Source organism: Sphingomonas sp. FW306-05-A (assembly GCF_058782275.1).
The window spans coordinates 57250-281443 of sequence record NZ_JBYSXN010000001.1 but is presented as its reverse complement, the minus strand read 5'-3'; the positions used below and the strand labels follow the sequence as shown (position 1 = coordinate 281443).

General features: G+C 66.1%; 231 protein-coding genes, 1 other RNA gene, 1 pseudogene and 1 riboswitch (2 of these 234 running past the window's edge). Of the genes and pseudogenes, 108 read left to right on the top strand and 125 right to left on the bottom strand.

Annotation, left to right across the window (positions count from 1 at the left end; all coding sequences use genetic code 11):
- The coding region annotated (locus tag AC3WJR_RS01420) for an Ig-like domain-containing protein (RefSeq protein WP_492721653.1) crosses the window boundary (this coding region is incomplete at its 5' end): on the top strand, positions 1–2212 show 2212 of its 5972 nt. Its footprint begins 3760 nt before the window's first position.
- Positions 2213–2224: 12 nt separating this feature from the next.
- On the opposite strand, the gene AC3WJR_RS01415 is transcribed toward AC3WJR_RS01420, so the two are convergent.
- From AC3WJR_RS01415 to AC3WJR_RS01395, 5 genes are all read right to left on the bottom strand, one after another.
- A complete protein-coding gene (locus tag AC3WJR_RS01415) occupies positions 2225–3013 on the bottom strand; it encodes an ABC transporter permease (RefSeq protein WP_492721651.1) in 789 nt (262 codons plus the stop codon).
- Positions 3010–3942 carry an ABC transporter ATP-binding protein gene (locus AC3WJR_RS01410; RefSeq protein ID WP_492721649.1) on the bottom strand — a complete coding sequence of 311 codons (933 nt, stop codon included), beginning with the start codon at positions 3940–3942 and terminating at the stop codon, positions 3010–3012. The genes AC3WJR_RS01415 and AC3WJR_RS01410 overlap by 4 nt, the downstream gene beginning before the upstream one ends.
- Before the next feature lie 229 nt (positions 3943–4171).
- On the bottom strand, positions 4172–4897 hold the full coding sequence (locus tag AC3WJR_RS01405; protein ID WP_492721647.1) for a DsbA family protein: 726 nt from the start codon (positions 4895–4897) through the stop codon (positions 4172–4174).
- Positions 4897–6252, bottom strand: coding sequence for a M48 family metalloprotease (locus tag AC3WJR_RS01400; protein ID WP_492721645.1), 1356 nt, complete (start codon positions 6250–6252; stop codon positions 4897–4899). The genes AC3WJR_RS01405 and AC3WJR_RS01400 overlap by 1 nt, the downstream gene beginning before the upstream one ends.
- A 134-nt stretch (positions 6253–6386) precedes the next feature.
- Positions 6387–9299, bottom strand: coding sequence for an Rne/Rng family ribonuclease (locus AC3WJR_RS01395; protein WP_492721643.1), 2913 nt, complete (start codon positions 9297–9299; stop codon positions 6387–6389).
- A gap of 556 nt (positions 9300–9855) precedes the next feature.
- Between AC3WJR_RS01395 and AC3WJR_RS01390 the strand changes: the two genes are divergently transcribed.
- From AC3WJR_RS01390 to AC3WJR_RS01375, 4 genes are all read left to right on the top strand, one after another.
- The gene (locus AC3WJR_RS01390) at positions 9856–10749 is read left to right on the top strand and encodes an N-acetylmuramoyl-L-alanine amidase family protein (protein WP_492724101.1); all 894 of its coding nucleotides are present in this window, start codon (positions 9856–9858) and stop codon (positions 10747–10749) included.
- A 97-nt stretch (positions 10750–10846) separates the two neighbouring features.
- On the top strand, positions 10847–13381 hold the full coding sequence (locus AC3WJR_RS01385; RefSeq protein WP_492721641.1) for a penicillin-binding protein 1A: 2535 nt from the start codon (positions 10847–10849) through the stop codon (positions 13379–13381).
- Between the two features lie 126 nt (positions 13382–13507).
- Positions 13508–14635, top strand: coding sequence for a peptide chain release factor 2 (prfB, locus tag AC3WJR_RS01380; protein WP_354284715.1), 1128 nt, complete (start codon positions 13508–13510; stop codon positions 14633–14635).
- A gap of 146 nt (positions 14636–14781) precedes the next feature.
- Positions 14782–15501 (top strand): class I SAM-dependent methyltransferase, encoded by a 720-nt coding sequence (locus AC3WJR_RS01375; RefSeq protein WP_492724099.1) that lies wholly within the window; start codon positions 14782–14784, stop codon positions 15499–15501.
- Between the two features lie 12 nt (positions 15502–15513).
- Here AC3WJR_RS01375 and AC3WJR_RS01370 read toward each other — a convergent pair whose 3' ends face one another.
- Positions 15514–15930, bottom strand: a complete 417-nt coding sequence (locus tag AC3WJR_RS01370; protein WP_492721640.1) for a JAB domain-containing protein — start codon at positions 15928–15930, stop codon at positions 15514–15516.
- A gap of 192 nt (positions 15931–16122) precedes the next feature.
- Here AC3WJR_RS01370 and thyA point away from each other — a divergent pair, with 192 nt between their 5' ends.
- Together thyA and AC3WJR_RS01360 are read left to right on the top strand one after the other, a co-directional pair.
- A complete protein-coding gene (gene thyA, locus AC3WJR_RS01365) occupies positions 16123–17019 on the top strand; it encodes a thymidylate synthase (RefSeq protein WP_492721639.1) in 897 nt (298 codons plus the stop codon).
- A gap of 167 nt (positions 17020–17186) precedes the next feature.
- A complete protein-coding gene (locus tag AC3WJR_RS01360; protein WP_354284719.1) occupies positions 17187–17711 on the top strand; it encodes a c-type cytochrome in 525 nt (174 codons plus the stop codon).
- Positions 17712–17772: 61 nt separating this feature from the next.
- Here the strand turns inward: AC3WJR_RS01360 and AC3WJR_RS01355 are convergent, their stop codons facing one another.
- The 7 genes from AC3WJR_RS01355 to AC3WJR_RS01325 all read right to left on the bottom strand — a co-directional run bounded on the left by AC3WJR_RS01355 (position 17773) and on the right by AC3WJR_RS01325 (position 24358).
- Positions 17773–17949 carry a hypothetical protein gene (locus tag AC3WJR_RS01355; protein WP_492721637.1) on the bottom strand — a complete coding sequence of 59 codons (177 nt, stop codon included), beginning with the start codon at positions 17947–17949 and terminating at the stop codon, positions 17773–17775.
- Between the two features lie 80 nt (positions 17950–18029).
- Complete coding sequence (locus tag AC3WJR_RS01350) at positions 18030–18533, bottom strand: TspO/MBR family protein (RefSeq protein ID WP_492721636.1); 504 nt, start codon at positions 18531–18533, stop codon at positions 18030–18032.
- The gene (locus AC3WJR_RS01345) at positions 18530–19714 is read right to left on the bottom strand and encodes a geranylgeranyl diphosphate reductase (protein ID WP_492721634.1); all 1185 of its coding nucleotides are present in this window, start codon (positions 19712–19714) and stop codon (positions 18530–18532) included. The genes AC3WJR_RS01350 and AC3WJR_RS01345 overlap by 4 nt, the downstream gene beginning before the upstream one ends.
- A complete protein-coding gene (locus tag AC3WJR_RS01340; protein WP_492721633.1) occupies positions 19711–21048 on the bottom strand; it encodes a BCD family MFS transporter in 1338 nt (445 codons plus the stop codon). Before AC3WJR_RS01340 ends, AC3WJR_RS01345 begins: the two co-directional genes overlap by 4 nt.
- 2 nt (positions 21049–21050) lie before the next feature.
- Positions 21051–21962, bottom strand: a complete 912-nt coding sequence (gene chlG / locus AC3WJR_RS01335) for a chlorophyll synthase ChlG (RefSeq protein ID WP_492721631.1) — start codon at positions 21960–21962, stop codon at positions 21051–21053.
- A 65-nt stretch (positions 21963–22027) separates the two neighbouring features.
- The gene (gene ppsR / locus AC3WJR_RS01330) at positions 22028–23452 is read right to left on the bottom strand and encodes a transcriptional regulator PpsR (protein ID WP_492721630.1); all 1425 of its coding nucleotides are present in this window, start codon (positions 23450–23452) and stop codon (positions 22028–22030) included.
- Positions 23453–23518: 66 nt separating this feature from the next.
- A complete protein-coding gene (locus tag AC3WJR_RS01325) occupies positions 23519–24358 on the bottom strand; it encodes a cobalamin B12-binding domain-containing protein (protein WP_492721629.1) in 840 nt (279 codons plus the stop codon).
- A gap of 286 nt (positions 24359–24644) precedes the next feature.
- On the opposite strand from AC3WJR_RS01325, the gene bchF reads away from it, so the two are divergent.
- Genes bchF through hemA form a run of 14 tightly spaced genes read left to right on the top strand, consistent with a single transcriptional unit; the run spans position 24645 to position 40307 of the window.
- Entirely contained in the window at positions 24645–25175 is a 531-nt protein-coding gene (bchF, locus tag AC3WJR_RS01320; RefSeq protein WP_492721627.1) for a 2-vinyl bacteriochlorophyllide hydratase, read from the top strand.
- Positions 25176–25204: 29 nt separating this feature from the next.
- Positions 25205–26470 carry a ferredoxin:protochlorophyllide reductase (ATP-dependent) subunit N gene (locus AC3WJR_RS01315; protein WP_492721626.1) on the top strand — a complete coding sequence of 422 codons (1266 nt, stop codon included), beginning with the start codon at positions 25205–25207 and terminating at the stop codon, positions 26468–26470.
- A gap of 40 nt (positions 26471–26510) precedes the next feature.
- Positions 26511–28193 carry a ferredoxin:protochlorophyllide reductase (ATP-dependent) subunit B gene (bchB, locus tag AC3WJR_RS01310; protein WP_492721625.1) on the top strand — a complete coding sequence of 561 codons (1683 nt, stop codon included), beginning with the start codon at positions 26511–26513 and terminating at the stop codon, positions 28191–28193.
- Positions 28183–31866 carry a magnesium chelatase subunit H gene (locus AC3WJR_RS01305; RefSeq protein WP_492721623.1) on the top strand — a complete coding sequence of 1228 codons (3684 nt, stop codon included), beginning with the start codon at positions 28183–28185 and terminating at the stop codon, positions 31864–31866. The genes bchB and AC3WJR_RS01305 overlap by 11 nt, the downstream gene beginning before the upstream one ends.
- An 11-nt stretch (positions 31867–31877) precedes the next feature.
- Positions 31878–32768: a ferredoxin:protochlorophyllide reductase (ATP-dependent) iron-sulfur ATP-binding protein gene (gene bchL, locus AC3WJR_RS01300; protein ID WP_492721622.1), complete on the top strand. Its 891-nt coding sequence runs from the start codon at positions 31878–31880 to the stop codon at positions 32766–32768.
- A gap of 55 nt (positions 32769–32823) precedes the next feature.
- Positions 32824–33510 carry a magnesium protoporphyrin IX methyltransferase gene (gene bchM / locus AC3WJR_RS01295; protein WP_492721620.1) on the top strand — a complete coding sequence of 229 codons (687 nt, stop codon included), beginning with the start codon at positions 32824–32826 and terminating at the stop codon, positions 33508–33510.
- Entirely contained in the window at positions 33507–35018 is a 1512-nt protein-coding gene (locus AC3WJR_RS01290; RefSeq protein ID WP_492721618.1) for a BCD family MFS transporter, read from the top strand. Before bchM ends, AC3WJR_RS01290 begins: the two co-directional genes overlap by 4 nt.
- A gap of 15 nt (positions 35019–35033) precedes the next feature.
- Positions 35034–35804: a photosynthetic reaction center subunit H gene (puhA, locus tag AC3WJR_RS01285; RefSeq protein WP_492721616.1), complete on the top strand. Its 771-nt coding sequence runs from the start codon at positions 35034–35036 to the stop codon at positions 35802–35804.
- Positions 35801–36451, top strand: coding sequence for a photosynthetic complex putative assembly protein PuhB (gene puhB, locus AC3WJR_RS01280; protein ID WP_492721614.1), 651 nt, complete (start codon positions 35801–35803; stop codon positions 36449–36451). Before puhA ends, puhB begins: the two co-directional genes overlap by 4 nt.
- Entirely contained in the window at positions 36448–36927 is a 480-nt protein-coding gene (gene puhC / locus AC3WJR_RS01275) for a photosynthetic complex assembly protein PuhC (RefSeq protein ID WP_492721612.1), read from the top strand. The genes puhB and puhC overlap by 4 nt, the downstream gene beginning before the upstream one ends.
- Positions 36924–37220, top strand: a complete 297-nt coding sequence (locus AC3WJR_RS01270) for a hypothetical protein (protein WP_354284752.1) — start codon at positions 36924–36926, stop codon at positions 37218–37220. Before puhC ends, AC3WJR_RS01270 begins: the two co-directional genes overlap by 4 nt.
- A complete protein-coding gene (gene acsF / locus AC3WJR_RS01265) occupies positions 37217–38293 on the top strand; it encodes a magnesium-protoporphyrin IX monomethyl ester (oxidative) cyclase (protein ID WP_492721609.1) in 1077 nt (358 codons plus the stop codon). The genes AC3WJR_RS01270 and acsF overlap by 4 nt, the downstream gene beginning before the upstream one ends.
- On the top strand, positions 38290–39069 hold the full coding sequence (puhE, locus tag AC3WJR_RS01260) for a putative photosynthetic complex assembly protein PuhE (protein WP_492721606.1): 780 nt from the start codon (positions 38290–38292) through the stop codon (positions 39067–39069). The genes acsF and puhE overlap by 4 nt, the downstream gene beginning before the upstream one ends.
- A gap of 17 nt (positions 39070–39086) precedes the next feature.
- Complete coding sequence (hemA, locus tag AC3WJR_RS01255; RefSeq protein WP_492721604.1) at positions 39087–40307, top strand: 5-aminolevulinate synthase; 1221 nt, start codon at positions 39087–39089, stop codon at positions 40305–40307.
- 99 nt (positions 40308–40406) lie between these two features.
- On the opposite strand, the gene AC3WJR_RS01250 is transcribed toward hemA, so the two are convergent.
- From AC3WJR_RS01250 to AC3WJR_RS01200, 11 genes are all read right to left on the bottom strand, one after another.
- Entirely contained in the window at positions 40407–41666 is a 1260-nt protein-coding gene (locus AC3WJR_RS01250) for a DUF3422 family protein (protein ID WP_492721600.1), read from the bottom strand.
- Positions 41667–41727: 61 nt separating this feature from the next.
- Positions 41728–42825: a photosynthetic reaction center cytochrome PufC gene (gene pufC, locus AC3WJR_RS01245; protein WP_492721598.1), complete on the bottom strand. Its 1098-nt coding sequence runs from the start codon at positions 42823–42825 to the stop codon at positions 41728–41730.
- The gene (pufM, locus tag AC3WJR_RS01240) at positions 42822–43796 is read right to left on the bottom strand and encodes a photosynthetic reaction center subunit M (protein ID WP_492721595.1); all 975 of its coding nucleotides are present in this window, start codon (positions 43794–43796) and stop codon (positions 42822–42824) included. The genes pufC and pufM overlap by 4 nt, the downstream gene beginning before the upstream one ends.
- 12 nt (positions 43797–43808) lie before the next feature.
- Positions 43809–44648 (bottom strand): photosynthetic reaction center subunit L, encoded by an 840-nt coding sequence (gene pufL / locus AC3WJR_RS01235; RefSeq protein ID WP_354284767.1) that lies wholly within the window; start codon positions 44646–44648, stop codon positions 43809–43811.
- A gap of 116 nt (positions 44649–44764) precedes the next feature.
- Entirely contained in the window at positions 44765–44947 is a 183-nt protein-coding gene (gene pufA, locus AC3WJR_RS01230) for a light-harvesting antenna LH1, alpha subunit (RefSeq protein ID WP_354284769.1), read from the bottom strand.
- A 31-nt stretch (positions 44948–44978) separates the two neighbouring features.
- On the bottom strand, positions 44979–45140 hold the full coding sequence (gene pufB / locus AC3WJR_RS01225; protein WP_354284771.1) for a light-harvesting antenna LH1, beta subunit: 162 nt from the start codon (positions 45138–45140) through the stop codon (positions 44979–44981).
- 124 nt (positions 45141–45264) lie between these two features.
- Positions 45265–46710, bottom strand: a complete 1446-nt coding sequence (gene bchZ, locus AC3WJR_RS01220; protein ID WP_492721590.1) for a chlorophyllide a reductase subunit Z — start codon at positions 46708–46710, stop codon at positions 45265–45267.
- A gap of 133 nt (positions 46711–46843) precedes the next feature.
- Positions 46844–48445, bottom strand: coding sequence for a chlorophyllide a reductase subunit Y (gene bchY, locus AC3WJR_RS01215; RefSeq protein ID WP_492721588.1), 1602 nt, complete (start codon positions 48443–48445; stop codon positions 46844–46846).
- On the bottom strand, positions 48435–49418 hold the full coding sequence (locus tag AC3WJR_RS01210) for a chlorophyllide a reductase iron protein subunit X (RefSeq protein ID WP_354284777.1): 984 nt from the start codon (positions 49416–49418) through the stop codon (positions 48435–48437). Before AC3WJR_RS01210 ends, bchY begins: the two co-directional genes overlap by 11 nt.
- The gene (bchC, locus tag AC3WJR_RS01205; RefSeq protein ID WP_492721586.1) at positions 49415–50341 is read right to left on the bottom strand and encodes a chlorophyll synthesis pathway protein BchC; all 927 of its coding nucleotides are present in this window, start codon (positions 50339–50341) and stop codon (positions 49415–49417) included. Before bchC ends, AC3WJR_RS01210 begins: the two co-directional genes overlap by 4 nt.
- 88 nt (positions 50342–50429) lie before the next feature.
- Entirely contained in the window at positions 50430–51536 is a 1107-nt protein-coding gene (locus AC3WJR_RS01200) for a methyltransferase (protein WP_492721585.1), read from the bottom strand.
- A 95-nt stretch (positions 51537–51631) separates the two neighbouring features.
- On the opposite strand from AC3WJR_RS01200, the gene crtD reads away from it, so the two are divergent.
- Entirely contained in the window at positions 51632–53224 is a 1593-nt protein-coding gene (gene crtD, locus AC3WJR_RS01195) for a 1-hydroxycarotenoid 3,4-desaturase CrtD (RefSeq protein WP_492721583.1), read from the top strand.
- Positions 53221–54057 (top strand): hydratase, encoded by an 837-nt coding sequence (locus tag AC3WJR_RS01190; RefSeq protein WP_492724097.1) that lies wholly within the window; start codon positions 53221–53223, stop codon positions 54055–54057. The genes crtD and AC3WJR_RS01190 overlap by 4 nt, the downstream gene beginning before the upstream one ends.
- Here the strand turns inward: AC3WJR_RS01190 and AC3WJR_RS01185 are convergent.
- The 4 genes from AC3WJR_RS01185 to AC3WJR_RS01170 are packed head-to-tail and all read right to left on the bottom strand — an operon-like array spanning position 54004 to position 58095.
- Positions 54004–54204, bottom strand: coding sequence for a hypothetical protein (locus AC3WJR_RS01185; protein WP_492721581.1), 201 nt, complete (start codon positions 54202–54204; stop codon positions 54004–54006). The genes AC3WJR_RS01190 and AC3WJR_RS01185 overlap by 54 nt on opposite strands.
- Entirely contained in the window at positions 54201–55082 is an 882-nt protein-coding gene (gene bchO / locus AC3WJR_RS01180) for an alpha/beta fold hydrolase BchO (RefSeq protein ID WP_492721578.1), read from the bottom strand. Before bchO ends, AC3WJR_RS01185 begins: the two co-directional genes overlap by 4 nt.
- A complete protein-coding gene (locus AC3WJR_RS01175) occupies positions 55079–57118 on the bottom strand; it encodes a VWA domain-containing protein (RefSeq protein ID WP_492721574.1) in 2040 nt (679 codons plus the stop codon). The genes bchO and AC3WJR_RS01175 overlap by 4 nt, the downstream gene beginning before the upstream one ends.
- Positions 57115–58095 carry a magnesium chelatase ATPase subunit I gene (locus AC3WJR_RS01170; protein WP_492724095.1) on the bottom strand — a complete coding sequence of 327 codons (981 nt, stop codon included), beginning with the start codon at positions 58093–58095 and terminating at the stop codon, positions 57115–57117. Before AC3WJR_RS01170 ends, AC3WJR_RS01175 begins: the two co-directional genes overlap by 4 nt.
- Positions 58096–58172: 77 nt before the next feature.
- On the opposite strand from AC3WJR_RS01170, the gene AC3WJR_RS01165 reads away from it, so the two are divergent.
- Entirely contained in the window at positions 58173–58643 is a 471-nt protein-coding gene (locus AC3WJR_RS01165) for a TspO/MBR family protein (protein ID WP_492724093.1), read from the top strand.
- On the opposite strand, the gene AC3WJR_RS01160 is transcribed toward AC3WJR_RS01165, so the two are convergent.
- On the bottom strand, positions 58621–59268 hold the full coding sequence (locus AC3WJR_RS01160) for a tetratricopeptide repeat protein (protein ID WP_492721572.1): 648 nt from the start codon (positions 59266–59268) through the stop codon (positions 58621–58623). The genes AC3WJR_RS01165 and AC3WJR_RS01160 overlap by 23 nt on opposite strands.
- Before the next feature lie 229 nt (positions 59269–59497).
- Here AC3WJR_RS01160 and AC3WJR_RS01155 point away from each other — a divergent pair, with 229 nt between their 5' ends.
- The 6 genes from AC3WJR_RS01155 (at position 59498) to AC3WJR_RS01130 (ending at position 63891) form a co-directional block, all read left to right on the top strand.
- Positions 59498–59968, top strand: coding sequence for a dihydrofolate reductase (locus tag AC3WJR_RS01155; protein ID WP_492721570.1), 471 nt, complete (start codon positions 59498–59500; stop codon positions 59966–59968).
- Positions 59969–60074: 106 nt separating this feature from the next.
- Positions 60075–61247, top strand: coding sequence for a dipeptidase (locus AC3WJR_RS01150; RefSeq protein ID WP_492724091.1), 1173 nt, complete (start codon positions 60075–60077; stop codon positions 61245–61247).
- A gap of 33 nt (positions 61248–61280) precedes the next feature.
- A complete protein-coding gene (locus AC3WJR_RS01145; RefSeq protein ID WP_492721569.1) occupies positions 61281–62213 on the top strand; it encodes a bifunctional riboflavin kinase/FAD synthetase in 933 nt (310 codons plus the stop codon).
- A gap of 169 nt (positions 62214–62382) precedes the next feature.
- On the top strand, positions 62383–62706 hold the full coding sequence (locus tag AC3WJR_RS01140) for a glycine zipper 2TM domain-containing protein (protein WP_354284805.1): 324 nt from the start codon (positions 62383–62385) through the stop codon (positions 62704–62706).
- A gap of 93 nt (positions 62707–62799) precedes the next feature.
- Positions 62800–63228: an OsmC family protein gene (locus AC3WJR_RS01135; protein ID WP_492721568.1), complete on the top strand. Its 429-nt coding sequence runs from the start codon at positions 62800–62802 to the stop codon at positions 63226–63228.
- A 114-nt stretch (positions 63229–63342) separates the two neighbouring features.
- Complete coding sequence (locus tag AC3WJR_RS01130) at positions 63343–63891, top strand: glycine zipper 2TM domain-containing protein (RefSeq protein ID WP_492721566.1); 549 nt, start codon at positions 63343–63345, stop codon at positions 63889–63891.
- Between the two features lie 60 nt (positions 63892–63951).
- On the opposite strand, the gene AC3WJR_RS01125 is transcribed toward AC3WJR_RS01130, so the two are convergent.
- Positions 63952–64176: a hypothetical protein gene (locus tag AC3WJR_RS01125; protein WP_492721565.1), complete on the bottom strand. Its 225-nt coding sequence runs from the start codon at positions 64174–64176 to the stop codon at positions 63952–63954.
- A gap of 128 nt (positions 64177–64304) precedes the next feature.
- Between AC3WJR_RS01125 and crcB the strand changes: the two genes are divergently transcribed.
- The 6 genes from crcB (at position 64305) to AC3WJR_RS01095 (ending at position 68167) form a co-directional block, all read left to right on the top strand.
- Complete coding sequence (crcB, locus tag AC3WJR_RS01120) at positions 64305–64679, top strand: fluoride efflux transporter CrcB (RefSeq protein WP_492721564.1); 375 nt, start codon at positions 64305–64307, stop codon at positions 64677–64679.
- Positions 64676–65800: an RluA family pseudouridine synthase gene (locus AC3WJR_RS01115; protein ID WP_492721562.1), complete on the top strand. Its 1125-nt coding sequence runs from the start codon at positions 64676–64678 to the stop codon at positions 65798–65800. Before crcB ends, AC3WJR_RS01115 begins: the two co-directional genes overlap by 4 nt.
- Before the next feature lie 40 nt (positions 65801–65840).
- The gene (locus AC3WJR_RS01110) at positions 65841–66440 is read left to right on the top strand and encodes an FMN-binding negative transcriptional regulator (protein ID WP_492721561.1); all 600 of its coding nucleotides are present in this window, start codon (positions 65841–65843) and stop codon (positions 66438–66440) included.
- Between the two features lie 142 nt (positions 66441–66582).
- Positions 66583–67257 (top strand): HAD-IA family hydrolase, encoded by a 675-nt coding sequence (locus AC3WJR_RS01105; protein ID WP_492721560.1) that lies wholly within the window; start codon positions 66583–66585, stop codon positions 67255–67257.
- On the top strand, positions 67257–67478 hold the full coding sequence (locus AC3WJR_RS01100; protein ID WP_492721558.1) for a hypothetical protein: 222 nt from the start codon (positions 67257–67259) through the stop codon (positions 67476–67478). The genes AC3WJR_RS01105 and AC3WJR_RS01100 overlap by 1 nt, the downstream gene beginning before the upstream one ends.
- Positions 67475–68167, top strand: a complete 693-nt coding sequence (locus AC3WJR_RS01095) for an ATP12 family chaperone protein (RefSeq protein ID WP_492721556.1) — start codon at positions 67475–67477, stop codon at positions 68165–68167. The genes AC3WJR_RS01100 and AC3WJR_RS01095 overlap by 4 nt, the downstream gene beginning before the upstream one ends.
- Positions 68168–68205: 38 nt before the next feature.
- Here the strand turns inward: AC3WJR_RS01095 and gmk are convergent, their stop codons facing one another.
- The 4 genes from gmk to AC3WJR_RS01075 all read right to left on the bottom strand — a co-directional run bounded on the left by gmk (position 68206) and on the right by AC3WJR_RS01075 (position 71115).
- Positions 68206–68862: a guanylate kinase gene (gmk, locus tag AC3WJR_RS01090; protein WP_354284825.1), complete on the bottom strand. Its 657-nt coding sequence runs from the start codon at positions 68860–68862 to the stop codon at positions 68206–68208.
- A 46-nt stretch (positions 68863–68908) separates the two neighbouring features.
- Positions 68909–69133, bottom strand: a complete 225-nt coding sequence (locus AC3WJR_RS01085) for a hypothetical protein (protein ID WP_354284827.1) — start codon at positions 69131–69133, stop codon at positions 68909–68911.
- A 67-nt stretch (positions 69134–69200) separates the two neighbouring features.
- Positions 69201–70586, bottom strand: coding sequence for a class II fumarate hydratase (gene fumC / locus AC3WJR_RS01080; protein ID WP_492721554.1), 1386 nt, complete (start codon positions 70584–70586; stop codon positions 69201–69203).
- Positions 70587–70632: 46 nt separating this feature from the next.
- Complete coding sequence (locus AC3WJR_RS01075; protein WP_492721552.1) at positions 70633–71115, bottom strand: SspB family protein; 483 nt, start codon at positions 71113–71115, stop codon at positions 70633–70635.
- Positions 71116–71186: 71 nt separating this feature from the next.
- Here AC3WJR_RS01075 and hisB point away from each other — a divergent pair, with 71 nt between their 5' ends.
- From hisB to AC3WJR_RS01030, 9 genes are all read left to right on the top strand, one after another.
- Positions 71187–71774 (top strand): imidazoleglycerol-phosphate dehydratase HisB, encoded by a 588-nt coding sequence (gene hisB / locus AC3WJR_RS01070; RefSeq protein ID WP_354284832.1) that lies wholly within the window; start codon positions 71187–71189, stop codon positions 71772–71774.
- Position 71775: 1 nt separating this feature from the next.
- On the top strand, positions 71776–72090 hold the full coding sequence (locus AC3WJR_RS01065) for a YciI family protein (protein ID WP_492721550.1): 315 nt from the start codon (positions 71776–71778) through the stop codon (positions 72088–72090).
- Positions 72087–72692 (top strand): imidazole glycerol phosphate synthase subunit HisH, encoded by a 606-nt coding sequence (hisH, locus tag AC3WJR_RS01060; RefSeq protein WP_492721549.1) that lies wholly within the window; start codon positions 72087–72089, stop codon positions 72690–72692. Before AC3WJR_RS01065 ends, hisH begins: the two co-directional genes overlap by 4 nt.
- A complete protein-coding gene (hisA, locus tag AC3WJR_RS01055) occupies positions 72689–73423 on the top strand; it encodes a 1-(5-phosphoribosyl)-5-[(5-phosphoribosylamino)methylideneamino]imidazole-4-carboxamide isomerase (protein ID WP_492721547.1) in 735 nt (244 codons plus the stop codon). The genes hisH and hisA overlap by 4 nt, the downstream gene beginning before the upstream one ends.
- A gap of 235 nt (positions 73424–73658) precedes the next feature.
- Positions 73659–74429: an imidazole glycerol phosphate synthase subunit HisF gene (gene hisF, locus AC3WJR_RS01050; RefSeq protein ID WP_492721545.1), complete on the top strand. Its 771-nt coding sequence runs from the start codon at positions 73659–73661 to the stop codon at positions 74427–74429.
- The gene (locus AC3WJR_RS01045) at positions 74426–74596 is read left to right on the top strand and encodes a hypothetical protein (protein ID WP_492721543.1); all 171 of its coding nucleotides are present in this window, start codon (positions 74426–74428) and stop codon (positions 74594–74596) included. Before hisF ends, AC3WJR_RS01045 begins: the two co-directional genes overlap by 4 nt.
- A gap of 32 nt (positions 74597–74628) precedes the next feature.
- Entirely contained in the window at positions 74629–74952 is a 324-nt protein-coding gene (locus tag AC3WJR_RS01040; protein ID WP_492721542.1) for a phosphoribosyl-ATP diphosphatase, read from the top strand.
- Between the two features lie 12 nt (positions 74953–74964).
- Entirely contained in the window at positions 74965–75342 is a 378-nt protein-coding gene (locus AC3WJR_RS01035) for a histidine triad nucleotide-binding protein (protein ID WP_354284845.1), read from the top strand.
- Between the two features lie 89 nt (positions 75343–75431).
- Positions 75432–76985, top strand: coding sequence for an amino acid permease (locus AC3WJR_RS01030; RefSeq protein ID WP_354284847.1), 1554 nt, complete (start codon positions 75432–75434; stop codon positions 76983–76985).
- 176 nt (positions 76986–77161) lie between these two features.
- Here the strand turns inward: AC3WJR_RS01030 and AC3WJR_RS01025 are convergent, their stop codons facing one another.
- Positions 77162–78160: an adenosine kinase gene (locus tag AC3WJR_RS01025; RefSeq protein WP_492721539.1), complete on the bottom strand. Its 999-nt coding sequence runs from the start codon at positions 78158–78160 to the stop codon at positions 77162–77164.
- 133 nt (positions 78161–78293) lie between these two features.
- On the opposite strand from AC3WJR_RS01025, the gene AC3WJR_RS01020 reads away from it, so the two are divergent.
- The gene (locus tag AC3WJR_RS01020) at positions 78294–78974 is read left to right on the top strand and encodes an EI24 domain-containing protein (protein ID WP_492721537.1); all 681 of its coding nucleotides are present in this window, start codon (positions 78294–78296) and stop codon (positions 78972–78974) included.
- Positions 78975–78987: 13 nt separating this feature from the next.
- Complete coding sequence (locus AC3WJR_RS01015) at positions 78988–79353, top strand: hypothetical protein (protein ID WP_492721535.1); 366 nt, start codon at positions 78988–78990, stop codon at positions 79351–79353.
- A gap of 115 nt (positions 79354–79468) precedes the next feature.
- Here AC3WJR_RS01015 and queG read toward each other — a convergent pair whose 3' ends face one another.
- Positions 79469–80671: a tRNA epoxyqueuosine(34) reductase QueG gene (gene queG / locus AC3WJR_RS01010; RefSeq protein ID WP_492721534.1), complete on the bottom strand. Its 1203-nt coding sequence runs from the start codon at positions 80669–80671 to the stop codon at positions 79469–79471.
- A gap of 36 nt (positions 80672–80707) precedes the next feature.
- Between queG and AC3WJR_RS01005 the strand changes: the two genes are divergently transcribed.
- The 4 genes from AC3WJR_RS01005 to msrB all read left to right on the top strand — a co-directional run bounded on the left by AC3WJR_RS01005 (position 80708) and on the right by msrB (position 84748).
- Positions 80708–81631 (top strand): ABC transporter ATP-binding protein, encoded by a 924-nt coding sequence (locus AC3WJR_RS01005; RefSeq protein ID WP_492721532.1) that lies wholly within the window; start codon positions 80708–80710, stop codon positions 81629–81631.
- Positions 81628–82887, top strand: coding sequence for an ABC transporter permease (locus AC3WJR_RS01000; protein WP_492721531.1), 1260 nt, complete (start codon positions 81628–81630; stop codon positions 82885–82887). The genes AC3WJR_RS01005 and AC3WJR_RS01000 overlap by 4 nt, the downstream gene beginning before the upstream one ends.
- A 31-nt stretch (positions 82888–82918) precedes the next feature.
- Complete coding sequence (locus AC3WJR_RS00995) at positions 82919–84166, top strand: cytochrome P450 (protein ID WP_492721529.1); 1248 nt, start codon at positions 82919–82921, stop codon at positions 84164–84166.
- Positions 84167–84256: 90 nt separating this feature from the next.
- On the top strand, positions 84257–84748 hold the full coding sequence (gene msrB, locus AC3WJR_RS00990; protein WP_492721527.1) for a peptide-methionine (R)-S-oxide reductase MsrB: 492 nt from the start codon (positions 84257–84259) through the stop codon (positions 84746–84748).
- Positions 84749–84784: 36 nt separating this feature from the next.
- On the opposite strand, the gene AC3WJR_RS00985 is transcribed toward msrB, so the two are convergent.
- Positions 84785–86101: an MFS transporter gene (locus AC3WJR_RS00985; protein WP_492721525.1), complete on the bottom strand. Its 1317-nt coding sequence runs from the start codon at positions 86099–86101 to the stop codon at positions 84785–84787.
- A gap of 285 nt (positions 86102–86386) precedes the next feature.
- Here AC3WJR_RS00985 and AC3WJR_RS00980 point away from each other — a divergent pair, with 285 nt between their 5' ends.
- From AC3WJR_RS00980 to AC3WJR_RS00970, 3 genes are all read left to right on the top strand, one after another.
- Positions 86387–88525, top strand: a complete 2139-nt coding sequence (locus tag AC3WJR_RS00980; protein WP_492721523.1) for an alpha-glucuronidase family glycosyl hydrolase — start codon at positions 86387–86389, stop codon at positions 88523–88525.
- 52 nt (positions 88526–88577) lie between these two features.
- The gene (locus tag AC3WJR_RS00975) at positions 88578–89660 is read left to right on the top strand and encodes a LacI family DNA-binding transcriptional regulator (protein WP_354284219.1); all 1083 of its coding nucleotides are present in this window, start codon (positions 88578–88580) and stop codon (positions 89658–89660) included.
- A 124-nt stretch (positions 89661–89784) separates the two neighbouring features.
- The gene (locus AC3WJR_RS00970) at positions 89785–90747 is read left to right on the top strand and encodes a glycosyltransferase family 8 protein (RefSeq protein ID WP_492721522.1); all 963 of its coding nucleotides are present in this window, start codon (positions 89785–89787) and stop codon (positions 90745–90747) included.
- A gap of 90 nt (positions 90748–90837) precedes the next feature.
- Here AC3WJR_RS00970 and AC3WJR_RS00965 read toward each other — a convergent pair whose 3' ends face one another.
- From AC3WJR_RS00965 to AC3WJR_RS00950, 4 genes are read right to left on the bottom strand one after another with little or no spacing between them, the layout of a single operon-like run.
- Positions 90838–92271 carry a sugar porter family MFS transporter gene (locus AC3WJR_RS00965; protein WP_492721521.1) on the bottom strand — a complete coding sequence of 478 codons (1434 nt, stop codon included), beginning with the start codon at positions 92269–92271 and terminating at the stop codon, positions 90838–90840.
- Positions 92272–92293: 22 nt separating this feature from the next.
- On the bottom strand, positions 92294–93151 hold the full coding sequence (locus AC3WJR_RS00960) for an SMP-30/gluconolactonase/LRE family protein (RefSeq protein WP_492721518.1): 858 nt from the start codon (positions 93149–93151) through the stop codon (positions 92294–92296).
- 13 nt (positions 93152–93164) lie between these two features.
- Entirely contained in the window at positions 93165–93917 is a 753-nt protein-coding gene (xylB, locus tag AC3WJR_RS00955) for a D-xylose 1-dehydrogenase (RefSeq protein WP_492721516.1), read from the bottom strand.
- Positions 93918–93922: 5 nt separating this feature from the next.
- On the bottom strand, positions 93923–95056 hold the full coding sequence (locus AC3WJR_RS00950; protein ID WP_492724089.1) for a fumarylacetoacetate hydrolase family protein: 1134 nt from the start codon (positions 95054–95056) through the stop codon (positions 93923–93925).
- A gap of 108 nt (positions 95057–95164) precedes the next feature.
- Here AC3WJR_RS00950 and AC3WJR_RS00945 point away from each other — a divergent pair, with 108 nt between their 5' ends.
- The gene (locus AC3WJR_RS00945) at positions 95165–96400 is read left to right on the top strand and encodes an SGNH/GDSL hydrolase family protein (protein ID WP_492721514.1); all 1236 of its coding nucleotides are present in this window, start codon (positions 95165–95167) and stop codon (positions 96398–96400) included.
- A 120-nt stretch (positions 96401–96520) separates the two neighbouring features.
- On the opposite strand, the gene AC3WJR_RS00940 is transcribed toward AC3WJR_RS00945, so the two are convergent.
- Positions 96521–98173, bottom strand: coding sequence for a hypothetical protein (locus AC3WJR_RS00940; RefSeq protein WP_492721511.1), 1653 nt, complete (start codon positions 98171–98173; stop codon positions 96521–96523).
- Positions 98174–98593: 420 nt separating this feature from the next.
- Between AC3WJR_RS00940 and AC3WJR_RS00935 the strand changes: the two genes are divergently transcribed.
- The 3 genes from AC3WJR_RS00935 to AC3WJR_RS00925 all read left to right on the top strand — a co-directional run bounded on the left by AC3WJR_RS00935 (position 98594) and on the right by AC3WJR_RS00925 (position 101871).
- The gene (locus AC3WJR_RS00935) at positions 98594–99046 is read left to right on the top strand and encodes a DUF2231 domain-containing protein (RefSeq protein WP_492721509.1); all 453 of its coding nucleotides are present in this window, start codon (positions 98594–98596) and stop codon (positions 99044–99046) included.
- Entirely contained in the window at positions 99043–100374 is a 1332-nt protein-coding gene (locus AC3WJR_RS00930; protein WP_492721507.1) for a PQQ-dependent sugar dehydrogenase, read from the top strand. The genes AC3WJR_RS00935 and AC3WJR_RS00930 overlap by 4 nt, the downstream gene beginning before the upstream one ends.
- A 225-nt stretch (positions 100375–100599) precedes the next feature.
- Positions 100600–101871 (top strand): dipeptidase, encoded by a 1272-nt coding sequence (locus AC3WJR_RS00925; protein WP_492721504.1) that lies wholly within the window; start codon positions 100600–100602, stop codon positions 101869–101871.
- Positions 101872–101964: 93 nt separating this feature from the next.
- On the opposite strand, the gene AC3WJR_RS00920 is transcribed toward AC3WJR_RS00925, so the two are convergent.
- Positions 101965–102516 carry a CHAP domain-containing protein gene (locus AC3WJR_RS00920; RefSeq protein ID WP_492721502.1) on the bottom strand — a complete coding sequence of 184 codons (552 nt, stop codon included), beginning with the start codon at positions 102514–102516 and terminating at the stop codon, positions 101965–101967.
- Between the two features lie 214 nt (positions 102517–102730).
- Between AC3WJR_RS00920 and AC3WJR_RS00915 the strand changes: the two genes are divergently transcribed.
- Positions 102731–103177, top strand: a complete 447-nt coding sequence (locus tag AC3WJR_RS00915; RefSeq protein WP_492721500.1) for a hypothetical protein — start codon at positions 102731–102733, stop codon at positions 103175–103177.
- Positions 103178–103443: 266 nt separating this feature from the next.
- Here AC3WJR_RS00915 and AC3WJR_RS00910 read toward each other — a convergent pair whose 3' ends face one another.
- Both AC3WJR_RS00910 and AC3WJR_RS00905 read right to left on the bottom strand, forming a co-directional pair.
- Complete coding sequence (locus AC3WJR_RS00910) at positions 103444–104886, bottom strand: MFS transporter (protein ID WP_492721498.1); 1443 nt, start codon at positions 104884–104886, stop codon at positions 103444–103446.
- A complete protein-coding gene (locus tag AC3WJR_RS00905; protein WP_492721496.1) occupies positions 104883–105716 on the bottom strand; it encodes an SDR family NAD(P)-dependent oxidoreductase in 834 nt (277 codons plus the stop codon). The genes AC3WJR_RS00910 and AC3WJR_RS00905 overlap by 4 nt, the downstream gene beginning before the upstream one ends.
- 155 nt (positions 105717–105871) lie before the next feature.
- Between AC3WJR_RS00905 and AC3WJR_RS00900 the strand changes: the two genes are divergently transcribed.
- Together AC3WJR_RS00900 and AC3WJR_RS00895 are read left to right on the top strand one after the other, a co-directional pair.
- Entirely contained in the window at positions 105872–107017 is a 1146-nt protein-coding gene (locus AC3WJR_RS00900; RefSeq protein ID WP_492721494.1) for an acyl-CoA dehydrogenase family protein, read from the top strand.
- A gap of 131 nt (positions 107018–107148) precedes the next feature.
- Positions 107149–107937: an SDR family oxidoreductase gene (locus AC3WJR_RS00895; protein ID WP_492721492.1), complete on the top strand. Its 789-nt coding sequence runs from the start codon at positions 107149–107151 to the stop codon at positions 107935–107937.
- Between the two features lie 134 nt (positions 107938–108071).
- On the opposite strand, the gene AC3WJR_RS00890 is transcribed toward AC3WJR_RS00895, so the two are convergent.
- Both AC3WJR_RS00890 and AC3WJR_RS00885 read right to left on the bottom strand, forming a co-directional pair.
- Positions 108072–108695 (bottom strand): retropepsin-like aspartic protease family protein, encoded by a 624-nt coding sequence (locus tag AC3WJR_RS00890; protein WP_354284183.1) that lies wholly within the window; start codon positions 108693–108695, stop codon positions 108072–108074.
- A 98-nt stretch (positions 108696–108793) separates the two neighbouring features.
- Positions 108794–109918, bottom strand: coding sequence for an NF038122 family metalloprotease (locus tag AC3WJR_RS00885; RefSeq protein ID WP_492721489.1), 1125 nt, complete (start codon positions 109916–109918; stop codon positions 108794–108796).
- A gap of 206 nt (positions 109919–110124) precedes the next feature.
- Between AC3WJR_RS00885 and AC3WJR_RS00880 the strand changes: the two genes are divergently transcribed.
- Together AC3WJR_RS00880 and AC3WJR_RS00875 are read left to right on the top strand one after the other, a co-directional pair.
- The gene (locus AC3WJR_RS00880) at positions 110125–111600 is read left to right on the top strand and encodes a sulfotransferase family protein (RefSeq protein WP_492721487.1); all 1476 of its coding nucleotides are present in this window, start codon (positions 110125–110127) and stop codon (positions 111598–111600) included.
- A gap of 134 nt (positions 111601–111734) precedes the next feature.
- Positions 111735–113288: a hypothetical protein gene (locus tag AC3WJR_RS00875; protein WP_492721485.1), complete on the top strand. Its 1554-nt coding sequence runs from the start codon at positions 111735–111737 to the stop codon at positions 113286–113288.
- 9 nt (positions 113289–113297) lie between these two features.
- Here the strand turns inward: AC3WJR_RS00875 and AC3WJR_RS00870 are convergent, their stop codons facing one another.
- On the bottom strand, positions 113298–115556 hold the full coding sequence (locus tag AC3WJR_RS00870; protein ID WP_354284173.1) for an NADP-dependent malic enzyme: 2259 nt from the start codon (positions 115554–115556) through the stop codon (positions 113298–113300).
- A 58-nt stretch (positions 115557–115614) separates the two neighbouring features.
- Positions 115615–116001 carry a winged helix-turn-helix transcriptional regulator gene (locus AC3WJR_RS00865; RefSeq protein ID WP_354284171.1) on the bottom strand — a complete coding sequence of 129 codons (387 nt, stop codon included), beginning with the start codon at positions 115999–116001 and terminating at the stop codon, positions 115615–115617.
- 98 nt (positions 116002–116099) lie between these two features.
- Between AC3WJR_RS00865 and AC3WJR_RS00860 the strand changes: the two genes are divergently transcribed.
- From AC3WJR_RS00860 to mutS, 3 genes are all read left to right on the top strand, one after another.
- The gene (locus tag AC3WJR_RS00860) at positions 116100–116849 is read left to right on the top strand and encodes an SDR family oxidoreductase (RefSeq protein ID WP_492721482.1); all 750 of its coding nucleotides are present in this window, start codon (positions 116100–116102) and stop codon (positions 116847–116849) included.
- A gap of 157 nt (positions 116850–117006) precedes the next feature.
- Positions 117007–118347, top strand: coding sequence for a class I SAM-dependent methyltransferase (locus tag AC3WJR_RS00855; RefSeq protein WP_492721480.1), 1341 nt, complete (start codon positions 117007–117009; stop codon positions 118345–118347).
- A 148-nt stretch (positions 118348–118495) separates the two neighbouring features.
- Positions 118496–121069, top strand: coding sequence for a DNA mismatch repair protein MutS (mutS, locus tag AC3WJR_RS00850; RefSeq protein WP_492724087.1), 2574 nt, complete (start codon positions 118496–118498; stop codon positions 121067–121069).
- A gap of 305 nt (positions 121070–121374) precedes the next feature.
- Here mutS and AC3WJR_RS00845 read toward each other — a convergent pair whose 3' ends face one another.
- Entirely contained in the window at positions 121375–122061 is a 687-nt protein-coding gene (locus AC3WJR_RS00845; protein ID WP_492721478.1) for a GNAT family N-acetyltransferase, read from the bottom strand.
- A 129-nt stretch (positions 122062–122190) separates the two neighbouring features.
- Between AC3WJR_RS00845 and AC3WJR_RS00840 the strand changes: the two genes are divergently transcribed.
- Positions 122191–124935 carry a [protein-PII] uridylyltransferase gene (locus tag AC3WJR_RS00840; protein ID WP_492721476.1) on the top strand — a complete coding sequence of 915 codons (2745 nt, stop codon included), beginning with the start codon at positions 122191–122193 and terminating at the stop codon, positions 124933–124935.
- A gap of 295 nt (positions 124936–125230) precedes the next feature.
- Here the strand turns inward: AC3WJR_RS00840 and infC are convergent, their stop codons facing one another.
- The 5 genes from infC to AC3WJR_RS00815 form a co-directional block, all read right to left on the bottom strand.
- Positions 125231–125734, bottom strand: a complete 504-nt coding sequence (infC, locus tag AC3WJR_RS00835) for a translation initiation factor IF-3 (RefSeq protein ID WP_232283442.1) — start codon at positions 125732–125734, stop codon at positions 125231–125233.
- 94 nt (positions 125735–125828) lie between these two features.
- Positions 125829–126398, bottom strand: a complete 570-nt coding sequence (locus AC3WJR_RS00830; protein WP_492721474.1) for a Uma2 family endonuclease — start codon at positions 126396–126398, stop codon at positions 125829–125831.
- Between the two features lie 9 nt (positions 126399–126407).
- A complete protein-coding gene (gene thrS / locus AC3WJR_RS00825; RefSeq protein WP_131532111.1) occupies positions 126408–128402 on the bottom strand; it encodes a threonine--tRNA ligase in 1995 nt (664 codons plus the stop codon).
- Between the two features lie 166 nt (positions 128403–128568).
- Complete coding sequence (locus AC3WJR_RS00820; protein WP_492721471.1) at positions 128569–129870, bottom strand: methyl-accepting chemotaxis protein; 1302 nt, start codon at positions 129868–129870, stop codon at positions 128569–128571.
- Between the two features lie 98 nt (positions 129871–129968).
- Entirely contained in the window at positions 129969–130784 is an 816-nt protein-coding gene (locus AC3WJR_RS00815) for an LD-carboxypeptidase (protein WP_492721469.1), read from the bottom strand.
- Positions 130785–130830: 46 nt separating this feature from the next.
- On the opposite strand from AC3WJR_RS00815, the gene AC3WJR_RS00810 reads away from it, so the two are divergent.
- The 8 genes from AC3WJR_RS00810 (at position 130831) to AC3WJR_RS00775 (ending at position 136346) form a co-directional block, all read left to right on the top strand.
- Complete coding sequence (locus AC3WJR_RS00810; RefSeq protein ID WP_492721467.1) at positions 130831–132237, top strand: glutamate ligase domain-containing protein; 1407 nt, start codon at positions 130831–130833, stop codon at positions 132235–132237.
- Positions 132238–132259: 22 nt separating this feature from the next.
- The gene (locus tag AC3WJR_RS00805; protein WP_492721465.1) at positions 132260–132502 is read left to right on the top strand and encodes a DUF6356 family protein; all 243 of its coding nucleotides are present in this window, start codon (positions 132260–132262) and stop codon (positions 132500–132502) included.
- 145 nt (positions 132503–132647) lie between these two features.
- Positions 132648–133376, top strand: a complete 729-nt coding sequence (locus tag AC3WJR_RS00800; protein ID WP_492721463.1) for an alpha/beta hydrolase — start codon at positions 132648–132650, stop codon at positions 133374–133376.
- Complete coding sequence (locus tag AC3WJR_RS00795) at positions 133373–134134, top strand: tetratricopeptide repeat protein (protein WP_492721461.1); 762 nt, start codon at positions 133373–133375, stop codon at positions 134132–134134. The genes AC3WJR_RS00800 and AC3WJR_RS00795 overlap by 4 nt, the downstream gene beginning before the upstream one ends.
- 209 nt (positions 134135–134343) lie before the next feature.
- Positions 134344–134760: a VOC family protein gene (locus AC3WJR_RS00790; protein ID WP_354284148.1), complete on the top strand. Its 417-nt coding sequence runs from the start codon at positions 134344–134346 to the stop codon at positions 134758–134760.
- Positions 134760–135494: a hydroxyacylglutathione hydrolase gene (gloB, locus tag AC3WJR_RS00785; protein WP_492721458.1), complete on the top strand. Its 735-nt coding sequence runs from the start codon at positions 134760–134762 to the stop codon at positions 135492–135494. Before AC3WJR_RS00790 ends, gloB begins: the two co-directional genes overlap by 1 nt.
- Positions 135495–135546: 52 nt before the next feature.
- The gene (locus AC3WJR_RS00780) at positions 135547–135957 is read left to right on the top strand and encodes a hypothetical protein (protein WP_492721456.1); all 411 of its coding nucleotides are present in this window, start codon (positions 135547–135549) and stop codon (positions 135955–135957) included.
- Complete coding sequence (locus AC3WJR_RS00775; RefSeq protein ID WP_354284142.1) at positions 135954–136346, top strand: DUF6491 family protein; 393 nt, start codon at positions 135954–135956, stop codon at positions 136344–136346. The genes AC3WJR_RS00780 and AC3WJR_RS00775 overlap by 4 nt, the downstream gene beginning before the upstream one ends.
- 119 nt (positions 136347–136465) lie before the next feature.
- On the opposite strand, the gene hslU is transcribed toward AC3WJR_RS00775, so the two are convergent.
- A complete protein-coding gene (gene hslU, locus AC3WJR_RS00770) occupies positions 136466–137761 on the bottom strand; it encodes an ATP-dependent protease ATPase subunit HslU (protein ID WP_354284140.1) in 1296 nt (431 codons plus the stop codon).
- A gap of 168 nt (positions 137762–137929) precedes the next feature.
- A complete protein-coding gene (gene hslV / locus AC3WJR_RS00765; protein ID WP_492721453.1) occupies positions 137930–138481 on the bottom strand; it encodes an ATP-dependent protease subunit HslV in 552 nt (183 codons plus the stop codon).
- Positions 138482–138583: 102 nt separating this feature from the next.
- Between hslV and AC3WJR_RS00760 the strand changes: the two genes are divergently transcribed.
- Entirely contained in the window at positions 138584–138748 is a 165-nt protein-coding gene (locus AC3WJR_RS00760) for a hypothetical protein (protein WP_492721451.1), read from the top strand.
- A 39-nt stretch (positions 138749–138787) separates the two neighbouring features.
- Here AC3WJR_RS00760 and AC3WJR_RS00755 read toward each other — a convergent pair whose 3' ends face one another.
- On the bottom strand, positions 138788–139177 hold the full coding sequence (locus AC3WJR_RS00755) for a hypothetical protein (RefSeq protein ID WP_492721449.1): 390 nt from the start codon (positions 139175–139177) through the stop codon (positions 138788–138790).
- A 103-nt stretch (positions 139178–139280) separates the two neighbouring features.
- Positions 139281–139703, bottom strand: coding sequence for a hypothetical protein (locus AC3WJR_RS00750; RefSeq protein ID WP_354284132.1), 423 nt, complete (start codon positions 139701–139703; stop codon positions 139281–139283).
- 116 nt (positions 139704–139819) lie between these two features.
- Between AC3WJR_RS00750 and AC3WJR_RS00745 the strand changes: the two genes are divergently transcribed.
- Positions 139820–140818: a ligase-associated DNA damage response exonuclease gene (locus tag AC3WJR_RS00745; protein WP_492724085.1), complete on the top strand. Its 999-nt coding sequence runs from the start codon at positions 139820–139822 to the stop codon at positions 140816–140818.
- Positions 140819–140839: 21 nt separating this feature from the next.
- On the opposite strand, the gene AC3WJR_RS00740 is transcribed toward AC3WJR_RS00745, so the two are convergent.
- The 8 genes from AC3WJR_RS00740 to AC3WJR_RS00705 all read right to left on the bottom strand — a co-directional run bounded on the left by AC3WJR_RS00740 (position 140840) and on the right by AC3WJR_RS00705 (position 148469).
- A complete protein-coding gene (locus tag AC3WJR_RS00740) occupies positions 140840–141997 on the bottom strand; it encodes a glycosyltransferase (protein WP_492721447.1) in 1158 nt (385 codons plus the stop codon).
- A 179-nt stretch (positions 141998–142176) separates the two neighbouring features.
- A complete protein-coding gene (locus AC3WJR_RS00735) occupies positions 142177–143109 on the bottom strand; it encodes a phosphotransferase (protein WP_492721445.1) in 933 nt (310 codons plus the stop codon).
- Between the two features lie 257 nt (positions 143110–143366).
- Positions 143367–144872, bottom strand: coding sequence for an RNA polymerase factor sigma-54 (gene rpoN / locus AC3WJR_RS00730; RefSeq protein ID WP_354284126.1), 1506 nt, complete (start codon positions 144870–144872; stop codon positions 143367–143369).
- Positions 144873–144897: 25 nt separating this feature from the next.
- On the bottom strand, positions 144898–145620 hold the full coding sequence (gene lptB / locus AC3WJR_RS00725) for an LPS export ABC transporter ATP-binding protein (RefSeq protein WP_354284246.1): 723 nt from the start codon (positions 145618–145620) through the stop codon (positions 144898–144900).
- A gap of 232 nt (positions 145621–145852) precedes the next feature.
- The gene (locus AC3WJR_RS00720; RefSeq protein ID WP_354284124.1) at positions 145853–146389 is read right to left on the bottom strand and encodes an LptA/OstA family protein; all 537 of its coding nucleotides are present in this window, start codon (positions 146387–146389) and stop codon (positions 145853–145855) included.
- Positions 146390–146394: 5 nt separating this feature from the next.
- The gene (gene lptC / locus AC3WJR_RS00715) at positions 146395–147030 is read right to left on the bottom strand and encodes an LPS export ABC transporter periplasmic protein LptC (RefSeq protein ID WP_354284122.1); all 636 of its coding nucleotides are present in this window, start codon (positions 147028–147030) and stop codon (positions 146395–146397) included.
- Complete coding sequence (locus AC3WJR_RS00710; protein ID WP_354284120.1) at positions 147023–147643, bottom strand: ribonuclease D; 621 nt, start codon at positions 147641–147643, stop codon at positions 147023–147025. The genes lptC and AC3WJR_RS00710 overlap by 8 nt, the downstream gene beginning before the upstream one ends.
- Positions 147644–147674: 31 nt before the next feature.
- Positions 147675–148469, bottom strand: a complete 795-nt coding sequence (locus AC3WJR_RS00705) for a TerC family protein (protein WP_492721440.1) — start codon at positions 148467–148469, stop codon at positions 147675–147677.
- 208 nt (positions 148470–148677) lie between these two features.
- Here AC3WJR_RS00705 and AC3WJR_RS00700 point away from each other — a divergent pair, with 208 nt between their 5' ends.
- Complete coding sequence (locus AC3WJR_RS00700; protein ID WP_492721438.1) at positions 148678–149496, top strand: cold-shock protein; 819 nt, start codon at positions 148678–148680, stop codon at positions 149494–149496.
- Between the two features lie 312 nt (positions 149497–149808).
- Here the strand turns inward: AC3WJR_RS00700 and pip are convergent, their stop codons facing one another.
- The 3 genes from pip to AC3WJR_RS00685 are packed head-to-tail and all read right to left on the bottom strand — an operon-like array spanning position 149809 to position 153756.
- Positions 149809–150762, bottom strand: coding sequence for a prolyl aminopeptidase (gene pip, locus AC3WJR_RS00695; protein WP_492721436.1), 954 nt, complete (start codon positions 150760–150762; stop codon positions 149809–149811).
- A gap of 51 nt (positions 150763–150813) precedes the next feature.
- Positions 150814–152109, bottom strand: a complete 1296-nt coding sequence (locus tag AC3WJR_RS00690) for a metal-dependent hydrolase family protein (protein WP_492721433.1) — start codon at positions 152107–152109, stop codon at positions 150814–150816.
- 57 nt (positions 152110–152166) lie between these two features.
- Positions 152167–153756, bottom strand: a complete 1590-nt coding sequence (locus AC3WJR_RS00685) for a cisplatin damage response ATP-dependent DNA ligase (protein ID WP_492721431.1) — start codon at positions 153754–153756, stop codon at positions 152167–152169.
- An 85-nt stretch (positions 153757–153841) separates the two neighbouring features.
- On the opposite strand from AC3WJR_RS00685, the gene AC3WJR_RS00680 reads away from it, so the two are divergent.
- Positions 153842–154666 (top strand): metallophosphoesterase, encoded by an 825-nt coding sequence (locus AC3WJR_RS00680; protein ID WP_492721430.1) that lies wholly within the window; start codon positions 153842–153844, stop codon positions 154664–154666.
- Positions 154667–154678: 12 nt separating this feature from the next.
- Here AC3WJR_RS00680 and AC3WJR_RS00675 read toward each other — a convergent pair whose 3' ends face one another.
- The gene (locus AC3WJR_RS00675; RefSeq protein WP_354284106.1) at positions 154679–155170 is read right to left on the bottom strand and encodes a Dps family protein; all 492 of its coding nucleotides are present in this window, start codon (positions 155168–155170) and stop codon (positions 154679–154681) included.
- Between the two features lie 136 nt (positions 155171–155306).
- Positions 155307–155618 (bottom strand): hypothetical protein, encoded by a 312-nt coding sequence (locus tag AC3WJR_RS00670; RefSeq protein WP_492721428.1) that lies wholly within the window; start codon positions 155616–155618, stop codon positions 155307–155309.
- A 198-nt stretch (positions 155619–155816) separates the two neighbouring features.
- Between AC3WJR_RS00670 and rpmG the strand changes: the two genes are divergently transcribed.
- Complete coding sequence (gene rpmG, locus AC3WJR_RS00665) at positions 155817–155984, top strand: 50S ribosomal protein L33 (RefSeq protein WP_010162189.1); 168 nt, start codon at positions 155817–155819, stop codon at positions 155982–155984.
- A 102-nt stretch (positions 155985–156086) separates the two neighbouring features.
- Here rpmG and AC3WJR_RS00660 read toward each other — a convergent pair whose 3' ends face one another.
- Positions 156087–156449, bottom strand: coding sequence for a response regulator (locus AC3WJR_RS00660; protein WP_492721426.1), 363 nt, complete (start codon positions 156447–156449; stop codon positions 156087–156089).
- Positions 156450–156487: 38 nt separating this feature from the next.
- Here AC3WJR_RS00660 and AC3WJR_RS00655 point away from each other — a divergent pair, with 38 nt between their 5' ends.
- Genes AC3WJR_RS00655 through AC3WJR_RS00645 form a run of 3 tightly spaced genes read left to right on the top strand, consistent with a single transcriptional unit; the run spans position 156488 to position 157895 of the window.
- Entirely contained in the window at positions 156488–156781 is a 294-nt protein-coding gene (locus AC3WJR_RS00655; RefSeq protein ID WP_492721424.1) for a DUF3572 domain-containing protein, read from the top strand.
- The gene (locus AC3WJR_RS00650) at positions 156778–157398 is read left to right on the top strand and encodes an HAD family hydrolase (RefSeq protein ID WP_354284101.1); all 621 of its coding nucleotides are present in this window, start codon (positions 156778–156780) and stop codon (positions 157396–157398) included. Before AC3WJR_RS00655 ends, AC3WJR_RS00650 begins: the two co-directional genes overlap by 4 nt.
- A 29-nt stretch (positions 157399–157427) precedes the next feature.
- Entirely contained in the window at positions 157428–157895 is a 468-nt protein-coding gene (locus AC3WJR_RS00645; protein WP_354284099.1) for a RidA family protein, read from the top strand.
- A gap of 49 nt (positions 157896–157944) precedes the next feature.
- Here AC3WJR_RS00645 and AC3WJR_RS00640 read toward each other — a convergent pair whose 3' ends face one another.
- Positions 157945–159237 carry a sugar MFS transporter gene (locus tag AC3WJR_RS00640; RefSeq protein ID WP_492721422.1) on the bottom strand — a complete coding sequence of 431 codons (1293 nt, stop codon included), beginning with the start codon at positions 159235–159237 and terminating at the stop codon, positions 157945–157947.
- Between the two features lie 217 nt (positions 159238–159454).
- Here AC3WJR_RS00640 and AC3WJR_RS00635 point away from each other — a divergent pair, with 217 nt between their 5' ends.
- The gene (locus tag AC3WJR_RS00635; protein WP_492721419.1) at positions 159455–159748 is read left to right on the top strand and encodes a GIY-YIG nuclease family protein; all 294 of its coding nucleotides are present in this window, start codon (positions 159455–159457) and stop codon (positions 159746–159748) included.
- A 103-nt stretch (positions 159749–159851) separates the two neighbouring features.
- On the opposite strand, the gene AC3WJR_RS00630 is transcribed toward AC3WJR_RS00635, so the two are convergent.
- Positions 159852–160136: a chorismate mutase gene (locus AC3WJR_RS00630; RefSeq protein ID WP_492724083.1), complete on the bottom strand. Its 285-nt coding sequence runs from the start codon at positions 160134–160136 to the stop codon at positions 159852–159854.
- A 105-nt stretch (positions 160137–160241) separates the two neighbouring features.
- On the opposite strand from AC3WJR_RS00630, the gene AC3WJR_RS00625 reads away from it, so the two are divergent.
- Entirely contained in the window at positions 160242–161258 is a 1017-nt protein-coding gene (locus tag AC3WJR_RS00625) for a polyprenyl synthetase family protein (protein ID WP_354284091.1), read from the top strand.
- 72 nt (positions 161259–161330) lie between these two features.
- Here the strand turns inward: AC3WJR_RS00625 and AC3WJR_RS00620 are convergent, their stop codons facing one another.
- A complete protein-coding gene (locus tag AC3WJR_RS00620; protein ID WP_492721415.1) occupies positions 161331–162299 on the bottom strand; it encodes a cation diffusion facilitator family transporter in 969 nt (322 codons plus the stop codon).
- Positions 162300–162466: 167 nt separating this feature from the next.
- On the opposite strand from AC3WJR_RS00620, the gene hrpB reads away from it, so the two are divergent.
- Both hrpB and AC3WJR_RS00610 read left to right on the top strand, forming a co-directional pair.
- A complete protein-coding gene (hrpB, locus tag AC3WJR_RS00615; protein WP_492721413.1) occupies positions 162467–164944 on the top strand; it encodes an ATP-dependent helicase HrpB in 2478 nt (825 codons plus the stop codon).
- A 9-nt stretch (positions 164945–164953) separates the two neighbouring features.
- Positions 164954–165235 carry an ETC complex I subunit gene (locus tag AC3WJR_RS00610; protein ID WP_354284085.1) on the top strand — a complete coding sequence of 94 codons (282 nt, stop codon included), beginning with the start codon at positions 164954–164956 and terminating at the stop codon, positions 165233–165235.
- Between the two features lie 123 nt (positions 165236–165358).
- Here the strand turns inward: AC3WJR_RS00610 and AC3WJR_RS00605 are convergent, their stop codons facing one another.
- From AC3WJR_RS00605 to AC3WJR_RS00590, 4 genes are read right to left on the bottom strand one after another with little or no spacing between them, the layout of a single operon-like run.
- Positions 165359–165871: an NUDIX hydrolase gene (locus tag AC3WJR_RS00605; RefSeq protein WP_492721412.1), complete on the bottom strand. Its 513-nt coding sequence runs from the start codon at positions 165869–165871 to the stop codon at positions 165359–165361.
- On the bottom strand, positions 165868–166551 hold the full coding sequence (locus tag AC3WJR_RS00600) for a TPM domain-containing protein (RefSeq protein WP_492721411.1): 684 nt from the start codon (positions 166549–166551) through the stop codon (positions 165868–165870). The genes AC3WJR_RS00605 and AC3WJR_RS00600 overlap by 4 nt, the downstream gene beginning before the upstream one ends.
- Positions 166551–167453, bottom strand: coding sequence for a TPM domain-containing protein (locus AC3WJR_RS00595; RefSeq protein ID WP_492721410.1), 903 nt, complete (start codon positions 167451–167453; stop codon positions 166551–166553). Before AC3WJR_RS00595 ends, AC3WJR_RS00600 begins: the two co-directional genes overlap by 1 nt.
- 22 nt (positions 167454–167475) lie before the next feature.
- On the bottom strand, positions 167476–168072 hold the full coding sequence (locus AC3WJR_RS00590; protein WP_492721409.1) for a LemA family protein: 597 nt from the start codon (positions 168070–168072) through the stop codon (positions 167476–167478).
- Between the two features lie 82 nt (positions 168073–168154).
- On the opposite strand from AC3WJR_RS00590, the gene mscL reads away from it, so the two are divergent.
- Positions 168155–168613, top strand: coding sequence for a large conductance mechanosensitive channel protein MscL (gene mscL, locus AC3WJR_RS00585; RefSeq protein ID WP_354284076.1), 459 nt, complete (start codon positions 168155–168157; stop codon positions 168611–168613).
- Positions 168614–168628: 15 nt separating this feature from the next.
- Here mscL and AC3WJR_RS00580 read toward each other — a convergent pair whose 3' ends face one another.
- Positions 168629–169060 (bottom strand): RrF2 family transcriptional regulator, encoded by a 432-nt coding sequence (locus AC3WJR_RS00580; protein WP_492721407.1) that lies wholly within the window; start codon positions 169058–169060, stop codon positions 168629–168631.
- 69 nt (positions 169061–169129) lie between these two features.
- Between AC3WJR_RS00580 and ssrA the strand changes: the two genes are divergently transcribed.
- Positions 169130–169478, top strand: a transfer-messenger RNA (tmRNA) gene (gene ssrA / locus AC3WJR_RS00575).
- A gap of 125 nt (positions 169479–169603) precedes the next feature.
- On the opposite strand, the gene AC3WJR_RS00570 is transcribed toward ssrA, so the two are convergent.
- Together AC3WJR_RS00570 and AC3WJR_RS00565 are read right to left on the bottom strand one after the other, a co-directional pair.
- Positions 169604–170998: a UdgX family uracil-DNA binding protein gene (locus tag AC3WJR_RS00570; RefSeq protein ID WP_492721405.1), complete on the bottom strand. Its 1395-nt coding sequence runs from the start codon at positions 170996–170998 to the stop codon at positions 169604–169606.
- A gap of 33 nt (positions 170999–171031) precedes the next feature.
- Positions 171032–172279, bottom strand: a complete 1248-nt coding sequence (locus tag AC3WJR_RS00565) for a putative DNA modification/repair radical SAM protein (protein WP_492721404.1) — start codon at positions 172277–172279, stop codon at positions 171032–171034.
- Between the two features lie 82 nt (positions 172280–172361).
- Between AC3WJR_RS00565 and AC3WJR_RS00560 the strand changes: the two genes are divergently transcribed.
- Both AC3WJR_RS00560 and AC3WJR_RS00555 read left to right on the top strand, forming a co-directional pair.
- Positions 172362–173624 (top strand): hypothetical protein, encoded by a 1263-nt coding sequence (locus AC3WJR_RS00560; protein WP_492721402.1) that lies wholly within the window; start codon positions 172362–172364, stop codon positions 173622–173624.
- Between the two features lie 16 nt (positions 173625–173640).
- Positions 173641–173940 carry a hypothetical protein gene (locus tag AC3WJR_RS00555; RefSeq protein ID WP_492721401.1) on the top strand — a complete coding sequence of 100 codons (300 nt, stop codon included), beginning with the start codon at positions 173641–173643 and terminating at the stop codon, positions 173938–173940.
- 67 nt (positions 173941–174007) lie between these two features.
- On the opposite strand, the gene pheT is transcribed toward AC3WJR_RS00555, so the two are convergent.
- The 4 genes from pheT to rpmI form a co-directional block, all read right to left on the bottom strand.
- Positions 174008–176371 carry a phenylalanine--tRNA ligase subunit beta gene (gene pheT, locus AC3WJR_RS00550; protein ID WP_492721400.1) on the bottom strand — a complete coding sequence of 788 codons (2364 nt, stop codon included), beginning with the start codon at positions 176369–176371 and terminating at the stop codon, positions 174008–174010.
- Positions 176368–177453: a phenylalanine--tRNA ligase subunit alpha gene (gene pheS, locus AC3WJR_RS00545; protein ID WP_492721398.1), complete on the bottom strand. Its 1086-nt coding sequence runs from the start codon at positions 177451–177453 to the stop codon at positions 176368–176370. Before pheS ends, pheT begins: the two co-directional genes overlap by 4 nt.
- 335 nt (positions 177454–177788) lie before the next feature.
- Positions 177789–178154 (bottom strand): 50S ribosomal protein L20, encoded by a 366-nt coding sequence (gene rplT / locus AC3WJR_RS00540; protein ID WP_010161044.1) that lies wholly within the window; start codon positions 178152–178154, stop codon positions 177789–177791.
- Positions 178155–178171: 17 nt separating this feature from the next.
- Positions 178172–178375, bottom strand: coding sequence for a 50S ribosomal protein L35 (gene rpmI, locus AC3WJR_RS00535; RefSeq protein ID WP_131532218.1), 204 nt, complete (start codon positions 178373–178375; stop codon positions 178172–178174).
- Positions 178376–178541: 166 nt separating this feature from the next.
- Between rpmI and AC3WJR_RS00530 the strand changes: the two genes are divergently transcribed.
- Entirely contained in the window at positions 178542–180677 is a 2136-nt protein-coding gene (locus tag AC3WJR_RS00530) for an AsmA family protein (protein WP_492721395.1), read from the top strand.
- 23 nt (positions 180678–180700) lie between these two features.
- Here AC3WJR_RS00530 and hisN read toward each other — a convergent pair whose 3' ends face one another.
- A complete protein-coding gene (gene hisN / locus AC3WJR_RS00525) occupies positions 180701–181486 on the bottom strand; it encodes a histidinol-phosphatase (protein WP_492724080.1) in 786 nt (261 codons plus the stop codon).
- Positions 181487–181697: 211 nt separating this feature from the next.
- Between hisN and AC3WJR_RS00520 the strand changes: the two genes are divergently transcribed.
- Together AC3WJR_RS00520 and AC3WJR_RS00515 are read left to right on the top strand one after the other, a co-directional pair.
- On the top strand, positions 181698–182717 hold the full coding sequence (locus AC3WJR_RS00520) for a GGDEF domain-containing protein (RefSeq protein ID WP_492721393.1): 1020 nt from the start codon (positions 181698–181700) through the stop codon (positions 182715–182717).
- 380 nt (positions 182718–183097) lie between these two features.
- Positions 183098–184558 (top strand): S41 family peptidase, encoded by a 1461-nt coding sequence (locus tag AC3WJR_RS00515; RefSeq protein WP_492721391.1) that lies wholly within the window; start codon positions 183098–183100, stop codon positions 184556–184558.
- Between the two features lie 7 nt (positions 184559–184565).
- Here AC3WJR_RS00515 and AC3WJR_RS00510 read toward each other — a convergent pair whose 3' ends face one another.
- A complete protein-coding gene (locus AC3WJR_RS00510; RefSeq protein ID WP_492721389.1) occupies positions 184566–185081 on the bottom strand; it encodes a YciE/YciF ferroxidase family protein in 516 nt (171 codons plus the stop codon).
- Between the two features lie 230 nt (positions 185082–185311).
- On the opposite strand from AC3WJR_RS00510, the gene AC3WJR_RS00505 reads away from it, so the two are divergent.
- Complete coding sequence (locus AC3WJR_RS00505; protein WP_269724634.1) at positions 185312–185440, top strand: hypothetical protein; 129 nt, start codon at positions 185312–185314, stop codon at positions 185438–185440.
- 2 nt (positions 185441–185442) lie between these two features.
- Entirely contained in the window at positions 185443–185766 is a 324-nt protein-coding gene (locus AC3WJR_RS00500) for an alkylphosphonate utilization protein (RefSeq protein ID WP_492721387.1), read from the top strand.
- Between the two features lie 25 nt (positions 185767–185791).
- Here the strand turns inward: AC3WJR_RS00500 and AC3WJR_RS00495 are convergent.
- A pseudogene (locus AC3WJR_RS00495) lies at positions 185792–186434 on the bottom strand (family 1 glycosylhydrolase); the annotation flags it as partial.
- Positions 186435–186493: 59 nt separating this feature from the next.
- On the opposite strand from AC3WJR_RS00495, the gene AC3WJR_RS00490 reads away from it, so the two are divergent.
- Both AC3WJR_RS00490 and AC3WJR_RS00485 read left to right on the top strand, forming a co-directional pair.
- A complete protein-coding gene (locus AC3WJR_RS00490; protein ID WP_492721385.1) occupies positions 186494–187141 on the top strand; it encodes a substrate-binding domain-containing protein in 648 nt (215 codons plus the stop codon).
- A gap of 318 nt (positions 187142–187459) precedes the next feature.
- Entirely contained in the window at positions 187460–190090 is a 2631-nt protein-coding gene (locus AC3WJR_RS00485) for a TonB-dependent receptor (RefSeq protein WP_492721384.1), read from the top strand.
- 59 nt (positions 190091–190149) lie between these two features.
- Here the strand turns inward: AC3WJR_RS00485 and AC3WJR_RS00480 are convergent, their stop codons facing one another.
- From AC3WJR_RS00480 to AC3WJR_RS00445, 8 genes are all read right to left on the bottom strand, one after another.
- Entirely contained in the window at positions 190150–191496 is a 1347-nt protein-coding gene (locus tag AC3WJR_RS00480; protein ID WP_492721382.1) for a HAMP domain-containing sensor histidine kinase, read from the bottom strand.
- Positions 191493–192170, bottom strand: coding sequence for a response regulator transcription factor (locus AC3WJR_RS00475; RefSeq protein ID WP_354284046.1), 678 nt, complete (start codon positions 192168–192170; stop codon positions 191493–191495). The genes AC3WJR_RS00480 and AC3WJR_RS00475 overlap by 4 nt, the downstream gene beginning before the upstream one ends.
- A gap of 95 nt (positions 192171–192265) precedes the next feature.
- Entirely contained in the window at positions 192266–192631 is a 366-nt protein-coding gene (locus tag AC3WJR_RS00470) for a hypothetical protein (RefSeq protein WP_492721380.1), read from the bottom strand.
- A 99-nt stretch (positions 192632–192730) separates the two neighbouring features.
- Positions 192731–193150: a hypothetical protein gene (locus AC3WJR_RS00465; protein WP_492721378.1), complete on the bottom strand. Its 420-nt coding sequence runs from the start codon at positions 193148–193150 to the stop codon at positions 192731–192733.
- 57 nt (positions 193151–193207) lie between these two features.
- Entirely contained in the window at positions 193208–193972 is a 765-nt protein-coding gene (gene flgH / locus AC3WJR_RS00460) for a flagellar basal body L-ring protein FlgH (RefSeq protein ID WP_492721376.1), read from the bottom strand.
- Positions 193973–194045: 73 nt separating this feature from the next.
- On the bottom strand, positions 194046–194510 hold the full coding sequence (gene flgA, locus AC3WJR_RS00455) for a flagellar basal body P-ring formation chaperone FlgA (protein ID WP_492721374.1): 465 nt from the start codon (positions 194508–194510) through the stop codon (positions 194046–194048).
- Entirely contained in the window at positions 194507–195289 is a 783-nt protein-coding gene (flgG, locus tag AC3WJR_RS00450) for a flagellar basal-body rod protein FlgG (protein ID WP_492721372.1), read from the bottom strand. Before flgG ends, flgA begins: the two co-directional genes overlap by 4 nt.
- A 22-nt stretch (positions 195290–195311) precedes the next feature.
- Positions 195312–196052, bottom strand: coding sequence for a flagellar hook-basal body protein (locus tag AC3WJR_RS00445; RefSeq protein ID WP_492721370.1), 741 nt, complete (start codon positions 196050–196052; stop codon positions 195312–195314).
- A gap of 122 nt (positions 196053–196174) precedes the next feature.
- Here AC3WJR_RS00445 and AC3WJR_RS00440 point away from each other — a divergent pair, with 122 nt between their 5' ends.
- Genes AC3WJR_RS00440 through AC3WJR_RS00425 form a run of 4 tightly spaced genes read left to right on the top strand, consistent with a single transcriptional unit; the run spans position 196175 to position 198604 of the window.
- Positions 196175–196747, top strand: coding sequence for a flagellar basal body-associated FliL family protein (locus AC3WJR_RS00440; protein WP_492721368.1), 573 nt, complete (start codon positions 196175–196177; stop codon positions 196745–196747).
- Entirely contained in the window at positions 196744–197760 is a 1017-nt protein-coding gene (gene fliM / locus AC3WJR_RS00435) for a flagellar motor switch protein FliM (protein WP_492721366.1), read from the top strand. Before AC3WJR_RS00440 ends, fliM begins: the two co-directional genes overlap by 4 nt.
- A complete protein-coding gene (locus AC3WJR_RS00430; RefSeq protein ID WP_354284028.1) occupies positions 197757–198098 on the top strand; it encodes a hypothetical protein in 342 nt (113 codons plus the stop codon). Before fliM ends, AC3WJR_RS00430 begins: the two co-directional genes overlap by 4 nt.
- Positions 198095–198604, top strand: coding sequence for a MotE family protein (locus tag AC3WJR_RS00425; protein ID WP_492721364.1), 510 nt, complete (start codon positions 198095–198097; stop codon positions 198602–198604). The genes AC3WJR_RS00430 and AC3WJR_RS00425 overlap by 4 nt, the downstream gene beginning before the upstream one ends.
- On the opposite strand, the gene AC3WJR_RS00420 is transcribed toward AC3WJR_RS00425, so the two are convergent.
- Positions 198588–198992: a hypothetical protein gene (locus AC3WJR_RS00420; protein ID WP_492721362.1), complete on the bottom strand. Its 405-nt coding sequence runs from the start codon at positions 198990–198992 to the stop codon at positions 198588–198590. The two genes, AC3WJR_RS00425 and AC3WJR_RS00420, sit on opposite strands and share 17 nt — an antisense overlap.
- A gap of 85 nt (positions 198993–199077) precedes the next feature.
- On the opposite strand from AC3WJR_RS00420, the gene AC3WJR_RS00415 reads away from it, so the two are divergent.
- Positions 199078–199317, top strand: a complete 240-nt coding sequence (locus tag AC3WJR_RS00415; RefSeq protein ID WP_492721360.1) for a hypothetical protein — start codon at positions 199078–199080, stop codon at positions 199315–199317.
- Entirely contained in the window at positions 199314–201089 is a 1776-nt protein-coding gene (locus AC3WJR_RS00410) for an endoglucanase (RefSeq protein ID WP_492721358.1), read from the top strand. The genes AC3WJR_RS00415 and AC3WJR_RS00410 overlap by 4 nt, the downstream gene beginning before the upstream one ends.
- Here the strand turns inward: AC3WJR_RS00410 and AC3WJR_RS00405 are convergent.
- The 6 genes from AC3WJR_RS00405 to flgC form a co-directional block, all read right to left on the bottom strand.
- The gene (locus AC3WJR_RS00405) at positions 201079–201648 is read right to left on the bottom strand and encodes a manganese efflux pump MntP (protein WP_492721354.1); all 570 of its coding nucleotides are present in this window, start codon (positions 201646–201648) and stop codon (positions 201079–201081) included. The two genes, AC3WJR_RS00410 and AC3WJR_RS00405, sit on opposite strands and share 11 nt — an antisense overlap.
- A gap of 7 nt (positions 201649–201655) precedes the next feature.
- A riboswitch (yybP-ykoY riboswitch) is annotated at positions 201656–201821 on the bottom strand.
- A 224-nt stretch (positions 201822–202045) separates the two neighbouring features.
- Positions 202046–203110 carry a flagellar biosynthesis protein FlhB gene (gene flhB / locus AC3WJR_RS00400; protein ID WP_492721350.1) on the bottom strand — a complete coding sequence of 355 codons (1065 nt, stop codon included), beginning with the start codon at positions 203108–203110 and terminating at the stop codon, positions 202046–202048.
- 4 nt (positions 203111–203114) lie between these two features.
- Positions 203115–203873, bottom strand: a complete 759-nt coding sequence (locus AC3WJR_RS00395) for a flagellar biosynthetic protein FliR (protein WP_492721349.1) — start codon at positions 203871–203873, stop codon at positions 203115–203117.
- A gap of 2 nt (positions 203874–203875) precedes the next feature.
- Positions 203876–204139: a flagellar biosynthetic protein FliQ gene (locus AC3WJR_RS00390; RefSeq protein WP_354284012.1), complete on the bottom strand. Its 264-nt coding sequence runs from the start codon at positions 204137–204139 to the stop codon at positions 203876–203878.
- On the bottom strand, positions 204139–204465 hold the full coding sequence (fliE, locus tag AC3WJR_RS00385; protein ID WP_492721346.1) for a flagellar hook-basal body complex protein FliE: 327 nt from the start codon (positions 204463–204465) through the stop codon (positions 204139–204141). Before fliE ends, AC3WJR_RS00390 begins: the two co-directional genes overlap by 1 nt.
- Positions 204466–204650: 185 nt before the next feature.
- A complete protein-coding gene (gene flgC / locus AC3WJR_RS00380; RefSeq protein WP_131533648.1) occupies positions 204651–205058 on the bottom strand; it encodes a flagellar basal body rod protein FlgC in 408 nt (135 codons plus the stop codon).
- Positions 205059–205202: 144 nt separating this feature from the next.
- On the opposite strand from flgC, the gene AC3WJR_RS00375 reads away from it, so the two are divergent.
- From AC3WJR_RS00375 to fliP, 3 genes are read left to right on the top strand one after another with little or no spacing between them, the layout of a single operon-like run.
- Positions 205203–205442, top strand: coding sequence for a FliM/FliN family flagellar motor switch protein (locus tag AC3WJR_RS00375; protein ID WP_492721344.1), 240 nt, complete (start codon positions 205203–205205; stop codon positions 205440–205442).
- Positions 205439–205747, top strand: a complete 309-nt coding sequence (locus AC3WJR_RS00370) for a FliO/MopB family protein (protein WP_492721342.1) — start codon at positions 205439–205441, stop codon at positions 205745–205747. Before AC3WJR_RS00375 ends, AC3WJR_RS00370 begins: the two co-directional genes overlap by 4 nt.
- Positions 205740–206468, top strand: a complete 729-nt coding sequence (fliP, locus tag AC3WJR_RS00365) for a flagellar type III secretion system pore protein FliP (protein WP_492721341.1) — start codon at positions 205740–205742, stop codon at positions 206466–206468. The genes AC3WJR_RS00370 and fliP overlap by 8 nt, the downstream gene beginning before the upstream one ends.
- A gap of 10 nt (positions 206469–206478) precedes the next feature.
- Here fliP and AC3WJR_RS00360 read toward each other — a convergent pair whose 3' ends face one another.
- The 13 genes from AC3WJR_RS00360 to motA are packed head-to-tail and all read right to left on the bottom strand — an operon-like array spanning position 206479 to position 215885.
- Complete coding sequence (locus AC3WJR_RS00360) at positions 206479–207090, bottom strand: PilZ domain-containing protein (RefSeq protein ID WP_354284002.1); 612 nt, start codon at positions 207088–207090, stop codon at positions 206479–206481.
- A gap of 19 nt (positions 207091–207109) precedes the next feature.
- On the bottom strand, positions 207110–207550 hold the full coding sequence (locus tag AC3WJR_RS00355) for a hypothetical protein (protein WP_354284000.1): 441 nt from the start codon (positions 207548–207550) through the stop codon (positions 207110–207112).
- 2 nt (positions 207551–207552) lie between these two features.
- Positions 207553–208410 (bottom strand): flagellar motor protein MotB, encoded by an 858-nt coding sequence (locus tag AC3WJR_RS00350; protein ID WP_492721339.1) that lies wholly within the window; start codon positions 208408–208410, stop codon positions 207553–207555.
- A gap of 5 nt (positions 208411–208415) precedes the next feature.
- Entirely contained in the window at positions 208416–208736 is a 321-nt protein-coding gene (locus AC3WJR_RS00345; RefSeq protein WP_492721337.1) for a hypothetical protein, read from the bottom strand.
- An 11-nt stretch (positions 208737–208747) separates the two neighbouring features.
- The gene (locus AC3WJR_RS00340; RefSeq protein ID WP_354283994.1) at positions 208748–209284 is read right to left on the bottom strand and encodes a chemotaxis protein CheD; all 537 of its coding nucleotides are present in this window, start codon (positions 209282–209284) and stop codon (positions 208748–208750) included.
- Positions 209281–209670, bottom strand: a complete 390-nt coding sequence (locus AC3WJR_RS00335) for a response regulator (protein WP_277969008.1) — start codon at positions 209668–209670, stop codon at positions 209281–209283. The genes AC3WJR_RS00340 and AC3WJR_RS00335 overlap by 4 nt, the downstream gene beginning before the upstream one ends.
- Positions 209671–210711, bottom strand: a complete 1041-nt coding sequence (locus tag AC3WJR_RS00330) for a protein-glutamate methylesterase/protein-glutamine glutaminase (RefSeq protein ID WP_354283991.1) — start codon at positions 210709–210711, stop codon at positions 209671–209673.
- On the bottom strand, positions 210711–211589 hold the full coding sequence (locus AC3WJR_RS00325) for a CheR family methyltransferase (protein WP_492721336.1): 879 nt from the start codon (positions 211587–211589) through the stop codon (positions 210711–210713). The genes AC3WJR_RS00330 and AC3WJR_RS00325 overlap by 1 nt, the downstream gene beginning before the upstream one ends.
- Entirely contained in the window at positions 211586–212158 is a 573-nt protein-coding gene (locus AC3WJR_RS00320; protein WP_492721334.1) for a chemotaxis protein CheW, read from the bottom strand. Before AC3WJR_RS00320 ends, AC3WJR_RS00325 begins: the two co-directional genes overlap by 4 nt.
- Complete coding sequence (locus tag AC3WJR_RS00315; RefSeq protein WP_492721333.1) at positions 212155–214338, bottom strand: chemotaxis protein CheA; 2184 nt, start codon at positions 214336–214338, stop codon at positions 212155–212157. Before AC3WJR_RS00315 ends, AC3WJR_RS00320 begins: the two co-directional genes overlap by 4 nt.
- Positions 214335–214700, bottom strand: a complete 366-nt coding sequence (locus AC3WJR_RS00310; RefSeq protein ID WP_277969011.1) for a response regulator — start codon at positions 214698–214700, stop codon at positions 214335–214337. The genes AC3WJR_RS00315 and AC3WJR_RS00310 overlap by 4 nt, the downstream gene beginning before the upstream one ends.
- Positions 214697–215026 (bottom strand): STAS domain-containing protein, encoded by a 330-nt coding sequence (locus tag AC3WJR_RS00305; protein ID WP_354283983.1) that lies wholly within the window; start codon positions 215024–215026, stop codon positions 214697–214699. The genes AC3WJR_RS00310 and AC3WJR_RS00305 overlap by 4 nt, the downstream gene beginning before the upstream one ends.
- Positions 215001–215885: a flagellar motor stator protein MotA gene (gene motA, locus AC3WJR_RS00300; protein ID WP_354283981.1), complete on the bottom strand. Its 885-nt coding sequence runs from the start codon at positions 215883–215885 to the stop codon at positions 215001–215003. The genes AC3WJR_RS00305 and motA overlap by 26 nt, the downstream gene beginning before the upstream one ends.
- Before the next feature lie 171 nt (positions 215886–216056).
- On the opposite strand from motA, the gene AC3WJR_RS00295 reads away from it, so the two are divergent.
- Positions 216057–216416 (top strand): flagellar biosynthesis regulator FlaF, encoded by a 360-nt coding sequence (locus AC3WJR_RS00295; RefSeq protein WP_492721331.1) that lies wholly within the window; start codon positions 216057–216059, stop codon positions 216414–216416.
- Between the two features lie 22 nt (positions 216417–216438).
- On the opposite strand, the gene AC3WJR_RS00290 is transcribed toward AC3WJR_RS00295, so the two are convergent.
- The 7 genes from AC3WJR_RS00290 to AC3WJR_RS00260 form a co-directional block, all read right to left on the bottom strand.
- Positions 216439–217056, bottom strand: a complete 618-nt coding sequence (locus tag AC3WJR_RS00290; protein WP_354283977.1) for a response regulator transcription factor — start codon at positions 217054–217056, stop codon at positions 216439–216441.
- On the bottom strand, positions 217053–219665 hold the full coding sequence (locus tag AC3WJR_RS00285) for a PAS domain-containing sensor histidine kinase (RefSeq protein WP_492721329.1): 2613 nt from the start codon (positions 219663–219665) through the stop codon (positions 217053–217055). Before AC3WJR_RS00285 ends, AC3WJR_RS00290 begins: the two co-directional genes overlap by 4 nt.
- 225 nt (positions 219666–219890) lie before the next feature.
- Positions 219891–221009 carry a helix-turn-helix domain-containing protein gene (locus AC3WJR_RS00280; protein ID WP_492721327.1) on the bottom strand — a complete coding sequence of 373 codons (1119 nt, stop codon included), beginning with the start codon at positions 221007–221009 and terminating at the stop codon, positions 219891–219893.
- A 110-nt stretch (positions 221010–221119) separates the two neighbouring features.
- Positions 221120–221659, bottom strand: coding sequence for a hypothetical protein (locus tag AC3WJR_RS00275; protein WP_354283971.1), 540 nt, complete (start codon positions 221657–221659; stop codon positions 221120–221122).
- On the bottom strand, positions 221656–222723 hold the full coding sequence (locus tag AC3WJR_RS00270) for a sigma-70 family RNA polymerase sigma factor (RefSeq protein ID WP_492721325.1): 1068 nt from the start codon (positions 222721–222723) through the stop codon (positions 221656–221658). The genes AC3WJR_RS00275 and AC3WJR_RS00270 overlap by 4 nt, the downstream gene beginning before the upstream one ends.
- A gap of 215 nt (positions 222724–222938) precedes the next feature.
- A complete protein-coding gene (locus AC3WJR_RS00265) occupies positions 222939–223904 on the bottom strand; it encodes a peptidoglycan-binding protein (protein ID WP_492721324.1) in 966 nt (321 codons plus the stop codon).
- Positions 223901–224194, bottom strand: the 3' portion of a protein-coding gene (locus tag AC3WJR_RS00260; RefSeq protein ID WP_492721322.1) for a hypothetical protein. The gene runs 141 nt beyond the window's last position; only the last 294 of its 435 coding nucleotides appear in the window; its start codon lies off the right edge, out of view; the stop codon is at positions 223901–223903. Before AC3WJR_RS00260 ends, AC3WJR_RS00265 begins: the two co-directional genes overlap by 4 nt.

Genomic DNA, 224194 nt, shown 5'->3' with positions numbered 1-224194 from the left:
GACCGCAACCTACATACCGACCCCCGGCAGCTTCGGCGCGGACAGCTTCACCTATACCGCGACCGGCCCTGGTGGCACCTCGCCGCCTGCAACCGTCAGCGTGACGGTCGCTACCCCCGCCACGCCCGGCGCGGCGAACGTTTCCGCCGACGTCGCGTTCGACAGCGCAGGACAGGCCATCGTGCTGCAACCGAGCGGCGTCTATAGCAGCGTCGCGCTCGCTACTGCGCCCACCAAGGGTAGCGTGACGATCAGCGGCGCGACCGCAACCTATGTCCCGACCGCCGGCAGCTTTGGCAGCGACAGCTTCAGCTACATCGCGACCGGCCCCGGGGGGAATTCCCCCGCGGCAACGGTAAGCGTGACGATCGCGCGCCCCCCAGTGCCGGTCGCCGAACCCGTCAACGTCGACACCGCGGGCACTACCGTCGAAGGCGGCGCGAGCGTGGGGATCGACCTCGGCAAGCTCGTTTCAGGCACTTTCGCCACGATCGAAATCGCCACGCCCCCCGCGCACGGAACCGTCACGCTGCGCGGAACGACAGCCGCCGCGCGAAGCACGGGACGGGCACGCGCGCTCGCCGTGAGCGACTGGACCGCCACCTATGAGCCCAACCCGGGCTATGCGGGCAAGGACAGTTTCCAGTTCGTCGCGGTCGGCCCGGGCGGACGGTCGCTCCCCGCAACGGTGGAGATCACTGTCACCGGCCAGCCCCCGACCGCGCTGGCCAAGTCCGCCAATATCGGGGATGCGCAGACCGTATCGGTCGAGCTGACCGAAGGCGCGATCGGCGGCCCGTTCACTGGCGCGACGATCGACGCGGTCAGCCCCGCCGACGCCGCCACCGCCCGTATCGTCCAGGGCGGCACCGCGGCGCAACCGAGCTACCGGCTCGACGTGACGACCCAGCCGCATTTCGGCGGAACCGTGGTCGTGCGCTATCGTATCGGCAATGCCTTCGGCCTGTCCGCCCCCGCCACGGTGACGGTTACGGTGACCGCGCGTCCAGACCCGTCCGCCGACCCGGTGGTGCGCGCGATCACGGACGCGCAGGCGGAAACCGCGCGCCGTTTCGCGCGTACGCAGGTCTCCAACTTCATGGCTCGCACGCAGCAACTCCATCACGGTGGCGGCGCGACCAATCCGCTGGGAATCGCGGTCAATCTGCGCGATGCGGTACTGACCCCCGGCGACCCGCGTGTGTCCGGACGGGACCCGACGCTATCGCCGGACGGGCTCGACCGTGACCGCTTCGTGTCCAGAAGCATCGCGGAGGCCACCCTGCCCGGACGCGCGATCGGAAGCGAACGGGGGAGCGACCTGCCCGAGCGCGACGACGCGCCGCACAGTGACGCGGCGACTGTCGGGCCGCGTCCGGTCGGCGACATCGCACTATGGACCGGCGGGTCGATCGAAGTCGGGACGCTCGACCGGCGATCGGGCCGGGCAAAGATCACGCTGGCAAGCGGCGGGCTCTCGACCGGTGCCGATCTGCGCATCGCCGATTGGGCGACGATCGGCCTCGGTGGCGGCTATGGCAGCGACGTCAGCCGGATCGACGGCGAGGCGGCGCGCATCCGCAGCGAAACCAAGGTGTTCGCGGCGTACGGCAGCTTCGCGCCCCTAAACGGCACGTTCGTCGATGCGATGATCGGTCACGGCAGCCTCGATTACCGGACACGGCGGGCGATTGCCGCAACCGGCGAAGTTGCCCTGGGCAAGCGCGAGGGCGGCATGACGTTCGGCGCGGTATCGGCCGGCGTCGACCGCCAAAACGACGGTCTGCGCTGGTCGGGCTACGGTCGCCTGGAATGGTTGGACGGAACGCTCGACGGCTATTCCGAAACAGGCGTCGCACGCTATGCGCTGCGGTTCGACGACCGCAGTGTGCGATCGCTGACCGGGGTCGTCGGTGGCCGGTTCGAGATCGCGCACGACCTCGGCTTCGCGCGGGTCAGCCCGCGGATCGCGGCGGAATGGCTCCACGAATTCCAGACCGCCGGGGTACAAAGCCTCGACTATGCCGATTTCAGCGGTCTGGCGACCTATCGCATTCGCGGCACCGGCTGGCAGCGCGAGCAATTTCAGCTGTCGCTCGGAAGCCGCTGGAGCCTGATGCTGCAATGGATGGTCGACATGGAAATCGGCTTGCGCGGCGCGGCGGGAGAAAGCGCGGCGCAAGGCCGGTTGCGGATCAGCAAGCGGTTCTGACCCGCCCCCGCGTCAGTTCTTGAGCCGCCATCCGCTGCGGAAGATCCATCCGACGACGCCGAGGCACACCACCAGGAACAGCGCGGTGACGCCGAGGCTCAGCCCGACCGACACATCGCCCTTGTCGAAGAACGCCCAGCGGAAGCCGCTCACCAGATAGACCACCGGGTTGAACAGGCTGACCGTCCGCCACGGCTGCGGCAGCATGTCGATCGAGTAGAAGGCGCCGCCCAGGAAGGTCAGCGGGGTAATCAGCAGCGCGGGGATGAAATTGAGCTGTTCGAACCCCTTCGCCCAGATGCCGATGATGAAGCCGAACAGGCTGAAGGTCACGCTGGTCAGCACTAGGAACGCAAGCATCGCAAACGGGTGGACGATCTGCAGCGGCACGAACAGCGCCGCGGTCGCAAGGATGATCAGACCGATCACGATCGACTTGGTGGCGGCGGCACCGACATAGCCGACCACCATCTCCATCGCCGAGACGGGCGCGGAGAGAAGCTCGAACATCGTACCCGTGAATTTGGGAAAGTAGATGCCGATCGAGGCATTGGCGATGCTCTGCGTCAGCAGCGACAGCATGATGAGGCCGGGCACGATGAAGCTGCCATAGCCGACCCCGCCGACCGTGCTGATCCGCGACCCGATCGCGCCGCCGAACACGACGAAATAGAGCGAGGTGGTGATCACCGGGGTGACGAGGCTCTGCCACAAGGTGCGCAGACCCCGCGCCATTTCGAAGCGATAGATCGCCCAGATGCCGTTGAAATTGATCGCGGGGGCTTTGTCGGTGCCGCTCATGCCGCGTCCTTCTTTTCGACCAGGTCGACGAAAATATCCTCGAGGCTCGATTTCGAGGTCTCGAGATCCTTGAACCCGATCCCGAGCTCCGCGAGCTTGCGCAGCAGCGAGGGGATGCCGGTATGCTCGGCCTGCGCATCGAAGATGTAGCGCAGCGTCTTGCCGTCATTCTCAAGCGCGACGTCCCAGTCGGAAAGGTCCCCCGGGACGGTGTCGAGCGGTTCCTGCAACGCAATCAGCATCTGACGCTTGCCGAGCTTCTTCATCAACTCGGCCTTGCCTTCGACGAGGATCAACTGACCCTTGTTGATGACGCCAACGCGGTCGGCCATTTCCTCGGCCTCCTCGATGTAATGCGTCGTCAGGATGATTGTCGTGCCCTTTTCGCGCAGCCGGTGGACCAGCTTCCACATGTCGCGGCGGAGCGCCACGTCGACGCCCGCGGTGGGTTCGTCGAGGAACAGGATGTCGGGTTCGTGGCTGAGCGCCTTGGCGATCAGCACGCGGCGCTTCATACCCCCCGACAGTTCCATGATCTTGGCGTTACGCTTGTCCCACAGCGACAGGTCGCGCAGCACCTGTTCGAGATACGCCTCGTTCGCGCCGCGCCCGAACAGGCGGCGGCTGAAGCGGACGGTGGCGATGACGGTCTCGAACATGTCGACCGACAGTTCCTGCGGGACGAGCCCGATCGCGCGTCGTGCGCTGCGGAAATCGGTCAGCGCATCGTGGCCGAGGACGGTGACGCTGCCGGTGGTGGGCGTGACAATGCCGCAGATGATCGAGATGAGCGTCGTCTTGCCCGCACCGTTGGGGCCAAGCAGCGCAAAGATCTCGCCTCGGTTGATCGACAGGTCGATCGACTGAAGCGCGTGATGGCCTGATGCGTAGGTCTTCGAGACCCCCGCGACCGAAAGTATACTGTCCATCAAGCCCCCGTTTGTTGTCCGGGAGATAGGGCGGCTGGTGCGGTGCAACAAGGTTGGGGTGGTTTCAAACCATTCCCTCTCTCCCTTCACGCGCTTCCCCGGCGAAGGCCGGGGCCCAGTAGCGAAGGTCGAGGTTATTGAGCGCAGCACACGCCACTACCCGCCCTCGACTGGGCCCCGGCCTTCGCCGGGGAAGAAATGCAGAGGAAAGGCGGAGGCGATGCCGCCCCTATTTCGCGGCGCGAGCCGTCGCGACCGCCTTCTGCAGCGCGTCCAGCGTCAGCGCGGAGGACACCACGGTGTTCCCGATCACCCAGCTCGGCGTCCCCGTCAGGCCCAATTGCCGCGCGATGCCCATGTTGGAGGCGATCTCCGCCTCGGCCTGCGGCGTGAAAGCCTCGGCCTTGGCGAGATCGACACCCGCCGTCTTTGCCGATGCCGTGATCGTTTCGCGCGACACCGGTCCGGCGGCGTAGAGCGCATCGTGGAACCGCTGGAACTTGCCCTGGTTCGCCGCAGCAAGGCTCATCCGTGCGGCATCGACGCTCGCGTCGCTCAGCACCGGGAATTCGCGGAACACCACGCGGAGCTTGGGATCGCTCTTGAGCAATGCCGTGATCGTGGGAAGGCTGGCGCGACAGTAGCCGCAATTATAGTCGAAATATTCGACGAGCGTGACGTCGGGATTGGCGCTGCCCATCCAGGCGCTGCCGACCGGCTTCAGGATCGCATCCTTGTTGGCGGCGATCGCGTCGGCATGCGCGCGGTCGCGCAGCGCGTCCATCGCCTGCGGGATGATCTCGGGGTGGCTCAGCAGATAATCGTGGACGACCTGCTCGGTCCGGGCAGCATCCGGCGCGCTGGCGGGGACGAGCCGTTCGACCGCCCAGAACAGCGCCGCACCGAGAATGGCGGCGACGAACGCCACCGCGAAGGAACCTGCATAAGGGCGCATCAACGTCTTTTCTTATATTTCTTGGGGTTGTCGGACATTTCGTTCTGCGCCGCCATTGCGATGTCCTGCGCACGGATCCAATCGGTCGAATTGGGCGGCAGACCCTGCATCGCGCCCCGCGCGCTATAGGCGGCAGTGCGCTGGTCCCCGGTCAGGCTCGCCTGCTCGGCGGTGGCGAGCAGCGCGCGGGTCTGATCGCCCGACGCCTCGTACACCGTCCCCAGTTGATACCAGGCGAACGGATTGTCGTCATCGCGTGCGACCGCCTGACGCAGCACCTTGATCGCTTCGGGATAGTTGGCCTTGTCCTCGGTCGCGATCAGCGCGTGGCCGAAGGTGGTCGCGATCAGCGGGCTGTTGCGCGACTGGTCGGTCGCCTCACGCAAGGGCACCAACGCCGCCACCGGCTTGCCCGCCTCGAGCAGGATCTGTCCCTGGATCTCGAGGAAATATGGGTCGTGCGGGTACGCTTTGATCAGCGCGTTCGCCTCGGCATCCGCCTTTTCAGGGTAGCCCGATTTGTGCCACGCATAAGCCCGCGCATAATGCGCATACAGGGTCTGATCCTGCTCGGGATAGACGTTGAGCGTGGTCTTCGGGTCGGCGACATAGCCGAGCAGCTTGGCCTTCACCCGCTTGAACCGCTCCTCGAGTCCGGGATCGGGCTTGGTGTTGTACGCCGGCGACGATTGCACGTCGGCGGTCAACGCCGAGATGCGGTCGCCCGACAATGGATGGCTCTGCGCAAACGGATCGATGTTCTTGAGGCCGTACGCATATTCCTCGTTCTGTAACTTCTTGAAGAACGTCAGCATCCCCTTCCCGCTGATCCCGGACTGACGCAGGAACCGGGCGCCAGTCGCGTCAGCAGTGGATTCCTGCACGCGGGTGAAGGCGAGGAACTTGCCTTGTGCAGCACTGGTGCCCGCGGAGAGGATCCCCGCCCCGGCCTCGGGTGCACCCGCGGCGATCGCTGCGACGCCGAGCACCATGCTGAGGATCGAGATGCCCATCGCGGGCTTTGCGCCGCGGTCCATCAGGATGACATGGCCATCGGCGACATGGCCGAGTTCGTGCGCGATCACGCCCTGCACCTGATTGGCGTTGTCGGCGGCGCGGATCAGCCCCGAATGCACGTAGACCGTCTGTCCGCCGGCAGTGAACGCGTTGATCGAATCGTCGTTGATCAGCACGATCTTGACCGCCGCGGGCGACAGGCCCGCCGCCTCGATCAGCGGGAGCGACATTTCGTTGAACATCGCTTCGGTTTCGGCATCGCGCAGGATCGATTGCGCGGTTGCCGGTTGTACGAGGAGCAGGAGAGAGGCCGCGAGTCCCGCGATGTACCGCTTCATAGTGCTTCTATCCCCGAGATTCGCCGTGCGGGCAACCAGGGCTGCGGTGAACGCGCGGGACTAAACCCCGCGTGAAGCGGTGCCACGTCCCCGGCGCCACATCGAGGGACGTGGGCCGGGGGACGTGGACCGGATCAGGCCCCGAAGGTGCGCTGCCACCAGCCGCGACGCGGCGTACCGGCTTCGCCCGGATCGGGATCGATCGCGGTCGGCGCGGGCGCAGGCGCGGCACGCTCGCTGTCCGCGACGGGCGCGGCGGCTTCGGGTGCCGGTTCGATCGCCGGGGTCGATTCAACCGCGACGACCGGATCGATCGGCGCTTCGGCGGCTACCTCGGCCTTCGCCTTGGGGCGACGGGCGCGCTTGGGCTTGGCGGCAGGCTCTTCGGCAGCGGGCGCGACCGGTGCTTCGACCACAGCCTCGGGGGGTGCCTCGGCAGGGGCGTCGGCAACGACCTTCTTGCTGCGGCGACGCTTCGGCTTGGCCTCTGCCTCGGTATCGGCGGCAGGTGCCTCGACTGGCGCCGGCTCGGCCGGGGCCGCTTCGACCGGAGCAGCCTTCGTCCGCGCCGTCTTGGCAGCCGGAGCGACCGCTACGTCGTCCTTGCGCGCCTTGGGGCGACGACGGCCCTTCTTGGGCGCATCCGCTTCCACCGGGGCTTCCACGGCAGCTTCGTCGCTGACCTCGGACGGAGCCTCGGCTTCGGTCAAGGCGACCATGGTCTCGACGTCCACCGCAGGCAAATCCGCCGCGATGATCAGGCCAGGTGCTTCGCCACCGGCGTCGTCCGTTGCCGGCTCGGCCGTGGTCTGCTCGCCCTCAGCGCGACGTCCGCCGCGACGACCGCGACGACCGCGACGGCGCTTGCCGCCCTCACCCGTTGCTTCGCCTTCGGCAACCGCAGCGATGTCCTCGGCTCCGGCATCCACATCATCCGCAACCACGAGGTCTGCAGGAGCGAGTTCGTCGCCGAGCAGTTCGGCAACGTCCGACACTTCCGTACCTTCATCGCCGACGTCCTCGCCAGCTTCGATCGCGCCTTCGCCCTCACCCTCGGGACGGTTGCGACCGCGACGACCGCGACGGCGGCGACGGCGGCGCGAGCCGCTGTCGTCGTCGCCCGCACGCTCGGCGCGCTCGGGACGCTCGCGCGGTTCGCGGACGGCCTTGGGCTCTTCCTCTTCCTCGACGACGTCGTCGATTTCGTCCTCAACCTCTTCCTCGATGAAATCTTCCTCGATTTCCTCGATCGGCGCGTCGAAGCGCGGCGTGTAGGCGGGCGGCGGTCCGGAGACCTCGACCGACATGCGCGCGCCTTCCTGCTCGCCGTCGGGCGAGACTTCGATCATCACGCCGTAGCGTTCCTCGATCTCGGCGAGTTCGGCGCGCTTGCGGTTGAGCAGGTAGAAGGCGGCTTCCTGGCTCGCGCGCAGCAGAAGCTGCGACCCGCGACCCTGCGCAGCTTCGTCCTCGAGCAGACGCAGCGCCGACAGCCCCGACGACGAGGCGGTACGGACGAAACCCGAGCCTTCGCAATGCGGGCACGGCCGGGTCGATGCCTCGAGCACGCCGGTGCGCAGGCGCTGGCGGCTCATTTCCATCAGGCCGAACGACGAGATGCGCCCGATCTGGATCCGCGCACGATCGTTCTTGAGCGCTTCCTTCATCGCCTTCTCGACCTTGCGGACGTTCGAGCCGTTATCCATGTCGATGAAGTCGATCACGACGAGACCCGCCATGTCGCGCAGGCGCAACTGGCGCGCGATCTCGGCAGCGGCCTCGAGGTTGGTCGCGGTCGCGGTCTGCTCGATCGAATGCTCGCGGGTCGAACGACCCGAGTTGATGTCGATCGACACCAACGCCTCGGTCGGGTTGATGACCAGATAGCCGCCCGATTTGAGCTGGACCACCGGGTGATACATCGCGGAGAGCTGTTCCTCGACGCCCGCGCGCTGGAACAGCGGCACGGGGTCGCTGTAATGCTTCACCTTGCGCGCATGGCTCGGCATCAGCAGCCGCATGAAATCCTTGGCGTGCTGATAGCCCTCGGTGCCCTCGACGATGACTTCGTCGATCTCGCGATTGTAGATGTCGCGGATCGCGCGCTTCATCAGGTCGCTGTCGCCGTACACCAGCGCCGGCGCGGACGAGGACAACGTCGCTTCGCGGATCCCGTCCCACAACCGGGCGAGATAATCGAAGTCGCGCTTGATTTCCTGGCGCGTGCGCTGGAGCCCTGCGGTCCGCACGATGCAGCCCATCGACGGCGGCAGCTTCATGTCCGCCATGATCGACTTCAGACGCTTGCGATCGCCCGCGTTCGAAATCTTGCGGCTGATCCCGCCGCCATGCGACGTGTTGGGCATCAGCACGCAATAGCGACCCGCCAGCGAGAGATACGTCGTCAGCGCAGCACCCTTGTTGCCGCGTTCTTCCTTGACGACCTGGACCAGCAGCACCTGGCGGCGACGGATGACGTCCTGAATCTTGTAGCGATGGCGCAAATTGGTGCGACGCTCGCGCAGATCGTCGGCGGCATCGTCCGAGGCCGAGCGCTTGCGACGGCGACGGCCGCGGCCTTCGCCGGGGTTTTCGCCTTCGGACGCGACTTCGCGGTCGGGGATGATCTCGTCGGACTCGTGCCCGCCGTCATCCTCGTAGCGCTCGATCGATTCCTCGTCGGGCTCGAACCCGTCGTCTTCCATTTCCAGATCGTCGTCGGCGTCCTGCTGGGCGCGCAAGGCAGCTTCTTCAGCGGCATGCTCGGCCTCTTCGCGCAGGAGCGCGTCGCGGTCTTCCTTGGGGATCTGGTAATAATCGGGGTGGATTTCGCTGAAAGCGAGGAAGCCGTGGCGGTTGCCACCGTAATCGATGAACGCCGCCTGGAGCGACGGCTCGACGCGCGTCACCTTGGCAAGATAGATATTCCCCTTGAGCTGCTTGCGCTCAGCGGACTCGAAATCAAATTCCTCGATCCGGTTTCCCTTGACGACGGCAACACGGGTTTCTTCCCGGTGCCGTGCGTCGATCAGCATACGCGTGGTCATGTAATTGTCTCCGGACACGCGGCCGGCTGCGCCATGGCGCTGGCCGCGCGAAATAAAGGTACGCGGAACGAGGGGCGGTAACGCCGCCGGATTCGCTCGCACGGTGGGTTGCTAAAATCGCCTCTGTTCGCTCTGCACGCCCGGCCTTCCGGCCCTGGGCATCCCGCGCAGTCGCGTTCCCGCCGGTAGCGACCGGGGGAAACGAGAAACGGGAACCATGCATCATGCGAACGTCAACCTGGATAGGCCGCGGCCAGAGAACACCGGGGCGGCCGAGTGGACCTGTCGCATCCGTAACTTGGGTAACGATCAGGTACTGGTTATTGCCTAGCACCGACCTGCGCGCGCAGCAACCGGCACGTGAAGCGACGATATCGGGTAATTCTATGGTTGGACGACACGTTAACGTTTCTGCGCTATCGTCCGCGAAATGTTCATCGGGGGTTCCGGGAAAGTGTGCATGGTGCGCTGGATGCAGGTGTTTTCTGCCATTTTTGCGTCGATCCGTGCCCGGTTTGGACCCGCCTGCGACCGCAATAGCCCTGTTCGTAGCGCGATTGCCGCCGGTTTGGCCCTGACAATAGCATCCCTGACGACGACCCCTGCGGTTGCCGAAAGGATCGTACAGGATCCAGATCGTGTCGCGACCAGCGCGATCAAGATGGCGTGGCCCAAAAAGCCCCCGGCCCGCCAACCCGCCGCGGTGCCCGCAAGCCAGCGTCACGGACGGTTGCCGCGGATCTATGGGGATGACGACCGCCGCCCACTGGTCGTGATCGATGCGGGTCACGGCGGGGTCGACCCCGGCGCGATCTCACCGATCGACGGGCGACGCGAGAAGGACGTGACGCTGAAGATCGCGCGCGCGATCCGCGACGAACTGGTCCGCGCGGGGCGCGTGCGCGTCGCGTTGACACGCGAGGACGACCGCTTCCTGATCCTGCGCCAGCGGTACGGAATCGCCCGTCGGCTCGGTGGAGCGTTGTTCATCTCGATCCATTGCGACAGCGTCGGCTCGGGCGCAGCGACGGGGGCGTCGGTCTATACCCTGTCCGAGGTCGCGTCCGACCGCGAGTCCGCACGGCTGGCGGCGCGCGAGAACAAGTCCGACATCATCGCGGGCGTCAATCTCGCATCGACCAACGCCGATATCTCCTCGATCCTGATCGACCTGACGCAGCGCGAGACGATGAACGCGTCGGCGGGGTTCGCACGGCTGCTCGGGCGCGAGGCGCGTGACCGCGTGCCGCTCAAGCCCAATTTCCACCGCATGGCATCGCTGATGGTCCTGAAAGCGCCCGACATGCCGTCGGTGCTGTTCGAGACCGGCTATATTTCCAACCCCGCCGACGCCGAGTTCATCGACAGCGAGGACGGCCGCCGCCGTATCGCGCAAAGCGTCGAGCGCGCGGTCGAAGTGCATTTCGCGCGGCGCATGGCGAACCGTTGAAACCAGCGACACGACGCCGTGCGATGCGACGGCCCCGGCACCGCGCGGGATAAGGCGGCTGGCAAGCGACGCGAAAGTTGCTAGAGCCTCGTGGCTTATGGCCGAGCCCAACTCCACCGTGACATTCCGTATTCGTCGGGAAGACGGGAGCTCCGAAGGCTTTCTCCACCGTGCCTGGGGGCGCTGGTGGGTCAAGACGCTGGCGGTTCTCGCGCTGGTGGGCGCGATCGGTGCCGGGATCGGCTGGTATGTCTTCGCTTCCGACCTGCCTTCGGTCGACAAATTGCGCACGTATGAGCCGCCTTTGCCGACCAACGTGCGCGGAACCGACGGCACGCCGATCTACACCTACGCCCGCGAGCGCCGCGTCGAGCTGAGCTACGGCGAATATCCGCCGATGCTCGTCCGTGCGTTTCTCGCCGCCGAGGACAAGTCCTTCTTCGAGCATCACGGTGTCGATTATCTCGGCATTGCCGGCGCGGCCTTTCGCAATCTGAGCACGGGGCGGCGTCCGGCGGGCGCATCGACCATCACGCAACAGGTCGCGAAGAACCTGCTGATCGGCAATGCGCCCAATTACAGCCGCAAGATCAAGGAAGCGATCCTCGCGTACAAGATCGAGGGCACGCTGACCAAGAAGCAGATCCTCGAACTGTACCTCAACCAGATTGCCCTCGGCCGCAACGCGTTCGGCGTGGCGGCGGCGAGCTATGCTTATTTCGGCAAGGATCTGAACAAGCTCGACCTCGCGCAGATTGCGTATCTGGCGATCCTGCCCAAGGGGCCAGCCAATTACGATCCTGTCCGCCATACCCAGCGCGCGCTCGACCGGCGCACTTATGTGCTGCGCGAGATGCTCAAGAACGGGTTCATTACGCAAGGCCAGCACGATGCCGCGATGGCCGAACCGCTCGGGACGGTGCCGCGTCAGACCCCCAAACGCGAGACGGCGGGCGCAGGCTATTTCGTCGAGGAAGTCCGTCGCCAGTTGATGGGCAAGTTCGGCGAGGATGCGCTCACCGGGCCGTACAGCGTCTATGCGGGCGGACTGTGGGTCCGCACCTCACTCGACCCGAAGATCCAGGATTATGCGCAGACCGCGCTGCGCGAGGGGTTGCTCCGGTTCGACCGCGGACGGGGATGGTCCGGGCGGATCGACCATGCCGATATCGACGGCGACGCGTGGCAGAGCGCGTTCCTCAACAAGAACATCGGGCTCGATTACGACGACTGGCGCGCCGCGATTGTGATCGATCTGGACACCAGCCGTGCGACGCTCGGGTTCGGCGACGGCACGACCGGTGAGATGCCCCGTTCCGCCGCACAGACCCCGGTTCGCGGCAAGGGCGGCACCGCTTATGCCGCGCTCAAGGTCGGCGACATCATCGCGGTTGCCCCCGAAGGCGGCAACTTCGCGCTGCGGTCGGTGCCCAAGATCTCGGGCGCGTTCGTCGTCGAGGAACCGCAGACCGGCCGCGTGCTGGCGATGCAGGGCGGGTTCGACTCGCGGCTCCAGGCGTTCAATCGTGCGACCCAGGCGCAGCGCCAGCCGGGATCGACGATTAAGCCGATCGTCTATGCCGCCGCGCTGGAAGGCGGGATGACGCCGGCCTCGATCATCGTCGACGGGCCGTTCTGCGTCTATCAGGGTGCGCGGCTCGGGCAGAAGTGCTTCCGCAACTTCGGCAACATGCGCGGTGCCGGACCGCACACGATGCGCTGGGGCGTCGAGCAATCGCGCAACCTGATGACGGTGCGCACCGCGGCGACCACCGGAATGCCGCGGATCGTGTCGCTGATGGACCGGATCGGCGTCGGCAAATACCCGCCCTATCTGTCCTATGCGCTCGGCGCGGGCGAGACGACCGTGTCGCGGATGGTCAACGCCTATGCGATCCTGGCGAACCAGGGGCAGTCGCATCCCGCGTCGCTCGTCGATTTCGTCCAGGACCGCCATGGCAAGGTGATCTGGCCGGAGAACTGGCGCGCGTGCGACCGTTGCAACGCGCCCAACTGGAACGGCAAGGCGATGCCGCGTCCGGTCGTCCGCGGGAAGCAGATCCTCAGCGCGATGAGCGCCTATCAGATGATCCACATCGCCGAGGGCGTGATCCAGCGCGGCACCGCGACCGTGCTGCGTGATCTCGACCGGCCGATGTTCGGCAAGACGGGTACGAACTCGGGGCCGACCGACGTGTGGTTCATCGGGGGCACGCCGCAGATGATCGGCGGGCTGTACATCGGGTATGACCAGCCGCATTCGCTGGGCGGTGCGGCGCAGGGCGGCACGGTCGCCGCGCCGATCTTCAAGGCGTTCGCGGTCAAGGCGTATGAGGGACTGCCCAAGATTCCGTTCCGCGCGCCCGCGGGGATCCGCATGGTCCGGATCGATCGCGGGAGCGGGCGCCCGGTGTTCGGCGCGTGGCCGACCGACGACCCCAAGGCCCCCGTCATCTGGGAAGCGTTCAAGCCCGAGAGCGAGCCGCGCCGCGTGATCCACCGCGACATGACCGCGCCCGATCCCGCCGCCGCGGCGGCTGCCGCAGCCGCAAAGGCACGGGCGGCGAGCGAGGCCCAGAAGGAGACACGCAAGGACAGCGATTTCTTGCAAAGACAGGGTGGTATTTACTAGCACCACCTGCGGCCCATATACGTCATCCCCGCGCCGGCGAGGGATCCATTCCCTCAACGCGTTGGAGATGATGGATTCCCGTCCCCCTCGGGAATGACGAAACGATGTTTTCTGGAAGGTTTTCCCATGCGCGCTGAAGCGCAGGCTCATATCGACTCGATCAAGGACGCGCTTGCGCTACTCCGCCGGTTCCTCGACTGGGACCGCGCGCTGCGTCGGCTCGACGAGCTCAACGCGCGCGTCGAGGACCAGGCCTTGTGGAACGATCCCAAGGCCGCGCAGGCAGTGATGCGCGAACGGCGGCGTCTCGACGAGGCGATTACCGCGACGCGCGCGATCGAGAGCGAACTCAACGACACCGCCGAACTGATCGAAATGGCCGAGGTCGAAGGTGACACCGAGATGGAGAGCGAGGGCGTCGCCGCGCTCGCCGATCTCGCGCGCCGCGCGGACACCGATAAGGTCAAGGCGCTGCTCGCGGGCGAAGCCGATGGCAACGACACCTATATCGAAGTCAACGCCGGCGCCGGCGGGACCGAGAGCCAGGACTGGGCGGGGATGCTCAGCCGGATGTACTCGCGCTGGGGTGAACGCCACGGATTGAAGGTCGAGCTGATCGACCAGCATTCGGGCGAGCAGGCCGGGATCAAGTCGGCGACGCTGCTGCTCAAGGGCGAGAACGCCTATGGCTATGCCAAGACCGAGAGCGGCGTACACCGCCTCGTCCGGATCAGCCCGTATGACAGCGCGGCACGTCGCCATACCTCGTTCGCGAGCGTGTGGGTGTATCCGGTCGTCGATGACAATATCGAGGTCGAGTATAACGAGAGCGACCTGCGGATCGACACGTACCGCGCATCCGGCGCGGGCGGGCAGCACATCAACACGACCGATTCGGCGGTGCGCATCACGCACATCCCGACCGGGATCGTGGTGCAGTGCCAGAACCAGCGGTCGCAGCACAAGAATAAGGCCGAGGCGTACAACCAGTTGCGCGCGCGGTTGTACGAGCGCGAACTCGCTATTCGTGAAGCTGCCGCCAATGCCGAGAATGCGGGCAAGACCGACATCGGCTGGGGCCACCAGATCCGCTCCTATGTCCTTCAGCCGTATCAGATGGTGAAGGATTTGCGCACGGGCGTCACCTCGTCGAGCCCGTCGGACGTGCTCGACGGCGATCTCGATGCCTTCATGGCGGCGGCGCTGTCGCAGCGTGTCACCGGCGAGACGGTCGAGGTCGAGGACGTCGAATAGTGGGGGACAGACGTCCGGCACCGGGTGCTACCGCTTCCCCGGCGAAGGCCGGGGCCCAGTTCCGCTGGCCGGGGCAAGCGAAAGCTGCGCCCGGTCCACGGACGGTCCACGACCGGGCCCCGGCCTTCGCCGGGGAAGTGCGAATGATGACGATCCTCCGACGCGCCACGCTCGCTGGCTTCCTGCTCGTCTCGGCGTGCGACGGCGGCCCGGCTAGGGTCCCCGACCGGACCGAGAAGGCAGGCCCCTTCCCCGCACCCGACCGGCCCGTTGCCCCCGTGGTATCATCGCGCTGGTCGACCGAGGAAGAGCGCGACCGGCTGAACGAAGCCAGCGAAGTGATGGCCAAGGCCGGGATCAAGCGGGGGATGACCGTCGCCGACATCGGCGCAGGCGAAGGCTATTACACGATGCGTCTGGCCGCGCGGGTCGGCAAGGATGGCCGTGTGCTGGCCGAGGACATCTTTCCCGCGGTACGCGATACGCTCGCGCTACGCGTCGCGCGCGAGCGGGTTGAATCGGTCAGCGTCCGGCTTGGTGCGGTCAACGATCCACGCTTGCCCGACGCGAGCTTCGACCGCGTGCTGATGGTGCACATGTATCATGAGATCGAACAGCCATACGAGTTTCTGTGGCGGCTGCGCCCGTCGCTGCGCCCCGACGGACTGGTCGTCGTGGTCGATGCCGACCGCCAGACGCAGAACCACGGCACCCCGCCCGCATTGCTGAAATGCGAATTCGCCGCGGTCGGCTACGTTCCGGTGGCGACCTATGACATGCCCTCGGCCGGGGGATATCTCGCGACCTTCCGCCCGAAGGGTCCCCGCCCCGACCCGAGCGCGATCAAGCCCTGCCGCAACGGCTGACGTTCTGAACGCCTACAGCAACCCCAGGTCGCGGAAGCGCACCGCGCCATTCCGCGCGAGCACAACGTGCTCGACCAGCCGCACCCCCACCGCATCGAGCGTGCGCGCCAGACGCCGGGTCAGCCGATAGTCCGCGCTGCTCGGCGTCGGGTTGCCGCTCGGATGGTTATGCGCCAGCACGACCGCCACCGCATCCAGCGCGATCGCGTCCGCCACCACGCTGCGCACGGGCAGCAGTAGCGACTGCGTCTGGTCCGCGGCATGGTGGCGCATCCCGAGAAGCCTCCATTCCGGATCAAGATAGGCCATGATCGCAATCTCCTGCGCCGCGTGCGCGATCGGTGCGAAGTGCCGGTCGAGCGCGCGCAGGGCGGCGACGATCCGGCTTTCGGCCCCGTCTTCGGCAATTTCGGGGGGCCCCGCGATCATTTGCCATCAAGACGCCATGCCACCGCGTCGGCCCAGCCGAGCCGTATCCGTTACGGAGGATCTGGGGCGGCGCAAAACCGGCGATGGCCCCCTGCCCGAAAGCTGCTAGGTCGGCAGCGAAGGACCGATGCGCGACCGATCGTGCGGGGCTGGACCGCCTTTCGCCGATCGACACGAGAATGAGGCACGATAATGCGACACCCGGAATATCAGTATCTCGACCTGATCGAGCGCGTGCTCGATCACGGCGATGAGCGCGTCGATCGGACGGGTGTTGGCACGCGGTCGATCTTTGGCGCGATGGTGCGGTTCGACCTGTCGGGCGGGCAAGTGCCGATCCTCACGACCAAGCGCGTTTACTGGAAGACCGCGGTCAAGGAGATGCTGTGGTTCCTGACCGGCGGCACCAACATCCAGGCGCTGCTGCGCGACAACGTGCGGATCTGGACCGACTGGCCGCTGGCGACGTATCGCCGCGAGACGGGCGAGCAGATCGACCAGGAGACGTTCGAACGCCGGATCGTCGAGGACGATGCGTTTGCCGCGCGCTGGGGTGAATTGGGGCCCGTGTACGGCAAGCAATGGCGGCGCTGGCTCGGCACCGACGGGCAGGAACATGACCAGATCGCGACGCTCGTCGAGACGCTGCGGACCAATCCGTCCAGCCGCCGGATGCTGTTTCACGCCTGGAACGTCGGCGAGCTGTCGGGGATGGCGCTGCCGCCGTGCCACATGGTGTATCAATATCATGTCACGTCGGACGGACGCCTCAACTGTCTGATGTTCCAGCGATCGGTCGATTTGCTGCTGGGGGCGGCGTTCAATTACGTCGGGGCGACCGCGTTACAGTTGATGCTCGCGCAGCAGGCGGGTCTGCAGCCCGGGGAACTGGTGTGGGTTGCGGGGGACGCGCATCTGTATCTCAATCACCTCGACCAGGCGCGCGAACAGATCACGCGCACCCCGCACCCCTTCCCGACGATGCGACTCGTCCGTCACGCTGACAGCATCGACGGCTACCGGATCGAGGACTTCATGGTGGAGGGTTATGCGCCGCACGCCGCCATCAAGGCGGACGTTGCGGTGTAAAACATTGATGGACTGTCCTTTTTACGGGAATGGTCGATCGTCAAAAACTATGGACAGTCAGGGGCCGGTCGTGAGAAACAGGACTGCGGGAGAAGTCGTAACCGACCAATAGGAGCAGGATGATGTATCGAGGATCGACAACGTCTTTCGGGACGTCTTTTGGACGATTGGGTTTGGGCCTTGCCTGTGCCGCGTTCGCGCTGAGCGCGTGTGGCAAGAAGGCGGAAACCACCGAAACCAGCACCACGACCACGACTGAGTCCACACCCGCCGCAACCGCGTCCACCGAAACGGCACCCGCCGCCGCGCCTGCTGCGGCAGCCGCCAAGGCCCCGGCCCCCGACAACACCGACACGATCGCGGGCGTCAAGCTGGCGGCCTATACCGGCGATGCCGCCAAGGGCGCGACGGCGTTCGTCACGTGCAAGACGTGCCACGCGATCGAGGAAGGCGTGAACCGGATCGGGCCGTCGCTGCATGCAGTGGTCGGTCGTGCCGCGGGGACGATCCCCGGCTACACCTATTCCGCCGCCAACAAGAATAGCGGCATCACCTGGAGCGAGGACAAGCTGTTCCAGTATCTCGAAAATCCCCAGCGCGTCGTGCCGGGGACCAAGATGAGCTTCGCGGGCTGGCCGACCGATCCGCAGAAGCGTGCGGACGTGATCGCCTATCTCAAGACGCTGTCCTGAGATGCGTCGACAGGGTCCGGCAGGTTTGCCGGACCCTGTCTGCCCACCAACCTGACGTACCCTACCCCCGCCGTCGCGCAAGATCCGCGAGATGCGGCGGGAAGGACGCCGCAAGCGCCAGCGCGATCCACGGCCATGCGAGCCCCGCCAATGCCGCGCGCAACGCCAGCAGCATCAGCGCCCCCGGCAACAGACGCATCGTCGCATCCCACGCGGTCCAGCCAAACCGTCGGGTCAATATCCCCCATTCGATCAGCAGCACGGCCAGGATCAGGTCGACGGCATGGCCCTGCCCGAACAGCCAGAAACCGATCGCGCTCAGCCGAACGGTCCGTTGAGCCGGACGATCGTCATCGTCAGATACCCGGCATAGGTCACCCAGGCGAGATACGGCAGCAACAACAGTGCCGTAGCGAACGAGCGGGGCCAGATGACGTAGATCCACGAGGCGATCGCGACCCACCACGCAACCGCCTCGACCATTGCCCAGTCCGGACGATGGAGCCGAAACAGCAAAAGGCTCCACAGAATATTGAGGAACCCGTTGAGCGCGAACAGCCCGACCATCCATTCCGCCGCCGACTGGTTCGGCATCGCGCGCCACCCGGTCACCGCCGCGAGTGCGGTGCACAGATAGATCGCGGTCCACGCCGGACTCGAGATCCGCTCGGGGAGCGCCCAGTCGGGTTGGACGAGCGTGCGATACCACGGGTCGACGTCGGTGATCGTCGCGCCCATCGCGACCACCGCGACCGCGGCGACCGCGGCCATGCCGATCGGCAGGCCCCAGGACCGATGCACCACAGGCGCGCGGACCTTCATGCCGGTGCCAGCCCGAGCAGGTGCCGGACGTCCTTGAGGAAGATGCGGACATGCGCGATCGGCTTGGCGCGCACCAGCCGCTTGTTCATATAGGCGTCCCAGGTCAGCCGCTGGACGTCGGGATCCTCGCAGATCTTGACGAAACGCTCGCGGCGCTTGTCGCTCGAATACCAGAAATACTGCATCATCCCGAGGATCCAGAACACCCGGCCATGCTCGCGCATGAAGCGTTTGCGCGCGAGGCGCAGCGCGGACGCCTTGCCCGTCGCGAGAAACAGCGTCACCGCTTCGGCGGCGTGGCGCCCGCCGACCATCGCGTAATAGATCCCCTCGCCCGACGCCGGCGCGACCACGCCGGCGGCATCGCCCGCGACGATCACGTCGCGCCCATTGTCCCACCTACGCAGCGGCTTGAGCGGGATCGGCGCACCTTCGCGGCGAAGCGTCGCGCAAGCGTCGAGCCCGGTCTGGGTGCGGAGCGCGGCAATCTTGTCGCGCAATGCCAGTCCTTTCTGCGCGCTGCCGACACCGATGCTTGCGGTGTCGCCGTGCGGGAATACCCAGGCGTAGAAATCGGGGGAATGCTTGCCCTGGTAGAAGACGTCGCATCGCGCGCGATCATAGTCGGCGCTGCCCTCCACGGGGGAAGCAACGATCTCGTGATAGGCGAAGACGTAGCGCATCTTGTCCGCGCCCTTGAGTTCGGCGCGCGCCACGCCCGAGCGCGCGCCGTCCGCGCCGATCACCACGCGCGCGGTGACACGGTGTTCGGGCTCGCCGCGATCGGTCCGATAGACCACCACCGCGCGGCCCTCCGCATCGCGCTCGATCCGCTCGAACGTGCCGTTACGGCGTTCCGCCCCGGCAAGCGCGGCGCGGGCGCGGAGCCATTCGTCGAACGTCTCGCGGTCGACCAGCCCGACGAAGCCGTCGCCGACCGGCATGTCGACGGTCTTGGCGGAGGGCGCGACCATTCGTGCCATCGTGGCCTTGCCGACCAGCAGATGCTCGGGAATCGCGAAATCGGCGATCGCGCGGGGCGGGATCGCGCCGCCGCACGGCTTGATCCGGCCCGCGCGGTCGAGCAGCAGCACCGAATGTCCGGCGCGCGCCAGATCGGTCGCGGCGGTCGCGCCCGACGGCCCCCCGCCAACCACGATACAGTCGTATGCAGCGTTCACAGCACAACCTCCCGATCGAAATGGTATTCCCGTAGCGGTGGGCGAAGCGCCAGCACGGCTGCGGCGAGGAACAGCAGAGCCTCCGCCCCGAAAACGAGCATGAACGTCTGCGGCAGCGATCCGGTAAGCGCGCGTCCCGCGTCGACCGCGACCGCGCCGGTCAATCCGCCAAGCCCGAACGCGATCGCCTGCGCCGCACCCCAAATGCCCATGCGGATGCCCGCACTGTGCGTTCCGGTCGCTCCGCCACCCGCGAGCGCCATCATCGCGCCGATCGCGGCAACCGCAAACACGCCGTTGGCGAACCCCAGCCCGAAGATGTTGGCGAGGATCGGCCATCCCGGACCGACCCGCGCCGCCATCACCAGCCCACACAAGGCGACCGCCGACCCGACGCATCCCCCGACGATCCAGTGCCGCATCCCCCCGCTGGCACGACCGCCGAACCCGCTGCCCGCGATGCCGGTGAGGATCATTCCGAGCAGGACCCCGCCATGCTGGATGCCCGAAACCTGGGTCGACTCGCCCGGCGTCAGCCCGAAACGCAATCCGGTAAAGGGTTCGAGGATCAGATCCTGCATCGCATACGCTAGCATCGAGAGGAAAACGAAGCCCGTGAAGCGGCGCGCCTCGGTGTCCGCCCACAAAGCGCGCAAGGCATCGCCGAAAGACGGATCCCCCGACGGAGGCGTCGACATCAGATCGAAGCGATCGACCGGGTCCGGCGCGCCACGCTCGACACCGCGCACTGCCAGCGTTGCGGCCAACACCGCACCGGCCGCCACGCCCGCAACGACCTGCAGCAAGCGACCAAAGGAGAAGGGATCGAGCAACGCCCCCGCGCCCGCCGCCGACAGCGCGATCCCGGCCACCATCATGATCCAGGTCACCGCTGCCGCCGCCGCGCGGCGCTCAGGCGCGACACGGCTGGCGAGCAGCGCGAGCAGCGACGTGCCCGCCGCCCCTACGCCCGCACCGATCATCGCAAACGCGAGCACCGCGAGCGCATAGCCAAGCGTTGCACCGCCCGTAATCACGCCCAGCGCCCAGACCGCGACGATCGCGCCCGCTGCCAGCAGCGCCATGCCGGCGATGATCCACGGTGTCCGACGGCGCCCGCGGTCGGATCCGTGCCCCCACACCGGCCGCGACAACTGGACCGCATAATGCCACGCGACCAGTCCCGCGGGCAGCGCGGCGGGCAACGCATATTCGACCACCATGACTCGGTTGAGCAGCGACGTCGCCAGCATCACGATCGCACCGATCGCGGCCTGCACCACGCCGAGGCGAACGATCCCGACCCAGCCAAGCGCGGGGATCGGCGACCGCATCGTCACAACCCCAACACCCGCCCGAGCCCGAAGGCCGACGCGAGCATTCCGAGCACGTACAGGCTCGTCCCTGTCGCATTGTACCACGGTGTCTGTCGCACCGGATCGCGCAGCAGGCGCGGCATCAGCGCGCATTGCCCGACGAGCAGCGCGGCGACGACCGCGGCGACGAGCATATGGCCCCACGCCCAGAGCAACAGGACGACCGCGATTTGCGGCACGGCCATGACCAGGCACGCGATCCGCGCCGCGGGACCGACCCCGAGCGTCGCGGGCAGCGACCGGATCCCCATCGCCCGGTCCCCGGCAATTGCCTTGAAATCGTTGAGCGTCATGATGCCGAACGCACCCGCGCTGTACAGGCCGAGAATGAGCAGGATACGCCAGTCCGGCAGCGCCCCGGCCATGACGCTCGCCCCCGTGAACCAGGTCAGCCCTTCATAGGTCAGCGCGACCGCGCTCGGCCCCCAGACGCCACTCATCTTCAACCGGAAGGGCGGCGCGCTGTACGCCCAGGCGAACAGCAGGCCGACGCAGGTGGCCGCGAATACCCAGGGTCCGGTCACGGCAGCCACCCCGAGCGCAAGCGTGGTGCCCACGATCGCGATCCACAGTCCCCATCGTCCGCCGATGCGACCCGACGGGATCGGGCGTCCGGGTTCGTTGATCGCATCGACATGCCGGTCGAACCAGTCGTTGACCGCCTGGCTCGTCCCGCAGACGAGCGGGCCGACCAGCAACACTCCGGCGATCAGGAAAGGAACGCGGCTCGCCACCGGAACACCCGAGGATACGACTCCGCACAGGAACGCCCAGATCGGCGGAAACCATGTGATCGGCTTGAGCAATTCGACGATGTCGCGCAGCCGCGGAACGGATGGAGATGCCAGCGGAGGAGTCGCCACGCGTGCCATGGCCGGAAGCTAATATGGACACACCGTAGCGTCAAATAGAATTGACGCCTTGCAGGTGGTGGCGGTCAGTTGTCCCCGGACACCAGATTGCCCAGCCCGTGCCGGTGGAGCTTGGAATACAGGCTCTGCCGACTGATCCCGAGAATTTCGGCGGCGGATGCGCGATTGTCCGACGTGTACGCAAGCGCGGCCTCGATACAGAGCCGCTCGATCAGATCGGTCGATTCGCGCACGATGCCCTTCATCGACATGCGCCCGACCAGTTCGGTCAGTTGCTCGACCGAACGCGGCAGATCCCGCTCCGTCGTGGGAACGCTGCGCAACCGGCGCGCGACGTTGCGGATCGTGAAACCGTAGCACTGCCCTTCGCCCTTTGGCGCGACGACGCCCGAAATCTCGATCTCTTCCTGCCCGCCGCCTGCGCCACGCAGGATCGTCGCGACGTTGCGGACGACCCCATGCTCGCGGAGTTGCCCGATGATCAGGTCAAGGTCGATCCCCGGCCGCCCGAGCCAGGTCGCAAGCGGCGCGCCGACAACCCGCGCGACCGACGCGGCGCCCGCCAGCTCGACGAACGCCGCATTGGCGGTCAGGACATCGAGCGCGGCGTCGACCAGGACGAACGCATCGGGCATGTGCTCGATCACGTCCGCCATCGACGTGGCATGGTCCGCCGCTTCGGTCGGGGATTGCGTGGGGAGCAGCCGGACGAGCAACAAGGCCGCGCGCCCCTGACGGAACAGGCGCGCCGACACCGCGACGGACTGACCGCCCGCCAGGCGCACCGAAATCGGCGACAGGTCGTCGCTTGCCCCTGCCGCACCGAGATGCGCGATCAGTTCCTCGCGGTCCGCGGCGTCGACGATCGCGCCGATCGGCTGGTCGGTCAGCGCATCGACCTTTGCGCCGATCAGCTGCGCGGCGGCCGGGTTGATCTCGCGGACACGGCGACTCGCGGCATCGACGATCAGGACCGGTTCGGTGCCGAGGTCGAACAACAGGCGATACCGCGCCTCCGCCTGACGCAGCTTGATGTAATCGCGCTCGAGCGATTGCTGGGTCTGCAGCAATCGTTGCTGCATCGCCGCGGTCGCACGCATGTCGCGCCCGATCGCGATCGCCCCGCCCTGCGACAGTTGCATGACCAGATACCGGACGGGAACGTCGCCGCCATGCGTCGGGTGGTTGACCTGACGCCAGCGCGCCGGTTCGGTCCCTGCGCTGTCGGCAAGCATCTGCGCGACCTTAGCCTTGCTTTCGGTCGTGACGGTATCGAGCCAGGTCTGGCCGATCCAGTCGCCGAACCCCTGTGCCACCAAATCGGCGTTGCTGATCGCGATGTCACGGATCACGCCGCCGGAATCGATCACCAGCGAAATGTCGCCTGCGGACGCGAGCAAGGATGCAGCGACGTCGGGCGCAAGGCTGCTCGCGACAGCGTCCGGGCTGGAAAAGGCATGCGGGGCGAAGAGGATGGGACGATCGTTCATCGACGAACAACTTGCTCCTGCAATAGGTGTCGCGGTTCGTACCCTGCCCGCGAAACCCGATCGGGATCAACCGGTCATAGCCGAAACCGCCTCCCGCGCGACCGCATCGACCAGTGCCCCGGCAACGCGAACCGCGACCCTTGCGTCGGGCGCTGTCCCGTCCGCGCCGACCGCCGCGGCAAGGTCCGCATTCTGGGCGAAGACCCTTCCGCCGACCATCACACAAATCCGGGGATTTCTGGACGAGGCCCGCACGGCGCGGACGATCGAGGGCAAAGGGGCGATATGGCAGTCGCAAGTGATCGTCAATCCAATCAGATCGAACGCGTCCTGGCGAACGTGCCGCAACAAGTCCTCGGTCGTCGCTTCGTTGAGGCGATCGGTGATCCACCCGTTCGCGCAGAACATCTCGTCGATCACCACCGTGCCGAAACTATGCTGATCGCCCTCGAGCGACGCGAACAATGCGCGGCGAACGTGCTGGTCCCCGTGCACGGTCTTGGCGGGACAGCCCGACAGTTCGTGGACCACTTCCTGCAACCGCCACAGGCCCATCGTCACGTCGACGAAATCGCAACGATCGTCGTCCCACAATTCGCCGAGGTGGCGTGCCGCCGGTGCGAGCAGGTCGACCAGCAGCGTCTCGAACGACACCCCGCGCGCGACGAGCCCCTCGACATATTGCAGCAGCTCATCCGCCTCTACGTGCAACGCGAGCGGGGCGAACGCCTCGACTTCGGCCCGTGTGATCGTCGCGTCGGGTTCGGCCGGGACCACGGCTTGCGGTTCACCGGCATGCGCGACCAGCAACCGCGGGATGATCTCGCATTCGATCAGGCGGCTCAACGACCGGGCTTGCTCGCCGACGGCATTGCGCTGTCGGTCGGCGGCGGTAGGACCGCTCAACGTACGGCTCAGCTCCGGATCGGGCCACCCCCCGTTGTTTCGGAAGAAATGTTCAATTCCGGTAAGCGAAGTCATCCTGACCCCCTCCGGCCTGGTTGAACATGCGAAGCGGTCGAACCCGCCATATTTGGCTAGCCCGGCGACTCGCATCGTATCCCTCTCGAAACGACCTTGCAACGGACAAACGATGCTGCAGCACAGCATGTGTCTTTGTTTCTTTACGTCAAGACAGGTTGACACTTTTGGGGCTGAGGCTTTACGTTGCGTAGCGAGAGGCGAGGCAACCATGCGGCCAAACAGTCCAGTCCCGGCACCGATCCCACGGCGATCCGCCGCGGCCCCGCTGTACACGCCCGACCAGAAGCGCCGTCGCGACTCCAGCGTCTGGACGACGGTCCAGGCGATCCTCGCGCCACTGCAGTTCGGGATCTTCCTGGTCAGCCTGGTGCTGGTGCTGCGCTACCTCGCGACCGGTGACGGGGCGCAGGCGGCGACGGTCTCGATCGTGATCAAGACGATCGCGCTCTATACGATCATGGTGACCGGCTCGATCTGGGAGAAGGTCGTGTTCGATCGCTGGCTGTTTGCGGACGCCTTCTTCTGGGAAGACGTGTTCAGCTTTGCGGTCCTTGCGCTGCACACTGCCTATCTGGCGATGCTGATCGGCGGTCTGGGGACCGAGCGCGACCGGATGCTGCTCGCGCTCGCGGCCTATGCAACCTATGCGATCAACGCGACGCAGTTCCTGCTCAAGCTGCGCGCCGCCCGGCTGCAAAGCGCGCGCGCACCGTCCGCGCACAATGCGGTGGCGGCATGAACGGGATCGCGCCTCTGGCTGTTCCCGGCATGACAGATGCCGCGCCCGTTACGCTGCCCGCGATCCTGCGCGAACGCGGGCAACGCGAAGTGTTCTGCGGTCTCACCGGGATCATCTGGCTGCATCGCAAGATCCAGGATGCGTTCTTCCTCGTCGTCGGATCGCGCACCTGCGCGCATCTGCTGCAATCCGCGGCGGGGGTGATGGTGTTCGCCGAACCGCGCTTCGCGACCGCGATCATCGAGGAACGCGACCTTGCCGGCATGGCCGACTGCAACGACGAACTCGACCGCGTGGTCGACCGGCTGTTGCTGCGCCGTCCCGACATCAAGCTGCTGTTCCTCGTCGGATCGTGCCCGTCCGAAGTGATCAAGCTCGATCTCGCGCGCGCGGCACACCGTCTGTCGGTCGAGCATGCGGGCAGCACGCGCGTGCTGCACTATTCCGGCAGCGGGATCGAGACGACCTTCACCGAGGGCGAGGACGCGTGCCTGGCTGCCCTGGTGCCTGACCTCGTCGCTTCCACGCCCGATGCGGCACCCGAATTGATGATCGTCGGTGCGTTGCCGGATGTGGTCGAGGACCAGTTTCTCAGGCTGTTCGCGCAGATGGGGATCGCCACGGTGCACAGTTTCCCGGCGCGCCGCGCAGGTGCGATGCCGCCGGTCGGACCCAATACGCGCTTCCTGCTCGCGCAACCCTTCCTCGGCGACACCGCGCGCGCGCTCGCGGATCGGGGCGCGGTGCGACTCGAGGCGCTGTTTCCGTTCGGCGCGGAAGGGACGAGCGACTGGCTGCATGCCGCCGCACGCGCGTTCGGGATCGACGAAATGCATTTCCGCTCGGTCATCGCGCCGGGCCGTGAACGCGCCAAGCGTGCGATCGCGCACGCGCGCGACCGGCTGGAGGGCAAAAGCATCTTCTTCCTCCCCGATTCGCAGCTCGAACTGCCGCTCGCGCGTTTTCTTGCGCAGGAATTGGGGATGATCCCGATCGAAGTCGGCACGCCGTATCTCCACCGCGCGCACATGGCGCCGGAACTGGCGCTGCTCCCGGCCGAGACGGTGATCAGCGAAGGCCAGGATGTCGATCGCCAGCTTGACCGAGTCCGCGCCGCCCGCCCCGACCTGACGGTGTGCGGGCTGGGGCTCGCCAACCCGCTCGAGGCGGAAGGGCTGACGACCAAATGGGCGATCGAACTGGTGTTCTCGCCGGTGCACGGATTCGACCAGGCGGGCGATCTCGCCGATCTGTTCGCGCGCCCGCTACGGCGGCGCGACGTGTTGCGGGTATGACGCCCGTGTCCGCCCGCGCGCCGCACGATCGGGGGCTGTCATGCAGCTGACCGTCTGGACCTATGAAGGCCCGCCGCATGTCGGCGCGATGCGGATCGCGACCGCGATGGAGGGTGTGCATTACGTGCTTCACGCGCCGCAGGGCGACACCTATGCCGATTTGTTGTTCACGATGATCGAACGCCGCGACAAGCGGCCACCGGTGACCTTCACGACGTTCCAGGCGCGCGATCTGGGGAGCGACACCGCCGCTTTGTTCCAGACCGCGGTGCGCGAGGCGGTCGACCGCTTTGCGCCGCAAGCGTTGCTGGTCGGCGCTTCGTGCACCGCGGAGTTGATCCAGGACGATCCCGCCGGGCTTGCGGCGGCGCTGCGCTTGCCGATCCCGGTGATCGCGCTCGAACTGCCGAGCTATCAGCGCAAGGAGAATTGGGGCGCGGCGGAGACTTTCTACCAGTTGGTGCGTGCGCTGGCCCCGCTGCCTCCTTCCCCGGCGAAGGCCGGGGCCCAGGAGCGGGACGATGGAAACGAAGCACTGCCCCCGGTTACCGCCGACATCTCGACTGGGCCCCGGCCTTCGCCGGGGAAGGAAGAAAGAGGAACGCGCCCCAGCGCCAACATCCTCGGGCCGACCGCGCTCGGCTTTCGCCACCGCGACGACGTGGTCGAAATCACGCGCTTGCTGGAAACGCTCGGAATAGACGTCAACGTCGTCGCCCCGCTCGGCGCGACTCCGGCGGACCTGGCGCGACTTGGCGAAGCGGATTTCAACATCTGCCTGTATCCCGAGATCGCCGACACCACATGCCGCTGGCTCGAGCGGACGTTCGCACAGCCAACCGTCCGCACCGTCCCGATCGGCCACGGCGCAACGCGCGATTTCATCGCCGAGGTCGCGGCGCTTGCCGGGGTCGATCCCGCCGCCGCGTTCGACACGTCGCGGTTGCCGTGGTGGAGCCGCTCGGTCGACTCGACCTATCTGACCGGCAAACGCGTGTTCGTGTTCGGCGACGCGACCCATGCGATCGCCGCCGCGCGGGTCGCGCGCGACGAGTTCGGGTTCGAGGTCGTCGGGATCGGTTGCTACAACCGCGAATTCGCGCGCGAGATGCGCGCGGCGGCGGCGCTGTACGGGCTCGAGCCGCTGATCACCGACGATTATCTCGCGGTCGAAGACGCCATCGCCAAGCTGCAGCCCGAGCTGGTGCTGGGCACGCAGATGGAGCGGCACATCGCCAAGCGGTTGCGGATCCCGTGCGCGGTCATCTCCGCCCCGGTGCACGTCCAGGATTTTCCTGCACGCTACAGCCCGCAAATGGGGTTCGAGGGTGCGAACGTGCTGTTCGACACCTGGGTCCACCCGCTGGTGATGGGGCTGGAGGAACATCTGCTGACGATGTTTCGCGACGATTTCGAATTTTCGGACGCGGCGGGGGCGAGCCATCTGGGGCATTCTTCTGCCCCCCTCCCGCAAGCGGGAGGGGCCGGGGGTGGGCGCGCGCCCTCCACGGGAACGGACGTTGATAGCGCGAGCCCACCCCCGGCCCCTCCCGCTTGCGGGAGGGGAGGATGGAGTCCCGACGCCGAGCGCGAGCTCCTCAAGATCCCGTTCTTCGTCCGCGGCAAGGCGCGGCGCAATACCGAGCGCTATGCCGCAGAGCAGGGCATCGCCGCGATCACGCTCGACACGCTCTATGACGCAAAGGCACATTATGCCCGTTAGCGCACCCCCACCGCCCCCCGTGCGGATCGTGATCGTCACGCTCGACAATCATCTGGCGGGCGCGGTCCAGCGGGCGCAGGCGCTGCTCGCCCGCACCCACCCGGGCATGACGATCGCCTTCCACGCCGCCGCCGACTGGGAGGAAAAGCCCGAGACGCTCGACGCCGCCCGCGCCGACATCGCGCGCGGCGACATCATCCTTGCGACGATGTTGTTCCTGGAAGATCACGTGCGCGCGGTGCTGCCGCAACTGCAGGCGCGGCGCGACCAGTGCGACGCGATGATCGGGCTGATGTCCGCCGCCGAGATCGTCAAGCTGACGCGCATGGGCGATTACCGGATGGACAAGCCCGCCACCGGGATGCTCGCGCTCATCAAGAAGATGCGCGGCAATCCCAAGCCTGCCGCAAGTTCGGGTGCAAAGCAGATGGCGGTGCTGCGCCGCCTGCCCAAATTGCTCAAGTTCATCCCCGGCACCGCGCAGGACGTCCGCGCCTATTTCCTCACGATGCAATATTGGCTCGCCGCGTCGGACGACAATGTCGTCGACATGGTCCGCGCGCTGGTCGACCGGTATGCGGATGGCCCGCGCATTGCGCTCCGCGGAACGATGCGGGCGCAGGCACCGCGGGATTATCCCGAAGTCGGCGTCTATCACCCCGCGCTGCCCGACCGGATCGCCGCGACCGCGACCGAGCTGCCGCGACGCCGCGGGGCGAAGGGTACCGTCGGGCTGCTGATGCTGCGATCGTACATTCTGGCCAAGGATGCCGGGCATTATGACGGCGTGATCGCCGCGCTGGAAGCGCGCGGGATGGACGTGATCCCGGCGTTCGCTGGCGGGCTCGATGGGCGCCCCGCGATCGAGCGTTTCTTCCTGCGCGACGGGGTGGCGGTGGTCGACGCGGTGATCAATCTCACCGGGTTCAGCCTGGTCGGCGGCCCTGCCTATAATGACGCAGCCGCAGCCGAGGCGATCCTCGCGCGGCTCGACGTGCCCTATGTCGCGGCGCATCCGGTCGAATTCCAGTCGCTCCAGGCATGGGCGCTCAACCGACAGGGCTTGCTCCCACTCGAATCGACGATGATGATCGCGATTCCCGAACTCGATGGCGGGACGGTGCCGATGCTGTTCGGCGGAAAGTCCGACGGCACCGCCTGTACCGGTTGCACGCGCCGCTGCACGTTCCCCGATGCAACCGCCCCGCGCGCGATGCAGGCGTGCAGCGAGCGTGCCGAGATGCTCGCCGCGCGCGTGGTGAAGCTGATCGCGCTGCGCCGCGCGGAGAACGCCGAAAAGCGCGTCGCGGTCGTGCTGTTCAACTTCCCCCCCAATGCGGGTGCCGCGGGGACCGCGCAGTTCCTCAGCGTGTTCGCATCGCTCCATGCGACGCTCGGGCGGCTGGCGCGCGAAGGGTATCGGGTCGAACTCCCCGCGACGGTCGATGCGCTGCGCGAGGCGATCCTCGGCGGCAATGCCGCGCGCTTCGGGACCGAGGCGAATGTCCATGCGAAGGTCAGCGCGGACACGATCGTCGCGCGCGAGGCCTGGCTCGCCGAGATCGAGGCGAGTTGGGGGCCGGCACCGGGCAAGCTGCAATCGGACGGGACGTCGGTGCAGATCCTCGGGCGGCAGTTCGGGAACGTCTTCGTCGGGCTGCAACCCGCGCTGGGGTATGAGGGCGATCCGATGCGGCTGCTGTTCGCCGGGCGGTTCGCGCCGACGCATGCCTTCGCCGCCTTCTACCGCTGGCTGCGCGAGGATTTCGCGGCGCATGCGGTGCTGCATTTCGGGACGCATGGCAGTCTCGAATTCATGCCGGGCAAGCAAAGCGGGCTGAGCGCAGAATGCTGGCCCGACCGGCTGATCGGCGACTTGCCCAACATCTATCTTTATGCCGCGAACAACCCGTCGGAGGGCGTGCTCGCCAAGCGGCGTTCGGGCGCGACCCTGGTATCCTATCTGACGCCTGCGTTGACCAACGCGGGGGTGTACAAGGGTCTCGCCGCGCTCAAGGCGTCGGTCGAGCGGTGGCGTGTGGCCGATCCGGCGAGCGACGAGGCGCACGATCTGGCGGAGCTGATCGCGGATCAGGCGGCGGCGCTGGACCTCGGGGGTGGCCCTGCAGAGGCGACCGGCTGGATCTCCGACCTCGCCGCCAAGCTTTACGAGATCGAGCGCGAACTCATCCCGCAGGGGCTTCACGTCGCGGGCGAAGCCGCGACACGCGAGGAGCGCATCGCAATGATCGCGGCGTCGTCGGACGCGCGCGGGGAGGCGCTGCCGCACGACACGATCGTCGCGTTGGTCGACGGGACCGTCACGCCCGACACGCCGCTGTTACAGGACATGGCCGCGCTCGACCGTGCGCTGTCGGCCAATGGCGAGATCGACGGAATCGTCGCCGCGCTCGCCGCGCACTATATCCACCCGGTCACTGGCGGCGATCTGCTGCGCAATCCCGAGATCCTGCCGACCGGGCGCAACATCCACGGCTTCGACCCGTTCCGCATCCCCTCCGCCTTTGCGGTCAAGGATGGCGCAGCGCAGGCGCAGCGGTTGCTCGATCGCAGTCTCGCCGATTCGGGGCATCTGCCCGAGACCGTTGCGATGGTTCTGTGGGGCACCGACAATCTGAAAAGCGAAGGCGCGCAAATCGCGCAGGCGCTGGCGTTGCTCGGCGCGCGGCCGCGGTTCGACAGTTACAACCGGCTGGCGGGCGCGGAGCTGGTGCCGCTTGCCGAACTCGGGCGGCCGCGGATTGATGTCGTGGTTACCTTGTCGGGGGTGTTCCGCGACCTGCTCCCGCTGCAGACGCGGATGCTCGCGCAGGCGGCGTTGCTCGCGGCGGAGGCCGACGAACCCGACAGCGACAATTTTGTCCGTCGCCATGCGCGCGCGCACGCTGCGGCGCAGGGTTGCGACCTGGAAACCGCCGCTTTGCGCGTCTTCTCCAATGCCGAAGGGGCATATGGCGCGAACGTCAATCTGATGATCGACACGGGTGCATGGACCGATCCAGACGAGCTGGCGGACAGTTTCGAACGGCAGAAGGGCTATGCCTACGGCGTCAAGGGCGCGCCGGTGCGCCAGCCGGACGTCCTCAAGGCAGCCCTCCAGACGGTGGATTGCGCGTATCAGAACCTCGAGAGCGTCGAGCTCGGCATCACCAGTATCGACCAATATGTCGACACGCTTGGCGGGATCAGCCGCGCGGTGACTCGGGCGAAGGGCGGACAGACCGCACCGGTCTATATCGGGGACCAGACGCAAGGTGTCGGCAAGGTGCGCAGCTTGCAGGAACAGGTCGCGCTAGAGACGCGGACGCGGGTGCTCAACCCGGTGTGGACCGAGGCGCTGCTGCGCCACGGTTATGAGGGCGTCCGCCAGATCGAGGGCAGCGTCACCACGACGATGGGCTGGTCGGCGACCACCGGCGAGGTCGATCCGTGGGTCTATCAGCAGATCAGCGAAACCTATGTGCTCGACGCGGCGATGCGCGAGCGGATCGCCGCGCTCAACCCCAAGGCCTCCGCGCGCGTCGCCAACCGCCTGATCGAGGCGAGCGAGCGCAAATACTGGTCCCCCGACGCGGCGACGCTCGCCGCACTCCATGCCGCCAGCGACGACCTCGAGGACCGCCTCGAGGGAATCGTGGCGGTGGCGGCCTGAAGGAAATGACCATGGCATTGCTCGATCCCCCCATCCGCGGCCTCGATGGCGAAGGTTCGCTTCAGGTCGGACTCGATCCGAACGACCGGATCGGCAACGCGAAGGTGTTCGCGGTCTACGGCAAGGGCGGGATCGGCAAGTCGACCACCTCGTCCAACCTGTCCGCCGCCTTCTCGCTGCTCGGCAAGCGCGTGCTGCAGATCGGCTGCGACCCCAAGCACGACAGCACCTTCACGCTGACCAAGAAACTGATGCCGACCGTGATCGACGTGCTCGAGACGGTCCAGTTCCACGCCGAGGAACTGCGGCCCGAGGATTACATGTTCGAGGGGTATAATGGCGTCATGTGCGTCGAGGCTGGCGGCCCGCCCGCCGGAACGGGGTGCGGCGGCTATGTCGTCGGGCAAACGGTCAAATTGCTCAAACAGCATCATCTGCTCGAGGAAACCGACGTGGTGATCTTCGACGTGCTCGGGGACGTGGTGTGCGGCGGGTTTGCCGCCCCGCTCCAACATGCCGAGCGCGCGGTCGTCGTTGCGGCGAACGATTTCGACAGCATCTTCGCGATGAATCGCATCGTCGCGGCGATCAAGGCGAAGGCGAAGAATTACGATGTGCGGATGGCGGGCGTGATCGCCAACCGCTCCGCCGCGACCGACGAGATCGACCGGTTCAATGCCGCGACCGGCCTGAAGCGGCTCGCGCATTTCCCCGATCTCGACGCGATCCGGCGCTCGCGGCTCAAGAAATGCACGTTGTTCGAGATGGACTCGACCCCAGAGGTCGATGCCGCCTGTCTCGAATACAAACGCCTCGCCGCGCAAATGTGGGCCGGGTGCGAACCGCTCGATGCGCAACCGATGAAGGATCGCGAGATCTTCGAATTCCTGGGGTTCGAATGATGCCATCCCGTTCCCACCCGCTGACCGTCATCCCGCTGCGAGCGGAGGACGCGCGATGACCACGGCGACCTACCATCGTTATCGCGGCACGCTCGAAACCTATTTCGACGGCACCGCCGCCAAGGCGTGGGAACAGCTCACCTCCGACGCCCCCGTCAGCGGAATCCGCGCGACGGTGCGCGCGGGGCGGAACGACATGCGCGACACGCTGCTGTCCTGGCTCCCCGCGGACATGACCGGGCTGCGGCTGCTCGATGCCGGGTGCGGGACCGGCGCGCTCGCGGTTGCGGCGGCGGAACGCGGTGCGCAAGTGGTGGCGATCGACGTCGCGGGCAGCCTGGTCAAGATCGCGCGCGACCGTGCGCCCGCTAAGCTGGCGATTGACTGGCGCGTTGGCGACATGCTCGACCCCGCGCTCGGACAGTTCGATCATGTCGTCGCAATGGACTCGCTGATTCATTATCCCGCGTTCGAGATCGTCAGTGTATTGGAGCGGCTCGCCGAACGGACGCGCGGGTCGATCGTCTTCACCTTCGCGCCGCAGACTCCGCTGTTGATGGCGATGCTTGGCATGGGCCGGCTGTTCCCGCGCAGCGACCGTTCGCCTGCGATCCTGCCGGTGCGCGACCGGTTGCTCCGTACGCTGATCCGCACCGCGCTCCCTTCCGCCGCAATCGGGCGTGACCGCCGCATTTCCGCGAGTTTCTATACCAGCCACGCGATTGAGGTGGTGACGCGGTGAGCGACCTGTCCGCCCTCAAGAGATCGCTCCAACCGCACGCGGACCGCGTGCCGTCCGTGCGGGGCGGAGGGTTTCGCACGGGTGCATTCTGGAACCAGGTCGGGGCACGGTTCCTCCCGTTCGCGGATGCGGCAAGCGTGGAATTGCCGCTCGGTCGGCTGCTGCGGTTGTCGCTGTTCCAGGTATCGGTCGGAATGGCGGCGGTGCTGCTGACCGGCACGCTCAACCGCGTGATGATCGTCGAGCTCGGCATGGCGAGTTGGGCGGTGGGCGCGATGGTGTCGCTGCCGCTCGTTTTCGCACCGCTGCGCGCGCTGATCGGGTTCAAGTCGGATCACCACCAGTCGCTGCTCGGGTGGAAGCGCGTGCCGTATCTGTGGTTCGGGACGTTGCTCCAGTTCGGCGGGTTCGCGTTGCTGCCGTTCGCGTTGCTGGTGATGACCGGGCTGGGGAATGGCCCCGCGATCGTCGGGCAGGTCGGCGCGGGGATCGCGTTCCTGATGGTCGGTGCGGGGATGCACACGACGCAGACCGCGGGCCTCGCGCTCGCGACCGATCTCGCGCCGCCCGACAGCCGACCTCGCGTCGTTGCGCTGCTGTATGTCATGCTGCTGATCGGCATGATGGTCAGCGCGATCGTGATCGGGCGCCTGCTCAACCATTTTACCCCGACGCACCTCGTGCAGATCGTCCAGGGGGCCGCGGTGCTGACGGTCGTGCTCAACATCACCGCCTTGTGGAAACAGGAGCCACGACGGCGTGGCGGCACCGTGGCAAACGACCGCCGCGAGAGCTTCCGCGAGATGTGGGCGATCTTCATCGCTCGCCCGCGGACGATGCGGCTGCTCGTCGCGACCGGGCTCGGATCCGCAGCTTTCTCGATGCAGGACGTGCTGCTCGAACCCTATGGCGGGCAGATCCTCGGACTGTCGGTCGGCGCGACGACGTCGCTGACCGCCTTGTGGGCGATCGGGATGCTGAGCGGTTTCGCGCTCGCCGCGCGTGCGCTCGGCAAGGGTGCCGAGCCGCACCGACTGGCGGGGTTCGGCGGGGTTGCGGGGATCGCAGCGTTCCTGGGCGTGATCTTCGCCGCACCCTTGCACGCCGCCGCGCTGCTCGCGGTCGGGGCCGCGATGATCGGATTTGGCGGGGGGCTGTTCTCGGTCGGCACGCTGACCGCGGCGATGGCGATTTCGGACGCGCGCGACCTCGGCGGTCGGACCGGCCTAGCGCTCGGGGCGTGGGGTGCGGTGCAGGCGACGTGCGCCGGGTTGGCGATCGCGATCGGCGCGATCTTGCGCGACGTGACGTCCGCGGCGGCGATCCGCCACGCGCTCGGGCCAACGCTGGCCGATCCCGCGACCGGCTACGGCATCGTCTACGCGCTCGAAATCGCGCTGCTGCTCGCGACGCTGATCGTGCTCGGGCCGCTCGTCCGCCCGGCGACCGATCCGGCCGCGATCCGCTTTGGCAAAACCCGTTTCGGCCTCGCCGAATTTCCGGCTTAATTGGGGAGACAGACCATGCACCCGACCCTAACCCCCGGCATCGATGTCGCGCTGCTGGTCTTCTACGCGTTCGTCCTGTTCTTCATCTGCCTCGTCTTCTATCTCCGCCGCGAGGATCGGCGCGAGGGCTATCCGCTCGAGCATGAGTTTACCGGGCGGCTCGAATCCGAAGGCGGACCGTTCCTCACCGCGCTCCCCAAGACGTTCAAGCTGTCGTTCGGGCGCGGCACCGTGACCACCCCGACGCAGGGGCGCGAACCGGTCGAGATCGCGGCGCGCTTCACCGATCGTTTTCCGGGCGCGCCCTATGCGCCGACCGGCAACCCGCTGGTCGACGGGATCGGCCCCGCGGCCTACGCCAACCGCGCAAAACATCCCGACATCGACATGGAGGGCCATCCGCGGATCGTGCCGATGGGCAGCGCGCTCGATTTTGCGATCGAACGCCGCGATCCCGATCCGCGCGGGATGCCGGTGCTGGGGTGTGACGGTGTGCTGGCGGGGACGGTTTCGGAACTGTGGATCGACCGCGCAGACCGGCTGATCCGCTATCTCGCGGTCGATCTGACCGTCGGCGGCACGGTGCTCGTGCCGATGATGATGACCGATATCCAGCGCGGTAACCGCCGCGTGGTGTGCGACGCGGTCACCGCCGCGCAATTCGCGGATGCGCCACGGATCGAGGCGACCGACCGGATCACCCTGTACGAGGAGGACCGTGCGCTCGGCTATTTCGGCGGCGGCTATCTCTACGCCACGCCCGATCGTCAGGAGCCGTTGCTGTGACCGAACATGACCACGAACCGATCCCGGGGCTGCCGGGGCTGCTCCCCAAGGACGAACGCATCCTGTGGCAGGGTGCCCCCGACTGGCGCGTGCTCGCGCGGACCGCGTATCATACGCGGATCGTGACCGGCTATTTCGTCCTGCTCGCGGGATGGTCGCTCGGCGAAGCGCTGGCGCGCGGCGTGGATGCAATCGGCGACTTGTCGGGGGTCGGACTGACCGCCGGGTTCGGTGCGGTCGCAGTCGGGCTGCTCAACCTGCTTGCCTGGGGCGCCGCGCGGACGACGCTGTATACGCTGACCAACCGCCGGATCGTGTTCCGCGTCGGAATCGCTTTCTCCAAATGCATCAATCTGCCGCTGCGCCGGATCGCAAGCGTCGGGCTGGCGGTGCAGGCGGATGGCTCGGGCGACTTGCCGCTCGCGCTCGAGAGTGAGCGCAAACTGGGGTTCCTTGCGCTGTGGCCGCACGCGCGACCTTGGCGAGTCGCGACGCCCGAGCCGATGCTGCGCGCGGTGCCCGATGCGCGCCACGTCGCTGCCCTCGTCGCGCGCGCGTGTCTCGCGGTCCATCCGCAGGGCACGGTCGCGCAGCCCGCGCCGGTCGCGACGCCCGAGCCGGCATTCGGCCAGGCGGTAGCGGCATGAGCCGGACGCACCCCGAACAGCTCCCGCGCGGCGCGCTGATCCTCGGCGGCGCGCTCGTCGCCTTCGCCTTCACGCTGACCGCGACGATGCGGATAGCGCAGGTTCCGCCCGCGGCCTCGCCCGTCCTGTTGCGCAGCGCGGAGCATATCACGCCGGTCCGGTCGCGCACGCTGCGGTTCGTGGATGCGCCCGATCGCGGGGTGCGAATCGAGGATGCGGGCACCGGGCAGACCGCATCGGTGATCGTCCCCGATCAGAAGACCGGGTTCATCCGCGGCGTGATGCGCGGGCTTGCACGCGAGCGGCGGATGCGCGGGATCGGCAGCGCGCCGCCCTTTACGCTCACCCAGTGGCAGGACGGCGAACTGACGCTGACCGACACCGCGACCGGGCGGTCGATCGAGCTCAACGCGTTCGGCACGACCAACCGCGCGGCATTCGCGGCGCTGCTCGAGACGCCGGAGGTTTCACAATGATCCCGTTCCGCCGCACCGCCTTCGACACGCCGTGCCGCGTGCTGGTCGAACATAGCGACGAATTCCTGTGTGCGCATGTCGAGCTCGCGGGCGGCGTGGCGATCAACCCGGGCGACCGGGTGCGGGTCCACGGCGACCCGATCCACGTCGCGTTCGGCGATTCACGCGTGTTCGAGCGGCTCGCCACGGTCGAACGTGCGAGCGCGGTCGAGCGATTGTGGACCAAGCTTTGCGGCCATTTCGAGATGACCGAACTGTACGAAGTCAGCTTTTCGGATCGGAGACTGTCATGAACGCCATCACCGCGATTGCGCCCGCCGATACTCCACCCACCGATACGATGCGGATCGCGCGCGAGGATACGGTGCTGTCTCCCCGCTTCTACACGACCGATTTTGCGGCGATGGACCGGATCGACGTGTCGCCGGTGCGCGCCGAATGGGACCAGCTGATTGCCGAAATGGTCGCCGATCCCAACCGGCGCCATTTCCGCCGCACCAATGCGTTCGACGGCGTGATCGAAAGCCTGCCCGATGGCTTGCGCGAGGAATTCATCGATTTCCTGGTGAGTTCGCTCACCGCCGAATTCTCGGGCTGCATCCTTTACGCCGAGATCCAGAAGCGCGCGCAAAACCCCGATATCAAGATGCTGTTCAAGCTGATGAGCCGCGACGAAAGCCGCCACGCAGGGTTCATCAACGATACGCTCAAGGATGCCGGGATCGGGGTTAACCTCAGCTTCCTGACCAAGACCAAGAAATACACCTATTTCCGCCCGAAATTCATCTTCTACGCGACCTATCTGTCGGAGAAGATCGGTTATTCGCGCTACATCACGATATTCCGGCATCTCGCGCAGCACCCCGAATGGCGCTTCCATCCGATCTTCAACTGGTTCGAGGAATGGTGCAACGACGAGTTCCGCCACGGCGAGGCGTTCGCGATCCTGATGCGCACCGACCGCAAATTGCTGCGCGGACATAACGTGCTGTGGATCCGGTTCTTCCTCGTTGCCGTCTATACGACGATGTATGTCCGCGACCACAATCGCCCCGCCTTCCACAAGGCGCTCGGGATCGACCCGACCGACTATGACCAGCGCGTCTTTACGGTCTGCTCGCAGATCACGCGGCAGGTCTTTCCGGTCGTGCTCGATACCGATGCGCCCGCGTTCCGCGCCGGGCTGGAGCGGATGCGCCGGATCGCCGCGGGGATCGACGCCGCGAAGGAACAAGGCGGCGTGACCGGCTGGATCAAGCGCACCGCGTTGATCGGCGCGGCGGGGGTCGCGTTCGCGCGGCTGTATCTGACGCCGGTGCGGCGCAACGCGATCCCAGCCTCCGCGCGGCTGGTCCCGGCCTGGTGACGATCCCGCCGCTCCTGTTCGCGCTGGTGCTGTGGTTCATCGGGACGGCGGCGGTGGTGTGGCTCGACAGCCGCCCGCGCGCGACCTTCCGCACGAGCTTCACGCTGGCGGGGGTGCTCGCCCTCGTCGCGACGGATGCGGTGTGGTGGAGCGCGGACGATTCGAGCTGGGGCGGCGCGTATCTCGGCTTCGCAGCGGCGATCGTGATCTGGGGCTGGCATGAGATGGGGTTCCTGATGGGGTTCGTCGCCGGGCCCAATCGCCTGCCCTGCCCGCCAGATGCCGCCGGATGGGACCGGCTTCGGCTTGCGACCGCGACGGTGATCCATCACGAAGTCGCGATCGCCGCGACCGCGCTGCTGCTGTTCGCGCTGACCTGGGGCCAGCCCAACCAGTCGGCACCCCTCACGTTCCTGTTGCTGTTCGTCCTGCGGCTGAGTGCGAAGTTCAACCTGTATCTCGGCGTGCCCAATCTCAGCGACGAAGTGTTTCCGACGCATCTCGCCTATCTCAAGAGCTATTTCCGCAAGCGCGCCGGCAATGCGCTGCTGCCGGTATCGCTGATCGGGTCGGGCGGGCTTGCGATCTGGGCGTGGACCGTCGCCGAAGCCGCGCCGCTGCGCAGTGGCGTGGGCGTGACCGCGAGCTTGCTTGCCGGGCTCTCCGCCCTTGGCATGATCGAGCATCTTTTTCTTGTCCTGCCGCTCAGGGATGCCAAGATGTGGCATTGGGCGTCGGCCAGAAACAAAGCGGCAGAAGCCGCTGCCAACGACTAGACGCGGGAGGGTATGCGATGGATTACGAGGCATTCTTTCAGGTTCAGCTCGACACGCTGAAAGAGGACGGGCGCTATCGCACCTTTGCCGAACTGGAGCGCAAGGCGGGGCACTTCCCGCGTGCGCGGCACCACGCCGAGGGTGGGGTCGACGAGGTCACGGTCTGGTGCTCGAACGACTATCTCGGCATGGGACAACACCCCAAGGTCTTGGCCGCGATGCACGAGACGCTCGATTCGTGCGGCGCCGGCGCCGGGGGTACGCGCAACATATCGGGCACCACCCACGCGCATGTCGTGCTCGAGGCCGAGCTTGCCGACTTGCACGGCAAGGAAGCCGCACTGTTGTTCACCTCGGGCTATGTCTCCAACTGGGCGGCGCTGAGCACACTGGCCGCGCGGCTGCCCGATTGCGTCGTGCTGTCGGATGAACTCAACCACGCCTCGATGATCGAGGGGATCCGCCACAGCCGCGCACAGTGCATCCGCTTCAAGCATAACGACGCGGCGGATCTCGACCGCCGCCTGTCCGAAATCCCTGCGGACCGGCCGAAGCTGGTCGCGTTCGAAAGCGTCTATTCGATGGACGGCGACATCGCGCCGATCGCGGAGATCCTCGACGTGTGCGAACGACACGGCGCGATGTCCTATCTCGACGAAGTCCACGGCGTCGGGCTCTACGGCCCGCGCGGCGGCGGGGTGGCCGAACGCGAAGGGCTGATGGACCGGGTCACGCTGATCGAAGGAACGCTGGGCAAGGCGTTCGGGGTGATGGGCGGCTATATCACGGGATCGGCCGCTTTGTGCGATTTCATCCGCAGCTTCGCGAGCGGGTTCATCTTCACCACCGCGTTGCCGCCCGCACTTGCCGCGGGGGCGACCGCGAGCATTCGTCATCTCAAGCACAGCGGCGCGGAACGCGCGCAGCATCAGGCGCGTGTGGCGCAGGTGCGGCGGCGGCTCGACGCGATCGGCATCCCGACGATCGACAACCCGAGCCACATCATTCCGGTGATGGTAGGCGATGCGCACAAGTGCAAGATGATCAGCGACTGGCTGCTCGAACACCACGGTATCTATGTCCAGCCGATCAACTACCCGACCGTTCCGGTCGGCACCGAGCGGCTGCGGCTGACACCCTCGCCGGTCCATTCGGACGGCGATGTCGACAAACTGGTGAGCGCGCTGTCGGAAATCTGGTCGCAATGCGCGCTGGCGCGGCGCGCGTTGGCGGCGTGAGAGTACAACCGGAATAGAACCGCCTGCACCTCCCCGTTCGTTTCGAAATTAGTCGAGAAACGAACGGGGGGGGAAGCGCCGCGCCGCAAAGCCGTACCGCTATTCCGCCAACCCCTGTCGCAACCGCCGCGCGAACAGCCACGCGCCCGCGAACACCGCGGGCACCGCAGCGACCATCACCCATTCCTTCCAGGCATGCGCCGGCGCCGCGAGATACCCGATCAGCGCGACCGCATAGTAACTGATCGCGACGACCGACAAGCCCTCGACCGTCTGCTGCAGGCGCAGTTGCAGTTGCGTCCGGGTGTTCATCGATTCGAGCAGGTCGCGATTCTGCTTGGCGAGCGCGATGTCGATCCGCGTGCGGAGCAGTTCGCTCGTCCACGCCGCGCGTTGCGACAGGTCCGCCAGCCGCGCCGAGAAGCTGTCGCAGGTCCGCACCGCGGGGGTCAGCCGCCGCTCGGTAAAGTCGGCCAGCGTCTGATAGCCGGGGATTCGCCCGATCCCGAGCGTCTCGAGCCGGTCGAGGCTGAGTTGCGCATAAGCGCGCGTCGCGCTCATCCGGTAGCGCGTTTCGGCGAGCAATCGCGCGAGCTCGGCCGACAGATAGGTCAGCTCGTCGAGCAGACTGTCATCCTGCGACACGCGCTCGGACACCGAGGCGGTCAGCCCCGCAAGCCGCGCCTCGAGCCGCGATACATCGGGAGTCAGCCGCTGCGCGAGCGGCAAGCCGAGCAGTGCCATGTTGCGGTAATTGCCGAGTTCCTGGAGTCGCAATACGAGTTGCGCAGGTTCGTCGCGAAGCAACCCCTGGTCGAGCAGCAGCAGACGCCCGAAGCCGTCGGGGTTGAGCCGGAAATCGGACATCACCCGCGCCTTGCCCCCCGCGACGTCGCACAGGATCAGCGCCTCGGGGACGAACAGCGTGTCGAGCATGGCTTCGCCGGGGGGATCGGTCCCTGCGGGATAGAGGGCGATCTGCGTTGCGCGAATGACGTCGCCGGGCATGTCGGCCAGGATTCCGGTTGCGGCTGGATCGAACACGCCGCTGGCGAAAGGCTGGTCGAACGCGCCCTCGCGCACGAAGGTGTAGCTCGCGAATTCGGTATGTCGCTCGAGCACAAGCTTCATGCCCCCGAGATCGACCACCGCATATTTGGTCGCGGGCGCAAGTGTCAGGCCTAGCCGCATCGCCACGGCCTCGAAATGCGCGCCGGCGCTCCCCGCCCCCGCTTCGCCCAACACCGTGACGATCTGCATCAGCCGGCATGGCGCGGTAAAGCGCGGCAGCCGCCGGACGTGCATCTCCTCCGCCAGCGCGGCGCGTAGCGGATGGCTGCGCAGACTTAGCCCGTCCATGATCGCGCTCCCGACCATGGGGCGAGGCGTGCGCAACCGCCCGGCTGCGCACGCGCGCGCCTCACTGCCGTTTCGTCATTGCCTGCGGATTGGCCAACACCGCGGGCACCGCCGCCCCCGCCGCGCCGCCTTCGGGGGCGGCGGTGGGAACGGGCGGCCCTTTCAGCGTCGGATTGTCCGCGAGCATCGAATACCCGCCGAGCGGCTTGGACTGGCCCTGGTGGCAGGTCTGGCAATTGATCTTGTATGGATCGCCATGTGGCCCCTTGCGATATGCCGGGAACACCGCGGTGAGCGGGGTGATATACCCTTCGTTCGAATCGCGGACCATGCGGATCCCGTAATAAGCGGTCGCGCGCTGCGGTCGGCTGAGGCTCCACGAGCGGAACGACTGGCTGTTGTGGCAATAGGTGCAATTGACCCCGAGCGCGGTGCTCATGTGCATCATCAGGCCGTAGCTCTTCTCGGCATCCTTGATCGACACGACATGGTTGGGGGAGGGATATTGGCTGCTCGATGCGACGCGGATCTGCGCCTTGCCCGCGAGATAGCTCTGGAACGGATCATAGGGGAGCGAGGCATAGCCGACGCTGACATTGGGGGTGTTCTGCCCGTGCTTGTTGCGCACGATCGTGTCTGGATCCTCGACACCCTCTGCGATCGCCCATTTGTACGTCGGCACCGCATTGCCGCGGTGGCAGGTGTAGCAGGTCACCCCGGTCTTCTGGACATGGCTCGACCATTTGCCGTTGATGTTGCGCGTCATCTGCAACATCCGCCGCGCGACGACCTTGGTGTATTTCTCGTCCGAGGCCATGTTCTCGGGGTTATGGCAGTAATTGCAGCCCTGTTCGGGCGGCGCGACCCATTGGTTCATCGCTGCCATCAAATGGTTGAATCGCTCCGCCGACACGTCGCCCAGCACCTGGACATTCTGATAGGCCTCGCGTGCGCGCGGGCCGCTGTCGTCGGGGAGCGCATAGGGCGGCGGCGGAATCGCGCCGAGCTTGACGACATGATCGGGGTCGACGATCTGCGCCATCCCGGTGCCGCGGAAGCCCGTCTGTTGCGATTGCTTGGGGCCGAGTTCGCACCCGCCGAGCGCGACGGTCGCGCCAATCAGCCCCGTCGCCGCGAATATCCTGCCAAGACCGCTCATTGCGATGCTCCCGGAAGCGTGGCGGGATCGATTACGCCCGTGCCCGGATAATCGGGCGCATAGCCGTGCTGGATCGCCCACAGATACCAATTGTCGACCACGGTGCCGGTCAGCAGGATCCCGATCCCGCCGGTCAGCGTCGTCAGCACCGCGAACCACCAGGCCCAGCGATGAATCGATTCGTAAGTCGCGTTGAACCCCATGGTCCAGCGCCAGAACAGCGCCGCGCGTTCGGCCGCGGTACCGCGATCGGTGATATGCTCGATCTCGCGTTCCCCGCCATAGCGCCCGACCGCGAGGATCGTCGCGCCGTGCATCGCGAACAGCAGCGTCGAGCCGTAGAGGAACACGATCGAGAGGCAGTGGAACGGGTTGTAGAAAAGATTGCCGTAGCGGATCGAGAAAGCCGCGGTCCAGTCGAGGTGCGGGAAGATGCCGAACGGCACCGCTTCCGCCCAGCTGCCCATCAGCATCGGGCGCAAGAAGCCGAGCACGACCATCAGCCAGATTGCGCTGGCGAACGCCCAGGGGACATGCGTCCCCATCCCCAGCGCCTTTGCGCGGCGGAAGGTGCGCAACCACCATAGCAGCACCGAGGTCGTCATGCTGAACCCGGCGAGCTGCCACCAGCCGCCCTTGGCGAGCGGCACGAACAGCTGGAAGCCATATTCCGGTCCCGGCGGCTCCAGCGCGAGCCACGGCAATTGCCGCGCGAACTGGATCGGATCCCAGCCGACTGACGCCCACATGTTGAGCCCGACGATCTCGAACGCGAAAAAGCCGAACATCAGCGACAGGATGCCGAGCCCGCCCAGATAGATCGGGCCGATCTGCGCATTGCCGATCTTGCCGATCCAGTAGGAGAAACCGGGCTCGCCCAGTCGCGGGAAATCATAGGCGCCGAGTGCCGGCCCCATTTCGGGGGCCCCGCGCAATTGCACCTGGGTAAAGATGTTCTGATAGCGTGCCATCGTCTTTCCCCCTCACGACCAGATCGGCAGGTTGAGCCACCACGTCCACCATTCGGGCCAGCCGCGAGTCCACAGCGGCCCTGAAATGATGATGCAGATCGCGCTCCAGAACCCGGCGCTCAGCGCGAGGAACAGCCCGAGCCGGTGGATGCCGAGCGTCCCGATCGAATAGCCGATCGTGTCGCGGAAGAAGGCGTCCTCATATTCGGGCGACTTGACCTCGCCTTGCGACCCGTCAGGGTTCTTCGCGGGATTGACCGCGGACAACACCAGCCCGCCATGCAGCGCGAGCGCGAGCGTGGTGGTGAAGAAGAAGCTCACCGCGAGCATGTGCGCGGGATTGTAGTGGAAATGGAGATATTGGTAGCCGGTGTTCGACACCCAATCGAGGTGGCTGAAAATGCCGTACGGGAAGCCGAAGCCCCACGCCCCCAGCAGCCACGGGCGGATCACCACCAGCGAGACATAGGCAAAGATCGCGACCCCGAACGCAATCGGCACATGATAACTGATCCCGAGCTTGCGACAGATCTCGACCTCGCGCAGCGCCCAGGACACGAACGCCCCGACCGCGCATATCGTAATGACCTGCCAGAACCCGCCCTCGCGCAGCGGCGCGAGCGACAGACCGTAGGACAGGTCGGGCGGCGCGATGCTGATCAGCCAGATGTTCCACGTCGGTCCGAGCGACGCGGCATAGACGATCAGTCCCGTGCCGAGCAGCGAGAAGATCGCTGTCGTCACCCCGAAGAAGCCGACATAAAAGGGGCCGACCCAGAAATCGAAAAGATCCCCGCCGAGCAGCGTGCCGCCGCGGACGCGATATTTCCGTTCGAAACTCAGCAACGCCATGACGACTCCCTCCTCCCCCCGCAGGCCGCATGCGGCCTGGGCGCGGGGTCACGGTCCATCGGGTTCAAGATGACGGGAACCGTTGTCCTGCCCCCGTCATCCTGAAACGGTACGCTTCACTGCGCGGGCGGCGCCGCCGGTGCGCTTGCCGCCGCGGGTGCGTGGCGCGGCCCATCGAGCCAGTTGAACTTGTCGGTGCTGAGCAAGATGAAATGAATCAGCAGCGCCAGCACGAACAGGAACGAAAACAACGCGACGAGCGTCCGTCGCGGATCGAAAATCAGCCAAATTCTCCACATGGCGTGGGCTCCTCTTGATGATGTCGGGCAATCAGTCGATCCAGGGTTTCCACGTCCACATCAGGAAGTGCGCAACCACCGCGATCGCCGTGAACAGCGCGAAGCTGGTCAGGAAGATCTTGTGGAATTCCTTGGCTTCTTCGGGCGTCAGATAGGTTCCTGGTCCGAACCGCTCGTCTCGTTTGTCGCTCATTGCTCCGTCTCCTTGGTGACGATCGACAGGAGCGTCGCAGGCGCTCCCCGGCTGCATCCGCGCGGCATGGTGCCGTGGGGATCGGGTGTCCGCGTCGACGCGGAATGGCTGGTTGAGGTGCGCGTCATCCGCCGCGGCTTTCGCTGATCGCGTTCGCGAGGCGGCGCGCGCTGACCGAGGCTTCGCCTGCACGGCGTGCGCCGCGTTCGGCGGCGTCGCGGATCCGCTTGGCGGCGGAAATCCGTACCAGTACCGGCTCGCGTTCGATCACCGCGTCGAGCGCGGTCTTGGCGTCATCGTCCCACGCGACGTCACGATCGACCCGTGCGGGGGTTGCCTCGACCTGGTCGAGCTGTCCTGCCAGCGGGAGGATGTGGAAAAGCGCGTCGAACAGCGCGTTGCACACTTCCTGGATTAGATAGGTCGCGCCGGCATAGCCCATGAATGGCGTGCCGGTATGCCGCCGGATCACCGCGCCGGGGAAGCTCGCGGGGATATAGACGCCGCGCGCGCCGGTCTCGGCCATGTACATGCGTTCGTTGAAGCTGCCGAACACCATCAGCGGCGGATTGCTGCGGATCGCGTCGATCACCGCCTGGTTGTCGGGCTTGATTCCGGCCGATCGCGCGAAGGCGAAGTGGCAGGGGAGCCCCATGTCCGTCTCGAGGAAATTCCGTATCCCACGCGCGTACGTTTCGGTCGCGACGATGCCGAAGCTCGCGGTGCTGAAGAAATCCTGCGTGACCGAACGCCACAGGTCCCACAGCGGCTTGATCGTGGTGTGCTTCTCGCGTTCGATGAACGGCTCTGGGTCAAGACCGAGCAGTTCGCCGAGCGTGCGGAGGAACAGCGTCGTGCTTTCCAGGCCGATCGGTCCCTGGAGATACGGGCGCTCGAGCATCTCGCACAGCCCGCGCCCGAATTCGCGGTACAGACAGACATTGGCCTGCGCGTCGGCGAGCTTGCGGACATCGGCGAGATGGCTGCCGAGCGGGAAGACCATCCCGACCTCAGCGCCGATCCCCTCGATCAGGCGGCGGATCTCTGCGAGATCGGAGGGCATGTTGAAGCTGCCGTACATCGGCCCGATGATGTTGACGCGGGGCCGCTCGCCGGGCTTGAGCGGACGCGGTGCGGGCACTTTCTTCGGCCCGAACTGAGTCCACAGCCAGGTCAGCGCGCGGTCGCCCGACTGCCACTGGTCCTCGTCGATCGTGCGCGGCAGGAACCGCTGGATATTGGTGCCTTCGGGCGTGACGCCGCCGCCGATCATCTCGGCGATCGAGCCGGTCACCACCACCGCGGGCAGATCCGGATCGAGCGTCGCCCAGGCGCGCTTCATCGCGCCTTCGGTGCCGTCGCGGCCCAGTTCCTGCTCGCCCAATCCGGTGACGACGATCGGGAGTTCGTGCGGCGGGAGCGCGTCGGTATAGTGCAGCACCGAGGTGACGGGGAGGTTCTCGCAGCCGACCGGGCCGTCGATGATGACCTGCAGCCCCTTGATCGCGGTGAAGGCGTAGACCGCGCCCCAGTAACCGCCCGCGCGGTCGTGATCGAGGATGAGGGTCATTGCTGGCCTCCGCACACCAACATGCCGTCATGCGGAACTTGTTTCAGCATCCACCGTGCCACAACGACAGTCTGCCGGCGGTGCGCGGTGGACCCTGAAACGAGTTCAGGGTGACGGGGGAAAAGAGGGCCGCTCATGACCCCACGCTTTCTTCGGCCTTGGCGGCAGCGATGCGTTTGGCGGCGTATTTCGCCTTGAACTCGGGCCGGTCGACCGGCGTGTCTTCCCACACGCCAGCGGTCGCGCCGACACCGACCCCCTCGAAAAACGCGGTCATCCGGTCGAAGCGCGCCTGGTTGGCGAGCGCTGCATTGACCACCAGTGCGAGGCTCCCCGCCCCCGCCGGCCCCATCAGCGGGCGCGCCGAGATGAGGTTGGTGAAATAGAGCGCCGGGATCGATTTCTGCTTGGCGTGCTGCACCACGGGCGTGGTGCCGATCGCGAGATCGGGGCCGAACGCATCGACTGCGGCAAGATCCTGTTCGAGGCTCGCGCGATACTGGACCTGGACGCCGCGGCTCACCAGCCAGTCTCGGTCGGGCTCGGACCAAGGCGTGCGCGGGCAGGCGGTGCCGACATAGGGCACATCCGCGCCGCTCTCGATCAGCAGCCGCGCGACGAGCAGTTCGGAGCCTTCATAGCCCGACACGGTGATCCGCCCGGCGATCGGCCGAGCGGCGAGTGCGCCGCGGATTGCGGGGAGGAAGCGGTTCTTAGCCGCATCGACCTTGTCCTGCGCGATCCCGCACGCCGCGCCGATCGCGTCGAGCCATGCCGCGGTACCGTCCGCCCCGACGGGTGCCGACCCGACGACCGTGCGCCCCGCCGCCTCGAATTCGCGGACGCTCGCGGTGTAGAAGGGGTGGATCGCGGCCACGCACGCGCAATCGAGCGCCGCGTACAGCTCGCGCCATTCGCGGGTTGGTACGACCGGGCCTGCCGCAAGGCCCAGCGGTTCGAGCAATAGCCCGATTCCTGGCGGGTCAGCCGGGAACATCTCGCCAAGGAGAGTCACGCTCGGCCGGTCCGGTCGTTGCTTGGGCGCGGCGACGGGGCCGAGCTCGGCCTCCTTGCGCGCATAAGAGAGCATCGCGCCCGCGAGGACGTCCTTCGCCTCGGCATGCGTCGGCACGCCGAAACCGGGGACGTCGATCCCGATGATCCGCACCCCGTTGATCTGGTCGGGGAGCAATTGCAGCGGCACGCCGCTCGCGGTCGGGACGCAGAGGTTGGTGACGATGATCGTGTCGTACAGCGCGGGGTCGGCGAGCTGGTGGACCGCGTCGCGGATGTCCTCGAACAATTTGCCCGTTACCAGCGTCTCGGACGAGAACGGGACGTAGCCGACGCTGCGTTTCGCGCCGTAGAAATGCGAGGTAAAGGTGAGGCCGTAGACGCAGCAGGCCGAGCCCGAGAGGACCGTGGCGGTGCGGCGCATCCGCAGGCCGACGCGGAGCGAGCCGAAGGCGGGGCACATCGATTGGGGTTGGTCGTGCGGGCCCTTGGGGTAATCCGCGTCGTAGCGCGCGAGGATGTCGGATTTTCCGGCTAGTTCTGCGGACTCACGGAGGGTGGTGCCGTTCGAACACGTAAGCCCCTCCCCTTCAGGGGAGGGGTTTGGGGTGGGGACGCTTGAAATCACGTCGCGGACGCGGTCGGACGTCCCCACCCCAACCCCTCCCCTGAAGGGGAGGGGCTTAGAAGCAGAAGAAGGAAGGCCAGCTTCAGACGGCATCGTACACCACCTCGAGCGTCGGCTTCGCCACATAGGCAACGCCTCGCATGTCCGCCTGGCTCGCAGGCTTCAGCGCATAATCCGCCCCCGTGACATCCGCCGAGAACAGCCCGAGCAATCCGTCCTGGTCGAGCGGCGACGGCCGCAGCGGCGGGGCTTCCGCGACGTTGACTGCGAGTTCCTCGAACAGGCTCGCCCATTGCCCGCCGGGTTTGCCGATGATCTGGTAATTCGCGCTTTTCTTGCGAATGTCCTCGTTGGCGGGGATCGCGGTCAGCACCGGGATGCCGACCGCGGCGGCGAACGCCTGCGCCTCGCCGGTGCCGTCATCCTTGTTGAGGATCATCCCCGCGACGCCGACATTGCCGCCCATCTTGCGGAAATATTCGACCGCCTTGCAGACGTTGTTCGCGACATAGAGCGATTGCAGGTCGTTCGACGCGACCACGATTACCTTCTGGCACATGTCCCGCGCGATCGGCAGGCCGAAGCCGCCGCACACCACGTCGCCCAGGAAATCGAGCAGGACATAGTCGAAGCCCCATTCGTGAAACCCGAGTTTCTCGAGCGTCTCGAACCCGTGGATGATCCCGCGCCCGCCGCAGCCGCGCCCGACCTCTGGCCCGCCCAATTCCATCGCGAACACGCCGTCGCGCTGGAAACAGACGTCCTCGATCCCGATCTCCTCACCCGCGAGCTTTTTGCGCGAGCTGGTCTCGATGATCGTCGGGGTCGATTTGCCCCCGAACAGCAGCGACGTCGTGTCGCTCTTGGGGTCGCAACCGATCAGCAGCACGCGTTTGCCCTGCTGCGCCATCATGTAGCTGAGGTTCGCCAAAGCGAACGACTTGCCGCTGCCGCCCTTGCCGTAGATCGCGATGATCTGCGTTTCCTTGGTGATGGGCCCGGTTGGAACGGGGTCCGGCTCCTGCTCGGCTTCATGCCGCAGTGGTCCGGGATCGAGCATCGTCATGCAGCCCTCCAGTCGAGCACCATCTTGAGACACGCCGGATCGCCGAATGCGGCTGGATAGGCATCCGCCGCCTCCGTCGCCGGGCGCATGTGGCTGATCAGCCCACCGAGCCGGAGCGCACCCGATGCGACCAGTGCGGTCGTCGCGGCGACATCGGCGGGGGTGAATTCGGCAGAGATGCGGAGCCGCGCCTCACGCTGGAAGGCGGGCGGGAAGCCGAAGCTCAGCCGGTCGTAAAACCCCGCGAGCACGATCTCGCCGCGCTTGGCGAGCCGCGAGATCGCGGTGTCGAGAATATCGGTAGCGCCGCTTGCATCGCAAATGGTCGCATAGTCCCGGCGATCGTCCTGCGCCGGATCGATGACGGGATAGCCATCCGCATCTCGACGATCCGGATTGGTTTCCCAGACCGTCGGCGCGGGCGCGCCGATCGCGATAGCAATCCGCGCAACCAGTCGCCCGACGATGCCGTGCCCGATCACCAGATCAGGCGCATTTCCCCCTGCGACCGCATGATAGGCCGTCGCCGCGAGCGCGATCAGGATCCCCTCCGCGCCAAGCGACTCGTCGATCGGCAGCGCACGCGCTGAGGGCAACACGACGCGCTGCGCCGTCCCCCCGAACAGCCCGCGCGCCTTCTGATAGCAATTCGCCCCGGGAACGAAGACCCATTCGCCGATCCGACCGCGGACATCGGCCCCGGCGTCGACAATCCGCCCGACTGATTCATACCCCGGCACGAGCGGATAGCCCATGCCCGGAAACGCCGGCATCCGCCCCGACCACAGCAGCTTCTCGGTCCCTGAACTGATCCCGCTCCAGGCGATGTCGATCAGCACGTCGGCAGCGCCGACCGGGTTGAGCGCAAGCGGACGGAGGATCAGCCGTTCAGGTGCCTCCAATACCACTGCCAGCGTTTCCACCGTGCTTCTCCCCGAGCAACGTTCAAGAGGACGTTGCTTCGAGTGTCACTCTAATTGGACACTTATGATTGTCAATCTGTTTGATCGGTCAATCGTGTCGAGCGACGATGACACGGCAGGTGAGCGGCATCGGGGTGGACAAGGTTCGTACCGCGCCGAACCCGGCAGCGCGCAGCATGGCGCCGATTTCCGTGGGCGTGCGGGGGCGGCCCGATCCCATCGCGAGCAGATACAGCCCGAAATATGCGTCTCCGGACGGTTCGGCACCGGGCGTTTGCGCCATCGGTTCGGCGATCAGCACCCGCCCGCCGCGTGGCAGGGCGGCGTGGATCGCGCGCAACAGCGTCAGCGCTGGGCCATCGTCGTGATCGTGGAGGACACGTACCAGCGTGATCATATCATAACCGTGCGGCAGCGGGTCGTGCAGGAAGCTCCCCGCATGGACCATGGTCCGTGCCCCCAACCCAGCGACGGCGAGTCGTTCTTGCGCCCGCGCCGCGACCGCCGGCAGATCGAACAGCCCGAGGTCGAGCGCCGGCACTGCCGCCGCGACCGCCTCGAGAAACCGGCCCTCCCCACCCCCGACGTCGAGCATCCGCCGATGCCGGGCAAACCGATAGGATTGCAGGATTTGCGTCGCCACAAGCGGTTGCGATGCGGCCATTAGGCCGGAATATGCGCGGACGTCCTCCGCAGCGCCGTTTCCGGGCTGTTCGGCATAGGTCCAGTACCGCGCAAGCGCTCCGCCGCCGCCACCTCGCCGAAGCAGCGCGACCGGATCGGCCAGGTCGGCATAGAGCAAGGGATGATGCGCGATCATCTCGGCGATGCCCGCGTTCCCGCGCAGCGCCGCCCCGGCGCTGCCAAGGACCCAATCGGCCCCTACCCGTTCGACCAGCCGAATCGCGGCCGCCGCGCGTAACAGGCGCAGCGCACCATCCGGCGGCAAACCGCAGTGATCCGCCACGGACTCGATCCTGGTCGGTCCGCGCGCCAGAAGATCGAGCAGGCCGGTCTCGACACAGGCCGCGAGCGTCTGGCTGTAGACGAACCCCGCGACCAGATCGAACAGCGTACGCGCACGGGCCTGCGCGACCGGACGCGTCAGCCAGAAGCGGGTCGCGAAATGCTGGAATCGCGCGGACGACAGCATCGCGTTGCGCCATGCGATCCAGGCACCGCGGAAACGCAGCATATAGCCCTTTGACTTATCGCTCGATCTGGACGACACCATATGTCCAGTTGAATGGACACTTGCTGGCGTCCGGTCAACAGGCTGGAGCCGGACGGATGGCAACGCAGGACAAGATCGTCGTCATTGGTGCCGGGATCGGCGGGCTGGTCAGCGCAGCTCTGCTGGCGGCGCGCGGCCTTGGCGTCACGGTACTCGAAGCTGCCACCGCGCCGGGGGGCAAGATGCGCGAAGTCCAGACAGGCACGGGCCTGAACAGCGCGGCGATCGACGGTGGACCGACGGTCTTCACGCTGCGCCATGTGTTCGACGAGATTTTCGATCGTTGCGGGGCATCGCTCGACGACGCGCTGACGCTTGTCCCCGCGACGATCCTTGCGCGCCACGCATGGGGCGCGGACCGACTCGACCTGTTCGCCGATCCCGCCGCGAGTGAGGTCGCAATCGGTGACTTCGCCGGCGCGCGCGAGGCGGAGGGATACCGGGCGTTTCGTGCCGAAGCGCGGCGGATCTTCGAAACGCTCGACCGCCCCTTTCTGCAGGCACCGCAGACCAATCCGCTTGGGCTGACATGGCGGATGGGCTGGCGCGGGTTCGCCGATCTCAATCGGATCCGTCCGTATGAAAGCCTGTGGCGCGCGCTCGGCGACCATTTCCGCGATCCGCGATTGCGCCAGTTGTTCGGCCGCTACGCGACCTATTGTGGCTCCTCGCCCTTCCGGTGCCCCGCGACGCTGATGCTGATCGCGCATGTCGAGGCATCGGGTGTCTGGCTGATCGACGGCGGCATGCACCAACTCGCGCGTGCGCTCGAAGCGTTGGCACTGCGCCATGGCGCGACCTTTCGCTACGCCGCTCCGGTCGCCGAAATGCTGGTCGAACATGGACGCGCGGCGGGGGTGGTGCTCGCATCGGGCGAACGGATCACGGCGCGGGCGGTGGTGTGCAACGCGGATCCCACCGCGCTGGCAGCGGGTACGTTCGGCGCGGCGGTGCGACGTGCGGTCCCTGCCGTGCCCCTCAAGCGCCGCTCGTCCTCGGCGATGGTCTGGTGCGCGCGGGGTACCGCGAGCGGGTTCCCGCTGGTGCGGCACAATGTCTTCTTTTCGGGCGACTCGCGCGCAGAATTCGCGGCGCTTGCGGCGGATCGGCTCGCGCACGATCCGAGCGTCTATGTCTGCGCGCAGGATCGCGGCGCGGATGACGCGCGCGCAAGCGACGGCCCCGAACGCTGTCAGATCCCCGAACGCTTTCAGATCATCGTGAATGCGCCCCCCACCGGTGACACCCACCCCCTCACTCAAGCGGAGACGGACCAATGTACCCAGTCGATGCACGCAACGCTCAGCCGGGCCGGGCTGACGCTGGACTTGCCGGCGCAAGCAACGGTGCTGACCACACCGGCCGACTTCGCCACCCTCTTCCCATCGACGGGTGGAGCCCTTTATGGACAGGCCTCGCACGGGTGGGCGGCGTCCTTCCGGCGCCCCGGCAGCCGGACGCGGATCCCTGGGCTCTATTGCGCGGGCGGGAGTACCCATCCGGGCGCGGGCGTCCCGATGGCGGCCTTGTCCGCCCGCCTAGCCGTCGACTCCCTGCTCAGGGACCACGCTTCGACGGCGCGGTCGCACCCGGTGGCTATGCCTGGTGGTATGTCGACGCGTTCAGCGCGGACCGTCGCTTCGGCCTGACGATCATCGCCTTCGTCGGGAGCGTCTTCTCGCCCTATTACAAGCTGTCGGGGCGGGCGCGGCCGGACAATCACTGCGCGATCAACGTGGCGTTGTGCGGTCCGCGCGGGGGTGCCTGGGCGATGACCGAACGCGGGGAGAAGCGCGTCCAGCGCGACGCCGATCATTTCGCGGTCGGGCCGAGCGCGCTGAGCTGGGACGACGACACGCTGGTGATCGACATCGCCGAGATTTCCGCCCCGCTGCCTTATCCCGTGCGCGGGACGGTGCGGGTGCGGCCCGAGATGATCGGCACGACCGCCTTCGCGCTCGACCCCGATCTGCGCCACCGCTGGCACCCGGTCGCGCCGCGTGCCCGGGTCGAGGTCGATATGGTGCATCCGGGGGTGCGCTGGTCGGGGGACGGCTATTTCGATTCGAACTTCGGCGACGAACCGCTCGAGACGGGGTTCGACGACTGGCATTGGGCGCGCGCGCACCTGAAGAATGACGTCGCGGTGCTGTACGAAGGGCGCCGCCGCAATGGCGATCCGTTCGACCTCGCGCTCAAGTTCGACCGGCAGGGGCGGTGGCACGATGTCGCGCCGCCGCCACGCGTGGTGCTACCGCGGACACGCTGGCTTGTCCCGCGCGCGACTCGCGCCGATCCGGGATCGACGCCCACCGTCGCCAAGACGTGGATCGACGCGCCTTTCTACGCGCGTTCGGCGCTCGATACGCGGTTGTTCGGCGAGTCCGTGCGCGCGGTGCATGAAAGCCTGTCGCTCGGGCGGTTCCGCTCACCGATCGTCCAGTCGATGCTCCCCTACCGAATGCCCCGCGCTGTCTGGTGAGTCGTCGGGTGGGGCGGCTTGCTTTGCCTTGTCCTTCGCGATCTCGCGATTGATCGACACGAGCTGCCAGACAATGAAAACGACGGTCGGTACACCGACGATCGCCATGTCGAGCAAGGCAAACAGGTTGGCGTTCGAGGCGTTCATGCCGACGTCCCCTTCGCCGCGAAACTGCCGATCAGCGCCGCAATGTCGGCTGGCCGTTCCTCGTGCGCGAGATGGCCGAGCGCGGGCAACAGTTCGACTTGGCAGTCGGGGATCAACGCCGCCGCGCCGTTCACCGATGACAGCGGAATCGCCGCATCCGCCGCACCGTGAATCAGCAGGCTCGGCACGCCGACCCGTCGAAGGTCGCGCGCGAGCAGTTCGAGGTCCCACGCCGCCATCATCGTCAGCGCGCCCGCGACATGATCGGAGGTGGAGAACAGTCGTCGATAATATCCCACGCCGACGGGATCGATCCGCGACCCCGTAGCCCGGGTGACATAGCGCCCTGCATCCCCCGGCCCGCGTGCCAGCCCGGCCACGACATGCGGCGCGAACGGATTGACGAACAGCATTCGGGCAAGCGTCGGGAACAGTTTGGCCGCAAGTCCGGGGAAGGGCATCAGCGCCGGGTTGAGCCCGACGAAGGCACGCGGCCGGGCATGACCGTCGAGCACCATCCGCAACGCGATCGCCGCCCCCGCCGAATGACCGACCAGCAGATCGGACGTAAGGCCAAGCGTGCCGAGCAGATCGCCGACCGCACGCGCCATCGCGGGCATCGCCAGCCCGCCGACCGGACGCCCGGTGGTGAAGCCATGCCCCGGCAGGTCGGGCGCGACGACGGTGAAACGTTCGGCGAGCAACGGCGCGAGATCGCGCCAGCTATGCGTCGCGGCCCCCGTGCCGTGGAGCAGCACCATAACCGGCCCCGCGCCCATCACCTGCACGTGCCAGCGGATGCGTGCGGTATCGACGAACCGGCTGCTTGCGTGATTGGGCCAGTCGCGCCCCTCGACCGACCAGGTCGCGCGGCTCATGCGGCCTGCACCGCACTGACCGCACGGTGCATCGCCGCGGCATCCGCGCGCGGCAACGGCAGGTAGCGCGCACCCATCGCCAGCGCGAGCCGTGCGCCTTCGGGGCGTGGCCGCGCGGATGTATCGACGAACGCCGCGCCGATCCCCGCTTGGCCGATCGCGCGCGCGGCCTGTTCGGCGTCATGCTCGGCGCGCTCGCGTACTGCGCTGCCATCCAGTGAGATATTGCCGCGCCCGTCGGTCAGCACGACGAGGAACGGCGTCCTCCCGCGCGCACGCGCTGCTTCGGCCAGCGTGCGCGCCGCCTCCAGCCCGGCGGCAAGCGGTGTCCCCCCGCCCCCCGGCAACTCGGCCAATGCGCGGCGTGCGCGGGTGAGCGAGCGTGTCGGCGGCAGCAGCAGCTCCGCGCCGGCCCCGCGAAACGCGATCAGCGCGACCTGCGCGCGTTTGACGTAAGCCTGTGCAAGCAACAGCTCGACCGCACCCTTGGCTTCCGCCAGCCGCGCGACCGCCGCCGAGCCCGACGCATCGACCACGAAAATCGTCAACGATTCCGCACGCGTCTCGAACCGGCGAATGCGCAGGTCGTCGCGGCGGATGCGGACCGGCCCGTCCCCGCGCGCACGCAGCGCTTGCCACGGCGCGGCGGCGCGCAGCGTATCGATCAGGCTGAGCCGCAGGCCCCCGCGCGGCACCCCGGCGCGCGCGCCAAGCGGGCGCCCATGCAGGGGTGACTTGCGTCGCTCGCCCGCGCCTCGCGAGCGGTTGCCGCCACGCTTGCCACGCCCGGCGGCAAGCTGTTCGAGCACATCGCGCGGGAGCGTTGCGAGCGCGGCTTCGAGAATCATGTCCTCGGGGAGATCGGGGGTGGCTTGTTCTTCCTCGCTCAAGTTGCTCTCGGGCGGCGGCGGCGGTGGGTCACTGGCGTTGTCCGCCTCGGGTGGCGCAGGCAGTCGGGTCGCGCGCGGGGCGAGGACGAGGCGGACCGCGAGGATCAGATCGTCCGCGTCGATGGTCTCGCGTCTGGCCAGCGCTGCGGCAGCGCGCGCAGCGCGGAGCGCAAACAACGGAGCGCGCGCGGACTCCACGCCAAGCGCGAGCGCGGTGGCCGCAAGGATCGCGTGCGGATCGATCGTGCTTTGCGATCCGGCATTGCGGGTTTCCTCGTTCTCCTTCCCTTTTCCGTGCGTCTCCCCTTCTTCCTCCCCCGGCGAAGGCCGGGGCCCAGTTGCGCAGGGTGCAGTCATCGCGGGCTTAGCCATGCCCCCATCGTTCCTCGACTGGGCCCCGGCCTGCGCCGGGGAAGCGTCGGCATAAGAGGCGTCGACATTGTACGCGTCGACATTGGAAGCCGCATTTCCTAAAGGATTGGTCTCAAACGCCGGCGTGGTGGCCCCCTCGTCATCCTTCTGCCCTTCGCCCTTCCCCCCTTCTTCCTTCCCCGGCGCAGGCCGGGGCCCAGTAACGCAGGATGGAGTCATCGCGCGCTGCGCCATGCCCCCATCGTTCCTCGACTGGGCTCCGGCCTTCGCCGGGGAAGCATCGACATCCGACGCCCGACACCCTGATAGATCGATCCGGAACGCCAGCCGCTCCACCAGCGCGGGCGGCACCGATTCGTCTTCCACCCCGTCGTCGAGCGCGACCACCGCAATCCGCACGGTCGCATCCTCCACCCCACCCGCGTCGAGCGCGGCCGCGATTCGTGCTGCGGTCGCCTCGGTCATCCGTTCCGCCATCGGCAGCACGACCAGCCCGCCGTCCGCCGCCGCCAGCACACCGCGCTGACGCACCGGGCGACCCAGGGCGAGCGTCGCCCCGAGATCCAGCCCGCCTAACAGCGCGTCGTCATCGACATGGACGGGAATCCGCCGCGACGGTGCGCCGTCGGGCAATCCGGCACGCAGCGCAGCAACCACCTGATCGCGCACTGCACCTCCGCCGCGAAGGATCAGCCCCCCCAGCCCGACCGGATCGACGGCACATAACCGCGCCGCCAGCAGCGCATCGTCCAGCGCCGATGGCGCATCGCTCATGCCGCCGCCAGGTCTTCCAGCGCGCGCTCGATCCGCACGGTCGAGCCAGTTTCGTCGAGCACCCCGCGCCGCAACCGATGCCGCAGCGCCAGCGGCGCAATCCGCGCGATGTGCTCCGCGGTGACCGCCGCCGCACCTTCCAGCGCGGCAAGCGCGCGACTGGCGCGCATCAAGGTCAGCTCGCCGCGCAACCCGTCCGCGCCGACCGTCATGCACAGCGTCGCCGCGCGCGCCAGCATGGCGTCGGGCACCGCCACCGCCGACAGCCCGGCACGACCACGCGCGATCCGCTTGAGTGTCTTGCGTTCGGCGCTGCGCCACGTGTCCGCAAAGGCGTCCGGCGTGCGTTCGAACGCATCGCAGCGTTTGAGGATCTCGATTCGGCTCGTCAGATCCTGCGGGGTGCGCACTTCGACGGACAGCCCAAAGCGGTCGAGCAATTGCGGACGCAATTCGCCTTCCTCGGGATTGCCGCTGCCGACCAGCACGAACCGCGCCGGGTGACGCACCGACAACCCCTCACGCTCGACGACGTTTTCGCCCGATGCCGCGACGTCGAGCAGGAGGTCGACGATATGGTCCTCGAGCAGATTGACCTCGTCGATATACAGGAAGCCGCCGTTCGCACGCGCGAGCAGCCCCGGCTCGAACGCCTTGACCCCCGCGCCTAGCGCGCGTTCGAGATCCAGCGCACCGACCACGCGATCCTCGGTCGCGCCGAGCGGGAGATCGACGAACGGCACGGGCACGGTCGCCTTTGCAGGCGGCGGTGGCATTCCTTCGGGATGATACCCGGCGAGCGCAGCGGGCATCGGCGGCAGCAACGCGGCCAATGCGCGTACGGCGGTCGACTTGCCCGTCCCACGATCGCCGAACACCATCACCCCGCCGATCCGCGGATCGACCGCCGCGATCAGCAGCGCGAGCTTCATCTCGTCCTGACCGACGATCGCCGAAAAGGGGAAGGCCCTGCCCATTGCCAATGTGTACCACGTACTTGACACGCGGCAAGTGGACACTGGCTATTGCCGGTCCGATGGACCATGAAATGCGGATGAACCCGCTTTATGTATCCGGCGCAGGTGCAATCGTGCTGCTCGTCGTCGGCGGTCTCGCGACGCCGATCGGTTCCTGGTACCACGATCTGCGCAAACCGAGCTGGCAACCGCCCAACTGGCTGTTCGGTCCTGCATGGACGATCCTGCTGGGGCTGGCGGCATGGTCGGCGGCGATCGCCTGGACCGCCGCACCGGATGCAGACGGACGCCGCGCGGTCGTCATCCTGTTTGCGGTCAACGCGCTGTTCCATTTCCTGTGGAGCCCGCTGTTCTTCGCGCTTCGTCGGCCGGATTGGGCGCTGGTCGAGGTCGTTTTTCTATGGGCGTCGCTGGTGGCGCTGCTGGTCGGGCTTGCGCCGATCTCTGCGTTCGCCGCCTGGCTGATCGTGCCGTATTTCCTGTGGGTCAGCTTTGCCGCCGCGCTCAACCGGGCGATCGTCCAGCTCAACGCGCCGTTCGGGCAGTAGATCGGTTCGCGGTCATCCGCGCGAACTGGTCGACCGCGGCAATCCGTTCGGCAATGTCACTGCGATAGGGCGCGTCCTTCGGCGTCACGGCCAGCGCATAGCTCCAATACGGGCGTGCCGCCGCAACGTCTCCGGCATCGACATACGCCATTCCCAGGAAGAAAGCGGGCCCGGGGGTCGCCGGCGCAAGCGCCACCGCGCGACGGAACGCGAACTTGGCGGCAGGCGACACGGCATGGTCGTGCAGCGACACCACATACCCCAGTTCGGTCCATAGCGCGGCATCGTCAGGACGCATCATGAGGTCGTGCAGAAGTCCCTGTGCCGCGGCGTGGGTGTCCCCCATCCCTACCCGTCCGTCCGCACTGGCCAGCGCCAAAACGTCCTGTTCCGGCGGCAGGAATACCGCACTGCGGAAGGCAACCATGCCGGGATCGACCATGATCGGCGCGTTTTGAGCGCGAATGGATGTCCCCGGCTGATGCCGGGCGCTCTGGAAGACGAAGCCCGTTGCCCCGAGCATCAACGCCGCCCCGACCAGCGTCCATAAGGACCGTCCGATACCGGACCACCACAGCAGCGCCGCGGTCGCCATTCCCACCACCCCGAGCGTCACGAGATTCATCGCAGCACGTCCTAAGAATGCGTCGGCCGGATACAGCCCCGGTCTCGAGCCCCGCGCCCGAGACAGGACATTTCGACACCGCTCAGTCATACGCGGTTGATGGCCCGATGGCTATCCACCGCCAGCGCATCGCCCCCGATCCAGGGGTCGACCCCAACGCGCGTGGTCCGCTAAGACCGCAGCAGGAGGACCGTGGGATGATCGAGACACGCAAGACGATGGCGAAGCGATGATCACGCTGATCCTGGCGCGCGCCACCAACGGGGTAATCGGTCGTGACGGCACGCTGCCGTGGCACCTTCCTGCCGATCTCAAGCGCTTCAAGGCGCTGACGATGGGCAAGCCGATGATCATGGGGCGCAAGACGTTCGACAGCTTTCCCGCGCCGCTCCCCGGACGACGCCATATCGTGCTGACACGCGACCCTGCCTGGCGTGCGGACGGGGCAGAACCGGTCGACAGCGTGGAATCGGCCATCGCGTCCGCTGGTGAGGGCAAGGTCATGGTGATCGGCGGGGCGGAAGTGTTCGCGCTATTCGAGCCCCACGCAGACCGGATCGAACTGACCGAGGTCCATGCAGCACCTGATGGGGACGCAGTGGTCCCGCGCTACACAGGCTGGCGCGAGGTTGCGCGCGAGGATCACCCCGCGATCGATACGCGTCCGGCATACAGCTTCGTCACCCTCGCAAGACCCTGAGACCCAACGGGCTTGTCCCAGCAGCCTGCGCACCGCATACCGGGTGGATGACCGGACCCGGCATCGCTGATGCCGCATGAAGTCCAGCATTTGGAGAGCGATAGTGATGCGCAAAGTCCTGGGAGCCGTGGTGGTCCTCGCCACGCTTGCCGTGGTCCTGTTCTTCACGCTGGCTCCGGGTATGATCGAGCGTAGCATGAACCGCGTCGCGCCGGTCGCATTGCGCATCACACCGCAGGCGCGGGCATTGCACGCGCGATTGCCCGTTGCCGACATGCACGCCGATACCTTGCTGTGGAAACGCAGCCTGCTCGATCGCTCCGGGCAAGGACAGGTGGACGTGCCACGGCTGCTGGCGGGCAATTATGCGCTGCAGGTGTTCTCGTCGGTTACCAAGACGCCAGAACACCAGAATTACGATTCGAACCCCGCCGATACGGACAATATCACCGCCCTGACGATCGCCGAACTGCAGCCGCCCCGCACCTGGGACTCGCTGTTGCAGCGCTCGCTATGGCATGCACAGAAGCTCGATCGCTACGCCGCTGCGTCTAACGGGCAATTGCGCGTGATCCGTTCCGCCGCACAGTTCGACCGCCTGCTCGCCGACCGGATCGAAGGCGCGAAAGTGGTCGGCGCGATGCTGTCGATCGAGGGGTTGCAGGATCTCGAGGGTAAGCTCGCCAATCTCGATGTGCTGCATGGCGCGGGCTTTCGCATGGCCGGGCTGACCCATTTCTTCGACAATGACGTCGCGGGATCGATGCACGGCGAGCGCAAGGCGGGCCTTACCCCGCTGGGACGACAGGTCGTGCGGCGGATGGAAACCCTCGGGATGATCATCGACGTCGCGCATTCGAGCCATACGACGATCGCCGAGGTGCTCGCGATGGCGCGCCGCCCGGTGGTCGCCAGCCACGGCGGCGTGCAGGCGACGTGCAAGGTCAACCGCAACCTGACCGACGGCGAGATCCGCGGAATCGCGCGGACCGGCGGGGTGATCGGGATCGGCTATTGGGATGCCGCGATCTGTTCGACCCGGCCCGAGGCGGCGGCAGCGGCGATCCTGCATGTGCGCAATCTGGTCGGCGTCGATCATGTGGGTCTTGGGTCCGATTTCGACGGTGCGGTGACGACCGGGTTCGATTCGGGGATGGTCGTGGCGATCACGCAGGCGTTGCTCGATCGCGGGTTCAGCGAAGCGGAAATCGCCAAGGTGATGGGGGGCAACGTGCTACGCGTGATCCACGCCGGGATCGTCCCGAACGAACCCGCCTAGCGCAGCCGCTTTACCGCGCTTATAGGCCGGTCCATGGAGCGGCTCGACGGCAGCTCGGCGGTTCCGGAGCGCTTGCGCGGCGGGATCATCGCGCTTGGTAATTTCGATGGATTTCACCTTGGGCATCAGGCCGTGGTCGGCCGTGCGGTCGAACGCGCGCGTGCGGAGGGTCGTCCGGCACTGGTCGGCACGTTCGATCCGCATCCGATCCGTCATTTCGTCCCCGACAGTGCGCCGTTCCGGCTGACCACGCTCGACCAGCGGCAGCGCCTGTTCGCGGACGCCGGGGCGGATGCGATGGTGGTGTTCCACTTCGACACCGCGCTGGCCGCGCTGACGGCGGATGCCTTCATCGCGCAATTGCTGATCGACTCGATCGGGATCGCGGGGGCAGTCACCGGCGAAGACTTCACCTTCGGCAAGGGACGTAGCGGATCGGTCACGGTGCTCCGCGCCGCCGGCGCGACACGCGGTTTCTCGGTCGACACGGTTGCTCCGGTGACGCTGGACGATGCGCCGGTTTCGTCCAGCCGTATCCGTGCCTTGCTCCAGCAAGGCGACCCGCGCGGTGCCGCGCGTTTGCTGACGCGTCCCTTCGCGATCGAGGGCATCGTGCAGCATGGTGACAAACTCGGCCGGACGATCGGCTATCCGACCGCCAATCTCGACATGGGCCACTATGTCCGCCCCGCTTACGGGATCTATGCGGTCCGCGGCCGTCTGGCGGACGGGCGGGTGGTGGACGGGGCCGCGAACCTCGGGATCCGCCCGAGCTTCGATCCGCCCAAGGAACTGCTCGAACCGTTCTTCTTCGATTTTTCCAGCGATCTGTACGGACAAGCGATCGAGGTCGCATTGATCGATTATCTGCGTCCGGAAGCCAAGTTCGATACGCTCGATGCGCTCACGACGCAGATGGATGCCGACTGCGCGCGGGCCAGGCAGTTGCTCAGGACAGCGCGTTAATCCTGTAACACCAAGGTTTCGTTGAACGTTTTGAAGTAATCCCACCCTCGCCCGAGACCCTGCACGTTGCTGAACGCGCGGTTGTTTCAGGTTCATGCAACGTTGCTAGAACAGCGATCGTTCCTGCTGTGGAATTGATCCAAGCACGATGTAACTGGGAGATACTTTGATGCGTACGTTCTTGATGGCCCTCAGCGCCGCCTCGCTCGCGATCCCCGCAACCATGGCGTTCCCGACCGCAGAGGCCAGCGCGCGCGACCATCATCGCCGTTATTCCCCGCGTGTCTACGAGGGCCGTGACGGTCGCCGCTATTGCCGCCACTCGGACGGCACGACCGGCCTGCTCGTTGGTGGTGTCGGCGGTGCATTGCTCGGCAACCAGATCGCCGGCCGCGGCGACAAGACGCTCGGTACGGTGCTTGGTGGCGTGGCGGGTGCGTTCGGCGGACGCGCGATTGATCGCGCCAGCACGGCGGATCGTCGCTGCCGCTAACCGCGCGTCCCTCGCGACCCTATATGCAGCGCGGGCCCCGACGGGCCCGCGCTTTTTTCATGTCCAGATTTCTGGTCCAGACGGAGAATGACGATGACGACACGTAGCGGATCGGCCACGTACGAAGGCCTCGGCAAAGACGGCAAGGGTCATGTCTCGACGCAGACGGGCGTCCTGTCGAACGCGCAATACGGCTTCGGCAGTCGCTTCGAGGAAGGTACCGGCACCAACCCCGAGGAACTGATCGCCGCCGCGCACGCGAGCTGCTTCACGATGGCGCTGAGTTTCGCGCTTGCGAAAGCCGGCTTCACCGACGGCAAGCTCGAGACGACCGCCAAGGTGACACTCGACAAGGACGGGGATGGTTTCACCATCACCAAGTCGGCGCTGGACCTCAAGGCGACGATCGAAGGCATTGATCCGGCACAGTTTGAGGAGATCGCAGCAGGCGCGAAGGCCAACTGCCCCGTCTCCAAGGTGCTTAATGCTGAGATTACATTAACCCATTCTCTTAACGCCTGATTTTTCTTACGATTGCGTGAACGACCGGTAGTTTCCGGTTCACGCAACTTCGGCGCATGGGATGAGTTCTCTATTCCGATCCACACTATGGATTGGTTCAAGGAGCTCATCCCAATGCGCAATTTCATTCTGGCAGCGGCCATCGCGGCAACGACGCTGACCGCCATTCCGGCAGTCGCCCAGAACAATCCCAACCGCGAATATCGCCAGGACGTCCGCGACGCCCGGCAGGACTATCGCCGCGACGTGCGCAACGCGGACTCGCGCGCCGATGTCCGCGATGCGCGCCAGGATTACCGCCGCGACGTGCGCGACGCGCAGCGCGATCGTAACCGGGATTGGCGCCAGTATCGCAACTACGACTACAACCGGTTCGAGGGCGGGCAGCGTGCCTATTATGCCGAGAATTATTACCGCGACGGGCAGTATTACCAGCCACGCCGCCTGACGCGGAACGACCGTATCTATCGTGGTCGCGACAATCGCTATTATTGCCGCCGTGGTGACGGCACGACCGGTCTGATCATCGGCGGTCTGGCAGGCGGCGCGCTCGGCAACACGATCGCGGGCGGCGGTTCGCGCCTGCTCGGCACGCTGATCGGTGGCGGCGCGGGTGCGTTGCTCGGCCAGTCGGTCGATCGCGGCAACGTCGTCTGCCGCTGATCTAGCGGAATGTCCAAAAGGGCCCGGTGCGCAAGCGCCGGGCCTTTTGCTTGTGCGGGTTTAAAGCAACCCGCCGCCGAGCATTAGCCGGATGGCGGCGACGATCAGCACGAAGATGTTGAAGTTCCGACCGCTCTTGTGCCCGGACAACATGCCGATCACGGCACCGACCACGGCGATCGGGATTGCCAGATAATTGGCAAGCCCGAAGAACGGCACCAGTCCGACGAGTGCCACCGGCAAGGCCAGCAGGCCGAACAGAACCGAGATAATATTGAAGATCATTCCCATGACGTGAACATGACGTCGCGACGCTCCGTGTGCAAGGTGTGGCGGTACCCGTCCGATACGACCGAAACGCGTTTCTCAGCCGCGGGGTGACGCACGGCTGATTCCGCGCTAACGCAGCCGCAATGATTCAGCTTTTTCTCGTCATGGTCGGCGGTGCCTTCGGTACCGCGGCGCGCTATCTCGTCGGACGCGGCACGGTGGCGGCGTTCGGCCCGATGTTTCCCTACGGTACGCTCGCGGTCAACGTGATCGGCGGGTTCGCGATGGGCGTGCTCGCAGGCGTGCTTGCGCGCATCGGCGGGAACGAGAACACGCGACTCCTGCTCGGTGTCGGCGTGTTGGGCGGATTCACCACTTTCTCCTCGTTCTCGCTCGAGGTCGTGACGATGGTCGAGCGGGATGCGTGGGCAACCGCGCTCGGCTACGTCCTGGCGTCCGTCCTCGGCGCGGTGCTGGCGCTGTTCGCCGGCCTTTGGCTTACCCGGATCGCAGCATGACAACCAAGACACCCGACAAGACGAGCGGCAAGGCCACCAGCGACGTTCGTCAGTTCAGCGTGGGGCCCGACGATGACGGGATCCGGCTCGACCGCTGGTTCAAGCGGCATTTGCCCGACACGAGCTATACCACCGTCGCCAAATGGGCGCGCACCGGGCAGCTTCGCGTCGACGGCGCGCGCGCCAAGCCGGGCGACCATGTCGTCACCGGCCAGGCGATCCGCGTTCCCCCGGCAGAACCGGTCCGCGTCGATGCCCCGCAAAAGCGCGAACGCCCGCCGCTCAGCGACGACGAGATCACCTTCGCGCAGGAAATGGTGATCCACCGCGACGCGCAGGCGATCGTCCTCAACAAGCCCCCCGGTCTCGCGACGCAGGGGGGAACCAAGACGATCGAGCATGTCGATGGCTTGCTCGATGCGCTGCAGGACGACCTCGATGGGCGCCCCAAGCTGGTCCATCGGCTCGACAAGGATACATCGGGCGCGCTGCTGATCGCACGGACCACGCGCGCGGCGGCGTATTTTGCCAAGTCCTTCTCCTCGCGCACCGCACGAAAAACCTATTGGGCGCTGGTCGTTGGCGTACCGTCGATCGAAGACGGCATGATCGAACTGCCGATCGCCAAGCAACCCGGCACGGGTGGCGAGAAGATGCACGTCGACGAGAAGGAAGGCAGCCCCGCGCGCACGCGGTATCGCGTGATCGAGATGGCAGGCACGACGACCGCCTGGCTCGAGCTGATCCCGCACACTGGTCGCACGCATCAGTTGCGCGTCCATCTCGCGGCGATCGGGCATCCGATCGTCGGCGACGGCAAGTACGGCGGGCAGGCCGCGTTCCTCACCGGCAACATCAGCCGCAAAATGCACCTCCATTCGCGCCGGATCCGGATCGACCATCCCGATGGCGGCGAGATCGACGTCCAGGCCGAACTGCCGACGCATTTCGCCGAAAGCCTCAAGCAACTCGGGTTCGACGAGATGCTCGGCAACACGATGCCGCTCGAATCGCCCCCGCCGCCCAGCCGCGAAGTGAAGAAGCAGCAGGCGCGCCAGCACGCCAAGACCTACCGCAAGGATCGCAAGGGCGAACGGCGGCGGCGCGGTTCGGCGACGTGAGCAGACGCGGACGTCCGCGCGCAATGGCGCCGCTCGGCTGATGCACCCCGACCCCGCGTTCCGTTGGGAGGATCGCGTGGCGATGCGCGCGCTGGTCAGCGAACTGAGCCTCGGCGCGCTGTTCTGCGCGACACCGGACGGGCCGCGAGTGGCGCATGTCCCGGTCGTCTGGAACGACGACGATACGCTTGCCTTCCACGTGTCCCGCGGCAACGGGATCGCGCGTCATCTGGATGGCGCCACCGGGTTGTTCGTCGTGCAGGGCCCGGACGGGTACATCAGCCCGGACTGGTACGGACTAGGCCCCGATCAGGTGCCGACGTGGAATTATGTCGCGGTCGAGCTCGAAGGCAAGATTACCCGCACCGGACACGATGCGCTGGTCGAGCAGGTCGACCGGGTCGCGGCAGCACAGGAGCAACGATTGACGCCCAAGGCGCCCTGGACGCGCAACAAGATGGATCCGGCGCGCTTCGACGGGATGACGCGCGGGATCATCGGGTTCACGCTGACCGTGCAGGCATGGCGCGGGACGCTGAAGCTTGGGCAGAACAAGCCCGACGCGGCTAGGCTGGCGGCGGCGGATGGTGTCGAGGCGGCGGGTCGACGCGGGATTGCGCACTGGATGCGGAACGTATGATGGGCGGCCGGTCCTACCCCCTCGCGCACTTCCCCGGCGCAGGCCGGGGCCCAGTTGCGCCGTCCATCGGCATCGAACGCAGCATGCGCCACATCCGCCAGCACGACTGGGCCCCGGCCTTCGCCGGGGAAGGAAGTATCTTATGACAGCCCCAATCTCTCCCGCCCGCCTCGCGCTGTTCGATTGCGACGGCACGCTGGTCGACAGCCAGGACAATATCTGCCGATCGGTCGAGGAAGCCTTCGCCGGCGTCGGCCTCGTCGCGCCGGACCGCACCGCCATCCGCCGGATCGTCGGGCTGAGTCTCGTCGAGGCGATGGAAATGCTGCTGCCCGACGCCGAGGCAAAGCTTCACCAGGCTCTGGCGGACGATTACAAGGCGGCGTTCTTCCGGATGCGGACCTCGGGCGCGATGAGTGCGGAGCCGCTGTATGACGGCATCCTCGACGTGCTCGATCATCTCGCGGCGGATGGCTGGATGCTGGGCGTCGCGACCGGCAAGTCCGATCGCGGGCTTGCGCATATCCTTGCGCATCACGGGATCGCTGCGCATTTTATCACGCTCCAGACCGCCGATCGCCACCCGTCGAAGCCGCATCCCTCGATGGTCGAGACGGCCATGGCAGATGCAGGCGCGACTCCGGAGACGACCGTGATGATCGGCGACACGAGTTACGACATGCTGATGGCCCGCGCCGCGGGGACGCGTGCGCTGGGTGTTGCCTGGGGCTATCACCCCGCCGACGAACTGACCGCAGCGGGTGCCCATGCGGTCGCGGATACGGTGCGTTCGCTGCCCGCGCTGATGGAGAAATGATGAACGATCCCGACACGACCGCGCGCAACCGCTATTTCCTGATGGTAGGCTCGCGCCTGCTTGGCGTGGCGGGCGCGCTGCTCGGGCTGTTCCTGATCGCGCGAGGCGATGCGACCGAACCCAAGGCGGTTGGCACCGCGCTGGTGATTTCCGCGCTGCTGCTGATCGCGATCGTTCCGCGTGCGCTCGCGCGGCGCTGGCGGACGCCGCCGCAGCCATGAAGCGGTTTTGGAAAACGGTCGTTATCGACGACCAGCGCGGCATCCGGCTCGACGATCGCCCGGTCCGCACGCCGGGGCGAGTCGCGCTCGCGCTGCCGACCGATGCGCTGGCGCAGGGGGTTGCCGACGAATGGCGTGCGATCGGCGAGGGCGAGGAGATCGACCCACGCGCGATGCCGCTGACCGGTCTGTCAAACGCCGCGATCGACCGGGTCGGTGCCGATCCGGCACTGTTTGCCGCGGGCTTGGCGCAATATGGCGAAAGCGATCTGCTCTGCTACCGCGCCGATTCCCCCGACGATCTGGTCGCGCGGCAGGCGGCAGCGTGGGATCCGCTGCTCGACTGGGCGCGGACGCGGTATGACGTGCATATCGAGGTAGCGACGGGGATCCTGCATCGCGCGCAGCCCGACCAGACGCTGGCCCGCCTCGCCGACGCGATTGCGGCACGCGACGCGTTCGAACTGGCGGCCTTGTCGCCGATCGTCACGATCGGCGGTTCGCTGATTGTCGCGCTGGCGCTCGCCGAACGCGCGGCGACGGCAGAACAGCTATGGGACGCGATTACGCTCGATGAGGAATATCAGGCCGAACGCTGGGGTCGCGATCCACTTGCCGAGGCTGGCATCGCCGCGCGGCGGCGCGATTTTGGTGCGGGCGTGCGGATGCTGGAGTTGTTGCGCGGCTGATCCCCCGTGGCAGGAGACGGACGCCGCTGCGTCGGCGCTTACTTCTCGGGCAGCCGTCGGATGAACCCGATCATCCCGCGCTGGCGTGAGCGCTTCAGGCGTTCGGCGGTCAGGATCGTCTGGACGCATTCGTAGCAGTCATCGAGATCGTCGTTGACCAGCACATAATCATAGCCGTCCCAGTGGCTCACCTCGGCGAGCGCACGATCCATGCGACGGTCGATGACCTCCTGCGAATCGGTAGCGCGCTTCTCGAGACGGTCGCGGAGCGTCTTGAGGCCGGGCGGGAGGATGAACACGCGGACGACATCGCCGCCGGCCAACTGGAACAATTGCTGCGCGCCCTGCCAGTCGATGTCGAACAGAATGTCCTGTCCGTGTTCAAGATCCTTGAAGACCGTGTCGCGCGGCGTGCCGTAGCGTTCGTCGAACACACGCGCCCACTCGAGGAACTGGTCGTCTTCCGCCATATTACGGAAGGTTTCCTTGTCGACGAAATGATAGTCGCGTCCCTCGACTTCGCCCTTTCGCATCGGGCGAGTCGTATAAGACACCGACATCTTGAGCTTGTTACGCTCTTCCTTCAGCAGGCGATTGGCGATCGTCGACTTGCCCGCGCCCGAAGGCGAGGACAGGACGAACATCAATCCGCGGCGTTTGAAGTTCTTTGGCTGGGAGGAACGATGGTCGGGCATGGCCGCTAGTGGCGCGCACGCCGGGAAGCGTCAACCCATCGGTCGCTCAGCGGCGTACGGGTTCGTCCGTGCCGAACACTTCGTCCTTGAGCTTGCCAATGCCGCGCAGCACGAACCAGCCGGTCGCGAAGGTCAGCGCGAGCGGGATCACCGCGGTGACGACCTTGGCTGCAATCGCGCCGCCGATCGCGCCGTCGAGATTGCTGTCGTCGCCGTCGGAACCGTCGATGGCCGCGCCGATGGCCGCGCCGATAAGGGTCGTTACGCTCATGATGATCTCCTTTGGTGCTACGTAGCGCGTGGGCGGGGAGATGGTTCCCCGCCCGCGTCCGCCCACGTCACACCATGGTTTCGGGCCGTACCAGCCGGTCGAACGTCGCATCGTCGACCAATCCGAGCGCACGGCCTGCCTCGCGCAGCGTCAGGCCCTCGTGGTGCGCATGCTTGGCGATCTTGGCGGCATTGTCGTAGCCGATCTCGGGGGCGAGCGCGGTGACGAGCATCAGCGAGCGATCGACCAGTTCGGCGATTCGCGTCTCGTCGGGTTCGATCCCCTCAACACACCGTTCGGCGAAGCTTTCCATGCCGACCGCGAGCAGGTCGATCGAGCGGAGCAACGCGGCACCCAGCATCGGCTTGAAGACGTTCAGTTCGAGATGCCCCTGTAACCCGCCGATCGTGATCGCCTGATGATTGCCGATGACCTGTGCGGCGACCATCGTCAGCATCTCGCACTGGGTGGGATTGACCTTGCCGGGCATGATCGAGCTGCCCGGCTCATTCTCCGGCAGGTGCAATTCGCCCAGCCCCGAGCGCGGGCCGGAGCCCAGCAGGCGGATATCGTTTGCGATCTTGGTCAGCGCGACCGCCAGCGTGTTGAGCGTGCCCGACAGCTGGACGATCGGGTCGTTCGACGCCAGCGCCTCGAAGGCGTTCTCGGCGGGATGGAACGGGAGACCGGTAATCGTGGCGATCGTTGCACAGACGGCGGTTGCGAAGCCCTCGGGCGCGTTGAGGCCGGTGCCGACCGCGGTGCCACCTTGGGCCAGCCGGTTGGTGCCGTGGGTGACGGCAGGCTCGATCCGTCGGCGGCAGCGGTATAACTGATTGGCGTAGCCCGAGAATTCCTGGCCGAGCGTGATCGGCGTCGCGTCCTGGAGATGCGTCCGGCCGATCTTGACGATCCCGCTCCACGCGCTTGCCTTGGCGTCTAGCGCGGTCTGCAACCGGTCCAATGCGGGAAACAGCCGCTCGACCACGCCGATCGACGCGGCGATATGCAGAGCGGTAGGGAAACTGTCGTTCGAGGACTGGCTTTTATTGACGTGATCGTTCGGGTGGACCGGCGTTTTGCCGCCGCGCGTGCCCGTTAACTGCTCGTTTGCGCGGCCTGCGATCACCTCGTTGAGGTTCATGTTGGTCTGCGTACCCGACCCTGTCTGCCAGATCACCAGCGGAAATTGGTCGTCGAGCTTGCCCGCTGCGACCTCCGCCGCCGCCGCGTCGATCGCGTCGGCAATGCCGCCGTCGAGCCCGTGGTCGCGGTTGACCCGCGCGGCTGCCTGTTTGACGATCGCCAGCGCATGGACGATCGCGAGCGGCACCCGCTCGGTCGCGGGGAAGGGGAAATTCTCGATCGATCGCTGGGTCTGCGCACCCCAATAGGCGCTTGCCGGAACCTCAACGGGGCCGAGCGAATCGGTTTCGGTGCGGGTGTCGTTCATCGCCAGTCTCCAACGCCCCCGCTCCCATCAGCGGGGACCGGACGGCTTATTTCTTCCGTTTGAAATCAACGGCGACGACGTTCGATCCATCCTCGATCGGAGTCGCGGTCGGGCCGTCATTCTCGGCTTCTTCATGCGGCTCGGGACCTTCGGGACCTTCCGCAGCCTGGAAACGCAGTTCGAAATTGACCGCGGGATCGTGGAAACCGGTGATCGCCGAATAGGGAATAACCAGCTTGGACGGCACCTGGTTGAAGCTCAAGCCCACCGAGAACTTGGTGTCGTCGACCAGCAGGTCCCAATAGCGGTTCTGCATGACGATCGTCATCTCGTCGGGGAAGCGCTCCATCAGCCGGGTCGGAATGTCGACCCCCGGCGCCTGCGTCTTGAAGGTGATGTAGAAATGATGCTCGCCGGGCAAGCCGCCGCTTTCTGCGACCGAACCGAGAACACGGCCGACCACGGCACGCAGCGCTTCCTGGACGATATCGTCGTAGGGAATCAGGCTATCGGGAAGACCATCACTCATGCGCCCTTGGGTAGCGCCCTTTGGTCCCCGGTCAAGATTGCACGGGTGCAAAGAAGCGTTATGGGAAGGCCATGCGCATCGCCACCATCAGCCGCCGTACCAGCGAAACCTCGATCGACGTCACCGTCAATCTCGACGGAACCGGGCGTTTTAACGTTTCGACCGGAGTCGGTTTTTTCGACCACATGCTGGAGCAACTCTCGCGCCATTCGTTGATCGACATGGACATCAAGACCGTCGGCGACCTGCACATCGACCAGCATCATACGGTCGAGGACACGGGTCTTGCGATTGGCGAGGCGGTGCTCAAGGCGCTGGGCGAGAAGCGCGGGATCCGCCGCTACGCCGATGCGCTGTCGCCGATGGACGAGACGCTGACTCGCGTGGCGATCGATATTTCGGGGCGCCCGTATCTGGTGTGGAAGACCGAATTCTCGCAGAAGCGCCTCGGCGAGATGGATACCGAAATGTTCGAGCATTTCTTCCACTCGTTCGCGCAAACTTCGGGCGTCACGCTGCACATCGAGACGCTGTACGGCAGCAATAACCACCATATCGCCGAGGCCGCATTTAAGGGCGTCGCGCGCGCTTTGCGGGAAGCGGTCGAGATCGACCCGCGCAAGGCCGATGCAATCCCGAGCACCAAGGGGACACTCTGACATGGCCGCTTCGTTTCGCGCAGAGGGGCCGCTGTGCCTGATCATCGTCGAATACGGCCCGTCGATCGAGGCGATCGATGCGCAGTTGAAGGATCATGTCGCCTGGCTTGAAAAAGGGTTCGCCGAGGGCGTGTTCCTCGTCGCTGGACGGCAGGATCCGCGCACCGGCGGCGTGATCGTCACGCGTGGTCGCAAGGCCGAGGCGGAGGCGCTCGCCGCGACCGATCCGTTCATCACCAGCGGCGTCGCGACCGCGCGAGTCATCCAGTTCAACGCGAGCTTCGCCGCGCCCGAGATCGCGGCGCTGCTGGCATGACGCTTGCGCTGATCGATTATGGCGCGGGCAACCTCCATTCGGTCGCCAATGCGCTCAAGGCAGCGGGCAGCAGCGACATCCTGATCACCGCCGATGCGGACGCGGTCACCAAGGCCGACCGGATCGTGCTGCCGGGCGTCGGTGCTTTCGCCGCCTGCGCTGCCGCCTTGCGCGCGGTGCCGGGAATGGTCGAAGCGCTCGAACAGCGCGTGCGCGGCGACGGGGTCCCGTTCCTCGGGATTTGCGTTGGAATGCAGCTGATGGCGGAGACGGGCGAGGAACATGGCACGCACGCCGGACTTGGCTGGGTCCACGGGACGGTGCGCCACCTGACCCCCGACGATGCGACCGCCAAGGTGCCGCACATGGGCTGGAACGACGTGGTGCCGAGCCGCGATCATCCGCTGATCGTGCCGGGGGAAGCCTATTTCCTCCATTCCTACGGGTATGAAGGTGACGACGTCATCGCTGGCACGAACCATGCCGGGCCGGTCACCGCAGCGATCGGACGCGACAATATGCTCGGCGTGCAATTCCATCCCGAAAAGAGCCAGCGTTATGGGCTCGATTTTCTCACCCGCTTCTTGAGCTGGAAACCATGAGCCTGATCGTATTCCCCGCCATCGACCTCAAGGGCGGCCAGGTCGTCCGCCTCGCCGAGGGCGATATGGACCGCGCGACCGTGTACGGCGACGATCCCGCTGCGCAGGCGATGCTGTTCGCTGACGCGGGCGCGGAGCATCTGCATGTGGTCGATCTCGATGGCGCGTTCGCGGGGGAATCGGTCAATGGCGAGGCTGTGCGCGCGATCGTTTCGCAATTTCCGGGGCATGTGCAGCTTGGCGGCGGGATTCGCGATCGTGCGGGGATCGAGCGCTGGTTCGATCTGGGCGTGTCGCGCGTGGTGATCGGTACTGCGGCGCTCGAGAACCCCGAACTGGTGCGCGAAGCGGCGCGCGATTTTCCGGGCGGGATCGTCGTCGCGGTCGATGCGCGTGACGGGTTCGTCGCGACCAAGGGCTGGGCGGATGTCTCGACGGTCGAGGTGATCGACATGGCGCGGCGGTTCGAGGATGCGGGCGTCGCGGCGCTGCTGTTTACCGATGTCGGTCGCGACGGAATGCTCAAGGGCTGCAACGTCGAGGCGACGGTCGATTTGGCGCGGGCTGTGCGGATTCCGGTGATCGCGAGTGGCGGGGTCAAGGGGATCGCGGAGATCCATGTGCTGGCGTTGCATAACCGTGATGGGGTGGAGGGCGTGATTACGGGCCGCGCGTTGTATGACGGGCGGCTGGATCTGGCCGCGGCACTGGCTGTGGCGGGGGCGGCGTGAAGGGTGGTGCGCTTCTCCCTCTCCCCGCTTGCGGGGAGAGGGTCAGTATCGAGCGCGGCTTTGCTGGTCTGCCCCACCCCAACCCCTCCCCTGAAGGGGAGGGGCTTTTTAGTGCGCGCAATACACTCATCCCCCTCCCCTTCAGGGGAGGGGCTAGGGGTGGGGCTGTGTCTCACCGAGAGCACAGCTTGCAAGGCTCGCGAACCCCGTCTTTGAAAGCAAAAGGCCTTTTAGCATGACCGTCCGCGCGCGCGTCATTCCCTGCCTCGATGTCGCGAACGGGCGCGTCGTCAAGGGCGTCAATTTCGTCGAACTGCGCGATGCGGGCGACCCCGTCGAACAGGCACGCGCTTATGATGCGGCGGGAGCGGACGAGCTTTGCTTCCTTGATATTACCGCAAGCCATGAGGCGCGCGGCACGATCCTCGACGTCGTGCGCCGCACCGCCGAGGTATGCTTCATGCCGCTGACCGTCGGCGGCGGGGTCGGATCGGTCGCGGATGCGCGCGCCTTGCTGCTTGCGGGCGCGGACAAGGTCGCGGTCAACAGCGCGGCGGTCGCGCGGCCCGAACTGGTCGGCGACATGGCGGACCGTTTCGGCAGCCAGTGCGTCGTCGCCTCGGTCGATGCGCGGCGCGTTGCGGATGGCTGGGAAGTCTTCACGCATGGCGGCAGGCGCGCGACGGGGATCGACGCGGTCGCGCACGCGCTACGGCTGGCAGAACTTGGCGCGGGCGAATTGCTCGTCACCTCGATGGACCGTGACGGGACGCGCGGCGGCTATGATCTCGAGCTGATTCGCACGATCGCGGACCAGGTCCGTGTGCCGGTCGTCGCGAGCGGCGGCGTCGGCGGGCTGGGTGACTTGGTTGCCGGGATCGTCGAGGGACATGCCAGCGCGGTGCTTGCGGCGTCGATCTTCCATTTCGGCGAAGCGAGCATTGCCGACGCGCACGCTGCGCTCGCGGCGGCGGGGATTCCCGTTCGACGGCCGGTGGCGACATGAGCGCAGGATTGATCCCCCAGGCCCTCGCCACTCCAATCGGCGGCGTACCTCCGCAGTCCGGCCTCACGCCGATCGAACTCGCGCTGCTCGTTGCCGCGGCGTTCGGTGTGTTCCTCATCCGCCGCGCGTTGCGCAAACGCTTCTTGAAGCGCCCACCCAAGGATTGACGCGCGCGCGCGGTTGCGCCAGCCCCGATCTCATGGCCGACGATATCCTCGACACGCTCGCCGCGACGATCCTTGCCCGCAAGGATGCCGACCCCGCGACCTCCTACACCGCCAAATTGTTCGGCAAGGGCCGCCGCAAGATCGCGCAGAAGGTCGGCGAGGAAGCGGTCGAGACCGTCATCGCCGCGCTGACCGAGGATAAATCGGCGCTGATCGGCGAAGCGACCGATCTGGTCTTTCACCTGCTCGTGCTGCTCGCGGATTGCGACGTGACGCTCGACGACATCCGCGCCGAGATCGCGCGGCGCGAAGGCGTGTCGGGGATTGACGAGAAGGCCGCGCGCAAGAAGGATTGAGAGGAAGCCCCCATGCCCGTCGACGCCACCCTCCCCTATGACGACCAGAACGTCTTCGCCAAGATCCTGCGCGGCGAGATCCCGGCCAAGCGATTGTACGAGGACGATTTCGCAATCGCCTTCCCCGACATCAACCCGCAAGCACCGACGCACATCCTGGTGATCCCCAAGGGCGCCTATGTTTCGTGGGACGATTTCAGCGCACGCGGCTCCGACGCGGAAATCGCAGGCTTCGTCCGCGCGGTCGGCACGGTCGCGCGCGATGCGGGGCTGGTCGCGCCGGGGTATCGGCTGCTCGCCAACGCCGGAACCGATTCGATGCAGGAAGTCCCGCATCTCCACGTGCATATCTTTGCCGGTCGCGCGCTCGGGCCGTTGCTCGCGCGCTAAGCCTCTTGCGCGAGGGTAATTTGCAGCTAGGCTCGCGCACAATCATTGCGCGGCGACAGACCGCGCACATCCCCAGGGGAAGTCACCGCATGCTATTTGGGCGTATCAAGTCTCTCGACGCCATTCTTGCGACAGCCGAAAAGAAGTCGCTGCACCGCTCGCTCGGGTGGTTCCAGCTGACCTTGTTCGGGATCGGCTGTGTCATCGGCACGGGCATCTTCGTTCTGACCGCCGCGGGCGCGCAAAAGGCCGGTCCCGGCCTGATGCTCGCCTTCGCCATCGCCGGCGCGATCTGCATCGTCGCCGCATTGTGCTACGCGGAAATCGCCGCGATGATCCCGGTCGCCGGGTCCGCCTACACCTATACCTATGCATCGATGGGCGAATTTCTCGCCTGGACGGTCGGCTGGGCCTTGATCCTCGAATATGCGGTCGCCGCAAGCGCGGTTGCGGTCGGCTGGTCGGGCTATTTCTCGGGCACGATCCTGCAACATACGTTCGGGATACATCTGCCACCGTTCCTTGCGGCGGGGCCGCTTGCGCTTGGCGGCGCGCCAGGCGGGTTCATCAACCTTCCCGCGGTGGCGATCTCGCTGCTGGTGACGTGGCTGCTGGTGATCGGGACGAGCGAGAGCGCCAAGGTCAATGCGGTGCTGGTGATGATCAAGATTGCCGCGCTGCTGGTGTTCATGTTCCTGACCGTGCCGCGGATCGACGCGGCGCAGTTCAACCCGTTCCTGCCCGCGGGCCTGTTCGGCGGATTCGGCACCGGGGTCGGCGCGGTCGGCGCGGCGGCGACGATCTTCTTTGCCTATGTCGGGTTCGATTCGGTCTCGACCGCTGCGGAAGAAACGAAGGATCCGCAGCGCAACGTGCCGATCGGGTTGATCGGCAGCCTGCTGTTCTGCACGATCTTCTACATCGTCGTCGCGGCGGGTGCGATCGGCACGATCGGCGGCCAGCCGATCATGGGGCCGAACGGTATCCCCTTCCCGACCGGCTCCGAAGAACTCGCGCGGCAGTGCACGATGGCGATCCATGCCGACAAGCTGGTCTGCTCGAACGAGGCGCTGGCCCATGTGCTGCGCCAGATCGGGTTCGGTCCGGTCGGCAACATGCTCGGCTATGCGGCGTTCATCGCGCTGCCGTCGGTGATCCTCGTGCTGCTGTTCGGCCAGACGCGCATCTTCTTCGTGATGAGCCGCGACGGGCTGCTGCCGGCGGCGTGGAGCAAGGTCCATCCTAAGTGGAAGACCCCGCATATCGTCACGATGATCACGGGCGTCGCGGTGTCGTTTGCGGCGGCGTTCCTGCCGGTCGGGCAGCTGGCGGATTACGCCAATGCCGGGACGCTGTACGCGTTCATGATGGTCGCGATCGCGCTGCTGGTGCTGCGCAAGGTGCAGCCCGAGCGCAAGCGCGCGTTCCGCACGCCGTTCGCCTGGGTGGTTGCGCCGCTGACGATCGTCGGGTGCCTGTTCCTGTTCTTCAACCTGCCGCTGATCGCGATGCTGGTGTTGCCGGGTTGGGGGCTGCTGGGTCTGCTGATCTATTTCCTCTATAGCCGCCAGCGTAGCCATGTCGGGCGCGGGATCGATGATCCGGAAGAAGCCGAACTGGCGGGGATGCCCCCGCCGCGGTGATTTTCGCGGGTTGCGGATATGAGAAAGGCCGGGGAGCGATCCCCGGCCTTTTTTTGCTTAGCCCCTCCCCTTCAGGGGAGGGGTTGGGGTGGGGCTGTGCCTCGCAGAGAGCGATGTTCTGCTGGACTGCCCCACCCCCGACCCCTCCCCTGAAGGGGAGGGGCTTAAGTTGAGTGTTACCCCAGCTTCGACGCCACCAGCGCCTTCAGGTCCACCTGCGCGCGAGCGCCGTAGTGCGAGATGATCTCCGCTGCGCAGACCGCCCCCATCTTGAGCGACGCCGCGACGTCCTTGCCCTGCGCTTGTCCGCGCAGGAAACCCGCTGCGAACAGGTCGCCCGCACCCGTTGTGTCGACGACGCGCTCGATCGGCTCGGCGGGGACGTGGACGGTCTCGCCGCCGGTCACCGCGATCGCGCCGTGTTCGCTGCGGGTGACCACCAGCATCGGCACTTCCGCCGCCGCCGCCGCGACCGCTGCGTCGAAATCCTGGTTGTCCATCAGCGCGGTGATCTCGGCTTCGTTGGCGAACATGATGTCGATGAGGCCGTCCGCCATCAGCTGGCGGAAATCGCCGCCGTGGCGCGAGATGCAGAACACGTCGCTCAGCGTGAACGCGACCTTGCGCCCCGCCGCACGCGCGACGTCGATCGCGGCGCGCATCGCCTGGCGCGGTTCCTCGGGATCCCACAGATAGCCCTCGAGATACAGGATCGCGGCATTCGCGATCAGGTCGCGGTCGAGCGCGGCTTCGGGCAGGAACTGCGAGGCACCGAGGAAGGTGTTCATCGTCCGCTGACCGTCCGGCGTCACGAAGATCAGGCAGCGTGCGGTGGTCGGGTCGCCCTCGCGTGCGGCGGTGGTGAAGTCGATCCCGACTGCGCGAATGTCGTGCGCGAAGATGTCGCCCAGTTCGTCGTTCGCGACCTGGCCGATGAAGCCGCACTTGCCGCCCATCGCCGCGATCCCGGCGACGGTGTTCGCCGCCGAGCCACCGCTCGCCTCGATCCCCGGGCCCATCTTGGCGTAGAGCGCATCGGCTTCCTCTGGCGAGAACATCAGCTGCATCGAGCCCTTGGTCATCGCGGCTTCGGCGAGGAAGGCATCGTCGGACTGCGACAGCACGTCGACGATGGCATTGCCGATCGCGACGACGTCATAGGTGGGCTCGGTCACAGGGTAATCTCCGGTTCAAATAGCGTTGTCGGGCCGTACCGGGGGGGTGCGACGCGCGCAACCTCGGCGGATGCGCGCACGCGGGCACGAGAGAAGGATTCCTGCGCCGCGCGAATTGCTCTAGGACCGCCGGATGGTGCGTGCCTTTCTCCTTTCGCTGGCCCAGCTCGGCGACCGCCGCATTCTTGCGGTATTTCTCAAATCGATGCTGGTGACGGCGGCGCTGATCGGCGTGCTCGGCGCTGGCCTGTGGTATGGCGCGACGCGGCTGGCGGATCGCTGGGGGTGGGACTCTCTCTCGGGCGGGTTGCTCGGCGCGGTCGCATTGCTCGCGGCGTTCGGTGCGAGCTGGCTGCTGTTCCGCGCAATCGCGATCGGGGTGATGGGGGTCTTCGCGGACGATGTCGTCGTCGCGGTCGAGGCACGGCACTACCCGCAGGCGCTCGCCACCGCGCGGAGCGTGACGATGGCGCGCGGGATCGGGCTTGGGTTGCGCTCGGCGGGTCGCGCGATCCTCGTCAATCTCGCGCTCGCGCCGGTCTATGTCGCGTTGCTGGTAACGGGTGTAGGGACGTGGCTGCTGTTCTTCCTCGTCAACGGCTGGCTGCTGGGGCTCGACCTCGGCACGATGGTCGCGGCGCGACACGTACCGTCTGCGATGATGCGAGACTGGCGCAAGACCGGCGCGGTCGACCGGTTCGCGATGGGGGTTGCGGGGACCGCGCTGTTCATGGTTCCGGTGCTCAACCTCTTCGCGCCGATCCTGGGCGCGGCGATGGCGACGCATCTGTTCCATGAAAGACGCCCCCTATGAAAAAGCTGGCCCTATGAAGAAGCTGGCCGGATCCGCGCTGCTGTTCTCGCTGCTCGGCGCGTGTGCATCGACCGCGACGATCGTGCCGGTCTCGCGCGCGCCGGTCATCCCGATCCCGCAAGGCACCGGGCTCGGGCAAGTGGTCGGTGCGACCGCGGCGAGCCTGACCCGGATGTTCGGCACGCCCGTCGCCGACATCCGCGAGGGCAGCGCGCGCAAACTGCAGTTCAGCAATGCGACCTGTGTACTCGACACGTATCTTTATCCGAAGGGCAATGCCGAGCCGGTCGTGACCTATCTCGATACACGGCAGAACGACGGTTCGCCGATCGACCGCGCGAGTTGCGTGGGGGCGTTGCAGATCGGGCGGCGGAAGTAGCACTTCTAAAAGCCCCTCCCCTTCAGGGGAGGGGTTGGGGTGGGGGAGTCCAGCAGAAACCCCCTCTCTGCGAGGCACTGCCCCACCCCAAACCCCTCCCCTGAAGGGGAGGGGCTTAAGTGAGTTTCGTCAGCGCCCAGTCGGCGGCTTCTGCCACGACAGGGTCGGGATCTTCGCGCAACGCCTGCACGCGATCGATTAGCCCCGCATCCCCGCTATTCCCCGCCGCAATCAGGCAGTTCCGCATCATCTTGTTACGCCCGATCCGCTTGATCGGCGAGCCTGCGAAGATCTGCCGGAAGCTTGCGTCATCCAGCGCAAGCAAATCCGCCAATCGCGGCGCGACCATTTCTGCGCGCGGCAGGAAGGCGCGGTTGGCGGCGGCGTTTTCCGCGAACTTGTTCCACGGGCAGACCGACAGGCAATCGTCGCAGCCATAGATGCGGTTGCCGATGCTCTCGCGGAATTCGTGCGGGATCGGGCCGGCGTGTTCGATCGTCAGATAGGAAATGCAGCGCCGCGCATCGAGCCGGTAGGGCGTGGGGAAGGCATCGGTCGGGCATGCGCGCTGGCAGGCATCGCAGGAGCCGCAACGGTCGATGACGGGGGCCTCTTTTTCCTCTTCTATCTGCTGCTTCCCCGGCGAAGGCCGGGGCCCAGTCGCGCTGTCGATGGAAATCGGGTGCTGTCCCTCGCCATGATCGTTCCTCGACTGGGCCCCGGCCTTCGCCGGGGAAGAAAGCAAAGAAGGAGAAAGCGCAACATCCCCGAACACCCCCGCCTCCAGCGTCGTGTAGATCGCCCCCAGGAACAGCCAGGAGCCATGCTCGCGGCTCACCAGATTGGTATGCTTCCCCTGCCACCCCAGCCCCGCCGCCGCCGCCAGCGGCTTTTCCATCACCGGCGCGGTATCGACGAACACCTTGAGGTCGGTCCCCGGCACTTCCGCGACCAGCCACCGCGCAAGCGCCTTGAGCGCGCGCTTGACCACGTCGTGATAATCGCCGCCCTGCGCATAGACCGAAATCCGCCCGATCTCGCCGTGATCCGCCAGCGCGAGCGGATCGACCGCGGGGGCGTAGCTCATCCCGAGCGCGATCACGCTGCGGACTTCGGGCCACAGCGCGGCGGGGCTTTCGCGCTGGTGCGCGCGCTCCTCCATCCAGATCATCCCGCCGTGCATCCCGCCGGCGAGCCACGCGTGCAACCGTTCCGCCGTGCGCGGCGCGGCATCCGCCCGCGCGACGCCACAGGCAACGAACCCCAATTCGCTCGCCTTGGTCGAAAGCCGTTGCAACAGTGTCTTGTCTTCCTGCACCCGGCCCCGCTACCACGTCCAAGGCTATCGAGGGAATTGGCGTTGCGGCAGGAACTCGCGGTCGACGCACATGGGCTGGTCAAGCTGTTCGGCGGGCGACGCGTCGTCGACGGCGTCGACATTTCGGTGCCCAAGGGTGCGATCTACGGCGTGCTCGGCCCCAATGGTGCTGGCAAGACGACGACGCTGCGGATGCTGCTGGGGATCATCGAACCCGATGCGGGTGCACGGACACTGCTCGGCCATGATCGCCCGCGCGAAGTGAGCGACCGCGTCGGCTATCTGCCCGAGGAACGCGGGCTGTATCCCGCGATGCGCGCCAAGGATGCGATCGCGTTCCTGGGCGCATTGCGCGGGCTCGACCTCAAGACCGGGCGCAAGCGCGCAGTCGTGCTGCTCGAAGCCGCGGGGCTCGGCCATGCGGTCGACACCAGGATCCGTAAACTGTCCAAGGGCATGGCGCAGCTCGTCCAGTTGCTCGGATCGGTGGTGCACCAACCCGATCTGCTCGTGCTCGACGAACCCTTTTCGGGGCTCGACCCGGTCAATCAGGAACGGCTCGAGGCGATGATCTTCGCCGAACGCGACCGCGGCGCGACGGTGCTGTTCTCGACGCATGTGATGGCGCACGCCGAACGGCTGTGCGACCGGCTCGCGATCATCGCGGGTGGCAAGCGGCGGTTCGAGGGGACGGTCGGCGAGGCGCGTGCGCTGCTGCCGATGCGCGCGCTCTACACGCCGACGCGCGACGATCCCGGCGTTGCGGCGCATCTTCCCAGCGATGCCGAGCATGTTGGCGACGGCTGGCGCTTCACCGTCCCCGACGGTGGCGTCGAGCGGGTGCTGAGTGCGCTGATCGCGGCTGGGTACGGCATTTCGGGTCTGTCGATTGAGCGGCCCTCGCTCCACGACGCGTTCGTCAAGGTCGTCGGACGCGCCGCGCTGGAGGATGAGCAATGAGCCGCTTCCGTATCCTGCTCCGCCAGATCTGGACGATCGCCAGGCGCGATTTCGTCGCGACGGTGTTCACGCCGACCTTCCTGATCTTCCTGCTCGCGCCCGTCGTGATGGGGTCGTTCGGCGCGATCGGCGGGCTTGGCGCGAATGCCGCCTCGAAGGGCGCGGACGCCAAGACGCGGATCGTCGCGATCGTCGATCCAGCGCGAAGCGCGGACTTCGCCGCGATCGACCTGCGCTTGCGGCGGCTCTACCGCCAGTCGGAAGAAGCGCCGCCAATGCTCCAGACGCTCGCCCCCGCGGCCGATCCGGCTGCGCAGGCACGCGCGCAGTTCGACGACAAGCGGATGGATGTGGTGGCGGTGCTCTATGGGCCACTCGCGACGCCGCATGTGCTCACCACGCCGCTCAGCGTCCGTGCGGGCGACTATCTCGCGCTGCTCGCCGAAGACGTGCTGCGCGCCGACCGCAGCGGGATCTCGCCGCTGAGCACCGCGACACGGACGGTCGTGTCACGCACCGCGCCGTCGCTGCGCGGCGCGAACGCATCGGGGTTCTTCGCGGTGTTCGGGCTGTTCTTCCTGACGCTGCTGCTGGCGGGACAGGTCGTCAGCGGAGTCGCCGAGGAACGCGGCAACAAGGTGATCGAAGTGCTCGCCGCCGCGGTGCCGCTCGAATCGGTGTTCTTCGGCAAGTTGCTCGGCACGTTCGGCGTGGCGGTGCTGTTCCTCGTCTTCTGGGGGACACTGATCAGCCAGGCGACGGTGCTGATGCCGCCGAGCTTCGCCGCCGGGCTTGCGGGGCTGACGCCTGCGCTGGGGCTGCCGGTGTTCACGCTGCTGTTCTTCGCCTATTTCACAACGGCGTACATGCTGCTCGGCGCGGTGTTCCTCGGGGTCGGCGCGCAGGCGGCGAGCGTGCGCGAGATCCAGCTGCTGTCGCTGCCGATCACGCTGATCCAGGTGGCGATGTTCGGCCTGGGTGCGGTCGCTCTGTCCCGCCCCGACAGCTGGATCAGCACCTTCGCCGCGGTGTTCCCGCTGAGTTCGCCCTATTACATGGCGGGGCGCGCGGCGCAGTCGGGCAGCCTCGGCATTCATCTGCTCGCGCTGGCGTGGCAGGCGCTGTGGGTCGCGATCTTCATCGCGGTCGGCGTGCGCGCGTTCCGGCGTGGCGTGCTGCAGTCGGGCAGCGGCACGTTCCGCTGGAGGCGGCGGCGAGCCTCATCCGACAAGCTTGTTGACACAGGTGTCAGTTAAAGGTCTGCTCGCCCCAAAACGGGAGAGAGACATGGCCACCGCAGCGATCGAGTCGGACTCCGTCACCCCCTGCCCGGTCGATCCGCTCGATGTGAGCCGCCCCGAATTGTACCGCGACGACCAGTGGCAGGCCCCCTTCCGAGAGCTGCGCGCCACCAGTCCGGTCCATTATGTCGCACACTCCGACTTTGGGCCTTATTGGTCGATCTCCAGCTATAAGCCGATCGTCGCGGTCGAATCGCTGCCCGATCTCTATTCGAGCCAGGCGGGCGGGATCACGATCGCCGATTTCGTCGAGGATCGTGGCGATGTGAAAATGCCGATGTTCATCGCGATGGACCGGCCCAAGCACACGGGGCAACGCCGCACCGTCGCACCGGCCTTCACGCCATCCGAGATGGTGCGGATGACCGAGAATATCCGCATGCGGACCTCGGAGATCCTCGACGGGCTCGACTGGAACACCCCGTTCGACTGGGTCGACCGCGTGTCAATCGAACTGACGACACAGATGCTCGCGATCCTGTTCGACTTTCCGTGGGAGGACCGGCGCAAGCTGACCTTCTGGTCCGACTGGGCGGGCGACATCGAGATGGTCAAGACCGCCGAGCTCCGCGCGCAACGGTTGCAGCACATGTATGACTGCGGCGGCTATTTCCAGAATCTGTGGAACCAGAAGGTCGGCAAGGAACCCACCCCCGACCTGATCTCGATGATGATCCATTCCGACGCAATGGCGGAAATGGACCAGATGGAATTCCTCGGGAACCTTATCTTGCTGATCGTCGGGGGCAACGACACCACGCGCAACACGATGAGCGCGGTTGCCTACGGGCTTGACCTGTTTCCCGATTCTCGCGCGAAGCTGGAGGCGGACCCGGGGCTGATCCACAATGCGGTGCAGGAAATCGTCCGCTGGCAGACCCCGCTCGCGCACATGCGCCGCACCGCGACCGTGGACAGCGAACTTGAAGGTCAACCGGTCGCGGCGGGGGACAAATTGATCCTCTGGTATATCTCCGCCAACCGCGACGAGAGCGTATTCGAGGATGCCGATACGATCCTGGTCGACCGCCCCAATGCGCGCCGGCATCTCGCGTTCGGGCATGGCATCCACCGCTGCGTCGGCGCGCGGCTGGCGGAATTGCAGGTGTCGGTGCTGCTCGAGGAGATGTCCAAGCGGCGGATGCGGGTCAATGTGATCGGCGCGCCCGAGCGAGTCGCGGCGTGCTTCGTCCACGGCTATCGCAAGCTGCCGGTCGAGATCAGTCGCTATTGAACGTCAACGGGCGTGCGTCCGCTTGGCGAAGTGTCGCGTAGCTCCCACATGGGGTTGGCAAGACCCTTTGCCGTTTAGGATATTCTTCCGATGCACGACCGCCGCCATTTCCTGACGCTCGCCGGATCGGGCGTTGCTGCTTTTGCGCTGTTCGGCTGCAAGAGCGCGACCGCCGGGCCACCCGAGACGTTCGAGATCAATCTGAGCGACGCCGCATGGAAGAAGAAGCTGTCGCCCGCCGCCTACCGCGTGCTGCGCCATGAGGGCACCGAGACGCCTTACACCAGCCCGCTCAACGGCGAGCATCGCGCGGGCACCTTCGCCTGTGCAGGGTGCGCGCTGCCGGCGTTTTCCTCGAAGACGAAGTTCGAGAGCGGCACCGGCTGGCCGAGCTTCTGGGCGCCCCTGCCCAATGCGGTGCGCAACCGCGTCGACGGATCGCTGGGTATGGAGCGCACAGAAGTCCATTGCCGCCGCTGCGGCGGGCATCTCGGGCATGTCTTCGACGACGGTCCCAAGCCGACCGGCAAGCGCTATTGCATGAATGGCGTCGCGATGACCTTCACGCCCGGCAAGGCATAACCCCGCCGGGGCCGCACACGGCGGCCCCGCGGCCCATCACACTGCGATCGTAACCGCCTTGTACTTTGGGTTGAGCAAGTGCGTCACCAGCAGCGCGAGCAGGTACGCCAGCCCGCACGCGATAAAGAACGGCTGGTAACTCCCGACAGTATCGAGCAGCAGCCCGAGCGACTTGGATGCAATGAACCCGCCCGCGGCCCCCGCGAACCCGCCGAGCCCGACCAGCGTACCCTGCGCATAACGCGGGAACAGATCCCCCGGCAGCGCGAACAGGTTGGTCGAGAAACCCTGGTGGGCCGCGCACGCCAGACCGATGAAGGCAACCGCGATCCAGATGTTGCTCGCCTGCACCGCGAACATCACCGGCAGCGCAAACAATGCGCAGGCGAACATCGCCCGTTTGCGCGCCCGCCCGGTGGTGACCCCGCGCTTGAGCAGATGCGACGAATACCACCCACCCGAAATCGCACCGAGATCCGCGAGAATGTAGATCGCGACGAGCGGCGGCCCGAAGCTCTTGAGGTCATAGCCATATTGCTTGCTGAAAAAGTCGGGCAGCCAGAACAGGAAGGTCCACCACACCGGATCGATCAGGAACCGCCCCGCCATATAGGCCCAGGTCTCGCGGTGGCGCAGCACGCTGCGGAAAGTCGCGCGGCCGACGTCCTCCGATGGTTCGGCTTCGATCCAGGCGCGTTCCTCCTGCGTCAGCCGCGGATGATCCGACGGTTTGCGGTACAGCCAGAACCACAAGGCAAGCCAGACCAAATTGAACGATCCCGTAACGATGAACGCCCAGCGCCAGTTGAGCGCAAACGACACGACCAGCAGCGACACCAGCAACGGCGTCACCACCGCGCCGACATTGGCGCCCGCATTGAAGATTCCGATCGCGAGCGCGCGTTCCTTCTTGGGGAACCACTGCGATGCCGCGGCGAGCGCGGACGGATAGGTCCCCGCCTCCCCCAGTGCGAGCGGGATGCGCGCGATGACAAAGCCCGTCGTGCTCGTCACCAGCACTTGCGCCAGATGCCCGACCGTCCAGGTCGCCATTGCCAGTAGATACCCCGCGCGCGCACCAATCCGGTCGATCAACCAGCCGAAGAACAGGAAGCCGAACCCGTAGCAGACCTGGAAATAGCCGGTGATGTCGCCGTATCCGGTGTTTGACCAGCCGTAGAGGCTCGACAGTTCGGGCTTGAGCACGCCGAGGACGAGACGGTCGATGTACGACAGCACCACCGCGGCGAACAGCAGCCCGCAGATGATCCAGCGAACGCGCCCGCGCGGTCGCGGCACCGCATGTTCCGCGGTCTCAGGGGCTTGCGCGAGTTGATCGCTGAATTTGCTCATCGCGGCCTGCCCAGAAGCAGATCGTCGTTCGCTCTCACCGCCAAAGGGTGTTGGGTCTGCGCATTCCGCGGCCAGACATCAGATGGGACCGCGCCATTAACGCGCGGGTTGTCTGCAAAGTGACGCATCCGTGTCCTCTCCCACCAACGTCGACGCGGCATTGCTCGGGATGCCGTCATCGTGTTAACGTTATCATGCGTTAGGGTCCGCTTGTCTGTCAACGACTGCGCGCCGACCGACGACCGGACCAATCCGGCGGCGGAATAGTGGAGGATGGGGATCGTCATGTCGAACGCGTTGAAACGGGGCCTGTTCGCCTGCCTGCTGGCCGGTGTCGCGACCCCTGCGCTGGCCGAGGACGGTTATGACCTGTGGCTTCGCTATCATCCGTTGACGACATCGGGCATTGCCGATGCAACGACCGTCGCCGTGCTGGGCGATACGCCTACGCTCACGGTGGCGGGGCAGGAAATGCAGCGCGGCCTCGCGGGTCTGTCGGCGCATCCGATACAGACCAGCGTCGCGATGCGGCCGGGCGGAGTCGTACTGGCACGGGCTGACACGCCGGCGCTGCGGTCGCTGACGCTTGCAACCCAAACTCTGGGTGAGGAAGGGTATCTTGTGCGTTCGGTTACGCTGGAGGGGCAGCGGGTCACGCTCGTTACCGCCAATACCGACCGGGGGGTCCTGTACGGCGCGTTCGCGCTGCTGCGCTGGGTCCAGACCGGGCATTCGCTTTCCAGCGCAAACCTCACATCGATGCCGCACGTTGCTTTGCGCGTGCTCGACCATTGGGACAATCTCGATGGTACGGTCGAGCGCGGCTATTCGGGACAGTCGCTGTGGGACTGGTGGACGCTCCCCGATTATCGCGACCCACGCTACACCGATTATGCGCGCGCCAACGCCTCGATCGGGATCAACGGCAGCGTGCTCAACAACGTCAACGCCAAGGCCGACAGCCTGACCGCGCCGTACATCGCCAAGGCCGCGGCACTGGCAGACATTTTCCGGCCGTATGGGATCAAAGTCTATCTCTCGGCGCGCTTCTCCGCGCCGATCGAACTAGGCGGGCTCAAGACCGCCGACCCGCTCGATCCCAAGGTCGCGGCATGGTGGCGCGCCAAGGCGGATGAAATCTATCGCGCGATCCCGGACTTCGGCGGGTTCCTGGTCAAGGCAAACTCGGAAGGCCAGCCCGGCCCGCAGGATTACCACCGCACCCATGCCGACGGTGCGAACATGCTTGCGGCCGCGGTCGCGCCGCACAAGGGCATCGTGATGTGGCGTGCATTCGTCTACGCGCAGGAGAATGCAGAAGACCGCGCCAAGCAGGCGTATGACGACTTCCATCCGCTCGACGGCACGTTTGCCTCGAACGTCATCGTCCAGGTCAAGAACGGCGCGATCGATTTCCAGCCGCGCGAGCCGTTCCATCCGCTGTTCGGCACAATGCCCAAGACGCCGCTGATGATGGAATTCCAGATTACCAAGGAATATCTCGGCCAGGCGACCCACCTCGCCTATCTCGGCCCGATGTTCGAGGAGACGCTGCGCGCCGATACGCTGGCGCACGGCACCGGATCGACCGTCGCGCGCGTCGTCGACGGGACGCTCGATCACCACGCGCTGACCGGCATGGCGGGGGTCGCCAACATCGGGCGTGACCGCGACTGGTCGGGATCGACCTTCAACCAAGCCAATTGGTACGCGTTCGGACGGTTTGCGTGGAACCCCGACGACACGTCCGATGCCATCGCGCGCGACTGGGCCGCGATGACGTTCGACCCCACGACCGCGACCGTGACGCCGGTCGTACGGATGATGGCGGGTTCGCGCGAGGCGGTGGTCGACTATATGACGCCGCTCGGCCTAGGCCACGTCATGGCGACGGGGCATCACTATGGCCCCGGACCGTGGATTTCGGACCTCAAGCGTCCAGAATGGAATCCCTATTACTACCACCGCGCGACCAAGGACGCGATCGGCGTGGAGCGCGGACCCAACGGCAATGCCGCGACCGCGCAATATGCGCCCGCGCTCGCGCGGCTGCTGGCGGACCCCGCAACCACCCCCGAACGCGACCTGTTGTGGTTCCACCGCGTGCCGTGGACGTACAAGCTGCGGTCCGGCGGAACCCTGTGGCAGGGGATGGTCGGGCATTACGATCGCGGCGTCGGCTACACCGCGGGCTTGCAGTCCGCCTGGACGGCGCTGCGCCCGCGGATCGATGCGGAACGGTTCGCCAAGACCGACACCTTCCTGATGATCCAGCATCGCGAGGCGCAGTGGTGGCGTGACGCAAGCCTCAGCTATTGGATATCGGTCAACGGTCTGGCGCTTCCACCGGGCGCAAAATTACCCGCGCACGATCTCGACTGGTACAAGGCGCAACATTTCCCCTACGCACCCGGCAACCCCTGACTTGCCGACACCGTGACGTTGGCGTCATAGTCTCTGCAACGAAAGGACCCGAATGACGGATACCCGACCCTCGCGGCGCCAGCACAACGTTCCGACGATCACCGATGTCGCGCACAAAGCCGGGGTATCACCGATGACCGTGTCGCGCGTCATCAACGCCAAGCACACCGTGCGCGAGCAAACGCGCGTGCGGGTCGAAGCCGCGATCGCCGAACTCAATTACGCGCCCAACGCCGCCGCGCGTACGCTGGCAGGCGGCGAGGAAATGCGGATCGGTCTGCTCCATTCCAACCCGAGCTTCGCCTATCTCAGCGCTTTCCTGGTCGGCAGTCTCGATCAGGCGAGCCGCAGCAACGTCCAGCTTGTCGTCGAGAAGTGCGATGACCCCGGCCAGGAAGCGGCGGCGGTTGCGCATCTGCTCAACGGCCGGGTCGACGGGATCGTTTTGCCGCCGCCGCTGAGCGACTCTCCCGATGTGCTTGCTGCGCTCAAGACGGCGGGCGTTCCGATCGTCGCGGTCGCCACCGGGCGCGCGCCAGAATGGGCGTTCTCGGTCAGCATCGACGATCGTCAGGCGGCATATGACATGACGCGGCACCTGGGTGCGCTCGGCCATGTGCGGATTGGCTTCATCACCGGCAACCCCAACCAGACCGCCAGTGCCGAACGGCTGGACGGCTATCGCGCGGCGCTGGCCGACATGCGGCTGCCGGACGACCCCGCGCTGGTGACGGAGGGGCTGTTCACCTATCGCTCGGGGCTCGACGCGGCGGACCGGTTGCTCGACCTCGACGATGCACCCTCCGCGATCTTCGCGTCGAATGACGACATGGCCGCCGCAACGGTCGCGATCGCGCATCGGCGCGGACTGGACGTGCCGAGCGACCTGACAGTCTGCGGGTTCGACGATACCGCGCTGGCGACGACAATCTGGCCCGAACTGACGACGATCCGTCAGCCGGTCGTGGAAATGTCGCGGATGGCGGTCGAGCTGCTGGTCCATGCGATCCGGTTGAGCAAGGCCGGGCGGCTGGGGGATATCGGCGAGCCGCACGTTCTGGCCGATTACACGCTCATCCGGCGCCAGTCGGATGCCGCGCCCCGGCGCCGCCCCGCAGTGCAACGGCGGGACTGAAGAGAATATACCGCCTCAGATTCCAACAGTTGTCGGTTTTCTCGTAAACGCGAAATATTGTCGTCCCCGACAACCGAGGTTTGTTGTACCCTGTCCCGCAACATCGGGACTTAGGGGGCTTTTCGTGAGCGTCGCTATCGCAATGATTACCGACCAGAAGGGCTATGCGCTGGCGCGCTATGCATTGGCTTCGGTTCTTCTATCACAGACACATGACTATACGCCGTATCTCTTCGTCGACCGATGGGATGGCCCGACTGATGCGGACGGGCTCCTCCATCTGGGAAAGTCGGTTGGCAGGCCGATCGAGGTCGTGAAGTTCGATACGAATGTCTTCGGCCAGATGAACTTCAAGACGACATCCCATGTCTCGTTCTCAACATATCTCAAGTTCGACGCGCTGCGATATCTTCGAGAACGCCATGACCGGGCACTTTACGCCGATACGGACATGCTCTTTTACCACCCGCTCGATATTGCGGGCATCGATTTTCACGGTAACCCGATCGGTGCGGTATACGATTTGGGCGAATGCCTGCTCCACGACGTCCAAGGCGTCGAGGCCAAATGTTACAGCAGCGGATATGCCAGGGATTATTTCAATGCTGGCCTGATGTTGCTCGACTGCACGAATAACGAGTTCGAAGCATTGGGACCAATCTACGCGGCGCATTGCCAGACCCATCAGGCCGAGTGTCCGTATGACGAGTGCTGCGCCTTGGGCGACCAATGCGCGTTCAACATGACCTTTCAGAACCGTTGGACGCCCCTGCCGCTGACGTGGAACGTGCAGTCGATCACGCTGCAGACCGATCTGTGGGAGCAGGCGGCGATCCGGCATTATACCGGACCGCTCAAATTCCTTCCGCTGCGCGCGCGCCGCGCCGATCGGAAGGAACGACGCCTGCTGGCTACGCTCGCAACCGCGTTGGGGGACGATCGGCCCAAAATCTGGCCGGGCATGGGCGCGGTCTATTGGGCAAACGGTCTGCGGCGCGCACGCGCGCGGGCCGAGATGGTGCGGGTGACGCAGATAACCGAATACAACACCCGCACCAGGCGCGAGGCAATCGCAAACGCCGTGTGATCGAGCCTTCCCCAAGTGCCCGCTCCAATAAAAAGGGGCCGCATTCCCGATGGAATGCGGCCCCTTTTGCCGTCAACGATGGAAGGAAGCCTACCCCTCCATATCTTCCAATTCGCGTCCGCGCGTTTCGTTGATCATCGCCTTGACGAAGAAGAACGACAGCGCCGCAAAGATCGCATAGCCGGTGTAGGTGACCGCAAGCCCCGGCGACACGGCAAGCGCCGGGAAGCTGACCGAGATCGCGGCATTGGCGATCCACTGCGCGAAGCCTGCGACCGCAAGCCCAGATCCGCGGATCTGGTTGGGGAACATCTCGCCCAACATGACCCACATGATCGGGCCCCAGCTGAAGTTGAAGAACACGACGTAGAGGTTCGCCGCGACCAGTGCGATCACGCCGTTGTTGCCCGGCAGCGACACCGCGCCATCCGCGCCGGTGACCGCGGTCGAGAAGGCATAGGCGACCGTCGCCAGTGTCACCGTCATGCCCGCAGAACCGATCAGCAGCAGCGGCTTACGGCCGATGCGGTCGACGAAGGCGATCGTGAAGATGCACGCTCCGATCGAGAGGGCGCCGGACAGGATGTTGATCTGCAGCGCGTAATTCTCGGAGAAGCCGACGGCTTCCCACAGCGTCGCGCCATAATAGAAGACGACGTTGATGCCGACGAGCTGCTGGAAGATCGCAAGACCGATACCCGCCCACAGGATCGGACGGATCTTGCCGGTGCGCTTGTCGAGCAAGTCGGACAGGCGTGGCTTGTGGTGATCGGCCGCGAAGCTGGCACGGATTTCGGTGACCTTGCGATCCGCCTCTTCCTGGCCGAACAGGCGGGCGAGCACGGCGCGCGCGCGCTCGTCATGCCCCTTGGCCATCAGGTAGCGCGGGCTTTCCGGGATGATCAGCAGCGCGAAGAAATAGATCGCGGCGGGGATTGCCTGAAGCCAGAACATCCAGCGCCATGCCGGCTCGCCCAGCCACAGGATCGCGGTCGATCCGCCGGCGTAATGCGCGAGCACGTAATTGGCGACGAACGCACCGGTCAGGCCGGTGATGATCATCACCTGCTGGACGCTCGACAACCGCCCGCGGATCGCCGCGGGAGTGACTTCGGAAATGTAGACCGGCGAGATCACGCTCGCAGCGCCGACGCCGAGGCCGCCGATGATGCGCGCGATGATGAAGACGATCGACGATCCCGCCGCACCCGCCGCAAGCGCGCTGACGAGGAACAGCACGGCGGCAAGCATCATGACGCTGCGCCGTCCGATCCGGTCGGCGAGCCGCCCGGCGGTGAACGCGCCGATCGACGAGCCGACGAGGATCGCGCCGACGTTGATCCCGATCCCGAGCTTGCCGAGATCGAACGCCGCCTCGAGCCCCTTCTGCGTCCCGTTGATCACGCCCGAATCATAGCCGAACATGAAACCGCCGATCGTCGCCACCGCGACGATGGCGGCAATGAAGCCGAAATTGACCTTGCTCATATCCGGGCCCAGCCCGGGCAACGATGCCGTCGCCATCAGTTTTTCCCTCTTCCCAATTTTATAATTTTGCCGGCGTCACGGGCAGGCCCGCTACGCCGGGGTCGAATGCGAACAGATTACCCGCCTCTGGCTGCTCCGCGAGCGCCGCGGGGTCGAGCCCCTTGCTGGCGGTCGTCGCGTAGGCGGTGCGCAGATCGGGCCCGCCAAAGGCGATCTTGGTGATATTGGACACGGGAAAGCGCACTTCGCTGATCGTGATGCCCGCGGGATCATAGCGGCGCACGCGCCAGCCGCCCCACAGCCCGGTCCACAGGCAATTCTCGGAATCGATCACGCAGCCATCGGGATGCCCTGCACCGTCCTCGATCTCGATGTGCACCACCGGCGTACCGAGCGTGCCATCGTCGTTGATCGGCACGCGCCAGATGCGCTTGCCCAGCGTGTCGGTGTGATACAGCGTGGTTGCGTCCGCACTGACCGCGGGACCGTTGGTGATCGCGACGGGCGGGAGGCCGCTGTCCTGCGTGGTGCCGTCCGCGAGGCGATGGAGCCGCCCGGTCTCGCCCGCTTCATTGTCGTCCATCGTGCCGAACCAGATCCGCCCGCGCGAATCGGTCGTCGCGTCGTTGAGGCGGTTGTCGGGGTGATGCGGTTCGGGATCGTGGAACAGCGTGAACGTGCCGGTCGCGGGATCGAAGCGATGCAGCCCGGTCTTGACCCCGGCGATCATGTCGCCGCTTTCGGTCGGGAGTACCCAGCCGATCTGGTCGGGCGCGGTCCAGTGCTGCGCCTGCCCCGTCGCGGGGTCGAACCGGTACAGCCGGTGCGCCTTGATATCGACGAACCAGAGCGCATCCCCGATCCAGACGGGCCCTTCGCCCAGCGTTGCCCCGACTGCGAAAACCGACTGAACCATCGTCACCCTCTCCTCAGCGCCAGCCGGCATCGACGAAATAGTCGTGCCCCGTACACATGCGGGCATCGTCGGACGCGAGGAACAAGGCAAGCGCTGCCACGTCCGCTGGCTGGATCCGACCGTCGAGGCATTGCGCCGAGACGATCTCCGCTTCGCCCTCCGGCGTGTACCATTTTTCCTGGCGCGGCGTCTGGACGTTGCCGGGGACGATCGTCGTGACGCGGATATTGTCGCGCCCCAGATCGCGCGCGAGGCTGCGCGTCATGCCTTCGATTGCGGCCTTGGCGGTCTGGTAGAGGACGAGGTCGGGCAAGCCGAGATGCCAGCTGATCGACCCGAAGTTGACGATCGCGCCGCCGCCCGCCTGCCGCATGTACGGCACGACCGCTTGCGCCGCGAAGAAAAGATGCCGCAGATTCACCGCCATCCGGTCGTCCCAATAGTCGGGCGTGACTTCGGCGATGCTGTGGCGATCGTCGTTGGCGGCGTTGTTGATCAGGATGTCGATCCCGCCCAGCTGCTCGGCGACGGTGGCGATCGTCGCCTGAAGCGCGGCAATGTCGCGAAGGTCGCACGCGTGGAAGCGGGCGGGGGCGAACCGCTCGGCGACCGCGGCACCCGCTTCGTGGTTGACGTCGACGAAGGCGATGTGCGCGCCTTGCTCGGCAAAGGCCTCGACCAGACCCGCGCCGATCCCGGTGGCGCCCCCCGTGATCAGCACGCGCTTCCCCGCAAGACTCTGATATTGCGCGCGTATTTTCGGCATTGCCGTCACTTCTTGGTCTCCAGCAGGCCGCGTTGGGCCAGGTTGGTCATCAGCGCGCCGATCCCGGTCTGCCACGGCGCGGCATCGCGCGAGGTGACGACGCGGTTGACCAGACGCCCGAGCTTGGCGCTCTCGATCGAGACGATGTCGTTGATCTTGTGGGTAAATCCACGACCGGGATCGTCGCGATCCTGAACCGGCGCAAATAACGTGCCGAGGAACAACGCAAAACCGTCGGGATATTGATGCTCGCTCAGCGTCTGGCGCACCAGATCGAGCGGATCGCGGCTGATCTCCGCCATGTTGCTTGCGCCTTCAAGGACATAGCCATCCTCGCCTTCGATCCGCAGGGCGACTTGCGCGGTGCGGACGTCGTCGATCGTGAAGCTGTCGTCGAACAGGCGGACCAGCGGTCCGAGCGAGCAGGACGCGTTATTATCCTTCGCTTTGCCCAATAATAGAGCCGATCTGCCCTCGAAATCACGCAGGTTGACGTCGTTTCCAAGCATTGCGCCGACGGTTTTACCCCGATTGTCGACGAGTAAAGCAATCTCGGGCTCGGGATTGTTCCAGGTCGAATCCGAGCGAATCCCGATATCGGCATCCGCCCCCACCGTCGCCAGCACGGGCGCCTTGGTGAACACCTCGGCATCGGGGCCGATCGCGACTTCGAGATATTGCGACCACAGGCCGTCGTCGATCAGCGCCTGCTTGAGCGCCGCCGCCTCGGGCGTGCCGGGAACGACGCCACGGATCGAACCGCCGACGCGTGCCTCGAGCCGCTCGCGGATCGCACTCGCCGCGCCGGGATCACCGCGGCCGCGTTCCTCGATCACGCGTTCGAGCGCGGAGACCGCGAAGGTCACGCCGCACGCCTTGACGCATTGCAGGTCGACCGGGCTGAGGAGATCGACGGACTCCAGCGAGAAATCGGCGATCGGTGCGCCACCGGCACCGCTGAAATCGCCGCGGTCGATCAACGCCGCGACGGTCGGTGCGACCTGCGCCATGTCGAACGCCCGGCCCTTGACCACCAGGATCGGCGAGGGTCCCGCCTCGGTCAGCATCCTGCCGACGAAGGTTCCGTCCGCCCAATCCACTGGCAGTGCTGACGCTGTGTCGCCCCGTTCGCCCTTCATACCCGCTCCACTCGACATATTATTTTGATAGCGTTAACAACACCAGCGTCGACGCGCTGTCAAGGGCGGGACAGCCACAAGATAGTGGCGTGGAGAAGGAAACGGGACATGAAGAAGATCCGTCTGATTGGTCTGGCCTGTGCCACGCTCGCGCTGCTCGGCGCGAGCCCGCCGCCCGCGGAACGCTGGGTCGGCAGCTGGGCGACGTCGCAGCAGATTCCCGAACCACGCAATGCCCTCCCCGATGCCGCGCTGACCGATGCGACCCTACGCCAAATGGTTCGCCTGTCCACTGGTGGAAATCGGTTTCGTATATTGATGAGCAACGCGTTCGGCACCGAGCCGCTGCGGATCGACGCCGCGCATGTCGCGCGCGCTGCGGGGGGCGCTGCGGGTGGCGCCGGGGTGATGCCCGGCACCGATCGGGCGCTGACCTTCGACGGGGAAGCGGGCGTGACGATCCCGGCGGGCGCGAGCTATTGGTCGGACCCGGTCGCGCTGCCGGTCCCGGCGCTGTCGTCGATCGCGATCTCGCTCCACTTGCCCGCAGCACCCAAGGGGCAGACCAGCCACCCCGGATCGCGCGCCACCAGCTATGTCGTGCCGGGCAACCATGTCGGCGATGCGGCACTGCAGGGCGCGCAGAAGGTGGAGCATTGGTTCCAGATCGCAGGCGTCGCGGTTGCGGCGTCCCCCACGGCGCGCGCGGTCGTCACGCTGGGCGATTCGATCACCGACGGGCATGGCGCGACCACCGACGGCAATGATCGCTGGCCCGACCTGCTCGCCAACCGGCTCCAGGCGAACCCGGCGACCGCGACGGTCGGCGTGCTCAACCACGGGATCGGCGGCAACCGCGTGCTGTCGGACGGGCTCGGCCCCAACATGCTCGCGCGGTTCGACCGCGACGTGCTCGCGCAGCCGGGGGTGCGTTATCTGATCGTGCTCGAGGGGATCAACGATCTCGGCACGCTGACTCGCGAAGCGCCGGTGTCGGCAGCGGCGCATGCGGCGCTGGTCGCGCGGATGATCGGCGCGTATCGCCAGGTCATCGCGCGCGCGCATGCCGCGGGGATCAAGGTGTATGGCGCGACGATCCTGCCGGATGGGGGCTCCGGCTATTATCACCCCGACGCGCAGAACGAGGCCGACCGGGCGGCGGTCAATGCGTGGATCCGCGCGCCGGGGCATTTCGACGCGGTGATCGATTTCGACGCGCTTATGCGCGATCCTGGTGCGCCGACGCGGTTGCGGAAGGCGTATGATTCCGGGGACGGGTTGCATCCTTCGCCGGTGGGGTATCGGGCGATGGCTGGGGCGATTCCGTTGGGGCTGTTTCGGTAGGGGTGGGCACTTGCCCCCATTGCCCGGGATAGCAAGGAGCGGAACGAATGCTCTGGAAAGAAGGAGGGAAATTTAGCCATTCTTCCAGTCCGGGTTAGACGCCAGATTGCCGTGTCAGAACTAGAGTAATTCGACGATGCGGCATAACGATGCCTGCAACTGGCTGACAAGCGCTTTAAAGTGTACGGAAAGAGAGCCGTACTCACTCTTGGCCTGCTTGATTATTGCAGCCTTGTCGCTCACCGCCGCGTGACCTTTGACCTTAGAGCGCAAATAGTGAAGATGTCTAAGCGGCTCTATGATCGCCGCCACCTCGTCAGCATCGAGACCCTTGTTTGGGAGCAGTTCGGCTAGAAGCTTTAACGACTGCCACTGTTTGTCGACTGTCACGCCGGTCGCTCTCAGCTGCGCCCGCAGCGCCTTTGTTACAAAGCCTTCGGTTACGAGTTGGTCTAGAGCAAGGATGGCGTTCGACCATTCTTCTGGAGATGCGGTCAGAGGATAGTGCAGGATTGCCGCTAAGCCTTGATCTCTCGGATGCCACCAGTCCGGCGACCTTTTGTCTAACTTCGAGACCTCGTACTTGAGATCAAGCAGAGGGTCCGCCTGAGAGCTAAAGTCACCCTTGATATCTGTTTCAAATGCGCGCTGGGAGATTGGAGCTTTCGGCCATTCGTTGAAGGATTTCCAGTACAGTTGCTCCGTGTAAGGTATCTTCGCAAGATCGCAGAGATAGGCGTGAACCTGCCCCGCCTCGTTCACATCGTATGATTTCAGATACCATCCGCCCCGTGCAGAGATGGACCGATGTTCAAGGCGGTATTTCTCAGGGTCAGCCTTGTACTTATGTAGAACGTCCGGCCGAAAAAAAGCGGGCGTAACGTGATAAGGAAGGTCTGAGTCCTTTTCAAAATAGCTTGCCATCGCGGATGGCGCGCATGAGATTTCAGCAAGAACATTGTTCTTCCAGTCCTGAGCCTTAAATTTTACGTACTGCTTGTCGTCCCCGCGCCAGTTTTGGTTCGCCTCGGCAATGAGCATATCCTTCGTCAGCATAGGCCGAATGATCAAAATGCCATTTGCGTAGCTTCCATTGGCTTGAACACCGCCATGGTAAAACAGATCGTTGGCGCTAACATTTCTAAGATCCTGGTTATGAAAACCAAAAAAAGCACCCGGCTGATAACGGGTAAAATCAAACTTAATTAGCAATGCTGTTTCCGTAACGGCCATGTATCGATGGAGTTGTTCTGCATTGACTGTAACGAGCATGTCCTCGGCACTACCACTATGCATGGTAAGCTCACGTAGGCGGATAATCGGCTCAACGTCACCATCTGAATTCAGACGGCAAAATGCCTTTTCCTCATCCATCCAATACAGATCTAGCGCCTGGACAAACGGCTGAGAAATTTCTGTCCTTGTCGGACCCTTGTCCACACGATCAAATTTGCGCCGGAAGACAAGCTGCTCGCTGCCTTCTAGGGCCTTACACCCGAAGCTGTCTATTGGCGGCGAAAGATACATTTGGTCTGGTTCTCCGCCCCGCGAAACATGTTCGAGTGACCAATGACTACCGGGATCAATCATTACATGTTGGAGCTTGTCGCCATCCGGGGGATTAATGTTGGCTAGAGGTACCAGTATCGAATGGACAAGCGCTTGGCTGACATTCGTAAACAGAATTATTTCGTCAGAAAGCGTATGCTTGGTCAAATAGTCGACAGCCAAACAGGCACCCTGCAACCATGCCGCATCCGGGGTATCGGGCAACAGAGCCACATCTAGAAGATCTTGCAGTCTGAACATAATTACCCCCCGCTAAGCCTCTTTTTTTGGCGACAGAGTGGGTACAGCGAGACTCTGTCGCCTAACATACTGGCATCAAACCGTGATGACTGTGTGCTTCACTGTCAAATCCACTGCAAACTGCCAGTCGGCAAGCAACAAATCTAAGCCGAAGCTGGAAGCTTCGCGAATGTTAGGACCTTAGAAAGACTGGGATCGCCCTGAGTGTCTGGTGCTGAACGATAACTATCGGGTGGCTTACTGCGCGCGCTGATGAAGGCCCCAATTTGCCCGGACGGGCCGTGCAGTGACGTCCAACTGTCATCCAAACTCACAATATAGCAACACTCTGGAACACCCCCGCCCGCGGAACGTATCATCCGGGACTCCCGGGGATTGCAGACCATGCCGCCACACGACCTTCACGCGACCCAGACGGTGCCGCCCCCGCATCCGATCCACACGCTGCTCGCCGCGTTTCCGCTCGCCTTCTTCACCGCGGCGTTCCTGACCGACCTCACCTACGTCAACACCGCCGAGATGCAGTGGGCCAATTTCTCGGTGTGGCTCATCACCGGCGGGCTGATCATGGGCGGGTTTGCAGCGCTTGCCGGGATCGTCGATTTCGCGCGCAACCGCCGCGCGGTGCGGCGCGCGCCGCGGCCGTGGTTCCACAGCGTGCTCAACGTCGCGGTGCTCGGGCTCGCGCTGGTCAATGCCTTCGTCCACAGCCGCGATGCGTGGACGTCGGTGATGCCGACCGGGATCATCCTCTCGGGCATCGTCGCGGTGCTGGTGATCGTGTCGAGCTGGACCGGCACGACGGTCGCCCATCGCCTGTCCACTGGAGCCGCATGATGCGCACGATCCCGATGCTTCTCCTGGGTGCGACGACGCTCGCGCTGGCCGCGTGCGGCGGTGCGGGGGGTTCGACCGAACGGCAGCTCGGCGCCGATCCGCATCTGCCCGCGATCAACCAGTATCTCGTGCCCCCGATGCACGTCGCGCCGGTCGGGAGCTGGGCGGGGGCCGCGCCGACGGTCGCGCCGGGCCTGCAGGTGACCGCGCTCGCGACCGGGTTGCAGCATCCGCGCCAGCCCTATGTCCTCCCCAATGGCGACGTGCTGGTGGTGGAATCGAGTGGGCCGGGGACCGAGCCGGTCAAGCGGCCCAAGGAAATCATCATGGGCTGGGTGATGGGCTATGCGGGTGCGGGGGCCAAGGGCGGCAACCGCGTGACGCTGCTGCGCGACGCCAATGGCGACGGCACGCCTGAGCTGCGCAGCGTGCTGCTCGACCATCTGCATTCGCCGTTCGGGATCACGCTGGTGGGCGGGGATCTGTACGTCGCCAATACCGATGCGATCGTGCGCTATCCCTATGTCACCGGGCAGACGCGGATTACCGCGCCGGGGGTGAAGCTGACCGACCTGCCGGGCGGGCCGATCGACCATCACTGGACCAAGAGCCTCACCGCGAGCCCCGATGGGCGCAAGCTGTATGTCGGGGTGGGATCGAACAGCAACATCACCGAGAACGGGATCGAGGCGGAGAAGGGTCGCGCGGCGATCTGGGAAGTCGATCGGTCGAATGGCGCGTCGCGACTGTATGCGACGGGGTTGCGCAACCCCAACGGGCTGACCTTCAACCCGACCAGCGGGCAATTGTGGACGGTGGTGAACGAGCGCGACGAGATCGGGCCGGATCTGGTGCCGGACTATATGACGTCGGTGCAGGATGGCGCCTTCTATGGCTGGCCGTACAGTTACTGGGGGCAGCACGTCGACCCGCGCGTGATGCCGCAGCGGCCCGATCTGGTGAAGGCGGCGATCCGGCCCGATTATGGGCTGAGCTCGCATGTCGCGCCGTTGGGGATGGTGTTTGCGGGCGCGGGCTTGCCGGCTGCGTATTCGGGCGGCGCGTTCGTGGCCGAGCATGGGAGCTGGGATCGCGGCAATCTCAACGGGTATAAGGTGGTCTATATTCCGTTCGCTGGCGGCAAGCCCAATGGCAAGGCGCAGGATGTGGTGACCGGGTTCATCGGCCCGAACGGCAAGGCGCGCGGGCGGCCGGTCGGGCTGGCGGTGGATCCGCGCGGCGGTCTGCTGATCGCGGATGATCTGGGGAATACGGTGTGGCGGGTGAGCGCGAAGGGTGCGCCGGTGGCTACGGCTTCGTTGCGGTAGGGGTTGGGATGGTCTGATCGGTTGCGCGACCAACGGGCCGACCCACCCCCAACCCCTCCCTTCCAGGGAGGGGAGCCAGGCGGAGGCGCACTTCTCCCCTCCCTGGAAGGGAGGGGTCGGGGGTGGGTCGGTGTGGGGGGATCTCCACCGCATGCCTAAAGCACCATGCTTGCGACAAGCCGGGCGTCCGCTACCAAGGAGCTTTCCGGGGGAGGATCGCACCACATGTCGCGCCACATCTTGCTAGCCGCACTGCTCTGCGCGATCGCGACCCCCGCCGTGGCGGACAGCTATGACGACCGCGTCGCCAAGGTGCTGCGCGCCACCCCGCTGATCGACGGGCACAACGACTGGCCCGAGACGTTGCGCGACCGCGAGGGCGAGAAGCGCTGGACGATCGACCTTGCCGCGGGGCTCGACCGCGTCACGCCGCGCTACGACACCGATATCGCGCGGTTACGCAAGGGCGGCGTCGGCGGGCAATTCTGGTCGGTCTATGTCGATGCGGCGCTCCCCGGGCTCGAGCAGGTCAAGCAGACGCTCGAACAGATCGACCTCGTCCACCAGATCGTCGCGCGCTACCCCAAGGACTTTGCGATCGCGCGGACCGCGGCGGACGTGCGGCGCGCGCATGCCGCGGGCAGGATCGCGTCGCTGATCGGGGTCGAGGGCGGCGGGCAGATCGATGCGAGCCTGTCGGTGCTGCGCGCCTATCATGCGATGGGCGCGGGGTATCTGACGCTGACGCATGCGCGGACGATCGCCTGGGCGGATTCGGCGACCGACGATCCGCGCCACGGCGGGCTGACGCCGTTCGGCGAGGCGGTGGTGGGCGAACTCAACCGGCTGGGGATGCTGGTCGACCTGAGCCATGTCAGCGAGGACACGATGCGCGATGCGCTGCGCGTGACCCGGGCGCCGGTGATCTTCTCGCATTCGGGCGCGCGCAGCGTGAACGAACATCCGCGCAACGTGTCGGACGCGGTGCTGCGGCTGGTCGCGGCGAACGGCGGGGTGGTGATGGTCGACTTCGCGCCGGTCTATGTGTCGGACGCTTATCGCCGTTGGTCCGCCGACCGGTCGGCCGAGCAAGCGCGGATCAACGCGCCGCCGTTCGGGGGACTGTATATCGGGCAGCCCGATAAGGCGGCGGCGGCGATGCAGGCGTGGCTGGGGGCGCATCCGGCACCGCGCGTGACGCTTGCGCAGGTGGCGGACCATATCGTCCATGTCGCGAAGGTGGCGGGGGTCGATCACGTCGGGATCGGGTCGGACTTCGACGGGGTCGGGAGCGTGTTGCCCGAGGGGCTCGGCGATGTCTCGACCTACCCGGCGTTGCTGGCGGAATTGATGCGGCGCGGGTGGAGCGACCGCGATGTCGCGAAGCTTGCGGGCGGGAACGTGCTGCGCGTGATGGCGGCGGCGGAGCGGGTTTCGGCGGAGATGGCGGGGGCGTTGCCTGGGACTGCTACGATGCCAGAGCTACCGACCAAATAGGATTTCCCTCCCCCCGTTCGGGCTGAGCGACGTCGAAGCCTTGCTCGTGGGGCAAGGGCCCTTCGACTGCGCTCAGGGCGAACGGTGATAAGCTTAGAAACTGACCGTCGTCGTGTCGCTCAGCGCAGCGAGCACCATCGGGGCGCGCGTGCCCTGCTCGACCGCATCGTCGCCGGTGTCGTTGAGCGGTGCGTGGTCGGAATAGATGAAGCCCTTGGTCGGATAGGCCGAGGTGCCGAGGTCGCCTTGCGGACCGTACCAGACCTTGACCATGCTCCAGTCGCCGTTCGGCGAAACGTCGACCGCGCGGACGTCGCGCTCGACACCGCCGCGGCGCGACCAGTTGGCGTGGGTCAGCAGGACTTCACGGTCGTTGACGACTTCGCTGACCATCGCGACATGGCCAAGGCGCATCCGGCTGGTCGCGGAGAAAGCGAGCACCGCGCCGACCTTGGGGGCGTGGCCGCGTGCGTAATGTCCCGCTGCCTGCGACCACCAGGTGTTGGCGTTGCCGCGGATCTCGATCCCCGAAATCTGCCGTGCATAGGGGGCGCACTGCCAGAACTGCGCCATCGCGGGGGTCGCCATCGTCAGGGCACACGCCACCACCAGCGCAAAACGCGCTGTCAAAGTCTTCAAAGTCATGGAGCCCCCAAAGGTCTCGGAAGAGGTTCAACTCGTCGTTGAGCCTGTCAAAGCAGGTCTGCGCAGGCATGGAAACCCTTGCCCCAGGATGAACGGAACCTTTTCCGACGAAGCGAGTTGGCCGCGCGATGATTGCCGTTTTGCGCGTCGCCAGAGGCACCGTGATGCACGATCGCGCTCGCCAACGCAGTGTATCGGCGCTAGGAATCGGGGCATGAACCGAACCGCACTGGCGCTTTGCCTGCTCGTTACCGCCTGCTCCGGCGGCGGTGGGTTCGGTAGCGATGACAATCTGTACGACACCAACACCACCGCGCCGCAACCGGGGGTCTTACCGGTCCAGATCGGCGAAGGCGGCTCGGCGTTCCAAGCGTGCGCGGGGGTCGGCGAGGTCGTCAACCTGTCGCCAGCCGGAGAGGCATACCTCCCCTTGCGCGCCGCCCCGTTCGCGGAGGCCGACGAAGTTGCCCGGCTTGGCGAGGGGACGCGCGTGTTCCGCTGCACGCGCTCGCTCGACCAGCGCTGGCAGGGGATCGTCGTCGCCCCCGCCGATGCGACCGATTGCGGCGTTGCCGCCCCGATCGCGAGCGCCCGGCCTTATGCGGGGCCGTGCAAGTCGGGCTGGGCGCTGACGGGGTTTATCCGACCGATTGCGGGGTAGGATCCGTCCCCCCGGCCTCATTCCGGGGATCCACTGGGGTGCGCGCTCGTAAGCCGTTGAATTCGCTGCACGGTGGATCCCCAGCACGAGGCGAGACCTCTGCAAAGCTAGAGGTGTTCTCGCGCGCAGGCGGGAGTCCAGGGGTCGCGAGAACTTGAAGCCGTTGCTCTGCTTGGCTCTGGGTTCCCGCCTTCGCGGGAAAACCGCGCATGAAGGGTCGGTAAACCAACTGAAGCAAGGGTCTCGCCACGCCCGCGGGTGACGGACTAAGCGGCCGAACTCGCGCGCAACCGTGCGTCATGCTCGGCGCGTCCGAACGGGAAGCGTGTGTAACATACCGCCGCAAGCGTGTAGAACAGCAGTTCGAGCACGACGAACACCAAGGTCAGCCGGTCGATCGCCGCGACCGGCACTTGGCCGGGTTTTGCGCCGTCGGGGAATTGCGCGAAGGCGAGGATCTGCCCCGCGACGAAGATGCCCAGACCGCCGACGAGTTTCTGCACGAAGAACCCGCCGGCAAAGAACACCCCTTCGGACCGTTTGCCGGTGCGGACTTCGGAATCCTCGACCACGTCCGACAGCATCGCTGCCCCCAGAATGAACGCCGAAACGCCGCACGCGGTATTAAACGCGAAGATCGTCAGAAGCATCGGCAGCAGCATCGGCGATCCAGGCTCGGGGAACAACCCGGCAAAGCGCAGCACATACGGCAAGGTCAGCAACACGCCCGCCCCCAATGACAGCGCCATCGCGCTGCGCGGCTTGTCCCCGCCGCGAGTCAGCGCGGGCGCGAGGAAGAACGCGCCGAGCGCGCCTGCCATCAGCGCGATCGACAGGAAGTTATAGTCGCCGCCTGCGAACGCCCAGACGAACTGGTACATGTATAGCGACAGCGCGAACGAGATTCCCTGCGCGGTATAGGCGAACAGCCCCGCCGCCATCAGCCACAGGAAGGCGCGGTTCCACACCGTGCGCCCGAAGTCGCCCAGATGCTCCACCAGCGTCTCGTCGGTCCGCGGCACCTGCGGGAGGTGCGGGATCTCGGGATGCAGGCCGATCGCCGAGACGAGGATCGACGTTGCCATCACCAGCGCGGCAACCGCCGCCATCCGCGCATAGCCGTCCGCGTTGAGCGTACCGACCGGATGCGTCGCATCGGGCACCAGGAACACACCATACGCCAGCGCGAGCATCGCCAGCCCACCGCCCCAGCCGAACAGATAGCGGTACGAGAACAACCGCGTGCGTTCGTCATAATCCGCACTGAGTTCGGGACCGAGCGCGGCGCCCGGGATCTCGAACATCGACAGCGCGACGCGAACGAGAAGCGCGCTGCCGAAGACATAGAGCAACAGCGCGCCCTGCCCCCTTTCGGGTGGGTTCCACAGCAGCAGCCAGCCGATCGCGACGGGCAGTGCCGACGCATACATCCACGGATGCCGCCGCCCCCAGCGCCCGCGGGTGTGATCCGACAGATAGCCGACGAGCGGATCGACGAACGCCTCGACCACCAGCGCCGCCATGATCGCGAGCCCGACCGATGCCGCAGGCAGGCCGATCACCTGATTGTAGAACAGCAGCAGGAAGGTCGCGAAGCCATTGTCCTTCACGCCGTATGCGATCGAGCCGATCCCGAAGGATAGTCGACTGCGGAACGACAACCGCCGCGCGGGCGGCGCGACCAACGGCGCAACCAAGCCGGGGCTCACGAAGCAAAGGCTTCCAGTGCCGCGAACATCGACGGCGCCTTGGGGTCCCAGCTGTGCCGCGGGCCGATCGTCAGCCCGCCGTCGACGACGATCCGCGTGCCCGTGACGAACGACGCATCGTCGCTCGCGAGATACGCCACCGCCGCCGCAATATCGTCCGACGTGCCCGCGCGCTGGAGCGGTTGCGCCTGCGCCGCCGCCTGGCCGATCATCCCGTTCGCCATGTCGCGCTTCTCGCCATGGATGCCGAGCGCGGAGGTGAAGATGTTGGTGGTGATGAACCCCGGGCACACCGCATTCACGCGGATCCGGTGCTGCGCCAGATCCGCCGCTGCCATCGTAGTGAGATGCAGCACCCCCGCCTTCGCCACCGAATAAGCGGTCGGGGCAGCCCCGGTCTGAAGCGCGGCGACCGAGGAGGTGTTGACGATCGCCCCGCCCTGCCCGCGCGCGATCATCAGCGGCGCCGCATAGCGAATGCCGAGTGCGACCGAGCGCAGCAGCAGCGCCTGGGTGCGGTCCCAATCCTCGGGCGAGATCGCGTCGATCGCGTCGCGCGACCCGCCCGCGCCGGCATTATTGAACACGACGTCGAGCCCGCCCACGGCGTCGGCGGCGTGCATCAGCGCTTCGATATCGCCTGCTTCCAGCACGTCGGTCCGCTGGAAATGGATCCGCCCGTTCGATGTCGCGGCAACCTCCGCGCCCCCCGCTTCGTCGATGTCGCCGATCCAGACTTCGGCGCCTTCGCGAGCCAGCCTGAGCGCGGTCGCGCGCCCGATTCCCGATGCCGCGCCGGTGACGACGGCCCGCTTGCCCGCAAAACGCATACTACACTCCTGGCTTTTGGTCATAGTAGTACGGGGGTTTAGGCGGTCAATGCGCCAGTTTGATAATGGTTTTGGAATTTCGGGTTTGCGGCGCGCGATGGTTTGGGGCATCGCGATCGAACACCGCGACGCCCAGAGACGATGCGAGAGGATGAATGGCACTCGACCCCGAAACCTTCGATGCGCTGATCGATACGGTCCGCCGTTTCGTCACCGACCGGCTCCGCCCGCTCGAGGCGCAAGTCGAGGCGGACGACGCGATCCCCGCCGCGGTCGTGCAGGAGATGCGCGAGATGGGACTGTTCGGCCTGTCGATCGATGAGGACTATGGCGGGCTCGGGCTGACGATGCTCGAGGAAGCCAAGGTCGCGATCGAGCTTGGGCGCACGACGCCCGCGTTCCGATCGACCTTCGGGACCAACGTCGGGATCGGCAGCCAGGGGCTGGTGATGGCGGGGACGCCCGAGCAGAAAGCGGCGTGGCTCTCACGGATCGCAAGCGGCGAGATCATCACCAGCTTTGCGCTGACCGAGCCTGAGGTCGGGAGCGATTCGGGCGCGGTGCGGACGCGCGCGACCTTCGACGGGCAAGCGTATCGGCTTTCGGGGACGAAGCGGTACATTACCAACGCCGACAAGGCCGACCTGTTCACCGTGATGGCACGGACTGGCGAGGATCCCGGTGCGCGTGGCGTGTCCGCCTTCCTCGTCCCGCGCGACCTGGCGGGGGTGAGCATCGGCGAGCCCGAGAAGAAGATGGGGCAGAAGGGCGCGAAGGTCGCCGACGTGCATTTCGACGACGTCGTGGTGCCCGCCGAGAACCGGCTCGGCGCGGAGGGCGAAGGCTTCAAGATCGCGATGCGCGTGCTCGATCGCGGGCGGCTGCATATCTCGGCGGTCTGTGTTGGCGTGGCCGAGCGGCTGATCGCGGATTGCGTGGCCTATGCGACGACGCGGACTCAGTTCGGCAAGAGCATCTCCGAGCATCAGTTGATCCAGGGAATGCTGGCGGATTCGAAGACCGAGGCGCTGGTCGCGCGCGCGATGGTGCTGGAGACGGCCGCCGCCAAGGATGCGGGCAAGGACGTGGTGATGGAGTCCGCCGCCGCCAAATATTATGCGAGCGAGATGGTCGGGCGCGTTGCCGACCGCGCGGTGCAGATCTTCGGGGGCGCGGGGTATATCGCCGATTACGGGATCGAGCGGCTGTACCGCGACGTCCGGCTGTTCCGCATCTACGAAGGCACCAGCCAGATCCAGCAGATCATCATCGCGCGCGAGACGATCAAGCGCGGGGGATGAGCGACATGATCCCCCTCCCGCCTGCGGGAGGGGTTAGGGGAGGGCAGTGCGGCCAAGCGCCACGTGCGAGAAGCACGCCCCTCCCCCAGCCCCTCCCGCAAGCGGAAGGGGAGTTTTAGGAGAGAAGAAAAATGGACACGACCAACCTGTTCCGGCTCGACGGCCGTATCGCGCTCGTCACCGGGGGCTCGCGCGGGATCGGCAAGATGATCGCGGCGGGCTTCGTTGCGCAAGGTGCCACCGTCTATATCTCCGCGCGCAAGGCCGACGCCTGCTTCGCGACCGCCGAGGAACTGGGCGAAAAGTGCATCGCGTTGCCGCAGGACGTGTCGACGGTTGCCGGGTGCAAGGCGCTCGCCGCGCAACTGGCGGAGCATACCGACCGGCTCGACATCCTCGTCAACAATGCGGGTGCCGCCTGGGGCGAGCCGTTCGAGGTGTTCCCGGAGAAGGGTTGGGACAAGGTGATGGACCTCAATGTCAAATCGCCGTTCTTCCTGACGCAGGCGCTCCACGCGCCGCTCAAGGCAGCCGCGAGCGCGGGGCGGCCGGCCAAGGTCATCAACATCACCTCGATCGACGGGCAGCGGCTCAATCCGTGGGAAACGTACAGCTATCAGGCATCCAAGGCGGCGCTGATCTATCTCACCAAGCGGATGGCGGCGCGGCTGGTGACCGATCACATCAACGTCACCTCGATCGCGCCGGGCGCGTTCGCGAGCGAGATGAACAAGGCCGCCCGCGACCACGGCGAGGCGATCGCGCGGTCGATTCCGGCGAAGCGGATCGGGGTGGACGAAGATATGGCGGGTGCGGCGATCTATCTGGCGAGCCGCGCGGGGGATTATGTGGTCGGCGACACGATTACGGTCGACGGCGGGCTGGTCCATGCCGCGCTGGGGACGAGCATCGACGCTTAGACGATCCTCCCCGGCACGGGGAGGTGGCAGCCGCAGGCTGACGGAGGGGTCGTGTTGCAGACGCGCCGCGCGCGGCAGGGCCCCCTCCACCGTTCGCTGAATGCTCACGGTCCCCCTCCCCGTGCCGGGGAGGATCAACTCACCGCTTGCGGATGATGCGGCTGGAGGATCAGCACGCCGTCCTCGACGCGCCAGGATTTGAGGCGGGACAGGAAGTTCATGCCCACCACGTTCATGTTGCCGAACGCGGGCGACACCACCACCGGCACGTCGCGCGCGACGACATTGCCGATGCGGATCTCGCGAACGGTTGCGGTCTGCGCGGCGATCGTGCCGTTGGCAGTCTGCATCATCACCGGCATTACCGCGTCGCGCGGTTCGATCCCCGCGGCGGCAGCGGTGTCCGCGCTGAGCGCGGTTACCGTCGCGCCGCTGTCGACCAGCATACGCTTCTCATAATCGCCGATCTTTACGCGGACCCAGAAATGCCCGTCGGGGGACATGCGAACGCGCGTTTCGCCGCCGACCGCCTGTTGCTGTCCGAGCTGGAACCGCTGCGCCATCCGTGCGAACATCGGGTCGAACTGTGCGCGTTCGGACAGGATCACCAGCATCAGCACGATTGCACCCGCCGTCAGCCCGAACGACAGCAAGCGGCCGATGAACGGCACGCGCCGCGCGATCAGCATCACCGCCACCACCGCGGCGATCAACAAGTACAGCGACGAATGACCGCCAAGATCGGGAAGAGCACTCACGATCGGGAGATAAGGCGTCGATCCTCCGATATAAAGGCTGCGCCGGGTTGCGGATTGTAGTGGCGGCGCGGGTGATGTTCACCCGCGCCGGTGAACCGTTAGGCCGGCACCCGCCGCCCCTCCGTCTTGCGCCGTGCTACGCCGCCGATGAGACCGAAGCCGACGAGCATCAGGCCCCATGTTGCGGGTTCGGGCACCGCCGACGCCGCGAAATAGCCCGCGTAGATCTGCGACGTGGTTTTGGTCGAATAGGTCAGCGCGTCGACGCTGAGATTCCAGCCCATCGCATCGAATGCGGCGAGATCGAGCGCGGTCACCGCACCGGTCTGTGCGTAGCAGAAGGTCGGGTCCATGATTCCGTTGCCGACCTCGCAGTTGGCGGTATCCTTCCAGTGCGATGCCTGTCGCCCGTCGCCATTGTAGGATCCGGTCGCAAAGGTGTTCCCGAACAATGCGGTCGCACCGCCATCGATCGAGAAATATTTGGTGCCGCCGACGGTCAGGTCGAGCACCGGATCGCTGCCGGCGACGAGGTTGGTGGGATCGGTGCTGTAGCGGAACATGTCGAGCGAGCTGAACAGCGACGTATCGTTGAGACTATAGCCGAGCGCCCCGGCCCCGGGCCCATTCGGGTCAGCGAAATAATCGATCGCGTCGACACCCGACACGAACCCCAGCGCATGGCCGATCTCATGGATGGCGACGCCGATGAAATCGAACGTATTGGCGCTGACGCCGTCGGTCGGGTTGAAATCAAACCCGAAATTGCTGCTGAACTGCACCGCTCCGTCGAGCGCGCCGGGATTGGCCAGCGTCCCGCCGATCGCTTTGATCACCGACGAATTGAGATAGAGCGTCGTGCTCGAGACATCGCCGCTGGTGACGTATTTATAGGCGTCACCGATATTCTGCGTGCCACTGGCATCGGTGCCGTTGGTAATGAAGCTGGCCGAACCATCGTTCAGCGTCGGCAGGACGATGTTGCTGTCAATCGCCGATCCGCTCTTGGTCGCATTGATTCCGTTTTCCCAGTTCTGAACGGAATAATCGAAGGCGTAGCTCCGCGTCGACCCGATGACATTCGGCGGAAGCGCCGCAAAGCTCACGCCCAGATTGATCGTCGCGTCATTGGTGAACATCTTCGACCAATAGTTCGCGGCGATGTTAAACCCCTGTTCCGCCGGTGATCCCGCCACACCGCCAAGATCGATAAGGTTGATCACTGATGCATTGGCACTGGTGGTCGCCAGCAATACCGTTGCGCAAAATAGTCCTGCCCGTGTCTTCATAGTAGCCCCCGCTGCTTATTAAGAATCATATCCCCGCTCACTCGATATTAACCAAACTGACATGCCTTGATTTGGCGTCAAGCAAATGATTTAAGTAATTTACAGTATATGATGGTAGACAGGATCGGACTGCACTCTTCATGCCGTCGCTCGCGAACACGTCCATCTCGCATTATGCCGCAGCGCTGAAGGCTGCGCTGGCGCGGCGGGACCGGAAAGACACCAACCGGTGCGTGTGCGCGATGCTCGACGGCGACGCCGCATTGGGGCCGCAGTGGAAGGCGATATCGCAATTGATGCAGGTCAGCGGTGAGGCGACGCTCGCCCATCGCGCGATCGATGCGTTCATTGCGGCGTCCGGCAACGCGCCGGGGGCACTGTATGCCAAGGTCGTCCTGCTCACGCAGACCGGCCAGTTGCGCGCGGCGCACGATCTGCTCGCCTCCCTGCCTGCCGATATTCCCGACCCCGCCGGTCACGCCTATGTCCTTGGCAACACCGCGATGACGCTCGGTCGCCGCGACGCCGCGCGCGCGCATCTCGAGACCGCGGTCTCGCTGCGGCCCGGCTGGGGCCCCGCCTGGCTGTCACTCGCGACCAGCATCGATCTGGCAAAGGATCCGCTCGCCGCCCGGCTGATCGCCGATGGTCCGGCGGCCGAACGCCAGCATCCGGGCGACCTTGCGCGCTATTGCTATGCGCTCGGCAAATATCACAGCGACCGGCGCGATCCCGCGAACAGCTTCGCAGCGTTCGCGGGGGGGGCAGCCTTGCTGCGCAGCGAAATGCCGTACAGCCGTGCGGGCAACACCGCCAACGCCGAGCAGGCGATGCACGGCTTCACCGAAGCGATGATCGGCGCGCCCGATACGCCCCGCGCCCGCGATGCGCGGCCGATCTTCGTGACCGGCCTGCCCCGCTCGGGCACGACATTGGTCGAACACATCCTCGCGAGCCACAGCGCGGTCGCGGACGGCGGAGAGCTCAATCTGCTGCAACAGGTCGCGGTCGCGGCGGGGGGCAATTCGGGCGAGGCGCTCGCGCGGTATTTCGCAGGCGGCGGCACCCCGGAGGCGCTTGCCGGTCTGTACCTCCATCTCCTCGACGAACGCTTCGGCGCGACCGGACGGATCGTCGACAAGACGATTGACGCGAGCCGATGCCTCGGGCTGATCGCGACGATCCTGCCCGATGCGCCGCTGATCTGGATGCGGCGCGATCCGCTCGACAACGCCTGGTCCGCGTTCCGCACCTTCTTCATCCACGGCCTCGCGTGGAGCTACGACCTCGCCGACATCGCGCATCACATGCAGCTGGAGGACCGGTTGCTCGCCTATTGGCAGGCGCGTCTCGGCGATCGCTTGCTGGTCGTGCCGTACGGGGCGCTGGTGAACGCGCCGGGGGAATGGACGCGACGGCTGCTGGCGCATTGCGGGCTGGCGGAAGAACCCGGCGTGTTCGCCCCGCACGAGACCGAGCGCGCGGTCGCCACCGCCAGCGCGCTCCAGGTCCGCCGCCCGATCAACCGCGACGGGCTGGGGGTGGCGGAGCCGTATCGAGCGTGGTTGCAGCCGTTCGTCGCGGCGTACCAGGGGGCGGAATCGTCTCCCACGTGAGAACTGCGGCCATGTGCCTGTTGGAACAGCATTCTCGGGCGCCGGTCTACCTCCTCCGCGTAGTGGCGAATGGATTGCGGGCAGGTTTTGAATGAGGCACCGTGCATCCTGCTGGGTGGCACACGGGGGATTTCATGCGACGAATCTTGGTAAGTATTGCGTTGCTCGCTGCGACTAGCGCGAGTGTCTCGCCTGCGCAGGTGACCGACACGCCGCCTGCGGCCAGCGAAATGCCGGCAATGGCGATTCTGCAACAAGTCGCCAATGCCCCGACCGACACGGCGCGCCTTGAATTGGTGGATCGCGCGCTGGTGCTCCTCGTCCAACCAACGGCGTTCCGGGGCCAGATCCTGTGCGCCCGCGCCGCTTTGCTGGAGCAGATGGACCGCAGTACGGAAGCACGTGCCGGGTTCGACCAATGCCGACTGCTGCGCCCGAATGATCCTAACGTTTTGCTCCCGATCGCCTTCGACGAATCGCGCCGTCAGCGGCCGGTCGAGGCGGCGCGCCTCCTCATTCGCGCCGCGAGCCTGCGCGCCGCCGCACTGGATGGCGTCGACAGCGATTTGATCGCGACCATCCTTCGCCAACTCTATTATGCAAAGCAGGACGACGTCGCGAACGCGCTGGTGACGACCCTGGTGTCTGCGGGATATCCGCGGGACAATCCCGTCGTCCTGTCCGATTACGTACGGATCGCGATCCTGTCCCGCCTGCGCGCCGGCGATACGGCAGGGGCGACGCAATTGCTCCCTTCGATCCTGTCCCCAGGTGTCGGGATCGGGATGCTGATCGATCGTCAGTTCGCGCCGATCTGGCCCGCGATCGAACAATGGGCGGGGGACGATCTGTCGATCCAGCGCCGCGCCCTCGTTTCCGCCGCGCGGGCGGCCTTCGAGACGAGCGGTAGCGCGGCAGCGCGAAACCGCTACGCCGCCGCACTGGTCGAAACCGGCCATCGGGACGACGCAATCGACCTGATCGATCAATGGCTATCCACCTCCTATACGCCCGACGAAGCGTGGGATCGCAACCGGGCAATCCTGCAGCAGGGGCGATGGCTCGCTGACCAGGGGCAACGCGCCGAGGGCATCAAACGCATGCGTGCCGCGCTGGACCGGCCACCGGGTGCCAACGCAGGGACCGAAAATATCGTGCCCAACCTCATCAGGCAGATGCTGCTTGCCCGGGACTATGCCGGGGCAATGGACTTGCTCGACCACCGTACGCCAGACGCCGCTCACATGGAGAGTCCGGCGGCGATGGGCTATTTCGTGTCGCTGCGGGCGTGTGCGCTGGAGGGCTTGTCCAAACACGCGCAGGCCGTTGCCGAACTGAACCGTGTCCGCACCCAATATGCGGGGGTCGCCGGAGCGCAAAGCACCGCGATTGCGTGCGTCGGGTCGATCGACGAACAAGCGCAATGGTGGTTGCAGAAGGTGCGCGAGAAAGATCATACCGCCACGCTGACCAGCCTCGCGGCTGCGCGCTATGCCAAGGCCAACAAGCTACCCGCGGCCTCGATCGAGGAGATCATGCTGCAGCGGATCGAGAATCGACCGGACGTACGGCAGGCGTATCTTGAAAACGCGCGGGACCTGCCCGAACGCTATGCGCCCGGGCTGGACGACTTCAACACCGCCCCGCTACCGCCGCGGCGGACAGCGGCACCGCTGTCCGCCACCTGACCGACGGGATCAGCGCGCGATGCCGCCCGCTGCCAGCACCGCCAGCGTCACCAGTTCGCTCGCGGTCGAGGTCATTGGCGCGATCTGGACCGATTTCTCCATGCCGACCAGCATCGGCCCGATCACCGCGTCGCCGCCCAGTTCGCGCAGCAACTTGGCCGAAATGTTGGCGGATTGCAGACCCGGCATGATCAGCACATTGGCCGGCCCGGACAGCCGCGCAAACGGGTAGTTCGCCAGCTGCTTGGGGTTGAGTGCGACGTCGGGGGCCATTTCGCCCTCATATTCGAACCCGACCTGACGGCCATCGAGCACGCCGACCGCGGCGCGGATGTTGTCGAGCCAATTGCCCTCGGGGTTGCCGAAGGTCGAATAGCTGAGGAACGCGACGCGCGGTTCATGCCCCATCCGGCGCGCGACCTGTGCGGTCTGCTCGGCGATATCGGCGAGTTCTTCCGCGGTCGGGCGCTCATTGACCGTCGTGTCCGCCATGAACACGGTGTGGCTCTGCCCGACCATCAGGTGGATGCCGAACGGGGTCTGCCCCTCGGCAGGATCGATCACGCGGCGGATTTCGCGCATCGTGTGCGCATAGGTGCGCGTGATACCGGTGATCATCGCATCCGCATGGCCAAGCTGGAGCAGCACTGCGCCGAAGATGTTGCGATCCTGGTTGATCATCCGCTCGCAATCGCGCCGCAGATAGCCGCGCCGCTGGAGCCGCTGATACAGGAAATCGACCATCTGCGGGACGAGCGGGGAATTACGGCTGTTGTGGAGTTCGTAAGCGTCCGGATCCACGACGCCGAGCGAGCGCAACCGGTCGGGCACGTCGTCGCGGCCGACCAGCACCGGCGTGCCATAGCCGCCGTCCTTGAACGCGATCGCGGCGCGCAACACGACTTCCTCTTCGCCTTCAGCGAACAACACCCGTTTCGGATGCGCCTTCGCCCCTTCATAGGCGAGCGTCAGCACCGAGGTAGTCGGGTTGAGGCGCGCCCTCAGTTTATCGCGATACGCTTCGAGGTCGAGGATCGGCTTGGTCGCGACGCCCGAATCCATCGCCGCCTTGGCGACCGCGACGGGGATGATCTCCATCAGTCGCGGATCGAACGGGGTCGGGATGATATATTCGGGGCCGAAGGTGTGCTGCACGCCGTAAGCGACCGCGACCTCCTCGGGCACCTGCTGGCGCGCGAGTGCGGCCAGCGCGCGGGCGGCGGCGAGCTTCATCTCGTCATTGATCGTCGTCGCGCGCACGTCGAGCGCGCCGCGGAAGATGAACGGGAAGCACAGGACATTGTTGACCTGATTGGGGAAATCCGAACGCCCGGTGGCAATGATCGCATCGGGTCGCGCCGCCTTGGCTTCGGGCGGGGTGATCTCGGGCGTGGGATTGGCCATCGCGAAGATGATCGGCTTGGGCGCCATCTTCATCAATTCGTGCGCGGGCAGCGCTCCGGCCGCCGAAACCCCGATGAACACGTCGGCACCGTCGAGCGCTTCGGCCCGCGTCCGCTTGGTGGTGTTGACGGCATGCGCCGACTGCCACTGGTTGATGTCCTCGCGACCCTGATAGATCACCCCGCCCAGGTCGATCATCGTCAGATGGTCGTTCGGCAGGCCCATCGTCTTGATCAGCTCGGCGCAGGCGATTGCGGCGGCACCAGCGCCGTTCATCACGACCTTGGTGGTCTTGATGTCGCGGCCGGTCAGGAACAGCGCGTTGATCAGGCCCGCCGCGCAGATGATCGCGGTGCCGTGCTGGTCGTCGTGGAATACCGGGATGTTCATCTTGGCGCGCAGCGTCTGCTCGATGATGAAGCATTCGGGGGACTTGATGTCCTCGAGGTTGATGCCGCCGAAGCTCGGCTCCATCAGCTCGATCGCGTCGATCAGCCGATCGGGGTCCTCGGTCTTGAGTTCGATGTCGATCGCGTCGACGTCGGCAAAGCGTTTGAACAGGACCGCCTTGCCCTCCATCACCGGCTTGGAGGCAAGCGCGCCGAGGTTGCCGAGCCCGAGGATCGCGGTGCCGTTGGAGATGACCGCGACGAGATTGCCCTTGGCGGTATAGTCATAAGCGCAAGAGGGGTCGGCGGCGATTGCCAGCACGGGAACCGCGACGCCGGGCGAATAAGCGAGCGCGAGGTCGCGCTGCGTCGCCATCGGCTTGGATGCGATGATCTCGATCTTGCCGGGGCGTCCTTCCGAGTGGAACAACAGCGCTTCGCGCTCGGAAAACTGGACGTTGGATTCTTCAGGCATGGGGGGCGCACTCCTAATAGTCCCGCCTTAAGCAGACTTTGGCCGGATGGGAACGCCCCTAGTCGACGCTACGGCCATCAAACGCGGCGCGCGCCGCGGTGATCCGTTCGAGATTGTGCGCCGCCCACGACCATACGCCACAGAATGCCTCCGCCAGCGTGAAGCCGAGATCGGTCAGCCGATATTCGACCTTGGGCGGGATGACAGGATGCACCGTGCGGATCACCAGTCCATCGCGTTCCATCTGCCGCAGTGTCTGGGTCAGCATCTTCTGGCTCACCCCCTCGACCAGTTGCGCGATCCGCGAAAAACGCAATTCGCCGTGTTCGGTCAGGACTTCGAGCGTGATCATCGTCCATTTGTCGGCGACCCGTCCGATCACCTCGGTAACGAGTGCCTCGACGCGGGGGTCGAGATCCTGCGGGTAATCATGCGCGATCGTCATCGGTATCCCCGGGGTGCCTATGGCACATTTCGGTGCCTTCTTACGCAAGCAACCTAAGCCTCATATCTGCGTCTGGCCATTCGCACAGGAGACACAGCATGAAGATGACCGGCAACACGATCCTGATCACCGGCGGCGGAACGGGCATCGGCCGCGCGCTGGCCGAGCAATTCCACGCTCGCGGGAACCACGTGATCGTCGCGGGCCGCCGTGCCGAGCCGCTCGAGGCGCTGGCGCGCGCGGTGCCCGGGATCGCGACCGCGCTGCTCGACGTGTCGGACGCAGCCGATATCGCGCGGTTCGCCGACAGCGTCACGCGCGATCACCCCGCGCTCAACGTCGTGCTCCACAATGCCGGGATCATGAAGGCGGAGGACATCGCCGCGGATCGCTACGACCTGCACGATGCCGAGGCGATGGTCGCGACCAACCTGCTCGGCCCGATCCGCCTGACCGCCGCGCTGCTGCCGCATCTGCGCCAACAATCGGATGCGGCGATCCTGACGGTGTCGTCGGGCCTCGCATTCGTGCCGCTGGTCGCGACGCCGACCTATTCGGCGACAAAGGCGGCAATCCACAGCTGGTCGCAATCGCTGCGCTCGCAGCTTGCCGCCACGGGAATCGACGTGATCGAGATCGCCCCGCCCGCGGTCGCGACCGACCTGATGCCGGGTCATGCCGAGAACCCCAATTCGATGCCGCTCGACGCGTATATCGCAGAGACGATGGCGCTGCTGGAAGCGAACCCGCAGGGGCCGGAGAATACGGTCGAACGCGTCAAGTTCCTGCGCAATGCCGAGCGCGAGGGACGCTATGATGCGGTATACGGGGTGCTCAACGGGGGATGACGGGGGCGTTCGTGGGGCGGCGCAATTGTCTTTCCTGCCCCACGAGTTCTTCACCGATATACAGTATGACCCTCAGTTATTATGGAGCATTCCGAATTATAATGGTGGCGTAACTCTTTCTTTGAGATAGCGTGACGGGATCATATCATTCGGAGCAATGATGCCAGCTCTCCATACGTCCGCGCTTGCTCAATATGTTGAAGATGCTGTCAATGCTCCGGGGGGATATCAGGATCCCGCAATCGTAGCGAAGTATGAACCGATCGATCTGGTCTTCGATACGTCGGTCGACCAGAGCCTTTCGCCTTATTCCGACGCGTATTTCGCGCAGCAAATGGCGCTGTACAGCGAAATCGCCGGCCGTGATCTGGACCAGGAACAGGGCGAACTCCATTCGGGTGATCACACGGCGTTGCGGCATGCCCCGAATCCCACCGGGATTCAGGATGCTGCCGTGCTGGCGGAATATGTTCGTTGCGTTGCTTCAATGCAGGCGCTTGCGTGTCTCGATGGGCGACCGACCGTGCTCGACATGGGGGCGGGCCACGGGCTCGGGTCCGAAGTCATCGCCTATACCGGTTGCGTGGTGCACGCGGTCGATATCGATCCCGGCCTCGGTGCGCTCAGTCGACACCGCAGTGCCGAACGCAACCTCGGCGTTACGCGCCTCGATCTCAATTTTGACGATCTCGGGACACTGGCAGACGCGCATTATGACGCGGCGTTCTTCTTCCAGGCGCTGCATCACAGCCTTCGCCCATGGAAGCTGATTGCCGACCTCGCTACCAAACTGAAGCCCGATGGCGTCATCGCGTTCGTCGGCGAGCCGATCCAGAATATGTGGTGGAGGAACTGGGGCATACGCCTCGATCCGGTTTCCCTGTTTGTTGCGCGCCGGGATGGCTGGTTCGAATCCGGCTGGTCGCACGACTTCATTCGGGACTGTTTCGCCAGAAGCGGCTTCCATCTGACGTTCCTTGCGGGCGGTTACGGCGGAGACGAGATCGGGATCGCAACCCGGAGTGAAGGGAAGCGCCAGGCGGTTCTTGCGCAGGCGCAGAAGCTGGGGTTCGGCGAGGTTCAGAAAGCCGGGACGGTGGGGTCCGACCAGCAATATCGCAGCGCCCTGGGCGAAGCGACGGCGCTTTGTGGTCGTCCGGCGTTTCGTCAGGTTCGAAAAGGCAACGATGCCCTCGTTTATGGCCCTTACGCCGCCGCGAGCGCGGGAACATATGAGGTGTCGCTGCTCGTACAGGATGACGGACCGGTCTGGCGCTTTGGCACGTCCGGGTATCTTACGGTGGACATCATCCATGGCGCGCGCTCGGAGCAACTGTTCCGGACGCGAGAACGGGCCACGGGCGGCAACAAGGTGCGCCTGCTTCGCTATCAGGTCGAACTGACCCGAGATGTCGAAAGACTGGAGATCCGGGCGTTTTCGTCCGGGGCGTCCGACTGGACCGTCAGTGTTCCGGCGATTCAGCGCCTCGCGGACTAGCGACTTCGCTCGACGAACGGCGTTCGCACCATTGCCCTTGAGCCGGCGGTGGTGCGAACGACATGACGCGCGCCGGAATCTTCGCTACCCAGCGGCGATGCCATCCGCTTCTCCCGCCCCTGCCCCGACTGCCGCCGCGCCCACCCCGATGATGGCGCAGTATCTCGCGCTCAAGGCGGAGGCCGCGGATTGCCTGTTGTTCTACCGGATGGGCGATTTCTTCGAACTGTTCTTCGATGATGCGAAGATCGCCGCCGCCTGCCTCGACATCGCGCTGACCGCACGCGGCGAGCATCACGGCGTGCCGATCCCGATGTGCGGCGTGCCGGTCCATGCCGCGGACGGCTATCTCGCGCGGCTGATCAAGGCGGGGCACCGCGTCGCGATCGCCGAGCAGACCGAAAGCCCCGCCGAGGCCAAGAAGCGCAGCGGTAAGACGCTCGTCTCGCGCGCGATCGTCCGGGTCGTGACCGCGGGCACGCTGACCGAGGAAGCGTTGCTCGATGCGCGCAGCGCCAATTGGTGCGTCGCGATCGGCGAGGCGGGCGGCGCGGTCGCGATCGCCGCCGCGGACATTTCGACCGGGCGGTTCGAGCTGATCGCGTGCGATGCAGCGGGCCTGAGCGCGGAACTGGCGCGGCTTGCGCCCGCCGAGACGATCGCGTGCGATACCAGCGACTTCGCCGAGCTCGCGACGATGCTGCGCCCGCGCGCGGAGTTCGACAGCGCGCGCGGCGAGGCGCGGTTGAAGGCGCTTTACGCGGTCGCGACGCTCGACGGGTTCGGGCAGTTCGACCGGGCGGCGCTATCTGCGGCAGGCGGGCTGGTTGCCTATCTCGACCATACGGCCAAGGGCGCGATGCCGTTCCTGCGCCCACCCCGGCTCGGGCAGAGCACGCAGCATATGGCGATCGATGCGGCGACGCGCGAAAGCCTGGAACTCACCCAGACCACGACCGGTGCGCGCAAGGGCAGTTTGCTGGACTCAGTCGATCGCACCGTCACCGCGGCAGGGGCACGGCTGCTCGGCGCGGATCTCGGCGCGCCGCTAATGGAGCGCGCGCCGATCGAAGCCCGGCTCGACCTGGTCGCGTTGCTGTCCGACGACAGCGGGTTGCGCGAATCCTTGCGCGGAACGCTGCGCAGCATGGCGGATATCGGGCGGGCGCTCGGGCGGCTCGCGGCCGGGCGCGGTTCCCCGCGCGATCTCGGGCAATTGCGCGACGGGCTCGACGGGGCGTGGCGACTGGGGGAACGGCTCGGCGGGATCGCTTCGCCGCCTGCGCTGCTCGCCGATCTCGCCCCACGGCTGCGCGGGCATGGCGCGCTGATCGACCTGCTGACCCGCGCGCTGGTCCCGTCGCCGCCGATCGATGCATCGGACGGCGGCTATATCGCGGCGGGCTATGACGCGGCGCTCGACGACCTGCGCGATGCGGGCGCGGGCGGCCGGCGTGCGATCGCCGCGCTCGAGGCGGACTTCCGCAGCCGCACCGGGGTGGTGCAGCTCAAGATCCGGCACAACGGCGTGCTGGGCTATCATATCGAAGTGCCTGCGCGCTCGGCGGATGCGCTGATGAAGGCGGACAGCGGCTTTACGCACCGCCAGACGATGGCGGGCGCGGTGCGCTTCAACGCACCCGAGCTGCACGAGGTCGCGCAGAAAGTGACGCAGGCGGGTGCGCATGCGCTCGCGGCGGAAGCGGCGCATCTCGAGGATTTGATCGCCGCTGCGCTCGACCGGCGCGAGGCGGTCGCCGCCACCGCCGATGCGCTCGCGCGGCTCGACGTCGCGGGGAGCCATGCCGAACGTGGCTGCGAAGGCGGCTGGGCGCGACCCGAGCTGGTAGACCACGCGTGTTTCGACATCACCGGCGGGCGGCACCCGGTGGTCGAGGATGCGCTGGCGAAACGCGGCGAACGCTTCGTCGCCAATGACTGCCGGTTGTCCGAGGATTCGCGGCTGTGGCTCGTCACCGGGCCGAACATGGGCGGCAAATCGACCTTCCTGCGCCAGAACGCGGCGATCGCGGTGCTCGCGCAGGCGGGGAGCTTCGTCCCCGCGACCGCCGCGACGTTGGGGCTGGTCGACCGCCTGTTCAGCCGGGTCGGCGCGTCGGACAATCTGGCGCGCGGACGCTCGACCTTCATGGTCGAGATGGTCGAGACCGCGGCGATCCTTGCGCAAGCGACGCCGCGCAGCTTCGTGATCCTCGATGAAGTCGGGCGCGGGACCTCCACCTATGACGGGCTTGCGATCGCCTGGGCGGTGGTCGAGGCGATCCACGACGACAACCGCTGCCGCTGCCTGTTCGCGACGCATTATCACGAGCTGACGCGGCTGGCGGAGCGGTGCGACGCGTTGACGCTTCACCATGTCCGCGCGCGCGAGTGGAAGGGCGAGCTGGTGCTGCTGCACGAAGTGTCCGAGGGGCCGGCGGATCGCAGCTACGGGCTGGCGGTCGCACGGCTCGCGGGGTTGCCGCCGGTGACAATCGCGCGGGCGAAGGCGGTGCTGGCGAAGCTGGAGGCGGGGCGCGCGAAGACGGGCGGGCTGGCGGCGGGACTCGACGACCTGCCGCTGTTCGCCGCCGCGATCGAGGCGGAAGAGGAGGAATGCGACGCGATCCGTTCCGAGGTCGAGGCGCTGGATGTCGATGCGCTGACCCCGCGCGAGGCTTTGGAGACGCTGTACCGGTTGAAGGCGTTGGCGCGGGGGTAACGTCCTGCCGTGGGCGCTTCACCGGCGGAGGCCGGGGCAAAGGTGCGAGCGTTTTGCCAACGGGGCGCAGCGATCGATCGACCAGCGTTGCGCACCTGGGCCCCGGCCTTCGCCGGGGAAGGATAGTTTAAAAAAGGTCGCGGGCTTTCCAAGCCGATCGTAAGCGGCTGGCGCACACACAGCTTTCTTCCCCGGCGGAGGCCGGGGCCCAGTTGCGCGCGTTTTGCCAACGAGGCGCAGCGATCGATCAACCAGCTTTGCGCACCTCGGCCCCGGCCTTCGCCGGGGAAGGCTGCGTTGGACGATCACGCCCGCCGCGCCACCGTATAGGTCAGTTCCCGGCGTGGTTCGAACCCCAACGCGCGATAGAGCGCCACCGCGGGATTGTCGGGGAAGGTGTGGAGGATCACCCCCTCCCCGCGCGACAAGAATCGCGCCATCACTGTTTCCATCAACGCCCGCGCGAACCCCTGACCGCGAAAGTCGGGATGCGTGCAGACCGCGCTGATTTCGCTGAACCCCGGCAATTTGAGCCGCTCTCCCGCCATCGCGACCAGACGGCCGCCGCGCCGCACGCCGACATATCCGCCCTGCAGATGCGTCGCTGCGAAAAACGGACCCGGCGCGGTGAGCGTCGCGAGCGCCAGCATTTCAGGCGCATCCGCATCCCCCAGTGCGACGATGTCGAGCGCCCGCGCGGTACGATGCAACCGCGTCGCGACCATCTGGAGCAGCGCGCGCTCCAGTTCCACGACCGTCTCCGGCAGCATCGCCGCACGGCCGACCGAAAACCGCCCGAGCGTCTCGCCCGGCGGAATCAACGTAGCGAGGGCTGCCAGCGCGTCGAACGAATCATCCGCAGCGTCGCCGAGCGCATTGATCTCCGGGCGAAAGCGCAGTGCGCGCGGATCGCCGATCGCAAGCGCGGCATGGCGTCCGGCCAGACTGTGCCAGATCGGTCGGTCGAGCATCATCGTATCGGTTTCGATCATCGCGGTGTTCTAGCCCCGAAGCGTTTCGCGACGCTTCCCGTTGGTTGCCACCAAAGCGGAACACCCCGCCGGCACGTCCGCCGCGTCAACACGCGTGACGCGCCAGCGCGCGCACCCTATCTACCGGAAATGCCCTCCCGTTTCGAATCCCTTCCGCAGCGCCGTGCGATCATTGACCGGCGGACCCTCGCCGATGCCATTGCCGCGCTGGAGGGGGACGCCAATACCCTGCGCGGCGGCGCGTTCGGCTTGCTCAAGCAAGCGCTCGATGCCGGGCGTGCCGAAATCGGGCGACGGCTGATCGAACATCCGTCGCGCGGGCTGGAAGCGGCGGCGGCGCAGGCGTTCCTGGTCGATCAGCTGCTGCGGCTGCTCTACGACTTCATGGTCCAGCGGATCTATCCCAATCCTAACCCGACCACTGCGGAGCGCATCACGATCATCGCGGTCGGCGGCTATGGGCGCGGCGAGATGGCGCCCTATTCGGACATCGACGTCGGCTTTCTGACGCCCGGCAAACAGCCGCCCTGGGCGGAGCAGGTGATCGAGGGAATGCTCTACACGCTGTGGGACATGGGTCTGAAGATTGGCCACAGCAGCCGCTCGCTCGACGAGATGGTGCGGCAGGCAAAGAACGACGTGACGATCCGCACCGCTTTGCTCGAGGCGCGCTATGTCTGGGGCGACCAAGCGCTGTATGAGGAAGCCGCGCAGCGTTTCAAGGTCGAGGTGCAGGCGGATACCGCGCGCCAGTTCATCGCGGACAAGCTCGCCGAGCGCGACGTGCGGCACAAGAAGATGGGCGACACGCGCTATGTCGTCGAACCCAACGTCAAGGAAGCCAAGGGGGGCCTGCGCGACTTGCACACGCTCTTCTGGATCGGGAAGTACGCGTATAACGTCACCGAGCCGGGCGAGCTGGTCGAGGCGGGGCTGCTCAGCCGCGACGAATATCGCCAGTTCCACCGTGCCGAGAATTTCCTGTGGGCAGTGCGGTGCCACCTCCACGCGATTTCGAACCGTGCCGAGGACCGGCTGACCTTCGACCTGCAGCGCGAGATCGCCGAGCGGATGCGCTTCGCCGATCGCCCGGGGAAATCCAAGGTCGAGCGGTTCATGCATTTCTACTTCCTGCAGGCGCGCACTGCGGGGGATCTGACGGGGGTGTTCCTCGCGCACCTCGACGAGAAGTTCGCGGCGCGCGGGCGGCGCTTCGGGTTTCCGGTGCTGCGCCGGTCGCCGCGTAAGCTCAACGGGTTTACGCTGGTGCGCGGGCGGCTTGCGCTTCCGGCCGATGACTTCCTTGCCGAAAAGCCCGTCCGGCTGATCGAGCTGTTCGCGCTCGCGGACAAGCACGGGCTCGAAATCCATCCGCTTGCGATGCGTGCTGCGTCGCGCGATGCGAAACTGGCGGATGAGATCCGGCAGGATCCGACCGCCAACGCGCTGTTCCTCGATGTGCTGACGTCCCCGCGCGATCCCGAGACGGTGCTGCGCTGGATGAACGAGACGGGTGTTTTCGGGCGGTTCGTTCCCGATTTCGGCCGCGTCGTCGCGCAGATGCAGTTCGACATGTACCACCATTATACCGTCGACGAGCATACGATCCGCGCGATCGGGCTGCTGGCGCGGATCGAGCGCGGTGAACTCGACGCGGACCATCCGCTGTGCGCGGGCGTGTTCCCGCAGATCGTGTCGCGCCGGGTGCTGTATGTCGCGGTGCTACTCCACGATATCGCCAAGGGGCGCGGCGGGGATCATTCGGTACTGGGGGCCGAGGTGGCCGAGCGGCTGGCACCGCGCTTCGGGCTCAACCCCGCGGAAACCGAGACGGTCGCATGGCTGGTGCGCTGGCATCTGCTGATGTCGGCGACCGCGTTCAAGCGCGACCTGTCCGACTTCAAGACGATTCTCGATTTCACCGACGTGGTGCAGAGCCCCGAGCGGCTCCGGCTGCTGCTGGTGCTGACCGTGGTCGACATTCGCGCGGTCGGACCGGGGGTGTGGAACGGGTGGAAACGCCAGTTGCTCGCCGACCTGTACGACGCCGGCGAGGAAGTGCTGCGACTCGGGCACAAGCAGAAGGGGCGGACCGAACGGATCAAGGCCAAGCAGGCTGCGCTGTGCGGCACGTTGCAATGGGACGATGCGACGTTCGACGCGCTCGTGGCCAAGCTGCCCGAACCCTATTGGGTCGCCGAGCCTGAGGATGTCATCGCAGACAATGCCGCGCTGATCGTCGAGGCCGGCGACGCGCCCTTGTCGATCGCGGCGCGAGTCTATCCCGAACGCGGCGCGACGCTGGTGACGGTCTATGCGGCGGATCATCCCGGGCTGTTCTACCGGATCGCGGGCGCGATCAATTTCGCGGGCGGCAACATCATCGATGCGCGAATCCACACCACCCGCGACGGCATGGCGCTCGACAATTTCCTCGTACAGGATCCAGTCGGGCGGCCGTTCGACGAAGCGGCGCAACTCGCTCGGCTCAAGATCACGATCGAGGACGCGCTGGCGAACCGCGTCAAGCTCGTCGACCGGTTGATGGCCAAGCCGCTCCCGCGGACTCGCGCGGAGGCATTCCCGATCGCGCCCAACGTGCTGATCGACAACAAGGCGTCAAACCGGTTTACGGTGATCGAAGTCAACGCGCGCGACCGGCCGGCGTTATTGCATCAGCTGGCGCACGCGCTGTTCCAGTCGAAGGTGACGATCCATTCGGCACATGTCGCGACGTATGGCGAGCGTGCGGTGGATACGTTCTATCTGACCGACCTGACCGGCGAGAAGATCGGCGCGAGCGGGCGGCTGCGCACGATCGAACGCCGCCTGCTGGGCGCGGCGGCGGGGGAGCGGATGGTCGAGGCGGCTTAGCCCCCCATCGTTGCTTCCCCGGCGAAGGCCGGGACCCAGTCGCGCAGGTTTTGGTAATGCGCGCTGCGCTACCAACACCCGCCTGTCCTGCTGGACCCCGGCCTTCGCCGGGGAAGCACAGTCGCGGATACTTCGACGCTGGGACTATCAGCGGACCGTCGAGACTTGCGCCCCAATTCCGCTTCCCCGGCGGAGGCCGGGGCCCAGTCGCGCAGGTTTTGGTAATGCGCGCCGCGCTACCAACACCCGCCTGTCCTGCTGGGCCCCGGCCTTCGCCGGGGAAGCACATCTGGTGTTACTTCGGCGCGAGGACCATCAGCATCTGACGGCCTTCCATGCGCGGATAGGCCTCGACCTTGGCGGTCTCGGTCACGTCGGCCTGGACGCGCTGGAGCAGCGCCATGCCGAGCTGGCCGTGGCTGAGCTCGCGGCCGCGGAAGCGGAGCGTGATCTTGACCTTGTCACCTTCGTCGATGAACTCGAGCACCTTCTTCATCTTGGTGTCGTAATCGTGGTCATCGATGTTCGGACGCATCTTGATCTCCTTGATCTCCTGCGTCTTCTGCGACTTGCGTGCGAGGTTCGCCTTTTTCTGCGCCTCGTACTTGAACTTGCCGACATCGAGGAACTTGGCGACGGGCGGATCGGCGTTGGGCGACACCTCGACCAGGTCGAGACCGACCTCGCGCGCCTGCTCCATCGCCTCGCGCGTGTACATCACGCCAAGGTTCTCGCCGTCCTGGTCGATCACGCGGACCTTGGCGGACTGGATGAATTCATTGAAGCGAGGGCCATTCATCGGCGGCGCCTGGCGGTTCATCGGGGGTCGGATAGGTGTAGCTCCTCTGGTCGTTGACAGGTGTATATAGGGGGAAACGCGGCGATTTGGAAGGTCAGTCCAGCGTATCGAGCCGGATCGTCACATCGGGCAGCAACAGCGCGGTCACAGCATCGTGCGCTTCATATTCCTCGACATCGGCATAGCCCGTAGCCGACGGAATGCGATGCGTTCGGATCGTCTGCCGCACGGCATCGACCACCCAATAGTCCCGAACACCGTAGCGCGCGTAAAGCGGTGCCTTGACGCGCAGGTCATAGCCGAGAGAACTGTCCGACACCTCGATCACCAGTAGCAGATCGGGTCCGCGCATCGCGCGCGGTCGGCCACCCTTGCGCCACACCGCTAGATCGGGTTCGAGCAGTACATCGGTCGATAGCGTCACGGACGGCTCCACGAACAGCCGTGCATCAGCCGGCAAGGAAAAGACGAGCGCGCGGGTCAGCCGCGACTTCATCATTTCGTGCCAGTCCGCCTTGGCCGCCGCCATCGGCACGATCTCCCCGTCGATGAGCTCGAAATTCTCAGATTCCGCAAAGACCCCCGACGCGGTCAGGTCGTAGACATCGTCCACGCTGAGTCGCGCCGGGATCAACCCTTTCCGGATATTCTGGAAAACCGTCATGCCTCCGGTTTAGCACATATCTGGTGCAGCCGCATCCTTCACCAGCATCGCGATCGCGTCGTCGAGCGTCAGGAACTGCTGCCGGTCGCTGCCTAGCTGGCGCAGCGCGACCTTGCCTTCCTCGGCCTCGCGCTTGCCGACGACGAGCAGGTTCGGGACTTTCGCCAGCGAATGCTCGCGCACCTTGTAGTTGATCTTCTCGTTGCGCAGATCGGTCTCGACCCGGATCCCCGCCGCCTTGAGCTTCTCGGCAACCTCGCGCGCATAATCGTCCGCGTCGGACACGATCGTCGCGACCACCGCCTGCACCGGCGACAGCCACAGCGGGAAGCGCCCGGCGTGGTGCTCAATAAGGATGCCGATGAAGCGCTCGAACGTCCCCAGGATCGCGCGGTGGAGCATGATCGGGCGATGGCGTTCGCCGTCGGCGCCGACATACGAAGCGTCGAGTCGCTCGGGCAGCACGCGGTCCGACTGGATCGTGCCGACCTGCCACGTCCGCCCGATCGCGTCGGTCAGATGGAATTCGAGCTTGGGCGCATAGAACGCGCCCTCGCCCGGCAGTTCCTCAAACTTCGCCTTGATCGAGTCGCTGAGCTTGGACCCGAGCACTGCCTTGCGCAGCTCGTCCTCGGACTGGTCCCACATTTCCTCGGTGCCGAACCGCTTCTCGGGCCGCAGCGCCAACTTGACCGCATAATCCTCGAACCCGAGGTCGCGGTACACGCTGTCGAGCAGCTCGCAGAATTGCTGCACCTCGGTAACGAGCTGGTCCTCGCGGACGAAGATATGCGCGTCGTCCTGCGTGAACTGGCGGACGCGCATGATGCCGTGGAGCGCGCCGTGCGGCTCGTTGCGGTGGCAGCAGCCGAATTCGGCCATGCGGATCGGCAGGTCGCGATACGATTTGATCCCCTGGCGGAAGATCAGCACGTGCGCCGGGCAGTTCATCGGCTTCAGCGCCATCAGGTCGGCGGTGCCGCTGAACACCGCGGCGTCATCCTCGGTGTTCGGAATCTCGTCGGGCACCACGAACATGTTTTCGCGATACTTGCCCCAATGGCCCGACTGCTCCCACTGGCGTGCGTCCATCAGCTGCGGGGTCTTGACCTCGGCATAGCCCGCCGCGTCGAGCCGGCGGCGCATATAGGCCTCGAGCTGCCGCCACAGGATGAAGCCCTTGGGGTGCCAGAACACCGAGCCCTGCGCCTCGGACTGGAGATGGAACAGGTCCATTTCCTGCCCGATCTTGCGATGGTCGCGCTTGCCCGCTTCCTCGAGCATCGTGAGATGCGCATCGAGCTGCTTCTTGTTGAGCCAGCCGGTGCCGTAGATGCGGCTGAGCATCGCGTTCTTCTGGTCGCCGCGCCAGTAAGCGCCCGACACGCGCGTCAGCTTGAACGCGTTCGGGTCGAGCTTGCCGGTCGAGACCATGTGCGGGCCGCGGCACATGTCGAGCCACTTGCCCTGACGGTAGATCGTCAGTTCCTCGCCGTCGGGAAGTTCGGCGGCCCATTCGGCCTTGAACGTCTCGCCCTGCTGCTGCCAGGTCTCGATCAGCTGCTCGCGGCTCCACACTTCGCGGACGAACGGCTCGTTGCGCCCGATGATCGCGCGCATCTCGGCCTCGATTGCGGGAAGGTCGTCGTCGGTGAACGGACGATCCTTGGGCGCGAAATCGTAATAGAAGCCGTCGTCGGTCGCAGGGCCGAAGGTGATCTGCGTCCCCGGGAACAGGTGCTGGACCGCTTCCGCCATGACATGCGCGAGATCGTGGCGCGCCAACTCCAGCGCATCCGCCTCGTCGCGCGCGGTGACGAGCGCGAGTGCGCTGTCGCCGTCGAACGGGCGCATGATGTCGCGCAGCTCGCCATCGACGCGCGCGGCGATCGCCGCCTTGGCGAGCCCCGGACCGATCGCCGCGGCGATGTCCGCAGGCGTAGTCCCCGGGGCTACCTCGCGGACGGAACCGTCGGGTAGCGAGATGCGGAACAGCGCGGACATGAGGACAGGGTCTTTCCGTGATGGATGGGAGCCGCGGCTTAAGCCGGGTGCGCCGATATAGGCAAGCGCGCGCGATCCGTCACCCTGTCGCGCATCCTGCGCGCGTGTCGAACGAAAAAGGGGCGGACCAACGGCCCGCCCCATGATGTTCAGCATGTCTGACGGATCAGCAATGCCCGGCAACCGCAGCGGTCCGCTGCGTCCGATCGACCCGGAAACGATCCGCCTGGGCAGCGAGCTGGACCACTTCGTTGGTCAGGTTGCGCGCCGCCGCGGACGTCTGTTCGACCATCGCGGCATTCTGCTGCGTGGACTGGTCCATCGCATGGACCGCGGTGCTGACCTCGGTGATCGCACTCGCCTGCGCGGCATTGTCGGTGGCGATCTGCTCGGCGAGCTGTGCGGCCTGTTCGCCCGAACTCAGGATCACGCCGAACGCGTCGTCGACTTCCTGCACCGCATCGACCGCGGCGCCGATATCGATCCGCGTTGCGCTCAACTGGTCGCGCGCGCGTTTCGATTCCTCCTCGGCGCGCATTGCGAGCGCGCTGACGAGATCCGCGACGACCGCAAACCCGCGTCCCGCATCGCCTGCGCGTCCGGCCTCGACCGCCGCGTTCATTGCCAGCACGCGCGTCTGGAACGCGATCTTGTCGAGCCCCTCGATTACGTCGTCGATGCCCTTCGCGCTGTCCATCACGCGAGTCATCGCCTGCACCGCAACGTCGGTACGGCTGCGCCCCTCCAGCACCGCGGTCTTGGCCTTCTCGCTCGTCTCGACCGACTGCGTCGCGGCGCGCGCGGTTGCCTTCAGCCGGGAATCGACTTGCTGGATCGCCGCGGCGGTCTGTTCCAGGCTCGCCGCGTTGCTTTCGGTGCGCCGCGCGAGGTCGTCGGACGCCTGCGCGATCTCGCTCGATCCGGTGTGGATGTTGCCGGTGCTCGCCATCACCGATCCGAGCAGCGCGCGCAGGTTGCTCAGTGCCTCGTTGAAGCTCGCCTTCAGCGGTGCGTAGATCGCCGGATATTCCTCGACGATGTCGGCGGTCAGGTCGCCATTCGACAGGCGACCGAAATTGTCCGCCATGCGCCGGATGATCTGGGAATTGACCTCTGTCTGTTCGGCCAGCGCATGTTGTTCCTGCGCGGCCGCGCGGAACGTGTACATCGCCTTGGTCATCCGCCCGACGCAGTCCTTATAGTCGGTGAACTCGATCGGACTGTCGAGATCGCCCGCGGCGAGCCCCTCCATCCGCACGACCGTGGTGACATACGGCACCGAGATCGCTTCGCGGAACAGATACGCTGCCGCCACCCCCACGCCCGTGATGACGACACCTGCCCAGCGAAACAGCGGCGGGCTGAGGACGAGGCTGGCGATGTTGGTCGCGAACAGCAAGCCGACGAATGTACCGAATGCGACCAGCAGCTTCAAACGGATGGGAGCGTCGGCCTTGAACCAGTTCATTTCCACGATCCCTGTATGGCAGGGACGACGCCCGCGGTCGTCCTCGGGCCATTCTAGGATGGCGCGGACATCTCCGGGCGCGCAGTGGCGTATTTGCGTCAGGCGACCCCGAACGGAACCACGCGATTGCCGCGGTAATGGCCGATCTCGGCGCGCCCCAGATACGGCACGCGCATCTCGCCGCACCAGCGCTGGATCATCGTCTCGATCGTCTCGCCCCATTCGGGTTCGTTTGCCTGGACCGCGGTGATCTGCCCCAGCCGGACGCCAGCGATCCCCTTGAGCTGCGTCGCATGCGCCATGGTGAACAGCATCCGGTCGATCCGGTAGAGCGGTTCGGACACTTCCTCGACGATCAGCACATGATCGGTCAGGTCGGGGAGCCACGGCGACCCGATCAGTGCGGTCAGGATCGCGAGGTTGAACGCCGCCGCCGGCCGTCCGTCGAGACCGGGCTCGAGCACGGCGCGGTCCTTTTTCGTCAGCCACAGCAAAGCGCGGCTGAAGCCGACGCCGCCGTCGCCGCTGCCCGCGGTCGAGACCATCGGCCCATGCACCGGCCGCCCGATCCGCGCGGCGTAGAGCGCACCGAGCACGAACCCCATGTCGGAGAAGCCCATGTAAGTCTTGCGCCGCGCCGCCTCCCCTAACGCCGGGATCGCCGCCTGCAGGATCCGGTTCGAGCCATAGCCGCCGCGTGCGAACCACAGCGCATCGATCGTCGGATCGTTCGCCATGTCGACGAAGGCTGCGGTGCGCTCGGCATCGGTGCCCGCGAAATGCCCGTTGGACAGGAAACATTGCGGGTGGACGGCCAGATCGACCTCGGGCGCGATGATCGCCGCCAGCCCCTGCGCGCGTGCCGCCAGTGCTTCGTCGATCCCGCGCGCGGGGGCCACCACTCCGATCTTCATACCATTTCCTGTGGCGATTTATGCTGCCCCGCGATAGCGCCGCATCATGACCAACGGCAAACCCTACTTCCCGCCACGCTATTTCTTCGTCGGCATCGGTGGCAGCGGCATGATGCCGCTCGCGATGATCCTTGCCGGGCGCGGCGCGACCGTGGCGGGATCGGACCGGACGCTCGATGCCGGGCGGCTGCCCGCCAAGTTCGACGACCTCGCCGCCAAGGGCGTGACCCTGTTCGCGCAGGACGGCTCGGGCGTGACGTCGGCGGACCAGATCGTCGTGGCGTCGGCTGCGGTCGAGGCAAGCGTTGCGGACATCGTGGCGGCGGAGCGTGTCGGCGCGGAACGGCTGAGCCGCCCCGAACTGCTCGCCTCGCTGTTCAACGCGAGCGCGCTGCCGATCGGCGTTGCGGGGACGAGCGGCAAGTCGACCGTCACGGGCATGATCGGCTGGATCCTCCACGCCTGCGACCGCAACCCGACGGTGATGAACGGCGCGGTGATGAAGAATTTCGTCGCCGACGACGCGCCCTTCGCCAGCGCGCTGGTCGGGGACGGCGAAGCGTTCGTCAGCGAAGTCGACGAAAGCGACGGATCGATCGCGCTGTACCAGCCGCGGATCGCGGTGCTCAACAACGTCAGCCTCGACCATAAGTCGCTCGCGGAATTGCGCGCGTTGTTCGGGGCGTTTGCGGGAAAGGCGGAGACGACGATCCTCAACGTCGGCGACGCTGAGTCGGCCGCGCTGGCGCGGGCGCTCGACCCTGCACGGCTGGTGACCTTCGCGATCGACCAGAGCGCCGACCTGCGCGCGACCAACCTCGCCCCTGCGCCGTCCGCGATCACCTTCGACCTGGTGGCGAAGGGCGAGACGCTGCGCGTCCGCCTGTCGGTGCCCGGCGCGCACAACGTCTCCAACGCGCTGGCAGCACTCGGCGCGGCGCGTGCGGCTGGGGTGCCACTCAAGGCGGCGATCAAGGCGATCGAGGGGTTCACCGGCCTCAAGCGCCGGTTCGAGCGGGTCGGCGAAGCGAACGGCGTGACGGTGATCGACGATTTCGGGCATAATCCCGACAAGATCGCGGCGACGCTGGCGACGCTCCATGCCTTCCCGGGCCGGTTGCTCGTGCTGTTCCAGCCGCATGGCTATGGCCCGCTCAAGGTGATGCGAGACGAATTGATCGCGATGTTCCGCGAGCAGTTGCACGACGGCGACCGGCTGGTGCTGCCCGATCCGGTCTATCAGGGCGGCACCGTCTCGCGCGAGGTGACCAGCGCGGACATCGTGGCCGGGATCGGCACGCGCGCGCTGCATGTGCCCGATCGCGGCGATGCCGCGACATGGCTGGTTGAGCAGGCGTGCCCCGGCGACCGGATCGTGATAATGGGGGCTCGCGACGATACGCTCAGCCAGCTCGCTGCCGACGTGCTGACCCGGATCGCCCAGCGCGGCTGACGCCGCTTTGAAGGAGACGCCCATGTTTCGACGCCTGTTCCTCGATCATCCCGCCACCGTCGGCGAAAGCTATACCGAGCATTTCGGCGTCGCGTCGCGGTTCGGGGTGACGATGATCGTCGGCGGTCTGGGCGCGGTGGTGCATGCGTTCGTGCCGGCGTGGTGCAAGACCAGCGGGAGCCGGACGGTTGCCGAGCTTCACCGCCAGATGGTGGTGAAGCGCGGCGACGTCGCGCAGACCCGCAGCGTCGATTTCGTGATCTGACGCGCCAGCCCAACAACCTCCGTTCCCCCGCGAAGGCGGGGGTCCAGGGTTGCCGAGCGCAGCACCCGTGACCCTGGACTCCCGCTTGCGCGGGAGAACAATGGCCGGCGAGCCCCACACCTTACCCCCCATCCGCGAGTACCCCATGACCACTAACAAAGCCGAACGTCCCCGGCTCGCGTTCCACCGTACCAAGGGCACCGGCCCGACGGTCGTGTTCCTCCCCGGCTACGCCTCCGATATGACCGGCAGTAAGGCGCTCGCGCTCGAGGCATGGGCGGTCGCCAACGGCCGCGGGTTCGTGCGGTTCGATTATGGCGGGTGCGGCAAGAGCGAGGGCGCGTTCGCGGACCAGACGCTCGCCGACTGGCGCGATGATGTGCTGACCGTGCTCGACCAGCTCGTCACCGGCCCGGCGATCCTCGTCGGGTCGTCGCTCGGCGGCTGGCTGATGCTGCTCGTCGCGCGGGATCATCCGGCGAAGGTCGCGGCGCTCGTCGGTGTCGCGCCCGCGCCCGATTTCACCGACTGGGGCTTCACTACCGAGGAAAAGCTGGCGTTGCTCTCCGATGGCCGGATGGAGCGTCCCTCGCCTTACGGCCCCGAACCGACGCTCTACACCCGCGCCTTCTGGCAATCGGGCGAGGCCAACCGGCTGATGTCGGGCGGAATCGCGGTCGATTGCCCGGTGCGCTTCGTGCAGGGGATGAAGGACACCGACGTCCCCTACAACCGCACCGTCCGGCTCGCCGAGCTGGTTCGTTCAGCCGATGTGCAGGTGCATCTGATCAAGGACGGCGACCACCGCCTGTCGCGCGACTCCGATATCGCGCTGCTGATCCAGGCGATCGAGGATGTGACGCCCGCCTTATGATCCTGCTGCTCCTCGCCCAAGCCGTTACGCCCGCGCCGATGGGACCTGCGCCAGTCGGCCCCGCCTCGACCGAGCGCACGCGCTACGAGCATTGCGTCGCGCGGGCGAATAGCGACCCGGCGGGTGCGGAAGCCGAAGCGGGTGCATGGCGCGTCGCCGGGGGCGGGTTCCTCGCGAGCCAGTGTCTCGGCATGGCGTATAGCCGCGAGCAGCGCTGGTCCGCCGCGTCGGTCGCGTTCGAGACCGCCGCGACGGCGGCGGAAAAGGCCAAGGACGCGCGCAGCTCGGGCTATTGGGCGCAGGCAGGCAACGCCTTCCTTGCCGCGGGTGACGCGAGCAAGGCGCGCGCTGCGCTCGATGCGGCGATCGCGAGCGGCACGCTGACCGGCATGGAGTTGGGCGAAGCGCATCTCGACCGCGCCCGCGCGCTGGTCGGCGCGAACGACATGGAGGGCGCGCGCGACGACCTGGATCGTGCGCTCGGCGAAGTTCCCGCGGATCCGCTCGCCTGGCTTCTGTCGGCGACGCTTGCGCGGCGCACCGGCGACATGCCGCGCGCGCAGAAGGACATCGCCGAGGCGCTTCGTTTGGGCGGCGACGACAGCGACGTGCAGCTCGAGGCGGGTAACATCGCGGCCAAGGCGGGCGATGCTGGGGCTGCGAAGACGGCGTGGCAGCAGGCGGTCGACCTGCGGCCTGACAGCGCGTCGGGCAAGGCGGCGGCGGCTGCGTTGCAGCAGTTCAGCGGTGCGCGGTAGGCTTCTGATTGTGTTCGCTTCCCCGGCGAAGGCCGGGGCCCAGTCGAAATGGCCAAGGGAACGAAGCGCGGTCCTTCGTTAACGACCGTTCCACTCCTGGGCCCCGGCCTTCGCCGGGGAAGCGAATAGGATGGAATTGAACGCGTTCTCGGGGTGGCAGACCAAACGGCGCGCCCCTATCTCACGGGGCAACCGCATGGGAGCCAACGATGAAGTACCTCCACACGATGATCCGCGTCACCGACCCGGTCGCGACGATCGATTTCTTTAAGGTCCTCGGCCTCGAGGAAGTCCGCCGGATCGACAATGAGAAGGGCCGCTTCTCGCTGATCTTCCTCGCCGCCCCCGGCGACCACGACGCGCAAGTCGAGCTGACGCACAATTGGGACCCGGAACCCTATGAGGGCGGCCGCAACTTCGGCCACCTCGCGTACCGCGTCGAGAATGTCTACGAGAGCTGCCAGCGCCTGATGGACTCGGGTGTGACGATCAACCGCCCGCCGCGCGACGGCAACATGGCGTTCGTCCGCACCCCCGACAACATCTCGATCGAACTGCTCCAGGAAGGCGACCCGCTCCCGCCCGCCGAGCCGTGGTCGTCGATGCCCAACACCGGCGTCTGGTAATGGCGACCGATCTCGAGATCGTCTGCGTCCCCGCGCTCAGCGACAATTATGTGTGGCTAATCCACGACCCCGTCTCGAACGAGACGGTGGTGGTCGATCCGAGCGAGGCCGAACCGGTCTTCGCGGCGGTGGAGCAACGCGGGTGGACGATTTCGCAGATCTGGAACACCCACTGGCACGGTGATCACACCGGCGGCAACGCCGCGATCAAGGCGCTCGGCGCGAAGGTCAGCGGACCTTTGGCCGAGGCCGACCGGATTCCGACGCTCGATCTTGGGCTGCGCGAGGGCGACAGCGTGCAGATCGGTGCGCATCAGGCGCGCGTGATGGAGACGCCGGGGCATACCGCCGGGCATATCGTGTTCCATATGGCGGACGATGCGCTGCTGTTCAGCGGTGACACGCTGTTTGCGATGGGCTGCGGGCGGTTGTTCGAAGGCACTGCGGCCCAGATGTTCACCAACATGCAGCGATTGGCGGATCTGCCGTCCGACACGGTCGTCTATTGCGCGCACGAATATACCGCCTCCAACGGTCGCTATGCCGCGGTCGCCGAGCCCGACAATGCCGCGGTCACCGAACGGATGCGCGACGTCGACGCCAGCCGCGCGGCGGGGCAGCCGACCGTCCCCACGACGATCGCGCTGGAACAGGCAACCAACCCCTTCCTTCGTGCGTCGTCCGCGGAGCAGCTCGCCGAACGGCGCGCGGCGAAGGATGCTTTCCGGGGGTGAACGGTGTACGATCATCCTAGGCAGGGGATACGCCAGCCGGAGGATGATCGTGATGATTCGCCTGTTCTTACCCGTCTTGCTGCTGTCCGTAGGCAGCGCGGCCTTGTCCGCCGACACCCGTACTACCAGTCAGGAGCGTCAGGCCGCGAAGGACAAGGCTGAGCTCGACAAGCGTCTCGCCGGGCTGGTGCCGGGCAAGCCCGAGCAATGCATGCAACAGACGCGGTATCGCGACTCGACGCGGGTCGGCGATACGATTCTGTACAGCGCGACGAGGAACGACGTGTACCGCACCGACACCAACGGCGGCTGCTTCGGGCTACGTCGTGGCGACGCGATCATCACCCGTTCCTATACCGGGCAATTGTGCCGCGGCGACATCCTCCAGACGGTCGATCTCGTCTCGCGTATCCCGAGCGGGAGCTGCACGTTCGGGGCGTTCACGCGCTATCGCAAGCCATGATCCGCCCGACCCTTGTCGCGCTCGCCGCACTGGCACTCGGGGCGGCCACGACCTCCGACACGCGCGATCTCGACGCCGCGCTGAAGGACCGGACGCCGGGTACGCCGCAACAATGCCTCCGCGGTTTCGGCAGCCAGACGCAGAACCCGCAGATCATCAGCGACCGTATCTTGCTGTATCCCGACGGCAGCCGGATCTGGCGCAACGATCTGCCCGCCGCCTGCCCGGGGCTGGAGCCCAATGCGATCCTGGTGACCGAGGTGCGGAGCGGGCAGCTATGCCGCAATGATCAGGTCTATACGCTGCAGCGCGGTGGGATCGGGATACCGGGGCCGCGGTGCCGGCTCGGCATGTTCACGCCGTACAGCAAGGTGAAGCGGGAGCGGTAACCCCACGCTCCGTTCGCCCTGAGCGAAGTCGAAGGGCACCTTGCACCAGGAACACCGCCCGGGTTGAGCGGGGCTTCGACTTCGCTCAGCTCGAACGGGTGTGGGGCGGGACGCCCCCCTTACAACACAAACCGGCTGAGATCGGTATTGCGTGCAATCCCCGCGAGATGCGTCTCGACATAGGCCGCATCGATCGCGATCGTCTCGCCACCGCGGTCCTCGGCGTTGAAGCTGATGTCCTCGAGCAGCTTCTCCATCACCGTCTGCAACCGCCGCGCGCCGATGTTCTCGACGTCACCGTTGACCAGCGCCGCCATCTTCGCGATCGCGCGGATGCCGTCCTCGGTGAAGGTGATCGTAACGCCCTCGGTCGCGATCAGCGCGACATATTGCTGAGTGAGCGACGCCTTGGTGTCGCTCAGGATCGCAACGAAATCATCCTCGGTCAGCGCCTTCAACTCGACCCGGATCGGCAGACGGCCCTGCAATTCGGGCAGCAGGTCGGACGGCTTGGCGACATGGAATGCACCGCTTGCAATGAAGAGGACGTGGTCGGTCTTCATCGGTCCGTATTTGGTCGCGACCGTCGTCCCCTCGATCAACGGGAGAAGATCGCGCTGGACGCCTTCGCGACTAACCGATCCGCCGCGCACGTCGCTCACCGCGATCTTGTCGATCTCGTCGAGGAAGACGATCCCGTTGGCCTCGGCATCCGCCAGCGCGACACGACTGACCTCGTCCTGGTCGAGACGCTTGTCCGCCTCTTCCTCGACCAGCTTGTCCCACGCCTGCGGGACGGTCAGCTTGCGGCGCTTCATCTGGCCGCCGCCGAACGCCTTGCCCATCATCTCGGACAAGTTGATCATTTGCGCGCCGCCGCCGGGCATTTCGAACGGCATGTTGGGCGCGGCTTCCAGTTCGATCTCGATCTCGGTGTCGCGGAGATGGCCGTCGTGCAGGCGCTGGCGGAACGCCTCGCGCGTCGCCTCGCTGGCGCCCTTGCCGGTCAGCGCGTCGAGCAGGCGTGCGAGGGCCGCTTCCTCAGCCTTGTCCTTGACCGCGCTGCGGCGGCGCTCCTTTTCGAGCCGGACCGCTTCCTCGACCAGATCGCGCGCGATCTGCTCGACGTCGCGACCGACATAGCCGACCTCGGTGAACTTGGTCGCTTCGATCTTGATGAAGGGTGCGTCGGCGAGCTTGGCGAGACGGCGGCTGATCTCGGTCTTGCCGCAACCGGTCGGCCCGATCATCAGGATGTTCTTCGGGGAAACCTCGTCGCGCAGATCGTCGCCGAGCCGCTGCCGCCGCCAGCGATTGCGCATCGCAACCGCGACCGCGCGCTTGGCGTCCGCCTGCCCGATGATGTGCGCGTCGAGCGCGCGGACGATGGCCTTGGGGGTAAGGGAGTCGTTCATTTGTCTCTCTCAAGCCGCTTCCCTTCAGGGAAGGGATTGGGGTCTTTCTCAAGCCCCTCCCCTTCAGGGGAGGGGTTGGGGTGGGGCAGTTCCGGGTGATCAGGCGGGGCTTTGCTTTTCACACCTCCCCACCCCAACCCCTCCCCTGAAGGGGAGGGGCTTTATGGCTCAGGTCGTTTCGATGGTTTCGACGGTCAGGCGGTCGTTGGTGTAGACGCAGACCTCCGCCGCGATCGCCATCGCCTTGCGGCAGATCGTCTCGGCATCGGCTTCGTAGTCGACCAGCGCGCGCGCGGCTGCGAGCGCGTAATTGCCGCCCGACCCGATCGCCGCGACGCCCGCCTCTGGCTCGAGCACGTCGCCATTGCCGGTCAGGATCAGCGTCACTTCCTTATCGGCGACGATCATCATCGCTTCCAGGTTGCGCAGATATTTGTCGGTCCGCCAGTCCTTGGCGAGTTCCACCGCCGAGCGCAGCAGCTGTCCATGATGCTGCTCGAGCTTGCGCTCCAGCCGCTCGAACAGCGTGAAGGCATCCGCCGTCGCGCCCGCGAACCCAGCGATGACCGAGCCGTCGCCGAGCCGCCGCACCTTCTTGGCGTTGGGTTTCATGACCGTCTGGCCCTGAGTCACCTGACCGTCTCCGGCGATGACGACTCGACCATTGCGACGCACGGACAGGATCGTGGTGCCGTGCCACACCGTTTCGTTTCCACTCATGGAGCGCGATATGGGGCGGCGGTGTGCGCGGTGCAATCGGTCCGCCGCAGCGGCGGAACATCTCGCGGGGATACCGCGTCTTTATCGACAGAGGAGACGATCATGCCCGACGCTATCAAGCCGACCGAGACGCAGCCTGCCCCCAACATCTCAACCGAACATCAAAAGGAAGGCGATGCGCACCGCCCGAGCGACACGCTCGACCGCGGTCAGGAAGACGCAGCCGACGATGGTGGCCGCAAGAGTTCGTTCACGAAGAACGCCTGAGAAACGGGTCCCCGGCCAGGCCGGGGACCCAACTTTCGGTCAGTTGGCTGCACCCGTCTGCGCATTCATCGTGCCGCGATCCGACACGAGCGATGGCGCCGGGCCGGTCGCCGGACGCAGCGCTTCGCGTTCTGCCGGAGTCATCTTGGCGGACATGTCGGGGCGAAAGTCGGCGACTGCGCGGTCATCGGCATTGCGGTTGGGATCGAGCAAGTCGGTCGGGACATGGCCTTCGCTCTGCGAGCCCGAGAGCAGCGCCGCGATCCGTCCGCGCGACAGGAACGCCGCGATGCCCGCGCTTGCTGCCAGCGCAACCGCACCAATTGACCAGGCGGTACCACTGCTCATCGGCTTCGCCTTGGGCTTCGGTGCCGGCTTGGCCTTAGGCTGCGGGGGCGTTTTCGGATGATGCTTGTGGGTCTTGCTCATGATGAACCTCTGTAAACTGTGAGGCCGGTCAACGGTTCATCGCCGGGAGCGTTCCGATCCGGTGGAACGCGACCCAAGTGCGGGGCCGCGTTCCTCCAATGGCTTAGCGGCAGCGCGTGTCGCCGCGATCCTTGTCGATCGCCTTGCCCGCGAGCGCACCACCGACGCCGCCGATCAGCGCGCCGAGCAGGCCCGAACCGCCGGGGGCAATCGCCGCGCCCAACGCACCGCCAGCTACGCCACCGACAACAAGACCGGTCGTGCCGTCGTTACGGCGGCAATAATAGCGGCCGTCGCTGCCACGATAGACGCGATCGTTGTTCGCCAGACGCCGCTCCTGATACCGGCGGCGATCATCGCGGTAGTAGCGCGACGCGTCATAGCCGTTGTACGCCGGATCGGGCCGGTCGTAATCATATTGGGCATAGCGATTGTCGCTGTAGCCGCGCGGACGACCGCCGCCATATTCGTCGCAGCCCGCAACCAGCGTGGACGCCGCCAGCAACCCCAGAGTCAGTGCGCGCATCGGAATTCTCCTGTTCGTTACGCTGAGGGAATGCATGGCCCGCGGATTGGTTGCCGCTCGTCCTTTTGCACGATCCGGCAATGGCGCTCGGCGACCGTCGCCCCCACATGGTCTTCATGGCAAAGCTCGGCGACTGGATCGATCCGCAACCCCACGGCATTCACGTCAAACCCGCCGACGTGTGGGTCGACCCGTCGCGCCCGACCCCGCGCGCGCTGGTGACGCACGGCCATGCCGACCACGCGCGCGGCGGGCACGGTGCGGTGTGGGCGACCCCCGAGACGCTCGCGATCATGGACGCGCGCTATGGCGAACAAGCCGGGCATCCGGTCGCCTATGGGGAGTCGCACGATTTCGGCGACGTCCGCGCGACCTTCGTCCCCGCCGGGCATGTGCTCGGCTCGGCGCAGATCTTGCTCGAATATCGCGGCGAGCGGATCGTCGTGTCGGGCGACTACAAGCGCCGCCCCGATCCGACGTGTGCGCCGTTCCAACCCGTCAAATGCGACGTGTTCATCACCGAGGCGACCTTCGGGTTGCCGGTGTTCCGCCACCCCGACACCGGCGACGAGATCGACAAATTGATCGCCGCGCTGCACGCCAATCCCGATCGCTGCGTGCTGGTCGGGGCGTATGCGCTGGGGAAGGCCCAGCGTGTGATCGCCGAACTGCGGCTGCGTGGCCATGCCGCACCGATCTACATCCACGGTGCCCTCGAACGGTTGTGCGCCTTGTATCAGGCGCATGGCGTCGATCTGGGCGAGCTGCGCCCGGCGACGACCGCCGCCAAGGCCGAGATGATGGGGCATGTCGTGATCGCGCCGCCGGGCGCGATGGCGGATCGCTGGTCGCGCCGCCTGCCCGATCCGATTACCGCAATGGCCTCGGGCTGGATGCGGGTGCGTCAGCGCGCGGTCCAGCGCGGGGTCGAGCTGCCACTGATCCTAAGCGATCACGCCGATTGGGACGAGCTGACCGAAACGCTGACCGAGATCGCGCCCAAGGAAGTGTGGGTCACGCATGGCCGCGAGGATGCGCTGGTTCACTGGTGCGCGACCCGGCAGATGAAGGCGCGTGCGCTGGCGCTGGTCGGCTATGAGGACGAGGACGAATAGCCCGACGCCACCCGGTCGGCGCTAGCGCGCGCCGTCCATCCACGCCAACCGTGCCCGGTGCATCGCGGACACGGTATAGGTCCGCGCCAGCTCGGCGATGCTCTCCGACAGTGCAACGCGCAGGTCCGGGTCCGCAAGCGCGCGCAACCGTTCCGCGAGCGCGTCGGCCGACCCTTGTGCGTACAGGATGCGGGGATCGAGCCCGAGCGAGCGGTACGGCGGCGTATCGGGGCATAGCGGGATGCACCCGCGACTGATCGCATCGAAGATCAATCGCGGCTGTTCGTCATTGAGGTTGGTCATCAGGACGATGTCCTGCGCGTCGAGGAACGCAAAGAACCCTTCTGGATAGGGCACGCCCCCCATCATGCGGAACGCGCCCAGCCCGGCGTCCGCCGCCTGCGTCGCCAGGCGATCGCGCTCGGCCCCCTCGCCGATGATCGTCAATCCGGCGAACCGGCCCGGCCCGGCCTGGACGAACGCGGCGATGCCGATGTGGAACCCCTTCATCGCCTCGAGCCGCCCCGCCATGCAGACCCGCGCTGGTTCGCCCCGCCGCGGGCGCGGCGGGGCGATATCGGCCTGCTCGATCCAGCTCGCGACGCCGACGTGGATCGTCCGCGCGACCGGTGCGATCAGCTTGCGTAGCCCCTCGCCCACCACGAACACCCCCGCCGAGCGCCGCGCGAGCCAGCGCTGCGTCATCGACACGTCAAGCGAGCGCGCGCGCGCGCGAAGGCGATGCTGCAGCGACTTGCCCTGGGCGTTGATGATGTTGGTACGCGCCCGGTTGCTTGATATGCCGAGAAAGACGGGCTTCCCCTGCCGCTTCGCCAGCCGCAGGATTTGCCGCGACAGCGCCGCCGCGCGCCACCCGGCCTGGCCGGTGATCTGGGTAAAATCGGCGGCGGCGATCTGTTCACTCAACGTCGCGTCGGAAATCGCACCCGATACCGCAGGCACGACCGCGATCCGCGGATCGAGCGGCATCATCGTGCCCGGCATCGTCTCGACGCTGTCGCACATGATCGTCACATCGGCGACCTGCGCCTGCGCATTAACGTCGCGCGCCCACAGGTCGAGCGTAAGCCACTGCGACCCCTGCCTGATCGCGGGGATCGGCGCGCTGACGAGAACGCGGAAGCGCCGGGTGCCGGAGGGATCGTCGACCAGATTCATCGTGTCATCGTCATGGATTGGTAACTTTCCTCGGCTAGTGATTGCGACAGACAAGAGATTGGCATCGCATGTTCGGTTCGTTGCAAGCTGTCTTCGCTCAAGCGAAGCATCGTCGGGAAATCGCAAAACTGCGGTCATGGGCGAACGCGCCCACCGACAGCGCTACCGAAGCGCGTCGCTCAACCGTGCGGACGCCCGCTTAACCCCGAATTGAGAAGCGCATAACAGTCCGCCGCCAACGTGACGAAGCGTTCGCGGGGAAACTCGCCGAGCCGATCGGCATAATGGCCGAGCGCCCCGAGCAGATGCGCCATGACGGCATCCTCCCCACCCATCAGTTCGGCATACCAGCGCAGTTCGCTTCGGTATCGCGCGTCGGCGATGTTGAACGATTGCTTGAAGCGAACGAGATCGTAGATCCCGTAGCCATCGACTTCGCTGCCTGCCCAGTCGATGACGGCCAGACTGCCGTCGTCGCGCCGCATGACGTTGTTCCGCCACAGGTCGCCGTGCATCGGGACATGCCACGGTCGGATCGCCCGGTCGCGCAACTGCCGTTCGATCCGTTGCGCCGTTTCGCGCACGGCAACGGGCAGATCGTCCATCCGGATCAGCGCATTCAGCGACGCGATGAACCGCCCGGGATCATCCGGCGCATGTGCCTTCCAGGCGGCAAGGTCGCGCAGCCACGGTAATATGTCGTCGGCGACCCGCTTCTTGTCGAGGAAGCGCCCCAGACGCCCGGCAGATAATGGCGTGCATCGCGGCAGCACGAGGAAGGACCGCTCCTCGAAATGGCCACTGCCGATGATCGGCAACAGTGTTCGGCTCAGAGATGCAGGAAGCGATTCCGCGATTCGCAGCATGGCGGTGCGTTGCACATCGGCTGCATCCGGATGCTCGAAGGGCGCGACGAACAGGACGAATTGTCGATCGATCAGGAAGATCGCGGCACCGTCCGCAACGCCGGACTCGGTGCGAATCACATCGACGTGGTCGACGGTTCGATCGCGGGCCGGATAGATCGCCTTGGCGATGATATCGAGGGTGGCGGCGTCGCCTCCCTGCCCTCCGGCGGGCGATGTTCGGGCTAGATACGCAGCAATAGGCATCGGGTTTGCTAACCATAACGTACCCGGCGCACAACCGTAGCCTTAGAAAAACACGTCTCCGACAGCGATCTGCAGGCCGATCTTAAGAGGGTGACGGTTGCTTTGCAATCCGGATCCGGACCGCGCGGACCCATTTCGTGGATGATTTGCGCTCCGAAACGGGCGGGTTCGATCCCGGCGTCGTCCTTGGCGATACCGCGACGATGTGGATGCCGATCCGTGCGCGTGGAACCGCCATCGTCACGCAGCCAAGGTCGCTACCCCGCCCCCAGCGCCCGCGCTCGTCGACGCTGGACCGAACTGCCAATCCCCAGCGCCTCGCGATATTTGGCGACGGTGCGCCGCGCGATGTCGAACCCTTTCGCCTTGAGTTGCTCGACCAACGTGTCGTCCGACAGGATCGCGTCGCCCTCCCCCGCAATCAACGCCTTGATCGCGGATTTCACCGCCTGCGCCGAGACCGCATCTCCCCCGTCGGAGGACTGGATCGCGGAGGTGAAGAAGTATTTCAGCTCGTACAGCCCACGCGCACAGGAAAGATATTTGTTGCTCGTCACGCGACTGACGGTCGATTCGTGCATCTCGATCGCTTCGGCGACCTGACGCAGCGTCATGGGTTTAAGATGCGCGACGCCGTTGAGGAAGAACGCCTCCTGCTGCTTCACGATCTCAGTCGCGACCTTGATGATCGTGCGCTGGCGCTGGTCGAGCGCCTTGACCAGCCAGTTCGCGCTCGCGAGCATGTCGCCTAGCCACGCCTTGGATGCCTTGTCGTTCTTGCCCGCCGACAGTTCGACGTAATAGGTCCGGTTGACCAGCACGCGCGGCAAGGTCGCGGCGTTGATTTCGATCCCCCAGCCATCCTTGCGCCGAGCGACGTACAGGTCGGGCACGACCGGCTGCGACGGTTCGCCCCCGAAGCGCAGCCCGGGCTTGGGATCATAACCGCGCAATTCGCGGATCATGTCGGCAAGGTCTTCCTCATCAACCTGGCAGATTCGCCGCAGCCGCGAAAGATCACCGCGCGCCAGCAGATCGAGGTGATCGAGCAGCTTCTCCATGCACGGATCGTAGCGATCGGCTTCGCGCGCCTGGAGTGCGAGGCATTCGGCCAGATCGCGCGCGCCGACGCCGGTCGGATCGAAGGTCTGGATCGTCGCGAGCACCGCCTCGACCTGCGCCACTGACACGCCGAGCCGCATCGCGATCTCACTCAGGGGTGCGGTGACATAACCCGATTCGTCGATCTGATCGATCAAATGCGCCGCGATGAACAGGTCGGGTCCGTCCACCGCGGTTCCCGCCTGCGCGAGCAGATGGTCGGAGAGGCTGAGCGCGGTGGTTGCGAAGGCGTCGAGATCGGGGCCGTCCTCGCTGCCGGCACCACCGCTGGCCGAACCGTTGAGCCCAAGTGTACCGTCCATCCCTGCGCTGCCCGGCTGATCCGCGACGCTGTCGTGATGGAAGCTTTCCGCCGTGAAATCGACGTCGAGCGACGCCTCCCCCGTATCGCCACCCTGCATCAGCAATTCGTCCGCGGGCGCGGGCTCGTCGCGCGGGGCGACGTCGGCTTCGCGTTCCTGCGTCGGGCCATCGTCGGGCGAATCGCCGGTTTCGAGCAACGGATTGCGCTCGATCTCCTCGGCGAGAAACCCTTCGATCTCGAGATTGGACAGCGCAAGCAGGCGGATCGCCTGCTGCAACTGCGGCGTCATCACCAGCGATTGCGACTGGCGCAGGTCGAGGCGTGGCGCGAGCGACATTGCTAGCGAGCAACCCTCATGCAGATCACAGCGAGAAGCCCTCGCCGAGATACAAACGCCGCACATTGGCGTCGGCCACCAGTTCGGCGGGCGACCCGGTGAACAACACGCGACCATCGTAAATGATATAGGCGCGATCGACGATTTCGAGCGTTTCGCGCACATTGTGATCGGTGATCAGCACGCCGATCCCGCGCTGCTTGAGCTGGATGATCAGGTCGCGAATGTCGGCGATCGACAGCGGATCGATGCCTGCGAACGGTTCGTCGAGCAGCATGATCGACGGATTGGCGGCGAGTGCACGCGCGATCTCGGCGCGGCGGCGTTCGCCGCCCGAGAGCGCCATCGCCGGCGACTCGCGCAACCGCGTCAGTCCAAATTCTTCGAGCAGCGTGTCGAGCCGGACCTTGCGTTCGGCCGGATCGGGCACGGCGAGTTCGAGCACGCTCAGGATGTTCTGTTCGATCGTCATCCCGCGGAAGATCGAGGTTTCCTGCGGGAGATATCCCAGCCCCAGGATCGCGCGGCGGTACATCGGGAGGCCGGTGATATCCTGCGAATCAAGCATGATGCGGCCTGAGTCAGGCTTCACCAACCCCATCACCGAGTAGAAGCACGTCGTCTTGCCTGCGCCGTTGGGGCCGAGCAGACCGACCACTTCACCCTTGCCGACCGAGACCGACACATCGGTAAGGACCGGACGCTTGTCATAGGATTTGGCGATCGACACGACCGACAGGCCGTTCATCACCGGCGCCTCTGCGATCGGTGGCGTGCTTTCCAGCGTAAGGCCCGGCGTGGAAGTCAGCGTATCGGTCATTGCCCGTCCCTGCTCGCATTTCGGTCTTACCGAAGCATTACCACGCGGCAACTGGCAAGCTTCGTGCATATCTTGGCATGCCCCGCCGCCCTACGCCATTCGCGGGCAACAAAAAAGCGGGACACGGCGAGACGCTTCGGACGTCCGCCCGAAGCCGGGGCTAGTTGCGCTTGGGAACCGAGAAGGTGCCGGACACACGACCGTTGCTGGAGGTGGTCGTGCCGGGAGCGCTTGCGGACCCGCCGCCGCCGACCGACGAACCGTCGATGATCGCACGGCCGGTATCGAGGTTGATCGTCAGCCGGCCGCCATTGACGGTATTCCCCGCCTGAATCAGCGTCACCCCGCCGAGCATCGTGATGACACCCTTCTTCAGGTCGTAGACCGCGAAGTTGCTGCGCGCCGTCTGCGTCGGTCGCGTGACGGTGACGCCGCCCGACGCATCGATCCGCTGTGCCTCGGGGGAGGCGCCCGTGCTGATCTGCCCGGCGTAGCTGACGGTCATGCGCTGCGCATTGAGCGTCATTTCCGCCTGCTTGACCACGACGTTGCCCGAGAACAGCGCGCGATTGGCCTTGTCCTGAAGTTCGATGTGATCAGCGTTGAGGTTGATCGGCGCCTGCGAATTGCGCCCCTGCGCGAAGGCCGGTGCCGCACAGGCGAGCGAAAGGGTCAGCAGGATCGTGGTGCGGCGCATGCGGCTTACTTCGTCCTTCGCGGCACGATCCGCAAGCGTGCATTACCGTCTAGCTTGACGATATGGCTTTCAAGATCCGCTTTCATCTGATTGGCGCTGAACGTTCCCTGCGGAACCATCCCCGAGACCGCCCCGCCGCTCTGGATCGTCTTGCTCTTGAGATCGAGCGTCGCGTCGCGCGTGGTGAGGTGATAGCCGCCGCTGCTGTCGACCTTGAGCGGGCCGTCGATCATCACCTGCTGCGTATCCATGTCGTAATGCCCACGGTCCGCGACGATATTGGCGGGGCCGTCGGTCAGTCCGATTTCGGCCGACAGGGTCTGGAGGCGCAGGATCGGCTCGGCCGAACTCTTCTGCACCGCCGATCCGGCGTTGACCGCGAACGGCTGGCCCTTGTCGTCCTGCCCACGATAGGTGGCGGACTGGATCCGGATCCGCTCCTGCGCGACCGCGACCTTCTTCTTGTCGAGCAGGAAACTGACGTCGCCGCCCGCGTAGAGCGGGAGCACGACGACGAACGCCGCCATGATCCCGATCGCGACGGGCAGCACGACGCGCAACACCGCGACCGTCCGGTCGTGGCTGCTCCCGGGCGCGGCCCAGCGCTGACGCGCGCTGCGGATCGCGCCGGCGTCAGGCATGCGCGAAGATGTCGGTCTCGGGCCAGCCTGCCAGGTCGAGTTCCGCGCGGGCGGGCAGGAAGTCGAAACAGGCCTGCGCCAGTTCCATCCGCCCCTCGCGCGTCAAGCGGCGATCGAGTTCCTCGCGCATCGCGTGAAGATAGCGCACGTCGGACGCGGCATATTCCTTCTGTGCCTCGCTCAGCACCGGGCCACCCCAGTCGGACGATTGCTGCGCCTTGGAAATGTCTTGCCCGAGCAATTCGCGGACGAGCTCCTTGAGGCCGTGCCGGTCGGTATAGGTGCGGATCAGCCGCGACGCGATCTTGGTGCAATAAACCGGCGCTGCGGTGACATCGAGATAATGGCTGATCGCCGCCAGATCGAAGCGGGCGAAGTGGAACAGCTTGGTCCGCGCCGGGTCCGCCAGCAAGGCGCGCAGATTGGGCGCCGCATAGTCGCTGTCCGGCCCGAAGCGAACGAGATGCTCGTCGGGGCCGCCGTCGGACAATTGCACCAGGCAGAGCCGGTCGCGCGGAGTGATGAGACCCATCGTCTCGGTATCCACCGCAATGTCGACGCCGGGCGCGAACAGGTCAGCGGGAATGTCTTCTTCGTGGAGAGTTACGCTCATCGCCCGGCCCTAGCGGCGAATCGCCCGCCGCTCAATGGCCGGTCTTGTGCCCGCGGCCACGGCGTGCCGCGATGTTGAGCCCCTCGACCACGCCGGAAAACGCCATCGCCGCATAGATATACCCCTTGGGTACATGCACGCCGAAGCCATCCGCGATCAGCACCGCGCCGATCATCAGCAGGAACCCGAGCGCGAGCATCACCACGGTCGGGTTGCGCTCGATAAAATTGGCAAGCGGCGTCGACGCGAGCATCATCGCGCCGACCGCGACGACCACCGCGACGATCATGATCGGCAGTTGATCGGTCATGCCGATCGCGGTCAGGATCGAATCGAACGAAAAGACGATGTCGAGCAGCAGAATCTGGACGATCGCATAGCCGAACGAAAGCGTTGCGGGTGCCTTCTGGTCGATCACATCCTTCTGCGACTCGTCGGAGTCGTCCGGGTCAATCGTCTGGTGAATCTCGGTGGTCGCCTTCCACAACAGGAAGACTCCGCCCGCGATCAGGATAAGATCACGCACTGAAAAGGCCGTTTCGAACGACGGCTGGCCATGATCGTTGACCGCACCGGCCAGCCCGAGGTCGAACAGCGGGTCGGTCAAACCGGCAATCCACGCGATCGTCGACAGCAGGACGAGTCGCAGAACCAGCGCGAGACTGATCCCGACACGCCGCACCCGCACCCGCTGGTCTTCCGGCAACTTGTTCGAAAGCAGCGAGATGAACACGAGATTGTCGATTCCGAGCACGACCTCCATCACGATCAGCGTGGCGAGAGCGGCCCATGCGGCGGGGTCTGACAGGAGCGATAGGATCGACATATGCGGGCAGCGTGTGCCGCGCTTGCAACGCTGACGCAAGATCGCTGCGAGCCGTGCCCCAATTTGGACGAATTTGTTCGCAGCAGTTGTATTTTTAGGCTAACACGGATCTGTGTCACGAGCGGTTTGGTGCACAAAGCCTTGCGTCTTTCGTCCGGTGCAATGGTTGTTATAATGATGTCGGACGAAGCGGGAAGACGAACAGGGCATGAGTTTCGATAAAGGACGCCGCGGCGATCGTGGCGGGCGCGGGCGCGACAAGCGCGACGGTTTCGGCGACAGCGGCGGCTTTGACAGCGGCTTCGGTGGCGGCGGCGATCGCTTCGGCGGTGGCGGCGACCGCTTCGGTGGCGGCGGTGATCGCTTCGGCGGCGGCGGTGGCGGTGGCGGCGATCGCTTCGGCGGTGGCGGTGGCGGCGGCGGTTTCCGCAGCGGCGGCGGTGGCGGCTTCAGCGGTGGTGCCGGCGGCGGCGGTGGCCGCGGGATGCCCCCGCAGGTTGTCGGCGAAGGCACGGGCGTCGTTAAGTTCTTTAACGGCCAGAAGGGTTTCGGCTTCGTCGTGCGCGATGACGGCGGCGAAGACGTGTTCGTCCATATCTCGGCAGTCGAGCAGGCTGGCCTGACCGGTCTGGCCGAGGGTCAGCCGCTTGGCTTCACCCTGGTCGATCGCGGTGGTCGTATCTCGGCGACCGATCTGAAGATCGACGGCGAGCCGATGGCCGTCACCGACCGCGGTCCGCCGCGCGAGCGTGATGCAGCCGCCCCCGGTGGTCGCCCCGCTCCCGGTGGCGCGCCGCAGCGCTCGCTGACCGGCGAGAAGGCAACCGGCACGGTCAAGTTCTTCAACGCAATGAAGGGCTTCGGCTTCATTCAGCGCGACGACGGACAGCCCGATGCGTTCGTGCACATCTCCGCTGTCGAGCGTGGTGGCATGACCTCGCTCAACGAGGGCGACCGGCTCGAGTTCGAACTCGAAGTTGATCGTCGCGGCAAGATGGCTGCGGTCAACCTGACGTCGATCGCGTAAGCTCTACGCATCGATCACGGTAAGAAAACCCGGTGGGCTCCGCGCCCGCCGGGTTTTTCTTTGTCGGCGGTGGGTGCGGGCTTTGCGCTTGCCGCTGTGATCTACTTGTCGCTTGGCCGTTCAGCAGGGACTGACGCAAGGCAGTCCTCCATATAATCGCTTCCCCGGCGAAGGCCGGGGCCCAGTCGAAAACGGAAGCCAGCGCTTCGTTACCACGGCCACTTCTACTGGGCCCCGGCCTTCGCCGGGGAAGCGCCATATTTCGAACCGCTGCGCATTGCGCGAATGGCGCCAACGGACGGACCATCCCCGTCAACCGCCCGCGAAGCGATCCGTCGCGCGGATCAACTGATCGAGGATGCCGGGTTCGCTATAGGCATGGCCCGCCCCTTCGATCAGGTGGAACTCCGCGCGCGGCCACGCCTTGTGTAGCGCGTACGCATAGCGTGCCGGACACGGCATGTCATAGCGGCCGTGGACGATCACGCCGGGAATGTCCGCAAGCCGCCCCGCGTCGCGCAGCAATTGGCCGTCCTCGAGCCATGCATCATGGACGAAATAGTGATTTTCGATCCGCGCGAACGCCAGCGCGAAATGGCCGTCGCTGAACGCGTCCGACATCGCCGGATCGGGCAGCAGCGTGATCGTCTCGCCCTCCCAGATCGTCCACGCCTTCGCCGCCTCCAGTTGCCGCGCCGGATCGTCCCCGGTGAGCAGGCGATGATAGGCGCGCAACATATCGCCCCGCTCCGCTGGCGGGATTGGCGCGACGAAGCCTTCCCATTTGTCGGGGAACATCTCGGACACGCCGAACTGATAATACCAGGCAATTTCCGCCGGGGTCGCCGTATAGATTCCGCGCAGGATCAGCGCGCTGACCCGCTCGGGATGGGTTTGCGCATAGGCCAGCGACAGCGTCGATCCCCACGAGCCCCCGAACACCAGCCAGCGCTCGACCCCGATCATCGCGCGCAACCGTTCGATATCGGCGACCAGATGCCAGGTGGTGTTCGCCTCCAGCGCGGCATGCGGCGTCGATCGACCGCAGCCGCGCTGATCGAACAGCAGCACGTCATAACGCGCAGGATCGAACAGCCGCCGATGGCTCGGCGAAATGCCGCCGCCAGGGCCGCCATGCAGGAACACCGCCGGAGTCGCGCCGGGCGTGCCGCAGCGTTCATAATAGACGCGATGCCCGTCACCAACGTCGAGCATCCCCGTCGCATAGGGTTCGATCTCGGGGTAGAGTTGACGCAGGTTGGTCATGCGCGGACGGTAACGATCGGCCCGTACGCTGTCACGCGGTGCCAGGCAGCCCTACCGCATCGGGACGGCCCGCCCCTCGACCATCACATAGGCCACGTGCGTCACCGCCGCCGGATCGGTCAGTGGGTCGCCCGTCACCGCGATCAGATCGGCCGATTTTCCGGGTTCCAGCGTCCCCGTCTTCTGCGCGATGCCGAGCAGGTCCGCCCCGCCCTTGGTTGCGGCGATCAGCGCATCGCGCGGCGTCATTCCGCCTTTGCTGACCATCAACCCGACTTCTTCGCCGTTGCGGCCATGCGGGAACACCGCGGCATCGGTGCCAAGCGCGATCGGGACGCCGGCCTTGTACGCGCGGTTGAGCGCCTTGCCCCAGACGAGCAGCGTCTGCCGCGCCTTCACTTCGGTGTTGGGGGTGTAGATGCCCTTGCCAAGGTACAATTGCAGCCCACTATAAGCCATCAGCGTCCCGACATAATAGGTGCCGCGCGCCCTCATTAGCGCGACGTCGGCGTCATCGGCATAGGTGCCATGCTCGATCGAATCGACGCCTGCGCGCACCGCCGCGCCGATCCCCTTTGCGCCATGGGCGTGCGCCGCTGCCTTGAGCCCGAGCTGATGCGCGGTGTCGCAGATCGCCTTCATTTCCTCGTCGGTGAAATGCTGTTCCAGCCCGATCTTGCCGTCGTCGAGTACCCCGCCGGTCGCATGGAACTTGATAGCGTCCACCCCGTAGGAAGCGATCTTGCGCACCGCTTTCTCGCATTCGAGCGGGCCGGTGCAGACCCAGAACTGCTCCCCCGTCGCGTCGATCGCGGCGCGCAGGTCGGGCGAAAGCCCCACGGTCGAATCGCCATGCCCGCCGATGATCGACAGAGCAGGACCGGCGACCTGAATGCGCGGCCCCGGGAAGCCGCCTTCCTTGATCGCGTCGCGCATCGCGATGCTCGCGAGCGGCGGCCCACCCAGGTCCCGCACTGTGGTGAACCCCGCCCGCGCCGTGATCAGCGCGTTGCGCAGGCCGACGGTGGCCGCATAGGGTTCGGAATATTTCGGGGTGAGCCCCTGATACCACGGCTCGCCCGAATTGCTGGTGAGGTGGACGTGGACGTCAATCATCCCCGGCATCACGGTCTTGTCGCGCAGGTCGACAACGGTCGCCCCGGCCGGCGTCGTCGCGCCATCCTCGATCCGCACGATCTTGCCGTCGGTCACAACCACGGTGGACGCGCCGCGCGCGGGCTTTGACGCATCGACGATGACATGGCCCGCCTGGATCGCAAAGGTTTCGGCACTTGCCGTCGTACTCGCCAGCAACGCGGCCACCGTCGCAATCATCACCCTGCGCATCGTCGTCTCCCCCTTGTTGCGGGGCAGAGTATCAGCGCGAACCGGCGTGTCGAGCAGTCACGTGATCAGGCGCTTGAGCCCCACCACGGTATCGGCCTCGGCGGCGGGTTTGTCGGTCCGGATTCGCGCGATCCGCGGGAAGCGCATCGCGACCCCCGACTTGTGCCGCTTCGATTCATGAATCGAATCGAACGCGATCTCCAGCACCAGCGTCTTGTCGACTTCCCGCACGGGGCCGAACCGCCCAACCGTATGATTGCGCACGAAGCTGTCGAGCTTCTTGAGTTCCTCGTCGGTGATGCCCGAATACGCCTTGCCGACGGGCAACAGCGTGCCGTCCTCGGTCCAGCAACCGAAGGTATAATCGCTGTAGAAGGACGAGCGCCGCCCGCTGCCGCGCTGTGCATACATCATCACGCAATCCGCGGTCAGCGGATCGCGCTTCCATTTGTACCACAGCCCGGTCTTGCGGCCGCCGAGGTAGGGCGAATCGCGGCGCTTGAGCATCACCCCTTCGATCGCACCATCGCGTGCGCCCGCGCGTATGCCCTCGAGCGCGGTGAAATCGTCTGCGACGATCACGGTGGAGAGATCGAACCGTTCGGGATCGAGCCGCGCCGAGAAAGTTTCCAGCCGCGCGCGCCGTTCGGTCCATCCGAGCGGACGAAGGTCCTCGTCGCCGTCGAACAGGATGTCGTACAGCCGGACGAACGCCGGCGCCTCGGCCAGCATCTTGGCCGACACGACCTTGCGCCCCAGCCGCTGCTGCAAGGCGTTGAAGCTTGCGGCGCCGCCCTCCTCCGTCGCGTGCCCCTGCGCATCGCCCTTGACCATCAACTCGCCGTCGACCGCGCCGATCGTCTGGAAATCGCGCGCGACTTCCGGGAAGCTGGCAGTGATGTCGTCGCCGGTCCGGCTGTACAGCCGCGTCTCGCCTGCGACATGGACGATCTGGACGCGAATCCCGTCCCATTTCCATTCCGCGGCATAGTCCTTCAGATCGACGCGACCGTCCTCAAGCGGGTGTGCGAGCATGAACGGGCGGAACACCGGTATGTCCGCCGCGGTCGGTTGCGCGCCACGCCCCTCGGCCCAGTCGAACAGCGCGGTGTAAGGCGGGTCGATCCCGTGCCACACTTCCTCGACCGCTTCGACGTCGAGATCGAACGCCTGCGCCAGCGCGGTCTTGGCAAGCCGCGACGAAACGCCGATCCGCAACGCCCCTGTCGCCATCTTGAGCAGCGCGAAGCGTTCGTCCGAATCGAGTTGGTCGAGCATCTTGCCGAGAACGGCCGGCGTATCCGAGCGCGACAGTTTCGCCAGCCGATCGACCGCCTCCGCCATCCCCAGCGGTGCCTCGACGACAGTTCCCGGCGGGGTCGGCCACAGTAACGCAACGGTTTCCGCGGTATCGCCTACATAATCGCGGCTCATCCGAAAAAGCACCGGATCGACGCGTGTCTCGATCAGTGCGCGGATCATCGCGGGCTTCACGCCCGGCAAGTCGAGCTCTCCGGTCAATGCCGCCATCGCCCAGCCTCGATCGGGATCGGGCGTCATACGGAGATAATCGACGATCAGCCGAAGCTTGGCGTTGCGCGACCGCGTGTAGATCAATCGATCGAGAAGGTCCGCAAAGGCGCGCATCGTGCCACAACATGGCCGCCGCCGGGTTGTTCCGCCAGCGGTATCATTGCTGGCGATGGTAGCGCCACCACGCTAGGGGGCCGGAATGGCCATCCTTCGATCCTTCATCCTGCTCGGAATGATCATCGTGGTCGCGGTGTTTGCCTGGGCGCATCACAATGCGCGGATCGATCCGATCGTCCGCACGGCGCGCATCGGGTTTCGCGACTGGCCCACGACCGCCCGCCCAGTGCGCGTCGCGCTGTTGAGCGACATCCATATAGGCAACGAATCGATGGATGCCGCGCGGCTTGCGCGGATCGTGCGGCAGGTGAATGCGCTCGAGCCCGACCTGGTCGTGCTGGCGGGGGATTATATTGCCGGGCACCGCGCCAAGGTCGCAAAGAAGTTTGCGCCGCAACTGACGGCACCGCTGGCGGCGCTTCGCGCGCCGCTGGGTGTGGTCGCAGTGATGGGAAATCACGATTACGACACCGACCCCGCGGTCATTCGCCGCGCGCTGGGCGCTGCCGGGGTCCGCATTCTGGACAATGCGGCGGTCGCTCGCGGCGCATTGACAATCGCCGGGATCGACGATCGGCTTCACGGGCGCGAGGACATTCCCAAGACACTGGCTGCGGCGCGCCGATTGCGCGGCATTCCGATCGCGGTGAGCCATGACGGCGTCAACCGGTATCAGCTTCGCGACATCACGCTCGAACTGGTCGGGCACACGCATTGCGGACAGGTCGAACTCGAAGCGTTCGGGATCAAGAACCCGGTTACGCATACGAATTATACCTGCGGCATCTCGCGAATGGGCCGGTTGATCACGTTGACCACCGCAGGGGTTGGCACGAGCCTCGTGCCGTTCCGCGTCAATGCGCCGCCAGACCTCTGGCTGTTGACCATCGGCCCGGCGGTGCGCTGACAAGCGGGAAAATCAGCCCTCGCGGCCGGCCTCGAACAGGAACCAGGCGCGGCGTTCTGCCTGATCGGTCCAGTCGTCGATCATCGCGCTGGTGGCATTGTCCTTCGCGGCATCGGCGATGTCCTTGGCTTCGCGCAGTGCCTCGACCAGCGCGAGATTATCGTCGCGCAATTCGCTCAGCATCGCCTTGGGACCAACGAACTCAGCGTCATTGTCGACGATCGTCTGGTGGCGCGCGATGTCGCCGATCGAGCGCAGCGTGGTGTTCCCGGTCTTGCGGACCCGCTCGGCAATGTCGTCGGTGCCTGCGAAGATTTCGGCGGCCTGCTCGTCGAGCATCAGATGATAGTCGCGGAAGTGCGGGCCGGACACGTGCCAGTGGAAATTCTTGGTCTTCATGTAGAGCGCGAACGAATCCGCAAGAATGCCGTTGAGCGATTCGGCCACCGTGCGGGTCGCGTTGGTCTTGAGGTCGGTTGGCGTGTTCAGCGCGTCGGTTACCATGATCGGGCTCCTTTGGGTTCGTTGCGGCAACGGTCCAATACTCGAATGGCTCCCCTTCCCGCGACGCTTAATTTCGCTCGGCGCGATCGACCGATTAGATCAGCGTGGCCACCGCCGCCGCGATGCCGCCCCCGAATCAGTTGATGCGCCGAACCGGAAAGGCAGATGCGGTCGAGTCGCGTGCATCCGCATCGCGCTGGTCGCGCGATACCGTTGCGCGCAACATTTCCACCCATGCAGTGATCAACGGGCCCTGCTCGCCCCGCTCCAGCGCAGCCGATATCGCGCGGGACACGGCGACGGCGGGGAAGAGGCCGCACGCCAGAGCGACACCGCGAATGGCTTCCACTTCCTCCGCCAACCCTGCAACCGGTACGTCTTGCGCGGGAAGCGGCAGTATTTGCGTGTGGTCGGTCACGGCGGGCTGGCCGGTCGGATCGATTGACATTAGTGACGTCATTGCAAGCCCTTCGTTATCGCGACCTCTTGCAGTCGACGCGGTAAAGGGTGTGTTAAATGCGGGTTCGCCACGGTTGATCCGTCACGTTCCGGTTGACATTCCCCAGTGCTTCCGCCATCGGACAGCGCTTGAGAGCGGCGACCGGTTCGCCGCTTTTGCATTTTTCAGATCACAGGAATTCAGGTCATGGCAAAGCCGACCACGGTCAAGATCAAGCTCGTCAGCACGGCGGACACTGGCTTCTTCTACACGACGAAGAAGAACCCGCGTACCAAGACCGAGAAGCTGAGCTTCAGCAAGTATGATCCCGTCGTGCGCAAGCATGTCGAGTTCAAGGAAGCCAAGATCAAGTAAACCGCGTTCGCGGTTTGCGCCCTCCCGGGTGATTCCGGGCCAGAAGCCGCGGGCGAAAGCCTTGCGGCTTTTTTGCGTGGTCGAACGCCCGTGCGCGAGGCGTCACAGCAGGGCGGCAACCGCATCCACGAAACGCACCAGCGAGATCGGTTTTGAGACATAGGCGTCCGCGCCCGCCGTGCGGATCCGTTCCTCATCCTCACGCCCGGCATAAGCGGTGACCGCCATCACCGGTATCTCGCGCAGCGCCGAATCGGCCTTCAATTGCAGGATGAGATCATAGCCGCTGACATGCGGCAGCTGGATGTCCATCACGATCAGGTCGGGCTGGAACGCCCGCGCACTGACCACTGCCTCGCGGCCGTCGCGCACCCCCTCAGTGACATATTCATGCGCCTCCAGAAGGTCGCAGAAAAGTTTGAGGTTGAGTTCGTTGTCCTCGACAACGAGCACCCTTTTTGCCACGCCAGCGCTTTCCTCATTCATGGGCACACGACTACGTAATGCGCGCCTCGCTGACAAACAACGATCCAGCACAGCTTGCGCTCCGTGCGCTGGTATGGACGCTGGGCGAGCCAGACCGCGCGACGCGTCTGCTTGACGTGACCGGCCTGACGCCGACGGACCTGCGCGCGCGTGCCGATGACCCCGCGGTGCTTGCCGCGACGCTCGCCTTCCTGGAGGCACACGAGCCCGATCTGATTGCCTGCGCCGAAGCCCTGGAGGTTCGCCCCGAGGATCTGGCATCGGCGCATCGAGCGCTCGAAGGCTCAGACGACATTGGAGATTTTGCTTGAAGGGCCTGTTGATTTGCGATTGCGACGAGGTGCTGTTGCACATGGTGCGGCACTTCGGCGTGTGGTTGCGCGAAGCACACGACATCACGTTCGCGCTGGACGGCGGCGACTTCGCCAACAGCATGACGCGCAGCAACGGTGCCCCGGCCCCGACGCGTGAGGAAATGTGGGGCCTGCTCGACCAGTTCTTCCCGCATGAGATGGGCCGCCAGACGCTCGTTCCGCACGCGCGCGAGGCACTCGCCGCGCTGTCCAAGGTGGCGGACGTGGTGATCCTCACCAATTTGGGGGATCACAACCGCGAACCGCGGATCGCGCAGTTGCTCGGCCACGACATGGATTACCGCGTAGAGACCAACCAGGGCGGCAAAGGCGATCCCGTCGCACGGCTGGTCGCGGAATTCGGCAATCCCGTGACGGTGTTCGTTGACGATCTTCCGGTCCACCACGCCTCGGTCGCCAAGCACGCGCCAGAGGTCCACCGGGTCCATATGGTTTCCGAACCCGACCTTGCGGTGCATATGCCCCCCGCCCCCGATGCGCATGTCCGCATCGATGATTGGCAGGCCGCGCACGTCTGGATCGCCGAGCGCTTTGCCGCCGGTCGTCCCGCCTGAAAAACCCCTAATTGCCAGGAGCAATGTTCATGACCGACCGTATCGACCACAAGCTCGCCGAACTCGGCCTTAGCCTTCCCGCCGCAGCCGCGCCCGTGGCTGCCTATGTGCCGACCGTCGAGGTCAACGGGCTGCTTCACATCTCGGGCCAGCTGCCGTTCAAGGATGGCGCGGTCATCACCGGCCGGCTTGGCGAAGACGTCAGCCTGGAAGACGGCGCCGCAGCGGCACAGGCGTGCGCGCTGATGCTGGTCGCGCAGATCAAGGCGGCGCTGGGCGGGTTGCACCGCGTCGAGCGGATCGTGAAGCTCGGCGTGTTCGTCAATTCGACCGCCGACTTCACCGACCAGCCCAAGGTCGCTAATGGCGCGTCCAACCTGATGGTCGAGTTGTTCGGGGAAGCCGGCAAGCATGCCCGCAGCGCGGTCGGCGTCACCGCCTTGCCGCTGGGCGCAGCGGTCGAAGTCGATGCGATCGTCCAGATCTCGATGCCGTGAGCTACCCGAGGCCGGACGTTCCTTATCGGAACGGTCCGGCCTCAATCGGTCAGGCGACCACCGGCTTGCGCGTGAACAGGCCGTAGCCCGCGATCACTAGGTAACACAGCGCCGGAATGATCAGGGCGAATTGCAGCGTCGACTGATCGGCGAGAACCCCCGTCAGCGGCGGCACGATCGCCCCGCCTACGATCGCGGTCGCGATGATTCCCGATCCTTCCGCCGCCCGCGCGCCCAGACCTTCGCTCGCGAGGCTGAAGATCGTCGGGAACATGATCGAGTTCATCAGCCCGATCGCCAGCAGCGACCAGCCCGCGATCGCCCCGGTGCTGTGCGTCGACACCGCGATCAGCACGACCGCACCGGTCGCAACCGCCGCGAGCACCTTGCCCGGCGACACGACCCGCAGGACGAACGCGCCGATGAACCGGCCGACCATCGCGCCACCCCAATAATAAGCGACGTGCTTGCCCGCGGTGACTGCGTCGAACCCCATCGTGTTGGACTGTTCGAGATAGCTGACGATCAGCGACCCGATCGCGACTTCGGCCCCGACATACAGGAAGATGCATGCCGTCCCGAAGGCGAAGCGCGGGCGCTTGAGCAGGTCGAACGCCTGGAAGATGCTGCCATGCTGCTCCACCGTATGCGGCAAGCGCTTGCGCCGCGACCACACGACCACCGCGACCAGCACCAGCGCGATCGCGAGGCCGAGATAGGTGTGGACGACGACCTGCGTCTCTGCGGTACGGTGCGCATCGAGCGCCGCGCCGGTCAGCGTGGCGGGATCGACCTTTGCAAGATTGCCGAGGATCAGGATCGACCCGACGATCGGGAAGATCGTGGTGCCGAGCGAGTTGAAGAATTGCGCGAAGGTGAGGCGGCTCGACGCGGTCTTGGGCGCGCCAAGCAGGCTGATCAACGGGTTGGCGACGACCTGCACCGTGGTGATACCGATCGCGAGCACGAAAAGCGCCATCAGGAAGACGGCGAAGGTCCCCGACGAAGACGCCGGAATGAACAGCACGCAGCCGACCGTCATCAGCAACAGCCCGACCGACGCGGTCTGCATGTACCCAAGCCGGCGCACGATCGCCGCGGCGGGGAGCGAGAAAACGAAATAGGCCGCGAAAAACGCCGACTGGACCAGCAACGCCTGCCCGTAGTTCAGCGTGAACAGGTCCTTCAGCTTGGGGATGATCACGTCGTTGAGACTGGTGATCCCGCCGAAGATGAAAAACAGTGCGAAGACGAAGACCTGCAGATCGGGCGCGTGAACGCCCTTGTCGGCATCCCCCGCCGCGGGTGCATGGGCGGACGATCCGCCGGGATTCAAGGCCATCAGCTACTCCTGGTGCGAACCGATGCGCAGCCGCATCGATCGAAAGATGCGGCGCCGTCTGCCATCGCTTGGCGCGCGGGTACAGCCGGTTTGCGATGGGGGGTGGTGGTGCGGTGACTCGCGAACTGCTGATAGCGGGAGTTGGTGGAGAGCTGCCGTTCGCATTGATCGCCACCCCGGGCTTGACCCGGGGTCCCGCTTCTAATCTTCTGCCGCGGTGAGGCATCGGGGCGGCTGGGTTTACATCATGGCCGATCGTTATCGCGGCGCAATATATGTCGGCGTCACCGCCGACCTACCCGCCCGTATCCAGCAGCACCTGAGCGGCGACGGATCCGACTTCTGCCGCCGCTATGGCCTGCATCGTCTGATTTGGGTCGATCACACACCGTCGATCACCGATGCCATCGCGCACGAGAAGCGCCTCAAACACCGGCGGCGTGCGTGGAAGTTCGCGCTGATCGAACGTGGCAATCCCGCGTGGCGGGATCTGTTCGAAACGATAAGTTAGGCCGAGAAGCGGGACCCCGGGTCAAGCCCGGGGTGACGAAGGTCGGGTAGCACCACGTCTGGCATTGGAGCGAGAACGGTCATCCGCGCTTCCGACGCCCGCCCTACTCCGGCTCGCGCACCCGCTCATGATGCCGGATCACTTCGTCGATGATGAAGCGCAGAAACTTCACGCTGAAATCCGCATCGAGCTGCGCATCGTTCGCCAGCCCACGCAGCCGCGCGATCTGCGCTTCCTCGCGGCCCGGGTCGGCGGGGGGAAGCCCGGTCTGCGCCTTGTAGCGCCCGACCGCCTTGGTCACCTTGAAGCGTTCGGCCAGCATGAACACCAGCGCGGCATCGATATTGTCGATACTCTGGCGGTATCCGTTCAGCGTTTCGTCGGACACCAGCATACTCCCATCCCGTGATCCGTCTTTTTGAGGGACCCAAGCGTGCTGTGCAACCCGCAAAGGGTTGCGTTTGCAACGCCGCGCGGCCACATCGCACTCCACATGACCGCCACGATCCACCGCCTGGGCGATACACGGCCCGCCCCGTCGCTCGAACCCATGGTTCAGCTTGTCACTGGTGACATGAACATGGTGAACGCGGTGATCCTGTCGCGCATGCAATCGCAGATCCCGCTGATCCCCGAACTCGCCGGTCACTTGATCGCAGGCGGCGGCAAACGGATGCGCCCGATGCTGACACTGGCGAGCGCGCGGTTGCTTGGCTATTCGGGGACCCGGCACCACCGGCTCGCTGCCGCGGTCGAGTTCATTCATACCGCGACGCTGCTCCACGACGACGTCGTTGACGGCTCGGACCTGCGGCGCGGCAAGCGCACCGCCAATCTCATCTGGGGCAATCCGGCGAGCGTGCTCGTCGGCGACTTCCTGTTCAGCCGGTCGTTCGAGCTGATGGTGGAAGATGGCTCGCTCAAGGTGCTCGGCATTCTCGCGGGTGCCAGCGCGATCATCGCTGAGGGCGAGGTCAATCAGCTGACCGCCGCCCGCCGGGTCGATACGCCTGAGGAACGCTATCTCGACATCATCGGCGCGAAGACCGCCGCCTTGTTCGCCGCCGCCTGCCGCGTATCGGCAGTGGTCGCTGAACGTCCCGAGAGCGAGGAACTCGCGCTCGACTCCTACGGCCGCAACCTCGGCATCGCGTTCCAGCTGGTCGACGATGCGATCGATTACGTGTCCGACGCCGGAACGATGGGCAAGGATGCGGGCGACGACTTCCGCGAGGGCAAGGCGACGCTTCCCGTCATTCTGGCGTATGCTCGCGGCAACCCCGAAGACCGCGTGTTCTGGAAGGCCGCGATCGAAGGCCATCGCAATCGCGACGAGGACTTTGCGCGCGCGATTGCGCTGGTGCGCTCGACTCGCGCGGTCGAGGATACGCTGGCGCGCGCACGGCATTATGGCCAGCGCGCGATCGATGCGCTCGGCGTGTTCGCCAACGGACAGGCGAAGAACGCGATGATCGAAGCGGTCGAGTTCGCGGTAGCACGCGCCTACTGAGGCTGCCGCCAGCAGTAGTTATCGATCCTGTTGTTCATCCGATCACCGTACATCCGGGCGGCTAATGGCCGGTCAGGGAACTTTGCACTCGGGGTCGTGAAGCGGCGCATTGGTTTCGAGCTCCACCTGCAATGTCGCATGGCCGATCCCGAAGTGATCCTTCAACATCGCGCGGGCGTCATTCAGGAACGCATCGCCGGGGTGGCCTTGCGGCATGACCAGATGCGCGGTGAGCACCGTTTCTGTCGTGCTCATCGGCCAGATATGGACATGATGAACCTGCGCGACTCCGGGTAGCTCGCGCAGTTCCTCCCGTACCGCGTCCGAATCGATCCCGCGGGGAACCGCCGCCAGCGACATTTCCACCGATTCGCGGAGCAGTCCCCAGGTTTGCAGGAAGATCAGCACCGCGATCACGATGCTCACCACCGGATCGAGCCACATCGCCCCGGTCCACCAGATGAGCAACCCAGATACGACCACGCCCGCCGAGACCAGCGCGTCGCTCGCCATGTGAAGATAGGCGCCACGAATGTTGAGATCGCTTGCGCTGCCGCGCAGGAACATCAGCGCGGTCGCGCCATTCACCAGGATACCCACGCCCGCGACCCAGGCGACCAGCGGACCGTCGACCGGAGCGGGTACTGCCAGCCGCTGCACCGCCTCGAGCATGATCGCGCCGAGCGCGACGAGCAACAACAGCGCATTGAGCAACGCGGCAAGGATCGTCGATCCCTTGAGGCCGTAGGTAAAGCGCTTCGAAGGCGACCGGCGCCCCAATGCGATTGCCGCCCACGCCGCACCAAGCCCGAGCACGTCCGACAGATTGTGCCCCGCGTCCGCCAGCAGCGACACCGAATGCGCCATCAACCCGAACACGACCTCGCCCACGATAAAGCTAAGGTTGAGCGCAATTCCTACCGCGAAGGCACGGTCGTGACCGCTGACCGGCGCATGGCTGTGGCCATGGCCGCCGTGCCCGTGCCCATGCCCGTGCCCACTGTGATCATGCCCGTGGTGCGAGTGGCTATGCCCGGCCATCAGAATCTCCGCTTTCGATTTCAGGCGCGTAGCATCGGGCTATCGTGAGATACTAGGACGTGCGCGATGACAAAGCCGTCATTTCGACGGTCCTTAAGGGGCGATGCAATGCGGGCAGAACGCGACGGCGCGCTTCCATCCGCGCAATCCTGCGGTAGGGATGCCGGGTGACATCCGTCCTGCCAATCCATGCCGTCCTGCCTGCGTTGCTTGTCGCGCTGCGCACCGCGGCGAACGCGGTGCTGGTCGCACCGCCGGGGGCCGGCAAAACCACCGCGGTCGCGCCCGCGCTGCTGGGCGAAGCCTGGTGCTCCGGCGAGATCCTGCTGCTCTCCCCCCGCCGCCTTGCCGCCCGCGCGGCTGCCGAGCGGATGGCAGCACAAGCGAGCGAACCGGTCGGCAAGACGTTCGGCTATGCCACGCGGATGGATTCCAAGCGGTCCGGCGCAACCCGGGTTACGGTCGTGACCGAGGGGATTTTCGTCGCGCGGATCCAGGATGATCCCGAACTCACGGGCATTTCGGCGGTGCTGTTCGACGAAGTCCATGAACGCAGCCTCGACAGCGATTTCGGGCTCGCCTTGGCATTGGATGCGCAAGCCGGGCTGCGTCCCGACCTGCGTCTGCTGGCGATGTCGGCGACGCTGGATGGGGCGCGTTTTTCGGGGCTGATGGGGGATGCGCCGATCCTGGAAAGCGAAGGGCGGATGTATCCGCTGACGCTGCGCCATCTCGGGCGTGCGAGCGAGGCGCGGATCGAGGATTCGGTCGCCGCCGCCATCAAGCTTGCTTTGCGGGAGGAGACGGGCGGTGTGCTGGCATTCCTGCCGGGGGTGGCGGAAATCGAGCGCACCGCCGAACGACTCGACGGGCTCGGCGCAGGGATCATGCTGCACAGGCTCCACGGCAGCCTCGATCCCGCCGCCCAGCGTGCCGCCATCGCGCCCGATCCGTCAGGCGCGCGCAAGGTCGTGCTCGCCACCTCGATCGCGGAAACCAGCCTCACGCTCGACGGCATCCGCGTCGTCGTCGATTCAGGGCTCGCGCGACGCCCACGCTATGATCGGGCCGCCGGAATGACGCGGCTCGTCACCGAACGCGCGAGCCAGGCCGCGGTCACGCAACGCGCGGGTCGCGCCGCGCGCCAGGCACCCGGTGCCGCCTATCGCTTGTGGGAAGAAGCCGCCACCGCCGGACTCCCGCGCTTCGATCCGCCCGAGATCCTCGAGGCGGACCTGTCCGCGCTGACGCTCGACTGCGCTTTATGGGGGGTTGCCGATCCACGATCGCTGGCATGGCTCGATCCGCCGACCGAGGCGGCGGTGCGGGAAGCACGCGCACGGCTGATGGCGCTCGATGCGATCGACTCGGACGGCCGACCGACTGCACACGGCAAGGCGATCGCGCGGCTGCCGCTTGCCCCGCGGCTTGGGCACATGCTGGTCCGGGCAGGGGCGCTCGGCATGGCGAGCGCTGCGGCGGAGGTCGCGGTCTTGCTTGGCGAGCGTGGGCTTGGCGGGAACGACGTGGATCTGGACGCGCGGCGGCGGCGGTGGCGCGGCGAACGTGGCCAGCGCGCAGAGGGTGGACGCAAACTGGCACGGCGATGGACGACGCTTGTTCCCGCCGCTCCGGTCTCCGCGCCCACGCTGGGCGAAGCGGAGACCGCGATCGCCATCGCACTCGCCTTTCCCGACCGGATTGCGCGCCGCCGTGACGCATCGGGCGAGACATGGGCTTCGGTCGGCGGGCGCGGATTCAAGCTCGACGCGACAAGCAGCCTAGCACGCACGGAATGGCTGGCTGTCGCCGAGACGCAGGGCCTGGCATCGGGCGCGCGGATCCTGTCCGCCGCCGCGATCGATCCGGCGACAATCGAGACCTTGTTCCGCGAGCGGATCGAGACCCACCGCACCGTGACGTTCGATCCAGCGACCGGCGGCGTGACCGCGAAACGTGAACGCAGGCTTGGCGCGCTGCGCCTGTCGAGCGGCCCCGATGCGAACGCCGACCCCGCTGCGATCGCCGCCGCCTTGCTCGACGGGCTCCGGACGCACGGACTTGCGCGGTTGCCGTGGAGCGACGCCGCGCAGGCGCTGCGCCACCGTGCGGCCTTCGCTGCGGCGCATGGCGGTGCGGATCTGGCGCTTGATGACGATGCGCTGCTGGCGCGGGCGGACGAATGGCTCGTGCCCGTGCTCGACGGCAAGCGTCGGCTCGATGCGATCGACTCCGCTGCGCTGACGGAGGCACTGCGCGGGGTGATCGGCTGGGATGCGTTGAGCGCGATCGACCGGTTGGCACCGACGCATTTCCACAGTCCCGCGGGCAGCGGCCATGCGATCGACTACGCTGCCGAGGGCGGCCCGCGAGTCGACTTGCGGCCGCAGGCGTTGTTCGGACTGGCGGTGCATCCGATGGTGGGTGGCGGGCGCGTGCCGCTGGTGCTGAGCCTCACCTCCCCCGCCGGACGCCCGATCCAGACAACGCGTGACTTGGCTGGCTTCTGGGCGGGAAGCTGGGCGGATGTCGCGCGCGAAATGCGTGGTCGCTATCCTCGTCATCCGTGGCCGGACGACCCTGCATCCGCCGCCGCGACACTTCGGACGAAAAACGCAGATGCGCGCGCGCGCGAAGCACGATAAGGAACCCTTATGTCGATCGCCCGAATCTATCAGCGCCCCAAGAACGCCATGTCCTCCGGACGGGCTCGCACCTCAACCTGGGTGCTCGATTTCGCTCCTGCCGAAGCCAAGCAGCCCGATCCGCTGACCGGCTGGGCGGGATCGGGCGACACGCGCGACCAAGTCCGCCTGGATTTTCCGACGCAGGAAGCCGCAGTGGCCTATGCCGAGCGCGAAGGCCTCGCCTTCACGATCGTCCCTGCCCCCCAGCGCACGCTAAAGCTGCAGAGCTACGCCGACAACTTCCGGTAATCGGGGCGACCCGGCGTTTGCTAAGGCCCCTGCCGTTCGTTTCGGGCGTCGTCGAGAAACCTGCGCTGCATGGCTTTCTCGACTCGGCGCCGGGCAAACGAATCGGGGTGAAAGCGCCGCGCTTTAATCGCTGAGCATTCCGGCGCCGAGCAGCAGCAGAAGCTTGACGTCCATCGCCAGCCCCTCGGCCCGTTTATCGACCACAAATGCGGCGATCTCGGTAACCGGTACGCGGTGGACGGTGATACCTTCGCCCTCAATCCCGCCGCCGTCGTTTACCTTGCGCAAGCCGCGCGCACGAACGAGCGTGAACCCTTCCGACACCATACCCGGCGAGGAATGGAAGAAGCCAAGCGATTCGATCGAATCGGCCTGGTAACCGGTTTCTTCCTCAAGCTCGCGCGCGGCGGAGTCGATCACGCTCTCGCCCGCATCCTCATCACCGACCAGACCCGCTGGCAGCTCGAGGCACGCCCGGCCCAACGGCACGCGAAACTGCTCGACCAGCAGGACATGGCCGTCGTCGATCGCAAGGATCACCGCCGCCTGAATGCCGTGCGCGCGGCCGACATATTCCCAGGTGCCATCCTTGATGACCTTGATGTACTTGCCGCTCCAGACGGTCTCTGCGGTCATAACTCGATCAGCCTGTCGGGAAGTTCGTTGCGGTCGGTTTCGGTCTTGGGGAAGCTGTCGGACAGGATCGCGCCAATCCGCTCGACCGCGGCGGCCATCCCGGCCCCGGGATTGCCCGAGCGAGTCTCGTGGACGAGCGCGGCCATCGCATCGCCCCAGCGTTCGGCAGGCACCGCGCGGTGAATCGCCTCGTCCGCAACGATCTCGGCCATGCGCTCGTCGCGCGAGAGATACAGCAGGATGCCGACACGCGTCGCGGTACGGCGTTCAGCACCGACCTTGAAATAGCGGATCGCCCGTCGCCGGACCCGCCGCCGCCGGATCGTCTTGGGCACGAGCGCAAGCCGCAGCGGCATGTGCGACAACGCGAGGCGCACGACCAGGAACACCAACGTCTGCGCAACGAGGATCAGCCCAACCAGCAGGCGTGGATCAGGCTCGGCGTCCCAGCCCTGCGTGAAACCACTCAACCACCGTTCGATCCACGCCGGATCAACCGTCGCCAAGGCGACGACCAGCAGCATTGCCAGTATGGCAACCAATAGCGCCGTGTCGTCATAGTTATCCGAACGATCGGTTACGATCGTAACGATCTCGCCGTCGGTGCCCTCCTCGGCGCTTTTTACCGCGGCAAGCACAAGGGCATGGTCATCGGCGCCGAGCCGGGGTGTCCGTGTCATCACCAATCCCCCGATGCGCCGCCGCCGCCGAACGATCCGCCGCCACCGCCGGTGAACCCACCGCCGCCCCAGCTGCCGTCCGACCCGCCGTCGGAGCCGCCACCACCACCGCCCCAGCCGCCGCCGGAACCTGCACCCGTGCCGCCGCCCCAGCCGCCCATGGTCGCGCCCCACAGGATCGCTGGTGCGATGCCGCTGCGATACTCACGACCGCCGCCGCCACCGCCGCCGCCCCCACCACCGCCGCCACCGCCGCCACCGCGACGGAGCACGGACAACAGGACAAAGCCGATCACCATGCCCCAGAAAATGAGGCCGAAGGGAATCCCGCCGCCATTGCCTGAACGCCGGTGTGTCTTGTCGAATTCCTTTGCCGCCGCGTCGACTTCCGCCTTCGCTTCCTCGGGCGATGCGCGCAATTGCGCGATCAGCGCGTCGGTGCCTGCCTCCATCGCACCGGGGATATCCCCCGATTGCGAGAGTTTGGGGATCATCTGTTCCCGGATCACGCGGCCCGTGAACGCGTCGGTCAGGAGCGGCTCGAGCCCATAGCCGACCTCGATCCGCGGCCCGCGATGCCCTTTGGGTTCGTTGGGCGCGATGAACAGGATCGCGCCGTTATTGACGTCCTTCAGGCCGACGCCCCAGGCGCGCCCGAGCCCGACGCCATATTCCTCAAGCTCGCGTCCCTCCAGATTTGGAATCGTCGCGACCACCAGTTGGCGCTTGGTGTCCTTCTGCAACGCCTCGAGCTTTGCGGTCAGGTCCGCCTCGGTCGCGGGCGGGAGGACATTCGCCGCATCGACCACCAGCCCGGTGAACTTGGGATAGGTCTGCGCGTCCGCGGCAGCGGTGCCGAGAAGCACCGCTACCGCGACCAGGATCGATTTCAGGATGGTCATGGAACGGGCCTGAGCCCCCCGATCAGTTGGTGTTGCCGAAATTCACCGTCGGCGCCTGGTCCGAACCCGGGGTCGTCGCCTTGAACGGGACGAGCGGCTTCGCGCCGTAGATGACCTTCGCGCCGATCGCGTCAGGGAAGGTACGGATCGTCGTGTTGTAGCTCTGCACCGCGCCGTTGTAATCGTGGCGTGCGGTCGAGATGCGGTTCTCGGTGCCCTCGAGCTGATCCATCAGCGTGGCGTAATTCCCCTGGCTCTTGAGCTCGGGATACGCTTCCTGAAGCCGCTGGAGCGATAGCGTCACGTTCGACTGCGCCTTCTCATACGCCGCGACCTTCGCTGGATCGTTGAGCTGGTCGGCCGAGAGCTTGACCTGGTTTGCCCCGGCACGTGCCTGCGTCACTTCGACGAGGATGCTTTTTTCCTGCGCACCGGCGGCTTTCACCGTCGCGACGAGATTGGGGATCAGGTCGGCACGCCGCTGATAGTAGTTTTCGACGTCGGCCCATTTGGCCTTGGCATTTTCCTCCTGCGTCGGGACGCTATTGAGGCCGCAGCCCGACAACGACGTCGTCAGCGCGAGACCAGCCGAGGCGACGAACAACGTGCGGTACTTCATTTTTGGGATCCCTCCAGACCTTGCACCAGCATGATAGCCGGGTACGATAGCGACACGAAACAAAATCGGTTGGGGTTAGCGTATGTTCAAGGAGTTCAAGGCGTTCATCGCACGGGGGAACGTGCTCGATCTCGCCGTGGCGGTCATCATCGGCGCGGCGTTCGGCAAGATCGTCTCGTCCCTGACCGACGACGTGATCATGCCGGTGATCGGTCGGATCCTCGGTGGCCTGGACTTTTCGAGCTATTTCCTGGTGCTTGGCAAGGTGCCAGCGGCGCTGGCGGGGTCGTCGGACTATGCCGCGCTCAAGAAGGCGGGCGTCCCGCTGTTCGGCTATGGCGCGTTCCTGACGGCAGCGGTGAATTTCCTGATCGTCGCGTTCATCATCTTCCTGATCGTGCGCGGCGTCCATCGCCTGATGCCCAAGCCGCCGGAAACCCCAAGCGAGCCGGTCGAGCCCGCCGACGTCACGCTGCTGCGCGAAATTCGCGACGAGCTGAAGCGGCGGCCGATCTCGTCCGACGTTCTCGACCGCAGCTGAGCGTTCGGCGGCCCCTCAGGCGGCGACCAGGTCTTCCGATACCGAATCGGCAAGGCTGGTCCCGTCGAGTATCCGCGCAGTCTCGTCGCGAACGCGCATCATCGCATGGCGGATCGCGCAACTCGCCTCGTCCTTGCAATCATTGCACGAACGATAGGCGGTCCGGCTGACGCACGGGACCAGCGCAAGCGGCCCCTCGATCACGCGGATGATTTCGCCCAGCGAGATCAGGTGGGTCGGACGCGCAAGGCAATAGCCGCCCATCTTGCCGCGAAAGCTGTGGAGGAACCCCGCCTCGCGCAAGTCCGCGAGAATGAGTTCGAGGAACTTGCGGGGAACGTTGGCCTCCAACGCAATCCGGTTCATCGGGATCGGGGGGCTGTCCTTGGGGGCTTCGGCAAGGAACATCATCGCGCGCAGCGCATAGCGGGAACGTTGAGTCAGCATGATACTATACCCCATGCACCGCTTTTGTGGCGAGTCAAAGGCGCTGTCCCATTTTATCCCGCAAATTGCAGGCTTCCCATTCCCGACCGAGCACCTATATCGGTTTCGCCGGGTTCGCCCGGCTATGGCGATAAAGTGCGGCGTGCAATAGATACAACGGACCCGGGGGCAGTACCCGGCGGCTCCACCACAACCGGCCACGGCTTTCAGCCAGACCGGTCATGACGGGGCCGAAGCAGGATCGACGTGTTTCGAAAAGCGCTGTTTTTTCCCGGGCTGAGTAACCTGTAAAAGGCTCAAAACCACAAGTGCAAACGATAACGAAGCACTCGCGATTGCAGCGTAACTCAAGGCCTAACGGTCTAGGTTACTAAGCTAAGCGCGGTTCGGGCCGCACCGGGCAACAGAAGCGGACACCGGCGGTACGGGGAGCACCGAGCAACAGAAGCTCCCCACCTTTTCCCCATCTTTCGAAAGTCATTTTCGCGCCCAGCCTATGCCGGGTTGCAACGTGACCCGACTCCGATTTCTGTTGGGGAGACGTCAGGCGGCAAACCCCGCCACACCCGCCCCCGCCATCCGCAGATCCTCGACGAACCGCGCGAACTCCACCTCCGCCGCCGCCGGATCAGGCAGGCGCAGAAGATAGCTCGGATGTACCGTGATCCAGCACGTGCTGCCATCGGCGAGCGCAATCGGGCGCCCCCGCTCCTTGCCGATCGTCACCACCCGGCCGAGCAAGCTGCGCGCCGCGGTCGCCCCCAGCGCGACCGTCACCTGCGGCTTGATCAGCAACCGCTCCTGCTCGACCCACCAGCGACACGCATCGATCTCGCCCGCCCCCGGCTTGGAATGGATGCGCCGCTTGCCGCGCTGCTCGAACTTGAAGTGCTTGACCGCGTTGGTGACATAGGTCCGCGTCCGATCCACCCCCGCCGCCGCCAGCGCGCGGTCGAAAAGCTGCCCCGCTGGCCCCACGAACGGCCGCCCGGCGAGATCCTCCTGATCGCCCGGCTGCTCGCCGACGAACATCAACGGCGCGTCGACCGGCCCTTCGCCGAACACCGTCTGCGTTGCCGGACCATATAAGGGGCAACGCGTGCAGGCCGACGCCTCGTCACGCAGCGCATCCCACGCGATCGTGCTGTTGCCCCCGACTTCGTCCCGCGCGCGTGCGATCATTCCCGACTCCCGTGCCTGTGCCGATGCGATCAACCCCGGGACCAGGGCGGTCTCGGGCATGTTCTTCCAATATTTCTTTGGCATTTCCTTGAGCATCGCGCCGATCTTGACCCGAGCGGGATTAAAGATGGAGGCGTAATAGGTCTTCCACACGTCCTCAATCGGATCGCCCGCGGGTGCATCCCCCTTGGCTGCACCCGGCCCTTCGGCAAGCGTCTCGCCATCCCAATGGATCGACAGATCGGGCGTCAGGATCGACCAGTGCATGCTGGCGAAGCGATCGAGGAAAAAGCCCGCATTGTAGCGCAGGATATGATGCTCGGGCTCGAACCACGCGACGAAGCGCGCCTGCCCGTCCACCTCGACCTCGCGAAAACGCAGGAAGGCCCGCATCTTGTGGATGTCCTTGCGCACCTCGCGCGCAAACCCTTCGAGCTTGCGCACCAGCGGATCGGCCTTGTCCTCGACCGCGCCGGGCCGGTCGCGCAACCGCACCAGCAACGTGTAGAGCAAGGCGAAGCGTTCAGGGTCGCTATGCAGCACCGCCTTGCGCGCGAGGTCCACGAAAGCGCGCGATACCGAGAAGGCGGGCGCATCGCTCTGCGGCACCGGCAGGTCCTCGCCGAACAGATCGACCGCCGCCTCCCCGACCTGCCACGTCACGTCCGCCGGTTTGACACCGCCCACCGCCAGCCCGCGCGCCGCTTCGCGCCAGCCGTCGAAATCATCGGGTTCGGCGAGCTTGACCCTGTGCATCGTCCTGTTCTCTCCCGTTCGGTCGATGGACCGTCAGGCGAACAACTCCAGTTGCTTGACCTTGGGTGCAACGACCGGACGCAATTCCGCCTTGTCGCTGAGCGCAACCGGACGCCAGTCCTCCGCGATCAGGAACGGGCGCAGCTTGGTGATCGACACCGTCAGCCGCGCGACGTCGGCCAGATGCAGCCGCCGCCAGCGCCGCGCGGCAAGGATCGAGGTAACCGCCTTCACGCCCAGCCCCGGGACGCGCAGCAGCCGTTCGCGCGGCGCACGGTTGACGTCGACCGGGAAGATGTCGCGATGCTTGAGCGCCCAGGCGAGCTTGGGGTCGATGTCGAGCGGAAGCATCCCCGTGGTCTCGTCGGCTGCCGCGACGACTTCCTTCGAGGTATAGCCGTAGAAGCGCATCAGCCAGTCGGACTGGTACAGGCGATGTTCGCGCATCAGCGGCGGGCGCTGGAGCGGGAGCACGGTGCTGGCGTCGGGGATCGGGCTGAACGCCGAATAATAGACGCGGCGCAGATCGAAGCTGTCGTACAGCGTCGAGGCGCGCAGCACGATGTCGCCATCGGTCGCCGCATCCGCGCCCACGATCATCTGAGTCGATTGTCCTGCTGGTGCGAAACGCGGCGCGGACTTGAACTTCTTGCGCGCATCGGTCGCGTCGATGATCGAGGACTTCGTCTCCGCCATCGCATCCTCGATCCGCACCGCCGACTTTTCGGGCGCGAGCCGCTTCAATCCCGACACGGTCGGCAGCTCGACGTTGATCGACAGGCGATCGGCATGGAGCCCCGCCTGTTCGACCAGCGCGGGGTCGGCGTCGGGGATCGTCTTCAAATGGATATAGCCGCGGAAATCATGATCCTCGCGCAAGCTGCGCGCGACCTCGACCATCTGCTCCATCGTATAGTTGGACGATCCGATGATCCCCGAGGACAGGAACAGTCCCTCGATGTAATTGCGTTTGTAGAAGGACAAGGTGAGGTGGACGACCTCCTGCGCGGTGAAGCGCGCGCGGCGGACGTTCGAGCTTTTGCGGTTGATGCAATAATGGCAGTCGAAGATGCAGCTGTTGGTCAGCAGGATCTTGAGCAGCGAAATGCACCGGCCGTCGGGCGCATAAGCGTGGCAGATCCCCATCCCGCCGTCGGTCGACCCGACGCCCTTGCTGTCGCGCGAACTGCGTTTCACCGACCCCGACGACGCACAGGAAGCATCATATTTCGCGGCATCCGCGAGGATCGCCAATTTGCTCTGAACATCCAGTTGCGCCATGCTGTTCCTTATACGTTCTTTTCGCACACTGTCGACGAAATAGCTGCGCCGGGATAAGACGTTGCGGGATTTGGGGGCGCTTATGACCGAACGGTGGACGCAGCGGATCGATCCGCGCTGGGTGCTTGCGCTCACCTGCCTGCTAGGCTGGGCGTTCAAGGGGCATTGCGGCGCGGCGTGGGGCGGATCGATCCAATATGTCACCGGCTGCTACAGCGACGCGGTGCCGTTCTGGGGTTTGCGCGGCGTGTCCGCGGGGCAAGTCCCGTACCTCGAGGCGCGGATGGAATATCCGGTTCTGACGGGGCTGCTGATCTGGATCGAAGGGTTCGTCACCCGAACTGTCTTCGGCGCAAGCGCGACCGCCGCGCATTTCCTGTTCGTGGTGGCGGCGGTCAATGCCGCGCTTGCCTTCCTGGTGCTCCGGATGCTCCGGCGCGCGGGGGTCGATCGTGCGCGGCAATACGCCTGGGCGGCGGCACCCCCGCTGGTGCTGTATCTCGGGCACAATTGGGACATGCTGGCGGTGACCTTCGCCGTGGCGGCGCTGCTGTCCGCGCGATCCGGGGATACGCCGCGCGCGGCATCGCTTGCCGCACTGGGAAGTGCGGCGAAGCTGTTCCCGGTCCTAATGCTTCCGCTGCTCGGGCTGGGTGCCTTGTTCTCGCGCGGCGGCGGCAGCGTGGCGCGCCGGGTCACGGTGGCGAGCGTGCTGGTTCTGGTCGCGGTCGGGAGCTGGGCGTTGGTCAACCTGCCGGTCGCGGCGATGGCGTTCACCAACTGGTCCGAATTCTACGCTTTCTCGTCCGAGCGAGCAGGTACGGCCGGATCGGTCTGGGAAATCCTGGCGCAATCGGGCTGGTGGGCGACGACGATCCCCGAACGCAACCTGTGGTCCGCGGCGCTGTTCATCGGTGGCGCGGCGCTGATCATCGCCGCAGGGTGGAAGCGGCACGGCGCACACCCCTGGATCCTGTTCGCGCCCCTGCTCGCGTGGTTCCTGCTGACCAACAAGGTCTATTCGCCGCAATTCGACCTGTGGCTATATCCGGTGCTGCTGCTGACGAGCTATCGCTTGTGGCCGGTCGCATGGTTCGCGGTGGCGGATGTCGCCGCCTATTTCGCAGAATTCTGGTATTTTGCCGGGCTCGACGGCCAGCGTCCTGCAGCAACGCTGTCCGATATCGCGCTGGCGGCGGGATTCCGCGCGGGCGCGATGCTGTGGATTATTGGCGCGGCATTGGTCCGCCCGGCACCGCTTTGGATCGAAACAGGTCCGTCATCGACCGACGACGTTCATTCTATTGCAACGTTACCGAACCTACGCCGTTACGGTCGACAATAAATTCAAGGGTATTCCGATGCGTAAACTCCTGCTCTCGCTCGCCGCCGCGTCGCTCGTCGTTCCGGTCAGCATGGCCATGCCGACCACCAAGGCCGAAGCCAAGAAGCGCTATTATGCCAAGTCGCGCCGCCACGTCCGCACCTGCCGCCATTCGAGCGGAACCACCGGGCTCGTCGCGGGCGGCGTCGGCGGTGCATTGCTCGGGAACAAGGTGCTCGGTGGCGGTGCGCTCGGCACGATCGCTGGCGGCGTCGGCGGGGCGTTCGCCGGTCGCGCGGTCGATCGCACGATCACCGCAAAGAACCGTTGCCGCTAAGCATCGGATCGCCTTGATCTGAGGGAAAGGCCGATCGATCGCGACGCGATCGGTCGGCCTTTTCTATTTACCCGCGCAAGCTCGCGCCGAGCTTCGCCGCCGCCGCGACGACCTTGTCCGCGACTGCCTTCAGCGCCGCCTCGGTGAAGCTCTTGTCGCCCGGCTGGAGCGTGACCTCGACCGCGATGCTCTTGTGCCCCGGCTCGACGCCGGTCCCAGTGAAGACGTCGAACACGCGCGCCCCGACGATCGCCGCCTTGTCCGCCCCGCGCGCCGCGCGCACCAGCGCCTCGCCCGAGACGCTGTCGGGCACGAGGAACGCAAAGTCGCGCCGTACCGCCTGCAACGCCGGCGGCGCATAGGCCGCACGCGCGAAGCTCGACGCGCGCTTGGCGGGGATCGCATCAAGGTACAGCTCGACCGCCGCGACCGGACCATCGACGTCGAACGCGCGCGTCGTCAGCGGGTGAACCATGCCGAACGCCGCGAGCACCGTCTTCGGCCCGAGCCGCAGCGTGCCCGACTGGCCGGGATGCCACGCATCGCCAGCCTCGCCCATCACTTGCAGGTTATCGACCGGCGCACCCGCCGCCGCCAGCAACGCGAGCGCCTCGGCCTTGGCGTCATAAGCAGTGAACTGAGTCGCCTTGCCGTCCTGCCAGCCGCGTGGGCGTGCCTCGCCCGCGAGCACCACGCCGAGGGTAGGCCGTTCGCCATCGGCGAGATAGCGTCGCCCAAGTTCGAACAGCCGGACGCCACCGGCGCCGCGCTTCATGTTGCGCTCCGCCGCCGCCAGCAGGCCGGGGAGAAGCGACGGACGCATCACCTTGAGCTCCTCGCTGATCGGGTTGGCGAGCGTCCACGATGCCCCACCGATCGCGGTCGCCTGTGCCTCCGACAGGAAGCTCCAGGTGATCGTCTCGTTGAGCCCCCGCGCAGCCGCCGCACGACGGACACGGCTTTCGATCTTCTGCGCCGGCGTCGCGGTCGGCTTTGCCACCCCCGCAGCGCGCGGCAGCGGGGTCGCCGGGACCGAATCGATCCCGACGATGCGGATTACTTCCTCGACCAGATCGGCCGGGCCATCCACGTCACGCCGCGCGGGCGGCGGCAGGACGGTCCAGTCGTCCTCGACCGTGAAGCCGAGCGCGGTCAGGATCTCGCGCTGGCGCTCCGGCGCAACCGCAAGACCACCGAGCGTCTCCGCGCGGGCGGGATCATAAGCGATCCGCTTGCGCGTCGTCGGCGGGGTGCCCGAATGGGTCGGTTCGGTCGCGCTGCCGCCGCACAGGTCGAGCACCATCCGTGTCGCGATCGCCAGCCCTTCCTCGAGGAACGCCGGGTCCACGCCGCGCTCGAACCGCGAGCGCGCATCCGAAGTCAGCATCAGCGCCTGACCGGTCCGCGCGATCGAATCCGGGTCGAAATAGGCGCATTCGATCACGACGTCAGTCGTCTCGGGGGTGACGCCCGAATCCTCGCCGCCCATGATCCCGCCGATGTCGTGGACATGCTCTGCATCTGCGATCACCGTCATCGTCTCGGCAAGCGTATAGGTCTTGCCATTGAGCGCGAGCACCTGCTCGCCCGCGGTCGCCTTGCGCGCGACGAGTCCGCCCGACAGCTTGGCGCGGTCATAGACGTGCAAGGGTCGCCCGAGATCGAACATCACGTAATTGGTGATGTCGACCAAGGTGGAGATCGACCGCTGACCGATCGCGGTCAGGCGGCGGCGCATCCATTCGGGCGCGGTGCCGTTGACGAGCCCGCTGACGCCCTGCGCGAAGAAAGCGGGGCAGCCCTCGGCATCGTCGGTACGCACGTCGGGGCCTGCGCCCGCGCCCGCAACCGGCGCATAAGCGAGCGGCTTCGCAGTGCCGAGCCCGGCGGCGACCAGATCGAGCGCGATCCCGCGCACGCCCATGCAATCCGGGCGGTTGGGGAGGACGTTGACCTCGATCACCGGGTCGTTGAGCCCGGCGTAATCGGGATAGGCCATGCCGATCGGCGCATCGGCAGGAAGCTCGATGATCCCGTCATGCTCCTCGCCAAGCTCGAGTTCGCGCGTCGAACACATCATGCCGTTCGATTCGACCCCGCGGATCGCCGCAACCTTGAGCACCATACCGTTCGACGGCACCGTCGCGCCGGGCGCACCGAACACACCCACGAGGCCAGCGCGCGCATTGGGCGCCCCGCAGACGACCTGAAGCGGGCCATCGCCAGCATCGACGCTCAGCACCTGCAGCTTGTCCGCCTGCGGATGCGGCGCGGCGCTCAGCACCTTCGCGACGCGGAACGCGGCGAGTGTCGCGCCGGGGTTCTCGACGCCCTCGACCTCGAGGCCGATCCGCGTCAGCGTCTCGACGATCGTGTCGAGCGAGGCGTCGGTGTCGATATGCTGCTTGAGCCAGTCGAGCGTAACCTTCATGCGCCGACTCCCTGGCTCAGCGTGGGCACGTCGAGTGCCGAAAAACCGTAATGCTTGATCCAGCGCGCATCGCCTTCGAAGAACGGGCGCAGATCATCCATGCCATATTTGAGCATCGCGAGCCGATCGACCCCGACCCCGAAGGCGAAGCCCTGCCACTCGTTCGGATCGAGCCCGCACGCGGCGATCACCTTGGGGTGCACCATCCCGCTACCGAGCAACTCCATCCAGCCCTCGGACCCGCCAAGCACGCGGCGGCCCTTCTCCATCGTCCAGCCGACATCGACCTCGGCCGAGGGTTCGGTGAACGGGAAGTAGCTCGGGCGCAGGCGGAGCACGATGTCGTCGCGCTCGAAGAACGCCTTGAGGAAGGTCTCGAGCGTCCATTTGAGATGACCGAGCGTGATGCCCTTGTCGATCACCAGCCCCTCGATCTGGTGGAACATCGGCGTGTGCGTCGCGTCCCAGTCCGAGCGATAGACCCGGCCCGGCGCGATGATGCGGATCGGCGGCTCCTGCCCCATCATCGTACGGATCTGCACGGGGGAAGTGTGCGTGCGCAGCACCTTGGCCTCTTCGTCCTCGCTCGCCTTCAGGTAGAAGGTGTCGTGCATTGCACGCGCAGGATGGCTCTCGGGCATGTTGAGCGCGGTGAAATTATGCCACTGGTCCTCGATCTCGGGCCCGGTCGCGACCGCGAAGCCCAGATCGGCAAAGATCTCCGCCATCTCGTCGAGCACCTGGCTGACCGGATGGACCGACCCCTGTGGTGCCGCGTCGGCGGGGAGCGTCATGTCGATCGTCTCGCGCGCGAGGCGCGCGTCGAGCTCGGCACGGTCGAGCGCGGCCTTGCGCGCGGCAATCGCTGTGGTCACCGCCTCGCGCACGCCCTGAATGCGCGGGCCCTGCTCGAGCCGCTCGTCGGGCGACATCTTGCCGAGCGTCTTGAGCAGCGCGGTGATGCTCCCCTGCTTGCCGAGCAGGCCGACGCGCAGGGATTCCAGCGCGACCGCGTCGGCTTCGCCGATCGACGGCAACAGCGATTCTATCTCGGCAAGGTCAGCCACACATATCTCCGTCATTCCCGCAAAGGCGGGAAGCCATTATGGGTGACGCCGTAGCGGGAGGGGAAGCCCTTGATCAACCCTGCGCGATGCTGATGCAGCCGGCCAGGGAGGGTCGAGGTAACGCCGACGCACAGCTGTCCTTCAAAACCGTCCGTCATCCTGAACTGGTTTCAGGATCCAGCCCTCCGCGAGTTCGGACTAAGCCTGTTGCGCGGTGGATGCTGAAACAAGTTCAGCATGACGGCAGCGCTCGGAGCACGGGATGACCGCTCTAGGAAACGCCCCCAAAACAAAAAAGGGCGCCGGTGTTGCCACCGACGCCCAAATCTTCGTCTCGCGACAGGTCGCCCTCAGGCTGCCTGGGGCAGAGCCGCCTTCGCCTGCGCGATGATGGCGCTGAATGCGGCACCCTCGTGCATCGCGAGATCCGCGAGGACCTTGCGGTCGAGTTCGACGCCAGCGAGCTTCAGGCCATGCATGAAGACGCCGTAGGTCAGACCCTCGACGCGGACCGCTGCGTTGATACGCTGGATCCACAGGGCGCGGAAGTTGCGCTTCTTAACCTTGCGGTCGCGATACGCATACTGGCCGGCCTTCTCGACCGCCTGACGGGCGATACGGATCGTGTTCTTGCGACGGCCATAATAGCCCTTCGCCAGATTGAGGATCCGCTTGTGCTTTGCGTGGGTGGTTACACCCCGTTTTACGCGTGCCATTCTCTAATTCCTTCCGCTCAGCCGAGACCGTAAGGCGCCCACGCCTTAACAGCAGCCGTGTCGGCCTTGGACAGCACCTTGGTGCGGCGATTCTGGCGGATGTACTTTGCGTTGTGGCTCATCAACCGGTGGCGCTTGCCAGCAACGCCGTGCTTCAGCAGGCCGCTCGCGGTGAGCTTGAAGCGCTTTTTAACGCCGCTCTTCGTCTTGAGTTTGGGCATTTTCGTCCTTTCAGTTTTGCGACGATCTATGAACGGCCACGGCAGCCCATACCGGCCGGGCAGTTCCTCTTACTCGCAGGAAAGCGGGCGCATACCCGGCCCCTTGCGAAAACGCAACTGCAGATGCGCAGAGGAACGATTACGGCTGGCGAACGGTTTGATCGCGATGGACGCCGCACCCTCCCCGCCCGCTGCCGCGCCCGCGGCGCCCCATTCGCCAGTCGCCCGACGGCGGAACTGGGGAAAGATTGCCCGCAACACGCTGATCGGCCTGGTCGTCGCTGTGTTCCTCGTATGGCTGGTGCTGTATATCACCAAGGGGCGTTTCCTGCGCGGACCGTTCGAGCGGATCGTGTCTTCGGCGACGCATCGGCAGGTCAAGGTGCCTGGCGACTTTCAACTGTATTTCGATCCGATCACGATCCATTTCCGTGCCGATGGAATGACGATCTCCAACCCGACCTATGCGTCGCGGCCCAATCTGTTCGAAGCCAAGCGAATTGATGCGCGAATCGCGCCCTTGTCGATGTTGTTCGGGAAACGCCGTTTCTATACGCTCGATCTGACCGATGGCGCGGTCGACCTCGAATGGAATCGCGATCACAGCCACAACAGTTGGACGTTCAGCGACAAGAAGGGCGGCAAGCCGCTCGACTTCCCCCGGATCGACATCGCAACGGTGGCGGGAACGACGTTGCGCTATCTCGATCCCCGGATGCGCCTGCGCACCGATATCGCATTCCAGACGATCACCTCGACCGACGCGAAGATTGGCAAGTCGGTGCGGTTCAAAGGCGACGGCAAGGTCCGCGACACGCCATTCACGCTGACGGGCAAGTTGTTGTCGCCAGACGCGACGGTCGCACGCGGCAAGAACAAGCTCGAACTTGCCGCCGATGCGGCGCACAACCACATCACCGTTGCGGGCACGCTCCCAAGCATCGCGGATATCGAGAACGTCCCGCTGGCGGTGACGTCGCGCGGGCGCAATCTTGCCGAACTGCTCGACATCATTGGCGTCGCGATCCCGCGCACCCGGACCTATGCGGTCAAGGCGACCTTGACCAAGGACGACACCACCTATGCCTTCACGCGCCTGACCGGGCGGTTCGGCGACAGCGATATCGAAGGCAAGTTCACCGTCCGCAACATCGAGCCGCGGCTCCACATCGGTGCCGTGCTGACCACGCGCAAGCTCGACATCATCGATGCTGCACCATTCATCGGCTACAACCCCGACATCGTCGCCACCAAGGGCGCGGTCGCTGCGGCGGCGAGCAGCGGCGCGGCTCCTGCGCGGCTGCTCCCGGATGCGGAAATCCCGGTCGAGACGCTCAAGAATTTCAACGCCGACTTGCGCTACAAAGTTGGCGTCGTGCGCTCGAAGAACGTCCCCGTCTCGAACATCGACCTGACGCTGTCGCTCAAGGACAGCCTGCTCAAACTGTCGCCCCTGACCTTCGTGATGGCGCGCGGCGATGTCGCTTCGGACATTACGATCGACGCCCGCCGTCGCCCGGCGCACGACACTTATGATATTCGGCTCGCGCCGACTCCGATGGCGCGCCTGCTGGCGGGCTATGGTGTCGCGGAGGCGGGAACGAGCGGCGTGATCAAGGGGCGGATCCTGCTCGAAGGCGACGGCGACTCGCTTCACGATTCGCTGGCAACGTCGCATGGGCGGATCGCGTTCGTCATGCCGGGCGGTTCCTTCTGGACCCGCAACGTGCAGCTGTCCGAACTCGACGTGGGTACGTTCGTCCAGAAGCTGTTCCAAGGGAAACTCAAGGAACCGGTCAAGATCAATTGCGGGTTGATCGGCTTCACCGTGCGCGGCGGCGTGGCAGCGGCGGACCCAATCCTGATCGATACCGAAAAGAACATCATCGTCGGTCGCGGCGGGTTCAGCTTCAAATCGGAACAGCTCGATCTGGCCATCCGCGCGGACGGCAAGCGGTTCAGCTTCCTGTCGGCACAATCCCCGATCGGCCTGAACGGCAGCTTTGCCAAGCCCGGCTATAGCGTGGTCAGTCCGCAACTCGTCGGCCGTGCCGGTGCTGCGCTGGGGTTGAGCGTCATCGGTACACCGGTCGCCGGGCTACTAGCGTTCGTCGACATCGGCGATGCAAAGGCGGCGCAATGCGGCCCCGTGCTGGCCGCCGCCCCGGCCACCGCACAGCGCACAATCAAAGGCGAACAGCGCGACGACGTCGGGCATGGCACCACCGCGAAGGCCGAGAACGGCAAAAAGACCGCCGGAGAGCGGTCGGGGCAGCGCAAGAAATTCCTCGGGATCTTCTAAACGCGACTAGGCGGCGGGTACGCTCAATGCCCGCCGCGACAGGCCAGCGCCTCGAGGATTTCCTCGACCCGTGCAGGATCGCCCACCGCAACCACTTCACCGACGCTGTCGGCGGTCAGCGGATCACCCGCCCAGTCGCACATCTGCCCGCCCGCGCCCTCTACGATCGGCACCAGCGCCGCAAAATCGTGCAATTTCAGTTCTGCCTCGACCACCACGTCGAGCCACCCGCTCGCGACACAGCCGTAGTTGTAGCAATCCCCCCCGAGCACCGTACTGCGTACCTTGGCATCGAGGTGCTCGAACGCATGGAGTTGGTCGTCCTGGAACAGCGCGGGTGACGTCGTGGCGAGCAATGCCTCGCCGAGATCCTTGCAGCGCCGAGTCGTCGCGGGCTTGCCGTTGAACAGTGTGGGCTTGCCGGTTGTCCCGACCCAGCGTTCGCCAATGATCGGCTGATCGATCACGCCCAGCATCGGCCACCCGTCGACCACCAACGCAATCAACGTCCCGAAGATCGGCCGGCCCGAAATGAATGCCCGCGTCCCGTCGATCGGATCCAGCACCCAGGCGCGGCCCGACGTCCCCTCGCGCACGCCATATTCCTCGCCGATAATCGCATCGTCGGGGAAGGCCTTTTCGATCAGCGACCGCATCGCAGCCTCGGCCGCGCGGTCGGCGAGCGTCACGGGCGACGCATCGCCCTTCATCTCAAGTCCTTGTTCTGTCCGCCAATACGGACGGATGGCGGCCCCGGCGGCGTCGGCGAGCGCGGCGGCGAGGGCGAGATCGGATTCGGTAATGCGCATCATGCCTGCCTAATCGGGCTGGCCCGAAACCGCCAGTCCGCGCACATCGCAAACGACCGAGAGGATCGTGCGGACAAAGCATGCCGACCCGCGATCTGGCGAAACATCGTTTCGTTGCGGTCACGCTAAATTAGCAGTTTCGGAATAAGCCCTCGCTTTGGGGAAGCAGTCGTGGCTGAACGACGCTGGGTGGCAAGGACGCATGGGAACGATGGCCACGGCAAGGGACGTACGACTGGAAACGGTCGAGTACCGCGCCGATCAGGTGTTCGGTCAGATCGGTCGATTCCTCGCGCAGCACCATCTCAGCCCCGATCCGCTCCATTACGCCTTCGCCCATCGCGTGATCAGCCATCCCGACGGGGTGCTGGCAAAGTCAGTCGCGGCGCTGACCGAAGGCGGCATCCGTCTGACCGCCCGCGACATCGAGAAACTCGGCGGCCAGGTGGCGGCCACGCCGGTGTCGGGAGGCCCGCCCACCGCCGACCCCGTCGAAGGACTTGTTGCGCAGACGCAGATGCAGGTCGAGGGCTTCACCGATATGATGCACGCGATTCGTGAGGAAACGCAGGGGTTCGGACGGGATCTGGCAGCGAGCGCGAATGCGATGCGCACGACCGACAACAATGGCGACATCGTGCGATTGACCGAGGTGATGCTGGATCGGGTGCAATCCGCAGAGGCGCGTCTCGCCGCCGCGACGCACGAAGCCGAGGAGTTGCGCCTGAAGCTGGAAGAGGCGCGCAGCAACGCGCGCAGCGACCCGCTCACCAACCTGCCCAACCGCCGCGCTTTCGAGGAAAAGTTCGGCCAGCATGTCGCCGGGGGAAAGAGCGTCTGTCTCGCGGTATGCGACGTGGATCGGTTCAAGCGCGTCAACGATCGATTTGGCCATTCGGTCGGCGACCGTGTTCTCAAGGCGATCGCCGAGACGCTGCTCAAGAACTGCGCCGACCATATGGTCGCGCGCTATGGGGGTGAGGAATTCACCGTCCTGTTCGTCGGGGTATCGCTCGACGAAGCGTATGCCACGCTCGAACGCGCCCGCGCGACGGTTGCGCAAAAACGCTATCGCCTGCGCGAATCCGACGAGCCGCTGGGTGCGGTCACCTTCTCTGCGGGCGTGACGCAGGCGCGACCCTATGAAGGCCTGGGCGCGGTGTTCGGGCGCGCGGACAAGCTGCTGTACGCCGCCAAGGACGGCGGGCGGAACCAGATCCACCGCGTTTAGGAATTTACGCCGATCCTTGGCGCACGGCACCGCTTGGAATTGTGTGGCGAGACACACTTGCAACTTATATCGTTCTATTACAGTGTCTTATAAAACTGGCACGCTCCCTGCAACGTATCACATGTCGGCGATCGGATGGTCCGAAACGCCAACACACAGGGAGATACTATCATGACCACCCGTTTCGAAGCTGTTCAGCGCGTCGCTTTCTCGCTCGTTGCCGCCCTGGTGCTGACCACCGTGCTGGCATCGACCGCCGTTTCGTTCGTCCCGGTCGCATGACCGGGCGGACGTGTTCGACCCATCGCGGTCTTATCTCGTCATAAAGACTGACAGGCGCTCGGATCCGCGTTAGCCTTCCCCCCAAAAGGGGTGACTAAATGGTTCGGGCGCGCGCACAGGTCACCCTCATCACGATCGCAGCACTGCTGTCCGCCTGCGGTGGCGGCGGCGACAGCGGATCAACCGGTGTGGTTCCGGTAGCCGCGACCCCAACCCCGACAGCATCACCCACCCCCACCGCAGCGAGTTGCTCGCTGCGCGACCGGCAGGACTGGGCGGCCAGCCAGTTGCGCGAATGGTATCTGTTTCCGGAAACCCTGCCCGCGACGATCAGCCCCGCAGCCTATACGACGGTATCCGATTACATCGACGCGCTGACCGCCACCGCGCGTGCTCAGCGCAAGGATCGATACTTTACCTATCTGACGTCGATCGCCTCCGAGGACTCTTATTACGCATCGGGCGCGAGCGCCGGTTACGGGTTTCGACTGTCCTATGACGCGGATACCCGACGGATTTACGTTGCAGAAAGCTTCGAGGGCACGACCGCGGTCGCTGCCGGGATCGACCGCGGCGCAGAAATCGTGGCGATCGGGACGAACAGCGCCGACTTGCGCACGGTCGACTCGATCATCGCGACGCAGGGCACCAATGGCATCACTGATGCACTCGGCCCCGATACGGTCGGCACCACGCGCGCCTTCCGCATCACCGACGCAAGCGGCACGCGCATCGTCTCGGTCGCCAAGACCGATTATGCGTTGACCCCGGTGTCGAGCCGATATGGTGCGCAAATCCTGACCGATGCGGGCGAGCCCGTCGGCTATATCAACTTGCGCAGTTTCATTTCGACCGCGGACCCTGCGCTGCGCAGCGCGTTCGAACGATTCAAGGCGGCAGGGGTAAGGCGTGTGATCGTCGATGTCCGCTACAATGGCGGTGGCCTGGTATCGATCGCGGAGTTGTTCGCCAACCTTCTGGGTGGCGCTCGGTCGACCAGCGATGTGATCGACTATACGACATTCCGCCCCGAAAAATCGGCGAACAACGTCACCGCGTTTTTCGCGCCCCAACCGCAATCGATCACGCCGACCAAAATCGCGTTTATCGGGACGGCGGGCACTGCGTCTGCGAGTGAACTCGTGATCGCGCAGGCGATCCCCTATTATCATGCCAACGCCGCGCTGATCGGCACCAACACCTATGGCAAACCCGTGGGGCAGATCGCGCTGGATCGTGCACAATGCGACGACCGGCTGCGCGTCATCGCCTTTTCGCTGCAGAATTCTGCACGACAGGGCGCCTATTACGACGGACTTGGCAGCATCATGGAGGCCAGTTGCCGCGCGGGCGATGATCTGACGCATCAGATGGGTGACCCGCAGGAAGCATCTACCCGCGCTGCACTGGATTATCTCGCCGGACGGAGTTGCACGCCAATCACGGGAACAGCGGGGTCGCAGGGAACCTTGTCGCTGCGGACACCCGCCAAAACACTTGAACTGCTTACGCCCCAACGCCCCGACACCACGCAACGCGAGGTGCCGGGATCGTTCTAGCGCCAGATCAGGCCGTAGCGGCCTCTGCCTTGGCGTTGGTCTTGCTGGTCGCCATCGCAGTCAGCTTGTCATCGGTGGCATATTCTTCGTCGAGCGTTTCCTGCAGGATCGCAGCGATCTGGTCGCGCCCAAGCTGCTTTGACCAGGCGATCAGCGTGCCGTAGCGCGTGATCTCATAATGCTCGACCGCCTGTGCCGACGCAATCAGGGCCGCGTCCAGAACGGCCTTGTCGGCGATCTCGCTGGCGACTTCGTTGGCTTCCTTGATGATGCCTTCGATCGCAGGGCAGGTCGCGCCCTTGGCCTTCTCGCCGAGCAGATCGAACACCTGCTCGAGCCGACGGATTTGCCCTTCGGTTTCGAGCAGATGCGTCTGGAACCCGGCCTTTAGGCTGCTGTCGGTCGCCTTGTCGATCATCTTGGGCAGTGCCTTGGTGATCTGGTTCTCGGCGTAATAGACGTCCTGCAGCTGATGCAGAAACAGGTCTTCGAAGGTTACGATATCCTTGGTGAACAAGCCCATGTCGTCGATCCTCGAATACAGATTGTGGGGAGGGGGTAGCCGGACGCGAGGGGTGGCACGTCCGGCTTGGGGTCTAAACGGACCGCATCGGGGGTGGTTGCGTCGAACGCGCGAAATATCGTTAACTTCCGTCAACCAGACGGCGAACTGCGCCGAACCGAATTGATGACGCACAACAGGCGGTTCGGGGCTAGGATGCTGCGGGGCCTTCCGCTCTGAAGGGATGTCCGATGGCCAAGAGCCAGAAGAAGTCGAACAAGGAAACGCGCAAGCCCAAGGCCGAAAAGGCCCCCAAGGCAAACGCATCGAACCCGACCACCAAGGGCCAGCCCGTCGCGATGGTCAATATCAAGGGATGAGCATGGCCGACACCGAAACCGCCGCGGACGACGCCTTCGTCTATGACGAAGCCAGCGGCGAATGGGTCAGTGCAGCCGATGCAGCCGCCACTGGCGGGGCCGACAGCAGCGCGGTCGTGGTACGCGACGCCGTCGGCAATGTCCTTGCGGATGGCGATCAGGTGACGCTGATCAAGGACCTCACCGTCAAGGGTGCCGGGCAAACGCTCAAGCGCGGCACGCTGATCAAGTCGATCCGGCTGACCGGGGACGCGCAGGAAATCGACTGTCGGTTCGATGGGATCAAGGGCCTGGTGCTCCGCGCCGAGTTCGTCAAGAAGCGCTGATCCAGCGCAGACCACGTCGCTGCGTTCAGACGAACGCGTTGCGGCGAATCAGTTCGCAATACCAGGCGGCACTCCATTTGGGTGTGCGCACCTGGGTCGCGAAGTCGACGTGATGGATCTTGAAGCGTTTGGTGAACCCGTCCGCCCATTCGAAATTGTCCCTCAGGCTCCACAGGAAATAGCCCTTCAGGGGGTAGCCCTCGACCGTCGCGCGGTGGAACTCGGCGAGGTAATTGCGCAGGTACATGATCCGGTCGCTGTCACCGATTCCACAATTCGCTGACCGTCCTCACCCCTCAATAAGCGACTTCGGGTCCGACATGGAGCCACGGTGACGCCATTCTTGGTGACGACGGCAAGCGCGGCAGAATCTTGTAGCCGCTCGGCCCCGTATCGGCGCGAACGTAATTCGGCGCGTAGATGTTGAGCGCGACGAAATCGAGCGGGCTGGCGATCGTTGCCATGTCGCCTGCCGCGACCCGCAGCGCATTCTTTCCCTCGCTCTCAAGATATCCGTCGGTGTAGCGCCCTTCCATGACCGCGGTCAGGAACATCGCATCCTCTTCGCGAACGGCGGTCCTGGCGGCGGCGATATGCTCGGGCATCTTGATCACGGGCACGTAGAAATTGGCATTGTCTGCGTTTCCGACCTGCGTTCCACCCCGCGCATGCTCCAGCAGAACGGTGGCAGCGTGGCGGGAGCGAACACCGCGTTCTCGACGGGGTGGTGCTTGCACCGCCCGCGTCGGACCATCCTGATGTTCTCGCGCAGCTCGACGCCGCCGGAATCCGCAACGCCGGGATCGCGCCATCCCGCCAGCTCGAGCTGGGATCCTCGACCTTGCTCGATGACGTGGTTGGGGCCCATGCGGTCGCGGCGCATGTCCTGCCACTGGGGCATCGACGCGTCGGGATCGTCAAGGGCGACCCGGGCCATGCCGCCACCAACGCCCGTTTCCAGGGCTATCAACGCGCGTTCGAGGAGGCTGGTTGCCCGATGCGCGACGCATGGATCGAGACCGGGCTGTTTACCTTCGATGGCGGCCATGCCGCCGGGCGGCGCCTGCTGGAGCACGCTGATCGGCCAACGGCTGTACTGGTGCAGAATGACGAGATGGCGGTTGGCGTGATGCTTGCGGCGCGCGAACTGGGGCTGTCGATCCCCGATGATCTGTCGATTGCCGGGTTCGACGACGCCGAGGTTTCCCGGATCGCCTGGCCACGCCTTACCACCGTGCGGCAGCCCGTCTTCGAGATGGCCGTTGCGGCGACCGATATGCTGATCGCCGACCTCGAGAGCCGGGAGGGCGACCGGCATACGCAGCATTCGAACACGCTGCTCATCCGGGACTCTACGGCGCCGCCACGCGCGTAGGCGCAAGACGGGAGACTGCCGACAGCCTCAGTATAGAACCATGTCACCACGCCAGTGGTTCTTCCCGCCCGCCGCCAGCGAAAAGTACAGTTCCACTTTCGTGCGATATTATTACAGTACTGTGCAAGACAAGATTATCGCATGCACTGTTAAAGCCATACCGCTCATCATTCCAATATTTGCCAACGCGCTTGATGACGCCAAGATGACGCGCGCATACCCGTTATGTTACAGTGGGTGTAACATTGGTGACCCAATCGCTCTGTAGCGGCAGCTGGACCGGGATGAGAAAACTCTCATGGTTCAGGGGAAATCACAATGACTGTTCGATCGCGCCTTCGTTTGCAGCTGCTGCTGGGCGGCACCTTGCTCGCCCTCGCCGCTGCACCCGCTGTTGCGCAGACCACGCCCGCCGCCGATCCCGCGCAAACGGCAACGACTCCGGATGCTGCCCCGCCCGCTGCCGCTGACGATCAGCAGGGCCTTGGCGACATCGTCGTCACCGCAACGCGCCGCGAAACCAACCTGCAGAAGACGCCGATCTCGATCAGCGTGCTGAGCAGCCAGGGCATCGCCGATCGCCACGTCCAGAGTCTGTTCAACCTCGCCGACGGTTCGATCCCGTCGCTCCGTGTCGCGACGTTCGAAGCGCGTCAGTCGGCGCTGACGATCGGCATCCGCGGCATCGTCCCCTATGACCAGAACCAGACCGCGCGGGATGGCGGCGTCGGCGTCTATATCGACGGCGTCGCACTTGGGAAGACGCAGGGTCTCAACGCCGCATTGTTCGACATCGAGCGGATCGAAGTGCTGAAAGGTCCGCAGGGCACGTTGTTCGGTCGCAATACCGAAGGCGGCGCGCTGTCGCTTGTTTCCAAGGCGCCCAGCGGCGTGCTTGGTGGCCGCGTGAACGCTGGCGTCGGCAATTACGGCAGCCACAATGCCGACCTGCATCTCGACCTGCCGAGCTTCTACAACATCTCGCTCAAGTTCGACGGGGTGTACCAGCACCAGGATCCGACCGTGAAGAACCCCCTGACGGGTTCGACCGGCTGGAACTATTATGACCGCAAGGGCGGCCGCGCCGCTGCGCGCTGGCAGCCGATCGATGGCTTCACCGCCGACTTCGCCTATGATTATGCGAAGGACGAAAACACGCCGCAGTACAGCCAGCTGATCAACTACAACCCGAACAATTATGCGGTGGGTACGTATAACGCAGCGGGCGCGCTGTTGCTCAATGGCGCTGCTTGCGGCGGCACCATTGCGGCGGGCAGCACCAAGCCCGTCTGCATCGCCCCCAAGGCACCGCTGGTCGGCGTCCATCCCGAACGGCAATATGTCGCCGACGTCGGCGTTCCGCAGCAGCCCAGCGTCGATATCACGCACGGTTTCTCGGCCAATCTGAAGTACAAGCTCGCGCCGTGGATCGAGTTGCGCTCGATCACCGCATGGCGCGGCGTCAGCACGGATCAGTGGGACAATTCGGGCGGGCCGGAGCGCAGCTCGTTCGCGCCGTTCGTGCCCAACACCGCGAACCCGACCGCGATCAACACGACCGGCACGTTCAGCCGCTACAGCCTGTCGTTCCTGCGCCAGCATCAGTTCAGCCAGGAAGTCCAGGCGGTCGGCAGCATCCCGCAGTTCGACTATGTCGTCGGCGCTTATTATTACACCGAGCGCGCTTCGGAATATGCGGCCACCCCGCTGACCAACCAGTGGAACACCAACGGCACCGCCTACACCGTCCGCAGCCCGATCCCGGGCAATTCCTCGGCGATCACCGGCGCGAACTCTGGCTATCAGCAGTATGATCCGTCGTGCAACAACACGCTCGGCGCGACCGTCCCGCAATTTGCCAACAGCTGCCAGTTCATCACCCGCGCCAGCGAGGCGTCGGACCATAACTATTCGGTGTTCGGCAATCTGACCTTCACGCCCGAGGCGCTGAGCGACGTCGTCCACATCACCGCGGGTGGCCGGTGGACCAAGGATGACCGGCACGGCACGCTGTTCGTCGTCAACAACCGCTCCGATCTGGCCGCCGGGACCGGCGTCGTCGCGCCTTTCTCGTTCAAGAACAACGTCAGCCGGTTCGATCCGATGTTCAACGTTGCGTTCGATGCAACGCCCGACGTCCACCTCTACGCCAAATATGCGACCGGCTTCCGCGCCGGTGGTGCGAACGACCGTTCGCTCCAGTTCAACGCCTTTGGCCCGGAATCGGTCAAATCGTACGAAGTCGGCGCGAAGATGGACTTCTGGCAGCATCGCGCGCGCCTGAACCTCGCGGGCTACATCATGGACCGTAGCAACACGCAGTTCGACTTCGATTATTTCGACACGAACGGCTCGAGCGTGACCAACGGCAGCCATATCGAGCAGACCGTCAATGCCGGAAACAGCAAGATCCGCGGCATCGAAGCCGATCTGACGGTGAAGCCGTTCCCGGACCTGACGCTGACCGGGTCATACGCCTACACCTACTGGAAGGCACCGTCGGCGCTCAATCCGCTCGGCGGCGGCGTGCAGCAGCTCTATATCGTTTACACGCCAAACAACGCAGCGTCGGGTGCGATCGATTACGTCACGCCGATCCACATCGGCGATGCGAGCGTCCGCCTGCATCTCGACGGCAATTATGCGAGCAGCCAGTACAGCTTCCAGCTCGAGCCGACCAAGACCGACGCGAGCTTCGTGATGAACGGCCGCCTCGCGCTTGCCGATATTTCGGTCAACGACCACAACAAGGTGACCGTCGCGGTCTGGGCCCGCAACCTGCTCGACACGACGTACATCTACCGTCGTTCGGCAGCGAACTCGACGCCGGTCCAGAACATCGGCGCGAATGGCCAGCTGGTCTCGACCAACTACGGCGGCATCCTCGGCGATTACGCCAACTTCAACCCGCCGCGGACCTGGGGCCTGGAGCTCTCGGCGAAGTTCTGATCCGACTTCCCGGTCGATCGTGAAAACCCGGTCCGAGCGTCATGCTCGGGCCGGGTTTTTCATGGGGCATTGGGCAGCGTGATGACGGCCCGCAGGCCGGGTGCAGCATCCTCCAGCCGCAAGCTGCCGCCGTGCAACCGGGCGATGGCGTCGACCAGCGTCAGCCCGAGCCCATGCCCCGGCCGGTCGATCGACGATTCGAGCCGCCCGAAGCGCAGGATCACCGTGTCGTGCGCGTCGGCCGGTATCCCCGGCCCGTCATCGGCCACGCCGATTTCAACCGCCGTGCCGGTCGCCCTGACGAACACGTGTATGCGGGTAGCGGCGGGCGTATGCCGGATCGCATTCTCGACCAGATTGACGACCATCTGCCGCAGGAGATGCACGTCGCCCGACAGCACCGCCGGCCCCGTCGTCTGCACGGACAGGGTATCGCCAGCGTCTTCCGCGACGGGTGCCAGCGTCTCGCCGACCTCATGGACGAGCTGTACGAGATCGACCGACACGAAATGGCTGCGGCGTTGCCCCCCCTCGATCTCCCACAGCCGCATCAGGCTGGCGAAGACTTCCAGCACCTGATCGGTCTCGGCGAGGATCGCGCTGCTTTCATCCCCGAGCGGGGTCTCTGCCGCATGCCGCTCGAGCGCGGCGATCCGCGTCCGCAACCGCGCGAGCGGGCTCTTGAGTTCATGCGCGACGTCTCGCGCGGCATGTTTGACGTTGGCCATCAGCGCATCGATCCGGTCGAGCATCGCGTTGAACGCCATCGCCTGACGGTCGAATTCGTTGCGCGAGCCGTCCACCGGGACACGGCTTGCGAGGTTACCCGCCATTACCGCATCGACCGTACGCTGCATCGCGCGCAACCGCCGGCTGACCTGCCAGACGATAGCCGCCGCACCGCCGGCAAACAGCAGTGACGCGACCGCCAGCCCAACCCATTGCGCCTGGAACAGCCGCGCGTCGAACGCATCGACGACGTCATTGTCGGACACGATCGCCAGCGTCGCCCCGTCCGCGACGCGTTTCACGAACGCGCGCCCGTGCGTCACCCCGTCGACGCCCGCGCCATCGCCGAAATCCGAATAGCCCACTGGCGGAATGGCGGCGAGGCGCAGGTCGCCCGCAACGTGTCGCCCCGCGCGGTCCCGCAGCAGGAACATCAGATCGGCGCTTTCGTGCGCGCGCTCTTTCGTCCGGATGCGCCGCGCCATTGCCGCGATAGATCCATCCTGAGCGTCGCCGGTCACTTCATGCGCCTCCAGCGCAAGCCGACGGTCGACCTCGCGGTTGAGCGCATCGTGGATGATGACGTAATTCGCCCCCCGCACCGCCAGCAGCACGGCCACGATCACGCCGACATACAGCAGCATGATCGCGCGCAACGACCGCGGGCGGAAGCTCATCCGTGATCGACGATCATGTAGCCGACGCCGCGGATCGTCGCGATCGGGTCACTCTCCCCGGCCGCGCACAATTGCGCGCGGACACGGCGGATATAGGATTCGACGATGTTGGTGGCGGGCTCGAAGTCATAGTCCCACACCGTCTTGTAAAACATCTGACGGGTCACGACGCTGTTCTTGTTGCGGATCAGTTCGCACAGCATCTGGAATTCGAGCTTGGGCAGGCTGAGCACGCGCCCCGCCCGTACCACGCGATGCTTGATCTCGTTCACCTCAATGTCGCCTGCGCGCATCACGCCGTGATCGTTGGTGCGCGCAGACCGGCGCAGGATGGCCTTGATCCGTGCCTCGATCTCGACCGGTGCCGCGGGTTTGACGAGATAGTCGTCGGCGCCTGCGTCGAGTCCGATCAGCCGCTGATCGAGATCGCCGAGCGCGGTCAGCATGACGATCGGCACCAGCACGCCACGGTCGCGCAGAGCGCGGGCGACGCCGATGCCGTCGACATGCGGCAGCATCACATCGAGCAGGATCGCATCGAACGGCTCGTCGGTTGCCTGGAGCAACGCCGCCCTGCCGTCCGAGGCGACGACCGTGTCATGTCCGAGGTCGGCCATGTCGCTGACCAGCATCCGTGCCGCGCGGGCATCGTCTTCGACGACCAGAAGGCGCATGTTCGATGGTTCCTGACGCAATTACCGTCGAAGCCATCGGCTTTTCGTACGCCGGTTACAAATGCATTGTCATCGGCACCGCAACGGTGCGCGGGTCACACCGCTATGCGGGACGAACAGGTCGGCAGCAGCGGAAGGTCGGGCAGGCCAGGAAGCGCATCGACCCAGAAGTCGTCGGGCTGGCATCCGGGAACCGGCGTCGATCGCAGGAACGTCGCGGGATCACACAGAACGGCGAGACAGTCCGCGAACACGGGCGCTTCGGGGGGACCGATCGTTTCGTGGACCATCTCGTCGGTCGTCTCGCCATCCTCGAGCAAGCGCGCCCGAGCTGCCGACCACAGGGCAATGCCATCCTCCAGTACGAACGTCAGCGTCACGCGGAACTGCGGCTGGGGACCGACGCTGTGATGCGACCCGTCCAGCGTGCTGTCGAACGACTTTCGATCAAAAGCGTACATTTCGTACTTCCTACCAGAACAGGCCGTGCAACGACGTTACCTTGTATGAAGGTCAGTAAGGTTTGCCTATATAGCAGAAACACGGTGGCTTATCGCGACCTATTGCAGCGCGTAACGCTGCACCAAGGCGGGGTCTGCACGACCATGTGCAAGTACCAGACACAGTTCGGCAAAGAGCCGGTCCCATAACGTGCAGGGGATCGACAGCGGGTGCCCGGCCTGATGCGTGTCGATTTCGATCCGGCTGACCGGATCGACTTCAAGCCGCAAGGTGGCACTCCATGTCCCGAAGATCCGTTCGTCGGGGAGCAGGTCGGGCACTGCGAGTCGCGCGGACATGACGAACCCCCACAGCACTTCGGCACCGTGGAGATCGAGCGTCGCCTGCGGCTGGCCCGCCACGTCCGGGCGCTGCACCACGATCCGTGCGCCCGTCGGATGCCGCTCGGCGCGCAATCGCAGCCGCAGCCCCAGCGCATCGATGATCTCGCGGACCCGGGGAAGACCATCGTTCTGCATATGGCTATCTTAAGCGGTTGCCGCCGGGTTCGGGCGCGCGCCGCCGCTTAAATGGTGTCAGAACGGGAACAACGCATCGTAGATCTGCTGGCCCCAGCGCGCCTGTTGCGCGTCCGACAATTGCCCGCGCCCGCCATAACTGATCCGCGCCTCCGCGATCTGCGAATGGAGCACCGAATTGTCGCGCGCGATGTCCTGCGGGCGAACGATGCCGGTCACGATCAGCTCGCGCAGCTCGTTGTTGACGCGCACTTCCTGGCGCCCGCGCACGGTCAGGTTGCCGTTGGGCAGGACATCGGTGACGATCGCGGACATCGTCATGTTGATCGTCTCCGACCGGCTGATGTTGCCGCCACCCGCGGATTGCGACTTGCTGTTGGTACTCGCAAGGTTGGTCGGGTCGAGACTCTTGGGCAGCAGCTTCTGCAGGCCCAGCAAGCTGCCGACGCTGGCGTTCTCGGATCCGGTGCGGTTGCGGGTGGTATTGTTGCCGACCTCGGCCTTGTCGGCGATGTTGATGCGGATCGTCAGGATGTCGCCGGTCCGCGTTGCCCGCTGGTCGCCGAGGAACGCGGCGGCGCCGGCACGGAACAGCGAGGCGGTCATCGGGCGGGTCGGCGTGGCGGTGTAGGCCGTTCCCGGCGTCCGCGCCTCGCGGCGGAGTGTCGCACCCGCCTGCCCTAGCGACGGTTCGGCGGCGATATTGGTGGTCGCTTCGGTCGGCGACATTTTCGGCGCCTTGCCGATCGTCTGCAGCCGCCCGACCGCGCCGCAACCCGACAGCAGCAGCGCGCCGCCCGCCAGTACAAAAATGGTCTTCATTGCACATATCCCCTGTTGGTTAGATTTCGGGGTCCCACCCCCAATTCGTATAAAGTTCCGTATTTCCTGTTACTTACGGCCCGACCAGCACCAGCCCGCTCGCCGCCGCGACGCCGTCCAGCGTGCGCGCGGTCGATGCCGCGACGACGCGGACCGGCTCGCCCGAGCCTGCGCTCGCAAGCGCGCGACCGCTGGTGGTGATCAGCAGCCCGCGGCTGCGATAGGCGATCAGCACCGGCTCGCCGCGCCGGACCAGCCGGGGCGTCACCACGTCGGTGATCCGCACGACGCTGCCCGGCGCGAGCCCGCGGGTCGCCTCCTTGCCGTTCGCATCGGCGGGCTGGAGCGCGCCACGCGCCTGGCCGACCCCGCGGTCCTCGTAAGTAAAGTCCTCTACGGAAAGGATAGTCCCCTGCGCGACCGGATGCGCGAGCACCGCGACCGAGACCATCGCCGGTCGCACCGCGGGGACCACGCCCTGCGCCGCCACCGGGCTTGCGACCGCGCCGAGCAGGAGAACCGCAACCCGTGCGCTCATCGCAGCTGACTCGTCGTTGCGAGCATCTCGTCCGCGGTCTTCACGACGCGGCTGTTCATCTCATAGGCGCGCTGCGCGGTGATCAATGCGGTGATCTCGGACACCGGATTGACGTTCGACGCCTCGATGAAACCCTGCTGGATCGTCCCGAACCCCGGCTCACCCGGATTGGCGAGCGTTGCCTGCCCCGAGGAGGCGGTCTCGAGGAACATGTTCCCGCCCTGCGCCTCGAGCCCGCCTTCGTTGACGAAGGTCGCGAGCTGCAACTGGCCGACCGTCTGCAGATCGGGCTGGCCGGCGAGTTTCACCTGGACCAGCCCGGTCTTCGACACGCTGACGTCGACCGCCTCGGGCGGCACGGTGATCCCCGGCTCGACCGGCAAACCGTCCGCGGTGACGAGCTGCCCCTGATCGGACAGCTGGAACGAGCCGTCGCGGGTGTAACCGGTCTCGCCTGAGGGCAAGGTGACGGGGAAATAGCCGCGCCCCTGTACTGCCACGTCATAGCGATTGTCGGTCTGCGTCAGCGCGCCTTGCGTCGCGATGCGGTACACCCCGCCGGTCTTGACGCCCGCGCCGATCTGGATCCCGGTCGGCACGCGATTGTCGCCGCCCGCCGCCGCGCCGGGGCGCGACACCTGTTCGTAAAGCAGGTCCTGGAATTCGGCACGCTGCCGCTTGAACGCCGTCGTGTTCATGTTGGCGATATTGTTCGAGATGACATCGACGTTGGTCTGCTGCGCGAGCATTCCGGTGCCGGCAATCGATAAGGAACGCATAGGGGTCTCCTGGTGAAAGGGGTCAGCCGAAGCGGCCGAGCTTGTCGATCGCGGCCTTGCGCATGTCGCCGATCGCCTCGCTCATCTTCATGCTGGTCTGATAGGCGCGCAGGATCTCGACCATGTTGGTCGTCTCGACGATCGGCTGGACGTTCGATCCCTCGATTCCGCCGCTGCGCAGCTTGGTTTCGGCGGCGGTCAGCGCGCGGCCACCGCTCGCGGTGAACAGCCCGTCGCCGCGCGGATCGACACCCGCCTCGCTGTCGAACACGGTGACTTCGATCCGCCCGAGCGCCCCGGCCGATCCGCTGACGGTGCCGTCCGACCCGATGCTGAGCTTGCCGAGCTGATCGGGCGGGATCGCGATCGGTCGCCCGCCTTCGCCGCGCACCGGCAACCCGCCCGCGGTGACGAGCGAACCGTCGTCCCCGACCTTGAGATAGCCCGCGCGCGTGTAGGCGGTGGTGCCGTCGGGTGCGTCGACCGCGAGATAGCCCGCGCCGTCGATCATCACGTCAATTGGGTTGCCGGTCGGCTGGAACCCGCCCTGCGCGGTATCGTGGACCGCGCCCTGATCGAGCACCAGCGAGGTCGTCCGGACCGGGTCCTGCGGCTCGCCGGTCTTCTCGACATATTCGCGGAACACCGGGTCCTCGCGCTTGAACCCCGCGGTCGACACGTTGGCGAGGTTGTTCGCGGCAACGTCCATCCGGCGGCGCAGCGCCTGTTCGTGGCTCAGCAATACGGTCGAGGATATGTCCACCCGGTCGTCCTTCGGGAAATCGCATTTTTCCGCCGCTAGGCAAAAACTGCCCGGCTGCGCTTCTATAATAGGCGGGAATTGCCGGGGCGGTCGCCGCCGGGGTGCCAAGAGGGGATGCGATCATGAGCAAGCACGAGAAGGCGACCGAGGCGCCCGCGAGCCCGGAGGGTGGCGACGTGGACGGTGCCGCGCCTGCGCCCAAGAAAAGCAAGAAACTGATCCTGTTCGGCGCGGTCGGCGCGGTGCTGTTGCTCGGCGGCGGCGGGGGCGCGTGGATGTTCCTTGGGAGCAGCAAACCCGCGGCGGAAGCGGGCGCGGAGGGCGGACACGAAGCGCCGGCCAAGGAAGAGGCCAAGAGCGAACATGGCGGCGGCGAGGAAGGCAAGGAAGGCGAAGCTTTCGTCGACGTGCCCGCAATGGTCGTCAACCTGCGTAGCGCCGACGGGTCGGCGCGTTTCCTCAAAGTGCATTTCATGCTGGTACCGGGCGAGAATGCGACCGCCGAACAGATCACCACCAAGCTGCCGCTGCTGCTCGACGCGTATCAGCCGTTCCTCCGCGAGCTGCGGCCCGACGATCTCGGCGGATCGGCGGCGGTGTTCCGGGTGAAGGAGGAAATGCTCGTGCGCGCGCACCAGACACTCGGCGACGAGATGGTCAAGGACGTCCTGATCCAGGACCTGATCCAGCAATGAGCATCGAACTGGAAGACTTCGACCTGCCCGAACCGCCGGTCGCGCTGTTCGACGGCGATGCGCTGCTCGGTCAGGCGGATATCGATGCGCTGTTCGGCGACATGGGGACACCGATCGACCCCAAGCAGGGCCTGCGCGCGGTCATCGAATCCGACGTCATCAGCCATGAGCGGCTGCCGATGCTCGAGGTCGTGTTCGACCGGATGGTGCGGATCTTCGCGACGTCGATGCGCAACCTCACTTCGGATGCGATCGACGTCAGCCTGGAGGAGGTCAATTCGGTCCGCTTCGGCGACTTCCTCAGCCGTGTCGCGCTGCCCGCGATGATCGGGGTGTTCCGGATCGAGGAATGGGAGAATTACGGGCTGGTCACGGTGGATTCGGGGCTGATCTATTCGGTCGTCGATGTGCTGCTGGGTGGCCGGCGCGGGGGCGCGACGGTGCTGATCGACGGGCGCGGCTTCACCACAATTGAAAGCGATCTGGTCGCTCGGATGCTGCGCACCGTGCTGTCGGATATGAGCGCCGCGCTCGCGCCGATCACCCCCAACACGATGGCGCTGGAGCGGATCGAGACCAGCCCGCGCTTCGCGACGATCGCGGGATCGACCAACATTTGCGCGGTCGCGACCTTTCGCGTCGACATGGAGGATCGCGGCGGGCGGTTCAGCATCCTGCTGCCCTACGCCACGATCGAACCGGTCAAGCATCTGCTGGGGCAGCGCTTCATGGGCGAAAAACTCGGGCGCGACGGGATCTGGGAACCGCACATGACCGCGGAGATCCGCAAGACCAACGTCAGCGTCGACGTCGTGCTCGGCGAACGCCTGCTCCCGCTCGAGACCGTGCGCGATTTCGCGGTGGGCCAGACGATTCCGCTCCACCGCGGGCCGGACGATCCGCTCGATCTGCAATGCGGCGGCGTCACGCTCGGACGCGCGCAGATCGGACAACGTTCCAATAACATTGCGGTCCGGATGATGACCGACATAGCCAGGGGACCACGGTTATGAGCTTCGCAACGATCGCCAATTTGCTGACGATGGTTATGTGCATCGCGGTGTTGATCCAGAGCCAGCGGGTCAAGCGCGCGCTCGACACGATCCGGCACGGGGATCTCGGGCAGGTCGTCGCTGCGCTCGACCAGTCGACCGTGCAGGCACGGATCGTGCTGTCCGAGCTGAAGGGGACGCTGTCGTTCGGCAGCGGGCAGGTCGCCGCCGCGGCGGACGCGCGCGCAGTGCTCGATGAATTGCGCGTGATGATCGACATCGCCGATGCCAGCGCCGAACGCCTCGTCGCCGCGGCCTCCGCCAATCGTGCGGTCGACGTCGCGGAGGACGCGCTGTGACGATCCGCATCCCGTTGCTCACGCTCACCGCCGCGATGGCGGGGATCGCGGCGATCGGCAATGCCGTCGCCGCTGCCGCGCCCGCCGAAACCGCGCCGGACAGCCGCCTCGGACTTTCGGTCCAGCAGGATCTGGCGACCCGCGACCGGCAGGCGGCGAGCCGCCAACAAGCGCTCGACCTGCGCGAACAGGCGGTCCGCGCAAGTGCCGCGCGGATCAAGGCGGAGCTGGAGGCGAGCCGCGCGGCGGCGCAACCGGCGGCGTCCGGCGGCACGCAGGATGCAGCGCCCGACAGCTATGCCGATCTTGCGAGCATCTATCAGGCGATGAAGCCCGCCAAGGCGGCGATCGTGTTCGAACAGCTCGATCTCGACGTGCAGCTCAAGGTTGCCCGCAAGATGCGCGAGCGGTCGACCGGCATGATGCTTGCGGCGATGACGCCCAAGGGGGCTGCGCGGCTGACGATGGCGATGGCACGCGCGCCGCGCGTTACTGCCGCGCGCTGACGTCGAGGATCAGGACTTTGCGGACGTGCGGGTCGACCGTGCGTGCCGCATCGGTCAGCGTGCGCGACAGCAGCGCGGCATCGATCGGCGTGAAGGCGGACACGTGCAGCCGCGCGAATTCGAGCCCCGCCGACAGCACCGCGTCGCGAAACATCGGTGCGTGTGCGGCCGCGCTCGCGCCCTGCGCCGGATCGGCGTAATCCAGCGCCGTCTGGATACGGAGGGTACCCGCAAAGCGGCCGCCGTCGAAGATCGGCACGCGCAATTCGGCGACGGGAACGACCGACGCCGCCCCGCCGCCGCCTTCGTTCCCGGCGGCGGGCGACGCCGCGAGCGCGAGCGCCAGCAACGGCCCCGCGCGGAGGATCGAACGGGGAAAGCGCGGCATCGACAGGATCTCCGATGGGCCACCGCCACCCGTGGCGCGGCCCCGCGTCTATAATAGAGGCTCCGGACAGCAGGCGGGTAACGCGATGAGTCACGACCAGAAACCGGCGCGGGTTCGCGTCGTCAATGCAGCCCGGCCGCCTGCCACTGCGGGGGCCACGGGAACTGCCAGTGCGGTCAGCGGTGACGCGGGCGCAGCGGGGGCGGACGCCGCCGCGACCTCTGCCAAGCCAGCCGGCGGCGCGCGCGCGTCGCTGCTGATGGGCGGGTTGTTCCTTGTCGCCGCCGCGATCGGTGGCGCCTACGCAGCGCTGTTCCTGCCATGAACCGGTCGCGCCTTTCGATCCTTGTGCTGTCGCTCGCTTTGATTGGTAACGCACCGCCCCCCGCGCCGGTGGAACACGCCGCGCCCGCGAAGCACGCCGCACCCGCCGCGCCGTCCCCGCCCCACCGCATCGCGCCCTTCGCCGCGCAGCTCGCGGAAAGCCCGCCTCCCGCGCTCGACGGACGCTGGCCGAGCCAGTCCGACGCCGCCGCGTGGCGCGCGATAGCACGCTCCACGCCCGAGACGCGCCAGCCCGCACGCTGGGCGCTGGCGCAGGCGCTGATCGCGCGCGACCGCATGGCCGAGGCGGCCGGCGTGCTCGACACGATGCTCGCGGACGACCCCGCGCTCGCGCTGACCGCGCCATGGCAACTCGCGCACGGCGTGGTGCTGGCGGGGATGGAGCGCCCGGCGGAGGCGCTCCGCGCGCTCGACTCGCCGTTGCTCGACGCGCATCCCGAGGCGTGCGCGTGGCGCGTGCGCGCAGGATTGGCGACGCAGCAGATCGCGCTTGCCGCGGCGGCGATGCGCTGCGCGGTGCCCGCACTGTCCGGGCGCAGCGGCGCGGCGCGGCGTCCGTTCCTGCTCGCCTTCGCCGATGTTGCGCTGGCGAGCGGGCATCCGGGCGATGTCGGCCGGATGCTGGCGGCGCTCGGCGACCCCGATCCCGCCGCCAATCTGCGCCGCGCGCGCGCCGCCATGGCGCTGGGCGACCGCGCGGGGGGCCGGCTGCTGCTGCAACGCGTGATGCTCAGCGGCACGCCGCCCTTGCGCACCGAGGCGACGCTCGCGCTGATCGAGGATCGCTTTGCCACCCGCGAACTGACCCCGGCGGCGGCGGCGCACGACCTCGACGCGCTCGCCTTCTGGCGCGGCGGGCCGATCGAACGCGGCGCGCTGACGCTGCGCTGGCGGATCGCGGAGGCCAGGCACGATCCCCGCGCGGCGCTGGCGGCGGGGGCGACGCTGTTCCGCTATTTCGACCTGGGCGACCAGACCGCGCCGACCTTGCTGCGGCTGCAGACGTTGCTCGGCGGGCTGGTCGATTCCCCCGATGCGGGCAAGATCGGCGTCGCGGCGGGGGTGTTCTGGGACTATCGCGACCTCCTCCCCGGCGGCGGCGAGGGCGAGACGATCGCCGCGCGGCTTGCCGACCGGCTGGCGGGCGCGGGGCTGTATGCGCGTGCGGCGGACCTGTTGCGCTTCCTGCTCGACCGACGCGCGCCCGATGCCGCGACCGGGCCGCTGTCGATCCGCGTTGCCGAACTCGACTTGCTCGCAGGCGCGCCCGAGCGATCCTTGCGGACGCTACGCGCGGGGCAGGCGATCGTCTTCCCCGCGGACATTACCGCGCGCCGCCGCACGATCGAGGCGGCCGCACTTTACCGGCTGGGCAAGGCGGACGAAGCGCTCGCCTTGCTCGACGGTGCGCCCGGGAGTGCGGAGCTGCGCGGCGACATCCTGTGGCAGAAGCGCGACTGGTCAGGGTTCGCCGCGAGCAACGCCGCCACGCTGCCAGCGCGCGCTGCCAGCGAAGCGGACCAGACGCGCGTGCTGCGCCAGGCGGTTGCCTTGTCGCGCACCGGCAACCGCAGCGCGCTGACCGCGCTGCGCACGCGCTATGCCGCGGGGTTCGCGCGCCTGCCGACGCACGATGCGTTCGACTATCTGACCGCGCCCGCCGCGACGCTCGATCCGGCGAAGGCGGACAAGGCGTTCGCCCGGCTCGCCACGCTCGACACGCCGCTCCCGCTGACCGAACTCATGCGCTGAGGTGCTGGTACAGGATCGACCCGCCGATCACGACCAGCACGACCCCACCGAGGATCCCCGCATAGCGCCCGAGATACGGCCCGACATGCCGCCCGAGCAGCATCCCCGCGGTTGCCAGCACGGTCGTGATCCCGCCGATGACGAGACACGCGACCCACAGGTTGACGTCCATCAGCGCGAGCGAAATGCCGACCGCGGCGGCATCGATGCTCGTCGCAATCGCGGTGACCGCCAGCCGCCAGAAGCCGAGATTGCCCGCACTCTCGATCACGGGGGTATCGTCCTGCCCGACCGCCTCGCGGATCATGTACGCGCCGACCGCGAACAACAGGCCGAACGCGACCCAGTGATCGTAATCCGCGATCCAGTCGTTGAGCATGTAGCCGAGGAAATAGCCGATCGCGGGGGTAAGCGCCTCGAAGAAGCCGAACACCGCGCCGACGCGCATCGCATCCCACCAGCGGCTGTTGCGGTCGGTCGCGCCCTTGCCGAGCGCGGCGGCGAACGCATCGACGGACAAGCTCGCGCCGAGGGCGCCGAGCGTCAGAATTCCAGGCATGAGTGATCCTTGGGGCCAGATAACCAGATGACTCGCGGACCCCGGGCCACAGTTCGGGGGAAAGCGGTCATTGGTCTTGCCGGGCAAACCTAGGTCTGCTGCCATCGCCATGCCCCGGTCGGGACAAGCATGTTGACGATGGCCCCGCGTGTGCGCGGGTGGCTACTCCCCAAGAGCGAGGCCGCGAGATAAGCGATCACTGTGATCGGATCAACCCGGTGCGGGGTTTCGCGCTTCCGCGACAACGGATGGGACAAGGTCTTCCCCTCCCTATTGCTTCCCCGGCGAAGGCCGGGGCCCAGTCGCGCAGGTTTTTGTAAGGGAACGCAGCGCCTGATCGTCTCAGGTTCCGCTCCTGGGCCCCGGCCTTCGCCGGGGAAGCGCATCAGGCTGTCCCTCACCCGCGTTCGCGCGCGAGTCGCAAGACGTAGCCGATCACCTCCGCCACCGCGGCATAATGTTCGACCGGGATCGTACGGTCGATCTCCGCGCTAGCATGCAGCGCGCGCGCAAGCGGGCGGTTCTCGACCAGCGGGACGCCCGCCGCTGTGGCGACTTCGCGGATTCTGAGCGCGACCGCGTCGGTGCCCTTGGCGACGACGATCGGCGCGGACCCCTTGCCGTGATCGTAGCGCAAAGCCACCGCAAAATGCGTCGGGTTGGTGATGACGACGCTGGCGCTCGGCACCGCCGCCATCATCCGCCGCCGGGCGCGCTGCATCCCGATCGCGCGGATCTTCGCCTTGATCTTGGGGTCGCCTTCCTGCTGCTTGTGCTCGTCCTTGATCTCCTGGAGCGACATCCGCATCTTCGCCATCCAGCTGCGCCGCTGCCAGACGAAGTCGAACAGCGCGATAGCCCCGACGAGGATCGCGACCGAGCGAATCAATTGCGCGACGATCCCGCCCGCGACCGTCGCGACACCCATCGGGCTCACTCCCACCAGCGTCTCGAACCCCGGCACGAACGGGCGCAGCGCGACCACCGCGATCGTGCCCACGCCGATCAGCTTGGCGAGCGTCTTGGCGAATTCGACCAAAGCACGCGGGCCGAACATCCGCTTCGCCCCCGCGATCGGCGACAGCTTCGACCATTTGGGCGCGATCCGCGACCACACCAGCATCGGGCGCGCCTGCACCACCCCGCCGACCAGCGCGCACCCGACGAGGCACGCGAACAACGGCAGCAGCGCGGTAAAGGTCGCGCCGAACAGCGCGGTCAGCAGCGCGTGCGCGCCGTCGGGCGCGAGCGGGACCGCCTCGGCATTGCCCCACAGCTGCGCGAGGCCCGTGCCGAGCCGCGCGAACGCGATCGTCCCCACGCTCCCGGTTGCGATCAGCATCGCGATGAAGCCGAAGGCGTGGCGCAGCTCGGGCGCCTGCGCGACGTCGCCCTTCTTGCGCGCGTCGCTCAGCCGCTTTTCGGTTGGATCGTGTGTCTTCTGGTCCTTGTCGCCCGCCATCCGATCACCCCCAGACGCGCTGCATCGACTGCGCCATCGCGGCGGCGAAAGCAGTCAGCGTCGCCCCCGCGGTGCTCGCGACGATGCCGAGGCCGAGCAGCAGATTGAGCGGCTGGGCGATGAAAAACAACTGGATGCTCGGCGCGACCCGCACCGCGAGCCCGAGGCCTACGTTGAACACGATTCCGTAGACGATCAGCGGCGCCGCGAGCGACACCCCCAGCGTCATCGCGTCGCCCGCGACCCGCACCGCAAGCTGCGCGAGATCGGCGGCGGGGAGCACGGTGCCGACCGGGAACGCGGCGTAGGATCTGACCAGCCCGCCGATCCACAAATGATGCACCCCGCTCGCCATGCACACCACCGCCGCCGCGACCGCGAGGAAGCGCGAGAGTTCGGGCGCGCTGCTGCTTTGCGCGGGGTCGAAGATGACCGCCGAGGACAGCCCGACCTGCAGACTGATGATCGACCCCGCGATCGAGATTGCGAGGAACATCAGGCGGATCACCAGCCCGAGCGCCAACCCCGTGCCGAGTTCGGCGGCAATGGTGCCCGCAAGCCCCGCGTCGGTCTGCCCCGCGAGCGGCAACACCGCGGGCGACAACAGCCCCCACAGCCCGAGCGTCATCCCGCCCGCCGCGAGCAAACGGATGCGCGGCGGGATCGCGTCTTCCGAAAACACCGGGAGCAGCATCAGCACCGCGCCGACCCGCGCGAACAGGATCAGGAAGGCGGTCGCCTGGAGCGGGAAAGCGTCGAGCACGCTCAGCCGTGCGCGACGTGATCGGCGATGACGCGCATGAAGTCGCTCAGCGCCGCGCCGATCATCGGCAGCGACAGCAGCAACATCGCGCCCATCGCGATAAGCTTGGGAACGAAGGTCAGCGTCTGTTCCTGGATCTGCGTCAACGCCTGCAACAGCCCGATCGCGAGCCCCGTGACGAGCGCCGCGCCCAGCATCGGCCCGGCGACGGTGAGGATCAGCACCAGCGCGGCGTGCGTGATCTCCATGGCGGCGGCGGCGTCCATCAGATCTGCATCCGCATGATGTCGCTGTATGCGCCGACGACGCGGTCGCGCACCGCGACCATCGTGTCGAGCGCGCTTTCCGCCGCGCCGATCGCGGTGACGACGTCGATGAGGTCGCCCTTCCCCGCAATCTGCTTGGCGGATGCGGTTTCGGCGGCGCGCAGGCCCGTGCCCGCATCCCCGACGAGTTGTGACACCAAAGCGCCGAACCCGCTGCTGGTGTCGGCTGGCTCCACGCCTGCGAAGGGCGGCGCGGCGTTGCCGAACGGCGTTACACCGGCGGCACGGCCATAGGCGTTGGCGGCATCGAGAGCCCCGATCGACATCGGCTACATTCCTTGTTTGAACGTTAGTGTTGCGTAGTTTTTCGGGTACCCACCCCATCCCGCCGTCATGCCGAACTTGTTTCGGCATCCACCGGGCAGCGCATCCGACGTCCCCCCGGGCAAGACCACGGTGGATGCTGAAACGAGTTCAGCATGACGCGATGCGGGGGGTTGGGGGGGGAGCATCATTTCAGCAGATCGATCGTGCGCATGGTCATGCCGCGCGCCGCTTCGATCGCGTTGAGATTGGCTTCGTAAGAGCGCTGCGCCGCCTTCATGTCGGCCATTTCGACCAGACCGTTGACGTTGGGCGTCAGCACATAGCCGCGCGCATCCGCCGCCGGATTGCCCGGCTGATAGACGCGCTGGAATTCCGATTTGTCGGTCGCGACCCCGCCGACCTTGACCGTCGTCGCGCCGCTCGCGCGGTCGACCTCGGCCTTGAAGGTCGGGATGCGGCGGCGATAGGGCGCGCCGCCCGGCGTGGTCGCGACCGAACTCTGGTTCGCGAGATTCTCGGCGATGATCCGCATCCGCAGCGATTGCGCGCGCAGACCCGAGGCCGAAACCGATACCGTGCTGTCCTGCCCCATGCCGTCCAATCCCCGACCCAATGCCTAACGGGGGAGGCAGGCAAGGATTGCCGCCTCCGACCATCTTATAGGCAAGTTTTTCCGGGTCGGGTCCGGGTCCCCCCAATTTCGCTCCTATAATTCTGGGCGAGAGGGAGCTTTACCATGTCCATTCTGGAATCCGTGCCCGTCGAGGTGTCGATCGTCCTCGGCTCGGTCCGTCTGCCGATCCGCCAGGTGCTCAAGATGAGCCGCGGCGCGACGATCGCGTTCGATTGCGGGCATGAGGATCCCTCGCGAATCTATGCCAACGGCACGCTGATCGCCAAGGGCCGGATCCAGGTTACGGGCGAGCGGATGGCGATCGAAGTCACCGAAGTCGTGTCGCGCGGGGTGGAGGCATGACGCTGCTGCCGCTGCTGCGGATGTTCGGCGCGCTCGTACTGGTGCTGGGCGGGCTGGCGGGGGCGTTGTGGGCGGTTCGACGCTACGACCTGCGGCTGCCCGGACGGATCGGCCTCACGGCGCGCCCCGAACGGCGGCTCGCGCTGGTCGAACGGTTGGCCGTCGATCCGCGGCGAAGCCTGGTGCTGGTACGGCGCGATGGCCGCGAACATCTGTTGCTGATCGCGCCCGAGGGGCATGTCGTGGTCGAGGCGTTCGACGCCGTGAATTTTCGTGCGCTGGTGGCGGAGACGGGAGATGCGTAAGCGTGCTCTGCTGGCAGCCGCGCTTCCGCTGCTGCTGATCCCGACCGACGCACTGGCCCAAGCGACGCTATCGCTCGGCGGCGGCGGATCGATGAGCGGCAAGACGATCGGGCTGGTCGCGATGCTGACCGTGCTGAGCCTTGCGCCCGGCATATTGATGACGATCACCTCGTTCACGCGGATCGTCGTCGCGCTGTCGCTGCTGCGCACCGGGCTTGGCGCGCAGGGGGTGCCGCCCAACCCGGTGATCATCAGCCTCGCCCTGTTCCTGTCGCTGTTCGTGATGACCCCGACCTTCGAGACGGCGTGGCAAGCGGGGGTGCAGCCCTATACCGAGGGCAAGATGACCGAGAGCGTCGCATTCGAGGCTACGTCAGCACCGTTCCGCACCTTCATGCTCGGCCAAGTACGCGACGACGATGTCGCGCTGTTCAACGGCCTGTCGCACAAACCCGCCGCGAAGCGCGCGGACGTGCCGCTCGCGACGCTGGTGCCCGCGTTCATGATTTCCGAGCTGCGCCGCGCGTTCGAGATCGGCTTCCTGCTGCTGCTGCCGTTTCTCGTGATCGATCTGGCGGTGTCGGCGGTGCTGATGGCGATGGGGATGATGATGCTCCCGCCCGCGACGGTCGCCTTGCCGTGCAAGATCATCTTCTTCGTACTGGTCGACGGCTGGGCACTGGTGGCGGGATCGCTGGTGCGCAGTTTCGCGACGGGGTGAAGGGGCTGCCCTACCCGCGCGAGGAGAAGCGCGTCGCGGCGTCCTGCGACCAGGTCGACAACGTCGCGAACGGGATCGGTTCGAGAAAGAACAACCCGACCGCGTCGGGTTTCGACCAGCGGACGACCGCCGGCACCTGCCCCAGCCCGGCTGCCTCGAGCCGAACGGCCGCGTCGCGCGGCAAATTGCCCGCGCCACTGACGCACGCGCCGCGTTGCCCGATATCGTGCAGATGGACGGTACAAACATGCCCCGATACGCGCAGGATCGCGGGGCAATCCGCCTCGAGCCGGGGGCTGCGCTGGCGGAACATGCCTACGCCGCAATGCCCCAGCAGCATGTCGCGCTCGACCGGCTCGGCAAAGGCGATCCCCGCGGCATTGCCCGCAAGCCACGCGACCTTGCCCGGCACAAGCGTCGTGCCGCGCAATTCGATCGCCACCGCATCCCCGACCGCAAGCGGCGCGCGGATCTCGATCTTGGCGCCGCCCTGCGACAGGTTGCGGATCCGGCAGACCGTGTCACCGCGTGGCGTCACGACACGACCCAGCAGGAGAGTCGTGACCAACCGGTCGTCGCGTGCCTTGCGGCGGTCGTTGGTAATCGTTTGAGGATCGTTCATCCCAAGTCCTCGAGACGTCTTATGCAGGAACGGCCTGCGTCACCGCTACACGCCGCACTACACCGCGGCCAAAAGCTTCGGTCGCCGCATCCAACGTCACGCGGCGAAACACATCGATATTGGGTAGCGCGCCGTCGCGGCCCGCGGCAAGCGGAATACGATATGTTCTCATGTTGATCGCATGTTGCAGATACGGCAGCTCGGCCGTCACGCGTGCGGCGTCTTCGATCGGCACCTCGAGCTGTTCCTCGAACGCGGCATAGCCCGACAGGCGCCCGTCGGGGAGCACCAGCGGCGCAGTCATCCGCGGCAGCGGGACGAGCGTGGTCTCGACCTTGGCGGGCGCAGCCTTGGCGGTGGCGGCGGGCGGACCGAACAGATGGCGCACGCCGAACCCGCTCGCCGCGCCGACGCCCGCGCCGAGCAGCAGGATGATCAGGGGGAAAAGGATCTTGCCCATCGTCAGAACTTGAAGCTCGCATCGGTCGGCAGCGCGGGTCGTTCACCCTTGACGACGATCGTGATGCGGCGGTTCTCGGGGCGATCGGGCTGGTCGGGATAAACCGGCTCGGTCCCCGCCATCGCGACGACGCCCGCGATCCGGTCCGGCGTCAGCCCGTTACCGAGCAGCACCGACCGCGCGGCGAGCGCACGTTCGCCCGACAGCCGCCAGTTCGCTTCGCTCTGGCCACCAGCGCCATCGGTATGCCCCTCGATCGTCAACCGTGCGCCCGCTTTCGCGAGCTTGCCTGCGATCGTCGCCATCCGGCTGACCGCAAACGCGTTGAGTTTCGCGGTGCCGCCCTGGAACATCGGGCGGTTGGCAGTGTCCATCAGCGTGATGCGCAGCGTTTCGCCATCCGCGTCGACCTTGCTCGCGCTGGTCGTTTCGCCTGACGGCAGCGTATCGAGCGCGACGCGCAATTCCTGCGCGAGCACGCGCAGCGAAGCGTCGGGAACCGTCGCAGTGCCGCCGCGCGCGACGCCTGCGCTTTGCGCATCCATCGCGGGCACGCCGCTCCGCTTCGCCGAATCCGCATCCATCTTGCGCGCATAGCCACCGTTGCCGGGACGCTCGCCGGGACTCTCGCCAAAACCCGACGCGGACGTGGCCGGTGGCGAGGGCGAGAAATATTCCGCCAGGCCTTTCAGGCGTTGCTTGTCGGGATTGCTGATCAGCCACAACAGCATGAAGAACGCCATCATCGCGGTGACGAAATCGGCATAGGCGACCTTCCACGCGCCGCCGTGATGCCCGCCGCCGAACTTCTTGATCTTGCGGATGACGATCGGGCGGGCGTTGGGGGCGGCGCTGGCCATCGCGGTCAGCCTTTCCGCACCGCGGCGTGCAACCGTTCGTGCACGCAGCCGAGCCGCACCGGTGCTATCGCCGCATGGACGTCGGTACCCGCGGCGAGCCGGTCGAGGATCGCGGCGGTCTCGTCGGTCGACTGGACGATCATGTCGAACCCCTGGAGATGCTCCAGATAATGTTCGACGAAATAGGCGTCGCCGACGAGCGCCTCGGCAAGCGTCTCGACCCGGTTGCGGACACGCCGCAATTCATCGGCGATCGCCGCGTGCAGGGTCGCGTTCGCGGCGTCTTGCGAAGCGGAATGGGCGGTAGCGGTGGCGGAGAGTGTCATCAACCTTACCATCAGAAGAGTTCGATTTCGCCACACCCGGCCGGCATGCGGGGCGTGATCGGCGGCGGTAGCGGGCGATCCGCGACGGTCTTGCACCGCACCTTCCCGTCATAGGGACGGAATTCGACCTTGCGCGCCAGCGTGCCCCCCGTGTCGCTCTGACCGACCGTGATGCCTTCGGTTGCGAGGAAGCGCTTGGCAAAGGCCGCATTGGCGGATCCGATCCCACCGAGCCCGGCGATGATGTTGGCCCCACCGTACAAATTGGCGCGCAACCGGCCGCGTTCGGCCCCCGCCTTCATCATCGCGTTGATCAGCAATTCCATCGCATGAACCCCGTAGCGTTGCAGGTCGACGTCGCGCAGCAGCTGGTCGGCCTGAGGCTCCCCCAGCAGGAAGTGGTTCATCCCGCCGATCCGCGCCTCGGCATCGTGCAGGCAAACCGCGATACACGACCCGAGCAGCGTCGAGATGATCGCATCGGGTTCGCGCACGACGGCATGTTCGCCCTGGATGATCGGGATGCGGCGCGCGGGCGGCGCGCTCATGTCAGGGCACCGAAGACGCGTTCGATCTTTTCCTTCAGCGCCGCCGGCGCGAACGGCTTGACCAGATAGTTGTTGACCCCGAGCGCCGCCGCCTTCTGCACGATCTCGCGGTCGGACGAGCCGGTCAGCATGATGAACACCGTCTTGGCGAGCACCTCGTCGGTGCGGATCGCGCGCAGCAAGTCGATCCCGTCCATGTCGGGCATGTTATAATCGGAGATCACGAGGTGTACGCGGTCGGTGCGGATCGCGGCGAATGCTTCGCTGGCGGACCCCTTGTCGCGAATGTCCTTGAAGCCGAAATCCTGGAGCGCACGCCGAATCATTGCGCGCATGCTCGCCTGATCGTCGACTACCATGACCTTGATTGCTGACGCGGCAGGCATTTATGGCTCCCTATTCTGCCCGTCGCGGCAGGCGGCGAGAATCGCGCCGGCCATTTGCGACAGACTGACTTCCTGATCGACCGCGCCGATTTCCAGCGCAACTCGTGGCATTCCCCAGACCACGCAGCACCCGCGTGTCTGGCCGAAGGTACGCGCCCCCGCCTGACGCATCGCGAGCAGGCCGCGTGCGCCATCGTCGCCCATCCCGGTCAGGATCGCGCCGATCGCCTTGTCGCCCAGCGGGGCGACCGAGCGGAACAGCATGTCGACCGACGGGCGATGCCCGTTGACCCGGTCCTCCGCGACTAGCCGGACCTTGCCCGAAATGCCGCCGTCGAGGATCATGTGATGCGTACCCCCCGGTGCAATATAGACGGTTCCCGGGAGAAGCGGCGCGCCGTCCTGCGCTTCGCGCACATTCACCGCGCAATCGCGATTCAGTCGTTCCGCGAATTTGGTCGTGAACGCCGCAGGCATATGCTGGACGATCAGCACGGGCGGGCAATCCGCCGGAAACTGCGGCAGGATGTGAAACAACGCTTCCACCCCGCCGGTCGATGCGCCGATCGCGATGACGCGCTGGCGGAAACCGCTGCGCGCGCCTGCGGGGGCGGCCCGGCGCTGGATGTGGGTCCGCCGTGCGCGCGACGCGGCGGCGTCGCGTACCGTCTGGCACAGCAAGGCGGCGTCCTGCTGCCACCCCGCCGGCCCACCGGTCGGCTTGGCGACGCAATCCACTGCGCCCAGCCGCAAGGCCTCGATCGTGGTGATCGCCCCCGCCGCGGTCAGCGACGACACCATCACCACCGGCATCGGGCGCAGGCGCATGATCCGTTCGAGAAAGGACAGCCCGTCCATCCCCGGCATCTCCACGTCGAGCGTGATGACATCGGGGTTGAGATCGCGGATCAGCGCGCGCGCCGCATGCGGTTCGGGCGCCGCGCCGACGACTTCTATCTGCGGGTCGGATGACAGGATCCGCGTCAGCGCCGCTCGCATCGCTGCGCTATCGTCGACGATCAAGACGCGTGTCCGGCGCATCAGTCGGTATCCCGTGGTTTGTAGATCGTCTGCCCGCACGCCTGCATTCGTTCCGCGGCGGCGCCGATCAGACGCTCCGAATGGCCGATGTAGAGGAAGCCGTCAGGGGCGAGTTGGTCCACCAGACGCGCCTCGAGCTCGGCCTTCGCGGTATCGTCGAAATAGATCATGACGTTGCGGCAGAAGATCGCATCATATTGCTGACGCATCGGCCAGCGCTCGAACAGGTTGAGCACACGCGCGGTGACGAGCCGACGCGCCGTATCGGCAACGCGGAACCCTGCATCGTCGGGAACGAGCCACGCCTTCTGATAGGGCGCGGGGATCGGTTCGACGGTCTGCGCGGAGTAACAGGCACGGTTGACCGCATCGACCACCGGTTGCGAAATGTCGGTCGCGAGCAACTTGACGTCGCGGCCCTGCATCCAGCGTGCTTCGGCGGCGTTTTCGCCGAGCAGCGTCATCGTGATCGAATAGACCTCTTCCCCGCTGGAACACCCCGCCGACCAGATCCGGATCGGGCGACCCGCGGGCCGCGCGCGCAAGCGCGGCAGCAGGGTCGACCGGAAATGCTCGAAATGGTGGTTCTCGCGGAAGAAGTGCGTGTGGTTGGTGGTCAGCGCAGTGACCATCCGCCGCCGTTCGCCCGCATCGCGCTCGATCAGCGCGACATAGGCCTGGAAGCTGTCGAGCTTGTTCTCGCGCACCCGCCGCGCAAGGCGTGAATGGACGAGCGACTTCTTCGCCGGCGGCAAGTGGATTCGCGCGTCGCTTTGCATGATCCGCGCGAGCGCCAGGAACTCGGCATCGCCAAGCACCGGGAGCATGTCGGTCGTGCCCGCATCGGTCGACGTGGGGGCAAGGCCGATAACGCTCACGCCGCGATATCCAGCCCGGCAACCGCACCCGCGGACGCACCGTCCACAACCGGCGGGGCCAATGGTGCGATCGTCGTGGCGACCGTCCCGGCGACCGCGGTGCTGGTCACGGTCAGCGCATCGAGATCGAGCAGCAGCACCATCGTCGATGCCGCGGCACCGCCGTCGCTGCCGCGCGTGGTGATTTGCACCAGCCCGGCGATCACGTTGGTATCCTGGATCTCGACATCCGGGGCGGGCTGGATCGCGTCTTCCTGGATCCCGACGATGTCGTTGACCTCGTCGACCAGAAAACCGGCCTGCTTGCCCGCGATGCTGACGACCAGCACGCACGAACGACTGTGAATCTCGCTCGGCGTCCAGCCGAGGCGTTCGGCCAGCCCCACGATCGGCACGACCGTCCCGCGCAGGTTGGTCACGCCCAGGATATAGCTCGGCACGCTCGGCAGCGGTGTCGGCGGTGCCCATTCGCGGATTTCGATCAGCGACCGCATGTCGATTCCGAAGGTCTGTTGGCCAAGTGCGAACGTCACCATTTTCAGTTCGCCGGCATTTTCCGTCATGCTCATGCGGCAAGTCCTCGTGTCAGGGTTCGGGAAAGGGGAGCGACCAGCGCGTCGACGTCGAGGATCAACGCGATCGAACCGTCGCCCAGGATCGTCGCCCCACCCAGTCCGCGGATCGGGTGGAGGTTCTGTTCGAGACTCTTGATGACCACTTCGCGGCGGTCGTCGATCGTGTCGACGATCAGGCCGACCTTCCCGGCGGTCTCGCTCTCGACGATGATGACGAGCGATTCCTCGGGCGGCAGCGGGTTGGGATCGGGCAGCCCGAAGATCTGCGTCAGGCGGCGCACGGGCAGATACGTGCCGCGCACCTCGATCACTTCGCTGCCCGGCGTGGTCGCGCGAACCTGGCCCGGCTCGGGGCGGATTGCCTCGATCACATGCGCGAGCGGAAGGACGAAGCGCTGCCCCGCAAGGCGCACCACCATCCCGTCGAGGATCGCGAGCGTCAACGGCAGAACGAGCGTAAAGGTCGTGCCGCGGCCCGGCGTCGAACTGATGTCGACTCGCCCGCCGAGCGCCTCGACGTTGGAACGGACGACGTCCATCCCGACGCCGCGCCCCGAAATGTTTGACACGGTCGTCGCGGTCGAGAAACCGGGCGCACAGATGAGCTGGTCGATCTCCTCGTCCGACAACACCGCATCGGAACCGATCAGTCCCTTTTCGATCGCTTTGGCGCGGACGCGCGTGCGGTCGATCCCGCGGCCGTCGTCGGCGACCGTCACGATGATCCGTGCACCCTTCTGCGCGGCGGACAGGCGGATCGTGCCTTGCGCCGGCTTGCCCGCGCGCAGGCGATCCTCGGGCGATTCGATCCCGTGGTCGACCGCGTTGCGGATCAGGTGGGTGAGCGGATCGCCGATCTTCTCGATCACGCCCTTGTCGACTTCGGTGGTCTCCCCCTGCGTTTCCAGCACGACCTGCTTGCCGGTCTCGCCGGTCAGGTCGCGCAGCATCCGCGGCACGCGGTTGAACGCCTGGCGGATCGGCTGCGCGCGCAGCGACATCACCGTGTCCTGGATCTCGCGCGTCAACCGGGCCTGTTCGGGCAGTTCGACGCGCTGCTGGTCCGCCGGGGACAGCCGGTCCGACAGGATCGACCCGCGGATGACGAGCTCGCCGACCAGGTTGAGCAGCATGTCGAGCTTGTGAAGATCGACGCGGATCGTCTGCGATGCGGTATCGGTCGTACGCGGGTCCTGCTTTGCAGGCCCGTCGGCAACCGCCGTCGCGGTGGCGACCGCAGCCGCAGCCGCGATCGCGGGCGATGCCGCCTCGACCCGTTGGAGCAAGTCGTGGATCGCACCCGGCTCGCGAAGCGGCGCGTCGGCGATGACGGGCGTTGGCGCGGGCGGGAGCGGCTCGCCGCTGGTGCGCATGATCTCGACGATTGAATCGGGCGCGACGAAATCAAAACAGTCGCCGATCTGATCCTCGCCGACATCGCCGGGCAGGCTGATCGTCCAACGCAGATAGGCATGCTCCGGGTCGAGATCGCGCAGCGGCGGCAGGCCACTGGTGTCCACGCCGGTGACGTGCCCGCCCAGACCCTCGAGTTCGCGGATCACGAGGATCGGCTCCGCTCCGTTGGCCATCGCATCGCGCGACGGCGCGAACAGGATCGTCCATTCGGGCTCGACCAGAGCAGCCGGCGCAGTTTCCGGCGCGGCAAAATCCTCGATCGCGACCGTCACCGGCTCGAACCCGAACGGATCGATCTCGTCGGCAATCGCGGGTGCAACGACGGGCGGCGCGACGGCCACGGGAGCCTCGACCGGCGCGGCGGGTGTCGCGCCCTGCCCCGCGAGGATCGCCTCGAGCGCGGCAAGCGATGCGGCATCGTCGGGCAGGCCCATCGTGCCCTGCGCAGCGGCGACATGGTCCGACAGTTTGTCGAACGCGCCGAGCATCACCGTGATGACCCCCTGCGTCGGCGCGATCCGGCCAGCGCGGATCTCGTCGAGCACATTCTCGAACCGATGCGCGAAGGCGGTCAGCGCGGCATGGCCGAACGCCCCTGCGCCGCCCTTGATCGAATGGACCGCGCGGAACACGCTGGCGATCGTCTTGGGGGCGGTGTCGCCCCCCTGCATCGCGGCCAGACCCTGTTCGGCGGCGAGCAATCCTTCGGCGCATTCCTCGAAGAAGATGCCCTGGATCTCGTCGAGTTCGTCGCTCATGGACACACCCGACGGATCGCCGCCCCCAGTTTGGCCGCCTCGAACGGCTTGGTGATCCACCCGGTCGCACCCGCCGAGCGCGCGCGCGCCTTCTTCTCGTCCGAGAATTCAGTCGACAGCACGAGGATCGGCGTCCCGCGGAACTGCGGCAGCGCACGCACCGCCTCGATCAGCTCGAAGCCATCCATTTCGGGCATGTTGATGTCGGTGATGAGCAGGTCGGGCTGCACCTCGTGCATCCGGGCGAGCCCGTGGACCCCGTCATTGGCGGATTCGATGCTGAACCCTTGCGCGGTAAGCGAGGTTTTCAGCAGCATCCGCATGCTCGCGGAATCATCGACGGTCAGAATCAATTTGCTCACGATTCAACGTCCTCCTCGGCGGTGATCGCCAGGGTGTGATTGAGGCCAAGCGCCGCAATGCGTGCGGTGAAGGCTGGGCTGGGGTTGGTGATGGCGAAGGCCTGGCCCGCCGCCTGCGCATCGATCCGCGCGGCGATCAGCAACTGGAGCACCGCCTGTCCGACGCTCTCGACGCGGCTGGCATCGACGTTGACCCGGTCGCCCAGATTGGCGGCGAGGACGAGCCGGACCTTGAGGTCCTCGGCAGTGACGGTGGTGCCGTGCGCGGGCAGGTGGATCGTGTCCACCGTGCTTTCGGGATCAGGCTGGTTGGGCATTAAGGTCATTTTTTGCCTCGTCGAGTGCGGTCTCGAGTTGCTGGAACGTCGGCGCATGTTCCGACGGGGTGGCGCGGCGCGCGATCTCGATCGCGACCTGGGTCGGCATGCCCTGGGCGTGCGCGACGATGGCGGTCTTGGCGATGACGAACGGCTTGCCGTCGGCCTCGATCACCTGGAGCAGCTTGGATGCGAGCGGACCGACCAGACAGTAAGCGAGCAACACGCCGAGGAACGTCCCCACCAGTGCGCCGCCGATCATCGCACCGAGCACCTCGACCGGCTTGTCGATCGACCCCATCGTCTTGATGACCCCGAGCACCGCGGCGACGATGCCGATCGCGGGGAGGCCGTCGGCCATTGCCTGCAGCGCATGTTGCGGCGCGAGTTCGTGGTGGTGGTGCGCCTCGATGTCATTCTCCATCGCTTCGGCAAGCTGATGCGGATCCTCGAAGTTGACCGTCATCATCCGCAGGTAATCGCAGATGAACTCGATCAGGTGATGATCCTTGAGCAGCCGTGGGAAGCGGTTGAACAGGCGGCTTTCCTCGGGCGTGTCGAGATGCGGTTCGATCGCGGTCGCGCCCCCTTTCTTGAAGGTGACGAGCAGCCCGAACAGCAACGTCAGCAAGTCGCGGTAGTCCTGGTCCTTCCACCGACCGCCCTTGAACGAGCGGAGCAGTCCCCCGCCCGCCTGCTTGACCACGCCGAACGGGTTGGACACGACGAACGCGCCGATCGCGGCCCCCGCGATCGCCATCATCTCGTGCGGCAACGCGTGCAGGATGATCTCCATCTTGCCGCCGCTCATCAGGAAGCTCCCGAAGACGCAGGCGAGGATAATCACGAAACCTACGCCGTTCAGCATATGCGGTGCCTATCCCCCTTCCGACCTGCGACAGCGCGGTCTGGCAGATTATAGAGCGGGGTCGGGGTCACCGGTTGCGGGGGGCGGGTTTTCGCAGTGATGCTGCCGGTGCGACCGATCGCGCGCGGGTTCGCCTAGAATGGAAAGCGAAATCCAGTTGCAGGAGCGTTCATGTCGGTCGAAGCCTATCGTCGCGCGCGGACGATCGTCGAAAGTCCCCGCGCCACCGAACGCCGCCTGATCGGCCAGATGGTCGGCGACATGATCGCCGCACGCGACCAGGGGCTGCACGGGGTACGCCTGATGCCGGTGCTGCATCGCAACCGCGAGATGTGGAACACCTTCGCCGCCGCCTGCGGTGCGCCGGGCAACGCGCTGCCCGATACCTTGCGCGCGGGGATCATTTCGATCGGTTTGTGGGTCGATCGCTTCACCAGCGACGTCGTCGCCGGGCGCGAGCCGATCGAACCGCTGATCGGCGTCAATCGCGCGATCCTCGACGGACTTGCCGCGGAATCGCTTGCCGCCTGACGGGGTCGGGCGTGACGCCGGATCAGGCCGGCGTCACCAGTCCTGCCGCGAACGCCAGCCGCAATGCCTCCGACAGGCTGCCGACGTCGAGCTTCTCCATCATGTTGGCACGGTAGATTTCGACGGTTCGCGGCGACAGGTCGAGATCGTGCGCGATCACCTTGTTGGCGCGCCCCTCGATCAACCCCAACAGTACTTCGCGTTCGCGGGGGGACAAGGTCGCCACACGGCTGCGCGCTTCCACGACCCGGGCATTGCGTGCGCAATCATCCTCGAACCGGCAGAACGCCGCCTCGATCACCTCGATCAACTGGTCGGGATCATAGGGCTTCTCGAGAAAATCGAGCGCCCCCGCCTTCATCGCCTGGACCGCAATGCCGATGTCGCCGCGCCCCGTCAGCATGATCGTCGCGAACCGTTCGCGCATCGGCTGGAGCGCGCGCAGCACGTCGAGCCCGGTCGCGCCGGGCATGTGGAAATCGAGCAGCAGCACCCCCTGGTCGGCGGCGTCGATCGCCGCGAGGAACGCATCCCCCGAGGAATAGCCGCGAACGATCAGCCCCGGGATCTGCTGGAGCAACGTCTGCAGCGACAGCCGCACGGGATCATCGTCGTCCACGACATAAACGCTTCGCATCATCGCTGTTTGCCCCCAGGCTTGATGACGACACGCGGGACGGTGAAGCTGAATGCAGCCCCCCCCGCGGCCAGATTTTCGGCGCGCAGGCTGCCGCCATGCGCCTCCACGATCCGCCGACAGATCGACAGGCCGATCCCCATGCCCGCTTCCCCCTTGGTCGACGTGAACGGCATGTAGAGCTGCGACAGGATCACGTCGGCGATCCCCGGCCCCGAATCCGACACGGTAATCTCGATCCAATCCGCGTCCAGCGCCCGTGTCGCGACCCGGATCCGCCGATTGTCCTTGGGCATGGTATATAGCGCATCGAGGCTGTTGCGCAGCAGATTGACGAGCACTTGCTGGATCTGGATGCGGTCGGCGAGCATATGGTCCGCCTGTGGGTCTAGATCGTAGCAGATCGCGACGTCGAGCCGTTCGTAGCCGACGAGAACGAGCGCGCTCGCCTCGCGGATTGCGGTCTCGACCGGTTCGACACGCGAATCGGTCTCGTGCCGTGCGGCGAAGTCGCGCATCCGGCGGATGATCTCGCCCGCGCGCAACGACTGTTCGCCCGCCGCGGTGATCTGTTCCAGCAACATCGCCGAACTCTGCCCGCCCTGGTCGGCATGCTGCGCAACGCCGCGACGCGCCGCCGCGAGGTAATTGGCGATCGCGGTCAGCGGCTGGTTGATCTCGTGCGCCAGCCCGGCCGCAAGTTCCCCCATCGCGTTGAGCCGCCCGACGTGAGTCAGCTCGCTCCGCAGCGAGTCCAGGCGTTCCTCGGACTCCAGCCGTTCGGATATGTCGCGAACGAAGCCCGTGAACACGCGCACGTCGGCATAGCGCGCCTCCCCCACGCGCAGCTCGATCGGCACTTCCTGCCCGTCCGCGCGCCGTGCGGTCAGGAAACGCGTCCGATCGAGCACGCGTCTGGTACCGGTCTCGCGATAGCGGCGGAGGTAATCGTCGTGGTGCACGCCGTGATGATCGGGCATCAACAGCGCAACGTTCGCCCCCACCACCTGTCGCGCGGCATAGCCGAACAGCCGCTCGGCGGCGGGGCTGAAGGTCAGGATGATGCCCTTCTCATCGATCACGATCATTGCATCGGGTACGGTTTCAAGCACGGACCGCAATTGCGCCTCGCGGGCGGCCAATTGCGTTTCGTTGGCGACGCGGTCGGTGACGTCGATGTTGACCCCGATCGCGCGATCGGGATGGCCCTTTTCGTCATAGAAACAGCGCGACGATCCCTCGATCACGCGAACCTCGCCGTCTGGGCGACGCATGCGATAGGTAAAGGAAAACCGATCCGCCTTTGCCCAGATCGCCGCTGCCATGCGGCGCTCGATCGTTTCGCGGTCCTCGGGGAAGACATCCGCCGCCCAGCTTGCGTAGTCGCGGATCGTGCCCGGCGCGACCCCGAGCATCGTCTCGGTGTTGCCGACCCAGTGGATCGCGTTGCTGCGCGCATCCCATTCGAACACCCCGATCGAATGCGCCTGCGCGGCCAGCAGCAGCCGGGTCTCGCTGTCACCCAGCGCGCGTTCGGCGGCGGCGCGCGCGGTAATGTCGCTCATCGACAACACTGCACGCGTGGTGCTGCCATCGGCACTGCGCGCCTGTTCGAGCACCCGCACTTCATGTCCGTCGCGATGGCGTTCGATCAATTCGGTGCCGCCGACCTTGCCGGGGGCGCCCGTGGGTAGCGGCGGCGTGCCGTCCAGCGTACGCGAATGGAGCAGCGCATGCTTGTTCTGCCCGATCGCAAGCGCCGCGGGCCAGCCGTACAGCTCCTCGCATCCGCGCGACCAGTAAACGATCGTCCCGGCACCGTCGACCATGACGATCGGACCGTTGTCCAGCGCGCGTGCAAACTCGCGCGTCGCCATGCGTTCGGTGACGAGCCCGGTGACGAGCCACCAGACCACCGTACCAAGAATGATCGTCTCGAGCGGCACGACCGCCAGCAGCTGGATCAGGTCGGGCGGCAACGGCACGATCAGCCCCTGCACGACGACGATCAGCGCGGGCGTCACCAGGATGAACGGCAAGACGTAATGCAGATTGTGCCAGCCGGGATTCTCCTGCTGGGCAAGCACCGCGAGCGCACCGTCGCACGCCTCGACCAGCACTGCCGCGGCGAGAACAATCGCAGTAATCGCGATCGGCAGGGCTACGGCAAGGTCCATCAGGGGCGTGACCGACCCCGGCGATGGCAGCATTCCGGTCGCGTGGAGCGTCACGCTCGCGGCGAGCATCGCTAGGCTTGCCGCAAGCGCCGCGGTCAGCGCGGCCACCCGCATGAGATCGACCCGCCGCAGCCGCAGCAACGCGACGCTGATCACCAGGAGGATCAGGATCGCGGGCGTGATGCCGGCGTGAACCGCTTCCGTGGCAATGAACGGATGCTGGAACAGACATAGCAGCGCGATCAGCGTGCTGCTGAACAGCAATGACGCGATCAGCCAGGTCGGCGCCGGGCGCAGCGCCGCGATGAACGCGGCGCATACCGCCAACAGACCGGCAAGGTCATCGGGATGCGCGGGAAGATCACGATATCCGTAATCCAGCAGGCGGGGAAGATCGAGCGACCATCCAAGCAACGCAACCGTCGTACTGACCACGCAGACCGACAGGCTGGCGATAAGACTGGAACGACGGACGGGGTTTGTTGCCAGATGCGCAACCGCTGAATTGGGCACTATTCTCCCGCTCGGCCAAGCTTCGCTAATGATCGACAATAAGCGACGACTACCGTCGAAACGCAATAGTCGTTGACGGCGCGATGCCACATGGCAGTTGACGAAAGGTTACGTGGCGCAAGCGCTCCTGCCCAAAACCGCGTCGGTTCAGACGAAATACGCGCTGATAATGGCGCCGAGTTGTTCGGATGGACGTTCGTCGAACGCGATTTCGATCGCGGGCGTGGTGCTGTAGCCGAACATCCGGCCATCGCGGTCCACCGTGACAGCGACGATGCGGTAGGTGGCGACGGTCGCATCCGGGTTTGCTTGCGTCTGGTCCGACGATGCCGGCACGTCCCCCTCGCGCACGACCGCGAGCCCGCCCGCCACCGGATAGCGATCGGGGTCGACAATGACGATCGCATTGCCCGGCAATCCGCCGCCAAGTGTCGGTCGACCGACCCGCAGGCCGAACGCGCGGGGTCCCCATCCGGCGTGGTCCGCGATCGTGCGCCCGGTTGGCGTGCGCGCGACCAGCCCGTCGCCATGCGGCACGCCGTACACCGCGAGCTGCCGTACAGTTGGCGGGGGTATGGCGACCCGGCCGACTCCGTCATTGCCGAGGTTCGCAATCTCCGCGCGCAGCGCGAGCATCCGTTCGCGCATCCGCTGGCCGCGCACGGCCGGATTCTGCATCACTGCGACCATCGCCTGCAACGATCCATCGGCGGACAATTGCTCGAGTTTCTCGCGCAGGCTCGGTTCGTCCGACACCTCGAGCAGCGCGAAGATCGCCGCCTGCGTCGCCTCGTTCCAGCGCGCGAACGGGCGTTGTGCATTTTCGATGCGCGACAAAGTGACAGGCGCAATCCCGTACAGCCGCTCGATCGCGGCGATCGTCAGCGACCGGTCCGCTTGCCGCCGCCACCGGATCGCAGCTGCCAGCGACAGCGCGAACTCTTCCTCGGGAAGATCGGGCGCGCGCCGGTCGGCAAACGGCGCAGCCCAGCGTTCGATCGAAAAATGCGCGGCGTCCACGTCGAGCAGTAATTCCTCGGCGCGGACCCCCAGTGCCTGCGCGATCTTGGCAAGTTCCTGCGCGCGCGGGACGACTTCACCCCGTTCGATCTTCGACAGGCGGATGTACGGAATATCGGCGACACGACCCGAGAAGGGCAACAGCCGTGCATAGCCCGCACGCTGCCGGGCTTCGCGAACGCGGTTGGGAAAAACCACAGCGCGGAATGGATCGAACGCCATCATGGGCTTTGCGTGAGGCATCATGTCACCTTCCGCCAAGCGAACACACCTTCAAACTTTTGCTTGCCGCGCAAGCATACCCCATCCGAACCATAGAACGGTGCGCCTAGAGGGTAAATGCTCCATTCCGGAGGTTATTGCGATGCAGCACTGGCCGTCCGCGGGACGCGCAATACGGCCAGGCCACCATCGGGAGCAAAGCGCTTCAACGCGGTCAGCCCGCGCGGGTCGGCAAGCCTGCGGTCGATCCAGCCCGGCTCGATCGGACACGGGTCCGCGGGCGCGATCGCGACGCCGGTTCCATCGGTAAGGACACCGATCCGGTTGGGACGCACGGGCTTCGGCCAGCGCACCGCCAGCAGTTCGGTGAGGATCGCTGTGGTGCGGATGATGTCATGATCGCGGCGACGACCCCGATCGAGCGGCAGGTCGCTTTCGCGCAATGCGCGGTCCCAGCAGCGTAACCCCATCGCCCCCGTCCGCGGATCGTGCAGTGTCGCGATCAGTAACGGATCGGCGACCGGGTCGCTGCGGACGAACAGCGGGCGGACCGCCAGGCAGAAATTGGCCGCGATCCGGTCGAGCAAGGCGTCACTGCGCGGAAGCGCCATGCTATCGGAAGGATCCGCCTCGCTGGCATCGGGCCATGACCGCAGCACCGCGCTCTGCATCACTGCAGCCGATTGCTGGTCGGCGCGGCGATGCCGTAAGGCGGCAATTCCCCGCGCAATGCCTCCAACGTACGCTCGATCGGGTCGGTCCCCTCGATCGCGTCGACGGCGGCAGGATCAAGCACGATCACGCGCGCCAGCGCATTGTGCGGTGCCCGGGCATCGGGAAGGATCGAGGTCTCGGCGGCGCCGTGATCGGTCTTGCGCCGGCGCGGCCACGGCTTGCGACGATCGGCAAAGCCCGCGAAACGGGGGTCGGTGGTCGCGATTTCCGCCACCACGCGCGCCGCGCGCTTGGCGACCTGGCGCATCCGCTCGCGCTCGATCGGGCAGGTTTCGGTGTCGTCGCCAAGCCCCGCATCATCGCTCAGCCGACGCTCGACCAGCGCGCGCTGGGTCGCGATCCGCGTCTCGAGGTCTGCGAGATCAATCGGGTCGGGGGTCGACGGCCTGGCGCGGAAGCGCGGTAGCGAAGGGCTGTCGGCATGGACCGAGCGCACCGCGCGTGCCTTGCGCTTAAGCTGTTCGATCCCGACTTCGCGAAGCTGCGCGACATAGGCGTCGAGCAGCGCGGTGCGCAGGTCGTCCGCCATCATGCCTTCGACGCCGGCTTCGGTCCGGTCGAGCGCGCCCTCGTCCTCGATCATCGCTTCCAGCGACGTTGCCTCGCCGTCCGCGCCGATCGCCGTCGCGTGGAGCGAAACCGTGGTCGCCTCGACCCGGCGTGCGGACTGGCGCTGGTCGGTCATCAGCCGGAAGCGCAGGCTCTGCAATTCGCCACGCAACTGCCAGTTGACGAAGGTCGTGAATTGCGCGCGTGCCGGATCATACGCCTCGATCGCGCGGTGGACGCCGATCGCGCAGCACTGTTCTGCGTCGTCCCAATGCCCGGTCAGTCCATATTGGCGGATAAAGTGCCGGATCCGTGGCGCGATGATCTTGAGCACCGCAGCGAACGCGCGGTCGGCGAGGATCCGCTGGCGCATTGTCGGCGCGACGCCGGGCGCGGGACGGTTTGCGATCACCTCTGCGACGGCGTGTTCAAGCGCGATGGTGGTTTTGGACATGGGCTCCCCCGGGGACGTTCGGGAGCTGCACCGTTGCGGTTCCCGTTGCCCCGACCATGGCGGCGGGCGTTAAACGGGGTCATAAACATCCTATACGTATTTCCCCGGGTCGCCGGGCTCCCACTTGGGTCAAACTACGCATAATGGGCATTTTTGCTGGTGAAGATGGGATTAACCATTCTATAGGATGACCCCTGCAGACCCGAACGACACGGTCAGGCGAACCGCTGCGGCTGGACGTTGCGGCTGACATAAGCGGTCAGCCATGCACGGTGCGCGGCGCTCGCGTCACCGGTCGCGGCAATCGCACGACTGGCGCCGCCGCTGCCGATCTGCGCGGTCAGCAGGGTCCGCGCGCGCGTCGCGCCCAGCCCCCCCTTGAGGAAGCGGACGACATCGCCCGGCCCCAGGTGATGCCCGAGATACGCCGATCGCGCGATCGTCGCCGGATCGTTCCCGACCGACAATCCCGCCCGCCGGATCGTGTCGAGATTGCTCCGCGCATAATCGGCGATCGTGTGGATCGCCGCGGTCGAGTCATACCGCAGTGCGAGCAACGCAGCGCGAGACTCGGGCCGGACCTTTCCGCTGGCATCGAGCCAGCCATGCTGCCCTGCCGCGGCATTGAGCCACGTTCCGGGCTTCTGCGCGATCGACTGCCATGTACCGCCAAGGAATTGCCCCAGCCCCGCCGCGCTCGACCGCGGGTTGCGCGAATAGCAATTCCACCGCCCGCCCGAATCCTTCGCCGCCTCCGCCTGCACGATCGCGGCAAGTGCAGTATCGGGGATGCCCGACCGCGCCGCCGCCGCGCGCAAGGTGTCGGCATGGACCGCATTCGGCCCCAGGTTGCGCATCGCTGCATCAGGCGGACAGGATGCAGCGTCGAGAGCGGACGGTTCGCCGAACGTAGCATGGGGGGTGCCGTCATGCCGCGCATCGAACAGCGCAATCAGATTGGAGAGATCGACCCGGTCGGCATAGCGCGCCGACGGATCGCTGGTGGTGGAGTGGGGCTGATCGGACAATCCGTCGAGCGGGGCCGTGCGATCCCCCTGCCCGAGCGCGGCCTGCCACAACCGGTTGGTCAGCGCGCCATGCGCCGCCGCCTCGATCAGATTGGCGCGTTGCGTCGGGGTAAGCCGTGCGGCGTCGCCGTTGGTGCCGACCGGCGCCATCATCGCGGCGTGGCCTGGTGCAAGCGCCGCAATCGTGCGAAGCGCGCCGCGGCGATATCGTCGACCATCGCCTGTTGCTGCCGGTCATCCGCTTGGCGAACGTCGGCCCGGAACTGGTCCGCCGCGGATTCGACCGCGCGGATCGCGGCATATTGCCGTGCCGCACGCTGCCGCAGCAGATCGAGTTCGACCGCCGCGGTCTCCGCTTCGGCACCGCGCCGTTCCCGTTCGCCGCGCGCGTGGGCGAGATACGGATCGCCGATCAGGCGGCTGTCCGCCGCCGCCAGCCGTGC

Coding starts and splice junctions, on each gene's coding strand:
- AC3WJR_RS01415 (WP_492721651.1), bottom strand. CDS start 3,013: ATGAGCGGCACCGACAAAGCCCCCGCGATCAATTTCAACGGCATCTGG.
- AC3WJR_RS01410 (WP_492721649.1), bottom strand. CDS start 3,942: ATGGACAGTATACTTTCGGTCGCGGGGGTCTCGAAGACCTACGCATCA.
- AC3WJR_RS01405 (WP_492721647.1), bottom strand. CDS start 4,897: ATGCGCCCTTATGCAGGTTCCTTCGCGGTGGCGTTCGTCGCCGCCATT.
- AC3WJR_RS01400 (WP_492721645.1), bottom strand. CDS start 6,252: ATGAAGCGGTACATCGCGGGACTCGCGGCCTCTCTCCTGCTCCTCGTA.
- AC3WJR_RS01395 (WP_492721643.1), bottom strand. CDS start 9,299: ATGACCACGCGTATGCTGATCGACGCACGGCACCGGGAAGAAACCCGT.
- AC3WJR_RS01385 (WP_492721641.1), top strand. CDS start 10,847: ATGGCCGAGCCCAACTCCACCGTGACATTCCGTATTCGTCGGGAAGAC.
- prfB (WP_354284715.1), top strand. CDS start 13,508: ATGCGCGCTGAAGCGCAGGCTCATATCGACTCGATCAAGGACGCGCTT.
- AC3WJR_RS01375 (WP_492724099.1), top strand. CDS start 14,782: ATGACGATCCTCCGACGCGCCACGCTCGCTGGCTTCCTGCTCGTCTCG.
- AC3WJR_RS01370 (WP_492721640.1), bottom strand. CDS start 15,930: ATGATCGCGGGGCCCCCCGAAATTGCCGAAGACGGGGCCGAAAGCCGG.
- thyA (WP_492721639.1), top strand. CDS start 16,123: ATGCGACACCCGGAATATCAGTATCTCGACCTGATCGAGCGCGTGCTC.
- AC3WJR_RS01350 (WP_492721636.1), bottom strand. CDS start 18,533: ATGAAGGTCCGCGCGCCTGTGGTGCATCGGTCCTGGGGCCTGCCGATC.
- AC3WJR_RS01340 (WP_492721633.1), bottom strand. CDS start 21,048: ATGCGGTCGCCGATCCCCGCGCTTGGCTGGGTCGGGATCGTTCGCCTC.
- chlG (WP_492721631.1), bottom strand. CDS start 21,962: ATGGCACGCGTGGCGACTCCTCCGCTGGCATCTCCATCCGTTCCGCGG.
- ppsR (WP_492721630.1), bottom strand. CDS start 23,452: ATGAACGATCGTCCCATCCTCTTCGCCCCGCATGCCTTTTCCAGCCCG.
- bchF (WP_492721627.1), top strand. CDS start 24,645: ATGCGGCCAAACAGTCCAGTCCCGGCACCGATCCCACGGCGATCCGCC.
- AC3WJR_RS01315 (WP_492721626.1), top strand. CDS start 25,205: ATGACAGATGCCGCGCCCGTTACGCTGCCCGCGATCCTGCGCGAACGC.
- bchB (WP_492721625.1), top strand. CDS start 26,511: ATGCAGCTGACCGTCTGGACCTATGAAGGCCCGCCGCATGTCGGCGCG.
- AC3WJR_RS01305 (WP_492721623.1), top strand. CDS start 28,183: ATGCCCGTTAGCGCACCCCCACCGCCCCCCGTGCGGATCGTGATCGTC.
- bchL (WP_492721622.1), top strand. CDS start 31,878: ATGGCATTGCTCGATCCCCCCATCCGCGGCCTCGATGGCGAAGGTTCG.
- bchM (WP_492721620.1), top strand. CDS start 32,824: ATGACCACGGCGACCTACCATCGTTATCGCGGCACGCTCGAAACCTAT.
- puhA (WP_492721616.1), top strand. CDS start 35,034: ATGCACCCGACCCTAACCCCCGGCATCGATGTCGCGCTGCTGGTCTTC.
- puhC (WP_492721612.1), top strand. CDS start 36,448: ATGAGCCGGACGCACCCCGAACAGCTCCCGCGCGGCGCGCTGATCCTC.
- AC3WJR_RS01270 (WP_354284752.1), top strand. CDS start 36,924: ATGATCCCGTTCCGCCGCACCGCCTTCGACACGCCGTGCCGCGTGCTG.
- acsF (WP_492721609.1), top strand. CDS start 37,217: ATGAACGCCATCACCGCGATTGCGCCCGCCGATACTCCACCCACCGAT.
- hemA (WP_492721604.1), top strand. CDS start 39,087: ATGGATTACGAGGCATTCTTTCAGGTTCAGCTCGACACGCTGAAAGAG.
- AC3WJR_RS01250 (WP_492721600.1), bottom strand. CDS start 41,666: ATGGACGGGCTAAGTCTGCGCAGCCATCCGCTACGCGCCGCGCTGGCG.
- pufC (WP_492721598.1), bottom strand. CDS start 42,825: ATGAGCGGTCTTGGCAGGATATTCGCGGCGACGGGGCTGATTGGCGCG.
- pufM (WP_492721595.1), bottom strand. CDS start 43,796: ATGGCACGCTATCAGAACATCTTTACCCAGGTGCAATTGCGCGGGGCC.
- pufL (WP_354284767.1), bottom strand. CDS start 44,648: ATGGCGTTGCTGAGTTTCGAACGGAAATATCGCGTCCGCGGCGGCACG.
- pufA (WP_354284769.1), bottom strand. CDS start 44,947: ATGTGGAGAATTTGGCTGATTTTCGATCCGCGACGGACGCTCGTCGCG.
- pufB (WP_354284771.1), bottom strand. CDS start 45,140: ATGAGCGACAAACGAGACGAGCGGTTCGGACCAGGAACCTATCTGACG.
- bchZ (WP_492721590.1), bottom strand. CDS start 46,710: ATGACCCTCATCCTCGATCACGACCGCGCGGGCGGTTACTGGGGCGCG.
- bchY (WP_492721588.1), bottom strand. CDS start 48,445: ATGCCGTCTGAAGCTGGCCTTCCTTCTTCTGCTTCTAAGCCCCTCCCC.
- AC3WJR_RS01210 (WP_354284777.1), bottom strand. CDS start 49,418: ATGACGATGCTCGATCCCGGACCACTGCGGCATGAAGCCGAGCAGGAG.
- AC3WJR_RS01200 (WP_492721585.1), bottom strand. CDS start 51,536: ATGCTGCGTTTCCGCGGTGCCTGGATCGCATGGCGCAACGCGATGCTG.
- crtD (WP_492721583.1), top strand. CDS start 51,632: ATGGCAACGCAGGACAAGATCGTCGTCATTGGTGCCGGGATCGGCGGG.
- AC3WJR_RS01185 (WP_492721581.1), bottom strand. CDS start 54,204: ATGAACGCCTCGAACGCCAACCTGTTTGCCTTGCTCGACATGGCGATC.
- bchO (WP_492721578.1), bottom strand. CDS start 55,082: ATGAGCCGCGCGACCTGGTCGGTCGAGGGGCGCGACTGGCCCAATCAC.
- AC3WJR_RS01175 (WP_492721574.1), bottom strand. CDS start 57,118: ATGAGCGATGCGCCATCGGCGCTGGACGATGCGCTGCTGGCGGCGCGG.
- AC3WJR_RS01170 (WP_492724095.1), bottom strand. CDS start 58,095: ATGGGCAGGGCCTTCCCCTTTTCGGCGATCGTCGGTCAGGACGAGATG.
- AC3WJR_RS01165 (WP_492724093.1), top strand. CDS start 58,173: ATGAACCCGCTTTATGTATCCGGCGCAGGTGCAATCGTGCTGCTCGTC.
- AC3WJR_RS01160 (WP_492721572.1), bottom strand. CDS start 59,268: ATGAATCTCGTGACGCTCGGGGTGGTGGGAATGGCGACCGCGGCGCTG.
- AC3WJR_RS01155 (WP_492721570.1), top strand. CDS start 59,498: ATGATCACGCTGATCCTGGCGCGCGCCACCAACGGGGTAATCGGTCGT.
- AC3WJR_RS01150 (WP_492724091.1), top strand. CDS start 60,075: ATGCGCAAAGTCCTGGGAGCCGTGGTGGTCCTCGCCACGCTTGCCGTG.
- AC3WJR_RS01145 (WP_492721569.1), top strand. CDS start 61,281: ATGGAGCGGCTCGACGGCAGCTCGGCGGTTCCGGAGCGCTTGCGCGGC.
- AC3WJR_RS01140 (WP_354284805.1), top strand. CDS start 62,383: ATGCGTACGTTCTTGATGGCCCTCAGCGCCGCCTCGCTCGCGATCCCC.
- AC3WJR_RS01135 (WP_492721568.1), top strand. CDS start 62,800: ATGACGACACGTAGCGGATCGGCCACGTACGAAGGCCTCGGCAAAGAC.
- AC3WJR_RS01130 (WP_492721566.1), top strand. CDS start 63,343: ATGCGCAATTTCATTCTGGCAGCGGCCATCGCGGCAACGACGCTGACC.
- AC3WJR_RS01125 (WP_492721565.1), bottom strand. CDS start 64,176: ATGATCTTCAATATTATCTCGGTTCTGTTCGGCCTGCTGGCCTTGCCG.
- crcB (WP_492721564.1), top strand. CDS start 64,305: ATGATTCAGCTTTTTCTCGTCATGGTCGGCGGTGCCTTCGGTACCGCG.
- AC3WJR_RS01115 (WP_492721562.1), top strand. CDS start 64,676: ATGACAACCAAGACACCCGACAAGACGAGCGGCAAGGCCACCAGCGAC.
- AC3WJR_RS01110 (WP_492721561.1), top strand. CDS start 65,841: ATGCACCCCGACCCCGCGTTCCGTTGGGAGGATCGCGTGGCGATGCGC.
- AC3WJR_RS01105 (WP_492721560.1), top strand. CDS start 66,583: ATGACAGCCCCAATCTCTCCCGCCCGCCTCGCGCTGTTCGATTGCGAC.
- AC3WJR_RS01100 (WP_492721558.1), top strand. CDS start 67,257: ATGAACGATCCCGACACGACCGCGCGCAACCGCTATTTCCTGATGGTA.
- AC3WJR_RS01095 (WP_492721556.1), top strand. CDS start 67,475: ATGAAGCGGTTTTGGAAAACGGTCGTTATCGACGACCAGCGCGGCATC.
- gmk (WP_354284825.1), bottom strand. CDS start 68,862: ATGCCCGACCATCGTTCCTCCCAGCCAAAGAACTTCAAACGCCGCGGA.
- AC3WJR_RS01085 (WP_354284827.1), bottom strand. CDS start 69,133: ATGAGCGTAACGACCCTTATCGGCGCGGCCATCGGCGCGGCCATCGAC.
- fumC (WP_492721554.1), bottom strand. CDS start 70,586: ATGAACGACACCCGCACCGAAACCGATTCGCTCGGCCCCGTTGAGGTT.
- AC3WJR_RS01075 (WP_492721552.1), bottom strand. CDS start 71,115: ATGAGTGATGGTCTTCCCGATAGCCTGATTCCCTACGACGATATCGTC.
- hisB (WP_354284832.1), top strand. CDS start 71,187: ATGCGCATCGCCACCATCAGCCGCCGTACCAGCGAAACCTCGATCGAC.
- AC3WJR_RS01065 (WP_492721550.1), top strand. CDS start 71,776: ATGGCCGCTTCGTTTCGCGCAGAGGGGCCGCTGTGCCTGATCATCGTC.
- hisH (WP_492721549.1), top strand. CDS start 72,087: ATGACGCTTGCGCTGATCGATTATGGCGCGGGCAACCTCCATTCGGTC.
- hisA (WP_492721547.1), top strand. CDS start 72,689: ATGAGCCTGATCGTATTCCCCGCCATCGACCTCAAGGGCGGCCAGGTC.
- hisF (WP_492721545.1), top strand. CDS start 73,659: ATGACCGTCCGCGCGCGCGTCATTCCCTGCCTCGATGTCGCGAACGGG.
- AC3WJR_RS01045 (WP_492721543.1), top strand. CDS start 74,426: ATGAGCGCAGGATTGATCCCCCAGGCCCTCGCCACTCCAATCGGCGGC.
- AC3WJR_RS01040 (WP_492721542.1), top strand. CDS start 74,629: ATGGCCGACGATATCCTCGACACGCTCGCCGCGACGATCCTTGCCCGC.
- AC3WJR_RS01035 (WP_354284845.1), top strand. CDS start 74,965: ATGCCCGTCGACGCCACCCTCCCCTATGACGACCAGAACGTCTTCGCC.
- AC3WJR_RS01030 (WP_354284847.1), top strand. CDS start 75,432: ATGCTATTTGGGCGTATCAAGTCTCTCGACGCCATTCTTGCGACAGCC.
- AC3WJR_RS01020 (WP_492721537.1), top strand. CDS start 78,294: ATGGTGCGTGCCTTTCTCCTTTCGCTGGCCCAGCTCGGCGACCGCCGC.
- AC3WJR_RS01015 (WP_492721535.1), top strand. CDS start 78,988: ATGAAGAAGCTGGCCGGATCCGCGCTGCTGTTCTCGCTGCTCGGCGCG.
- AC3WJR_RS01000 (WP_492721531.1), top strand. CDS start 81,628: ATGAGCCGCTTCCGTATCCTGCTCCGCCAGATCTGGACGATCGCCAGG.
- AC3WJR_RS00995 (WP_492721529.1), top strand. CDS start 82,919: ATGGCCACCGCAGCGATCGAGTCGGACTCCGTCACCCCCTGCCCGGTC.
- msrB (WP_492721527.1), top strand. CDS start 84,257: ATGCACGACCGCCGCCATTTCCTGACGCTCGCCGGATCGGGCGTTGCT.
- AC3WJR_RS00985 (WP_492721525.1), bottom strand. CDS start 86,101: ATGAGCAAATTCAGCGATCAACTCGCGCAAGCCCCTGAGACCGCGGAA.
- AC3WJR_RS00980 (WP_492721523.1), top strand. CDS start 86,387: ATGTCGAACGCGTTGAAACGGGGCCTGTTCGCCTGCCTGCTGGCCGGT.
- AC3WJR_RS00975 (WP_354284219.1), top strand. CDS start 88,578: ATGACGGATACCCGACCCTCGCGGCGCCAGCACAACGTTCCGACGATC.
- AC3WJR_RS00965 (WP_492721521.1), bottom strand. CDS start 92,271: ATGGCGACGGCATCGTTGCCCGGGCTGGGCCCGGATATGAGCAAGGTC.
- AC3WJR_RS00960 (WP_492721518.1), bottom strand. CDS start 93,151: ATGGTTCAGTCGGTTTTCGCAGTCGGGGCAACGCTGGGCGAAGGGCCC.
- xylB (WP_492721516.1), bottom strand. CDS start 93,917: ATGCCGAAAATACGCGCGCAATATCAGAGTCTTGCGGGGAAGCGCGTG.
- AC3WJR_RS00950 (WP_492724089.1), bottom strand. CDS start 95,056: ATGAAGGGCGAACGGGGCGACACAGCGTCAGCACTGCCAGTGGATTGG.
- AC3WJR_RS00945 (WP_492721514.1), top strand. CDS start 95,165: ATGAAGAAGATCCGTCTGATTGGTCTGGCCTGTGCCACGCTCGCGCTG.
- AC3WJR_RS00935 (WP_492721509.1), top strand. CDS start 98,594: ATGCCGCCACACGACCTTCACGCGACCCAGACGGTGCCGCCCCCGCAT.
- AC3WJR_RS00930 (WP_492721507.1), top strand. CDS start 99,043: ATGATGCGCACGATCCCGATGCTTCTCCTGGGTGCGACGACGCTCGCG.
- AC3WJR_RS00925 (WP_492721504.1), top strand. CDS start 100,600: ATGTCGCGCCACATCTTGCTAGCCGCACTGCTCTGCGCGATCGCGACC.
- AC3WJR_RS00920 (WP_492721502.1), bottom strand. CDS start 102,516: ATGACTTTGAAGACTTTGACAGCGCGTTTTGCGCTGGTGGTGGCGTGT.
- AC3WJR_RS00915 (WP_492721500.1), top strand. CDS start 102,731: ATGAACCGAACCGCACTGGCGCTTTGCCTGCTCGTTACCGCCTGCTCC.
- AC3WJR_RS00905 (WP_492721496.1), bottom strand. CDS start 105,716: ATGCGTTTTGCGGGCAAGCGGGCCGTCGTCACCGGCGCGGCATCGGGA.
- AC3WJR_RS00900 (WP_492721494.1), top strand. CDS start 105,872: ATGGCACTCGACCCCGAAACCTTCGATGCGCTGATCGATACGGTCCGC.
- AC3WJR_RS00895 (WP_492721492.1), top strand. CDS start 107,149: ATGGACACGACCAACCTGTTCCGGCTCGACGGCCGTATCGCGCTCGTC.
- AC3WJR_RS00880 (WP_492721487.1), top strand. CDS start 110,125: ATGCCGTCGCTCGCGAACACGTCCATCTCGCATTATGCCGCAGCGCTG.
- AC3WJR_RS00875 (WP_492721485.1), top strand. CDS start 111,735: ATGCGACGAATCTTGGTAAGTATTGCGTTGCTCGCTGCGACTAGCGCG.
- AC3WJR_RS00870 (WP_354284173.1), bottom strand. CDS start 115,556: ATGCCTGAAGAATCCAACGTCCAGTTTTCCGAGCGCGAAGCGCTGTTG.
- AC3WJR_RS00865 (WP_354284171.1), bottom strand. CDS start 116,001: ATGACGATCGCGCATGATTACCCGCAGGATCTCGACCCCCGCGTCGAG.
- AC3WJR_RS00860 (WP_492721482.1), top strand. CDS start 116,100: ATGAAGATGACCGGCAACACGATCCTGATCACCGGCGGCGGAACGGGC.
- AC3WJR_RS00855 (WP_492721480.1), top strand. CDS start 117,007: ATGATGCCAGCTCTCCATACGTCCGCGCTTGCTCAATATGTTGAAGAT.
- mutS (WP_492724087.1), top strand. CDS start 118,496: ATGATGGCGCAGTATCTCGCGCTCAAGGCGGAGGCCGCGGATTGCCTG.
- AC3WJR_RS00845 (WP_492721478.1), bottom strand. CDS start 122,061: ATGATCGAAACCGATACGATGATGCTCGACCGACCGATCTGGCACAGT.
- AC3WJR_RS00840 (WP_492721476.1), top strand. CDS start 122,191: ATGCCCTCCCGTTTCGAATCCCTTCCGCAGCGCCGTGCGATCATTGAC.
- infC (WP_232283442.1), bottom strand. CDS start 125,734: ATGAATGGCCCTCGCTTCAATGAATTCATCCAGTCCGCCAAGGTCCGC.
- AC3WJR_RS00830 (WP_492721474.1), bottom strand. CDS start 126,398: ATGACGGTTTTCCAGAATATCCGGAAAGGGTTGATCCCGGCGCGACTC.
- thrS (WP_131532111.1), bottom strand. CDS start 128,402: ATGTCCGCGCTGTTCCGCATCTCGCTACCCGACGGTTCCGTCCGCGAG.
- AC3WJR_RS00820 (WP_492721471.1), bottom strand. CDS start 129,870: ATGAACTGGTTCAAGGCCGACGCTCCCATCCGTTTGAAGCTGCTGGTC.
- AC3WJR_RS00815 (WP_492721469.1), bottom strand. CDS start 130,784: ATGAAGATCGGAGTGGTGGCCCCCGCGCGCGGGATCGACGAAGCACTG.
- AC3WJR_RS00810 (WP_492721467.1), top strand. CDS start 130,831: ATGACCAACGGCAAACCCTACTTCCCGCCACGCTATTTCTTCGTCGGC.
- AC3WJR_RS00805 (WP_492721465.1), top strand. CDS start 132,260: ATGTTTCGACGCCTGTTCCTCGATCATCCCGCCACCGTCGGCGAAAGC.
- AC3WJR_RS00800 (WP_492721463.1), top strand. CDS start 132,648: ATGACCACTAACAAAGCCGAACGTCCCCGGCTCGCGTTCCACCGTACC.
- AC3WJR_RS00795 (WP_492721461.1), top strand. CDS start 133,373: ATGATCCTGCTGCTCCTCGCCCAAGCCGTTACGCCCGCGCCGATGGGA.
- AC3WJR_RS00790 (WP_354284148.1), top strand. CDS start 134,344: ATGAAGTACCTCCACACGATGATCCGCGTCACCGACCCGGTCGCGACG.
- gloB (WP_492721458.1), top strand. CDS start 134,760: ATGGCGACCGATCTCGAGATCGTCTGCGTCCCCGCGCTCAGCGACAAT.
- AC3WJR_RS00780 (WP_492721456.1), top strand. CDS start 135,547: ATGATTCGCCTGTTCTTACCCGTCTTGCTGCTGTCCGTAGGCAGCGCG.
- AC3WJR_RS00775 (WP_354284142.1), top strand. CDS start 135,954: ATGATCCGCCCGACCCTTGTCGCGCTCGCCGCACTGGCACTCGGGGCG.
- hslU (WP_354284140.1), bottom strand. CDS start 137,761: ATGAACGACTCCCTTACCCCCAAGGCCATCGTCCGCGCGCTCGACGCG.
- hslV (WP_492721453.1), bottom strand. CDS start 138,481: ATGAGTGGAAACGAAACGGTGTGGCACGGCACCACGATCCTGTCCGTG.
- AC3WJR_RS00760 (WP_492721451.1), top strand. CDS start 138,584: ATGCCCGACGCTATCAAGCCGACCGAGACGCAGCCTGCCCCCAACATC.
- AC3WJR_RS00755 (WP_492721449.1), bottom strand. CDS start 139,177: ATGAGCAAGACCCACAAGCATCATCCGAAAACGCCCCCGCAGCCTAAG.
- AC3WJR_RS00750 (WP_354284132.1), bottom strand. CDS start 139,703: ATGCGCGCACTGACTCTGGGGTTGCTGGCGGCGTCCACGCTGGTTGCG.
- AC3WJR_RS00745 (WP_492724085.1), top strand. CDS start 139,820: ATGGCAAAGCTCGGCGACTGGATCGATCCGCAACCCCACGGCATTCAC.
- AC3WJR_RS00740 (WP_492721447.1), bottom strand. CDS start 141,997: ATGAATCTGGTCGACGATCCCTCCGGCACCCGGCGCTTCCGCGTTCTC.
- AC3WJR_RS00735 (WP_492721445.1), bottom strand. CDS start 143,109: ATGCCTATTGCTGCGTATCTAGCCCGAACATCGCCCGCCGGAGGGCAG.
- rpoN (WP_354284126.1), bottom strand. CDS start 144,872: ATGTCGCTCGCGCCACGCCTCGACCTGCGCCAGTCGCAATCGCTGGTG.
- lptB (WP_354284246.1), bottom strand. CDS start 145,620: ATGAACGGCCTGTCGGTCGTGTCGATCGCCAAATCCTATGACAAGCGT.
- AC3WJR_RS00720 (WP_354284124.1), bottom strand. CDS start 146,389: ATGCGCCGCACCACGATCCTGCTGACCCTTTCGCTCGCCTGTGCGGCA.
- lptC (WP_354284122.1), bottom strand. CDS start 147,030: ATGCCTGACGCCGGCGCGATCCGCAGCGCGCGTCAGCGCTGGGCCGCG.
- AC3WJR_RS00710 (WP_354284120.1), bottom strand. CDS start 147,643: ATGAGCGTAACTCTCCACGAAGAAGACATTCCCGCTGACCTGTTCGCG.
- AC3WJR_RS00705 (WP_492721440.1), bottom strand. CDS start 148,469: ATGTCGATCCTATCGCTCCTGTCAGACCCCGCCGCATGGGCCGCTCTC.
- AC3WJR_RS00700 (WP_492721438.1), top strand. CDS start 148,678: ATGAGTTTCGATAAAGGACGCCGCGGCGATCGTGGCGGGCGCGGGCGC.
- pip (WP_492721436.1), bottom strand. CDS start 150,762: ATGACCAACCTGCGTCAACTCTACCCCGAGATCGAACCCTATGCGACG.
- AC3WJR_RS00690 (WP_492721433.1), bottom strand. CDS start 152,109: ATGCGCAGGGTGATGATTGCGACGGTGGCCGCGTTGCTGGCGAGTACG.
- AC3WJR_RS00685 (WP_492721431.1), bottom strand. CDS start 153,756: ATGCGCGCCTTTGCGGACCTTCTCGATCGATTGATCTACACGCGGTCG.
- AC3WJR_RS00680 (WP_492721430.1), top strand. CDS start 153,842: ATGGCCATCCTTCGATCCTTCATCCTGCTCGGAATGATCATCGTGGTC.
- AC3WJR_RS00675 (WP_354284106.1), bottom strand. CDS start 155,170: ATGGTAACCGACGCGCTGAACACGCCAACCGACCTCAAGACCAACGCG.
- AC3WJR_RS00670 (WP_492721428.1), bottom strand. CDS start 155,618: ATGTCAATCGATCCGACCGGCCAGCCCGCCGTGACCGACCACACGCAA.
- rpmG (WP_010162189.1), top strand. CDS start 155,817: ATGGCAAAGCCGACCACGGTCAAGATCAAGCTCGTCAGCACGGCGGAC.
- AC3WJR_RS00655 (WP_492721424.1), top strand. CDS start 156,488: ATGCGCGCCTCGCTGACAAACAACGATCCAGCACAGCTTGCGCTCCGT.
- AC3WJR_RS00645 (WP_354284099.1), top strand. CDS start 157,428: ATGACCGACCGTATCGACCACAAGCTCGCCGAACTCGGCCTTAGCCTT.
- AC3WJR_RS00640 (WP_492721422.1), bottom strand. CDS start 159,237: ATGGCCTTGAATCCCGGCGGATCGTCCGCCCATGCACCCGCGGCGGGG.
- AC3WJR_RS00625 (WP_354284091.1), top strand. CDS start 160,242: ATGACCGCCACGATCCACCGCCTGGGCGATACACGGCCCGCCCCGTCG.
- AC3WJR_RS00620 (WP_492721415.1), bottom strand. CDS start 162,299: ATGGCCGGGCATAGCCACTCGCACCACGGGCATGATCACAGTGGGCAC.
- AC3WJR_RS00610 (WP_354284085.1), top strand. CDS start 164,954: ATGTCGATCGCCCGAATCTATCAGCGCCCCAAGAACGCCATGTCCTCC.
- AC3WJR_RS00605 (WP_492721412.1), bottom strand. CDS start 165,871: ATGACCGCAGAGACCGTCTGGAGCGGCAAGTACATCAAGGTCATCAAG.
- AC3WJR_RS00600 (WP_492721411.1), bottom strand. CDS start 166,551: ATGACACGGACACCCCGGCTCGGCGCCGATGACCATGCCCTTGTGCTT.
- AC3WJR_RS00595 (WP_492721410.1), bottom strand. CDS start 167,453: ATGACCATCCTGAAATCGATCCTGGTCGCGGTAGCGGTGCTTCTCGGC.
- AC3WJR_RS00590 (WP_492721409.1), bottom strand. CDS start 168,072: ATGAAGTACCGCACGTTGTTCGTCGCCTCGGCTGGTCTCGCGCTGACG.
- mscL (WP_354284076.1), top strand. CDS start 168,155: ATGTTCAAGGAGTTCAAGGCGTTCATCGCACGGGGGAACGTGCTCGAT.
- AC3WJR_RS00580 (WP_492721407.1), bottom strand. CDS start 169,060: ATGCTGACTCAACGTTCCCGCTATGCGCTGCGCGCGATGATGTTCCTT.
- AC3WJR_RS00570 (WP_492721405.1), bottom strand. CDS start 170,998: ATGCACAGGGTCAAGCTCGCCGAACCCGATGATTTCGACGGCTGGCGC.
- AC3WJR_RS00565 (WP_492721404.1), bottom strand. CDS start 172,279: ATGGCGCAACTGGATGTTCAGAGCAAATTGGCGATCCTCGCGGATGCC.
- AC3WJR_RS00560 (WP_492721402.1), top strand. CDS start 172,362: ATGACCGAACGGTGGACGCAGCGGATCGATCCGCGCTGGGTGCTTGCG.
- AC3WJR_RS00555 (WP_492721401.1), top strand. CDS start 173,641: ATGCGTAAACTCCTGCTCTCGCTCGCCGCCGCGTCGCTCGTCGTTCCG.
- pheT (WP_492721400.1), bottom strand. CDS start 176,371: ATGAAGGTTACGCTCGACTGGCTCAAGCAGCATATCGACACCGACGCC.
- pheS (WP_492721398.1), bottom strand. CDS start 177,453: ATGACGGAGATATGTGTGGCTGACCTTGCCGAGATAGAATCGCTGTTG.
- rplT (WP_010161044.1), bottom strand. CDS start 178,154: ATGGCACGCGTAAAACGGGGTGTAACCACCCACGCAAAGCACAAGCGG.
- rpmI (WP_131532218.1), bottom strand. CDS start 178,375: ATGCCCAAACTCAAGACGAAGAGCGGCGTTAAAAAGCGCTTCAAGCTC.
- AC3WJR_RS00530 (WP_492721395.1), top strand. CDS start 178,542: ATGGACGCCGCACCCTCCCCGCCCGCTGCCGCGCCCGCGGCGCCCCAT.
- hisN (WP_492724080.1), bottom strand. CDS start 181,486: ATGCGCATTACCGAATCCGATCTCGCCCTCGCCGCCGCGCTCGCCGAC.
- AC3WJR_RS00520 (WP_492721393.1), top strand. CDS start 181,698: ATGGCCACGGCAAGGGACGTACGACTGGAAACGGTCGAGTACCGCGCC.
- AC3WJR_RS00515 (WP_492721391.1), top strand. CDS start 183,098: ATGGTTCGGGCGCGCGCACAGGTCACCCTCATCACGATCGCAGCACTG.
- AC3WJR_RS00510 (WP_492721389.1), bottom strand. CDS start 185,081: ATGGGCTTGTTCACCAAGGATATCGTAACCTTCGAAGACCTGTTTCTG.
- AC3WJR_RS00505 (WP_269724634.1), top strand. CDS start 185,312: ATGGCCAAGAGCCAGAAGAAGTCGAACAAGGAAACGCGCAAGCCCAAG.
- AC3WJR_RS00500 (WP_492721387.1), top strand. CDS start 185,443: ATGGCCGACACCGAAACCGCCGCGGACGACGCCTTCGTCTATGACGAA.
- AC3WJR_RS00485 (WP_492721384.1), top strand. CDS start 187,460: ATGACTGTTCGATCGCGCCTTCGTTTGCAGCTGCTGCTGGGCGGCACC.
- AC3WJR_RS00480 (WP_492721382.1), bottom strand. CDS start 191,496: ATGAGCTTCCGCCCGCGGTCGTTGCGCGCGATCATGCTGCTGTATGTC.
- AC3WJR_RS00475 (WP_354284046.1), bottom strand. CDS start 192,170: ATGCGCCTTCTGGTCGTCGAAGACGATGCCCGCGCGGCACGGATGCTG.
- AC3WJR_RS00470 (WP_492721380.1), bottom strand. CDS start 192,631: ATGTACGCTTTTGATCGAAAGTCGTTCGACAGCACGCTGGACGGGTCG.
- AC3WJR_RS00465 (WP_492721378.1), bottom strand. CDS start 193,150: ATGCAGAACGATGGTCTTCCCCGGGTCCGCGAGATCATCGATGCGCTG.
- flgH (WP_492721376.1), bottom strand. CDS start 193,972: ATGAAGACCATTTTTGTACTGGCGGGCGGCGCGCTGCTGCTGTCGGGT.
- flgA (WP_492721374.1), bottom strand. CDS start 194,510: ATGAGCGCACGGGTTGCGGTTCTCCTGCTCGGCGCGGTCGCAAGCCCG.
- flgG (WP_492721372.1), bottom strand. CDS start 195,289: ATGCGTTCCTTATCGATTGCCGGCACCGGAATGCTCGCGCAGCAGACC.
- AC3WJR_RS00440 (WP_492721368.1), top strand. CDS start 196,175: ATGAGCAAGCACGAGAAGGCGACCGAGGCGCCCGCGAGCCCGGAGGGT.
- fliM (WP_492721366.1), top strand. CDS start 196,744: ATGAGCATCGAACTGGAAGACTTCGACCTGCCCGAACCGCCGGTCGCG.
- AC3WJR_RS00430 (WP_354284028.1), top strand. CDS start 197,757: ATGAGCTTCGCAACGATCGCCAATTTGCTGACGATGGTTATGTGCATC.
- AC3WJR_RS00420 (WP_492721362.1), bottom strand. CDS start 198,992: ATGCCGCGCTTTCCCCGTTCGATCCTCCGCGCGGGGCCGTTGCTGGCG.
- AC3WJR_RS00415 (WP_492721360.1), top strand. CDS start 199,078: ATGAGTCACGACCAGAAACCGGCGCGGGTTCGCGTCGTCAATGCAGCC.
- AC3WJR_RS00410 (WP_492721358.1), top strand. CDS start 199,314: ATGAACCGGTCGCGCCTTTCGATCCTTGTGCTGTCGCTCGCTTTGATT.
- AC3WJR_RS00405 (WP_492721354.1), bottom strand. CDS start 201,648: ATGCCTGGAATTCTGACGCTCGGCGCCCTCGGCGCGAGCTTGTCCGTC.
- flhB (WP_492721350.1), bottom strand. CDS start 203,110: ATGGCGGGCGACAAGGACCAGAAGACACACGATCCAACCGAAAAGCGG.
- AC3WJR_RS00390 (WP_354284012.1), bottom strand. CDS start 204,139: ATGGACGCCGCCGCCGCCATGGAGATCACGCACGCCGCGCTGGTGCTG.
- fliE (WP_492721346.1), bottom strand. CDS start 204,465: ATGTCGATCGGGGCTCTCGATGCCGCCAACGCCTATGGCCGTGCCGCC.
- flgC (WP_131533648.1), bottom strand. CDS start 205,058: ATGGGGCAGGACAGCACGGTATCGGTTTCGGCCTCGGGTCTGCGCGCG.
- AC3WJR_RS00375 (WP_492721344.1), top strand. CDS start 205,203: ATGTCCATTCTGGAATCCGTGCCCGTCGAGGTGTCGATCGTCCTCGGC.
- AC3WJR_RS00370 (WP_492721342.1), top strand. CDS start 205,439: ATGACGCTGCTGCCGCTGCTGCGGATGTTCGGCGCGCTCGTACTGGTG.
- fliP (WP_492721341.1), top strand. CDS start 205,740: ATGCGTAAGCGTGCTCTGCTGGCAGCCGCGCTTCCGCTGCTGCTGATC.
- AC3WJR_RS00360 (WP_354284002.1), bottom strand. CDS start 207,090: ATGAACGATCCTCAAACGATTACCAACGACCGCCGCAAGGCACGCGAC.
- AC3WJR_RS00355 (WP_354284000.1), bottom strand. CDS start 207,550: ATGGGCAAGATCCTTTTCCCCCTGATCATCCTGCTGCTCGGCGCGGGC.
- AC3WJR_RS00350 (WP_492721339.1), bottom strand. CDS start 208,410: ATGGCCAGCGCCGCCCCCAACGCCCGCCCGATCGTCATCCGCAAGATC.
- AC3WJR_RS00345 (WP_492721337.1), bottom strand. CDS start 208,736: ATGACACTCTCCGCCACCGCTACCGCCCATTCCGCTTCGCAAGACGCC.
- AC3WJR_RS00340 (WP_354283994.1), bottom strand. CDS start 209,284: ATGAGCGCGCCGCCCGCGCGCCGCATCCCGATCATCCAGGGCGAACAT.
- AC3WJR_RS00335 (WP_277969008.1), bottom strand. CDS start 209,670: ATGCCTGCCGCGTCAGCAATCAAGGTCATGGTAGTCGACGATCAGGCG.
- AC3WJR_RS00330 (WP_354283991.1), bottom strand. CDS start 210,711: ATGCGCCGGACACGCGTCTTGATCGTCGACGATAGCGCAGCGATGCGA.
- AC3WJR_RS00320 (WP_492721334.1), bottom strand. CDS start 212,158: ATGAGCATGACGGAAAATGCCGGCGAACTGAAAATGGTGACGTTCGCA.
- AC3WJR_RS00315 (WP_492721333.1), bottom strand. CDS start 214,338: ATGAGCGACGAACTCGACGAGATCCAGGGCATCTTCTTCGAGGAATGC.
- AC3WJR_RS00305 (WP_354283983.1), bottom strand. CDS start 215,026: ATGACCTTAATGCCCAACCAGCCTGATCCCGAAAGCACGGTGGACACG.
- motA (WP_354283981.1), bottom strand. CDS start 215,885: ATGCTGAACGGCGTAGGTTTCGTGATTATCCTCGCCTGCGTCTTCGGG.
- AC3WJR_RS00295 (WP_492721331.1), top strand. CDS start 216,057: ATGTCGGTCGAAGCCTATCGTCGCGCGCGGACGATCGTCGAAAGTCCC.
- AC3WJR_RS00290 (WP_354283977.1), bottom strand. CDS start 217,056: ATGATGCGAAGCGTTTATGTCGTGGACGACGATGATCCCGTGCGGCTG.
- AC3WJR_RS00280 (WP_492721327.1), bottom strand. CDS start 221,009: ATGATGCCTCACGCAAAGCCCATGATGGCGTTCGATCCATTCCGCGCT.
- AC3WJR_RS00270 (WP_492721325.1), bottom strand. CDS start 222,723: ATGTCCAAAACCACCATCGCGCTTGAACACGCCGTCGCAGAGGTGATC.
- AC3WJR_RS00265 (WP_492721324.1), bottom strand. CDS start 223,904: ATGATGGCGCCGGTCGGCACCAACGGCGACGCCGCACGGCTTACCCCG.